Source organism: Paraburkholderia sp. GAS33 (assembly GCF_050436645.1).
Taxonomy (GTDB): Bacteria; Pseudomonadota; Gammaproteobacteria; order Burkholderiales; family Burkholderiaceae; genus Paraburkholderia; species Paraburkholderia phenazinium_B.
The window spans coordinates 115,344-346,029 of the sequence record NZ_JBNDMP010000002.1 but is presented as its reverse complement, the minus strand read 5'-3'; the positions used below and the strand labels follow the sequence as shown (position 1 = coordinate 346,029).

Genomic DNA, 230,686 nt, shown 5'->3' with positions numbered 1-230,686 from the left:
CCTGCCGCCTGGTTACTACCGTCAGTTGCCCAAGCTCGCCGTGGGCCCGTTCGCAGGCTATCCACGCGTGTTTGGTCTCGCATGGGCGTTCGTTGCCCATACCGACAGTCACTTCGACCCGCAGATCCTGCGGCGTTTTATCAGCGCGTATCAACGGGTTCAACCGCTGACGATCGGCGAATTGTGGGCCGTGGCGATCACGCTGCGCATCGTGCTGATCGAGAACCTGCGACGCCTGACTGACCAGATCACCGCAGGCCGTAGCGCCCGCGCCGACGCCGACGCGCTCACCGAGCGTCTGCTCGAATCGGGCGGCGCCCGTTCGGCGCTCGAAGCGGACATCGCCTCTCGTTCCGCAGGCCTGTTGTCGGAGCTGTTCGCCGCGCAACTCGCCAAACGGCTGCGTGACCAGGATCCGCGCACCATGCCGGCATTGGGCTGGCTGGAAGAGCGGCTCACGCTTCAGGGCGCCTCCATCGAGGAGGTCGTGCAGCACGCACAGCAGCGCCAGGGCGCATCGAACGTCACCGTGCGCAATGTGATCACGAGCATGCGGCTGATTTCCGACATCGACTGGGCGGAACTGTTCGAGGAAGTGAGTCTCGTCGACGCCCATTTGCGCGCCGGCAGCCACTTTGCCTCGATGGATTTTCCGACGCGCAATCTGTATCGCAGCGCAATCGAGCAACTGGCGCGCGGCTCGTCGTTTACCGAACTCGAGGTCGCGGGGCTGGCGCTGGAATCGGCGCAGACGGCGGCACTGGAAGCAGGGGACACCGCGCAGGCGGAACGCGCAGGCGACCCCGGCTATCACCTGATCGCCGAAGGCCGGCAAGCGCTGGAGCAGGCGATCGGCTTTCGTCCGCCGCCGCGTCTGCGCATCACCCGGTTCAACGTCCGGCTCGGCATGGGCGGCTATGTCGGCACCATCCTGACTGTCGCCACGACGTTGCTGGCGCTGGTGTTGTGGGCGATGTGGATACTCGCGCCGAGCGGTCTCGAACCTTGGGTGTTCGTACTCTTCGCCGCGTGCGGATTTCTGCCCGTCACCGAGATCGCGACTGCGCTTGTCAATCGCGCAGTGACATGGAGTTTCGGCGCAATCGTATTGCCGGGTCTCGAGCTGACGGATGGCGTGCCGTCGTCGTTGCGCACGCTGGTTGCCGTCCCGACGCTCCTGACGAGCGAGGCCGATCTGCGCGAACAGATCGAACGTCTCGAGGTGCATCATCTCGCGGGCGCCGGTGGTGACCTGTCCTTCGCGTTGCTCGCGGACGGGCTCGATGCGGACCAGGAAGTGCTGGAGGGCGATGCGCATTTGCTCGCCGTGGCCGCCGACGCCATCGAAGCGCTGAACTCCCGTTACGAGCCAGGCCCCGGTGGCAGCCGTTTCCTGCTGCTGCATCGCCGTCGCCTGTTCAATCCGAGCGAAAACAAGTGGATGGGTTGGGAACGCAAGCGCGGCAAGCTGCACGAACTCAATCGACTGCTGCGCGGCGCGGCGGATACGAGCTTCATGCCGATCGCCGGCCGTGCGCCGCAGGTGCCGCCCGATGTGCGCTACGTCATTACGCTCGACGCCGATACGCGTTTGCCACGCGACGCCGCGCTGCGGCTGATCGGCAAGATGGCGCACCCGCTGAACCGCCCCACCTTCAGCGAGGCCGAGCAACGCGTCGTCAACGGCTACGCGATTTTGCAGCCGCGTGTCACGCCGTCGCTGCCGGTCGGCCAGGAAGGGTCGCTGCATCAGCGCGTCTTCTCCGGACCCGGCGGGATGGACCCGTATGCGGCGGCCGTGTCCGATGTCTATCAGGACCTGTTTGGCGAAGGCTCGTACACCGGCAAGGGTATCTATGACGTCGATGCCTTCGAAGCCGCTTTGCATGGACGAGTGCCGGAAAACACGCTGCTCAGTCACGATCTGTTCGAAGGGGTTTTCGCGCGCGCCGGACTCGCCTCGGATGTCGAAGTGGTCGAGGAAGTGCCGTCGCGTTACGACGTGATCGGCAAGCGCCAGCATCGCTGGACGCGTGGCGACTGGCAATTGCTGCCGTGGATCGTCGGCCATCGCGGCCCGGACCGGCACGCGATGCCGTCGATCGGGCGCTTCAAGATGCTCGACAATTTGCGCCGTTCGTTACTCGGCCCCTTGATGGTCGCCGCGTTCGCCCTATGCTGGCTGATGCCGGCCCATGCCGCAATCGCAGGCGCGCTGCTGATGTTAGGCGCATTCGCGATACCCGCTTTCCTGCCGACTTTGTTCGCGGTAGTGCCGCGCCGGACCGGGATCCGTTTGCGCAATCATCTGGAGGTGCTGGCCGCTGATGTGCGGCTCGCTGCCTTGCAAACATTTCTCTCCGTTGCGTTTCTCGCGGACCACGCCTGGCGCATGGGCGATGCGATCGTCCGGACGCTGCTGCGGCTGTTCGTGACGCATCGCCGGCTGCTCGAATGGACGACCGCTGCGCAATCGAAGGGCAGTCCGCGTCTCGATCTGCGTGGCTTTTACCGGCAGATGACAGGCGGTGTCGCGCTCGGCCTCGTGTTGCCGGCGGGTGCGATTGTGTATGCGCCGTCGCACTGGCCACTCGCGCTGCCGTTTGCGCTGTTGTGGCTCGCCGCGCCGGCGCTAGCGCTATGGTCGAGCCGATCGCCAACAGTCGCACGGCGCTTCGCGATGGCGGAACTGGACGCGCGCAGCCTTCGTCTCATCGCGCGCCGCACGTGGCGCTTCTTCGAGACCTTCGTGACACCGGCAGAAAACATGCTGCCGCCCGACAACTTCCAGGAAGATCCGGTGCCGGTCGTCGCACACCGCACTTCGCCGACTAACCTGGGGCTCTATCTGCTGTCGGCGATTGCCGCGCGCGATTTCGGCTGGGCGGCGACGACGCAAACCGTCGAGCGCATCGAAGCAACGTTCGCCTCGATGCACAAGCTCGCCCGTTTCAAGGGGCATTTCTATAACTGGTACGGGACGCTCGATCTGCAGGTTCTGGCGCCAGCGTATGTATCGTCGGTCGATAGCGGCAATCTGGCCGGTCATCTGATCGTTCTCGCCAATGCATGCGAAGAGTGGCAGCACGATCTGCTCGCACCGGCTGCGCGGTCCGGCATGGTGGACAACCTGCAGCTTGCACGCGCAGCCATCGACGCTTTGCCTGCCGCTGGCGGTGAACGCGGCAAGCAGCTGATAACAATCTTCGAAGAGATCCGCACGCAGTTGCACGGCGCGCAAACGCTCGACGCACTGTCGCCGTTGCTCATGCGCTTGACGGAAAAGGCCGGCAAGGCCACGCGCGAACTGGTACCGGCGGGCGGCGACGACAGCTGCGCCGACCTGATGTTCTGGGTCGACGCTCTGAGCAAAAGTCTCGTCGAGCACGCTCGCGACCGGCAACAACTTGCCGAGGCGCCCGGTCTTCTGAAGGCCCGTTTGAAGGAACTCGCCGATACGTCGCGAGCGCTGGCGCTCGACATGGACTTCGCGTTCCTGCTCGATCCGGAACGCAAGCTGCTATCGATCGGCTATTCGCAGTCCGATAACAGCCTCGACCAGAACTGCTACGACCTGCTCGCGTCCGAAGCGCGGCTCGCAAGCCTGTTTGCCATCGCCAAAGGCGACGTGACGACGCGCCACTGGTTTCGCCTCGGCCGCGCTGCGACGCCTGTCGGCAATGGCTCGGCGCTGATCTCGTGGTCAGGCTCGATGTTCGAATACCTGATGCCCTCGCTGGTGATGCGTGCGCCGGTCGGCAGTCTGCTCGAGCAGACGAACCGCCTGGTGGTGGAACGGCAAGCGTCGTATGGACGTTCGCTGGGTATTCCATGGGGCATTTCGGAATCGGCGTACAACGCGCGCGACATCGAATTCACCTATCAGTACTCGAATTTCGGTGTGCCTGGCCTCGGTCTGAAGCGCGGGCTTTCGGAGAATCGCGTGATCGCGCCCTATGCAACGGGACTGGCCGCAATGGTCGACCCGCAGGCCGCGCTAGAGAACTATGCACAACTCGCCGGGCTGGGCGCGCTGGGTCGCTATGGCTACTACGAAGCGCTCGACTTCACGCGCTCGCGGTTGCCGGACAACGCGGACGTGGCAATCGTGCGCAACTTCATGGCGCATCATCAGGGCATGACCATCGTGTCGATTGCGAACACGTTGCTCGACGCGCAGATGCGTGCGCGTTTCCATCGCGAGCCCATGATTCAGGCGAGCGAACTGTTGTTGCAGGAACGCATGCCACGCAACGTTGCGGTTGGGCATCCCCGTGCGGAAGAAGTGAATACGTCGGCAGCGGTCGCCGGCGCCGCCCCGTCGACGGTACGGCGCCTCGCAGCGTCAGCTGTGGCCGGTGCTGCACCGGTGACGCATCTGCTGTCGAATGGGCACTACGCGGTCATGCTGACGGCAACCGGCGCCGGTTACAGCCGTTGGCGTGATCTCGCCATCACGCGTTGGCGCGAAGACGCGACGCGCGACGACTGGGGTTCGTTCATCTTCCTGCGCGATACGCACAGCGGCCACGTGTGGTCGGCCGGTGCGCAGCCGGTGGGCAGCGAAGCCGAGTACGAAGAGGTTGTGTTCGGCGAGGACCATGCGGAGTTCATTCGTCGTGACGGTTCGTTGACCACGACGATGGACGTGCTGGTTTCCGGCGAGGCGGATGGCGAAGTACGCCGCGTCTCGTTGGCAAACAGCGGACGTCGCGCGCGCGAGATCGAGCTGACGTCGTACGCCGAAATCGTGCTCGCGACGCCTGCCTCCGACAACGCCCACCCGGCCTTCTCGCGGATGTTCGTGCAGACCGAGCACCTCGCCGAATTCGGCGCGCTGCTGGCTACGCGCCGTCCACGGTCGCACGATGAAAAGCAGGTGTGGGCAGCGCATTTCGCGGTGGTCGACGGTGAGATTGTCGCCGATCCGCAATACGAATCGGACCGCGCACGTTTTCTCGGACGCGGCAATAACGCAGGCACTGCAGCGGCGATCTTCGACGATCAGCCGTTGACCAACACTGCCGGCACCGTACTCGATCCGGTCTTTGCACTCAGGTATCGCGTGCTGGTGCCGCCGGGCAAGGTTGCACGCGTGACGTTCTGGACGGTGGTAGCCGAGTCGCGGGCGCTGTTGCTGGATCTGGTCGACAAACACCATGACCGTAACGCGTTCGATCGCGCCAAAACGCTTGCGTGGACGCAGGCTCAGGTGCAGTTGCGCCACCTGGCAGTCGAAGCCGAAGAGGCCGCGAATTTTCAGCGCCTGGCCGCGCCCGTGATTTACGCCGATACCCGCTTCAGGGCGCCGTCGGACACGATCATTCGCGGGGCCGACGTGCAGTCGGGACTCTGGCCGCACGCGATTTCCGGCGATCTGCCGATCGTGCTGCTGCGCATCGACGACGTCGAAGACATTGCGCAGGTCCGGCAGTTATTGAGGGCGCACGAGTATTGGCGGATGAAGCGGCTCGCCGTCGATCTCGTCATCATCAACGAACGGGCGTCGTCGTATATCCAGGAGTTGCAGGGCGCGATCGAAACGGCCGTGCGTAGCAGCCAATTGCGGCCGCGCTACGGCGAAGAACTCGCGCAAGGGGCCGTCTTTACGCTACGCGCCGATTTGATGGGCGTGGAGGCGCGTGCGTTGCTGCAATCGGTTGCGAGAGTCGCATTGATCGCCCGGCGCGGTTTGATCGCCGAGCAACTCGCGCGCTTGCCGCAGTCGCGTGGCCAGGCGTCGGCGTTGCGCCAGCAGAGGCCGTCGATGTCGTCGCCATGGCCTGCAGCGCCTCATCCGCCGCGCATAGTTTCTTCGGCTGCGTCGAGGCTCGAGTTTTTCAACGGCCTGGGTGGTTTCGATAAAGACGGCCGGGAATACGTCACCGTTCTCGTGGCAGGCGCGACGACGCCTGCGCCGTGGATCAACGTGATTGCGAACCCCGGCTTTGGCTTTCAGGTCGCGGCAGAAGGCAGCGGCTACACGTGGGCTGAAAACAGCCGAGAGAATCAGCTTACGCCATGGTCGAACGATCCGGTCGAGGATCCGGCGGGTGAGGCGATCTATGTGCGCGACGAAGCCACTGGCGAGGTGTGGGGCGCAACCGCACAGCCGATCCGCGACGGCGGGACCTATGTCGCGCGTCATGGGCATGGCTATAGCCGCTTCGAACACGAGGCGAATGGCATCGCGCTCGACTTGCTGCAATACGTGCCGCTCGCCGATCCGCTGAAGATTTCCCGGCTGACGGTGCGCAATCTGTCCGCGAGGCCGCGACGTCTGTCCGTGACGGCGTGGAACGAATGGGTGCTCGGCACCTCGCGCGGCGCATCCGGTCCCTTCATCGTGACGGAGATCGACTCTGCGACCGGCGCGATGCTGGCGCGTAATCCTTGGAGCATGGGGTTCGCGGGACGCGTCGCGTTCGCCGATCTCGGCGGCCGGCAGACCGCATGGACGGCGGATCGTACCGAATTTCTCGGCCGTAATGGCCGCAGCGCAGCACCCGCCGCGCTGAGCGGCAATGCACGGCTCTCCGGCGCGACGGGGGCAGGCCTCGATCCCTGCGCGGCGTTGCAGGACGTGATTGAGTTGAGCGTCGGCGAGATCGTCGAAGTGGTGTCGTTCGTCGGACAATGCGCTTCCGTCGAAGAAGCGCGCGCGTTGATCGAACGCTATCGCAAGGCCGATCTTGACGCCGTTCTCGCCGAGGTGACGAACCACTGGCACAAGGTGCTCGGCACCGTCCAGGTGAAGACCCCGGACCGCGCGATGGACCTGATGTTGAACGGCTGGCTGCTGTATCAAACGCTCGCGTGCCGTATCTGGGCGCGCTCGGCGTTCTATCAGGCGAGCGGCGCTTATGGGTTCCGCGACCAGTTACAGGACGGCATGGCGTTGACGCATGTGCAGCCGGACGAGACGCGCCGGCATTTGCTGCGTGCTGCGGCGCGACAGTTTGTCGACGGCGATTTTCAGCATTGGTGGTTGCCGCAAACGGGGCAGGGCGTGCGCACGAGGATTTCCGATGACCGCGTGTGGCTCGCGTTCGCGACGGCAAACTATGTCGGCTGCGCTGGCGACGTCGCGATTCTCAATGAGACTGTACCGTTCCTCGACGGACCGCTGCTGCGACCCGGCGAGCACGATGCGTTCTTTCAACCGATGATCGCAGATGAATCCGCATCGTTATTCGAGCACTGCGCGCGCGGTCTCGATCAGTGCATCGAACTGACCGGCGAGCATGGCTTGCCGCTGATCGGCACGGGCGACTGGAACGACGGCATGAACCGCGTCGGCGCCGGTGGCAAGGGAGAAAGCGTTTGGCTCGGCTGGCTGCTCTTGCGGACCGTTGAACTGTTTGCACCGCTGGCTGAATCGCGCGATCCGGTTTCGGTGGCGCGTGCTGCACGCTGGCGCGCTCATGCGGCCTCGTTGCGAGAATCGCTGGAACGTGACGCATGGGATGGCCAATGGTATCGCCGCGCGACGTTCGACGACGGCACATGGCTTGGCTCGAGCGAAAGTGACGAATGCCAGATCGATTCGATCGCGCAGTCATGGGCGGTATTGTCCGGCGCGGCAGACCCAGCGCGCGCAACGCTTGCGATGGCCTCGCTGGAGAAGCACCTGATCCGTCGCGACGACGCGCTTGCGTTGCTGTTCACGCCTCCGTTCGATAAAACGTCGCACGATCCGGGCTATATCAAGGGCTACCCGCCGGGGCTGCGCGAAAACGGCGGCCAGTATAGTCACGCGGCGATGTGGGTGATTCTCGCATCGACGAAACTGCGTGATGGCAACAAGGCGGCCGCGTTGTTCTCACTGCTCAATCCGGTCAATCATGCGCGCACACCGATGGAAGTCGAGCGTTACAAGGTCGAGCCTTATGTCGTTGCCGCCGATGTCTATTCCGTGGCGCCGCATGCCGGGCGTGGCGGCTGGACGTGGTACACGGGATCGGCGGGGTGGATGTACCGGGCGGGTATCGAGGGCATTCTTGGGATTCGCCGCGAGGGGAATTTTCTGGTGATCGATCCTTGCATTCCGGATACGTGGCCGGGGTTTGAGGCAACCGTGTCGATGCATTCGACGCGCTACGAGATCCGCGTCGAGTCCGCTGACGAGCGTGATGTGATGCGTGCGGTGCTCGATGGCGCGGGTGTCGAATGTGGTGATGGACGGGTGCGCGTGCCGCTTGATGCCGGGTCGCATACGCTCGTGATCGCCCTTTGCGTCGGGGTTAGCGAAGACGTGCAGTCGGGTGCTCAGATCGCCTGACGATTCACGCATCGAGCAATTATCTTGCAGAGGACCGGAGCAAACGATGTTGGCATGGCACTACACCACGGAACGAAAATTTCAGCACATCATCGCAAGCGGAATGCTCATCCCAGGCGGCATCGGGGGCGAGTCCACCGGAACGCCCGTGCTGTGGTTTTCGCGAAATCAGCATTGGGAGCAAACCGCTGCAGACGAGTGCCACGAGGCCGGGCAACCGTTGCGCTGCTTGACGATGCGTGAAACTCACGTGGCGAACGGCGGACTCGTGCGGTTTGGAGGCGATGCTAAACGTCTGTACGTCGGCGAAGTGCTGCGGCGAAAAGCGCAGATGACACATCAGGTCTGGGCGGCCTTGCCTTGGTCACAAAGGGATTCTTTAGGATTCCATCAAAATTCCCGCGGGCGGGTCTGCCGGCGGGGGCCATCAACTTCGTCGTTGCATCCAGGCGAGCTTTACGGCGGGTGTGTTCTGGAGAGCGGCAGGCAAAGAGTCATGAGGCAATGAGTTGCTTCCGATTCCGTGTACCGGTACGCTGCCGTACTGACTTTTTCTTGCTGCGGGAACAGCATCACTCACTCCGTCGTGGAGCCACTGTTGCCTGCGCGTGGCGCGCGCTGCAGACTCATTCGATAGAGGAGAGTGGCGTGACATTTACAACGGTGCCTGTGCCGATCATTGAGGCGAAAAGCCAGTCGGATGCAACGGCCAAGACCGGTCTGAGCAGCAGCGAAGCGCGCCGCAGGCTTGCCGAGTCGGGCGCGAACACGCTCCCTGACGCGGCGGCGAGCACCTGGCGCATGATGCTTGGGAAGTTCTGGGCGCCGGTGCCGTGGATGCTGGAAGCCGCCGTCGTGCTGGAATGCGCGATGGGAAAATTCGTCGAGGCAGGCGTCATTGCAGGCCTCCTCGTGTTCAACGCCGTGCTTGGACTTGTGCAGGAAAGCCGCGCCCAGGCAACGCTTACCGCATTGAAGTCGCGCCTCGCCTTGAACGCCTCAGTGCTGCGGGACGGAAAATGGTCAACTGTCCGGGCAGCCGATCTGGTCAAGGGTGATGTCGTCAAGCTCTCGCTAGGCGGTGTGGTGGCGGCGGACATGCTGCTCGTCTCGGGCGACGCACTGCTCGACCATTCCATGCTCACTGGCGAGTCCGTGCCGATCGAAGCCGCCGCTGGCGCGCAGACATTTGCCGGTGCGCTCGTGAGGCGTGGCGAAGCAGTCGCGGTGGTGACCGCGACGGGCACGCATACGCGCTTTGGCCGCACGGCGGAACTGATCCGGACCGCGCATGTGGCGAGTTCGCAGCAAAAAGCGGTGTTGCTCGTCGTGCGCAATCTGGCGATATTCAGTGTCGTCGTCATTGCAATGCTGCTTGTCTGTGCACTATATCTGCACATGCCATTTGCCGATATCGTGCCGCTCGTGCTGACGGCCGTGCTTGCATCGATTCCGGTAGCATTGCCGGCCACCTTCACCTTGTCGGCCGCGCTCGGCGCCCGCGCGCTTGCTGGTTGCGGCGTGCTGTCTACCCGGCTGACGGCGGTGGACGAGGCCGGAACCATGGATGTGCTGTGTGCCGACAAGACGGGCACGCTGACACGCAATGCGCTGACGGTCACGGCCGTGCGGCCGATGCCTGGCTTCGACGAGCAGCATGTGTTGACGCTCGCGGCATTGGCGAGCGCGGAGGGGGGACAAGACCCTGTCGATACCGCCATTCGCGCGGCCGCGGCTAGCCGCGTTACAACCGACGCACCGACACTGGTCAAGTTCACCGCGTTCGATCCGGCGAGGAAGATGTCGGAGGCGAGCGCAACCGATTCGACCGGAGGCGCGCAGCGGATTGTGAAGGGCGCTTTCGCTGCAGTCGTGGGGATTGCCGAACCGTCTCCGACAGCGGTGGCGCTGGCCAATGAACTCGAGGGGAAGGGGTTTCGGGTGCTGGCAGTGGCGGCTGGTGCACCGCCGATACTGAAGCTGATCGGGATTGTTGCGCTAAGTGATCCGCCGCGCACCGATTCCGCGGCGCTCGTTACGGAACTGCGCGCTCTGGGGGTGCGTGCCGTGATGGTGACGGGGGACGCGCCGGCGACGGCGACCATCGTCGCGCATACGGTCGGGCTCGACGGTGCGGTCTGTCCGCCGGGACCAATTCCAGATGGCGTCAAGCCAGAGGCATTCAGTGTATTCGCCGGCGTGCTGCCGGAAGACAAATACAGGCTCGTCAAGGCGTTCCAGCAGAGTGGTCACATTGTCGGCATGTGCGGCGACGGTGCCAACGACGCTCCCGCGCTTCGCCAGGCACAAATCGGCATTGCGGTATCGACCGCGACCGACGTCGCGAAATCCGCCGCCGGGATGGTGCTGACCGAACCGGGACTCGGCGGCATCGTGGCGGCGGTGAAGGAAGGCCGCGTGACGTTCCAGCGCATCCTGACCTACACGCTGAATTCGATCATCAAGAAGATCGTGACCGCATTTCTGCTGGTGTTCGGTCTGGTCATGACGGGACATGCGATCCTGACTCCACTGCTGATGGTGATCCTGATGATCGCGGGCGATTTTCTTGCCATGTCGCTAACGACCGATGACGTGTTGCCTTCGCCAGCGCCCAATGCATGGCGGATCGGCAACCTGACGATTGCGGGCGTGGGGGTCGGCATCGCTTTGCTGGCTTTCTGCACCGGTGTGCTGGCTGTCGGCCGATTCGCCTTGGGTCTGCAAATTGGCGCGCTGCAAACGCTGACCTTTGTGGTCCTTGTGTTCGGCAGCCAGGCGACGCTCTATGCCATTCGTCAACGCGGGCATTTGTGGGGTTCACGTCCCAGCGTATGGTTGCTAGCGTCGTCGGCTGTGGATATCGTGATCGCCCTGGTCCTTGCGGTTCAGGGGATCGCTATGACCGCACTCCCTGTTGCACTGATAGTGGAGGTACTTGGTGCCGCGGTGATTTTTGCACTCGTATTGGACGCGGTGAAGATTCCGGTCTTTGCTCATCTACGGATTACGTAGGGCGCAATGCCGTCGCTTTCGAAACCATAGGACTTGCCGCGAAACTAGAGCGGCAGGAACAGATTGATACCGGGTGAGACTGCTGGTGCATAGACTACTGGCGGCGCGTCGTAACCGTAGCCGTACCCCTGATCGCCATGACCATAACCACCGCCGCCGTGGCCGCGATCGCCATGTCGAACTGCCTGGCGGGGCGCATGCCCCTGACTATGCTGCTGCCCTCCGCCGCCACGGTGAGCGTCTTCTGCCCGTAGCGGTGCGGTGGTGAAGATACAGGCGACCGCTAATGCGACGCCAACCGTCCTCAGGCATCCCGCTCTCGTGATGCCGCTGCCCGGCGCACGCGTCATTGAGGTTTTCATGGTGTTCTACCCCTTCTTCGACATGTGGCTATCGTTACGGAAAATCAGATCGGCATTGTGCTTCTGGGTATTCGACATGCTGTTGTAAAGCGCTTCGAAGGCCGCTGTGAGCTTCTTGATGCCGTCCGCATGGGCATCGACAACCTCGCCATACGAGTGCAGATCGTCGATTGCGCTCATGCTGTTCGCGTTAGCGGTTCGGGACTGCCTGAGCGAATCCATCGTGCTGGCGTTGTCGCGCATGACCTGCGCGACCGGTTGCCAGAGTGATTCCTGCGCAGCCGTGATCTGAAGCCGAGAGTGAAGACTGTTGATGCGCGTGTCGACCGGGGTGTGCGCTGCAACGGTCATGACATGCGCACCTGACTGCGTCTGCGTGGGCGTGGCGGCGCTTGCCGGATTGGCGAGCACCGCAATGCCGAGAAGCAGCGTGGTGGCGAGCGCAGGCGAAACGCGTAGTTGAAACGGGTGGGCGGTGCACTTCATGGTTGGTCTCCTGGGACTTGATCAGGAATCGAATCGCCAGCGAAGTACCACACCGTGGGCGGGTTCGATTGAATAGATCACTTGTGCCTCGATTCCCGGTTGACGTCTGTCCGATGGCGGACGTTCGCGTCCGCTCAATCAGGCCTGGCGGATCGGCACGCTGTGGCCCGGCAGGACAGCCCGAGCATGCACACGCCGGAGCGTGTCAGACGGCGGCTGACGACGCATGTTCGACCGGCGTGACGCCTTCATGCCAGTCGAGACGTGACGGATGGTAGGTGGCTAGCACGGCTTTGGCCCGCGCCATCTCTTCAGTGGTGCCATGCGTCGTGACCAGAAAGCCATTCGCCTTGACTGCTGCCTCATAGTGGATGACGCTGTCCTTCGGTACGCCGGCGGTGAATAGTGCCGCGCCAAGCGCACTGAGACTGCCGATAACCACAGCCCCCTCGATGGCGGAGACCACGACTACCGCAAGATGGCCCAGCACCACGACCGGCCCAAGCACCGGAACCGTCAGGAAGACGCCTCCGAGCAGCAGCCCCCAGAGGCCACCCCAAAAGGCGCCGTACTTGCCCCAGAGCTTCATGCGATCGCCGATGTTGTAGAAGCCGACAATCTTCTCTTCGGTGTGGTAACCCTTGCCGACTACGCTGAAATTCTTCATGTCGAAGCCGTCATCGATAAGCCTGCGTACTGCGGCGTCGGCTCCGTGGTGATCATCGAAGACGGCAACTACGACGTCACGGGAAGTCATGTTTGTGTGTCCTTCATTGAATGGAAAAGCGGTGGATCGGCCTGGAGGAAGAGCGCACAGGGTGCACCCGGTCCGCCGCGAATGTCTGTACGCTGGCGAACGGGCAGCGTTCCGGTGGCCCCCGGCGTACCGTCGCCGTTCCATCGTTAACCCGGTACGGCACCGTACCGACTCCAGTCCCGATGACGTGCATCGTGTTCCTGATGCCTTGGATTCTCAATTTCAAGGTGCTTACGATGCCGCCGTGTGAGGCATGATCCCATTCGATCGCCGTCATCGACTGCCATCGTCCACAAGACGAGGTTAGCCACCATGAATCCGATCACCTTGTTTCTGGCAGTTGCATTTATCGTGGCAGGCGCCGCTGCTGGTCAATGGGTGAGTCTCTACCTGGCGCCTCCTTTGATCATCGTTGGTATCCTCGTTGGACTGTCCCTGAAGGTGGCCAATGTGTGGGAGAAGTTCGTGATCCTGCGACTCGGCAAACTTCAGAGCGTCAAGGGCGCTGGGCTTTTCATGATTATTCCGATGCTGGATCACGTCGTGGCAATCATCGACGAACGCATTCAGACCACCGCTTTCAACGCGGAACAGGCGCTGACCAAAGATACGGTGCCGGTCAATGTCGATGCGATCATTTTCTGGCACGTGCAGGATGCGAAGAAAGCAGCGCTCGCTATCACCGATTATCGCCAGGCAATCGACCGTGTATCTCAGACCACGTTGCGCGAATTGATCGGATCTTCGATGCTGGCCACGCTGCTGTCGGACCGGACGCTCGCAGACACGCATCTGCGAGATGTGATCGGCAGCAAGACGGCAGAATGGGGCATTGCGGTTGGTTCCGTGGAAATCCGCGACGTCGCCATTCCAGTCGCGCTGCAGGATGCCATGTCACGTCAGGCGCAGGCCGAGCGCGAGAAGCAGGCGCGCGTCATTCTGGGCTCCGCAGAAGCGGCGATCGCCGCGAATTTCGTCGAAGCGGCGCGGGTCTACGAAAATCAGCCGGGTGCGCTTCAGCTGCGCGCAATGAACATCATTTATGAAACCACCAAGGAACGTGGGGCGACTATCCTCATGCCAACCTCGATGGTAGACAGTCTGAATCCCGCACTGGCGCTCGCGATTGCCGGGCAGGATATCACTACAGGTGCCGCGGTGAGTCCGCTCAAGACCGCGGCATAGATGGGTTAGAGCACCATTCGGCCGCCATCCTCACAACTGGATAACTGACATGAACCCGTTCACGCTCTTTCTTCTCACCGCGTGTGCCTTCGCGTTTCTTGACCTCAGGCAGTCGCTTCGAATTGAATTGGTCGTTCCGCAGAAAATCCGGGACAGGTATTACCCATGTAAAGGTATCGACGAGTAGTACACGGTGCCTGGTGTCGCCGAGCGGAGCAAAGTGGCATTGATGCGCTTGAAGAATTCTCGATGCGCCTTCGTCAGTACGCCTGACATGGGGCATCGCCTGTGTCCGTGAGATCCGACGGAAGTGGTAGTTGCAGGCGCATACCTGACTCAGTTCCTGAAAGGTACGACACCGTACCGATTTCCACCTGGGAGGCGCGCACTGTGACCACAGTTGCTTGCGCGTCCCCAGTCAAAATTCACCGCTTCTTCTTGCACGCTGCATGGTGCGGGACGTCACTGAACTGCAATGTCGGCGCCGTCAAGGTGCATCGACTCATCAGAATGACCCAGCAAGTCCGACCTGGAAGTCGCGGCTCAAGCACGCCTGAGCGCATCCAGTGGACTCCAGCGCATTCCCATTGAAAGAGGGCAATACCATGACCTACCAGAGCGTCAACCCGAATAACGGCAAGACATTGAAGAGCTTCGATGAACTGAACGACCAGCAGCTTGAAACAGCACTGTCTACCGCCGAGTCATGCTTCCAGGCGTGGAAGAAAACCAGTTACACGGAGCGCGCCACGATTGTTTCCGAGGCAGCCGCGCTGCTGCGTGCAAACGTTGACGAATTCGCCAGACTGGCGACGCTCGAAATGGGCAAGCGGATTGATGAGGCACGCGGAGAAGTCAATTTCAGCGCCGACATTCTCGACTACTACGCCAGGCATGCCGAAACGTTCCTGTCGCCGACGAAGCTCAATCCGAAGGTCGGCGAAGCCCATATGGAAACGAGCCCATTCGGCGTGCTGTTCTGCGTGGAGCCGTGGAACTTTCCGTACTATCAACTTGCACGCGTCGCAGGGCCGCAACTGATGGCGGGTAACGTGCTGGTTGTCAAGCACGCAGGCTGCGTGCCGCAATGTGCGATTGCTTTCGAGAAGCTGCTGATTGACGCGGGCGCGCCGGTGGGCGCGTACACGAACCTCCTGATCTCGCATACGCAGGCCGAACGGATCATCGACGATCCGCGCGTCCAGGGTGTGGCGTTGACGGGTAGCGTCGCGGCCGGCAGAAGCATTGCGGCGCGAGCTGGTCAGAATCTTAAGAAGACATCGATGGAACTGGGCGGCAGCGATGCGTTCATCGTGCTCGATGACGCCGATCTCGAGAAGACCATTCCGTGGGCAGTTTGGGGCCGCATGTACAACGCCGGCCAGACCTGTTGCGCCGCGAAGCGCTTCATCGTTCTCGATTCGATTGCCGACGAGTTTCTGGAGAAATTCAAGGCCGCGCTCAATGAGCTGAAGCCCGGTGATCCGATGGACCAAAAGACCACGCATGGGCCGTTGTCGACAGAGGCGGCCCTGACGCAATTGCTCAAGCAGGTTGACGATGCGGTTGCGAAGGGTGCCACGCTGTTGATGGGCGGCAAGCGTATCGACCGGCCCGGTTCGTTCATGCAGACGACGATCCTGACGGACATCCAGCCCGACAACCCAGCCTTTCGCGATGAGTTTTTTGGCCCGGTCGTCTCATTCTTCCGCGTCAAGGACGAAGCCGCCGCGATAGCACTGGCCAACGACTCGGACTTTGGCCTGGGTGGTTCCGTCTTCACGGAGGATGTCGCACGCGGTAAGCGCGTGGCGAGCGGGGTCGATACCGGGATGATGTTCATCAACAACATCGACTGGTCCGATGCCGAACTGCCGTTTGGCGGGATCAAGTATTCCGGTTATGGGCGCGAACTCGGCAACATGGGGATCCAGGAGTTCGTCAATACCAAGCTGGTTCGCACAGCCCACCTCAACGCACCGGCCTGAGTGCCGCTGGGAACGTCTGCCATGTATATCAACGTTGCCGTGCTGACGGAGACCCGGGCACACGAGCGCCGGGTGGCGCTCGTGCCTTCCGTGGCCCAGAAGCTGATCAAGCTGGGGGCCCGGCTGCACATGCAGCCGGGGGCAGGCGTAGCCATTCATCTGGACGATGCCGCGTTCGGGAACGTTGCCTTCATAGCGGACCGCACTGCGCTGGTTAAAGACGCCGATGTCGTGCTCGCCGTTCAGCCTCCCGCGCTGGAGGTGGTCAATGCAATGAAGGAAGGTGCGATCCTCGTTTCGTTCATCTACGCGCACAACGAACCCGCGCTGCTGAAGCGCCTGCTCGAAAAGAAGATCACCTGCTTCGCGATGGAGCGGGTGCCACGCATTACGCGCGCCCAGTCCATGGACGCGCTATCGAGCCAGTCCGCGCTGGCTGGCTACTACGCGGTGCAACTCGGCTCGACGCATCTTGCTCGCGTGGTGCCCAAAATCACCAGCGCGGCAGGTTCGATCGGACCGGCGCATGTCCTGGTGATGGGCCTCGGTGTGGCAGGGCTGGAGGCCATCGCAACGGCGCACCGGCTCGGAGCTGTCGTCGAAGGTTATGACGTGCGGCCCGAGACTCAGGAGCAGGCGCTCTCGCTGGGCGCCACTTTCGTCAACACCGGTATCGATGCGCGCGGCAAAGGCGGCTATGCCCGCGAGCTGAGCGCCGAGGAAAAGATCAAGGTCGCGGACGTGCTGACGAAGCACATCCAGAGCGCCGATCTGATCATCACAACCGCCGCGATTCCCGGTAAGGCCTCGCCCAAGCTCATCAGCCACGCACAGTTGGCCGGCATGAAAGCCGGCTCGGTGATCGTCGATCTGTCGGCGGAAGGCGGCGGCAACTGCGAAGACACGCGGCCTGGCGAGACTACACGGATCGGCAACGTGACGATCGTCGCGCCGCTGAACGTGCCTTCGATGCTCGGCGAGGACGCGAGCGAGCTGTATGCGAAGAATCAGTACAACCTGCTCGCTTTAATCATGAAAGACAACGTCATCGAGATCGACTGGAGCGACGAAGTTCTCGCCAAAACGGTGCTCACCCACGCGGGCGAGAACAAGGCAGAGGCGAGCGACGCGGCGGCAAAACCTGTTGTTCCTGCGAAAAAGCCGCCAGCGAAAGCCGCACCTGTTACGCCCGCGTGAGCAGTGTTATCAGGCACCGGCATCGACACTAGCACGAACACGCCCGAACCAAGGACATAGAGATGGACTTCCAGATCAGCATTTCCGGCTTCGTCGCAATTTACATCTTCATGCTGGCCGCGTTCGCCGGCTGGGTGATCATCGGACACGTGCCGGCCATCCTGCATACGCCGTTGATGTCGGGCTCGAATTTCGTACACGGCATCGTGGTGGTGGGCGGCATCTATGCGCTCCTGAACGCGAGTACGGTACAGGAGCAGGCGATCGGCTTCGTCGCCGTGCTGTTCGGCGCGGGCAATGCCGCAGGCGGTTATGCCGTCACCGACCGCATGCTCGCCATGTTCAGGACGAGCGGCCACCCCGCGGGGCACGGCGCACATGGTAAGTCCGGCTCGGTGAAGTCCATCCACGCAAAGAAGCATTGAGGGCGCCCCCATGTTGACCCTGATCCCCCAACTCGGCATCGGCGCGGTCGATCTCGCTGCTGCTTTTCTCTTTCTCTATGGCCTGCATCGCATGTCTTCGCCGGTGACGGCGCCTTCGGGCATTTTCGTCGCAGGGATCGGCATGGCAGTGGCCGTGCTCGCGAGCTTTCTGTACGCCTTTGACGTCGGTGCGGCAGCCCGGCCCAACCTGCCGGTCAACCTGGGGCTCGCCGTCGTCGCGCTGGTGCTCGGTGGCGGGGTGGCCTGGTGGGGCGGCCGCAAGGTGGCGATGACCGCCATGCCGCAGATGGTGGCGATATACAACGGCATGGGCGGCGGCGCGGCCGGCGCGATTGCCGCGGTGGAACTGTTCGGTAACAAGGCCCAAGGCGCACCCGCACTGATCATGACGTTGTTGGGCGCGCTGATCGGCGCGGTGTCTTTCTCCGGGTCGCTGATTGCGTGGGCCAAGCTCGACGGCGTCATCAACAAGCCGGTACGCGTGAAGGGTCAGCAGGTTTTCAACGGGCTGGTGCTGCTGCTGACAGTCGTCGTCGGCACCTATATCGTCTTCGCTAGCGCGGGCAATGCGGCGTTGATCCTGGCCATGCCCACATGGATTTACCTTTTTTTCGCTTGCGCGCTGGCACTCGGCATCCTGATGACGCTGCCTATCGGTGGCGCCGACATGCCGGTGGTCATTTCAATCTTTAACGCCTTTACCGGCCTGGCAGTAGGCATTGAAGGCTACGTGCTGCAGAACCCTGCATTGATGATCGCAGGCATGGTGGTGGGTGCGGCCGGTATGTTGTTGACGCTGCTAATGGCCAAGGCGATGAACCGCTCTGTGAGCAATGTGATTTTCACCAATTTCGGTGACGTGGTCGCGCACAAGCAGGGCAAGATCAAGGGCGAACTCAAGCCCACACAGCCGGGCGACGCCGGTATCGCGATGCGCTATGCCGCGTCGGTGATTATCGTGCCGGGCTACGGCCTCGCGGTCTCGCAAGGTCAAGGCAAGCTATACGAATTCGTCAAGCTGCTGCAGATGGGCGGCGTGTCGGTGAAGTTTGCGGTTCACCCGGTAGCGGGCCGCATGCCAGGCCAGATGGACGTGCTGCTGGCCGAGGCTGGCGTCCCTTACGACATGATCTTCCAGCTCGAGGACATCAATGATCAGTTCGCCACTACCGATGTGGCGCTGGTAATCGGCGCCAACGACGTGGTGAACCCGGCCGCGCGCACCGACAAATCCTCTGCCATTTACGGCATGCCGATTCTCAACGCCGACCACGCCAAGCAGGTGTTCGTGATCAAGCGCGGGGAAGGCAAGGGCTACGCCGGCATCGTCAATGAACTCTTCTACGCAGACAACTGCAACATGGTCTATGGCGATGCCCAGACCGTGCTCATCAAGATGAGCGAAGCGGTCAGGGGGCTCGGATTGCCCGCTGTGGCTTAGCACGCTGAACCCATCGCAACCGAGGAACAAGCCATGACATCGAAAATGCAAGCTGCCGTTGTCGAACAGTTCGGCAAACCGCTGGTGATTAAGGAACTGGATATTCCGGAACCCGGTCCCGGCCAGATTCTGGTCAAGACCGAAGCCTGTGGCGTATGCCACACTGATTTGCATGCCGCGAATGGGGACTGGCCGTTAAAGCCAGCGTTGCCGTTCACGCCGGGCCATGAGGGTATCGGTATTGTCACCGCTCTTGGCGCGGGTGTGACGGCGGTGAAGGAGGGCGACCGTGTCGGCGTGCCCTGGCTGTATTCCGCCTGTGGGCACTGCGAGTTTTGCCTCGCGGCACGCGAGCCCGTGTGCGCCGAAGCACAGTTCGGCGGCTACACGAAAAACGGTGGATTTGCCGAATACATCGTGGCGGACCCGAACTACGTCGCCCACATCCCGGCAGGTCTGGCAGCGCGCGAAGCCGCACCGCTGATCTGCGCAGGCATCACTTCGTACAAGGGCATCAAGGAGACCCAGGCGCGGCCCGGTGAATGGGTCGTGGTCTCCGGCGTTGGCGGACTGGGCCATCTAGGTATTCAGTACGCCAAAGCAATGGGCTTGCACGTGTGCGCGGTCGATATCGACGACGGCAAGCTAGCCCATGCGAAACGCCTCGGCGCCGATGCCGTGGTCAACGCGAAGGATGGCGACCCGATTGCCGCCGTAAGAAAGGCCACTGGCGGCGGCGCGCATGGCGTGCTGATTACGGCGCCGTCTCTTGGGGCGTTCAAACAGGGCGTCGGCATGACGCGCAAATGCGGTACGTGCGTGCTGGTAGGACTGCCGCCGGGCGAATTTCCCACGCCGCTGTTCGATGTCGTCGCCAACTGCATCACGATTCGCGGCTCCTTCGTCGGCAATCGCCGCGATATGGCGGAAGCGCTGGCTTTTGCTGCCGACGGCAAGGTCAAGGCCGACATCGAACTGCAGCCGCTGTCGGCGATCAACAACGTGTTTCATCGCCTGGCACACGGCGATGTGCCGTCGCGCGTGGTGCTCGAGTTCGCGAGCCGTTGACCGTAGAGGCGCCGAGCGCGCAAGGGAGAGCTAACATGGCTGCGGTACCCGATCCTCAGTCCAGCCCCGGACCTGCCAGTCTGGAATCCGGGTCCGTCGACGCTCTGCTGTTGCGCGCGGGGCATGATCCCCATGCGTTGGTCCAGATTCTTCGCGAGGCGCAAGCACGGCACACGTGGCTGTCACGCGATCTGCTTGGCTATATCGCCGGCGCGCTTGGCCTGACACTCGCACATGTGGAAGGCGTCGCAACGTTCTATCGCTTTTTCCATACGAGCCCTGCCGGCGAATACCGCGTGCTGTTCAGCGACAATATCACCGACCGCATGCAGGGTAACGCAGCCTTGCTGGATGACCTCTGCCGGCGCCTTGGCGTCGGGCGCGGACAGATGCGCGAGGATGGCAGGGTCAGCGTCGATTTCTGTTCCTGCACGGGTCTCTGCGATCAGGGGCCGTCCCTGCTGATCAATCATCATCAGGTGGTCACGCGGCTCGACGCCGGGCGTATCGCGCAGCTTGCAGAGCTGATTGAATCGCGCGTGCCGGCAGCTCAATGGCCGGCGCACTGGTCCCGGGTAGACGATCACGTTCGTCGTGCCGATGTCCTGCTTGGCATGACGCTGATACCGGGTTCCGCGATTGCGGCCGCGCTGGCACGCGGCGTTCCCGCGCTGTTCGACGAGATGAACCGCTCGAATCTGCGCGGGCGTGGCGGCGCCGGCTTTGTCACCGCCATGAAATGGCAGCTCTGCCGCGACGCCAAAGGCTCTGAACATTACATCGTATGCAACGCGGACGAAGGCGAACCGGGCACGTTCAAGGACCGCGTATTGCTGACCCGTCACCCCGACCTGGTGTTCGAAGGGATGACGATCGGTGCGCTGGCGATCGGCGCGCGGCGCGGGATGCTGTATTTGCGCGGCGAATACCGCTACCTGCTCGAGTCGCTACTGGACGTGCTGCAGCGCCGCCGCGTTGCGCACTTGCTGGGGGATTCAATTCTGGGCCATGCAGGTTTCGATTTCGACATCGATATCCACGTTGGCGCCGGTGCCTATGTGTGCGGCGAGGAGTCGTCGCTGATCGAATCGCTGGAGGGCAAGCGCGGCACGCCGCGCATCCGCCCGCCGTTTCCGGCGGAACACGGCTATCTGGACCAGCCGACCGTGGTGGATAACGTCGAGACCCTGTGCGCTGCCACGCACGTCGCGTTGCAGGGCGGCGCGTGGTGGGCGGCCATTGGCACGCCGAAATCCACCGGCACCAGCCTGCATTCAGTCTCGGGCGACTGCGAGCGGCCGGGCATCTATGAATATCCGCTGGGCACCAGCGTGGACCGTATCCTCGAAGATTGCGGCGCGCGCGATACCCAGGCGGTACAGGTCGGCGGGCCGTCTGGGAAGTGCCTTTCGGCCATCGAGTTTGGCCACCGGATTGCGTTCGAAGACGTGCCCTCGGCGGGGGCCTTCATGGTATTCGACCGCTCGCGCGACATGTTCGAGGTGGCGCGCAACTATGCCGGCTTCTTCGCCGAAGAAAGCTGCGGGTTCTGCACGCCATGCCGGGTCGGCACCGCGCTGGTGGTGAAGAGCATGGACAAGCTCGCCGCAGGCCGGGGCTCGCGTCATGACGTGGACCTGCTGTCGGACATCGACAGCTTGATGCACGGCACCACTCATTGCGGGCTCGGCGGCTCAGCCTGTAATGCGTTGCACGACACGATTGTGAAGTTCCGGCCCGCCTATGAGCGGCGTCTGAAGTCGCTGGAATTCGAGCCAGCATTCGATCTCGTCGCCGAGATCGAGGCGGCACGCCGTGTAACCGGGCGGGACGACGACACGGCCACGCAACGGGAGAGCGGAGCATGAGCACACCTGTCAACGCGGGCAGTACCAACGGTACCAGCCACGCTTTCTCGCTCGACGGAGAGGACGTCCCGTTCGAGCCTGGCGACACCATCCTGCAGGCCGCACGGCGAGCCGGTCGTTATATTCCCCACCTGTGCTGGCATCCGGACTTTCATCCGCAGGGTTCGTGCCGGGTGTGCACCGTGAAAGTCAAGGGCCGCCCTGGCTCGGCCTGCACGATGCACGCCGCTGATGGGCAAAAAGTCGAAAGCAACACCGACGAACTGAACGCTGAGCGAAAGATGCTGTTGCAGATGCTATTCGTCGAGGGCAATCACTTTTGCCCGTCGTGCGAAAAAAGCGGCAACTGCCTGCTGCAAGCGACGGCCTACGAGATGAACATGGAGGGCGTGCTGTTCGACGAGTTCTATCCGCGCCGGCCGATCGACGCGAGCCACGCCGACGTCATGATCGACTTCAACCGCTGCATTCTGTGCGAGTTATGCGTACGGGCGAGTCACGATATCGACGGCAAGGATGTTTTCGCTATCGCGGGGCACGGGATCGGCACACACCTGGTGGTCAACAGCGTCAGCGGCAAGCTCGTCGACACCGATATGGAATTGACCGACCGGGCCGCGAGCATTTGCCCGGTTGGCGCGATTCTGCCGAAGCGGCGCGGCTTCGTGATCCCGATTGGCGAGCGCCGCTACGACCCGCAGACGGCCGCCGATCCCGACACGCAGGAGGCGTCATGAGCACAGCCACGAGCGCGCAGACGAGCACCGCGACGGACGTCGATGCCGCCCATCGGCCTCGCAAGCTGAAGGTGGCGACGGTCTCGCTTGCAGGTTGCTTCGGCTGCCATACATCGTTCCTCGATATCGACGAGCGCCTGCTGGAACTGGTGCAACACATCGAGTTCGACCGCTCGCCGCTCACCGACATCAAGGAAGTCGGGCAGTGCGACATCGGTTTGATCGAAGGCGGTGTCTGCAATTCCGAAAACGTGGAGGTGCTGCTTGCGTTTCGCGCGCACTGCAAGACACTGGTGGCCATGGGCGCCTGTGCGATCAACGGCGGCCTGCCGGCCGAGCGCAACCGCTTCGCGCTGGCGGACGTGCTCAACGAAGTCTATCGCGATCGCGCGGGCCTTCGCGATGGCAGCGCGATTCCCAGTGATCCGGAATTGCCGGTCTTGCTCCAGCAGGTGCGTCCGATTCATGCGGTGGTGCATGTCGACTATTTTTTGCCAGGTTGCCCGCCGTCGGCGGATGCGTTCTGGAGCTTCCTGAACGACCTGATGGCCGGGCGCACGCCGCATCTCGGACACGCCCTGATGCACTACGACTGACAAAGGGAGAGCACCGCACCATGAGCTTCGACCTCGAAACGGCCGCCAATCCGAAAGGATTGCGGCGTGTGGCCATCGACCCGGTATCGCGCGTAGAAGGTCACGGCAAGGTGACGATCCTGCTGGACGAACAGGATCGCGTGCAGCAGGTGCGCCTGCATATCGTCGAGTTCCGCGGCTTCGAGAAGTTCATCGAAGGGCGGCCGTACTGGGAGGTCCCGGTGATGGTGCAGCGTCTGTGCGGCATCTGCCCGGTGTCGCACCAGTTGGCGGCGTCCAAGGCGATGGATCAGGTGGTGGGGGCACGGCCCGTCACGCGCAGCGCGGAGAAAATCCGCCGGCTGATGCACTACGGTCAGGTCATGCAGTCGCATGCGCTGCACTTCTTCTATCTTGCCTCGCCCGATCTTCTGTTCGGCTTCGATTCGGAGGTTGACTTGCGCAATATCGTCGGGGTGGCGCAGGCGCACCCCGACATCGCCAAAAAGGGCATCCTATTGCGCAAGTTCGGCCAGGAGCTGATCCGCGCCACCTCGGGTAAGCGTATCCACGGCACGGGTTCCGTGCCGGGTGGCATGAACCGGCATGTCAGCCAGGCGGATCGCGACATGCTGTACCGGGATGTCGATCAGATGATCGCCTGGGCGGCCGATGCCGTGGATATCACCAAACGGCTTCACGCGCAAAATCCGGCCCTCTACGACAGCTTCGGCAGCTTCCGTTCGAACATGCTGTCGCTGGTGCGCGCGGACGGCGCCATGGATCTCTACGACGGCGTACTGCGCGCCCGCGACGCCGACGGTGCGATCATCTTCGACGGTGCGAGCGACCAGGACTATATGAGCCTGATCGAGGAAGAAACGCGCCCTTGGACCTACATGAAGTTTCCGCATCTGCGCAGCCTCGGACGTGAGACCGGCTGGTATCGCGTCGGACCGCTGGCCCGCGTGCAGAACTGCGACTTCATCCCCAGTCCGCTGGCTGAAGCGCAGCGCAAGGAGTTCATCGACTGGGGCAACGGCTCGCTGGTCCATGCGACGCTTGCCTACCACTGGGCGCGCATGATCGAGGTCTTGCACACGGCCGAGGTCATCAAGAGTCTGCTAGACGACCCCGATATCCTTCAGGGTGACTTGATGGCGAGCGGCGAGCGCCGCGCAGGCGGGGTGGGCATCATCGAAGCCCCGCGCGGCACGCTGATTCACGACTATCGCGTGAATGCCGACGATCTCGTCACGCAATGCAACCTGATCGTCTCCACGACGCACAACAACCAGGCCATGAACGAGGCCGTGCGCTCGGTGGCACGCGAATACCTGGATGGCAAGACGTTGACCGAGGGGCTGCTCAACCGCGTCGAGGTTGCGATCCGCGCCTTCGATCCGTGTCTGTCCTGCGCCACGCATGCGTTGGGACGGATGCCGCTTGACGTCTTGCTGCTGGGACCTGGCGGCGAACCGCTCGACCACTTGACGAAGTCGCACGATGGCGAGTTGATGCGCCATTCGCCAGCAAGCACGGGAGCAATGGCATGAGCGCACCGCTGCTGGTGTTCGGGTGGGGAAATCTGAGCCGTGGAGACGATGCGCTCGGTCCGTTGTTCGTACAGCAACTGCGGCTGCTGGCAGGAGCCGATGCCGGCAACCGGGTGGATTTCCTGGAGGACTACCAACTACAGGTCGAGCACGCACTCGACCTGGCTTCTCGCGAGCGCGTGCTGTTCGTGGATGCCAGCGTCAATTGCGCGATGCCTTTCGAGGTCACCACGCCGCGTCCATCGCGCGATACCAGCTTTACGACACACGCAATCTCGCCGGAAGCAGTGATGCACGTGTATCGGGACCTGTACCACGCCGAACCGCCGCCGTGCACGCTGCTGGCGATACGCGGCACGCATTTCGAATTAGGGGCGCCCCCCGGTTCCCTCGCACTCGATCATCTGGCACGGGCGTTGGCATGGGGGCAGGCCTGGCTGGAAGGGCTTGCGGCGCCGCCTATCACTTTGTCCGAGGCTGCTCATGCATGAACTCAGCCTCGCGGGCGGCATCGTGAGCATGATTGAAGCAGCCGCCGCGCGCGAACACTTCCGGCGGGTTGCGCAACTGCGTCTGGAGATTGGCGCACTCGCCGGCGTCGAGCCCCAGGCCTTGCGTTTCGCGCTGACCGCCATGATGCCCGGCACTTGCCTCGCGGGCGGGGAGATCACGATCGACGAGATTCCCGGTATCGCCTCGTGCCTGCACTGCGGCGCCAGCGTAGAGATCGCAAGCCACACCGAAGCGTGCTCGCAGTGCGGCCAGTTCATGCTGAAGGCCACGGCGGGAACAGACCTGCGTGTAGTCGACATCCTTGTGTTCGACGATTGAAATTTTTCAGGAGAGATCCATGTGTGTCGTCTGTGGTTGTGAAAGCGGGGCTGGCCCCGAACATACTCATACCGATGATGAGGCGGCCGACGCTTCGCACGTCGCGCTGACCTCGGCCAATGGAGACCTGCATTACGGCACCGGAATTGCGCGCTTGTCGGTGCCCGGCATGAGCCAGGCGCGGGCGATTCGCATTGAAGCCGACGTGCTGGATGAAAACAGACGTCACGCTAACCGCAATCGGGCGCATTTCGCCTCGCACCGTGTGACGGCGCTGAATCTGGTATCCAGCCCGGGTTCAGGCAAGACAACATTGCTTTGCGCCAGCATCGAAGCCCTAAGGGTACGTCGGCCAGGCCTTGCCGTCGCCGTGATCGAGGGCGACCAGCAGACCAGCGTCGATGCCGAGCGGATTCGCGCCACCGGTGCGCCTGCCATTCAGGTCAACACGGGCCGCGGATGTCATCTGGACGCGCAAATGGTCGGCGAAGCGTTCGCGCACCTCGATCTTCACGCGGCAGCGCATCACGGTCGTGACGCCGGGGCGATGCTGTTCATCGAAAACGTCGGCAATCTGGTCTGCCCCGCGCTATGGGATCTGGGCGAGGCTGCCAAGGTCGTGGTTCTGTCGGTGACCGAAGGCGACGACAAGCCGCTCAAGTATCCGGACATGTTCGCCGCCGCGACGCTGATGGTCATCAACAAGATCGATCTGTTGCCCTACGTTAGCTTCGATGTGACCCGATGCATCGAGTATGCGCGGCAGGTCAATCCGACCATTGACGTGATCCGCGTCTCGGCTACGCGCGGCGACGGCATGGACGACTGGCTGAACTGGTTGCTGCCGCCACGCGCCGATGAGCATCTCCGACCCCGGAAGCAGTCCTTCCAGCGGCGCACTGGGCTGCAACAGGTCATGTGATGGAAATGCCTCTCTGCCTGCACACCGTTCGCGATGACGACCCGCCGGTAAGCCAGCGGGGCGGCGAGGCGATTCGTGTGCGCGGCCTCGTGCAGGGCGTTGGCTTCCGGCCTGCTGTCTGGCGGCTCGCGCACGATTGCGGCGTGAGCGGCACGGTCTGCAACGACAGCGAAGGCGTGCTGATTCATGCGTGGGCGGATATGCCGGTGCTTGACCGCTTCGTCGCGGGCTTGCATGGCCGCTGTCCGCCGCTTGGGCGGATCGACTCGGTGGAGCGGCGTGCGGTTTCCGATACGTCGCCATCGCCCGGCATATTCAGGATCGTTGCGAGCGGTGGTGGTCTTGCCCATACGGGCGTGGCTCCCGACGCGGTGACTTGCCGGGCCTGTCTTGACGAGACGCTTGATCCATCGGGTCGCCGCTATCGCTATCCGTTCACAAACTGCACGCATTGCGGACCGCGCCTGTCGATTGTCGGCGCGATCCCCTACGATCGTTGCGCTACGACGATGGCTGCATTCCCGCTGTGCGCTGCCTGTCGCCGGGAATATGACGATCCCGCAGACCGGCGCTTTCATGCGCAAGCGGTGGCCTGTCCGGTGTGCGGGCCACGGGTATGGATCGAGCGGGCCGATGGCTCGGGGGAACGAGGCGATCCGCTTGAGACCGCGTGTCGTTATCTCCGGATCGGCGGCATCGTGGCGATCAAGGGGCTGGGTGGTTTTCAGCTTGCGTGCATGGCGACTGCGCAGGCGACGGTGACGAAATTGCGCGTGCTGAAGCGCCGTGCGCGCAAACCGTTCGCGTTGCTGGCGCGAAACATGACGATGATCGAACGGTATTGCGTCGTGAGCGATGCGGACGCGGCGCTGCTGCAGAGCGCCGCGGGACCGATTGTCATCATGCCAGCTATCGGGCAGCTAACGGGCGGCGAGCTTTCCGGCGTGGCGCCGGGCACCGCGACGTTAGGCTTCATGCTGCCGCCGACACCGTTGCATCATCTGATCATGCGTGCGCTCGACGTCCCACTTGTGCTCACTAGCGGCAACGTCGCGGACGAACCGCAATGCACCGCGAACGACGATGCTCGCGTCCGGCTCGCGGGTATCGCCGATGCATTTCTGATGCACGATCGCGACGTTGCCTCACGCATTGACGATTCAGTGGCGAGAGTGCTGCACGGCGTGCCGCGCCTGCTGCGCCGCTCGCGCGGCTATGCACCTGCGCCGCTGCGACTACCGCATGATTTCGCCGCCGCGCCATCGGTGCTTGCGATGGGCGCGCAACAGAAAAACGCATTCTGCCTTCTGCGCGAAGGCGAAGCGATTCTCTCGCATCACATCGGCGAGCTTGAAAACGGCGAGACCTATCGCGATTACAAGGCGTCGCTCGATCGATATGAAAAGCTGTTCGGACACGACGCACGCGTTGTCGCGGTCGATCTGCACCCCGAGTATCTGTCGCGCAAACTCGGAATAGACATCGCGCGGCAACGGAGTCTGCCGCTTGCCGGGATCCAACACCATCACGCGCATCTCGCTGCATGTCTCGCGGAAAACGATATCGGCCTCGCTTCGAATGTTCTCGGCGTCGTCCTCGACGGCCTTGGTATGGGCGCTGGGCATGGCCTCTGGGGCGGCGAATTCCTGCTGGGCGGATATGTCGACCGCGCGCGCGTGGCCAGCTTGACGCCGGTGGCGTTGCCGGGCGGCGCGCGCGCAGTCCTCGAGCCGTGGCGCAATACGTATGCCCATTTGCGCGCCAGCCTGGGGTGGGCATGGGTCTCGCAGCGATACGCCAAACTCGAACTCGTCCGCTTTCTCGCCGGCAGGCCGCTAGCGCTGCTAGAACAGATGATCGAACGCGGAGTGAACAGTCCGGTCGCGAGTTCGGCTGGACGTCTGTTCGACGCGGTTGCCGCGGCAAGTGGCGTATGCCGCGAGCGGGTGCAGTACGAAGGGCAGGCCGCAATCGAATTCGAGGCGCTGATCGACCGGCGGACGCTGCATGATGAAGATGATGCACTGGCTTATCGGTTCCGCATTGGGGAAACGTCGGACGCGGGAGCCCCGCTTCTGATCGACGCGAAGCCGATGTGGATTGCGCTGCTCGACGACCTGATGCGCGCGACGCCGGCGCCGGTGATCGCGGCGCGCTTTCATAAAGGGTTCGCAATCGCGATCGTGCAGATGGTCGAGCGTGTGCTTGGGTCGAGCCGGCGTGAATCGGCGCCTCCGGTGCGCACGGTCGCGCTGTCCGGGGGTGTCATGCAAAACGCAGTGCTTTTCGAACAGCTTTCGCAGCGGCTTGCCGCATGCGGCTTGTTGGTGCTGACTCATCGCCAAGTTCCCGCGAATGACGGCGGCATCGCGTTGGGGCAGGCCGCGATTGCCGCGGCGCGTGCGCTTGCAAGCACAGAGCAAAGGAGTACTTCATGTGCCTAGGCATTCCCGGACAGATCATCGGCATCCACGATGCGGTCAATAACCTGGCGCTGGTCGAGGTAAGCGGGGTACGGCGGCTCATCAACATCGCGTTCATCGTCGACGAAGCGCTGCCTCCGGCTGCGTGTGTCGGTGACTGGGTCCTTGTCCATGTCGGTTTCGCCATGAGCCGTCTCGACGAGGCGGAGGCGATGCACACACTCGCGTTGCTGCGCGAACTCGGTGAAATGGACGAGGCAGGAGAGTTGGGCGATCTGCGGAACGCGACAGACACTTTCAGCGCGACAGGAAGCACACCATGAAATACGTCGACGAATTCCGCGATCCGGACAGAGCCCGTGCGCTGACGCTCGAGATTCATCGGCTAGTCGAGCGGATCGACCGCACACGCGGTGGTCTGGAGCGGCCGTTGCAGATCATGGAGGTGTGCGGTGGTCACACGCATTCAATTTTCCGCTACGGGATTCACCAGATGCTGCCGCCGGAGGTCGAGTTCGTGCATGGTCCCGGCTGCCCCGTCTGCGTGCTGCCGATGGGACGCGTCGACGACTGTGTGGCGCTCGCCGAGCGGCCCGAAGTGATTTTCACGACCTTCGGCGACGCCATGCGCGTACCAGGCTCCCGCACGAGTTTGCTTAAGGCCAAGGCCGACGGCGCCGACGTGCGGATGGTCTATTCTCCACTCGACGCGCTCGCGATTGCACGTGCGACCCCGCATCGCGAAGTGATCTTCTTTGGGCTCGGCTTTGAAACTACGATGCCGAGCACGGCAATGACGGTGCTTCAAGCGCATGCGGGGCATATCGAAAATTTTTCGCTGTTTTGCAACCACATCACCATCATTCCGACGCTCAAGGCCATTCTCGACTCAGCGGACCTGCGCCTCGACGGATTTCTGGGCCCGGGACATGTCAGCATGGTGATTGGAACCCGTGTGTATCGTTTCATTGCGGAGCAGTACCGGCGACCGATTACCGTCGCCGGATTCGAGCCGCTCGATGTGCTGCATTCGGTCTTCATGGTGTTGCGCCAGATTGCAGAGGGCCGCTGCGAAGTGGAAAACCAGTATGCCCGTATCGTGCCCGAGGATGGCAATGCGCAGGCGCTGTCGGCGATCCAGCAAGTATTCGAGCCACGCGAGTTCTTCGAATGGCGCGGGCTTGGATCGATTGAACACTCGGGTGTGCGGATTCGCGATACGTTTGCCGCGTTCGATGCCGAGCGCAAGTTTCCTGTAGCCAACCTGCAGTTTTCCGATCCGCAGGCGTGCCAGTGCGGCGAGGTCCTGAAAGGTGTCATCAAACCGCATCAGTGCAAGGTGTTTGGCACTGCGTGTACACCAGACAGGCCACTTGGCGCCCTGATGGTTTCGAGCGAAGGCGCGTGCGCGGCGCACTATCGCTACGCACGCATCGATACCTCGGCGCTGACCGGACGCGCCGCTGTTCGTCCTGGATCCGCTCCGGCGGCGCTGCGAGCGCAAGCATGAATGACAGGATTAACAAACTGCGGGACGTGACGATCAATCTCGGGCACGGCGGTGGTGGCCGGGCGATGCGCGATCTGATCGAAGACGTGTTCGTCGCTGCATTCGACAATCCCGCTCTCGCGGCGCTGGAGGACCAGGCGGTGTTTCCGCTTGCCGAACTTGCGCGACACGGCGACCGCCTTGCATTCACTACCGATAGCTATGTCGTTGATCCGCTGTTTTTTCCGGGAGGCGACATCGGTACGTTGGCGGTATCGGGTACCGTCAACGATCTTGCAATGGCGGGCGCCAAGCCGCTCTTCCTGTCATGTGGGATGGTGATAGAGGAGGGGCTGGCTGTCGACACCCTGCGTCGCATAACAGCCAGTATGCAGCGGGTGGCGATCGAGGCGGGCGTATTGATCGTGACGGGTGATACCAAGGTTGTCGAGCGCGGCAGCGCGGACAAACTGTTCATCAATACGGCTGGGATCGGCATCGTACCCGAGGGCGTGAATATCTCCGCCCGCCGCGCCCAGGTGGGAGACGCGGTGATCGTCAACGGCTTTCTTGGGGATCACGGCGTGTCGATTCTGATCGCACGGCAGCAACTCGCCTTGCAGGCCGATATTGCCAGCGACTGCGGGCCGCTGGGCTCGCTGGTGGCGACGATGCTCGACGCGTGCAACGATATTCATTGCATGCGGGACGCGACGCGTGGCGGTATGGCTACTGTGCTGAACGAATTCGCGATTTCGTCGGACGTTGCAATACATATCCAGGAGACCGCGATACCAGTACGGGACGAGGTCAAGGGCGCATGCGAGATTCTCGGACTCGATCCGCTCTATCTGGCCAACGAGGGCAAACTGATTGTGCTCGTACCCGCGCGCTGCGCGCAGCGGCTACTTGCAGCAATGCACGGCCATCCTGCTGGAACACACGCGGCTATCATCGGCGAGGTGGTGGCGCAGCCCGCAGGAATTGTGATCCTGAAAACGGAGTTCGGCGGGCGGCGGATTGTCGACATGCTGGTCGGCGAACAGCTGCCACGCATCTGCTAGCGCGGTCACCCTTGCGATGTCCGGGGGCAGCAGCCACTCAACCTGAAAGAGAACCACTAGGAGAAGAGATGATCACGTTTTATGAGTTCGACAACCAACAGTCCCAATCCGACGCCCTTGCGAAGGCGGTCGGCGACGCTTTACAGGGAGCCCTCACCGCTCAGGCAGCCTCGGCCGCTAAAGGCCCGAGCCATGTAACGCTTGCAGTGTCTGGTGGCAGCAGTCCGCGTCCGTTCCTGCAGACCTTGTCCACACAGCCGTTCGACTGGGCACGCATTGCCGTGACGCTGGTCGACGACCGCTGGGTTCCCGAAACGGATAGCGATAGCAATGCGCGTTTTGCGCACGAGACGCTGTTGCAAAATGCCGCGCAAGCCGCCGCGTTCTGGCCGTTGGTCGACACCAACGAATCGCTCGACGCGCATGTCGCCGCGCTGAACACCGACCGCACTCATGTGGTGCCGGACGTCGCCGTCCTGGGCATGGGCGAAGACGGCCACACCGCATCGATTTTCGCGGATTCACCTGAATGGGACCGCGCGATCACCACGAAGGCACGTTTCATTGCCGTGCATCCGGGCAGCGCGCAGCATGCCCGTGTGAGCCTGTCGTTATCCGCGTTGAAACAGATTAGCCGTCTGTTTTTGCTGATTGCTGGCCCTCTTAAGCGCGATGTGCTGAACGCGGCGACCGCTACACTGCAAAAAAATGCCATCTCGCAGTTGGCCAATGCCACAGACGTGAAATTAGAGGTCTACTGGTCTGCAAGCTAGCATTTTCCGCATCGGCAGCATGATGCGTGGCTGTGGTCGATTTTGCAGCCGCTGCCGTTGTGGGGGCCGATTGCGTGAACTCCGGGGGGCAACCGATAGAAAACAATCGAGGCAAGCAACATCGTGGATAGAGGAGGTGCGGCTGGACTTGACTTACATCAAACCCGATCTCTTCGTGCTCCTTGCTTTGTGAAACAGCCTTGGCACGGCGCCCGCGTGCCCGATATTCTCCCAGCACTGTCTGTAACCAGCTACACTGGTGCTCCGGCAGTCTAAAGCGACGTGTCATGAATAATGCCAACAATATTCCTTCGACACCCAAGGCTGCTGCTGTTCCTCGAATCGTCGCCATCGGTGCATCAGCCGGCGCTCTGCACGCTTTAAGCCTGTTTTTTCGTGCGGCTTCCACGATTCCGCACGATATCGCCTTCGCGGTCGTGGTCCACCTGGCGCCCGGCGCAGAGAGCCACCTCCCGGAGCTGCTGGCCAAAGATACGTTTTTTGCCGTATCGGCCATCGAGGACGGCATAACGCTGCGTGCGGGACACGTCTATGTTATTCCACCTAGAGTGTCGGTCGTTATCGAGCATGGCGCTTTCAGGCTGTGGCCTGGGGTCGAACGCCCGATCATTCCGATGCCGATCGACGAGTTCTTCATTTCGCTGGCCGCCGACCAGCACGATCGTGCGATCGGGATCGTTCTCACCGGCGCTAACGCGGATGGTTCGGCGGGCCTGAGAGCCATCAAGGCGGCTGGTGGGATGGTGATGGCGCAAGCGCCCGATACGGCTGAACACGATTCGATGCCCACGCATGCGATCGCGACGGGGCTGGTTGACTACGTCTTGCCGGTCGAAAAAATGCCAGCTGTGCTGTTCGATTACATTGCGCGTTCCACCGAAGGAGTATTGCCGGGGTCAGGTGAACCCGGGGCAATGGCCGATCTCGAGCCGGTTCTCAGGGCATTGGCAACGGCCGGCTCCGACTTCAGGGGTTACAAACGAGGTACCCTCGAGCGTCGCATTGCGCGGCGCATGACGGTCAACCAGGTAGACAGCCTCAACGCGTATTACGAAATCCTAAGGACCTCGGCAGAGGAGAGTCAGGCGCTGAGTCTGGACATGATGATCGGGGTAACGGAATTCTTTCGCGATCCTGAGGCCTGGAAGGCCTTGGCCGAACGCGTCCTCAGCAATCTGCTCAACGAGCCGCAGAGCGATCAGCCCTTGCGGGTTTGGGTGCCCGGGTGCGCAACGGGGGAGGAGGCCTATTCGATAGCTATGCTGCTTACGGAAGAGATCGAGAAGCGTAAGCTTACCCGGTCATTCATGATTCTTGCCTCCGATGTGAACCGTGCTGCCCTCGCGCGTGCCCGACAGGGTATCTATGCGCCGGGTGTCGCCTTACCCGTGGGTGAGGCGCGACTCGAGCGCTTTTTCCGTGCAAACGGCGATGGCTATCAGATCGATCAGGCCTTGCGCGAAAAGATCCTGTTTACACCACAGAACCTCATTGCCGATCCGCCGTTTTCCCGCGTCGACCTGATCAGCTGCCGAAACCTGCTTATCTACCTGGAGCCTGAAGCGCAGCAGCGTGTGTTCGAGGTGTTTCACTTTGCGCTTAACCCGAAGCGCTATCTGTTTCTGGGGCGATCCGAGAGCACCGATCCAGATTCCAGCCAGTTTCAGGAAGTTTCGAGGGCCTGGCGAATCTACCAACGCAGTCCTGTCGTCGTACCGGCCGTGTCGGGCTATCGGTTTTCCACAGCCACGGTGCGCCGTGAGGCATTCCCACCGTCGAGTCGCGTGGGCGTGCGTAGCAAGGGATATGCAGAACTGGTCAATGCCACTCTGCTCGAGGAGCACAATGCGGCATCGGTGCTGATCAATACCGCTCACCAGGTTCTCTATGTAAGCGGGTCGGCCGATGAGTACCTGAGGCAGCCAGCCGGCGAACCGACGGGCAACATTCTCGACATGGCACGCGAGGGGCTGCGCCTCAAGCTGCGGATCGTATTGCGCCGCGCGACCCAGGATCCTGGAGCCTCGCCAGTCAGTGAAGTCGTCTCCGATGGTGGCGCCCCGGCGATAAAAATAACAGTGACGCGCCCATTCGACACGGCTCATGCAGGCAAGGCATGGCTTGTCCTCTTCGCCCGCTTGCCGATGGTTGACCGCCCGGCGTTGCTGGTGCCGACCGGTGTGGACTCCGATCTCTGGCACCTCGAGAGCGAACTTCACACAACGCAGGCCGAGCTTGGCAGCACGATCGAGGAACTGGAAGAAAGCAATGGCGAATTGAGGGTGTCGAACGAGGAAATCCTCTCAATGAACGAGGAGCTGCGTTCCGCCAACGAAGAACTGGAGACTTCGAAAGAGGAACTGCAGGCACTTAACGAGCAGCTGAATGTAGTCAATTCCCAAATGGGACAGAAGGTTCATCAGCTGGAGGTGCTTAGCGAGGACGTGACGAATCTTCTGGCCAGCACGGAAATCGCGACGCTGCTCCTCGACCAGCACGGCGTGATAAGGCGTTTTACTCCAAGTGCTGCCCGCATCCTGGGTCTGGGATTGGCTGATATCGGCCGCCCGATAGTAAATGTGCTCGGGAATCCTTTGGGCGACGCCCTGCTGGAGGATATTCGCCGGGTACGGTCGACCGAGGCCGGCCAGGATGGCACAGAAATCGAAACGGCGACCGGACAGTGGTACGTTCGACGTATCACGCCGTATATCGCCACGCCTGGTGTGCCGGTAGCGGGCGTGGTGGTGACCTGGACCGATATTACCCACGTCAAGGCATCAGACGAACGGTCCCGCCGTCTTGCCGCAGTGGTTCAGGATTCGAACGACGCCATGACCGTGTTCGATCTGAACGGCCATGTGATTGCGTGGAACAGGGCCGCGACCGTGTTGTATGGCTATACCGAGGCCGAAGCGTTGGGTATGACGGTCTCCGACATGTTACCGTCGGGCACGAGGCAAGATCATCTGGATTTCATCCGCTACGCTGCGCACAATGAGGCGCTGCATTCCTATGAGGCCCAGCGGGTCACAAAGGACGGACGCGTGATCGATATCTGGATCACGCTGTCGATTCTCTCTGACGGCCAAGGCACTGCCATGTCTGTCGCGACGACGGAACGCGAGCTCACCGACCGCAGTATGAGCAACGCCCAGCTTCGCGAACGCGCTGAGCGCCTGGCACAGGCCGACCGACGCAAGAACGAATTCCTGGCGATGCTTGGGCACGAGCTGCGCAATCCACTTGCGGCCCTGTGTTCGGCGGGAGACCTGCTCGCCTCGGAAACGGTCGATTCAGCGCAGAAAGATTGGGCCGTCGGAGTCATACAGCGACAAGGTCGGTCCATGACGCAACTGGTCAACGAGATGCTCGATCTCACACGTATGACGAGTGGCAGTATCGAGCTTCATCGTCAAGCTGTCACGCTGAAAGCGATCGTCCAGAGCGCGATCGAGGTCTGCCGGCCGATTGTTGACGAACGGCATCACACGCTGTCGGTGTCGCTACCGGACGAGCCGGTATTGCTGTATGTCGATCCTACCCGTCTGTCGCAGGTTGTCGAAAACATCGTGATCAACGCGGCTAAATACACGGCCCCCGGCGGCACGGTCAGCCTGACCGCAATAAGAACGGGCAATCGGCTTTCGCTTCGTGTCAAGGACAACGGAAGGGGGATTCCGTCTTCGATGCTCAGCACGCTGTTCGACATGTTCGTAAAGGGTCCCGTGCTCCACGGTCAGCTTCATAACGGGCTGGGAGTAGGGCTATCGGTAGTCCGGCGGCTGGTTGAGTTGCATGGCGGATCGGTCGAGGCCATCAGCGATGGCAAGACAGGCAGCGAGTTCATCGTCGACCTTCCAGTGGGCATGATTCCGCCCGGAGTGGGACAGATCGGCACGCCGCAGACACAGATCAAGGCGTCTCCGGGCAAGATCCTCATCATCGACGACAACGCCGATGCGAGCGAGGCCCTGGCCATGCTTCTGGCGAGTGAAGGGCATGTGGTGGAGACACGACTGGATGGGCCTCAGGGTTTGGAAGCCGCCAGCACTTTCAGGCCGGACGTTGTGCTCCTTGACATCGGATTGCCCGGAATGGACGGCTACGAGGTGGCAAAGAAGCTACGTGGGTCGGCCGCCACACTAGGCGCTATGCTGATTGCTGTCACCGGCTACGGCCAATCAGGCGATCAGCTCAGATCCGCCGAGGTAGGATTTGATCACCACATGGTCAAGCCAGTGGATGTTGCGGCGTTGACGCGTCTGCTCGCTGGGGAGGCGAAATCCCGCTAACTGCGTCGTACTTCCAGGCGTGCCAACCAGATGCCAGGCAGCATCGGCAGCCAGAAAGTCAGGGCTCGCAACAGAAGCGTGGCGGCGAGCGCCGCCTCCACCGACACACCAAGCAAACTCAACGTTCCCACGGAGGCGGCTTCGAAAGTCCCCAGACCAACCGGAATGGGACCAATGGTGGCTACCATAGACGCGACAATGAAGCTCACGAACACGACCCATAGCGGTGGCACCTCGCCGATCGCCTTGAACGCGAGCCAGAGCGTCAAGGCATCGAATACGAAGATCGCAAGTTGTAGTGCCACTGTTTGCAACAGGAGGCCGGGGCTGCGGAGCAGGCGAGTAGGTGCGTCGGTCAACTCCTGAAGCAACGCGGTGACGCCCAGGCACTTGCTGAGCCATGCGACCGGCGCGCGTCGGCCCCATTGTTTGAGTCCCAGCACCGCAGCCGGCACCGCCACGGTAACCACTACAAAGATCGCCACACCAACGATCAGCGCCACCTTCATGCGATGCTGAAGCCACAGCGCGCCGGTGCTCGCGAGCACCACGAACAGGTAGGCGATGTCGTACGACACCATGCCCACAAGCATGGCAGCCATTGCTATCCCGGCCGGCACGCGTCGGCCGGTCAGGCCGCGCACTACGAGCATCGTGCCGCTGATGCCGCCGCTTGGCAGCACCTGATCGGTAAAGACCTTGGCGATCCCGAGGGGAATCAGCGCGCGCAGAGACAGCGGATGTCCCGCCTGGCGCAACGCCACGCGCCATACGAGCGCCGCGCTGACATAGGTGGCTGATTGAACCGCAAGCGCGACCAACATCCAGCCAGGACGAGCCGAGCGCATCAGTTCGGCCATCTTCTGCAGCGAGCCAAGGTGCAGCACCACCAGAATGACGGCGAGAAAGCCCATCAGCCCGACGATCCAGAACATGAGCAGGCGCAGCCGCGACGTTTTGCCGAGCAACCCCGGCGCGATGTGTACGAGGCCGGTCTCGGCAACAGGTACCGGCTTTGGTTGCGCAAGAGGAACGCCGGCGGAGTGGGGTGACGAGATGCTCATGATACGAGATGCAATTGAAGGCACGGCAAGTTTTTGAGAGCCTTATCGGGGCAGTTCATGCGTCGCCGCGGCTACTTCGGTCTGACCAGGTTTGGCCGCGTTCGCGACTGTGGCTTGCGCTTGCCGGCTCGGCACCAGCAGCACCGGAAGGCTTGCGCTACGCACGACGCGTTCCGCCACGCTGCCTAGAAACAGACGCTTGAACCCCCGGCGCCCGTGCGTGCCGAGCACCAGCAGGTCCGCATTGAATTCGTTGGCCGAGATGCGGATCCGCTCCGAAATGTCCTCGCCGACTGGCGCGACGTCGACAATACGCGGCACGCCGGCCACGTTCTCGTGCTTCATCCGCGCCAGTGCATCGGCCAGCAACCGCTTGCCTTCCTCAACGGAGGCATCGCGCAGGATCTCAGGATCGTAGCCGGACGCGTCATACGCCATCAACGGGTTGTCAACGACATAGAGCGGCTGCAACTGCGCGTCGTTATCGCGTGCGAGCTGCAGCGCGGTGTCGAACGCATGTTCAGACGTTTCGCTGCCGTCGATCGCTACTAGAATGCGTTTATACATGGCGGCCTCGAAGAATTCGTTCAGACGGTGGGCACCGTCGCGGGATTGGATTGCAGGCGCTCAGAGCGCCGTAGCCTGAACCTTGCCGTCGACAATGTCCTTGCCAAACTGCATGGCAAGGTCGATCGCATCGTCGAAACTGGCGGGGCTTACAGCGTTGAAGACTGTCGCGTAGCGGCGTGCGTCTGCTTCGTTCGATGGGATGGTGTCGATCCGCACCACGGAAGAAAAGCGCCTTGCACCCTTGGCATACGGATCGCCGAAAGGCGGGAACTGCTGGCTGGCATAGGCACGTAACTCGTGTCCGTTGTATGTCGCGGTGGGGATGATCATGATGACGGGCTCCTTGATGAGCGGTTGGTTGCGTTGAGCTCGGTCCGGATATCGACGGCGTAGCCACCGATCGGAAACAGCACATTGAATGACACCACCTTGCGCTCAATAGCGGCGTAATGCAATGAACAGATTACTTGAAATGCCGTAGTGCGGTACGCCACCGTACCGACTTCCTTCGGCCCTTCGCGCACCGTGTTGGTGGAAGCTTCCCCCGTCTGCTCAATATCATCATTTCACTCGCTCCGCAGTTAGCTCGCGAAGCCGTCGCACTCACTTCACAGCAGGAGTATCGCAACATGACCTTTCTTAAGTCGCCACCATCGACGCCCGATGCCGTCGCCGACGAATACGCTGCGACGATCTCCGGTTCTTCCCTACCGAAGTACCGGATCCCGGAGGGATCGTCCGACCGCCGCGCAGTATTCGATCTGGTACGCGACGAATTGTTCATGGACGGCAACTCGCGGCAGAACGTGGCGACGTTTTGCACCACTTACGCAGACGACGAAGTTCGCCGTCTGATGGATCTGTCGATCGACAAGAACATGATCGACAAGGACGAATATCCACAAACCGCAGAAATCGAAATGCGCTGTGTGCACATGCTCGCGGATCTATGGCACGCCCCGAAGTCGTGGAAGACCACCGGTTGCTCGACGACAGGATCGAGCGAGGCCTGCATGCTCGGTGGTCTCGCGCTGAAGTGGCAGTGGAAAAAGCGCAGGCAAGCGCAAGGCAAGCCGACGGACAAGCCAAACTTCGTCTGCGGTCCTGTGCAGGTGTGCTGGGCCAAGTTCGCCCGCTACTTCGACGTCGAGATGCGCCAGGTGCCACTCAACGGCGACGCGACTGGACTGCGGCCGGAAGATCTGGCCCAGTATTGCGACGAGAACACCATTGGCGTCGTTGCTACACTTGGCATTACGTTCACCTGCGTCTATGAACCAGTGAAGGCGCTGGCAGACGCATTGGACGTCTTGCAAGCCAATGTCGGACTCGACATTCCGATTCACGTCGATGCTGCCAGCGGCGGATTCGTCGCACCGTTCCTCCAGCCGGACCTGGAATGGGACTTCGGCGTGCCGCGTGTCAAATCGATCAATGCGTCGGGCCATAAGTACGGGCTCGCGCCGCTCGGGGTCGGCTGGGTAGTGTGGCGGAGCACGCAGGACTTGCCTGACGAACTGATTTTCCGGGTCGACTATCTGGGCGGCGACATGCCGACGTTTGCGCTGAATTTCTCGCGACCGGCCGGCCAGATCATCGCACAGTACTACATGCTGCTGCGGTTGGGCCGTGAAGGCTATCGGCACATCCAGCAGGAGTGTGCCGACACCGCTCAGGCGCTCGCTGACGGTCTGGCGAAGATCGATGCACTGGAGATGATTTACGATGGGCGTGGCGCCTTGCCGGCTGTCTGTTACAAGCTGAAGCATCCACAAACAGCGGGCTTCACGCTCTTCGATCTTTCCGATCAGGTCCGCATGCGCGGCTGGCAGATTGCTTCGTATGAACTGCCGGCGGGGCGCGAGGACACGATTGTGCAACGCGTGTTGATCCGACGGGGCGTGACCCGTGACATGGCGGCGATGCTGCTCGAGGACATCAGGCACGCCGTCGCTCATCTGACGAAGAACCCGGTGCCGCATTCGACTGCCGGTCCTACCTTCCATCACGATTGATCACGCCTCGTCACAGGAGCGCACGAAATGAATGACACTGTTAGCAAGGCGGTCGCTTTACCGGCCGCCAACACAGCGGATGCCGCGAAGCGCGGCCAGTATCTGAGCGTCACCTCGATCGGTCTGATGACGGCCGCCGCGGTGGTGACAAGCCTGCGTGGACTTCCTTTGCTTGCCAAGGAAGAGATGACGATGTTCGTCTACCTCGCGTTTACCGTCGTTTTCTATCTGATCCCCGCATCGCTGATTTCTGCTGAGCTGGGCGGTGCCTTTGCTGACCGCCGTGGTGGCATCTACACGTGGGTCGCGGAAGCGTTCGGTACGCGTTGGGGCTTTCTCGCGATCTGGTTGCAGTGGATTCAGAACGTCGTCTGGTTTCCCGTTGCGCTCACCTTTGGGGCGGCCGCGCTCGCCTACACGATCGGCCGTCCCGAACTGGCGAAGAACGGCACCTACGTTGGCATTTTCTGCATCGCCGCGTACTGGCTCGCGACGTGGGTCGTGCTGCAAGGCGTCGAAGTGTTCGCGAAGATTGCCAACTGGACCTTCGTGATCGGCACCATCGTGCCAGGCATCGTGCTGCTCGCGCTGCTTGGCTACTGGATTGGCAGCGGGCATCCGCTCGGCTGGCAGCACCTGAGCGACGCCGCTTTGTCGCAGGACGGCCATGCCCGCTTCTGGCCCGCGATTCACGGCTTCGGCACGATCTCGTTTCTTGCAGGGATCGTGTTGCTGTTTGCCGGCGTCGAGGTGCAAGCGGTTCATGTGATGGACATGCGCAGCCCAAGTCGCGGGTATCCGGCGGCCATTGGACTGGGCGCGCTGATTTCGGTGCTGATCTTCGCACTCGGCGCGTTGCCGATTGCCGCGATCTTGCCCTACGACAAGATCTCGCTGCAATCCGGCGTGTTCGATGCGTTCGGTGCCGTGCTTGTTGAAATCTGGCACATGGGCTGGGCGGTGTCCGCCTTGTCGCTGCTGGTCGGCGTCGGCGCAATCAGTGGCGTGCTGGCATGGCTCGGCAGTCCTTCGCGCGGCTTGCTCGAGACCGCTCATGAGGGTGAGTTGCCACCGATCCTTCAGGCAAAGAATCGCAAGGGCATGCCCACGCATATCCTGCTGGTTCAAGGTCTGATCGTGACCGTCATTTCGTGCTTCTACTTTGTGATCCGCGACGTATCGGTGGCGTTCTTCCTGATTTCCGCCATGACGATCGCGCTTTATCTGATCGCCTACATGCTGATGTATGCAGCGGCGATCCGGCTGCGCTACTCTGCGCGGGCTTTGCCGCGTCCCTTTACGGTGCCGGGCGGTTTAGCCGGCATGTGGCTGACTGCCGGAATCGGCTTTGCCGGGGTGCTGTTTAGCTTCATCGTTTCGTTTTTCCCGCCGGACCAACTACCGGTCGGTTCGCCCTGGCTTTATACGGGACTGGTCGTCTTCGGCATCGTCGTGTTCGCGGGCATTCCGTTGATCATCCACCACGTTCGCCGCAGCGACTGGGCGACTGGGCAGGATGCTCCGCCCGTTCGTCCCGCGATGATACCGGTGAAGTAGGTGCGCGCGGATCATTCGACGTGCTCCACAACTCACTGTGCGTTTCCGCCATTCGGTCGTTTTTGCTGACTGAACGCTACCGTACAGACTTACCGCAGCGTGGAGGGGACGCTTCACTTTCAACCCATGCCCACCGGTGACTGTCAGGTCGCTCTCGTGAGGCAGGTCACGGCGAATTGCCATCTATGGTTCCATCGCTCTCGCCAGGCGCGCGATTGGAGGTAGACATGTCGGCTTATTCAGGCTCTTTTCGTTGGTATGTCGGCACAGCCGATGCACCCCGCGAAGCTGTAATTGACGCAGTGATGGATCATGTGCGGCCACCATCCACCATGAGACTTTCCGGCATGCCTCAAAGCCCGAGATGCAGGTCAACGCGCTGCGCCACAAGGACGAAATCCTTGCAATGGTGGGCACATGAACTCCGTGGCCCGTTGACGCCACTGCAGTTCGCTACGAATCTTATTCGCAGAGCGTCGGCTGACCAGGCTGACGTGTTGCGGTCGGTCGATATGATCGATCGGCAAGTCACTCAGATTTCGCGGCTTGCCGATGATTTGATCGACGCGATGCGAGTCGAGCTTGGGGCGCTCCGTGTGTCCAAGGTCCCCGTCGCCATCGTCGCGGTGCTTGCGGCACCGCTGGCCGCAGCTGCGCTGGCAGCGGCGCTGCGCAAGCAGATCTTTACGGTCCAGATTTCCGACAGATCGCTGTGCGTCTACTGCGATCCCGTTCGCCTCGCACAGGCCGTGAATAATCTCCTGCACAACGCGCTGAAATACACACCCGAAAGCGGTTGTATCACAGTGAAAGTGCTCGCGGACCGCAACATTCTTGTCTTGTCCGTCAAGGACGACGGTATGGGTATATGAACTGTTCGCGCAAGCCAGCAGAACGATCGGGGCAAGTGCCGGTGGGCTAGGGGTGGGTCTTGCAGTCGTGAATGCGGTTGCTGAGTCGCATGGCGGGACTGTATCGGTGTCGAGCGCCGGCCCTGGTCGTGGCAGCGAATTTACGCTTCGAATGCCCATCGTGGGTTTGCTGGCGAGAGAAGACGCACGAGCTGATCTGACCGATGATCCTGCGCGTGCACCGCTTCAGGCGTGTGATGTTTCACTGCGAACGATTGGGGCATGAACCGAGTAACAGGAAAGATATGACATCAGTAATTTGGGGAATCGTAGGGGGAATGGTGTTGATGTTCGCCACCTCGCTTTACCGCTACATGCACCAGGCTGTTCGTTCGCCGTCTCCTGCGCTGCCCGCCAGACCGCGCGAGGACGAACGGCGGGGCTGATCGTGAAAGTCTATAGAGCAGGGCGTTTCGCGGAGCCGGATACGGAATGGGCGTGTTACCGGGCCGGTATCGCTCCACGCTCGAACTCGTTGAAGAGCTTGAGCAACCGGGCTACGCGTTTGGCACCGTCTGGCAGGAGGGCCTGCTGTGCCTCTAAAGCTGTGACGCGTTGCCGCCAGTACGGTAGCGAAAGCGGATTGCCGCGCTCGAGTAACGGTAGAACGTATTCGAGGTGGGCCAGATCTTTGGCGAAGTCATGTAGCGACATTCATTTTCCTTTGGGAGGCTGGTCAATGCCTCAGCCACAAGTTAAGCCGACTCGGGTTCGGCGTCTGCACGTTACCGTACAAGGCACAAATGAGTGTCCACGCACCGCAGATAGCCGGCAGTTTGTACGCTGACGTACCGCTTCCGGAGCCGATCAGGCGTAGTGTCGGAGTCGTTATCTGCAGAAGTGGAGGCCATCATGCTACGAAGGAAATTTCTATTCACGACACCCGGCTCGATCCTCGCAATCGGGCTTGCGGTGTCAGGTTGCACGACGACAAGTCCGTCCGACGCGAGCGGTGCACAGATGGACAAGCGACACAGCATCGACGCCGGTGTGGACTCGACCTTGGGGCGTCTCTATAACGCTGCAAACGGATCGCGCGAACTGGTTGCAAAGGCCCGTGGGGTACTGGTGTTCCCGTCCGTTATTGATGCCGGCTTCGTCGTAGGCGGCCAGTATGGCGAGGGCTCGCTGCGGGTCGGCGGGCGTACCGTCGGATACTACAGCACTGCAACGGGTTCGATCGGCTGGCAAGCCGGTGCGCAGTCAAAGGCGATTGTCTTTCTGTTCATGACGGAAGAATCGCTGGCGAAATTCCGTAACAGCGAAGGCTGGTCGGCGGGCGGCGATGCGTCGGTGGCGTTGCTGAAGATCGGTGCGAACGGCAACGTCGATACGGGTACGGCAACCGGTCAGGTGGATGCGTTCGTGTTGACCAACAGTGGGCTGATGGCGGGCGCGACGCTAGACGGCACGAAGGTCAGCCGGCTCAAAACCCTGTAACGCGAGCGGATCGGGGCTTGCATACGGCGCGTGGCGGGTGCGAGCGAGGAGGGAATTGTGCATGTGCTCACAAGTGCAGGCCCACTGGTCTCATTGATCGCCGGCATCCTGATTCTTGTGGTGCCACGTCTGTTGAACTACATCGTGGCGATCTATCTGATAGTGATTGGACTGCTCGGACTTTTCGGTAGCCACATTCATTGAACACACGTTTTCCATCTGGGAGACGACGCGGCGAATCGGCTGCCACGAAGCAGAAATGGAGTATCCAAGATGCTGCGCAACATAGAGTTCTTGCAGGGAGTCACGGTCAAGGCGCGCGACGGCGACGTCGGAACGGTGACGCAAGTCTATTTCGATGACGAAGCGTGGGGCGTTCGCTATCTGGTGGTCGAAACAGGCGACTGGCTCAGGGACCGGCAGGTGCTGATTTCACCGTATGCCGTGTCTCACTCGGATCCTGGATCAAGCGCCGTGCACGTGAAACTCACGCGGCAACAGGTGCGGGACGGTCCGAATATCGACGCGCACAAGCCCGTTTCGCGCCAGCATGAAATCCAGTACCTGCGGTACTACGGCTATCCGACGTATTGGGGAGGTGCGAACGTGTGGGGCATGGGTGCCTATCCTGCCTTCGACGGGCCATCTGCCATGGCCGCTCTGCCGTTGGGGGCTTTCCCGGTTGTCGACCCGGACCCCGAGGCCGATGAGCCGCCGGCGGACACGCATCTGCGTAGCACAGAAGCGGTGAAGGGCTACCACATCGAGACGATCGACGGCACCATCGGTCATGTTTCCGGCTTCATCTTCGACGATGAAGCCTGGGTCATACGCTATCTGACCGTCGATACGCGCAACTGGTGGCCCGGCGGAAAGGAGGTCCTGCTGGCGACCGAATGGATCGAGTTAATCGACTGGTTCGGCTCAACCGTTTCCACGACGCTGACGCGCGATGCGATCAAGCACAGCCCGGCGTACGACGATGCGATTCCAGTAGATCGGGAATACGAAACGGCACTGTGCGATTTTTACGGTCGCGAGGGTTATTGGTTGAAGGAGAAGGCGGCTTTGCCGAGTGAGCGAATGGCCGCATCATAAGCCCCGATGCCGGGGGGAATCCGGCCTTTGCAGGTCACGCGCCTTCAAGAGGGGCCGTGGCCTGTCTGTCTAACCCGCTCTAGATCGCACGTAGATCGGGCAACAGGCGATCGAATTCGCGCTTCACGACGCCGTAGCATTCGCAGACGCGCTTTTCCAGTCCAGGCCGATCCAGCACCTCGATATGACCATAGCTATAGCGGATCAACCCTGCGTCCTGCAGCTTGGTGGCGGCCTCAGTCACACCGGGGCGGCGCACACCGAGCATATTGGCGATCAGTTCCTGGGTCATCTTCAATTCGTTGGACGGCAGCCGGTCAATGCTCAGCAGTAGCCAGCGGCACAACTGCTGGTCGATCGAGTGGTGCCGATTGCAGACGGCGGTTTGCGCCATCTGGGTGATCAGCGCCTGAGTGTACCGAAGCAGCAACCGCTGCACGGGACCGGCGCGATGGAACTCCTCCTTCAGGATGCGTGCGTCCAGCCGGTAGGCGTGCCCTGCGCTTTGCACGACGGCGCGGCTGGGCGTGGTCTCTCCCCCCATAAAGAGCGCGATGCCGACGAGCCCTTCGTTGCCGACAATCGCTATCTCGGCGGACGCGCCATCTTCCATGACGTACAGCAGCGAGATAATGGCGGTGGTGGGGAAATAGACGTGATCGAGGCGGTCGCCGGATTCGTAGACGACTTCTCCCAGCGGCATATCGAGCGGCATGAGATGCGGCCCGATGCGCTGCCACTCTGCGTCGGGCAAGACCGATAGCAGGTGATTCTCTTTGGGATCATGCGATTTGGGCATCGCTATTCCTCGACATTCTGTTGAAAAACGACGCCGTTTTCGAACGATTATGCTGAAAAATCGACTGTTGAGGCCAGACTTCAACTGAGGTTCGACGTGAAGCCGGCTGAACGGTGCTTCTGTGCCCCTGCGGCATGACTTTTTAGATAATGCGATCTAGGTGACCCTTACATGATTATACGGCAGCGCCACCAGATGCTGACTTAGGCAGCAAAACTCCGCTCAGGCAGACCTCCAAGCGTTCAGTGAGTCGCACGCTCTACGCGTGCCGGCACGCAGCCTTAAGTCGCATGCATATGGGCAGCGGTTCGCTCGAGGTTAGTCCTGAAGAAGAGTAATGCGGGGTTGCTTGCGATCGGCAGACACAGCGCGAAGCGGCTCGCCGGTCGGGACGACAGATGACCGTCGTAGCCGATCCGGATGTCAGGAGCATTGTCCTCGACGGACATGACAAGTTGAGGACCTTGGAGAATTACAAGCGTTTCTTGAAACGCGCCCTCGCATTGCCGTAAGAGGCCTGTGTTTTCCCGATGACCTGTTCGACGCGACCCTTCAAGGTAATTGTCCGGTTGCCGATGGCTTTGCCAAGACCGCTGCGCAGTTTGCCGCAACATTCTCTGACCCACCCCTGTATCTGATCCTTGTTCACTGTCGCTCTCCCTGAGCGTCATATCTGTCGGAACAGGATGAACTGAATACACAGGGCAGTCGGTACGGCACCGAACCGCAGCGCAGCTGCCTCGCACTTCATGACATATTCGCAAATGCTTAAACGCTGGTTAGCGCTTACGCAAACACCGCGATCGCCATTGCTACAACGGTTATCGCCATCGTCGCGGTTGCAAGCCAACCCAGGACTCGCAGCGCCATGGGCAGGGTGAAACTACTCATGACGCCAGTACGCATGGACAGATGCATCATCGCCATCATCACTGGGACGGCAACCACACCGTTTAGCACGGCACTCCAGTACAGCGCCTTGACGGGATCGATATGGGTGAAGTTCAGCGCGACGCCGATTAGCGTTGCCGCCGCGATCACGCCGTAAAAAGCTTTTGCCCGGAGCGGAAGGCGCGCGAGGCCGACACGCCACGATAGTAGTTCACCCACCGCATAAGCGGCCGAGCCCGCAAGCACGGGAACGGTCAGCAGACCGGTGCCGATAATCCCGGCAGCAAAAATCACAAACGTGAAGGGGCCGGCCACAGCCCGAAGCGCTTCGGCCGCCTGGCCGGATGTCTGGATGTCGGTCATGCCGTGGGCGTGCAGTGTTGCCGCCGTTGTCACGACGATAAAGAACGCAATGACGTTTGATAACGCCATGCCCAGGGAGGTGTCGATGCGAATCCGCGTGAACTCCGACTTCGCTTCCCACGGCGCGTGGGTAAGTGGATGTGCGCCGGGCCGCTCGCGCTGGTCCTCGACTTCCTGTTCAGCCTGCCAGAAGAAAAGGTAGGGGCTGATGGTGGTGCCCATCACCGCGACGATCGCGACGAGATAGTCGGGGCTCGCCGATAGCGGTGGCCAGATGGTCGCCCAGCCCACTTCACGCCACGGCACCTCCACGACGAACGCGCAGATCACATAGCTGAACAGCGACAGGCACAGCCACTTCAGAACAGAGACGTAGCGCGCATAGCGTGTGAACACCTCGAGTGTGATCGAAAGCAAGCCGAAGAGGCAGACATAGAGCAACGCAGGGCCCGAAATCAGAAGCTTGAGCGCGGCACCCATCGCACCGAGATCCGCGCCCAGATTGATGACGTTCGCGGTCATCAGCATAGCGACGACACTGGTGGAAAGCCAGCGTGGATAGTGGCGGCGCAGGTTGCCGGCGATGCCATATCCGGTTACACGTCCAATGCGGGCACTGATCTCCTGAATGGCCGCCATTAGCGGATAGCTGAAGAGCAACGTCCAAGCGAGTCCGTAGCCGAACTGGGCGCCGACCTGCGAATATGTGGCGATGCCGCTCGGGTCGTCGTCGGAGGCGCCCGTAATGAGGCCGGGGCCCATTACCTCAAGCAGTTTCGGCCGTGACGGTTGTTTGATCGGATCGCGTATTAGTGTATCCATTGAAGAGCGCTCCTGGGTGTCAATGCTGCGGAAAACACGTGCATAGCGCAACGTCGAGCTAAACCGAGCTGACGCCGAACACTCCGGTCGCCAGATCGCGCTCGAAATCGGCGTGCCATGCGGTGCCTTGACCAGCTGCATAAACAGCAGACTTCTCATTGCTACGTCGGGTAACCATGACTTGTCGACGAATCAGGCCCGTAATATCTCCCGCCGGGTACTGATCTTCGTCCCGGATGTCGAAATCGATGATATCGAAGCCATGACTGGAGAAAATTGACTCCGCGTCAGCCTTCTCGTCTTCACTGAACTCATGAAACTGATGCGTGATCATGTGCACCGTCCTGTTGTAAAAAAAGTTGTAGCATGAGCGCCAAGGAAAGGAATCTGGACTTTCGGCGCTGCCGCGATAAGAACCCGTCCTCAACGTTACCGTGCCGAGCATTTCGGTACTGTGGTGGCCGTCCTCAGGATATCGTTGCGTGGCTTTGTGTTTGGTACGGCAACGTAAGCGGACCGCAGTCTCCCTTGGGCCGTCTCTCACTACGATCCCAGATTTCTGCAGGCAATTCGGTACGGTAACGTTCAAGGTTACTTCCGTCACACCGGCTCGCCGGACGCCCAGTACGGCGGCGAACAGATCTGGTGCATTGTCAGCCGGTTTGACGGTAGCCGGTCAAAGCGAAGCCGTAGCAGCCGGCACGGCTGTGCTGACAAGCGCGCCGGGCGAAATCCGTCAGCCCATGGCAGCGCACGCCTATACGGGATTTGCGAGATCGCGAATGTCCGGTTCATGCTAGCAACCGGACCGACGAGCCAAGGATTCGTTTGTCCGCGGTGGGTCGGCGATCGTCCGCTATGCCGGTGAAGAAAATCCGCAGGCCATCCGTGTGTCTATGGGGTCTGTCTGGCCAGGGTCAACAGGTCGCCAACTGACCATTGATCGTAGATGTGGGCGCCATATTTGCGCGCGAGTATCTGGCCGCCACTGTCAATCAGGAAGTCGGCTGGCAAACCAAGTTTGCCGCCCTCCGAATGGAGGGACGTTACGGGCTGTTTTCCGCGGAGAATCCTGGCAAGGCTGCGCAGCGCTCCCCGCAGGATTGGAAACCATGCTCGCATATTCATTAATGCGCGAGGCGATGATTTCGCACCGAACTCGGCATAGAGCTTTTTCCCGGGATCGGCGACAACAGCGAATGGCAGATCCATGGTGAAGGAGCGTAGTTCATCGGCGCTCGAGTGGAACACTGCGATCTCCAGAATGCCAGCAGACACGGTTTCATCGTGCCGTTGCGCAATGGAGTGCAAGTGGAGATCGCAAACGGGACAGCCAGCAAAGCGCCGGAACTGCAGATGAACGAGTCGTCGCGTACAACCGCGGCCGCACGGCAGGACTGGCGGACGGCATCGTCGTGACGCCGTCACACAATCCACGGGAAAGCGGCGGGTTCAAATACAACCCACCGAGCGGCGGCCCGGCCGACGAGATCGTGACCGGCTGGATCGAAGTGGCAGCGAACGGATTGCTCGAAAGCAAACTTGATGGCGTGCTGCGTATGTGTCTATCGAAGGCGCTGCGCGCCACCACGACACCGGCATGCCTTCCTCAACGCTTACGTTGGCGATCTCGTCAGTGTCATCGATATGGATGTGGTGCGTGGCGCACCGATCGTCCTGGGCGTCGACCCGTTCGGTGGCGCGGGTGTGCACTACTGGGGGCCGATTGCGGAACTCTACGGCCTGAATCTGAGCGTGGTCAACGGCGACGTCGATCCAACATTCCGCTTCATGAGCGTCGACTGGGATGGACGGACTCGCATGGATCCATCGTCGCCGTATGCGATGCAAACGCTGATCGACCAGAAGGATCGCTTCGATGTGGCCTTCGCATGCGACACCGATCACGATCGCCATGGCATCGTCACGCGGCACACCGGTCTGCTGACGCCGAATCACTATCTCACGGTCCTCGTCGATTATCTGTATTCTCATCGGCCCCAGTGGCGTGCTCATGTGGCGGTGGCCAAAACCGTTGTTAGCAGCCAGATGATCGATCGTGTGAGCGAGAGGCTCGGTCGTACGCTTTACGAAGTGCCTGTCGGATCCAAATGGTTTGTCGACGGCTTGCTCGACGGATCGCTCGGCTTCGGCGGGGAAGAGAGCGCGGGTGCCAGTTGTCTGCGACTCGATGGCACGGCGTGGACGAACGACAAGGACGGAATCGTACCGGCGTTGCTGTCAGCCGAGATCACGACGCGAATTGGCCGCGATCCCGCTGAAATCTACCGGAATCTGACCCAGAAGATGGGGGAGCCGGTTGAACGTCGCGTGCAAGCCGTCGCAACGGCGCCGCAGCGCGCGATGCTGCGCCGACTCTCGCCGGCGCAGTTTCCCCATACCGAACTGGCCGGCGAACAGATCGAGCAGGTGCTCGACCGTGCACCAGGCAACAACGCGCCCATCGGCGGCATCAAGGTGATCGCTAAGAGCGGTTGGTTTGCGGCACGTCCGTCAGGGACCGAAGATATCTACAGGATCTATGCGGAGAGCTTCCTGGGTGAAGATCACCTGACGCGCATCGTTGAGGAAGCCCCGGTGATGGTGGATGACATGCTTGCGGAACATGCTTTGCCTATGATCGCGCTCAGCCGTGGAGACTTGGAGACTGGCCGCCGGTATCCTGGCTGCGTCTGATCTCGCAACGCGCAAACGCGGTGAGCGCGGCACGCCTAGTAATGGTCGTGAGCCTCGTGATAGTCGCCACCGCCGTGGTCGCCGTGGTGGTCGTCGCCACCGACCGGGACGAGGATGCACGCACTCAGGCCGCTAATTAGCGACAGCGCGATAAGCATCCATACACGTGTCTGGTTCTTCATTTCCATTCCCCATTGAAATTAGAGCGGCAGGAACGAACTGATTCCAGGGGCCTCCTGCTGTGCATAAACAACCGGCGGTGCTCCGTAGCCATTGTCTTGATCGCCGTAAGCGTGGCCATTGCGATGATGATCGTCATGCCGGTACGCCTCGCGTGGGGCGGCATGGCTCTAGCCATGCTGCTGGCCGCCGTGGTGAGGCTCTACCGCTTGCAGAGGCGCTGTTGTAACGAGGCAGGCGATCGCTAACGTGAGGCCAGTTGCGCTCAAAAGCCGTGCTCTCATCGCGCCCTTGTCAGGCGTGCGGGTGATTGAGGTTTTCACGGTGTATTGCCTGCAAAGTACCAACGCTGCGAGCGCACTGCGAGCGAATTCGGTTGAATAAGAGAACAATGCCACCGCATCCGATCGGGGTCTGTCCGATGGCGGACGTTTGCGTGCAAGGTTGGCATCGATTTGCCGAGCGGTCGGTACGACGACGGACAGCGAGACTTCTCTTCCCGCGCATTGAGGCCGGTTCCGCACTTGTACGGCACCGTACCGACCTTCGCCGAGGTTGAGCGCACCATGATCGCGCGCGCCTAACGCCTCTCATCCAAAGGCGCTCGAAACACCCTCGCGCAGTATGATTTTCTTTGATCACTCGCCCGGGCCGCCCCCTCCAGCACGGAGTGGCCATCATGCCCACAATCCGGCAACACTTTTTCTTTCCGCCACGCTCGTGGCGTAGACAGTCGCTGCTATGCAATGGCGCGGCAAGACAGATCACTTTGCGTGATTTCGTTCCAGCGACGCAAGCGCCTTCCTCTGCGCGTGCCGAGTTGAATCTCGTGCGCGAATTGAATTGCGCCGGGATCGTTCCGAACTCATGCCTAAACCCGTGCGGGAGCAAAAAATGTTAGTCACCGAAGTCGCTGCCCCGATTCTTCAGGAACCGAAGGTATTCCTCCCGTCCGCGGCGATCTCGGCGCAGGCAGCGATCTCAGGCATGGACGCGTACCGGGCTCTCGTCGCGGAAGCAGAACGCGATTACGAAGGTTTCTGGGCGCGTCTTGCCAAAGAGACGCTGAGCTGGAATAAGCCGTTCACCAAGGTGCTCGACGAATCGAAGGCGCCGTTCTACACCTGGTTCGAGGACGGCGAACTGAACGCGTCGTACAACTGCCTGGATCGTCATATCGAGGCTGGCAATGGTGAGCGCGTCGCGGTGATTTTCGAAGCCGACGACGGTACCGTGACTCATGTTACCTATCAGGATCTGCTGCATCGTGTCTGCCGCCTGGCCAACGCGCTCAAGAAGCGCGGCGTGAAGAAGGGCGACCGCGTGGTGATCTATATGCCGATGTCGGTCGAAGGCGTCGTCGCCATGCAGGCTTGCGCGCGCATTGGCGCCACGCATTCGGTCGTGTTCGGCGGCTTCTCGTCGAAGTCGCTGAACGAGCGCCTCGTCGACGTGGGCGCGGTGGCGCTCGTCACGTCGGACGAACAGATGCGCGGCGGCAAGGCATTGCCGCTGAAGAACATCGCCGACGAAGCGCTGGCGATGGGCGGCTGCGAGGCCGTCGGGAGCGTGATCGTCTACCGGCGGACCGGCGGCAAGATCGCGTGGCACGAAGGCCGCGATCTCTGGATGCATGAAATCACCCAGGGCGAGTCGGATAAATGCGCGCCCGAGTGGGTGGGCGCCGAACATCCGCTGTTCATCCTCTATACCTCGGGTTCGACCGGCAAGCCGAAGGGCGTGCAGCACAGCACCGGCGGCTATCTGCTATGGGCCGCGCAGACGCTGAAGTGGACCTTCGACTGGAAGCCCACCGATGTGTTCTGGTGTACCGCCGACATCGGCTGGATCACGGGGCACAGCTATATCGCGTACGGTCCGATGATACTAGGCGCCACCCAGGTCATGTTCGAAGGCGTGCCGACTTATCCGAACGCGGGCCGTTTCTGGGAGATGATCGCGCGCCACAAGGTGACGCTGTTCTACACCGCGCCGACTGCCATCCGCTCGCTGATCAAGCTGGCGGAGGCCGACGCCAAAGTGCATCCGGACGCCTACGACCTGTCGACGCTGCGCATTCTCGGCACGGTCGGCGAACCGATCAATCCGGCCGCATGGATGTGGTACTACGAGCACGTTGGCGGTGGCCACTGCCCCGTGGTCGACACCTGGTGGCAGACCGAAACCGGGGGGCACATGATTGCGCCGATGCCAGGCGCAACGCCACTCGTGCCGGGTTCCTGCACCTTGCCGCTGCCGGGGATCATGGCGGCGGTGGTGGACGAGACGGGCCAGGATGAGCCGGACGGCAAAGGCGGCCTCCTTGTGATCAGGCGCCCCTGGCCGTCGATGCTACGGACGGTGTGGGGCGATCCAGCCCGCTTCGAGAAGGGGTATTTCCCCGAAGAACTCGGCGGCAAACTGTATCTCGCCGGCGACGGTGCGGTGCGCGACAAGGAAACCGGCTACTTCACCATCACAGGACGGATAGACGACGTGCTCAACGTGTCCGGGCACCGGCTCGGCACGATGGAGATCGAGTCAGCGCTGGTGGCCAATCCGCTTGTCGCGGAGGCTGCGGTAGTTGGATGCGCGGACGAAACGACGGGCGAGATCGTCTTTGCCTTCGTAGTCCTGAAGGGCGCACGCCCCGAAGGTGAAGAAGCGGAGAAGATTGCTAACGAACTGCGGGCATGGGTCGGCAAGGAAATCGGGCCGATCGCGAAACCGAAAGTGATCCGCTTCGGCGAGAATCTTCCGAAAACACGTTCTGGAAAAATCATGCGCCGTTTGCTGCGCTCGCTGGCAGCAGGTGAGGAGATCACGCAGGACGTGTCGACGCTCGAGAATCCGGCCATTCTCGACCAACTCGGGTAATCGACACCGGCATCGCGTGCTGGATATGTAGAAGCATTTTCGTCAACCGGCTGTGAACCGTGAACGCGGTGTTGACGGAACCTCAGGAGCAGACAATGAGCAATGCCGCCGTTTTACCGAAGTTATCGAATCCTGCCCCGCTGGGTCTCGCGGGCTTCGCGTTGACGACATGGTTGCTGAGTATGATTAACGCGGGCTGGATTACCGGCGACGGGATGGGAATCGTACTGGCTTGCGCGCTTGCATATGGCGGCACTGCGCAGGCAATCGCCGGGATTATGGAGCTGCCGCGCGGCAATACATTCGGCGCTACCGCGTTTCTGAGCTACGGCGCGTTCTGGTGGTCGTTTGCACTATTCGTTCTGTTTCTGCATGACAAGGTGTCCGCCGCGTTCGTTGGTTGGTATCTGTTTCTATGGGGCGCGTTCACTTTCTATATGTGGTTGGCCACCTTTCGTTCGCCGCGCGCACTTCAGGCTATTTTTCTGGCACTCTGGATCACTTTCTTTCTGCTAGCTGCGGGGGAGTGGACTGGCTCAAGCGCCCTGCACGTGGCTGGCGGATATATGGGGCTCGTTACCGCCGTTCTGGCGTTTTATCTGTCGGCAGCCGATCTGATGAACGAGGTCTATGACCGCATCGTCTTGCCCACTGGTGAGCCGCGGATTTTCAAGCGACACGCCGTCCTTCTGTAACGCCCCGGTGGCACGCCAGTGTCTGGACGGCAAGGAGTTGACCGCATTACGACTCACGCCGTCTCGCCAGCGTCGGTGATGCAAGGTATACCGCGCCGAGGCCTTTACCGCACCGAACGTCCACCATGCGCGCTGCTGCCGATCCGTGGAATGCGTTTCGATCTGGGGAGCCGCTAGGACGCGAGCCGCTCGACCATCTGGCGCAGGCACTGGTGTGGGCGCCGGTGACGGCCGCGCCTGCCGCGTCAAGGGCGGCGCTGTTCTCGCGCCGCACGAGGACGGGTGCAGCGATAAATCTACCCTTAGCTCTGCCATTTCTCTAAGAAATGAGATCTTGGCTTCCATCGAATGCCCCCCGAACTGGCATGTTGTGTCTGAGCAGCGCACGCCCTGCAGCGCGATGCTGAGGTTGTTAGCTATTTGGAAACCGGGATGATCGAGTTGCAGCAACGGTCATTTTCACTGTAGGGCGCCGCGCGCGAGCCCGAACGGGTCATGTGCTCGTCGGAGCGACGTTCGGCGGGACGCCCCATTGCTGGGTCTCAATTACACCCTTTGAACTTCGTTGGCGATGAGGGTAGGGAGGGCGACAGAAAATTCTTGCGCATCGGTGCAGTGCCTGCGTATAATTTCGTTCTCCGCTGCTGAGCGCCTCAAGACAGGTTCACTGAGGTCGTTTCGAGGCGAGATGTTGCTGAAAAGCATCGGATCGTGGGTGATGTGCCCCAAGTCGTACCCGATGGGGTTTGTGATTCACGAGAGCCCTTGGTGGCAAAGGTCCGCAGGGAGTTTTTCGATCCCGCTTACCTCCACCATCAGAGCAGATTGAAGTCTTTTCCGGTGTCCGGATGCGGTAGCAAAAAAGACTTCACAAGCAGTAACAATGTAGTTAGAATATTGGTCTTCGCTGCTTACGGACTGAATTTAACGTCAATTAGCAGCAAGATAAAGACAGATCTGAAAAGATTATGTCCCCTTCGTCTAGAGGCCTAGGACATCACCCTTTCACGGTGAGTACAGGGGTTCGAATCCCCTAGGGGACGCCAAACATCAGCGTCGCTTTAATGTTCGAATGAAGCAGGTTCGAAGACAAATAAAGTGGTGCAGCTTGCAGAGAAATAACCGACGCTCGCAAGCTTGGGTGTAAAGACTGGAGTGGTAGTTCAGTCGGTTAGAATACCGGCCTGTCACGCCGGGGGTCGCGGGTTCGAGTCCCGTCCACTCCGCCAGACAAAGCCCGTTCATGTGAACTGAACGGGCTTTTTCATTAAAGGTGTAAGCGTACGTTGTCCCCTTCGTCTAGAGGCCTAGGACATCACCCTTTCACGGTGAGTACAGGGGTTCGAATCCCCTAGGGGACGCCAAAGACGGCGTACAAAATCTGGAGCGGTAGTTCAGTTGGTTAGAATACCGGCCTGTCACGCCGGGGGTCGCGGGTTCGAGTCCCGTCCGCTCCGCCAGATTGCCCAAAACGTTCCGTTCGGAACTGTTCAAACAGATAGCGCAGGGCCTTGTGAATAGGTTCTGCGCTCATCGTCCGAAGTAACTTTCCAGTTCGTCGTGTGGTTTGTCCGGCTGAGTCTCAACGTTGTTGATAGGCTTGATGGCCGGCACAATTCGCTTGTGCGAATTACCAGGTAATCCTAACGGAAAGCAAACTACACTTCGCTTTCCTTCAGCACATCGGTCGCCGCTTCACAGGCGCCACGCAACTGCTCGCGCATCAGGTCCTGAACGATCGGATCGCCCGAGACGATCGCGTTCTTGATCTTTACTGCCAGCTCGCACGACACGCGCATGCGGCCACCACGCGACATCGCGATGCGCCGCAAGCGCCGCACGGGGCCAATGAGGCTCGCGTGGGTCGCCTGCAGCGTACGGTTGTCGGCGAGCGTCATGACGATCGCGTAGAAGCGGTCGAGGCCATCGACATAGCTTGCGGGATCGTTTGCCGCGAGACTTGCCTGCATGGCGTCCGTTACATCCTCGAGTTGCGCGCGGCCGAGCGCCGTGATCCGCTCAGCGGCAAGCTGCACCGCCAGGCATTCGAGCGCCATACGCACCCGGTAAATCTCTGCCACGTCACGCAGCGACACCGACCGAACAAACGCACCAACCCGCGCCACCACCGTAACCAGCCCTTCACGCTCGAGCTGCGCAAACGCTTCGCGCATAGGCGTACGGCTCACGTTCAGCTGCTTCGCGACCTGCACCTCGGAAAGCCTGCTGCCAGGCGCGAGCACGCCTTCAACGATCGCCTCGCGCAACGCCGGCACGACGACGCCGTCGCTCAATGAATCGCTTGGCGCATCCACGGTGCGCATGCGCGAGTGATATTTACGGCCGATCGCATCGAGCGCTTGCTCCGGTGTCGCTACCGCTGATTCCCGCAATTTACTTTTCGTCGACGAAGTCATTGACATCCCGATATAGGCTGAATACGCTGTATACAGATTATACAGCAAGCTAGTCGCGAGGAGACTATTTTGGACAACGCATCTCTGCCGCAGCCGGTCCTGATCGATCGGACGGATTCGGTTCTTACGTTTACGCTCAACAATCCGGAAGCGGGCAACGAAGTCACGGCGCCGATGTTCGACGCGATGATTGCCGTCTTGCGGGCAGAAGCCGTCATGCCGGCCGCCCGGGTGTTGCGCATTCGCGCGCGTGGCGAGGTCTTTTGCACCGGTCGCGAGCGGGCCGGACGCGATGCGGTGTCGATTCATCAGGAAGTCTCGCGACTGATCGAGTTGAAGCGTCTGCTGCGGGCGTCGTCGCTGATCACCATTGCCGAAGTGCAGGGCAATGCCTTCGGTTTTGGCCTGGGCCTCGCCATCCTGTGCGATTTCACGCTGGTATCGAGCAGCGCGAGTCTCGCGTTTCCTGAGATGAGGAAAGGTCTGCCGCCCGCCGCGATCATGGCTTATCTCGGCAGCTACTCGCTACCCAAGCACGTGTTCCCGATGGTCCTGTTCGGCGATGAAATCACACCCGAAGCTGCGCTTGCCGCAGGCCTCGTCACCCGCGTGGTCTCCGGAGAATTGCTGCAGGCCGAAGCCGAAGCGCTCACCGAGCGTGTCCTCGCACTCGACGATACGGGCGCCCGCCAGTGCAAGGCGTTCTTCCAGTCCGCACAGGAAAGTCCGATCGAACACAACTTCCGCTGCGCCACCGAAACGTTGACGGTCGCAGCGCTGCGTCTGCAGGGCAAGTAGGCCGTTGCGCCAACCCATTCGACAGGCCAGGCAGGTCTGCAGGAGACGGAAATGAGTGTGAACGCAGGGGCGCGGCTCGACCGCTTGCCGATGTCGGGTTTTCATCGCCGCATCATGTGGCTGATCGGCATCGGCATGTTTTTCGACGGCTTCGATATCTATGTGGCGTCGACGGTGCTGGGCGCCACGCTGAAAAGCGGCTTTTCGACGCTCGGACAGAACGCGCTGTTCGTGTCGCTGACCTTCCTTGGCATGATGCTCGGCTCATTGGCAACGGGCTTTCTAGGCGATCGGTACGGCCGGCGCTTCACCTACCAGACCAACCTGATGGTGTTCGGCGTGGCATCGCTTGGCGCCGCGCTCGCGCCGAACATGACCGTGCTGATCGCCTGCCGGTTCGTGATGGGACTCGGTCTTGGCGCGGAAAACGTGGTCGGCTATTCGACGCTCACGGAGTTCGCTCCGCCCGCCTCGCGGGGCAAGCTGCAGGGCTTGATGGCCGTCTTCGTGGTATCCGGACTGCCAGTCGCAGGGTTGATCGGACTCCTGCTGATTCCCGTGCTCGGCTGGCGCGGCATGTTCGTGCTCGGCGGGATCGGTGCGATCGGCGTATGGTATGCGCGCAAGTCGTTACCGGAGTCGCCGCGTTGGCTCGAGTCCGCTGGACATGATAAGGAAGCCGAAGCGATTCTGTCGACAATCGAAGCTGAGGTGAAGGCAGAGCACGGCAACGCGCCACTACCTGTGCCGGTGCAGAAGCCGCTCATCGCACCGTCGCGCGAACTCGGCTCGCTGTTCAGCGGCGTCATGCTCCCGCGGATGATTGTCGGCTGTGTGACGCTGATCGTCATCAACACGCTGCTGTACGGCTTCGTGACGTGGCTGCCGACCTTCTTCGTGCATCAGGGTTTCAGCATCGCAAAGTCGTTCGGGTTCGCGCTCGTGATGTCACTGGGTGCGCCGCTCGGCTCGGGTTTTGGGGCGTTGACCGCCGACCGCCTCGGTCGCAAGAAAACCATTATCGGCGCATCGCTATTCGCCATCGTGTTCGGCTCGATCTATCCGTTCGTGAGCAATGAAGTTCTACTGCCTATCGTCGGATTGCTGCTCGTGATTCCCATCTATGTGCTGGTCGCGCTGCTGTTTGCCATCTACGTTCCGGAGCTCTTTCCGACCGAAGTCCGGCTGCGCGCGTCCGGTATTTGCAACACCCTTGGCCGCGGGGCGACGATCATCACGCCATTCATCGTGGTCGCCCTGTTCGCGCACTACGGTGTGATCGGCGTATTGGCCTTGATGATCGGCTTGCTGGCGATTCAGATCGTGGTGGTGGGAGCGCTTGGCGTCGAGTCGACGGGCCAGCGCCTCGAAGATATTCAGCCGAGCGGCGCGACTGCGCGCCACGAGGTCGGTGCGGATGCGCGGGTGTCCCCGCTTAAGTAAATACGGAGAATCTGGAATGGATGCAGTGAACAAGCAATACCTGAACGCACAGCTGTTCATCGACGGCAAGTTCGTCGATGCGGCTTCGGGCAAGACCATGGATATCATCAACCCGGCCAACGGCGCGGTGATCGGGCAGCTCGCAGCGGCATCGGCAGAAGACGTGGATCGCGCGGTGCAAGGCGCACACACGGCCTTCGAAAGTGGCGTATGGCGCGATCTTTCGATCCAGCAACGTGCCCGCGTGCTCAACCGCTTTGCAGATCTGTTCGAAGCGGATCTGGGGAATTTCTACAAGCTCGAAACGCTCAACAACGGGCGTCCGCTCGTCGAAACGCGTGCGCAGATTTCGCGCTTGCCGCAGTTCTACCGCTATTTCGCGGCACTTGCGTTGACGCGTCGCAGCGACGTGATCCCTATCGAAGGCCCGTATCTCTGCTATACCCAGCGCGTGCCGCTCGGCGTGTGTGCGTTGATGACGTCGTTCAACCATCCGTTGATGATTCTGTCGAAGAGTCTCGCCCCAGCGCTTGCGACCGGCAATAGCGTGGTCATCAAGGCCTCGGAACAGACCCCGCTCACGACCGTGCGGCTCGTCGAACTGTTGCAGCAGGCCGGCGTTCCGGACGGCGTGGTGAATGTGGTGAACGGCGAGGGCAAGGAAGCGGGCGCGGCGCTGGCGCGTCATCCGCTGATTGCCAAGGTGGTGTTCACCGGCGGTACGGAAGTGGGGCGTTCTATCGGTGAAGCGGCTGCGCAGACTTTCGCTTTGACGACGCTCGAACTGGGCGGCAAGGGCGCGGTCATGCTGTTCGACGACATGGACCTCGATCGCGCGGTGAATGGCGCGGCGTTCGCGGCGTTTATCGGTGCGGGACAGACCTGCGTATGCGGCGCGCGCATTCTGGTTCAGGAAACGATCTATGCAGCGTTCCTCGAGAAATTCAAGGCGAAGGTCGCATCGATCCGCGTCGGCGACCCCGCCGACATCAACACACAACTCGGTCCGGTGATCTCGGCGCGTTCGCGCACGCGCATCCTTGCGATGCTGGAGCGAGGAATCGCGGAAGGCGCGAAAGTGCTGAGCGGCGGCGGCATTCCGGCGCACCTGCGCGACGAGGGCTTTTATCTCGAACCCACCGCGTTCTATGACGTCGACCCGAAGTCCGAACTCGGTCAAGGCGAAGTGTTCGGGCCGGTCACGGTGATCATGCCGTTCAAGGACGAGGCGGACGCACTGCGCATCGCCAACGACACGCAATTCGGACTCGCTGCTTCGGTTTGGACACAGGATGTGGCACGTGCTCACCGTGTGGCGAGCAAGCTCATCTTCGGCATGGTCTGGATCAACGATCACCATCGTCTGGACCCAGCTTCGCCGTGGGGCGGCTTCAAGAACAGTGGGGTAGGGCGCGAGACCGGCATCGAATCGTTCGACCAGTTCAGCGAACCGCGGGCCGTGACGGTCAACACAAGCGGTACGACAGTCGACTGGTATGCGGACGATGGCCAGCTGAAGCGGCTCAATTGATGAATATGCAAAGTACTGCTTAAGTTTCAGGCTAGATAATCGACAGCTGATCCCTCGATCAAATGCCGCGCGACGCCCTTGAGCACCGCGCGGCATTTTGCATGTATACCAGGTCGCCTGGCGGCGGCCCCAGCTTGTTTACGATCCTTCCGCCTCTCTTTCACCGCGATCGATCGTGCACAAAAGTGGGCACACATACTTAAGAAATGATTAAGCACATCCATTGTGTGCACATAATTGGCGCGACGTTTTTTACCCATCTGCGAGACCAGGAGAACAGATTACCGTTTCGTCGAGATGCGCCAGTGTCTTGACGTTTACTGCCTGGCGTACGCGGTTGCATTGACCGGGTTAGCAACCGAGTATGGTCGGGTGCGGGCAAACGGAGTGTGAAATATGTCGGAAGCGCAAACAGTGCTCAAGGACAATGTAGCGGAACCCGTTTCCGTCGATCTGGCCGAACCGGCCCCCATCGATCGTGAAACATTCCATTACTGGCTGTCCGGAGAGCAAAACGCATTTGAAGGAATCGATTTTGCGCTCAGGATCACCAGCTTTCTCGACTGTCACGACGCACTGATGGTTGGCTGCGGTCAGCAACTCGGTTATGTAGACGACTCGCCGCAACGGCGCCCTGATCTGCACGCCTTCGGCCGCGAACTATATGGTTCGCCGGAATTCGGCGGCCGCCGCTATGTCCGCTCCATCCGCTTGCTCGAAGCGGGCTCGCTCGACACCTTGACCGTTATGGATACGTGTGACCATCTCAGCCAACTGGAGTGCGGTTGTCTGTTCGCCGAGGCAAATCGGGTGCTGAAACCGAACGGATATTTCATCGTGCGCGTGCCCGTTGGTTACGGGCGGGCAACCGTCTCGCGCAAACGCATGGCAGAAGCGCGCCGGGCCGACGAGCCGGGCGTAAGAGAGTCCGGCCGGGTCGCGAAGCTCTCTCGCCAGACGGGCGGAGTGCGTTTCAGATTCAAGGCGTTTCGCCGCTCGCTTGCCGAAAGCTTCGATATAGAACAAGCGGTGAATCAACCCTGGCCGGGTTTGCCCCGCTGGTTCAATTCCCGCCGCATCATGCTGTGCCGGAAGCGCGAAGCGCAATAAGGCGCGCGGGCACGCTAACTGCTGGTCTACGGCCATCCCACGGCTATCGCTATCAGTGGATGAATTTCATGCGCCGAGGGACTACAGTAGCAATGTTGCGCGCTCGTCAGAACACAATCTGTCGCGATGTCGACGACGGGTTCGGAGTTTATCGCCATGGCCAAGCATACCGGACCACCAGAATCGGGGGCGGATAGCCCTGCGGAGCGTCCCGTGGATAGCCGCGCGGACGGTCCCCCTGGAGATTCTGGGCAAGACTTCAGTCAACGCTTCGATCCTGACCTCGATCCCATGTACGCCATGCCGCCTGCGCGGTTTGGGCGCCTCGCGCTCTGGGCTGCGTCGGCGAGTGCGCTGACGGTGGGCGTTGCGGCCACGGTCGCGTATGGCGTCTGGTTCGATCAGGATCAGCGCGCCTATACGCGAGCGATGGCTACGGCGCAACAGGCGCTCTCGACGCGTGTCGCGGCCACGGTCCCAGCCGCGCTCACAGCCGCACCTCCGGAACAGATGCTATCGGCCGCCGCTGCTTTCGTGCCGGACCCGCCGCTTTCGGCGACCCCGACGCTTTCGGCGACCCCGACGACCGCCATGACCACCACAACAGCCGCACCAGTGCAGACGCCAACAACGTGGTCAGGTCGGGTAGGCGCAGCTGCACCGCCCGCGAACTCTCAGACCACGCTAGCCGACGCGGATGAAACAGAGCCACCCCCTTCGGCTTTACCCGCCCAGCCCGATTCAAGCGACACACCTTCCTCCGATGCCCTCGCGCCGCATGCAAGCAGCGCACGGCCAGCGATGACGAGCGGTGGCGTGAAGCAGATCCGGCATCGTCCGCTGGTGCGCGCCAAGCCGAATACCGGCTTGCTAGCACGCATGGAATCGTATTTTCATCGTGGAAACTATCGGCAGCATGGCAACGGAAGCCAGCAGGACCAGGACCTCTACGCCCACTCGTGAGCCGCGCTTTGCAGCGCCTGCCGCACGCAAACCGGCCTTTACGGTTCGCTTCGGCTGGGGGCCGGCTGCGCTGGCGGGGATTGCCTTGCTGTGCCTGCTGGCCGGGCTTCTCGTGCTTGCGGTGCAGATCAAGGCCATCTTCTCCGATCAGTTGAAGCAGGAATATACGGGGCTGGTTCTCGACGCTCTCGGTCGCGCCGAAAGCGCGCGCGATCTCGCCACTGCTCGCCAGCCGCTAACCGGAGATAGTGGAGACAGCAACGCAGAGCCGCAGGACTATCGAAATGCGCGTATCGGTCTTGCAGCCCGTCTCGCGTCCGTCGCTGCAATCGTGAACGTGGATCCGGCGGGCGCGCCGCACATCTCTCAGCGGGCACTCTCGCCCGACGCCAACTTCGACGATACGGATGCCTTGTTGCGCTCGCAGTCGGCCTACTGGCGCACGCGACGCGATATCGTCAGCGCGGATCTGCACACGCGGATCTCGCACGTCGCGAGAACACTGATGGTGTTGTCGGCGCTGATCTTCAGCGCGCTGGTCACGGCGCTCGGCATGTACGCGAAGCGCACGCGGCAACTGGCACGCGAGTCGCACCGTTTCGAGTTCGCCGCATTGCACGATCCGCTGACCGGGCTGCCAAACCGGCGTCATCTGTTTGACACGCTTGCGCGAACCCCGCCGGTAGCGAGGAGTGATCCACTTGGGCACACGCTCGCCGTTCTGTATATCGATCTGGACGGCTTCAAACAGGTCAACGATTCGCGCGGTCACCGCACCGGCGATGAATTCCTGATCGCCGTAGCACGGCGCTTTCGCAAGTCGGTTCGTCCGGTCGATGTGGTGGCGAGAATCGGCGGTGACGAGTTCGCCGTGCTGGTGCGCGGCTTTTCCATGGACGCTGAACTCGGCTCGATTGCGGAGCGCCTGATCGCCTGTGTGGTCGATACGGGCGAGCAGATGCGGATCGGCTTTGTCAGCGCCAGCATCGGCATCGCAAGCTTTCCGCAACCTGTCGAAGACTACCGTCATCTGCTCGCCGCTGCGGACGAGACGATGTATCAGGTCAAACGCAACGGCAAGAACGGCTACGCTTTCGCGCTGCCCGTCGAGCGTTCCGAGGCACTTTGATCCACGCGGCATCGGCTGCGCGAATCTGTCCGAAGGTATCGAGAGGGTGACGCTGCCGATCGGCGAGAGGACCGTGGTGCGGCCACCGTGCGGAATCACAAATTTCGCGTGAAATTGACAGACACCGGCGCTTTCACCGCCTAGACTGATTACGGTCATTCCGCTTGCGATGCGGGTACGTTCCATGTCGACCTTGTGACAAGCCCCACTCTGACAGTGCAACCTCAGCGCAACCCGGATGGACCGCAGCCAGACTGTCGTTGCTGATCCCATCGCTTCCCAGGAGATTTGCCATGCCCCAGGTATCGACGACCGAGGCGGACGCCGCGTCCCTCGACACTTCGCGTTCCGGTTATGAACTGCTCGCCGACCCGCTGTTGAACAAGGGCACCGCGTTCAGCGAGGCGGAGCGGGACAGCTTCGATCTGCACGGACTCTTGCCGCCCACTATCGGCACCCTCGAAGAGCAGGTGTCGCGACGTCTGCAGGTGTTGCGTGCATTTGGGACGGACCTTGAGCGCTACGCGTTCCTGCGCGATCTGCAGGATACCAACGAAACGCTGTTTTTCGCGTTGCTGGTGCAGAACCTCGAAGAGATGTTGCCCGTCGTTTACACGCCGACGGTCGGCGCCGGTTGCCAGCAATTCAGCCGTCTGTTCCGCAAGCCTCGTGGCCTGTTTTTGAGCATGCCGCACAAGAACCGCATCGAGGAGATCCTTGCCCACCCGCGCTTCGACAAGGTCGAGGCCATCGTCGTAACGGATGGCGAGCGCATTCTCGGTCTCGGCGATCAGGGCGCGGGCGGCATGGGCATCCCGATCGGCAAACTGGCGCTCTATACCGGCTGCGGCGGTCTTCATCCTGCGACGACGCTGCCCATCATGCTCGATGTCGGCACGGACAATCCCGACTGCCTGAATGATCCGCTGTACATCGGCTGGCGTCACGAGCGCGTCCGCGGTGAGGAGTACGATGATTTTATCGAGGCCTTCGTGAGCGCCGTCGCAAAGCGCTGGCCGCATGTGCTGCTGCAATGGGAAGACTTCGCGAAGAACAACGCGACGCGCATGCTCGAACGCTACCGCGATCGTCTGTGTACGTTCAATGACGACGTGCAGGGCACGGCGGCAGTGGCGACCGGCACACTGCTCGCGGCGGTCAATGTCACCGGCGTGCCGTTGACGGAGCAACGCATTGCCGTGATGGGCGCGGGCTCGGCCGGTTGCGGCATTGCGAGTCTGATCCGCAAGGCGATGACCGATGCCGGCCTGTCGGATAGCGAGGCCGGCAAACGCTTTTTCATGGTCGATCGCGATGGCCTGCTGGTTGAAGGCATGGACGGCATCGCGTCGTTCCAGCAACCGTTTCTGCAGGACAAGGCGGCGATTGCCGACTGGAAGCTCGATCATCCGGACCGCGTCGCCTTGCTCGACGTGGTGCGCAACGCGAAGCCGACGGTGCTGATCGGCGTGTCGGGGCAGGCTGGGGCGTTCTCCGAACCGGTGGTCCGGGCGATGGCCGAAATCAACAAGCGTCCCGTGATCTTTCCGCTCTCGAACCCCACCTCGCGCGCGGAAGCGACACCGGAAGATCTGCAGACCTGGACCGATGGCCGGGCCGTCATCGGCACGGGCAGTCCGTTCCCGCCGATCGAGCGCAATGGTGCCAAGTTCAAGGTGGATCAGACCAACAACTCCTATATCTTCCCGGGCGTCGGTCTGGGCGCTATCGCGGTCAAGGCTTCGCGTGTGAGCGACCAGATGTTCATGGCGGCGGCGAAAGCGCTCGCTGCGGCTTCGCCGGCCCGTAACGATCCCAACAAAAACCTGCTGCCGCCGGTGACCTCTTTGCGTGAAGTGTCGATCACGGTTGCGCTTGCAGTGGCGCTACAGGCGCACAAGGAAGGGCTGACCCAGGGCGTCGAAACGGATCAGATAGACGGTCTGATCCGTAACAAGGTATGGACACCTCACTACGTGCCTTATAACCGTATCGACGGCAGTACGCCGTAAGCCGGCTGCGTGGGTGTCCACAAGGCGGCTCTGAAGCTTCCGCGAGGTAGACACCTGGCCGCTCGGTGCAGCAAGGTGTGCCGAAGAGCGTGCCCCTCCACGGGGCCGCCGGTGAGTGTTTGCGTGTGTGCTTTGGCGTAACCGCGAGGCACGCGGCGCGCGAGTCGCACAACGGACCATAACCCTGATCGAATAACCAGGCCGTACAACAGGCCACACAACAACAGGAGCCACGCTGTGGTCGACACGATTCTCAATGGCTTGCTGCCGGTTGCATTTGTCATCATGCTCGGCTGGCTTTCGGCCCGGATCCGTCTGCTGAAGCATGACGATGCCGGCGTGCTGGCGACACTCGTGATCCGCTTCGCGCTACCGTTCGCGCTGTTTGAAGGCGCCGTGAAGACATCGCCCGAAAAGCTGCACAACGTGGGTTTTGCGCTGTGTCTGACGCTAGGTTTGATGGGCACCTACCTGATCGCTCTTGCGGTGGGGCGCTTCGTGTTCAAACACGACCTGCGTACGGCAACGATGCAGGCGCTGGTGTGCGCCTTCCCCGATATGGCGTATTTCGGGGCGCCGATTCTGGCCGCGGTGTTCGGGCCCGAAGGATTTCTGGCGGTGCTGGTCGGCAATCTCATCACCAGTATCTTCATGCTGCCGCTGACCATCGTCCTTACGAACCTCGGTGGCACCGGCGAGAAGGAGGGGCAGCGGCCGGATATCCTGCGCATTTTTGGCCAGAGCATTGCGCGTGCGGTGATCAATCCGATCGTCTGGCTGCCGATCTCCGGCATGGTGCTCAGCTTCGCCCATGTCACGTTGCCCGGTCCCGTGCTCACGTCGATCGATCTGATTGCCAAGGCCGCGGGCGGCACCTCGCTCTTTGCGCTCGGACTGATGCTGTATGGCGAGCGCTTCAAGATTAACGCCAACGTCCTCGCCAATCTCGGCATCAAGAACTTCCTGCAGCCGTTGATCATGGCGCTCGGCGCGGTGCTGTTCGGCGTGGTCGGGGCGCCCGCGCACCAGGCCGTGATCACCGGCGCCGTGCCGACTGCTACCGCGGCCGCCATGTTCGCGCTCAAGAGCAATACGTATACGGCCGACGCCACTTCGACGATCCTGATCAGTACGATCCTGGGTGTCCTTATCGAAGGACTGCTGATCGCCTACTTCTTCTGAGCGACACCGCCGCGCCGGCACACCGGCGCGGCCAGCAGCAAACGGCCTAAGCGCGCCGCTTCTTGCTCAGCGTGATGGTTTCGAACAGCGTGTAGTTGGCCGTAGGCGTCTGATCCGCACCCGGCGCGTGATAGTAATTCATCGTGATGGTCGTCGTGCCGCCGTGCTCGCCCGGATCGTGATCGAACACGGCAATGCCATAACCCGTTCCCGTATCGCGTTGCGCTGACCAGATCGCATCTTCCAGCGCATCGGCGGGGTTGCGCACGAACGTGTTCGCAGTCGTGCCTGGGATGGGACGGTTTGGCTTGGTGAAGACCTTCGCTTGTGGCAAACCGTTGGTGTTGTCTTCGCCATAGACATCGAGCGGTGCGCTCGTGCCGCCGCCGCCGAGGATCAGGTGGATCGTGCCATGGCTGGTGTCGAAAGTAGTGCTGGCCGGATCTGCCTGCGGCACGGGACGCGGTTGCAGCGTATCCACCACGGCGCCCGTGGTCGCATCCACGCCGGCGTTATGGTTGCAGCCGCGCACAGGATAGCTGCGTTCGTAGTCGTGGTCATGCCCGCATACCACAAGGTCGACACCGTAACGGTCGAATAGCGGCAGCCACGCCTCGCGAATGCCCTTGTCGGACCCATTGCCGGTCTTCGACGAAGTCAGCGCGTCCTGATGCATCTGCACGACGATCCAGTCGATCTCGTGATCTTCCGATGCATGACGCAGCGTCTCTTCGAGCCAACGGGTCTGGATACCCTTGCTGTACCCACGCACGTAGAGCGACGTGCCCGCTTCGATCGGCGCATGACCTGTGCTGGCCACCGGCACCAGCGGATCAGGACCCGCCACGAAGGCCGCCGCGTCCTGATAGACCACGTCGTCAGCATCGAGCGAGATAAACAGCACCGAACTCACGCGAAAGCTGTACCAGTGACCGGCAAACTGCGTGCCGTTCTCCGGCAACGTGTAACGCGTCAGATACGAGGCGAGACCTTGCGGACCGTTATTGAATTCGAGTTCGTGATTGCCCGGACACGGCATCCACGGACGATTGGCCGCCGAGCTCTGGCAGTTGTTGCCGAAGTCGCGCCACACGTCGGGTTGATGCGTCGGGTTCAGGTTCGCGTAGCAGAGATCGCCGTTGAGCAGATGGAACAGCGGCTGGAAGCGTTCGACGGCCTGCACGGCAAAACGGCTTTGCGGATACGAGAGTACCCATTGGGTGTTGGGTGTGGCGAGATCCCCGTAGGTGGTCCAGCGAAACGGCGTGCGTCCGCGCGGCGCCGTCTGGAAGCTCGCGGTGAACGGTTGTGCGGCGTTGCTGTCGTTGTCGGCCGTGACCGTGTACTGATAAGTGTTCGCTGGCTTGAGGCCGCGCAGGCGGGCGTGATATGTGAACACCGTAGCGCCGTTTATGCCATCCGTATAAATGCGTTGCACGCCGTGCACGGTTTGCTGTGCCTCGCCTGCGGCGCCGAACTGCACCCGGGGGTTGGACGCCGTGGCAAGCGAGGCCCACGAGACCACCACCTCACTCGTTGGATCGCTGCCCCAGGTCAGATGAATCTGCTCGGGTGTGCCGTCCGGATTCGTCGTGGCAGCCTTGCCTGTAGCGGCGAAGCTGCCGGTGGCGCCCGCCAGTCCGGAAGCGCCTGCGAGCTTGAGGAAGCCACGGCGCGAGACGGCCGCGAGGACATCGGCGGGGCGGGATGTGCTGGAAGCGGTGTCGGAAGCGAGATGGGCAGCGGGGGAGTTCTTGTTCGACATGTCGGTGCTCGGCCTGTGGGTTGGGAGGACAGCGCGCGGACGGCATCTCTGGTCGGACTGCATATGCAGCAGTCCAGCGCGGCTTGCCGTGACTCGAAGCGCGCAACCGCAACCACATTATTCGCAGAACTGTCTTTCCGTGTTGTGACAGCGCTGCCGGCACCACGCGTGCGACATCTGCGGATCGACCACTGATGTGCACATTGACGCCGGACATGCGGCCCGGCGCCAACCCTTCAGGCGAAGCTTTTAGTTCGCGTTAGCCTGCTTGCTGCCAAACGTCACGGTGATCGACGGCGCATACTGCGGCACCGTAATCATGGCGTCGTCGCTATCGCCATCGTCGCTGTTACCTGCTGCGAAATGAAATTGCGGGCGCGGAATCTGCGTGGTCGCCGCCTTGATCGTCGTCGTGACGGGGTCGTAGCCGGACTTCTCGCATTTGATCTGCAGATCCGAGTCCGAGCGGCGCACGTCGACGCTATCCGGAGCGGTGACTGACCAGTCGCCCTTGCTGTTAGTCAATACGCATTTCGCATCGGCGACCGGCCCGTTGTTATCGACTACGGCGATCGACAGCGTCTCGCGGTCCTTCTTCTCGCCGCCATTGTTCGAATTCGACGCGCCGGTCACGTTGACCGTGTTAGCGGACTGCAGGTTGTTGCTGGCACCGCCGACGTTGCCCGCGAAGGCGCCCAGGGAGATGAGAGAAACCGTTGCAGCAACAACGGCTTTAAGGCTCTTGTAAATTTTGGTTCTCCTTTGCTTTAACTGAAAGCGCGCAGTCAATCGCTTTGCGATGGCCGCCTGAGCGACGGCACCGCAGGACTCTATCACGCCTATTTAAAGCTTGAAATCGGCTAGCCGATCAGGAGAAACCGCTTAGACGCCGGTGCGCACGCCGACGCGATATTGCGTGACATGGCGGTATTCCATGCCGGGCCGTAGCACCACCTGTGCGTTGTCGGCCATATTGATCTGATTGGGAAAGCCGCCCGCTTCGAGGCAAAGTCCGGCGTACTTCGAATAGGTGTGGCCGCCGCGGCCTTGCTCGCCTTCGAGGTGATTGCCGGTGTAAAACTGCAGGCCCCATTGATCGGTCAGGACGCTGAGCTCGCGTCCGCTCGCGGGCTCGTAGACACGTGCCACCTCGCGAACGGGCCGCGTGCTGTCTTTGACTTCAGGCAGTACGTAACAATGGTCAAAGCCAGCTGCGAGTGCGAGCTGGGTATTCGGCCAATCCAGGCGCGCACCGATCGGCGCGCTCTGGCGGAAATCGAACGCATTGCCGGCAACCTCTGCGCGGCGCGTGGGAATCATCTGCGCGTCGACCTCGAAAAAAGCTTCGGCGTCGATCGAGACCACATGACCGCGGACGTCGGCAGCGGCTTGGCCGGTCAGATTGAAATAGCCGTGGCTCGTCAGGTTGAGCGGCGTGGGTGCGTCGGTGATGGCCTCGTAAGCGATCGTCAACGTGCCCTCATCATCGAGCGTGTAGCGGACCTGAACGCTCACGTGGCCCGGAAAGCCCGCATCGCCCTCAGGCGATTCAAGTCGCATGACGAGCGAGCCGTTGTCCTCGGCCGCCTCCCAGCACAGGCGATTGAAGCCGGTACTGCCGCCATGCAGCAGATTGTTGCCCTCGTTGCGGTCGAGCGTGTACTCGATGCCGTCCAGCGCGAAGCGTGCTGCCTCGATGCGGTTGGCCCAGCGCCCGATCAGGCCGCCCATATAGGTGGTGGAGGCCAGGTACTCGGCGGGCGTATCGTGGCCGAGCAGGATATCGCCAAGCCGGCCGGCGCGGTCCGGCGCATGCCACGACACGAGGGTCGCGCCCAGGTCGCTGATACTGACCTTCATGCCATGCGCATTGCGCAGCGTGAAGAGCTGGACCGGGTCGCCGCCGGGCACATTGCCCCAGGGTTCGGTCGAGAAGCGTGCGTGACTGATCATATCGGCGAGAGAAAAAGATTGCGAAAGCGGGATTTCAAAAGCGCACGCAGAGCATACGCCGGGTGTGACTGTGCCTAGTCGGGTGCAGCCGCGGACCTGGTACGTTCCTGATATTCCCGCGGCGTGCAGCCGAGCTCACGGCGAAACACCGCATACATGTACTGCAAGGACGTAAAGCCGCAACGGATCGCAACCTCCGCGCTCGAGGCGTCGCGTCTCGCGAGCATCGCCTTGGCGGCATCGAGCTTGTGACGCAGGATCTCCTGATGCACTGTACATTGCAATTCGCGCCGAAAATATTCTTCGAGCGACGAGCGCGACACGCCGACGTAATCGGCCACCTGTTCGGTGCGGATACCCTGGCAACCGTACTGGCGGATAAAGTGCCGCGCGCGCATCACATAAGGGCTCGTAAGCGGCTGGTGACGGGTCGATTCGAGCACGTTGATACCGACCGGCGGCACGCGGATGCGCCGGCCCGGAAAGCGCGCGCCGTGCAGCATCTGATGCAGCAGGTGAGCGGCAGTGCGACCCATTTCCTCGGTGCCCTGAATCACGGACGACAGCGGAATGCGTGTGAGAGTGCGGCTCAGCGGATCGTTGTCGATGCCGATGATCGAGACCTGTTCGGGCACGGCTATCCCGGCGGTCAGGCAGGCTTGCAGCAGTTGCCGTGCGCGGGCGTCGCTGACCGCGATGATGCCGACCGGTTTGGGCAGTTTTTCGAGCCAGCCCGTGAGCTGTTCGATGGCCTGGTTCCACGACGGTGCGCTGGTGGACAGGCCACGGTAGATCTCGTCGTCGATCTCCTCGGCGCTGCGGCCTTCGGCGGCGCGCAGGCTGACGAAGGCCAGCTCGCGCTGCTGCGCCCAGCGGTTCTCCGGTGCCTGCGGCAGGCTATAGAGCGCGAAGTGCGGCAAGCCCGCACCGATCAGATGGGTATAGGCGAGCGAGACGAGCTGGGTGTTATCCGTCGCGATGTAGGGCAGTTCGGGCGGGTAGTGCGTCTCGTCCTCGTACGACGAACCGACTGCCACCACCGGCAGCGGGCAGCCGCGCAGCGCTTCGCAGACTGCGGGGTCGTCGAAGTCCGCGATGATGCCGTCGCCGTCGAAGCGCTCGATGCCTGTCAGCCGGCAGCGAAAGTCTTCTTCGAGAAACAGGTCCCACGCAACGCGGGTGGAGAGCAGGTAATTGCCAATGCCGCTAATGATCTGGCGGTCATACACCTTGTTCGCGTTGAACAGCAGCGCGATCCGATGGGGTCTTTGCGGCGTCTGGGGGCGGGTCATCGTCGATGGCGCGGCGGCGTGGCGAGCCGGCGGGCCATTGTCTCCATATGGGGCGCGGCTAGCCTGGCCGAGCCGGTTTTTAAGTGTCCGGTTATTTTAGGCCCGGATTGCATTGCGTGTGCACGCCAATAGCGCGGGCGGTGAGAAACATTAACCATGCTGCGCAATTTCGCAATTGCGGGCACGGGCCGCGCGCGGCAGCATGGCGACAGCTTGTCGAACCCGGCCAGGCGCTGCCGCACGGGTTGCACTGCAACAATTAATGGAGACACTCATGTCCTACTTCGAACACATTCCCGCCGTTCGCTACGAAGGTCCGCAATCGGACAATCCGCTCGCTTTCCATCACTACGACCGCACTAAACGTGTGCTCGGCAAGACGCTCGAAGAGCATCTGCGCATTGCCGTGTGCTACTGGCATACGTTCGTATGGCCGGGTGTCGATATCTTCGGGCAGGGCACCTTCGTGCGTCCGTGGCAGCAGCCCGGCGACGCCATGGAGCGCGCGCATCAGAAGGCCGACGCCGCGTTCGAATTCTTCTCGAAGCTCGGTACCCCTTACTATACATTCCACGATACCGACGTGGCTCCGGAAGGCGCGAGCATCAAGGAGTACAGCGAGAATTTCACGCGCATCAGCGACTATCTGGCGCGCAAGCAGCAGGATACCGGCGTAAAGCTTCTGTGGGGCACGGCCAACCTGTTCTCACATCCGCGCTATGCGGGCGGCGCGGCAACCAGCCCAAACCCCGATGTGTTTGCGTTTGCCGCCACTCAGGTACGCCATGCGCTCGACGCCACGCAACGGCTCGGCGGAGAGAACTATGTGCTGTGGGGCGGCCGCGAAGGCTACGACACGCTGCTCAATACCGACCTGGTGCGCGAGCGCGATCAGTTTGCGCGGTTTCTCAACATGGTGGTCGAGCATAAGCACAAGATCGGCTTCAAGGGTACGCTGCTCATCGAGCCGAAACCGCAGGAGCCGACCAAGCATCAATACGATTACGACGTCGCCGCCGTGCATGGGTTTCTCACGCAATACGGCCTGCAGAACGAGATCCGCGTCAATATCGAAGCCAATCATGCGACGCTGGCGGGGCACTCGTTCCATCACGAGATCGCCACGGCGTTTGCACTTGGCATTTTCGGCAGCGTGGATGCCAACCGCGGGGATCCGCAAAACGGCTGGGACACCGACCAGTTTCCGAATAGCGTCGAGGAACTGACGCTCGCGCTCTATGAAATCCTCCGGCACGGCGGTTTTTCGACCGGCGGGATGAACTTCGACTCCAAGGTGCGGCGTCAGAGCGTCGATGCGGAAGACCTGTTCTTCGGGCATATCGGCGCGATCGACAACCTCGCGCTCGCGGTCGAGCGGGCTGCCGTGCTGATCGAAAACGACCGGCTCGAAAAGTTCAAGCGCGAGCGTTACGCCGGCTGGGAGACGGAGTTCGGCCGCAAAATCCTTTCTGGCGGCTATTCGCTGTCGGAGCTTGCCGGCGACGCGGTCGGCCGCGGGGTGAACCCGCAGCATGCGAGCGGCCAGCAGGAGCGGCTGGAAAACATCGTCAACCAGGCTGTCTACGGTCTGCGCTGAGCGCGCGACGCGGCGTGGCGCTGCGTTAAAGCGCCGTGCCGTGCGCGATGACGTGGAACGCGCAAAGCCCATTCGATGGACACGAAAAAACGTTAGGACGACTGGCCAGTTTCGCAATCGCGCAGCCGTTGGTGATTGCGCATACTGGCGCAAAACGAGGATGGAGACATGTTCATCGGTATCGACCTCGGCACGTCAGGCGTCAAGGCCGTGCTACTCGACCGCGATGGCCGCGTACGCTGCACGGCGGCGCGCGCGCTGACCGTTAGCCGGCCGCAGCCGCGCTGGTCTGAACAGGATCCGCGCGACTGGTGGAATGCCACCAGGGCGGCGGTTGGCGATCTGCTCGAACAGGCGCGCGCAGCCGGGATTGGCGCAACGCAGATCGAGGCACTGGGTCTGACGGGCCAGATGCACGGCGCAACGCTGCTCGACGCGCAAGGCGACGTATTGCGACCGGCGATTCTATGGAACGACGGACGTTCGGATGCCGAATGCCGCGAACTCGAAACAGCCGTGCCGCAACTTCGAACGGTGGCAGGAAATCTTGCCATGCCAGGGTTCACGGCGCCCAAACTGCTCTGGGTCCGCAAACACGAACCGGAGATTTTTGCCCGCATCGCCAAGGTACTGCTGCCGAAAGACTATCTGCGCTATTGCCTGACCGGCGGCTTCGCCACCGATCCTTCCGATGCTGCAGGTACGCTCTGGCTCGATGTGGCGCAGCGCGACTATAGCGGCGCGTTGCTGTCCTCCTGCGGACTCACGCGTGAGCAGATGCCCGAAGTGTTCGAAGGCAACCGCGTGACGGGCACGCTCAAAGCCGAACTCGCACGCGAATGGGGAATCGGTGAAATTCCCGTGATCGCAGGCGGCGGCGACAACGCGGCCGGTGCCGTGGGCGTGGGTATCGTCAAGCCGAAGCAGGCGATGCTTTCGCTCGGCACATCCGGTGTGTATTTCGCGGTCTCCGACGGCTTCCTCGCCAACCCTGCGTCAGCAGTCCATAGCTTCTGTCATGCCTTGCCGCAGACCTGGCATCTGATGTCGGTGATGCTCAACGCTGCCGGATGCCTCGATTTCACTGCGCAACTGACGGGCTACGCCGATGTGGCCGCACTGCTCGCCGATGCCGAAGCTCAGGCACGCGACCGGCGGCCGTGGTTTCTGCCGTATCTGACCGGCGAGCGCACGCCGCACAACAACGTCAACGCGAAGGGTGTGTTCTATGGCCTCGCGCCGCAGACCAGCCGTGCGGATCTGGCGAACGCCACGCTCGAAGGCGTCGGCTTTGCCTTGCTCGACGGCATGGACGCACTGCACGCTGCCGGTCTCGTACCTGACGACATTTCGGTAATCGGTGGCGGCTCGCGCAGCGCTTACTGGACCCAGATGCTGGCGGATATCTCCGGGCGTCCGCTGACCTTGCGTGCGGGGGGTGAGGTTGGGCCGGCGCTGGGCGCGGCACGGCTTGCGCATCTGGCGCTCGAACCTGGTGCGCCGCTTGAGGCTATCTGCCCGACGCCGGAAATTCTCGCCGTACGTGAACCGGACATGGTGCGTCACGCGTGGTATCGCAATGAACGTCGTCCGACGTTTCATGCGCTGTACCGGGCACTTGAGCCCGTGTTTGCCGCAGACGCGTAGTGCCGAGCGCCTGAGGTTTCATGTCTGATGCCTGGTCGCGGCGAGACGTCGCGCGGTGAGGTGTCGCCCGGTGAAAACGTCGCCCGCGAGGGCGTCGAATAGAAGAGCTTAAAGCAATGCGCAGCCGCAATGGCCGCGCCGGTAAGGGGTACTAAGGGGTAGTCCATCGTTAGTCGTGTATCCGGCCGCGCGGTTCGCCGCGCAGGCCGTTAGCCCGGTGTTGCCGGTTATAAAAGAGAGGAGTGAGACATGAAATTTTCAACGCGTCGTTCCGTTTTGAGTTCACTGGTGTGCGGAGCCGTGCTCGCCAGTTTGTCGCTCGCTGCACCGCTGGCGCATGCAAGCAAGGATCATCCGGAAATCGGTTTCTGTATCGACGACCTGCGCGTCGAACGCTGGTCGCGCGACCGCGATTATTTCGTGGCCGCAGCCGAAAAACTCGGCGCCAAGGTCTCGGTGCAGTCAGCCGATGCGAGTGAAGAGCGGCAGATCTCGCAGATCGAAAACCTGATTTCGCGCGGCGTCGACGTGATCGTGATCGTGCCGTTCAATTCGAAGACGCTCGGCAATGTGGTGGCCGAAGCGAAGAAGGCAGGCATCAAGGTCGTGTCGTACGACCGGCTGATTCTCGATGCCGACATCGACGCCTACATCTCGTTCGACAACGAGAAGGTCGGCGAATTGCAGGCTCAGGGCGTCTACAACGCGCAACCGAAGGGCAATTACTTCATGCTCGGAGGTGCGCCCACGGACAACAACGCCAAGATGCTGCGTGAAGGTCAGATGAAGATCCTCAAGCCTGCTATCGACCGCGGCGATATCAAGGTCGTCGGTCAGCAATGGGTGCCGAAGTGGAGCGCGTCCACGGCCCTGCGCATCATGGAAGATGCGCTGACCGCGAACAACAACAAGATCGATGCCGTGGTGGCGTCGAACGACGGCACGGCGGGCGGTGCGATTCAGGCGCTGGCAGCGCAGCACATGGCTGGCAAGGTGCCGGTATCGGGCCAGGACGCGGACCTCGCAGCCGTCAGGCGTCTGATTGACGGCACGCAGACGATGACCGTCTACAAGCCGCTCAAGCTGATCGCCAGCCAGGCCGCGAACCTCGCCGTGCAACTCGCGAAGGGCGACAAGCCTGCCTACAACGCGCAGTACGACAACGGCAAGAAGAAGGTCGACGCCATCCTGCTGCAGCCGACGCTGTTGACCAAGAGCAATGTGGATGTCGTCATAAAGGATGGCTTCTACACTCAGGCGCAGCTCGCGAGCCAGTAAGCAGGTCGATGAGTGGCCCAATGAATGGGCCAATATGCATGCCAAAAAGCGGCCAATGAGCGGCCCATAAGCGGGACCGCGCGCGATGGCGCCTGTTGCGTGTTGAGCGCAACCGCGTCGTCGCGCGCTTTGCAGCGAGGCAAGAGCGAATGACGCAATCTTTGCTGGCGATGCACGGCATCGTCAAAGCGTTTTCCGGCGTGAAGGCTCTGGACGGTATCGATCTGGCCGTGTCGCCGGGCGAATGCGTCGGCCTGTGCGGCGAGAACGGCGCGGGCAAATCGACGCTGATGAAGGTGCTGTCCGGGGTCTATCCGTACGGCACCTGGGATGGCGAGATCCTCTGGGAAGGGCAGCCGCTGAAGGCCATGAACGTGCGCGACACGGAGCGCGCCGGGATCGTGATCATCCACCAGGAGTTGATGCTGGTGCCGGAGCTCTCGGTGGCGGAGAACATCTTTCTTGGCAATGAGATCACGTTGCCGGGCGGCCGCATGAACTACGCCGCGATGTTCCAGCGCGCCGACGAACTGCTGCGCGAGCTGCATATCGAAGGCATCAATGTGGCGCAGCCGGTGATGAACTACGGCGGCGGCCATCAACAGCTGATCGAGATCGCCAAGGCGCTCAACAAGCGCGCGAAGCTGCTGATTCTCGACGAACCGTCGTCGTCTCTCACCAGTTCGGAAACGCAGATTCTGCTGGACATCGTGCGCGATCTGAAGCGGCGTGGCGTGGCCTGCGTGTATATCTCGCACAAGCTCGACGAAGTGGAAGCCGTCTGCGACACCATTACCGTGATCCGCGATGGCCGGCATGTCGCCACCGAACCGATGCGCGCGCTGACCACCGACCGCATCATCGCGATGATGGTGGGCCGCGAGATTACCAATCTGTTTCCTCGCGAGCCGCGGCCGCTCGGCGACGTGATCTTCGAGGCACGCCACGTGACCTGTTTCGACGTGACCAATCCGCGCCGCAAACGGGTCGACGATGTGTCGTTCACCTTAAGACGCGGCGAGATACTCGGCGTGGCGGGCCTGGTGGGAGCGGGGCGCACGGAGCTGATGCAGGCGATCTTCGGCGCCTATCCCGGCGTGAGCGAGGCAACGGTGCTGCTCGACGGTAAGCCCCTGAAAATACGCGCACCGGCCGATGCGATTCGCGCCGGCATCGGCATGGTGCCCGAGGATCGCAAGCGCCACGGCATCGTGCCGCACCTGAGCGTGGGACACAACATCACGCTGTCGGTGTTGCAGCGCTTTGCCAGGGGCGCGCGAATCGATTCGGCGGCCGAGCTCGATACCATTCATACGGAGATGAAGCGGCTCTCGGTGCGCGCGGCGCATCCGATGCTGTCGATTGCGAGCCTCTCCGGCGGCAACCAGCAGAAGGCCGTGCTCACCCGCATGCTGCTAACCGATCCGAAGGTGCTGATCCTCGACGAGCCGACCCGCGGCGTCGACGTCGGTGCCAAATACGAAATCTACAAACTGATCGTGCAGCTCGCGCACCGCGGCATGTCGATCGTGATGGTGTCGTCGGAGATGCCCGAGGTGCTGGGCATCAGCGATCGCGTGCTGGTGATCGGCGAGGGCGAATTGCGCGGCGATTTCATCAACGACGGCCTCACGCAAGAAGACATTCTCACGGCGGCGATCCGTCCGGTGCAGCGAACCACGAACCCAACCGAAGCGAGCGCAGCATGACTCCCGACGTCACTTCCCAACCTCCCAAAGACGCTGCGGCGAACGCTTCGTTCGGCGGCGCGCAGCGCGTGCAGCAACTGTTCGCACGCTACAAGATTCTCGCGCTGCTGTTCGCCGTGGCAGCCATCTGGATCTTCTTCTCGTTCCTCACCAGCGGCGCGTTCATCACGCCGCGCAATCTGTCGAATCTGCTGCGGCAGATGTCGATCACCGGGATGCTGGCGTGCGGCATGGTGTTCGTCATCATTGCGGGCGAGATCGATTTGTCGGTGGGCTCGCTGCTCGGTCTGCTCGGCGGCGTCGCGGCGATTCTCGACGTCAACCGGCATTGGCCCATCGGCGTCACCGTGCCGGTGGTGATGGTGCTCGGTGTGCTGGTGGGTCTTTTCAACGGCTGGTGGTCGACGTACCGGCGCGTGCCGTCGTTTATCGTGGGCCTCGGCGGCATGCTGGCGTATCGCGGCATTCTGCTCGGCGTGACGGGCGGTTCCACCATCGCACCGGTGTCCGACAGCTTTGTGTTCGTCGGGCAGGGTTATTTGCCGCAGCTTGCGGGCGATACGCTTGCGGTCGTGCTGTTTGCATTGCTGGCGCTCCTGACCGTGCGGCAGCGGCGCAACCGTCAACGCTACCAGTTGCCAGTGGTACCCGTCTGGCAGGACGCGGCGAAGATCGTAGGCGCCGGGGTGATCCTGCTGGCGTTCGTGGCGACGCTCGACCGCTACGGCGGCATTCCCGTGCCGGTGCTGTTGCTGCTGGCGTTGCTCGGCATCTTTACGTGGATCGCCACGCAAACCGTGTTCGGCCGGCGCATTTATGCGGTCGGTTCGAACCTGGAAGCGACGCGGCTATCAGGCGTGAACACGAACCGGGTGAAGCTGGCGATTTTCGCGCTGATGGGGCTGATGTGCGCGTTCGGCGGCATCGTCAATACGGCGCGCCTGGCGGCGGGCTCGCCCTCGGCGGGATCGATGGGTGAGCTCGATGCGATTGCGGCGTGTTTTATCGGCGGTACGTCGATGCGTGGCGGCTCCGGGACGGTGTACGGGGCCTTGATCGGCGCGCTGGTGATGGCGAGTCTCGATAACGGCATGTCCATGCTCGACGTGGATGCCTATTGGCAGATGATCGTCAAAGGCAGCATCCTCGTGCTGGCGGTGTGGATCGATGTGGTGTCGGGATCGAACCGGCGGTGATACGCGCTTGAAGCATAGCGAGTGCGGGTAGCATGATGCGCTGCAACGGATTGTCGAACGGCACGCGCCGGGCGTCTGCATGGCGTGCCGCGCGAACGCCCGTGATACGCCTGTAAGCATAACGTCAACTTCCGCACCTGCCGCTCACGCAATCGCTGCGCCTCAAGCGGTCTCAATGGCCTTCCATGATGGCTTTTTGCGTCATTTCGCCGGTCTTCCCCGTTCTCGGGACAAACAGCCATTGCCAGCGCGCGCGGCGTGTTTTACCTTTGTGCGGATCATCATTTGCCCGCCGCGTCATGTTCGTCCCTACTGAAGCTCCGTTGCCGTTCCAGTTGCGCAAGGCCAGCATGGACGACTTCGCGTTCGCCGAAGCGCTGACGCGCAACAACATGGGTGGTTACTACAAACGGCACCACCTCGTCTGGCGCAGCGATCTGTTTCTTGGAAGCTGGCGCGAGTCGGAAAACTACATTCTCGAAATGGACGGTCACGCAGCCGGCGTGCTGCGCATCACGGAGGAGGGCGACTCGCTGCATATCCGTGACGTGCAGATCGCCGATGGCTACCGGCGCCGCGGCGCGGGCACCTATATGCTGGAGATCTCGCATCAGTGGGCGCGTGAGCGCGGTTTGCGCGAGCTGCAACTGCGGGTGTTCGTCGACAATCCCGCTGCGCGGCTTTATCTGCGCATGGGTTACAAGCTTGCCGGGCCGCGCCTGGCGCAACTGGGCGCGATTCGCCACCTGGCGCGGCGCGTGTAGCGGGCGGCGTTGCCGCGCGCGCCGGTTGGGGTACCGCTCAAAGTCCCGCTTGCCTGGTTTTGTAGCAAGTCGTTTATTCAGCGCCAGTCAACGGTCGAACTCCGGCGCATCCGCCACCTGCGCACCATCCGGCAAGTCATCCTCACTGGCTTCTGCACCGCGCTCGCTCTCGACGCGTTCCGCACCCCGCTCCATGAACGCGCGTGGACTCCTGCCGAACGCGCGCCGGAACATCGCCGAAAACGCGCTCTGGCTCTGATAACCCAGCTCCTGCGCGACGTGCGCAAGTGGCCTGCCTTGGCTCAACAACGGAATCGCGCGGGCGAGCAGCGCCTGCTGACGCCACTGCGAAAAGCTGACGCCCAGCTCCTGACGAAACAGCCGCGCAATCGTGCGGGTACTCGCGCCGACACTCGCGGCCCACTGTTCGAGCGAATCCGTATTGGCGGGGTTGGCAATCACCGCTTCGCACAGCGCGCGCAAGCGCTTTTCGTTGGGCATCGGCACAGACAGCGGCAGCGGCTCGGAGCGGGTCAGCTCGTCGAGCGCCAGCGCTCCGAGCACCTGTTCGCGGGTCGCCGAGAGGCCGGGTTCATCGAGCGCGGCGATGACCTCGCGCAGCAGATTCGATACTTCGACGACGCGGCATGCGTCGAGTCCCGGCGGCGCCGCGTGTTCGTCGATATACAGCGTCCGCAAGAACGCCTCCTCGACGATCACCACCTCGTGCGTCACGTGTGGCGGCATCCAGATCGCGCGCGACGGCGGCACCATCCACGTGGTGCCCTGCGTGCCGACGCGCAGCACGCCGCGCGATGCATACGCAACCTGGGCCCAGGCATGGGTGTGACGGGCGATGTGCACGCCGGCTGCCATGGGCCGTGAGCGCACGCGGATCGGATGGGTGCGGGTCGGCGCGAACTCCGGCGGAATATCGGAGAACTCGATCTGAGTCGAAAGCGGGAGAGCGTCTGATGCATTCATGACGGCGACACCGGGCGGAACCCGGAACGGTTTGTTGGCTCCCATTGTAGGGCGTTGCGCGGCAAGACTCTTAAGCGGTGATTTTTTCGCGGACCGCTGGCGATGATGGCGCAGGCATAATGCATCCGATCCGTTTCGCCGGGCGAGAAGAGGCATCAGTGGCCCCGGCTTAATTCAAGCGAGAGGATTCCCTACGATGCAGAAGGTTTTCGTGTACGGCACCTTGCGGGCCGGCGAGATCAACGACATCAGCCAGGCCGCTGCCCGGCACGACATTGCTGAACCCACGCTGCTCGGTACGGCCACGGTGCGCGGCCGTCTGTTCGACTTCGGCGCCTACCCCGGGCTCGTGCCCAGCGAGGCGGGTTCGCCCGTGCATGGCGATGTCTATGAAATCGATCCGGATCTGGTCGCCGTGCTCGATGAAATCGAGGAGATTTATCCGGGTGTCGAAGGCCTGTTTCTGGCCCGTGAGGTGACGGTCGACGTGGACGGCGTACCGCTTGCCTGCCGCTTCTACCCGGTCACGGAACGAGCGGTGGAGGGCTTGCCCGAGATTCGTTCGGGCGACTGGGTTGCGTATCGCCGCTCGCGTTAGAATGCTCGCACGAGTCGCACTCGCCGCCATAAAAAAACGGCCCGGCAAGCCTGAGCCTGCTGGGCCGTCCGGTCGGTCAGCCTTGCGAACCGCGCTGCTGCATTGGGCAGCAGCGCGGCATGGAAACGTACTTCAGATCTCTTCGTACAGCGGCAGCGTCAGGAAGTCGGTGAACTGCTCCGAGGTCGACATCTCCTCGAAGATTTCCGCCGCGCGGTCATACGGTTGCGTATCGCCACCCACCGCCTGCTTCACCTTCCCCAGTTCCTGCTTCGACAGTTCGCGCACCAGTTCTGCGGTGACCTTGCGGCCGTCGTCGAGCGCGCCCTTCGGCGAGCGAATCCATTGCCACACCTGCGAGCGCGAAATCTCCGCGGTTGCGGCGTCTTCCATCAGGTTGTGGATCGGCACGCAGCCATTGCCCGCGAGCCACGAACCAAGGTAGTGAATCCCCACGTTGATGTTGTTGCGCAGACCCGCTTCGGTGATCGGCGCTTCCGGTCGGAAGTCGGTCAGATCTTTCCCGCTCACTTCGACATCGGTGTGTTGCTTGCCGATCTGGTTCGGCTGGTCGCCCAATACCTTGACGAACTCTTCCATCGCGATCGGCACGAGACCCGGGTGCGCGACCCAGCCGCCGTCGTAACCGTCGCCGGCATCGCGCGCCTTGTCCGAGCGCACACCGCCCATGGCCTTGTCGTTTGCGGCCGGATCGTTCTTGATCGGAATCAGCGCGCTCATGCCGCCGATGGCCGGCGCATTGCGACGATGGCACGTCTTCAGCAACAACAGCGCGTAGGCACGCATGAACGGCGACGTCATGGTGATCTGCGAGCGGTCGGCGAGGCAGAAATCGCGGTCGCTCTTGAACTTCTTGATGGCTGAAAATATGTAGTCCCAACGGCCGGCGTTCAGCCCCGAGCTGTGTTCGCGCAGTTCGTACAGAATCTCGTCCATTTCGAACGCGGCGAGGATCGTTTCGATCAGCACCGTTGCGCGGATCGTGCCACGCGGCACGCCGACCGCTTCCTGTGCAGCAACGAAGATCTCGTTCCACAGACGCGCTTCGAGATGGCTCTCCATCTTCGGCAGATAGAAGTAAGGCCCTGAGCCGCGTGCGACCAGTTCCTTCGCGTTGTGGAACAGGAACAGTGCGAAATCGAAAATGCCGCCGGAGACGCGCTGACCGTCGACCTTCACATGCTTCTCGTCGAGGTGCCAGCCGCGCGGACGCACGATCAGCGTCGCAACCTTGTCGTTGAGCTTGTACGACTTGCCGTTCTGTTCGAGCGAGATGGTCCGGCGCACCGCGTCCTTCAGATTGATGTGGCCGATGATCTGGTTGTCCCAGCTCGGTGCGTTCGAATCTTCGAAGTCGGTCATGTACGAATCCGCGCCGGAATTCAGCGCGTTGATGATCATCTTGCGCTCGACCGGCCCGGTGATTTCCACGCGGCGGCATTGCAGGTCCTGCGGCAGCGGCGCGATCTTCCAGTCGCCTTCGCGGATGCTCTTCGTCTCAGCGAGGAAGTCGGGACGCTCGCCGGCATCGAGCCGTTTCGTGCGGTCGACGCGCGCTTTCAGCAGCGCCTGGCGACGCGGCTCGAACGTGCGATGCAGCGCGGCGACGAGTTCGAGCGCGTCGCGGGTGAGGATCGCTTCATAGCCGGGCTTGATCTCGCCGGTAATTTCCATGCCCTGCGGCAACTGCGATGAAAGCGGGTTCGCCATGTTTTCTCCTTGGTCGGTCAGATTGCAAAACTGCAAATTTTCAAATGCGGTTAAACAGCGATTGAGATGCGCGAGGTTGGGTGGAACTGCGTTGCAGGCATCCGGTACGGTTGCGGTTGCCGTCATGCGCCAGGGCTGTGGCGCGTGCGGCTGCGGCTCTCGTCGGGTGCTGTGAGGGTGTGCAAAAAAGCGAGCAGGTCGTTCATGCTCCCACCCGTGCCATGGGGCGTGACGCCTAGCTCTTCAGCGGGGACGCCTTGCCGGTTGAGCCAGAACGTGGTGTAGCCGAACCAGTTCGCGCCGGCCGCGTCCCAGCCGTTCGACGAGACGAACACGATCTCGCCCGGCTCGACGCCGAATGCCTGCGTGCCGAGTGTGTAGGCGGCGGGTGCTGGCTTGTAGGCGCGGACCGTGTCGACTGAAAGGACGTGATCGAACAGTCCGCTCATGCCGGCGCTCTTGACGGCGATGTCGAGCATCTGCGGATTGCCGTTGGACAGAATGGCCAGGCCGAGCGCGGCTGACTGAGATTGAGTGCCCGGAGTGCCTTGAACGTCTGCAACTGCTTGTGGCGCCTTTGCCGCTTCGGCATGCCGCTCGCGCGGCTCACGCAACCGGCGCAGCGCGGGCACTGCATCCGGGAACGCCGACAGGCACGCGTATTCATCCATCAGACGCTTTTCCGCCGAGCGATTGAGCGTGAGGCCGAGCTTGTGCGCGGCGAAGCGCAGCGCATCGCGCGTGATGTTCCAGAATGGTTGATAGCGTGCGCCGGTGGGATCGGCAAGCGTGCGCAACTGGCTGTATTCGATCTGCTTTTGCCGCCATAGCTGCGAGAGCGCATCGCCGTGGCCGGGGAACATTTGCTCCGCCGCAGCGACGACCGAATGCACGTCGAACAGCGTGCCGTAGGCGTCGAAAATGACTGCTTTAGGGGAGAGTGTCGTTGTGGCCGACATTGCCGTGCGCTCCAATTCGAGGTCAAACTGATTGTATTAGTGATACTCCACGCTTAAAAAGAGGCTAAACATCACTTGATCTTTTACTTTCACCCACCTAATCTGAATCCCGTTCCTACTTTCGGTGCGAACGCCGGGGCTCTTGCCCGCATCCGGCGTCCCGCTTCAGCGACTTCATGGACCGTTTCAAGCAGATCGAGACTTTTGTCACCGTCGCGGCCAAGGGTAGCCTGTCGGCGGCGGCGCAGGCCGAAGGCGTGGCGCCTGCCATCATCGGCCGCCGCATCGATGCGCTCGAAGAGCGGCTGGGCGTGAAACTGCTGGTGCGCACTACGCGCAAGATCACGCTGACCTTCGAGGGCTCGGCGTTCCTCGAAGACTGCCAGCGAGTCATCAACGATATGCAGAGCGCCGAGGCGAGCGTCTCGGCGGGCGGCGTGAAGGCGAGTGGCCACCTGCGCGTATCGGCGCCGGCCGGCTTCGGGCGGCGCCATGTCGCGCCGCTGGTGCCGGCATTTACCGTGGCACATCCCGACGTCTCGATCACACTCGATCTGTCCGACCGGCTGGTGGATCTGGTCAACGAGGGCTTCGATTGCGCAGTGCGGCTGGGGGAATTGCCGGATTCGTCGCTGGTGTCGCTGCGGCTCGGTGAAAACCGCCGCGTCTGCGTGGCGTCGCCGGACTATCTGACGCGCCGCGGCGCGCCGCAAAGCCTCGCCGACCTGGTCCATCACAACTGTCTTGCACTCGGCGCCAGCGCTAACCAGCAGCGCGGCTGGGTGTTCCAGCAGGGCGACAAGGTCGTCTCGATCAAGGTGTCCGGCACGATGGAATGCTCCGACGGCGCGGTGCTGCACGAGTGGTGTCTCGAGGGTAATGGGCTGGCGTGGCGTTCGTGGTGGGAAGTGGGCACCGATATCGCGGCCGGCCGGCTCGTCAGCGTACTCGATGAGTTCGCCGCACCGCCCATCGGTATTCATGCCGTTTTTCCGCAGCGCCGCCATCTGCCGTTGCGGGTGCGGCTGTTCCTGGACTTTCTTAAACATACCTACGGTCATCCCGGTTATTGGGGGTGAGGGCGCGGCCGCCATAGTCCGGATTGAGGCGCCGCGCGGGTTTCCGATATGCGGACAGACCCGCAAGCGGGCGTCGTGTCGACTCAGGCGCACTACAATCGATTGGGGCGGCGCGTTTTCCGTTTCGTAAGGTTCGGGTTCGGCCCGGCTTTCGCTGTCCTGAAGACCTGCTTTGCGCTGGCCGATGCGATGCAATACATTGCCGCCGCTTTGCAGGTCCAGCCGCAGTCGACGACGGAGGCACCATGTTCAGACACATCCTGGTTCCGACGGATGGTTCAGACTTGTCACGAAAAGCGATCGAAGGCGCAATCGATCTCGCTCAGGCGATCGGCGCGGATGTCACCGCGTATGCCTGCTTGCCGCAATATCCCTACTCGCCGTTCTCCGAAGTGGTAATCGAGCCGCCCGGCGATTTCCTGGAGCGCAGCGAGCGCGAAGCGCGCGTGCATCTGCGGGAGGTCGAATGGGCTGGGCGCAACGTTGGGGTGATCGTCAGAAGCCTCACCAGCGTGCATCCGGCGCCGTATCTCGGCATCATCGAGGCGGCCGAAAAGGGTGGTTGCGACGTGATCTTCATGGCCTCGCATGGACGCCGTGGACTCGGCAGCCTGTTGATCGGCAGCGAGACGCAGCGGGTGCTCACGCATACGAAGATTCCGGTGATCGTGTATCGGTGAACGAACGCGGCCTGGAAAAAACGCGCCGGCGGGATGAAGCCGGCGCGCTGCCTGCGGCACATCATAGTTAGCTGTGCCATCTACTTTTCTCTCAGATTCCGCGGTCCGCCCGGGCCCGTCTGGAGACCTTGTGGGTCTCGCTTGCAGGCCTTCTCCGGCTTGACTGTCTCCTCCCTGATTGCGGTCCTCTGGCGGGACCACTTTTCGGTCTGTCTGCCTGCCTGTCGATTCGCCTGGGCTTTTACTTTCAAGCCCCCGTTTCAAGTTGTTAGCCGGCACAGACCTGGTTTGAACCATGGTTTGTGCCGACCAACGCCTTACGCCACCTTCTTGTCGAAAAACTGTTCGTCTTCCGTCGAGCCATGCAGCGCAGTCGTCGAGGCCTCGCGTTCGACCGTTTGCGTCACGGCGTCGAAGTAGCCCGTGCCCACTTCGCGCTGGTGCTTGACCGCGGTGAAGCCCTTTTCGGCCGCTGCGAATTCCGCCTGCTGCATTTCGACGAACGCGGTCATCTGGTTGCGGGCATAACCGTGCGCGAGATTGAACATCGAGTAGTTGAGCGCGTGGAAGCCAGCCAGCGTGATGAACTGGAACTTGTAGCCCATCGCACCGAGTTCCTTCTGGAACCTGGCGATCGTCGCGTCATCGAGGTTCTTCTTCCAGTTGAACGACGGCGAGCAGTTGTACGCGAGCATCTTGCCCGGGAATTCCTTGTGGATGGCCTCGGCGAATTTCTTCGCGAATGCGAGGTCAGGCTTGCCGGTTTCGCACCAGATCATGTCGGCGTACGGCGCGTATGCGAGGCCGCGCGAGATGGCCTGTTCGATGCCCGGGCGCGTGCGGTAGAAGCCTTCGACGGTGCGCTCGCCGGTCAGGAACGGCTTGTCGTTGTCGTCGATGTCCGAGGTGACCAGGTCAGCGGCTTCCGCGTCGGTGCGGGCCAGCAGGACGGTCGGCGTGCCGGAGACGTCCGCGGCCAGACGCGCCGCGGTCAGCTTGGCGATGTTTTCGCGGGTCGGCACGAGCACCTTGCCGCCCATGTGGCCGCACTTCTTCACCGAGGCGAGCTGGTCTTCGAAGTGCACGCCAGCAGCGCCCGCTTCGATCATGGCCTTCATCAGTTCGAATGCGTTCAGCACGCCGCCGAAACCGGCTTCAGCGTCGGCCACGATCGGCGCGAAGAAGTCGACATAGCTTTCGTCGCCGGGGTTCTTGCCTTCGGACCACTGGATCTGGTCGGCGCGCGTCAGTGTGTTGTTGATGCGCTTGACCACGAGCGGCACCGAGTTGGCCGGATACAGCGACTGGTCCGGGTACATTTCGCCGGCGACGTTGGCATCGCCCGCCACCTGCCAGCCCGACAGATAGATCGCCTTGAGGCCGGCCTTCACCTGCTGCATGGCCTGGTTGCCGGTCAGGGCACCGAGCGAGTTCACGAACGGCTCGTTGTTGACGCTTTCCCACAGTTTTTCCGCGCCACGCCTGGCGAGCGTGTGCTCAACCGGCACCGAGCCACGCAGGCGCACCACGTCATCTGCGCTATAGGTGCGTTTGATGCCCTTCCAGCGCGGATCGGTTTCCCATTGCTGCTGGAGTTGCTGTGCTTGCTGTTGGCGTGACGTCATGGTTTGCTCCTTGGATTGCCTGGATAGTGGATCGGTGAACTCTTTCTTCTCGAAGCGCTGTGCCGTGAAGGCGTTTCGTTTCGTGAAGTCTTGTATAAGAGTCTAGGCAAATCGAAGTGCGCGCAATAGACGCATGTCACGTGTTATGTGAGATTTTTAATTGTTTAAAATCAATTGCTTATTAAACTTGTTTCGCATTGAGAAACGTGATTTTCCCTGCTGCAATAGCCTCGTTGTGCCACGCAGCACGATTTTTTACGAGGCAAAAAAATTTTCCACATCGTGAAATTTTGCGTACGACCAAAATCCGGACGAAAAAAAACCGGTGCACGAGCACCGGTTTCGTCTGGGTTGAGGGCGGCGCATGGCCGTCCATCGCCCATTTAACTACTTATTCAGCTGCCACGGCGCGCCGTACGCGGACCGTCGCTGCGGCGTGCGCCGTAGCCACCATCACGCGAACCGCCGAAGCCTTCGCGCGAACCGCCGCCGGCCGACTTGCCGGCCCAGCCGCCGCCATTGCCGCCACCGTTGCCGGTGCGGGCGCCGCCGCCATTACCGGCCGGCTTGCCAGCACCGCTGCCGCTGCCGAAGCGACGGCCACCGCCGTTGCCACCGCCCGGACGGCCACGGCCGCCAAAGCCAGGACGGCCATTGCCCGACGGAGCCGACTTGCGCGGCTCGAAGCCTTCGACGACGTTGACCGCCAGCGGCGTACGCACGAAACGCTCGATGCGCTTCAACGCGCCTTGTTCCGCGTGATGCACGAGGCTCACGGCGATACCCGAGCGGCCAGCACGGCCGGTACGGCCGATACGGTGCACGTAGTCTTCAGCAAACTTCGGCAGGTCGTAGTTGAACACGTGCGTGATGCCGGGGATGTCGATACCGCGAGCTGCGACGTCAGTTGCGACCAGCACGCGCACACGACGCTCGCGCAGGGCTTTGATCGTGCGGTTACGTGCGCCTTGCGGCAGATCGCCGTGCAGTGCAGCCGATTCGAAGCCAGCGTCGGCAAGACGGCCAGCCAGTTGGTCGGCGTCCATCTTGGTTGCCGTGAAAACGATAGCCTGGTCGAGGCCGGAGTCGCGCAGCAGATGGTCGAGCAGACGGTCCTTGTGATCGCGGTCGTCGACGTAGTGAACGGTTTGCGCGATGTTGGTGCGCTGCTCCATACGCTGGACGATCTCGATACGCTCCGGGTCCTTCAGCAGACGGCCGGTCAGCGAAGTGATCTTGCCGTCGAGCGTGGCCGAGAACAGCATGGTCTGGCGCGAAGCCGGCGTAGCGGCAACGATCGTTTCGATGTCTTCGATGAAGCCCATGTCGAGCATGCGGTCAGCTTCGTCGAGCACAAGGATCTGCAGTTGCGACAGATCGATACGGCCGCGTTCCAGGTGGTCGATCAGACGGCCCGGCGTAGCAACCAGAATTTCCGGGTTCTTCGCAAGCAGCATCAGCTGCTGGCCATAAGCGACGCCACCGAGAATGCTGACGGTGCGCAGGCGCTTCAGGTGCTTGCCATACGTGGCAGCGGCGGTGGTGACCTGCATTGCGAGTTCGCGGGTCGGCGTCAGAACGAGCATGGTCGGACGGGCAACCGGCTGCGGGCGGCGCGTGCGGGCGCCGTCAGCGGGACGCGGTTCACGCGGCTGGCTGGCTTGCGCCTTTTGCAGTTGCGAGAAACGCTCGATGGCGGGCAGCATGAACGCGGCGGTCTTGCCCGAGCCGGTCGGGCTCGAGACCATCAGATCGCGGCCGGCGATGCCAGCGGGGATCGCGCGTTGCTGAACCGGGGTCGGGGTTTGGTAGCCAGCGGCGGTCAATGCGGAGACGACGTCCGGGGACAGACCGAGCGACGCGAACGACGGGCCGGCCGGTGCCGCGGTTTCGGCTGCGACGGCTTCCGGCGCTGCAGCAACGGCTGCGGCTTGTACGGGTGCTGCGTCACTGGCGGCGAGACCGAGGGCTTGGTCGGCGATGGCGTTCAACGGGCTGCTGGGGGTATTGCTCGAAGTCATGAGAATCCTTGAAACGATCCTGGGTGATGCACGGAATAAATACGTCGGCGCCAATCGGCATACCCAAGTCGTCGGATTCAGCGAGCAAAGAAGCAGCGAGCAAATCGAAAAACGGGGGCAGCTCGCGACAATGAAGGCGAGCTTTTCGTTAGAAGCTGTATCGGTTGCGACATGCCAACACGGCGTGCCGCCAGCCTGGTACATGATCGCCCGTAGGGGGCTAGGCAGGAGGGGACAGGTTCTAAACTGGATTGGAGCAAAACGCTACGAGGCGCTGCGCCGCAAAGGCCGCTGGAGAAAGCCGGGCAAAGCAGTGAAGCGCAGGCAGGATTGTAACGGCTTTTGCTGCACTGCGCCACATGTTTAAGACATTTCCGTGAAGGAAAGCGGCGGTTCTACCTAAACTGGCGGCCGCTCTCAGGCCGAGGCGCCGCTTTTCAGCGATTCGACCAGTTCGACGTACTGCTGCTTGGCGGTGTCCTGTGCCGTGCCTTTCAGCGCGGCCCATGCGTCGTACTTGTATTTGCCGACGATATCGGTGAAGCCCGGCTTGTCGCCCTGCACATCGCCCTTGGTGGCCTGCTTGTAGAGCGCGTACAGGCGCAGCAGCGTCAGGTTGCCCGGACGTTCCGGCAGTTGTTGCACTTCTTCGTGGGCTTTCGCGAATTGCGCGTCGACGTCGCTCATGTGTTTCTCCGTGGCAAATTCAAGATGGGCCGACGATCATAACAAGCGACCTCGCCCGGTGCATCGAACGAAGCTCGAACGATTACTCCAAACGGCGTGGCGAGCGGGGCGCTTCGCGCAGCCTATGCGCCGTTCTGCGCTGCTGCGTGCACGCTGCCTGTCCGGCAACTGGGGGCGTCGCATTACAATAGCGGTCATGACCCGAACTGTGCTGCTTGCCCTCGATACGTCGACCGAATTCTGCTCGGTCGCGCTTCTGTCCGCCGCCGTCGACGCGGCGGGCGCCTCCGCCTCCGAACCGCGCACGTGGGTGCGTCATGAGGCGACCGGTGCGGTGTCCAGCACGCGCCTGTTGCCCGCAATCCGCGAACTGTTCGACGAAGCCGGCCTCAAGCTCGCTGATTGCGACGCGATTGCCTTCGGGGCGGGGCCTGGATCGTTCACGGGCCTGCGGACCGCGACCGGTGTTGCTCAGGGGCTCGCTTTCGGCCTGGATTGCCCGGTGGTGCCAATCGGTACGCTGCTCGCCTGCGCCGAGAGCGCGCGTTTGCGCGATCCGTCCGTCAAGCGGGTGCTGGCGGCGCTCGACGCCCGCATGGACGAGGTGTATTGGGCCGATTACGCATGGGATGACGCACAAGGCGAATGGCGCACCGTCCAGCCGGCGTCACTTGATGCGCCGGACCGCCTGAGCTTGCCCGATGAGCCGTTTACGCTGGCGGGTAACGCTGCTGCAGCGTTCGGCGCGCGCCTTGTGGCCACAACCGTTGCGCAGGTGATCGACGGTGAAGCGCTGCCCCATGCCTTGCCGCTCGCATTCGCGGCGCTGCGCGCGCTGCGCGCAGGCCGTACGGTTCCTGCAGAGCTCGCCGCGCCCGAGTATGTGCGAAACAAGGTTGCGCAGACTACGGCAGAACGGATGGCGGATAAGGCTGAGAAAGCGGCGAAGGCGGAACATGCGGCGCCTCAGGTAGCGAATCAATCAGCCAACCAGGCATCTCCACACCCAACATCGCAAGGCGAGGGCGGACGATGAGCGGCGTGTTGCTGGCGGACCGCTACATGTCGCCAATGACCGAAGGCGATCTCGACGAGGTCGCTATCATCGAAAAAGCGGCGTACGAATTTCCATGGAGCCGCGGCAATTTTGAAGATTCGCTGCGCAACGGCTATTTCGGCGTGTGCCTGCGTCATGTCACGGGTAGCCTGATCGGCTACTGCGTGCTGATGCCGGTGGTCGACGAGATGCATCTGCTGAATCTGTGCGTGGCGCCCGCCGCGCAAGGTGTGGGCGCGGGCCTGTCGCTGCTGCGCGAAGCGGTGCGTATCACGCGCAACGAAAAACTTGACGGGCTGCTGCTCGAAGTGCGGCCTTCGAACCACCGGGCTATCCGGCTCTATGAACGCTTCGGCTTCGCTTCGATCGGCCGTCGCAAGAACTATTATCCGGCGCGGCATCGCAGCCGGGAGGATGCCATCGTGATGCGTTTTTCTTTTGTCAGGGAGGGCGCAGATGGCGCTGCATGAATCCGCTTTGGAAGAGTTCGGCCTTGCACCGATGTGGGTGCGTCGCGGAATGGGGCAGGCGAGTGACGGCGAGGCTGCGTCGGCGGCCGCGGCACCTGAAACTGCAGTTGCAGCGCCTGCTGCAGACGTCGGTAATGTGCCGCAAAGCCTCAGACAGGAGACCGAGCCTGCCGAACGTGTCGAAGCTGATCAGCGTTCTTCGGTGCGCCAGGACGACCTGCCGCCGCGAGCGCCCGAACGCGGCACGCCCGCCGCGACACCGCGTGCACCCGCTGCGCGTCCCGAACAGACTGTACATACCGCCCGCTCCGACGCTGCCTCACCGTCCGCCCCGCCTGACGACGATTTCGCCTGGTTCGACGACCTGCCGACCCAGCCGCCGTCCGGGGCGCCCCTGGTACCCGCCGAGGCGCGCGCGAAGCCGTCGTCGGTCGACTCCCTCGACTGGGATGCGCTCGCCGAACGCGTGGCTGGCTGCCAGCAATGCCGCTTGTGCGAGAAGCGCACCAACACGGTATTTGGCGTCGGCGATCGCAACGCCGACTGGATGCTGATCGGCGAAGCGCCAGGCGAAAACGAGGATCGTCAGGGCGAGCCGTTCGTCGGCCAGGCCGGCAAGCTGCTCGACAACATGCTGCGTTCGCTGACGCTCGCGCGTGACACTAACGTCTACATCGCCAACGTGATCAAATGCCGGCCGCCCGGCAACCGCAATCCCGAGCCGGACGAGGTCATGCGTTGCGAGCCGTATCTGCAGCGTCAGGTCGCGCTCGTCAAGCCGAAGCTGATCGTTGCGCTCGGCCGTTTCGCAGCACAGAGTCTTCTGAGGACCGATGCGAGTATTTCGTCGCTGCGCGGCCGCGTGCATACCTATGAGGGCGTGCCGGTCATCGTGAGCTATCACCCGGCCTATCTGCTGCGCAGCCTGGCCGACAAGTCGAAGGCGTGGGCCGATCTGTGTCTCGCCCGCGACACGTGGCTCAAGGCGGCCGAAACGACTGCCAGAACAACGGCCGACTGATGAACGGGATCCGGCCGGCAGCGCTTCCGGCCGCTGCGCCTGCGGCGCAATGGGATGCGCTGTGCCAGCCGGTTGTGCGCGATCTCGCCTGGCTACTGTTCAGCGCGGATCTGTTGCGCGCGCAACCACCAGTGGGGATGCTCGCCAGCGCCTTCGAAACCTCCGGCGAGCTCGCTGCCACAATCGCCTGGTTGCACGCTCTCGATGCCGATCCGACCGGGTTGCAACGCGACATCGCAGCGGCCCGCCTCACCCGTCTTGGCCGTTACGCGGAGTGTCTGCTCGCATGGTTCCTGCAGCATGGCCCCACCGCGCGTCTCATCGCGGCGAACGTACCTCTGCGGCGCGCGGGTCTGACCTTGGGTGAATGTGACTTTCTGGTGCAGACGCAAGCGGGTCGGCGTCTGCACTGGGAACTGGCCGTCAAGTGCTATCTGCACGCAGGAGACTCGCGCGCGCAACTGGCGGACTATGTCGGCCCGAATCTGCAGGACCGCTTCGATCTGAAACTGAGCCACCTGCTCGATCATCAGTTGCCGCTCAGCGCGCGCGTCGAGTTCGCCTCACTGGGGCACGTGGGTCCGTGGGAACCGCAGATGTTTATCAAGGGCTGGCTGTTCTACCCGCTAGGGCAATGGCAATGGCAACGGCACGAGCGGGACGAGCCGGCCGGCGAGCCCGCGGAAATCGATCCGGCCCACGCACGTGGCTGGTGGACGACGCGCACGGACTGGCCGGCTTTCGCGGCCGGCCATGCGCAGGCGTGGCGGGTTTTGCCGCGGCTGGAGTGGCTCGCGCCGCGCAGGCATGAGCCGGGGGCGGCGGAAGCGGAAGGCATTGCATTTGTCGATGCACTCGCCCTGAACGAGCGCGTGGCGCATCAAAACGGGCCGACCATGGTCGCGGCCTTCTGGATCGACGACGCGGGCCGTTGGGTCGAGCGCTCCCGTGGTTTTATCGTGCCGGACGACTGGCCGCGGAAAGCGCAGGCATTCGCGCGGCAGTGAACCTCAGCGGGTGCCGCTCGCAGCGACACCGGCCGGCTCAACTCACCACCAGCGATAAAAATGATGCACCGGCCCGACGCCACGGCCGACGTCGAGTTGATCGCTAGCCTCAAGCGCGCCGGTCAGATACGCTTTCGCATCCGCTACAGCAGCCGCGAGGTCGTCGCGCTGCGGGATCAGCGCCGCAATCGCCGATGACAGCGTGCAGCCGGTCCCATGCGTGTTTGTCACCGGCACGCGCCGCGCGCCGAGGCGCAGCGTGCCCGACTCCTGCACGAGCCAGTCGGGGCTGTCGGCCGCCGCGAGATGGCCGCCTTTCATCAGCACTGCGCGGGCGCCGAGCGCCCGCAACGCTTCGCCTTGTTCGATCATGCCTGCTTCGTCGATGGCAGCGGTAAGGCCCAGTAAGGCAGCCGCTTCCGGCAGATTCGGCGTCAGCAGGTCGGCGAGCGGCAGCAACTCGTCGCGCACCACGGCAACCGCGTCGGGTAACAGCAGCGCGTGATTGCTCTTGGAGATCATCACGGTATCGAGCACGACGTGCTTCGGCCGATGCCGCCGTAGCGCCTCGGCGACAGCCCGCGCCACCTGGGCGTTCGCTAGCATGCCGATCTTCACCGCGTCGATGCGGATATCGTCGAAGACCGCGTCGAGTTGCGCCGTGACGAATGCCGGCTCGGGCGTATGAATCGCCGTCACGCCGCGTGTGTTTTGCGCGGTCAGCGCGGTAATCACGCTCGCGCCGTAGGCGCCGAGCGCCGAAAAGGCTTTGAGGTCGGCCTGAATGCCGGCGCCGCCGCCGGAGTCGGAGCCGGCGATCGTCAGGACGTTGGGAATCCGTTGAGTCATGAAAGTGCTGCTGCGTCAGTGTTTCACTTCGCCGATCAGCGCGACCGAGTCGAACGCGCGCTGGTTCGCCTGGTGGCGCCGCATCACGAACCACATCATCACGCACACGAAGGTGCCGAACAGCACGATAACCGCCGACACCGGCACGTCGAGCCACACCAGCACCGCGTACAGGCACAGCATCACGAGCACCGAGAGGTTTTCGTTGAAGTTTTGCACAGCGATAGAGTGACCCGCGGAAAGCAGCACGTGGCCGCGATGCTGCAACAGCGCATTCATCGGTACCACGAAAAATCCTGACAGGCCGCCAACGATCATCAGGAAAATATACGCAAGGATCAGATAGCCCGACACGTGCATATGGCCGAAGTAAAAGCCCCAATGAGCGGGAAACAGGTTGCGCGTATAGAAGGCCATCATCATCACCGCGATGCCCATCGCGATGCCGACCGGCAATACCGAAAGGGACTTCTTGAGCGGCACGCGCGAGGCCGCGAAGATCGCGCCCGCTGCCACGCCGACGGCCACGACCGCCTGCAGGATCGCGCCTTCGGACAACGACATGCCGAGCGACACTTCGGCCCACTTCAGCACGATGAACTGCAGCGTCGCGCCGGCACCCCAGAACAGCGTGGTGACCGCGAGCGAGATCTGTCCCAGCTTGTCGTGCCAGAGAATCAGGAAGCAGTCCGCAAAATCGGTGACGAGCTTGACTGGGCCTCGCTCCTGTTTCGGATAGCGGGCACCGGTGTCGGGAATGCGCAGATTGAAGAGTGCGGCGACCACGTAGATCGCCATGATCACCAGCATGGCCGCTTCGGCTGGCGTGTCGACGGTCGGAATGTGGTGCTTGAGAATGTGCGAGGCGATATGCGGGCTGATCAACGCACCGCCTAATACGGTGCCAAGAATGATCGAACCGACCGTAGTGCCTTCGATCCAGCCGTTGGCGGCGACGAGGCGGTCAGGCGGCAGCAGTTCGGTGAGGATGCCGTATTTGGCGGGCGAGTAGGCCGCTGCCCCAAAGCCGACGATCCCGTACGCAATCAATGGATGCGCGCCGATCAGCATCGTGAAGCAGCCGACCACCTTGATGGTATTGGTGACGAACATGACACGCCCTTTCGGACGCGAATCGGCGAAGGCGCCGACGAAGGCAGCGAGGACGACGTACGACAGCACAAAGAACAACTTGAGCAGCGGCGTCATCCAGTTTGGGGCGTGAAGATCTTTCAGCAGTGCAATTGCAGCGATCAGAAGCGCATTGTCGGCCAGCGACGAAAAAAACTGCGCGGCCATGATGGTGTAAAAACCTTTTTTCATCTGATGCGATGCTGTCCTCGCTGCGGTCTGTCCGCCCCGGCCGTGTGCAAGGCGTCCGGGCTTATGCCGTTCGAAATGGGTTGTGCGCACGGCTTTATATCACGAAAATAGCTGGATTCGGACTAGCAGAATCCTTGATCGCACCGCCCAGCGGGCTCCTGAGCGCTGAAAACGCACTGTAAGCTCCTGATTCGCAAGCGTCTTTACGAAAACATCCCATGCCGCGCCCCCTCTCAGCCACGATTCACACCGCAGCGCTCGCCAATAACCTCGCCGTCGTCCGTCGTTATGCCCCAAATTCAAAAATCTGGGCCGTCGTCAAAGCCAATGCGTACGGACATGGCCTCGCAAGAGCCTTTCCCGGTTTACGCGCAACGGACGGCTTTGGATTGCTCGACCTCGAAGAAGCCGTGAAGTTGCGTGAATTGGGCTGGGCCGGGCCAATTCTTTTGCTCGAAGGCTTTTTTCGCCCCACCGACATTGATGTGATCGATCGTTACAGCCTCAGCACGGCGCTGCATTCGGACGAACAGTTGCGCATGCTGGAAATGGCGCGCCTGTCTAAACCCGTCAATATCCAGCTGAAAATGAATAGCGGCATGAATCGCCTCGGCTATACGCCGGAGCGGTTCCGGGCGGCGTGGGAGAGGGCGCGTGCGTGTCAGGGAGTGGGTCAGATTACGCTGATGACGCATTTCTCGGACGCTGACAGCGACCGCGGCGTTGCCCATCAGATGGACACGTTCGAGCGCGGCGCGCAGGGCATCGCGGGGGCACGCAGCCTCGCCAATTCGGCGGCCACGCTATGGCACCCGTCGTCGCATTTCGACTGGGTGCGCCCGGGCATCATTCTGTACGGTGCTTCACCGTCGGGCTTCACCGCTGCGATCGAGGGTACGGGGCTGCAACCCGCCATGACGCTCGCCTCGGAGCTGATCGCGGTGCAGAACGTCGCCGAGGGCCAGACCGTCGGTTATGGCTCGATTTTCAAGGCGCGCAGCCCGATGCGCATCGGCGTGGTGGCATGCGGTTATGCGGACGGCTATCCGCGAGTTGCGCCGGATGGCACGCCGGTGATCGTCGATGGGATACGGACACGGGTCGTCGGCCGGGTGTCGATGGATATGCTGACCGTCGACCTGACGCCGTGCCCGACGGCCGGTGTCGGTTCGCGCGTCGAGTTGTGGGGCAACGCACTGCCGATCGACGACGTCGCCAAGGCGTGCGGCACCATTGGCTACGAGCTGATGTGTGCGGTGGCGCCGCGCGTGCCGGTGCGAGCGGAATAGGCGGGCGCGTGGCTAAACCGAAGACGATGTACACCTGCACCGAATGTGGCGGGCAGGCGCCCAAGTGGCAGGGTCAGTGCCCGGCATGTCATGCATGGAATACGCTGGTGGAGACGGTGGCCGAGTCGCCGTCCGCGCACCGTTTCCAGTCGCTCGCCAAAAGTGCCCCAGTGCAGCGCCTCGCGGATATCGAGGCGTCGGACGTGCCGCGCTTTTCGACCGGCGTCAGCGAATTCGATCGCGTGCTGGGCGGCGGCCTGGTGCCGGGCGGGGTGGTGCTGATCGGTGGCGATCCGGGAATCGGCAAATCGACCTTGTTGCTGCAGTCGCTCGGGGAAATCGCCCACGAGCGGCGCGCGCTTTATATCAGCGGCGAAGAATCGGCTGCGCAGATTGCGTTGCGGGCGCAACGGCTTTCGCTGCTCGATCCCGGCTCCAAGGCCAGTGAACTCAGACTGCTCGCCGAGATCCAGCTCGAAAAAATCCAGGCGACCATCGAAAGCGAACGGCCCGACGTCGCCGTGATCGATTCGATCCAGACGGTCTACTCCGAGGCGCTCACGTCGGCACCAGGCTCGGTCGCGCAGGTGCGCGAATGCGCGGCGCAATTGACGCGGATTGCCAAACAATCCGGCACCGCGATCATCATGGTCGGCCACGTGACCAAGGAAGGCAATCTGGCGGGCCCGCGGGTGCTCGAGCATATCGTCGACACCGTGCTGTATTTCGAAGGCGACACGCATTCGTCGTTCCGCCTCGTGCGCGCGTTCAAGAACCGCTTCGGCGCAGTCAACGAACTCGGTGTGTTCGCCATGACCGAGCGCGGACTGCGCGGCGTGGCAAATCCGTCGGCGCTGTTTCTGTCGCAGCACGAGCAGGTTGTGCCGGGCTCGTGCGTGCTGGTCACGCAGGAAGGCTCGCGGCCGCTGCTCGTCGAAGTGCAGGCGCTGGTGGATGCGGCCAATGTGCCGAATCCACGCCGCCTCGCGGTGGGGCTGGAACAGAACCGTCTGGCGATGCTGCTGGCGGTGCTGCATCGGCACGCCGGGATTGCCTGCTTCGATCAGGACGTCTTTCTGAACGCCGTGGGCGGCGTCAAGATCACCGAGCCGGCAGCCGATCTCGCGGTGCTGCTGGCAATCCACTCGTCGATGCGTAACAAACCGCTACCCAAGGGTTTGATCGTGTTCGGCGAAGTGGGGCTCGCCGGAGAGATCCGGCCCTCGCCGCGCGGCCAGGACCGCCTCAAGGAAGCGGCCAAGCTGGGCTTCTCGATCGCGTTGATTCCTAAGGCGAATGCGCCGAAACAGCCGATCGACGGCTTACAGGTTATTGCGGTAGACCGGCTCGAACAGGCTATCGACCGTATCAGAACGCTAGAGTAGGCGTCGTTTGCGGAGCATTTTTGCAGCAGGCGCCGCGTAATGCTCCGTAAATAACCGCGTATTGGATGTAACCCACGCAACACTCGTATTCCCTAAGCTGGTCAGGTCTGCCATCCCTCTTGAGCGGAAAAGGATCGCGCCTTGAAACAGTCTCACGAAACAGTGCCCGAGCGTCCCATGCAAGTCCGCGGTTGCCGCGTGTCTGCGCCCATCCGCCAGCCTTGGGGTGGCGCGTGCCGGATCGTCGAGTGGATCGACACCACGGGCCAGATTTCGCGCCGCGTCGTGGCTGAAAACGTCACTGCGGATGAAGTGCGTGCCACCATCGACCGTCACGTCGAGGGACGGAAATACATGTTGTACGACGACGAACGGGCGCCACGTCAGACTTTGCCGCGGCGTTAGATGCGGCGGGGCGGGGGCTGCAGGCTGGAGCTAGGTGCTGCCTGGGCTGGACCTGTGCCTGCGCCTGAGGCCTGCGATCTGATTCGCCCTTTAGCCTGGCCGCCCGTCTCCGTCATCGGCCGCTTCACTGGCTTCTTCGTCCGCGCTCGGTTCCGCTTCGGGATTGAATAGCGGATGTTGGGCTGCCTCCGCTGGCGTCAGCACCGGTGACACACAGCAATCGAGCGGCTCCAGCAAGCGCACCCAATCTTCCAGCGGGCGGCCAGCGATCAGGGTGGTCATGTCCTGTATCAACGCGAGCGCATCGGGTCCGCCGATGGCCTGCCCCACGCTCCAATGCCGATACGCCCATTCCGGACGATCAAGCGCGTGGCACAGCGTTTCCCAGAACTTGAGTTCGAGCGCTCCAACCGCGAGCCAGCGGCCGTCCTGCGTCCGATACAGGTTGTAGCAGGCCACACCACCGTTGAGCAGACCACCGCCGGCTGGCGGCGCGGCGCCGTCGTTGGCGAGCGAGACACGGGCGAGGAAGTTGTTCGCGTGGGTGGCGTGTGTCATCGATACGTCGACGAAGCGGCCGTTGCCGCCGCGCGCCACCTGCCACAGCGCCGCGAGAATCTGCTCGACCGCGCTTGCGGCGCCGCCCAGCAGATCGGCAATCTGGAAGTTCGGCAGGATCGGTGCGCCGTCGCGGGCCGCCAGTTGCTCGAGGACGCCTGCGTAGCTGACGTAATTCAGATCGTGGCCGGCCTGACGGGCGAATGGGCCTGTCGAACCGTAGCCGGTGATAGCGCAGTAGACGAGCTTCGGATTGAGCACGCTCAGGTTGTCATAGCCGATGTCCAGCCGGTCCATCACGCCCGGCCGGAAGCTCTCGATCAGCACGTCGGCTTCCCGGGCCAGCGCGCGCAGTACGGTGCGTCCCGCTTCCGACTTGAGGTCGAGACGCGTCTCGCGCTTGCCGCGGTTGACCATGCGATAGAAGGCACCGGGACGGCCGGCGACCCGGTCGCTCGAGGCCTGCAGCATCGTGCGCGTCGGGTCTCCGGCGCCCGGGGCTTCGATCTTCAGCACATCCGCGCCCATTTCCGCCAGACGCAGAGCCGCGACCGGGCCGGGCAGCAGGCGCGTCAGGTCGAGGACGCGCAGGCCATGCAATGCAGCGGGAGACGTCAATGCCAACCTCCTCTCTCTGGAAAACGCCAGACCACCCAAAGTTTTCCGCCCCGCAGTAAGTCCCCTTGGGGAGCGCGCCCCCGGGGACTAGCGCGAAGCGACAGGGCGGGGCGCTAATTCTGAAGCCGACGCGCCCAGCGCAGCGTCCTCATCCGATCTGTTCAAGTTCCTCGTGAGTATCGAGCCATTCGGCTTCGAGCGCTTCGAGGCTCGCATTCACATCCGCCTGACGGCGGATCGCCTCCGTCAGCCTGGTCTTCTGTTCAGGATCGTAACTCGCCGGATCCGCGACGAACGCATCCAGCGTCGCCTTTTCGGCGTTCAGCGCGTCCATTTCCTTTTCGATCTTGCCAATGCGATTCTGCAGCGGCTTTTTCAGTTGCGAGAGCTTCTGACGCGTTTCGGCATCGTGACGGCGCTGCTCCTTGCGGTTTGCAGCGTTGTCTTCGCCATTGCCGCTATTGCTGCCACTGCCGCTATTCGCTGCGCCTGCCGCGTTGCCGGCACTCCCGGCCTTCAGCGCGGCGCGCTGTTCGGCAGCATGCTGCAGCAGCCAGTCGCGGTAATCGTCGAGGTCGCCGTCGAACGGTTGCAGTCGGTGTTTCGCCACCAGCATGAATTGATCGGTGGTAGCGCGCAACAGGTGGCGATCGTGCGAGACGAGGATTAGCGTGCCTTCGAACTGGGCAAGCGCCATGGTCAACGCGTGACGCGTTTCCAGATCCAGGTGATTGGTCGGTTCGTCGAGCAGCAGCAGATTCGGCTTTTGCCAGATAACCAGCGCCAGCGCGAGACGCGCTTTCTCGCCGCCCGAAAACGGTGCGATCGCGGCAGTTGCCATTTCCCCGGAGAAGTTGAAGCCGCCGAGGTAGTCGCGCAACTCCTGCTCTCGCGTGTCGGGCGCAAGCCGGGCTAGATGCTGCAGCGCCGAGTCCTGCGGGCGCAGCGTTTCGAGTTGATGCTGCGCGAAGTAGCCGATGCGCAGCCCCTTGCCTTCGCGAACGTCGCCGCCGAGCGCTTCGAGCGTGCCCGCGAGCGTCTTGATGAGCGTTGATTTACCCTGGCCGTTCGCGCCGAGCAGGCCGATGCGCTGGCCGTTCTGGATCGACAGCGTGACGTGCTCGACAATCGGAATCTCGCCGCTTTCGTTGCGATAGCCGCAGCGCACGCTCTCCATCACCATCATCGGGTTGGGGGCGGAGTCAGGTGTACGGAACTCGAACGTGAACGGCGATGAAGCATGGGCCGGCGCGATCAGTTCCATCTTTTCAAGCGCCTTCACCCGGCTCTGCGCCTGGCGTGCCTTGGTAGCCTGCGCCTTGAAGCGGTTGATGTAGCTCTGCAGATGTTCGACTGTGCGCCGCTGCTTCTCATACGCGCTTTGCTGCAGGGCGATCTGCTGTGCGCGCAGGATTTCGAATTGCGAATAGTTGCCGCCGTAGCGCTTGATCTGCTGTTGCTCCAGATGCAGCGTGACATTGCACACCGAATCGAGAAATTCCCGGTCGTGCGAAATCACGATCAGCGTGCCCGGATAGCGATGCAGCCAGTCTTCGAGCCAGACGATGGCGTCGAGGTCCAGGTGGTTGGTCGGCTCGTCGAGCAGCAGCAGGTCGGAGCGGCACATCAGCGCCTGAGCCAGGTTCAGGCGCATGCGCCAGCCGCCGGAGAAGCTTGTCACCGGCAAGCGCGTCTGCTCGAGCGTGAAGCCCAGGCCGAGCAGTAGCGCTTCGGCGCGCGCCGGGGCGGTATAGCCGTCGGCGTCGGCAAAGGCCGCGTGTGCTTCGCCTTCCGCGGCGCCGTCGTGTGCGGCCGAGGCGGCAGCAATCGCTGCCTCGATGGCGCGCAGCGCGGCGTCGCCGTCCAGCGTGTAGGCGAGCGCGGTCTTGTCGACGGCGGGGGTTTCCTGCGCCACATGGGCGATCTGCCAGGCGGGCGGCATGGAAAAGTCGCCGCCGTCCGCGTGCAGTTCGCCGAGCAGCACGGCAAACAGGGTCGACTTGCCCGCGCCGTTCGCCCCGACCAGCCCGGCTTTCTCGCCGGGGTTCAGGGTGAAGGTGGTTTGTTCGAAGAGCGGCTTGGTGCCGCGCGCGAGACTGAACTGGTTAAAGCGGATCACTAAGAGGGGCCGGCTTGGAAAAAACGCTATTTTAGACCGCCGGAGGCTAGCCAGGCATCGGCCATTCGGCTAACTGTGCCAGTAGGGCTTTTAGCTTAGACTGACGCCTTTCACCACTATGTTGCATGGGACTGGAGTCAGCGCTTTGCATGGGACCGGAGTAGCGCGCTAAACAGCGAACTCGGGGGGCATCTGAAGCGCTAGAATCCGGTCGACAACGGAGGGGACCATGACGTCAATTTATTCGTTCTCGGCGCGCACGCTCGGCGGCGAGGAGGTGAGTCTTGACCGCTATCGCGGCAAGGTGCTGCTGATCGTCAATACGGCGAGCGAGTGCGGCTTCACTCCGCAATATGCGGGGCTTCAGAAACTGTACGAAACCTACGTGGGGCGCGACTTCGAGATTCTCGGCTTCCCGTGCAACCAGTTCGGCAAACAGGAGCCGGGTGACGCAACGCAGATCGGCAGCTTCTGCGAGAAGAACTACGGCGTGAGCTTCCCGATGTTCGACAAGATCGACGTGAACGGTGCCAACGCCCACCCGCTGTACCGCTATCTGACCGGTGAGGCGCCCGGTCTGCTGGGGCTGGAGGGTATCAAGTGGAATTTCACCAAGTTTCTGGTGAGCCGTGATGGCACGGTCGTCAAACGCTATGCACCTGTGACCAAACCCGAATCGATTACCGGCGAGATCGAAAAGCTGCTTTAGGGGCGGGCGGCGCCGCCTGCGCAACACAGGCGATTCCGGCTCCTAAAGAATCGGCGAGAACAACCTTGCAACGTGCATCGTCACGCGTCTGAATGCAGGCGCCTGGCGGTACTCGTTGCGGTCGATCTCGTAGGATTCGGCGAAATCGCGCGTGAGCATCGCTTCGACTTCGGTGGCGAAGCCGCGGTCCACGGTCAGCACCATGATCTCGAAGTTCAACCGGAACGAGCGGTTGTCGAGATTCGCGCTGCCGATTGCCGCGGCGACCGTATCGATCAGCACCACCTTCTGATGCAGGAAGCCAGGCCGGTAGCGGAAGATGCGGATGCCGGCGTTGACCGAGTCGTAGGCATAGAGCTTTGACGCTTCGAACACGACGTAGTGGTCGCGCCGGCTCGGAATCAGGATGCGCACGTCCACGCCGCGCAGCACTGCGAGCCGCAGTGCTGAAAACACCGCTTCGTCTGGCACGAGATAAGGCGTGGTGATCCAGATCCGCTCGCGCGCCGCGTTGATTGCTTCGACGAAGAACAGCGAACAGGTTTCCTGCTTGTCGGCGGGGCCGGTAGGCATGACGATGCAATGCATGCCCTCATCGGTCGCTTCGTAAGACGGCATATCGAGCGGCGGGAGCGTCTGGGTGGCCCAGTACCAGTCTTCCGTGAACACGAACTGGATGCTGGCGACCACCGGCCCGCGCACCTCGATATGCGTATCGCGCCACGGCGAAAGCGGTGGCTTGGCGCCGAGATATTCCACGCCGACGTTATGTCCGCCGACAAACGCCCGCTCGCCGTCCACCGAGACGATCTTGCGGTGATTGCGGAAGTTGAGCTGGAAGCGGTTGACGAAGCGCCGGTTGGTGGCGAACGGATGCACTTCGACGCCACCGGCCCGTAGCCTGGCCACATAGCTGTGCGGCAGATCGAAGCTGCCGATGCTGTCGTAGAGAAAATAGATGCGCACACCTTGTGCTGCTTTGGCGAGCAGTGCGTCCTTCAGCATCTCGCCGAGCGAATCGTCGCGCACGATGAAGAACTGCACGACGATGTAGCTGCGTGCCTGGTCGATGGCTTCGAGGATCGCAGCAAAGGTTGCCTCGCCGTTCACCAGCGTGCGCACGGAGTTGCCCGGCAGGAATGGCATGCCGCCCAGACGCGTCAGCGAGCTTACGAGCCGGGGGCCGAGCTCGTCGGTCGGCCGCCCGGCTGACGAGGCCTGCTCGTCCCACGCGTGGGGATGGGCCTGGGTGCGCAGTGACTCGTTTTCGATACGGCGCGCGTCGGCGTAACCGCGGAACTTGCTGCGTCCGAGGAACAGGTAAGGCACTACCGTCAGGTACGGCATGGCTACCAGCGATACCGCCCATGCCACCGCGCCCTGGGAGGTACGCGTGTTGAGAATGGCATGGCACGCCGCGATCACGCCCAGCAGATGGGCGAGAAGGACGAGCGGTGCGATATGAAGGAGGTCGAATTGCATAGGCGCGCGGAGAATTTTTATGCGCTTCCCGATGGTTCGGCATGAGGGCAGGGAAGTCGATCGCGCTCATCTTACCGAACCCGTTCGCCTTGCGGTCGGGTTAGGTGGATTCTTTGCTGTTCCCGGCAAATTACCCCGGCAGATCAGCCGCCTGAATGAGAAACACGTTGTCGTCTCCGGCGCTGGTCGACAGCCAGACGAGGTCGAGGCCGCCAAACGCCGCTTCCACATTCGCGCGCTCGTTGCCGATCTCGATCACCAGCACGCCATCCTCGGTTAGCCAGTTGCGTGCCTCGCCAATAATCCGGCGCACGATGTCCATGCCGTCCGCGCCGCCCGCCAGCGCCATCTCCGGTTCATGCCGGTACTCGGCCGGCAGCGTCGCCATGGACTCCGCGTTGACGTACGGCGGATTGGCGATGATCACATCGTAGCGGCGCTCAGGCAACGGTTCGAACAGGTCGCCTTCAAACAGGGCAATGCGATCGTCGAGCTTGTACTCGTCGACATTGCGCGTCGCCACTTCCAGCGCCGGCTTCGACAGATCGACGGCGTCGATATCGGCGTTCGGGAATGCATGCGCGGCGAGAATCGCGAGGCACCCGGAACCGGTGCACAACTCAAGCACCGCGCCGACCTGCTCGGGATCTTCGACATACGGCTGCAAGCCGTCCTGCAGCAGTTCTCCGATGAACGAGCGCGGCACGATCACGCGTTCGTCCACGTGGAAACGGAAACCATGCATCCACGCTTCCTGCGTGATGTACGCGGCCGGCACGCGTTCGGCGGCACGGCGCTCGATCACGCTCAACACGGCGTCGATTTCCGCCGCGTTCAGTTTTGCGTCGAGAAACGGCTCGAGCAGATCCAGCGGCAGATGCAGCGAGTGCAGCACGAGGTAGGCGGCTTCGTCGTAAGCGTTGGCCGACACGTGGCCGAACGACAGTTCGGCCTGGTTAAAGCGCGTCACTGCGAAACGCAGCAGATCGCGGACGGTGGAAAACGGGAGCGTCATCGCGGGGGTGTCCTTGGCGGGCCTGGGTTAAGCGGCTTAAGCGATCAGTTGTTCGAGTACGCGCCGGTACACGTTCTTGAGCGGCTCGATATGGGAGACGTCGATATGCTCGTCGATCTTGTGGATGGTGGCGTTCAGCGGGCCGAACTCGACCACCTGTTCGCAGATGCGGGCGATGAAACGGCCGTCGGAGGTGCCACCCGTGGTCGACAGTTCGGTGCTTACGCCGGTTTCGTCCTTGATTGCCTTGGCGAGTGCGTTCGACAGGTCGCCGCGCGGTGTCAGGAACGGCAGACCGCTCACCGACCATTGCAGATCGTATTCGAGACCGTGTTTGTCGAGGATGGCGTGCACGCGGCTTTGCAGCCCTTCAACCGTGCTCGCTGTCGAAAAACGGAAGTTGAACATTACCTCCGCGTGGCCCGGAATCACGTTGCTTGCGCCCGTGCCGCTGTGGATGTTCGACACCTGCCATGTGGTGGGCGGGAAGTATTCGTTGCCATCGTCCCAGCGCTCGGCCACGAGTTCCGCCAGCGCGGGCGCCAGCAGATGCACCGGGTTCTTCGCCAGATGCGGATAGGCGATATGCCCTTGCACACCTTTGACCGTGAGCTTGCCGGACATCGAGCCGCGCCGGCCGTTCTTCACCATGTCGCCGAACTGCGCGCTCGAAGTCGGCTCGCCCACGATGCAGTAGTCGAGTCGCTCGCCACGCTCCTTCAGCGCTTCGACGACCTTCACGGTGCCGTCGGTGGCGGGACCTTCCTCGTCGCTCGTAATCAGAAACGCGATCGAGCCGCGATGCGCCGGATGCGCCGCCACGAACTCTTCGCTTGCCACCACGAAGCCTGCAATCGAGGTCTTCATGTCAGCCGCACCGCGTCCGTAGAGCATGCCGTCGCGATGGGTCGGCTCGAAGGGCGGCGAACTCCATTGTTCGAGAGGGCCGGTCGGCACCACGTCGGTGTGGCCGGCGAACACGAGCAGCTTGCCGCGCGTGCCGTCGACGCCGCGTTTGACGGCCCAGAGGTTCGTCACGCCATGCGATTCGATGGTCTCGCACTCGAAGCCGAGCGCCGCGAGGCGCTCGATCAGGATGCGCTGGCAATGCTGGTCGTCGGGCGTAACGGAAGCGCGCGCGATCAGTTGTTCGGTAAGGGCAAGGGTGCCGGACATGGATTCAGTACTAGCCACTTTGAAATGAAAAAATGCCGGCTGCAGGTGAATCGCCGCAGCCGGCAACAGCTTCTTGTGCACGCGACGCCTCGGCCATTACTACCACCCGCCACAGGCATCGTGTTCAACGTGTTTCTTGACCGACCGATTCCGGCGCGTGCCCGGCGAAGCGGGTAACGCGATCAGGATCGGTGTTCAGCCGAACAACGTCTCGTACTCTTCCGCAGAAAAACCGAGCGTCTTGACCCGCCCGTTGACCACGACCACCGGCCGCTTGATCACCGAAGGCTTGTGGATCATCAACGCAATCGCGCCCGACTCCGTGTCCGCGGCGACCTTCATGTCGTCCGACAGACCACGCCATGTCGTACCGCGCCGGTTCAGCAAGGCGTCGAGCTTGACGTCTTTGAGCCAGTCCTGCACGAGCGGTGCGGTGACGCCGGCCTTCTTGAAATCGTGAAACTCGAACTCGACGCCGTGCTCTTCCAGCCACACGCGGGCTTTCTTCACGGTGTCGCAGTTCGGGATGCCGTAGACCACAGTCTTGTTGGCGCGTGCCATCAATCGCCTCGCAGCAACTCGTTGAGACCGACCTTGGCGCGCGTTTTCGCGTCGACCTTCTTGACGATCACCGCGCAGTACAGGCTATGCGAGCCGTCCTTCGACGGCAGGTTGCCGGCCACCACCACCGAACCTGCCGGGATGCGGCCATACGTGACTTCGCCGGTTTCGCGGTCGTAAATCTTGGTGCTCTGGCCGAGGTACACGCCCATCGAGATCACCGAGTTTTCTTCGACGATCACGCCTTCCACGACTTCCGAGCGTGCGCCGATAAAGCAGTTGTCTTCGATGATGACCGGGTTGGCCTGCAGCGGCTCCAGCACGCCGCCGATGCCCACGCCACCCGACAGGTGAACGTTCTTGCCGATCTGCGCACACGAGCCGACGGTGGCCCACGTATCGACCATCGTCCCTTCGTCGACGTATGCGCCGATGTTGGTGTACGACGGCATCAGCACGACGTTCTTGGCGATGAACGAGCCACGGCGCGCGATGGCGGGCGGCACCACGCGGAAGCCGCCGGCGGCGAAGTCTTCAGCGGTGTAGTTCGCAAACTTCGAGGGCACCTTGTCGTAGAACTGCGAATAGCCACCAGCCGGCATCGGCGCGTTGTCTTCCAGACGGAACGACAGCAGCACCGCTTTCTTCAGCCATTGATTGACGACCCATCCGCCGTTTTTCTTTTCGGCGACGCGCAGCAGACCCTTGTCGAGTTGCTCGATGGCGTGTGCGACGGCCTCACGCACGTCGGCGGGGGCGGCTTTCGGCGACAGGTCTGCGCGGTTTTCCCAGGCGGTATCGATGATCTGCTGAAGTTGTTGCGACATATTCGTGGCTTATCGAGGATTAAAGAGTTGAAATCTGAGGAAGAGGGGCTGCATGCCGGGCGCGTTTAGCGTGCGAGCGCATGGCAAAAATCGACCATCCGCTGCGCGCCTTCGGTGCATTCGTCGACATCGGCGACCAGCGCGAGGCGCACGAAATTGCGGCCGGGGTTCGTGTCGTGCGCAGTGCGCGCGAGGTACGAGCCCGGCAGAACCGTCACATTATAGTCGGCGTAGAGACGCTGGGCGAACTCGGTATCCGTCAGGCCAGTGCGCGCTACATTGCACCACAGGTAGAAGGCGGCATCGGGCAGGCGCACGTCGAGCACGTCGGCAATCATCGGCGTAACGGTGGCAAATTTCTGCACGTATTTCGCGCGGTTCTCGCGCACATGCGTCTCGTCGTTCCAGGCCGCGATACTCGCAGTCTGGTACACGGTCGACAAGGCGGCGCCGTGGTATGTCCGGTATAGCAGGAACTGCTTGAGGATCGCCGCGTCGCCGGCGACGAAGCCCGAGCGCATGCCCGGCACGTTCGAGCGCTTCGACAGGCTCGAGAGCATCACGATGCGCTCGAAGCCGCGGCCCAGCTTGTGCGCTGCTTCGAGCGCGCCAAGCGGCGGTTTGGCTTCGTCGAAATAGATTTCCGAGTAGCACTCGTCGGAGGCGATCACGAAGCCATAACGGTCGGACAGTGCAAACAGTTCGCGCCAGTCCTCGAGCGTCAGCACCGCGCCGGTCGGGTTGCCCGGCGAGCAGACATAGAGCAGTTGCGTGCGTGCCCAGATGTCGGCTGGCACGGCCGAATAATCACAGGCGAAATTGCGGGCCGGATCGCTGTTGACGAAATACGGCTGCGCGCCGGCCAGCAAAGCTGCGCCTTCGTAGATCTGGTAGAACGGGTTCGGGCAGAGTACGATCGCGGGCTCGCCCGCTGCGTTTCGCTTCGGGTCGATCACGGTCTGCGCGAGCGCAAACAACGCCTCGCGGGAGCCGGCAACCGGCAGCACTTCAGTGGCCGGATCGACGGGCGGCAGGTTGTAGCGCTTCGTGATCCAGTTCGCAATCGACTCGCGCAACGCCGGTGAACCGAGCGTGGCCGGATACACCGCCAGGCCGCCGAGCGAAGCGATCACCGCGTCGCGGATCAGCGCCGGGGTCGGATGTTTCGGTTCGCCAATGCCGAAGCTGATGTGCGAGAGATTGGCTGGCGGCGTGACGTCCTTGAAAAGCAGACGCAGCTTTTCGAACGGATAGGACTGGAGGGTGTCGAGTAGCGGGTTCACTTGGCGGATCGAGCCTGATCGAAAACGGGCGGAGACAGGTGAGGGCACGCGCGGCGGCGGCAATCATCGTCGCATCGATCGGGACGGTGAAATGACGGCACAGGCGGCGGATCGGTGATTATAACGTGGCGCGACGGGCCTGGCGCCTGGCGGGCCCCGCTGGATCACTCGGGCGCCGCGCGCGAAGACTGCAGGCGAAGCGGCCCACCTCAGACGGCCGCGCAAATAGATACTGGGAGACAGAATGCAGGTGGTAGTTCAGGCGGCAGTTCGGGTGACAGCTCAAGCGGCAGGTCAGCCAACGGACGAGGCGGCAGGTCAGGCGACCGCCCAGGTGGCAAGGCAGTTCCCGGTGGAGGACAGATCGGGTCTTGCAGGACGTCCGGCCGCCGCTGTTCAGTGCTCGAACGGCCCACGCAAGAACCGGAGCGCGAGCAGAAGCAGGAGCGCCGCGCGATGAGCAACTGGATTCGCACGAGTTGGCCGGCGCTCGCCATCATGCTGGGCGCGTCTGTATGGGGCATGATCTGGTACCCGCTGCGCATGCTGGCTTCGCTGGGAGTGACCGGCACGGCCGCCAGCGCGCTCACAAGCGGCGCCGGCTGCCTGTTCGTGCTGCTGGTGCGCCACCGCGCCATCCGCACAGTCCGCTGGCATTGGCTGCTGCCCGCACTAGCGCTGGCCGCCGGCGTCACGAACCTCGGCTTCGTCTGGGGTTCGATCCACGGCCAGGTCATGCGCGTGCTGCTGCTCTTCTACCTCACCCCAGCATGGACCGCGCTGTTCGCACATTTCATCCTGCATGAACGCCTGACGTGGAGCGGTGCCGCGCTCGCGGCGCTGTCGCTGGCGGGCGCGATGACCATGCTGTGGTCGCCCCAACTGGGTTTGCCGGTGCCGGCGAATCTGGCCGAATGGGGTGGCCTCGCCGGCGGTATGGGCTTTGCCATGAGCAATGTGTTGATTCTCAAGACGAGCCGTGTGCTGCCCGCGATGAAGGCGGAAATGCGCACCGCGACGATTTTCGGCGGCGCTGCCATCTTCAGCGCCTGCGCGTCTTTATTCGAGGCGATGCCCGCGCCGCCCACCGGCGCGCACCTGGGCGTGGCAGCCTTGCTGGTGCTGGGCCTCGGTTTCCTGTTGGCGTCCAATAACATGCTGGTGCAATACGGCATGGCGCGCATCCCGGCGAACCGCGCATCGATCATCATGCTGTTCGAAATCGTGGTGACGGCGCTGTCTGCGTGGCTCTTTGCCGGCGAGACCCCCGGGCCGCGCGAATGGGCCGGCGGCGCGTGCATCGTGCTGGCGTCGGCGTTGTCGAGCTGGGTGCATCGCACTAAGCTCGACCCTAAGCGCCAGGACCGCTCAAGCGCGATGGTATGATTGCCCCTGCTTGCCGTCGCGCGCCTTGCCGGGCGTGCGCGGCGCCCGTATCGCGGGGTTCGTGTGGGTCGTTTCGCAGTGGCTGGGAACGGCACGCGCGGCCCTTGCGATCCACCTTTATTTTCCCTTTTCAATCAGCGATATCGCCGTGCGTCTGACCTCGATCAAACTCGCTGGCTTCAAGTCATTCGTCGATCCCACGCATTTCCAGGTTCCGGGCCAGCTTGTCGGCGTGGTCGGTCCCAATGGTTGCGGCAAGTCCAACATCATCGACGCCGTGCGCTGGGTGCTCGGCGAATCGCGCGCTTCCGAGCTGCGCGGCGAGTCGATGCAGGACGTGATCTTCAACGGCTCTACTGCGCGCAAGCCGGGCAGCCGCGCCAGCGTCGAACTCGTGTTCGACAACGCCGACGGCCGTGCCGCCGGCCAGTGGGGGCAGTATGCCGAAATCGCCGTCAAGCGCGTGCTGACACGCGACGGCACTTCGAGCTACTACATCAACAACCTGCCGGCGCGCCGCCGCGACATCCAGGACATCTTCCTCGGCACCGGTCTCGGGCCGCGGGCGTACGCCATCATCGGGCAGGGCATGATTGCGCGCCTGATCGAGGCGAAGCCTGAAGAACTGCGGGTGTTCCTCGAAGAAGCCGCGGGCGTCTCGAAGTACAAGGAACGCCGCCGCGAGACTGAGAGCCGTCTGCACGACACGCGTGAGAATCTGACGCGGGTGGAGGACATCGTCCGTGAACTCGGCACGAACCTCGAAAAGCTCGAAGGCCAGGCGGTTGTCGCGACGAAGTTCAAGGAACTGCAGGCCGACGGCGAAATGAAGCAGCGCCTCTTGTGGCTGCTGCGCAAGAACGAAGCCGGCGGCGAACAGGAACGCCAGCAACGCGCCATCGAACAGGCGCAGATCGACCTCGAAGCCCAAACCGCGAAGCTGCGCGAAGTCGAAGCGCAGCTGGAAACGCTGCGTGTGGCGCACTATTCGGCGAGCGATGCGATGCAGGGTGCGCAAGGCGCACTCTACGAGGCGAACGCCGAAGTGAGCCGGCTCGAGGCCGAGATCAAGTTCATCGTCGAATCGCGCAACCGCGTCCAGGCGCAGATCGCCGCGCTGAACGCGCAGCGCGAGCAGTGGCAGTCGCAGGCCCAGAAGGCCCAGGACGACCTCGAAGACGCTGCGGAACAACTGGCGGTGGCGGAGGAAAAGGCCGCGCTTGCCGAAGACGAAGCTGCTGCGAAGCACGACGCGATGCCCGCTCTCGAAGCCCGTTGGCGCGATGCGCAGACGCAGCTGAACGAAGAGCGCGGCGGCATTGCACAGACCGAGCAGGCGCTCAAGCTGGAGGCCGCGCATCAGCGCAATGCCGACCAGCAACTGCAGCAGTTGCAGCAGCGTCATGAGCGGTTGAAGCTGGAAGCGGGCGGTCTCGACGCGCCGGACGAAACCCAGCTCGAAGAGCTGCGCATGCAGTTGGCCGAGCACGAAGAGATTCTTAACGACGCCCAGGCGCGCCTCGCCGATGCCCAGGAAACGCTGCCGCGCCTCGACGGCGAACGGCGCAGCGCCCAGGAGCGCGTGCAGTCGGAAACGGCGCAGATTCATCAGCTCGACGCGCGTCTCGCTGCGCTCAAGCAGTTGCAGGAAAACGTCCAGACCGAAGGCAAGATCCAGCCGTGGCTCGAGAAGCACGAGCTGAACGGTCTGCCGCGGCTGTGGAAGAAGCTGCACGTTGAAGCAGGCTGGGAAACGGCGCTGGAATCGGTGTTGCGCGAGCGTCTCGCCGCGCTGGAAGTGTCGAATCTCGACTGGGTCAAGGCCTTCGCGACCGATGCGCCGCCCGCCAAGCTCGCCTTTTACGCACCGCCGGCAGCTGGAGCGCCGGTCACGACGCCGCCTGCCTTGCGGCCGCTGCTGTCGCTGGTGCGCATTGACGACGCGGGTCTGCGTGCGGTGTTGAACGACTGGCTGGGTCTCGCTTTTGTCGCCGACGACCTTGCCCAAGCGCTCTCGCTGCGTTCGCAACTGCCGGAAGGCGGCTCGTTCGTCGTCAAGGCGGGCCATGTGGTGACGCGCGTCGGCGTGCAACTCTATGCTGCCGATTCCGAGCAGGCCGGCATGCTGGCCCGTCAGCAGGAAATCGAAAACCTGACGCGCCAGGTGCGCGCCCAGGGGCTGCTGGCAGATGAAGCCAAGACGGCGGCGATTCGTGCCGAAGCGGCTCATACACAGGCATCGCAGACCCTGACGGACGTGCGTCAGCAGGCCGAGCGCGCGACCCAGCGCGTGCACGCGCTGCAGATGGATGTGCTCAAGCTCACGCAGGCGCATGAGCGCTACATGCAGCGCAGCACGCAGATTCGCGAGGAACTCGAAGAGATCACCGCACAGATCGACGAGCAGCGCGCCTTGCGCGGCGAGTCGGAAGCGAACTTCGAGCGTCACGACGCCGAACTGGCTGAATTGCAGGCGCGTTTCGAAGATAACCAGTTGGCCTTCGAAGCCCTCGACGAAGAACTGACCGCCGCGCGCGCGCAGTCTCGCGATCTTGATCGGGCTGCCACCGATGCGCGCTTTGCCGCGCGCAATATGGCGAACCGCATCGACGAACTGAAGCGCAGCATTCAGGTGGCGCACGAGCAGAGCGAACGGGTTGCCGCATCGCTCGAAGACGCGCGGGCCGAACTCGAAACGATCAACGAGCAGACCGCGCATACCGGTCTGCAAGGCGCGCTGGAAATCCGCGCGATCAAGGAAGAGGCGCTGCATGCCGCGCGGCTTGAGTTGGACGACCTGACCGCCAAGCTGCGCGCCGCCGACGAGACGCGTCTCACTGCAGAACGGGCGCTGCAGCCGCTGCGCGACCGTATTACCGAACTGCAGCTGAAGGAACAGGCCGCGCGTCTGAACGCCGAGCAGTTCATCGAGCAGCTCGCCGCGGCAGGTGTCGACGAGGCCGAATTGCAGGCCAGGCTGACGCCGGACATGAAGCCGTCCTACCTGCAAGGCGAAGTCACGCGGCTGAACAACGCGATCGCTGCGCTGGGTCCGGTGAATATGGCCGCGCTCGACGAACTGAAGGCCGCTACCGAGCGCAAGAGCTTCCTCGATGCGCAGTCGGCTGACCTGAACAGCGCAATCGAAACGCTGGAAGACGCGATTCACAAGATCGATCAGGAAACCCGCACGCTGCTGCAGGGCACCTTCGATCAGGTCAACCAGCATTTCGGCGAACTGTTCCCGCGCCTGTTCGGCGGTGGCCAGGCCAAGCTGATCATGACCGGCGACGAAATCCTCGACGCCGGCGTGCAGGTCATGGCGCAACCGCCGGGCAAGAAGAACTCGACGATTCACTTGCTGTCGGGCGGCGAGAAAGCGCTGACCGCGACGGCACTCGTGTTCGCGATGTTCCAGTTGAATCCGGCGCCGTTCTGTCTGCTCGACGAAGTGGACGCGCCGCTCGACGACGCCAACACGGAGCGCTTTGCCAATCTCGTGCGCGCGATGTCGGACAAGACCCAGTTCCTGTTCATCTCGCACAACAAGATCGCGATGGAAATGGCCCAGCAACTGATCGGCGTGACGATGCAGGAGCAGGGTGTGTCGCGGATCGTCGCGGTCGACATGGAAACGGCCGCCGGTTTCGCCCAGAATATCGTTTGATACGGACGGCGCGAGCCTGCGCCCCCGCTGCGGCAAGCTTGCCGCGCGGCGCAGGCTCAGACGCCGCGCAAACAGAAGAATTGCTGATGGAGCATGCATGGACGAGTTGACACTCGGTTTGATCGGCGCGGGTGCCGTGGTGGTCGGGGGCGTGGTGGTCTACAACGCATGGCAAGGCGCGAAGGTGCGCCGCCGGATGCCGCGGCCGATGCCGGCCGATACTGCCGAGGCCTTTGCACGGGAAGACCAGGAAGAACAGAGCCCGTTCATCGAACCGGCCCGGCCGACCACTCGCCGCGAGCCCGTGTCGGATGACGCGACCGATACCGGGTCGCGCGTCGAACCTACCTTCGGCACGGCGCCGCCGCTCGACACCCCCGCGGATATCCAGGCCGAGACGACTACGCCGAATGGTTTCCCCGAGCCGCAAAGCGAGGGCGTGCCCGCTGGTGCCGACGAGCCTGCTGAGCCGATTATGCCGGCCGCGACGACGATCTCTTCTGCACCGCCTGCGATCGTGGATCGGCGCATTGATTGCATCGTGCCGATTCGCCTCGCCGGTCCGCTGGCAGGCGACAAGGTGATTCCGCTTGCGCAACGTCTGCGCCGTGCGGGCAGCAAGCCGGTGCATATCGAGGGCAAGCCGGAAGGCGGCGGCGCATGGGAACTGCTGCAGAACGGCGTACGCTACGAAGAACTGCGTGCAGCCGCGCAACTGGCTAACCGCAGTGGTCCGCTGAACGAACTGGAGTTTTCCGAGTTCGTCACGGGCGTGCAGCAGTTTGCCGATGCCATCGACGCGGCTCCCGAATTCCCCGACATGATGGAAACGGTGGCGATGGCACGCGAGCTGGACGGTTTCGCCGCCCAATGCGATGCGCAACTGTCGATCAACGTGCTGTCGGACGGGGCGCCGTGGTCGGCGAACTATGTGCAGGCCGTGGCTTCGCAGGACGGCCTGCTGCTTTCGCGCGACGGCACGCGTTTCGTCAAGCTCGACGCCCGGCAAAGCCCGGTGTTCATGCTGCAGTTCGGCGATACCAACTTCCTGCGCGACGACCTCACATACAAGGGCGGCCAGATGATCACGCTGGTGCTCGACGTGCCGGTGGCCGATGAAGACATCCTGCCGTTCCGGCTGATGTGCGACTACGCGAAGTCGCTGTCGGAGCGGATTGGCGGCCGGGTGGTGGACGATGGGCGCCGTCCGCTGCCGGAAACGTCGTTGCTGGCGATTGAGAAGCAGTTGATGACGCTGTACGCCAAGCTGGAGCAAGCTGGGATTCCGGCCGGTTCGCCGGCCACGCGGCGGTTGTTTAGCCAGTAAGCTGTTGGCGGTTGCGGCAGCGGGGCTCGCGCAATAATAGGCGCCTCGACTGTGCTGGCGCCTCTTCGACGCCACGATAAAAGCTGCGTATGCCGGTCTCGCCAGCGTCGCGCGCACCCTGCTTCAGTCGACCTCCTTCGGCCATGCGCCGCCGCTGATCCAAGCCTTGATCGCGGCGACCACCGCTTCATCCTGTCCATTGAAACCGTGATGGCCCATTGCCTCGCACGGGTTGCCGCGTGCGTTTCCGCCGCTGACAGCGATGAAATCATGACCATCGTCCGCGATACGCTTCGCTGCAATGAACGAACAGAGATAGCAGCCGTCGTCTTCGTGATGCACGAAGAGTTGGCGAGCGTGGATCTCGCCGTAGTTGAAGCCGGCCAGCGGCAGCGCCTGACCACGCGCTGGACTGCTTAGCGTCGAGGTATGGACGATAGCGTCCCAGGTATCGGGCAGCGCCCGGCCGACAAACGCCGAAGAAATCGTCCCCCGACTTGTGCCGACGAGCACGAGTTTCGCCTGCGGAAAGCGCGTGCGCAGGTCGGCCGCGACACGCGCGAGGTCCTGTGCATGGCGCGGCGACGCGCGGAAGCTGTCGGAGTAGCCGCCAGGCTGATCGGACGGCGTATCGACCAGTGCAGTGGCAAAGCGGTCGTCGACCAGCAAGGTGCGCGCTCGCACGAGGAAGTTTTTCTTCAGACCCAGCCTGATAGTGCCGTCGCTCGCCTGTGCCAGTTGCAATGCCCCGTCGCCGCCCGCGAACATGACGAGAACCCAGTCGGGGTGACTGTCGTCCTTTTGCGTTAGCAGGTATGAGATCGTCGCGCTGTCCGCTAGAGGGACGGTGACGACCTGTTCGAGCGCGCACGCGGGCGCGGCGTGCCAGACGCACAGCGCAATGCAAAGCGACATGGCGAACGAGGCCAGCCGCCCGAGACCACGTCTGATCACAGTAAAACCCGTCATGGTTGTCCTTCGGTGGATATGCCGGAGCGGCATGTGGCTCATGCGCTTACAGTCGCATTCCGCTCCTCGAGTGTCAATGCAACACAGCGCACGTTAGCCGTCTGGCCAGGGCTAGCCCACGATCGGTGAGGCGGCGTACGAAACTGGCCATCCGGCCAATGTCCACGGCGGGCGGTTCCTGAGATAATCTGAGGTCTGAATTTCACCGGCGGATCTTCTCAAAGCATGGCCCGAACCACCGTCCCTGACCCAGCAACGAGCAGCCCGGCCAAGCGTGCTGCGTGGTTGCGCGCGGAACTCGAACGCGCGAACCACGCGTACTACGTACTCGACCAGCCGGATCTGCCGGATGCGGAATACGACAAGCTCTTCAAGGAGCTTCAACAGATCGAGACGGAGCATCCGGATCTGATCACGCCGGACTCGCCTACCCAGCGCGTCGGCGGCGAGGCCGCGAGCGGCTTCGAACCGGTCCTGCACGACCAGCCGATGCTCTCGCTGAACAATGGCTTTGCCGACGAAGACATCGCGGCGTTCGACAAACGCATTGCCGATGCGCTCGGCAAAACGCCGGTCAGTTACGCCTGCGAGCTCAAGTTCGACGGCCTGGCCATTTCGCTGCGCTATGTGGACGGGCACTTCGTGCAGGCCTCCACACGCGGTGACGGCACGACCGGCGAAGACGTGACCGGCAATGTCCGCACGATCCGGTCCATTCCGTTGGCCCTCAAAGGTAAGCGTGTGCCGAAGGTGCTCGACGTGCGCGGTGAAGTGCTGATGTTCAAGCGGGATTTCGAACGTCTCAACGAGCGGCAACGTGCGGCGGGTCTCAAGGAATTTGCCAACCCGCGTAACGCCGCGGCCGGTAGTTTGCGCCAGCTCGATTCGAAGATCACGGCGCAGCGCCCGCTGTCTTTCTTCGCCTATGGGATCGGTGTGCTCGACGGCGAGCCGATGCCGGCTACCCATAGTGCGCTGCTCGATTGGTATGGCGAAATGGGCTTGCCGGTCAACAGCGAGCGAGCGGTGGTGGAGGGCGTGGAGGGGCTGCTGGGGTTCTTCCATAAGGTGGGCGAGAAGCGCGACGGGCTACCGTACGATATCGACGGCGTGGTGTACAAGGTCAACGCCCGCGACGAGCAGGACGTACTCGGCTTCGTCTCGCGCGCTCCACGCTTTGCGCTCGCGCACAAGTTTCCGGCCCAGGAAGCGCTGACGAAGCTGCTGGCGATCGACGTGCAGGTTGGCCGTACGGGAGCGATCACGCCGGTGGCACGTCTCGAGCCGGTGTTCGTCGGCGGCGCGACGGTGACGAATGCCACGTTGCACAACGAAGACGAAGTGCGCCGCAAAGACATCCGTATCGGCGATACCGTGATCGTGCGGCGCGCCGGCGACGTGATCCCGGAAGTGGTGAGCGCGCTCATGGACCGGCGGCCGGCGGACGCCACTGAGTTTGTGATGCCCACGCAGTGCCCAATTTGCGGCTCGGCTATCGAACGTCTGCCTGACGAGGCAATCGCCCGCTGCACGGGCGGCCTGTTTTGTCCGGCGCAGCGCAAGCAGGCCCTGTGGCATTTCGCGCAACGCCGCGCGCTGGATATCGACGGGCTCGGCGAGAAGATCATCGACCAACTGGTCGAACTGAAGCTCGTGCGTACGCCGGCCGATCTGTTCAATCTCGGTTTTACGACGTTGGCCGAGCTCGATCGCTTCGCCGAAAAGTCCGCGCAGAATCTGCTCGACTCGCTCGAAAAGGCCAAGCACACCACTCTTGGACGCTTCCTTTACGCGCTCGGAATTCGTCAGGTGGGCGAATCGACGGCTAAGGATCTGGCAAAACACTTCGGTTCGCTCGATCCAATCATGAACGCCACGGTCGAGGAACTACTGGAAGTGAATGATGTAGGACCGGTGGTGGCCGAGTCGATTCATCAGTTTTTCGCCGAAGAGCACAACCGGACGGTGATCGAACAGTTGCGCGCGCCGGGCAAGGTGACGTGGCCGGAAGGGCCGCCGGCGCCCAAGGCGCCACAAGGCTTGCTGGCGGGCAAGACGATTGTGCTGACGGGCACTTTACCGACGCTGGCCCGTGAAGAAGCCAAGGAAATGCTTGAAGCAGCGGGCGCCAAGGTGGCCGGTTCGGTGTCGAAGAAAACCGATTACGTCGTCGCTGGCGCCGAGGCAGGCAGCAAACTTGTGAAAGCTGAGGAACTCGGCATCCCGGTACTCGACGAAGATGGTATGCGTAAGCTCCTGGAGGGGCAGATAACATGATCCGCGAAATTCTCAAGATGGGCGATCCGCGTCTTCTGCGCATCGCCGCCCCGGTCGACCACTTCGACACGCCCGACCTGCATGCCCTCATCAAGGACATGTTCGAGACCATGCACGACGCCAATGGCGCGGGGCTCGCTGCGCCGCAGATCGGGGTCGATCTGCAGGTCGTGATTTTCGGCTTTGGGCACAACGAACGCTATCCGGATGCGCCGCCGGTGCCGGAAACGGTATTAATCAATCCGACCATTACCCCGGTGTCGCAGGATATGGAAGAGGGTTGGGAAGGCTGTCTTTCGGTACCGGGTCTGCGCGGCGCCGTCAGCCGTTTTTCGATGATCCGCTATCACGGCTTCGACCAGTTCGGCAATCCGATCGACCGTGTCGCCGAAGGCTTCCATGCCCGCGTCGTCCAGCACGAGTGCGATCACCTGATCGGCAAGCTCTACCCGATGCGGATCAACGATTTCGCGAAGTTCGGCTTCACGGAAGTGCTGTTTCCGGATCTGGATCCGAATAGCGACGACTGAGCGCGAAGGGTGGCCGTGAGGCCTCCGAGCGTTCGATCGCCTTGATAGAAAAAGAAAGCCCACGCATTTGCGTGGGCTTTTTCACATCGGCCGGATGGGTGCTTACAGCGCACCTCGGCACAGCGCTTGACGCGTGCGGCGGCCGGCCCGTCACACGGCTACACGATCAGACTCAGAACGACTCGTCGTGCGCCAGGTAGCGCCATTGCCCCGGCGGCAGCGCACCGAGCGGCACGCTGCCCATACGCACGCGTTTGAGGCCGACTACTTCCAGACCGACCAGCTCGCACATGCGCCGGATCTGACGTTTCTTGCCTTCACGCAGCACGAAGCGCAACTGTTCGCCGTTCTGCCAGCTAACCTTGGCCGGCTTGAGCGGCACGTCGTCGAGTTCCAGACCGTGACGCAGCAACTCAAGGCTTTCGAGGGGGAAGTGCTTGTCGATCTCGGTCGTCATGTCGCCGTAGGTCACGCGCACCAGATACTCCTTCTCGACCTCCGAATGCCCGCCGATCAGCCGTTTCGCGATCCGGCCGTCCTGGGTCAGTACCAGCAGGCCGGTGGAGTCGATGTCGAGCCGGCCCGCCGGAGCAAGCTGACGCAGATGCGATACCGAGAAACGGATATCCGAGTTGTCGGCTTCCCAGCGGTTTTCCGGTGTAACGAGCGTGACGGCTGGCTGGTAGCCGTCTTCCGCCTGACCCGAGACATAGCCAACCGGCTTATGGATGAGGATCGTGACGAGGCGTGCCTGAATCGCCTGCGCGGCCGGGTCGATCTCGATGCGCTGGTCCGGGCGGACCTTGGAGCCGAGCGTGTCGATTTTTTCACCATCGACGCGCACCCAGCCGTTTTCAATCCACTCGTCCGCTTCGCGGCGAGAACACAGCCCAAGCTCCGACATCAGCTTCGACAGCCGTAACGTGCCGGGGGCATCGTCGCGATCGCGGCGATGCGCGGCGGTCGGGGGCGGAGCGGATCCTTCACTGCGCTCGGGGCGCGCTGGTTTGCCGGCGCGCGGCGGACGCTCCGAATGTTCTGCGCGTGGCGGCCGATCGCCGAACCCGCGTGCGGCAGGTGCCCGTGCTCCACGATCCTCGCGCGGCGCGCGTTCGGCGCGATCTCCGTACGCACGCTTGACGGGCGTGGCGAACGAACGCTCGCCACGCGCGGAAAGATTGCGCTCACCGGAAGCCGGGCGACCTTCGCGGCCACCTGGTGTGCTTCGGCGTGCGCTTTCGTCGCGCGGTGCCCGCTCGAACGTGCGGCGCTCGTCGGAACCGCTGCGGCCTGCGCCAAAGCGCGGGCGCTCGGACGTGCCACGTTCACGCGACTCTCCACGTTCGTTGTGTCCCGGGCGTTCTCCACGGGGACCGGTGTTGAAGCTGCCGCCGGCGCGCGGGCCGGTTGGGCGGCGGGCATCGTCTGCGCTGCGAGGGCCACGCGGTGCGCCAAATGCCGGGCGGCCGGTGCCTCCGTCGCGGGCGAAGCGTGCTGGCCGCTCGCCTTCAGCGCGGCGCGGCGCGCGGTCGCCCTCAGAACGGCGCGGAGCGCCGCTGGGGCCTTCGCGACGAGGCGCTCGCTCGCTTCGCTCACCCGCTGCGAAACTGCGCGGTGGGCGTTCGGTGCGCTCACCGTCAAACTTGCGTGGCGGGCGTTCGGTACGCTCACCGTCAAACTTGCGCGGCGGACGTTCGGTTCGCTCGCCGTCGAACTTGCGTGGCGGGCGTTCGGTCCGTTCACCGTCGAACTTGCGCGGCGGACGTTCAGTTCGCTCGCCGTCGAACTTGCGCGGCGCACGCTCAGTCCGCTCGCCCTCAAACTTCCGCGGCGCCCGCTCTGCGCGCTCACCCTCAAACCTCCGCGGCGCACCCGCATCACCATCACGCCGCGGCGGCCGATCCGACGACGTACGCCGTGCAGCGCCACTAGCCCCCGCATCGCGATCGCGCGAAAAAGAACCCTCCGCACGCGGCGGCCGCTCGCCACCTTGCGTGCGCCCAGCGCCGCCCGCAACACCCGCAGACTTGCCCGCCGGTCGCTTACCGGCCCCCACCGGTTTGGCTTCCCGCCCACCGGCGGCCGGCGTGGCGGGCCGAGGCCCGGCAGGGCGCGTCGGCTTACGCGCGGTCGTACTACCCGAGCGAACAGGGGCGCGTTCGGACGAAGCCGACCGCGGATGCTTGGCTGTCAATTTGACTCGCATGAAATCTCACACTGCGATCGCGCGCAGCAGTTCGGTCTCGACCTGAATTTGCAGGCGGTTGTCCGAGAGGCCGCGTCCATCCAGCAGGAACACGTCCTCTACGCGTTCGCCGAGCGTATTGATCCGCGCCGATTGGACGCCTACCTGGTGCTCGGCCAGCACGCGCGCGATCGAATAAAGAAGGCCTGGCCGGTCGTTCGCCGACACGGACAGGATGTAGTACTGGCCGCGTTCGTCGGCCCGAAGGTCGACGCGCGGCGTCACAGGGAAGGTCCGCGACAGGCGCGACAGGCGCCCCTTCGACGGATCCGGCAGCAGGGTGCCGTCCGCCGTGAGGCGCGCGGTCAGTTCCTGTTCCACCAGATTGGCGATGTCACGATAATGCACGTCTTCTTCGGTGTGCTGGACAATAAAATTATCCAGCGCGTAGCCGTGCCGGGTCGTGCTGACGCGAGCGTCGAGCACCGACAGGCCGTTCTTGTCGAAGTACGCGCAAATACCGGCAAAGAGGTCAGGGCGGTCCTTCACATAAACCAGCACCTGCAGGGCTTCGCCGACTGGCGACGGACGCGCGCGGACGATCGGCGTAGGCGTCTCGACATGACGGTACAGCACACGCGTTTGCCACGCGATATCCGCCGCGTCGTGACGCAGAAAATAACCGACGTCGAGCTTGTCCCACAGCGCCTGGTGCGCATTCTCCGGTACCGTTTCGAGTCGCAGCAGCGCAAGCGCTTCCTCCTGACGCGATTTCAGTTCGGAGTGCGCATCAGGGCGTGCGCCGCCGAGCACCGCAAGCGTGGCCCGGTACAGGTCTTCGAGCAGCTTGCCTTTCCAGCCATTCCAGACCTTCGGACTGGTGCCGCGAATATCGGCGACGGTCAGCAGGTACAGCGCCGTCAGACGCCGTTCGGTGCCCACCTGCTCCGCAAAGCGCTTGATGACTTCAGGGTCGCTCGTGTCCTGCTTCTGCGCGACCTGGCTCATTGTCAGGTGGTGCTGGACCAGCCACACCACCAGATCGCCATCGCCGTTTTCGATGCCGTGTTCGCGGCAAAAGCGCCGCGCGTCGGCCATGCCGAGCGTGGAGTGGTCGCCGCCGCGGCCCTTGGCGATGTCGTGGAACAGCGCCGCTACGTACAGCACCCACGGACGCTCGAAGTTGGCGATCAGCTGGCTGCAGAACGGGTACTCGTGCGCATGTTCCGCAATCGCGAAGCGACGCAGGTTGCGCAGCACCATCAGGATATGCTGGTCGACCGTGTAGACGTGATACAGGTCATGCTGCATTTGCCCGACGATACGGCGGAAATTCAGCAGATAGCGCCCGAGGACGCTCGTCTGGTTCATCAACCGCAGCGCGTGCGTGATGCCGGCGGGCTGCTTCAGAATTTCCATGAACAGATGCCGGTTTTCCGGATCGCGGCGCCAGTGCTGATCCATCGCGTCGCGCGCGTTGTAGATCGCGCGCAGCGTGCGCGCCGACAGACCCTTCACCCCGGGCGTTTGCTCGTAGAGCAGAAATGCTTCGAGGATCGCGTTTGGCTCGCGTTCGAACACGTCGTCGCGGGCGATTTCGAGCATGCCCTGTTTCTCGACGAAACGCTCCGAAAGAACTCGTGTGATACCACTCGTGCTCGGGAACAGTTGCGCTTCGATATTCTGGATCAGGATCGTCGACAACTGGGTGACTGCCTTGGCAGCCCAGTAGTAGCGGCGCATCAACTGCTCGCTGGCGCGCTTGGTGGCGGTCGGTTTGTAGCCGAAGCTTTCGGCCACTGCCGTCTGCAGGTCGAACACCAGAATGTCCTGGCGCCGTCCCGCAATCACGTGCAGGCGGGCGCGTAGCGCCTTCAGAAAACCCTCGTTGCGCTCGAGTTCGCGAGCTTCGCGCTCGGTAATCAGGCCGCGCGTTTCCAGTTCCTGCCAGCTGCTGCCGAAGCCAGCCGCCTGGGTCACCCACAGGATCAGTTGCAGATCGCGCAGGCCGCCGGGGCTTTCCTTGATGTTCGGCTCGAGCGCGTAGGGCGTGTCCTGGAATTTGGCATGCCGCTGGCGCATCTCCAGCACTTTCGCCTGGAAGAACGCGCGTGGATCGAGCGCCTCCCGATAACGTTGCGCAAATTCATCGAATAGCGCGCTGCTGCCGGTAATACGGCGCGCTTCCAGCAACGAGGTGCGCACGGTGACGTCATTGGCCGCCTCTTCGAGGCACTGCGAGACGGAGCGCACGCTGCTGCCGAGTTCCAGTCCGAGATCCCACGCGAGGCTGATAAAGCGCTCGATGCGTGCTTCGAGATGCGCGATCGGCTGATCGGGCAGCAAGACAAGAATGTCGATGTCCGAATGCGGCGCCAGTTCGCCGCGTCCGTACCCGCCTACCGCCAGCAGGGCGAGGGACGGCGGCAGGTCGCAGGCGTTCCATGCGGCGCGCAGCGACTCGTCCGTGGTGCGCGCGAGGGCGGCCATCAACGATTCGACGTTGGTTGCCAGCCTGAAGCGATCCAGCAGCCTGGCTTTGGCCACCTTGTAGTCGGCTTTGAGCGATGTGGCATCGGAAGGGGCGACGGCTGGAACACTGCTCATGGGCGCGCGTGAGTGGGAACGAGGGGCGGTCAGGCCGTGGTGGCGGAGGCGACAACCGGCGGACGCGCCGGGGTGCCGGCCGAGACGGTCAGCACGTCGTAACCGCTTTCGGTCACGAGCACCGTATGTTCCCACTGCGCGGACAGGCTGCGATCTTTGGTCTTCACGGTCCACTGATCCGGCATGGTGCGGATGTCGCGGCGGCCCGCGTTGATCATCGGCTCGATCGTGAAGATCATGCCCGCCTGCAGCTCGAAGCCTGTGCCCGGACGGCCGTAGTGCAGGATCTGCGGATCTTCGTGAAACACCGTGCTGATCCCGTGGCCGCAATATTCGCGCACTACGCTGTAGCCTTGACCTTCAGCGTGCCGCTGGATCGCATAGCCAATGTCGCCGAGATGGGCGCCAGGCCGGACCTGGTCGATGCCGAGCCACATGCACTCGAAGGTGGTCTGCACGAGGCGTTTGGCCAGAATCGAACCTTCGCCGACGATAAACATGCGGCTCGTGTCGCCGAAGTAGCCTTCCTTGATGACGGTGATGTCGATATTCAGCGCGTCGCCGTTCTTCAGCGTCTTGTCGCCCGGGATGCCGTGGCAGATCACGTCGTTGACGGAAATGCAGGTGGCCTTCGGATAGGGCGGGTAGCCGGGCGGCTGATAATTCAGCGGCGCCGGAACCGTGCCCTGTTCCTTCAGCATGTATTCGTGGCACAGACGGTCGAGTTCGCCGGTGGTGATGCCGGCGGTGACGAACGGGGCGATGTAGTCGAGCACTTCGCTTGCGAGGCGGCAGGCGACGCGCATCTGCGCGATATCGTGGTCGTTTTTGAGCGTAATAGCCATGAGTCGGGCCTGAAATGCGGTTATTTAAAGATTATCGCACCATATTCCGGCTCCCGCTGGCTTTTGAGAGGGCTGGCGGCCCCGTCGCCGGGTGCAACCCGCCCGCCGTTTCGGGGCTACCGGTCGGGTTGAGTCTGCCGATAGTCACGTGCTATAATCTCTGGCTAAGTCGCTCCACATTATTCTATTTTGTGGAAAAGACCCGCCTGTAGCGATAGTTGCCTGCGCTACAGGGGATTTCAAGGCAGCAGACTCGCAAGCCGGCAGCACCCAGGGTGTCCGCCGCGTCAGGTCCTCGCATATGGCGAAGACGGCGCGGTAGATGCAGCAGCCGGCTTAAGACCCAACCCTAGCGGAGATTTTCATGGCAGTTACCATGCGTCAAATGCTGGAAGCAGGTGTCCACTTCGGCCACCAAACGCGCTTCTGGAACCCGAAGATGGCCCCCTTCATTTTCGGCCATCGCAACAAGATTCACATCATCAACCTCGAAAAGACGCTGCCGATGTACAACGACGCACTGAAGTATGTGCGTCAGCTGGCAGCTAACCGCGGCACGATCCTGTTTGTCGGCACGAAGCGTCAATCGCGCGACACGATCGCCGAAGAGGCACAACGCGCGGGCATGCCGTTCGTCAACGCACGCTGGCTCGGCGGCATGCTGACCAACTTCAAGACGCTGAAGGTCTCGATCAAGCGCCTGAAGGACATGGAAGCAGCGCTGGAAGCCGGTGAAACGGAACGCATGAGCAAGAAGGAAGCGCTGCTGTTCGAACGCGAAATCGCCAAGCTGCAAAAGTCGATTGGCGGCGTGAAGGATATGGGCGGCATTCCGGACGCCATTTTCGTGGTTGACGTCGGCTACCACAAGATTGCTGTGACCGAAGCCAACAAGCTTGGCGTGCCGGTTATCGCCGTGGTCGACACGAACCACTCGCCGGAAGGCATCGACTACGTGATCCCGGGTAACGACGACGCCAGCAAGGCAGTCGCTCTGTACACGGCTGGCGTGGCTGACGCGATCCTCGAAGGTCGTGCAAACGCGGTCAACGAAGTGGTGCAGGCTGCTCGCGGCGGTGACGGCGACGAGTTCGTCGAGGTCAACTCGGAAGCGTAAGGCTGCCCTGTGTCCGGCAAAAAAGGGGGCTTTCTACAGGCCCCCTTTTTTTAAGTCATGACACCTGGCTACAGTACAGTGCGAGAAAAATTCGCGTTGTGCGGAAACGAATTCTTGCCGCCGGCATCGAAGTGCGGGCGGCGTGTGAAAGACAGACTCTAGGAGCAAATGATGGCGGCAATTACCGCAAGCATGGTTGCAGAACTGCGCGCGAAGACCGACGCGCCCATGATGGAATGCAAGAAGGCGCTGACGGAAGCCGACGGCGACATGGAGCGCGCTGAAGAACTGCTGCGCGTGAAGCTCGGCAACAAGGCCAGCAAGGCCGCTTCGCGCGTCACCGCTGAAGGCGTGATCGCGTCGTTCATCGGCGGCAACGTCGGTGCGATCGTCGAGCTGAACTGCGAAACCGACTTCGTTTCGAAGAACGACGACTTCCTGGCGTTCTCGAAGCAGATCGCCGAACTGGTCGCTGCCAAGAACCCGGCCGACGTCGCTGCACTGGCAGCCCTGCCGCTGGAAGGCTCGACGGTCGACGCAGTGCGCCTCGCGCTGGTCGGCAAGATCGGCGAAAACCTGTCCATCCGCCGTTTCGTGCGTTTCGAAACCGCCAACAAGCTGGCTGCGTACCTGCACGGCACGCGTATCGGCGTGCTGGTCGAGTACACCGGCGCGGACGAGCAGGTCGGTAAAGACGTCGCCATGCACATCGCGGCCATGAAGCCGGTCTCGCTGTCGGCAGACGAAGTCCCGGCAGATCTGATCGCCAAGGAACGTAGCATTGCTGAACAGAAGGCTGCAGAATCGGGCAAGCCGGCTGAAATCGTCGCCAAGATGGTCGACGGCAGCGTGCAGAAGTACCTGAAGGAAGTGTCGCTGCTGAACCAGACGTTCGTTAAGAACGACAAACAGACGATCGAACAGATGCTGAAGGCCGCCGGCGCAAGCGTGCAGAAGTTCGCGCTGTTCGTGGTCGGCGAAGGCATCGAGAAGAAGCAGGACGACTTCGCAGCAGAAGTGGCCGCTCAAGTGGCTGCTGCAAAGCAACAATAAGCATCACCTAAGTTTCACGCTGTACCGTTGGATCCGCGGTGGGGCAAGACCTTGCCGCGGTCGGCAGCGCCGCAAGGCGGTGCGCGGGTTGACCCTCGCCGTGCCGCCGCCGCTGGCGAACCCCAGGGTTCGTCAATTTGGCGGCGCTTGCCCGAATCAGCATTTCACCCCTACAGTTAGTTCCTTGTTGTTGCCCTGTTCTGCGCGATCTGGATACCCCTATGCCCACTGCCTATAAACGCGTCCTGCTCAAACTCTCCGGTGAAGCTCTGATGGGCGATGATGCCTTTGGCATCAATCGCGCAACGATCGAAAGAATGGTGGCGGACGTGGCCGAGGTCGTGCGGCTCGGTACGCAGTTGGCCGTGGTGATCGGCGGCGGCAATATTTTCCGTGGCGTGGCAGGCGGCGCGGCCGGTATGGACCGTGCGACGGCTGACTACATGGGGATGCTGGCCACCATGATGAACGCGCTGGCGCTGCAGGACGCGATGCGCCACGCCGGTATCGAGGCGCGCGTGCAATCCGCGCTGCGCATGGATCAGGTGGTCGAGCCGTACATTCGCCCCCGGGCGATCCGCCAGCTGGAAGAAGGCAAGGTCGTGATCTTCGCGGCCGGTACCGGCAACCCGTTCTTCACGACAGATACCGCAGCGGCGCTGCGCGGTTCGGAAGTGGGCGCGGAAGTCGTGCTGAAGGCCACCAAGGTGGACGGCGTCTATTCGGCCGATCCGAAGAAAGACCCGACGGCAACGCGCTACACGACGATCAGCTTCGACGAGGCGATCGGCCGCAATCTGCAGGTCATGGACGCCACGGCGTTTGCGCTGTGCCGCGACCAGAAACTGCCGATCCGCGTGTTCTCGATTGTCAAGCCGGGTGCGCTAAAGCGCATTGTGCAAGGCGAGGACGAGGGTACGCTCGTCCACGTGTAAACTCTCGTTCACATAACGTGGGCTTTAACGCGGGCCCGGGCCGCCGCTACTCGCGCGCTGGCCGGCTCGCACCGTTTTGAAGGTTCGGAGGTTTAAAAATGTCTGTGGCTGATATCAGGAAGGGCGTCGAGCAGAAAATGCAGCGCTCGATCGACGCGTTCAAGAACGATCTGTCGAAGATCCGCACGGGCCGTGCACACACGGGCCTGCTCGATCACATCCAGGTCGATTATTATGGCTCGCCGGTGCCGATCTCGCAGGTCGCGAACATGACGCTGATCGACGCGCGTACGATCGGCGTGCAGCCGTGGGAAAAGAAGATGGTGCCGGTCGTCGAAAAGGCGATTCGCGACTCCGATCTGGGCCTGAACCCGGCTACGCAAGGCGACGTGATCCGCGTGCCGATGCCCGCGCTGACCGAAGAACGCCGTCGCGAGCTGACCAAGGTGGCGCGTAGCGAAGCCGAAACGGCCAAGATCGCGGTGCGCAACCTGCGCCGTGATGCCAACGAGCAACTGAAGAAGCTCGTGAAAGACAAGGAAATCTCCGAAGACGACGAGCGTCGTGCCGGTGACGACGTCCAGAAGCTCACGGACAAGTTCGTCACTGAAATCGACAAGCTCGTGACGACCAAAGAAGCCGAGATCATGACGGTTTGAGGCCGTCGGGCTTCAGCATCTTCAGGTCTTTACTTCTTTTTTTGCAGTCACTGTCCCGACGGCCATGACCTATACCAGCTCAACCGTTCGCGTGCCTGATGTCGCGGCGGTGCCGCGACATATCGCGATCATCATGGACGGCAATGGCCGTTGGGCAACGCAACGCCGTCTGCCGCGCGTGGCCGGCCATACGCGCGGCGTCGACGCGGTGCGCGCCGCCGTCGAGGCGTGTGCACGCTCTGGCGTCGAATACCTGACGCTGTTCGCCTTCAGCTCCGAAAACTGGCGCCGTCCAAACGACGAAGTGTCGTTCCTGATGCGCCTGTTCGTGACCGCGCTCGAGCGTGAAGTCGGCAAGCTGCACGCCAACGGCATTCGCCTGCGCGTGGTCGGCGATCTGTCGATGTTCGACAAGCGCATCCAGGATCTGATCCGCCGCGCCGAGACCAAAACCGCCCGCAACACGCGTCTTACTCTCACCATCGCCGCCAACTACGGCGGCCGCTGGGACATCATGCAGGCCACCCGCAAGCTTGCCGAGCAATCGGCGCTGGCGGGCGTGGCCGTCGAAGTGACCGAGGAAACGTTCGCCGAGCATCTCGCCATGGCGTACGCACCGGAACCCGACCTCTTCATCCGCACCGGCGGGGAACAGCGCATCAGCAACTTCCTGCTGTGGCAGCTCGCCTATACCGAGTTCTATTTCACCGACACCTTCTGGCCGGATTTCGACGCCGAGGCGCTGCGCCACGCGATCGATTCTTATGCGGAGCGCGAACGCCGCTTCGGCCGGACGAGCGCCCAGCTCGAGCCGCAATCGCAAAACGTCGATTCGCTTCCATGCTAAAAACCCGTGTTATCACGGCGATCGTTCTGCTGGCTGTGTTTTTGCCGGTCACGCTGTTCGCGCCGGTGGGCGCGTTTGGCGCGCTGATCGCGTTCGTGCTTGTGTTTGCCGCCTGGGAATGGGCGCGTCTTCTGAAAGTCGAGGGCACGGGTCCCGTCATTTATGCGCTGGTCGCGGCGGCCGCGCTCGTCGCGAGCACGCGCCTGGGCACCGGCGTGACTCTGCCTCGACCGCTGTTTCAGGCTGCCGCGGTGTTCTGGGTGCTGGCCGGTCCGTACGTGCTGCTGCGCAAGCCGACCTTGGCGCAGGGCGCCTGGCGTCTGTTCCTCTTTATCGCGGGGATCGTCGTGTTCGTGGCCTGCTGGCATGCGCTGGTCGCGGCCAGGATGGCGGGCGTGCCGTTTGTTCTGTCCCTGTTGCTGGTGGTCTGGCTGGCCGATATCGGTGCATACTTTGCGGGTAAGGCGTTCGGGCGGCACAAGCTGGCGCCGGCGATCAGCCCTGGTAAGACCTGGGAAGGGGCGATCGGCGGCTGGCTGGCGGTCCTGGTCGTCGCGACGGTAGCCATCCTGGTGCACGCATTCGAGCCGACACTGTATTCTGCGCTGCTGGAGCGCCTTGGCGCGATCCGTACGCTGGTTGCGCTGACGATTCTGGTGGCCTTCAGCGTCGTGGGCGACCTGTTCGAGTCGATGTTAAAACGTCAGGCCGGCGTGAAGGATTCCAGCGGCCTGCTACCGGGCCATGGTGGCGTCCTTGACCGCATCGACGCATTGTTGCCGGTGCTGCCGCTCGCCATGCTGCTGCTCGGCTAGAGAAAGAGATATGCAAAAAAGACTGACACTGCTCGGTTCCACGGGCTCAATCGGAGACAGCACGCTCGACGTCGTCGCGCGTCATCCGGAGCGCTTCTCGGTATATGCGCTCACTGCGCATCGCAACGGCGACAAGCTCGTCGAACAATGCCTGCGTTTCAGGCCCGAAGTGGCCGTGGTCGGCGACGCCGACACGGCGGCGCAAGTCGCCGCGAAGCTGCGCGAAGCCGGCTGCAAGACCGAGGTAACGTACGGCCCGCAGGCGCTCGTCGAGGTTTCGAAGAGCGACGGTTGCGACACGGTTGTCGCGGCCATCGTCGGCGCGGCGGGACTTGCGCCGAGCCTGGCGGCTGCGCGCGCCGGCAAGCGCATCCTGCTCGCCAACAAGGAAGCGCTGGTGATGTCCGGCGCGATCTTCATGGACGCGGTGCGCGACCACGGCGCTGTCCTGCTGCCGGTCGACAGCGAACACAACGCGATTTTCCAGTGCCTGCCGCGCGAAGCCGCGCTGCATGGCGGGGTGTCGAAGATCATCCTGACCGCGTCGGGCGGCCCGTTTCGCACGCGCGAGCCGACCAGTCTGGTCAACGTGACGCCCGATGAAGCCTGCAAGCACCCGAACTGGGTAATGGGCCGCAAGATCTCGGTCGACTCAGCAACGATGATGAACAAGGGCCTCGAAGTAATCGAAGCGCACTGGCTGTTCGCGCTGCCGGGCGAGCGCATCGAGGTGCTGATTCATCCGCAGAGCGTGATCCACTCAATGGTCTCGTACGCCGACGGTTCGGTGCTCGCGCAACTTGGCAATCCCGACATGCGTACGCCGATCGCACACGCGCTTGCGTTCCCCGAGCGGGTCGATTCGGGCGTGGCGCAGCTCGACCTCGTGCAGGTCGCCTCGCTATCGTTCGAAAAGCCGGATTACGCCCGTTTCCCGTGTCTGGCGTTGGCCATGAAGGCCCTCGCCGAAGGTGGTCTCGCCAGTGCGGCTTTGAACGCCGCCAACGAGGTTGCCGTGGATGCATTCCTGTCGCGCAAGATCGGCTTTATGGCGATCGCGCAAGTGGTCGACGCGGTGCTGAACGCGCTGCCCAATCGCAGCGCCCACGCGCTCGACGACGTGATCGAAGCCGACGCAGCCGCGCGCCGGGCGGCGGCAGATTTTATCCAGCGTTTGCCGCAAGACGCCCTTCGCGCGGAACGTGCCGTCCAGTGAGGCGAATATGAACGTGCTGATCGAGGTGCTCGCCTTCGCGGTCGCGATAGGCGTGCTGGTGGTGGTACATGAGTACGGCCATTACAGCGTGGCGCGCCTGTGCGGCGTGAAAGTACTGCGCTTTTCGATCGGCTTCGGCAAGCCGCTGGTTCAGTGGGTGAGCCCAAAGACGGGCACCGAATGGACGATCGCCGCGTTGCCATTGGGCGGCTACGTGAAGATGCTCGACGAGCGAGAAGTGGGCGCGCCGATTGATGCCGCCGACCTGCCGCACGCGTTCAACCGTCAGCATGTCGCGAAGCGGTTTGCGATTGTCGCGGCTGGCCCGATCGCCAATTTCATTCTTGCCATTGTGCTGTTCGCCGCCGTGTTTGGCACGGGCGTGAGCGAACCGGCTGCCATCGTTGCTGCGCCGACTCCGAACACACCTGCTGCGCTCGCCGGTTTCGACGGTGGCGAGACAGTCATCGCAGTGCGCAACGCAGATGGCGACGCCGGCTCCAGCGAACCGGTTCGTTCGTGGTCGGACCTGCGCTGGAAGATGCTGGGTGCGGCGTTCGATCATCGCCGCATCATTCTGAGCGCCAAAGACAGCCATGGGACTTTCGATTTCCCGCTGGACCTGCGCGATGTGTCCGAGAAGGATGTCGACGACGATTTCATGTCGCATCTGGGCTTCGAGCCGGGTGGCGGCAAGCTGATCGTGGCGGGCGTGCAGGCCGGCAGCGCGGCGCAGCGCGCGGGCCTGGCCGCCGGTGACCGTCTGCTGTCGATCGACGGCACGCCTACCGATAACGCCACGTCGTTCATCGCCTACATCAAGACGCACGCGGGCAAGAGCGTCACGTTGCGGGTCGCGCGGGGTGGCGATGCACAGCAGGGCGGCAAGACCGAGGACATCCATGTGGTCCCGCTCGCGCAGCACGACGACGCGAGCGGCGCGGAGGTCGGCCGGATCGGCGCGGAACTCGCGACCCAGGTGCCGTCCATCACGGTGCGTTACGGTCCGATCGAAAGTCTGCAGCTGGGCGCGCGCCGCACCTGGGATCTGGCGGCTTACTCGGTGCGCATGTTCGGCCGGATGATTACCGGCGAAGCATCGTTGAAAAACCTGTCGGGTCCGGTCACGATCGCCGACTACGCAGGTAAAAGCGCAAGGTTGGGTCCCTCAGCATTCCTGTCATTCCTGGCGCTGGTTAGCATCAGTCTCGGCGTACTTAACCTGCTCCCGATTCCGGTATTGGACGGGGGGCATCTGTTATATTATTTGGTTGAAGCTGCAACTGGCAAGGCGGTCTCCGACCGCTGGCAGCTCGTTCTGCAGAGAGCTGGACTGGCCTGCATCGTCGCCTTGTCGGCGATCGCGCTTTTCAACGATCTGGCCCGGCTGATCCATTTTTGACGTGTCCGGCGGCGCCCGCGAGGAGCGGCCGCCCAGCATGATTGAGCTTTACATTGGGGAAGTACGTTGTCGAAACCTCGTCGCCTTGTACCTAAATCGGTCGCCGCTGCTGCTTTAGCCGCGCATGGGTTAGCTGCCCATGCTACGTCGCCGTTTGTGGTGCAAGACATCCGCATCGATGGGCTGCAGCGCATCGAGCCCGGCACGGTGTTCGCCTACCTGCCGATCCAGCGAGGGGATATTTTTTCTGACGACAAGGCCTCCGAAGCGATTCGCGCGCTGTATGCGACCGGCTTCTTCAATGACGTGAAGATCCTCACCGAGGGCGCGGTCGTGATCGTGCAGGTGACGGAGCGCCCGGCGATCGGCACAATCGACTTCTCCGGGCTGCGCGAATTCGACAAGGACAATCTGAGCAAGGCGCTTCGCTCGGTCGGGCTGTCGCAAGGCCGTTTTTACGACATGGCGCTCGCCCAAAAGGCCGAGCAGGAACTGAAGCGTCAATACCTTACGCACGGCTACTACGCGGCTGAAGTCAGGACGACGGTCACGCCGATCGACCAGGACCGCGTGGCACTGCTGTTCTCGGTGGACGAAGGTCCGAGCGCAAAGATTCGCCAGATCAACTTCATCGGCAACAAGGCGTTCACCGACAGCACGTTGTCCGATGAGATGCAGCAGGCCACGCCGAACTGGTTCTCGTGGTACACGAAGAACGACCTGTACTCGAAAGACACGCTGACCAGCGATCTCGAGAAGGTTCGCTCGTACTACCTGAATCGCGGCTACCTCGAGTTCTCGTTCGACTCGACGCAGGTCTCGCTGTCGCCGGACAGGAAAGACATGTATCTCACGCTCACCCTGCATGAGGGCGAGCCGTACACAATTTCCGGCATCCACCTGGCCGGTGATCTGCTGGACCGTGAAGCTGAACTCGAGTCGCTAGTCAAGATCAGGTCCGGCGAGGTTTTTTCGGCTGAGAAGCTGCAGGCCACCACCAAAGCGCTCATCGACAAGCTCGGCGAATATGGCTATGCCTTCGCCACGGTGAACGCCCAGCCGCTGATCGACCAGCAACGTCACACGGTCGATCTGACGCTGCAAGTCGACCCGAGCCGGCGCGTCTATGTGCGCCGCGTCAACATCGTCGGCAACGTTCGCACGCGCGACGAAGCGGTGCGTCGTGAAATGCGCCAGTTCGAGAGTTCGTGGTTCGATGCGAATCGCCTCGCGCTGTCGAAGGATCGATTGAACCGCCTCGGCTACTTCTCGGACGTGGACGTGACCACGGTGCCCGTCGAAGGCACGACGGACCAGGTGGACGTGAACGTCAAGGTCACAGAAAAGCCGACCGGCTCGATCACGCTCGGCGTCGGTTACGGCTCGGGCGAAGGCCCGATCCTCTCGGCGGGCGTTTCGCAGGACAACGTGTTTGGCTCCGGCACGAGCCTCGCGGTGAACATCAACACGGCGAAGACCTACCGCACGCTGACTGTCACTCAGGTCGATCCATATTTCACGGTGGACGGCATCAGGCGCATTAGCGACGTCTACTATCGCACGCAGCAGCCGTTGTACTACTGCGCGGATTCGAGCTTCAAGATCGTCACCTTGGGCGGTGACGTCAGGTTCGGCATCCCGTTCTCGGAAGTCGATACGGTCTATTTCGGCGCCGGTGTTGAGCAAAATACGCTCGATGTAGACGCTGCCACGCCGCAAACCTATATCGACTACGTGAACGAATTCGGCCGGGTGTCGAACAACGTGCCGATAACAGCGGGCTGGACACGCGATGCGCGCGACAGCGCACTGGTGCCGAGTCGTGGCTACTTTACTCAGGCGAATGCCGAACTCGGCACGCCGGCGGGCGGCACGCAGTATTACAAGGCCGACATCAGCGCGCAGTACTATTATTCGTTTGCGCGTGGTTTCGTCCTGGGTTTCAATCTCCAGGGCGGTTACGGCAGTGGCGTCGGCGGCAAGCCTTTTCCGATCTTCAAGAATTACTACGCGGGCGGTATCGGGACGGTGCGCGGCTATGAGCCGAGCTCTCTGGGACCGCGCGACGCAACGACAGGCGACCCGATCGGCGGCTCGAAGCTGCTGGTGGGTAACGTCGAATTGACGTTCCCCTTGCCGGGCACAGGCTATGATCGCACCCTGCGAGTGTTTACGTTTCTCGACGCAGGCAACGTCTGGGGCGATGAAGGCAACAGCGTGGGGGCGAACGGCTTGCGTTACGGTTACGGCGTCGGTCTTGCGTGGATCTCGCCGATCGGACCGCTCAAACTGAGTCTGGGTTTCCCGCTCACCAGACACAACGGCGACCAGTACCAGAAATTCCAGTTCCAGCTCGGAACGGCATTCTGATTGGATGGTCCGGGATAACCCGGACCTCTTTTACAGTATCGAGAGGATGACTTTGCGAACCGGTATGTTTTCGAAACGTGTGACGTGCGCCTTTGCGACGTGCGCGCTTGCGCTGTCAATGACTTTGAGCGCGGGTGTAGCGCACGGACAGGAAGCCAGGATTGCCGCCGTCAACTCGGATCGCATCCTGCGCGAGTCGGCTGCCGCGAAGGCGGCGCAGACCAAACTCGAGGCCGAATTCGCAAAACGCGACAAGGATCTGCAGGATATGGCGCAGAAGCTGAAGTCGATGTCGGATGCGCTGGACAAGAACGGCGCGTCGATGGCGCCGGCCGATCGCGCGGAAAAGCAGCGCGACCTGTCGCAACTGGACACCGATTTTCAGCGCAAGCAGCGTGAGTTCCGCGAAGACCTGAACCAGCGCCGCAATGAGGAACTGGCAGCCGTGCTCGACCGCGCCAACAAGGTGATCAAGCAGATCGCCGAGCAGCAGCACTACGACCTGATCGTGCAGGAAGCGGTGTATGTGAGCCCGCGCATCGACATTACCGACCAGGTCCTCAAGGCCCTGGCGGCGTCTGCGAATGGCGCGTCGGCCCCGGCCGGCAACTGAAGCGGTAACCGAACTGGCAACTGAAAAGCAGGAGCAGTACACGCATGGCATTTACGCTCGAGGACATCGTCCAGCAGTTCGGCGGTGAAGTAGTCGGAGATCGCTCGCACCGCGTGGGCAGCCTGGCCCCGTTGGACCAGGCAGGCCCGAATCAGCTGGCGTTCCTCGCCAATCCGAAATATCTGTCGCAGGTCGAGACTACCCGCGCGGGTGCGGTGCTGATCAACGCTGAAGATCTCGCCAAACTAGGCGGCGCGCCCGAAGCGGGCGCCGACGGCGCCCGCTTGCACGGCGCCCGCAATTTCATCGTCACGCCCAACCCCTACGCTTACTTCGCGCGAGTCGCGCAGACGTTCATCGACATGGCCGCACCGAAGCCCGTGCCGGGCGTGCATGCCAGCGCGACGATCGATCCGTCGGCGCGGATCGCTGCAAGCGCGGTGATCGGCCCGCACGTCACGGTGGAAGCCGGCGCGGTGATCGGTGAGCACGTGCGGCTGGACGCGAACGTGGCGATCGGCCGCGACACGCAGATCGGTGCCGGCTCGCACCTGTATCCGAATGTCAGCGTGTACTACGGCTGCAAGATCGGCGAGCGTGTCATCATTCACGCCGGTGCCGTGATCGGCTCCGACGGCTTCGGCTTTGCGCCGGACTTCGTCGGCGAAGGCGAATCCCGGACGGGCAGCTGGGTCAAGATTCCGCAGGTCGGCGCTGTATCGATTGGCCCCGATGTCGAAATCGGCGCCAATACGACGATCGACCGCGGCGCCATGGCCGATACCGTGATCGAAGAATCCGTGAAGATCGACAACCTGGTGCAGATCGGTCATAACTGCAGGATTGGCGCGTACACGGTCATTGCCGGCTGCGCGGGCATTGCCGGCAGCACCACGATTGGCCGTCATTGCATGATCGGTGGCGCGGTGGGTATCGCCGGACACGTTACACTGGCCGATCATGTGATCGTCACCGCCAAGTCGGGCGTGTCGAAATCGTTGCTGAAACCGGGCATGTACACGAGTGCATTCCCGGCCGTGAACCACGCCGACTGGAACAAGAGCGCAGCATTGTTGCGCAACCTCGATAAACTGCGTGACCGTATCAAGGCGCTGGAAGCGGCTGCGGCCGCCGACGCGCCAGGCAACAAGGCGTGAGCGCGGGCCGGGTCGGCCATCAGCAACGGCCCGGTTTCAAGCACGTCAAGCTGGTCAAGCAGGAAGCGTCGCGAAGGGTGACCGGGCAGGATGGGCTGCCGGGTCATAGAAAGCGGCGGCAGCACGCGTTACCAACCCACCTGAACCGTATCCGCAGTCATCATCGCGCAGTCAATGCGTGAGCAGAAACACCATGAGCACCGAAAAAATCAATCTCGACATTCATAAGATTCTCACGCTGCTGCCGCATCGTTATCCGATCCTGCTCGTTGACCGGGTGCTCGAACTCGAACCGCACAAGAGCATCAAAGCGCTGAAGAACGTGTCGATCAATGAACCGTACTTCATGGGTCACTTCCCGAGCCGTCCGGTCATGCCGGGTGTACTAATCCTCGAGGCGCTTGCGCAGACCGCGGCGCTTTTGACGTTCTCGGAAGAGCCGCACGATCCGGCCAACACGCTGTATCTGTTCGTCGGCATCGACAATGCGCGTTTCAAGCGCGTGGTGGAGCCCGGCGATCAGCTGATCCTGAACGCAACGTTTGAGCGGCATATGCGCGGCATCTGGAAGTTCAAGGCGCGCGCCGAGGTGGATGGCGCGGTTGCCGCGGAAGCCGACCTGATGTGCGCAGTACGTCATACGGATACGAACGGCCAGTAAGGCATGGCCGGTAACGCTGAACCGCTGACGCACGTGCATGCAACAGGCATCCGTGGGGGCGGCCAGCAATGGATAGCCGGTAGGGCGACTGACGCCCGCCTGGCCTCCGGATAACGCAACGGAATCAGAAGCGAGGGCGCATGAGCAGGATTCATCCCACTGCAATCATCGAGCCGGGCGCACAGCTCGACGAAACGGTTGAAATCGGGCCGTATGCCATTGTTGGCCCGAACGTCACGATTGGCGCGGGCACGACGATCGGCTCGCACAGTGTGATCGAAGGTCACACGACGATTGGCGAAGATAACCGCATTGGCCACTATGCATCGGTCGGTGGCCGGCCGCAGGACATGAAGTACAAGGACGAGCCGACCCGGCTCGTGATCGGCAATCGCAACACGATTCGCGAGTTCACGACGATCCACACGGGCACGATTCAGGACGCGGGCGTCACCACGCTCGGCGACGACAACTGGATCATGGCGTACGTGCATCTCGGGCACGACTGTCACGTGGGCAACAATGTCATCCTCGCGAGCAATGCGCAGATGGCCGGTCACGTGACGATCGGCGACCACGCGATCGTCGGCGGCATGTCGGGTGTGCACCAGTACGTGCGCATCGGCGCGCATTCGATGCTGGGCGGCGCGTCGGCGCTCGTGCAGGACATCCCGCCGTTCGTTATCGCGGCCGGCAACAAGGCCGAGCCGCATGGCATCAACGTCGAAGGTCTGCGCCGGCGCGGTTTTTCCGCGGATGCGATTTCGGCGCTGCGTGCCGCGTACCGCCTGCTGTACAAGAACAGCCTGTCGCTGGAAGAAGCGAAGGTGCAACTGCGCGATCTGGCCTCGGCCGGCGGCGATGGCGATGCGCCGGTGCAGGCGTTTCTCGACTTCGTGGTCGCGTCGCAACGCGGCATCATCCGCTAACCGATGGTCCTGCAACCGAGTCCGCTACGGCTTGCGATGGTCGCCGGAGAACCGTCCGGCGACCTGCTTGCTGCCTCCCTGCTGGAAGGTCTCGGCAGCCACTTGCCGGCCGATACGCAGTATTACGGCATTGGCGGCCCGCGTATGATCGCCGCGGGTTTCGACGCCCATTGGCCGATTGAAAAGCTGTCGGTGCGCGGCTATGTCGAAGTGCTGCGTCACATTCCCGAGATTCTAGGCATCCGCAACGAGCTGAAACGTCAGTTGCTGGCTGAGCCGCCAACTGTGTTTGTCGGCGTCGACGCGCCTGATTTCAACTTTGCCCTCGAGCACGCGCTGCGCGACGCCGGCATTCCGACCGTTCACTTCGTATGCCCGTCCATCTGGGCATGGCGCGGCGGCCGGATCAAGAAGATCGCCAAAGCCGTCGACCATATGCTGTGCGTGTTTCCGTTTGAAACCGCGCTGCTTGAAAAAGCCGGCGTGGCGGCCTCGTATGTCGGCCATCCGCTCGCGGACGAGATTCCGCTTGTACCCGACACGCTGGGCGCACGCCGCAAGCTGGGTCTGCCGGAAAGCGGCCCGGTGATCGCCGTGCTGCCAGGCAGCCGCCGCTCGGAAATCAATCTGATCGGCCCGACGTTTTTCGCTGCGATGGAGTTGATGCAGCACCGCGAGCCGGGCGTGCGCTTCGTGATGCCGGTGGCGACGCCGGCGTTGCGCGAATTGCTGCAGCCGCTCGTGGACGCCAGTCCGGGCCTCGCGCTGACGCTGGTGGAAGGGCAGGCGCAGGTGGCGATGACGGCGGCTGACGCGATCCTTGTCAAGAGCGGCACGGTGACGCTGGAAGCCGCGTTGCTGAAGAAACCGATGGTGATTTCCTACAAGGTGCCGTGGCTGACCGGTCAGATCATGCGGCGGCAAGGCTATTTGCCGTACGTCGGACTGCCGAATATTCTGGCTGGACGCTTCGTGGTGCCGGAAATCCTGCAGCACTTCGCGACGCCTGAGGCGCTCGCCGATGCCACCCTGAAACAGTTGCGCGACGAGGCCAACCGGCGCACGCTGACGGAAATTTTCACGGAAATGCATCACGTGCTGAAGCAGAACACTGCCCTGCGCGCCGCGGAAGTGGTGGCGAATGTGGTCGAAACGCGCAAGGGGCGTCGATGACATGCGAGCGCGCGCCCCGGCGCAAGTCCGCTGCGGTGGCAGCGCAGCCGGGTTTTGACTTCAACGCGGCGGACGAGATTGTCTGCGGCGTCGATGAAGCGGGGCGTGGGCCGTTGGCTGGGCCGGTGGTGGCCGCCGCGGTGATTTTCGATCCGTCGAAGCCGATGATCCGCGGGCTCGACGATTCGAAGGCGCTCACTGCCAAAAAGCGCGATGAACTGTATGACAAGATCGTCGACCGGGCGCTGGCTTTTTGTGTCGCTTCGGCGTCGGTCGAAGAGATCGATACGCTCAATATCCTGCATGCGACGATGCTGGCGATGAAGCGCGCCGTCGAGGGCCTCGCGGTTGCGCCGACGCTCGTGAAGATCGACGGCAACCGCTGTCCGGTGCTCAGTATTCGGAGCGAGGCGATTATTGGCGGCGACGCGCTGGTGAAGTCCATTTCCGCAGCGTCGATTCTCGCCAAAGTCACGCGCGACCGCATGCTGCTGGAGTTGCATCAGACGTTTCCCGTGTATGGCTTCGACGCGCATTCCGGTTACGGTACGCCACAGCATCTGGCGGCCTTGCGTGAGCACGGGCCATGCGAACATCACCGCCGCTCGTTCGCGCCGGTGCGCGAGGCGCATCTGCGCCTGGGCAACGTGTCGGTGAGCGTGCCGGGCGCTGAGTTGATTCTTCCCTGCCTGTGAAAGCCATCACCTCGCGGGACAATCCGCTCTACAAGCGCCTCAAGGCACTGGCCGGTTCGACGCACCAGCAGCGACGCAGCGGCCACGCGCTGCTCGAAGGGTTCCATCTCGCGAGCGCGTATCTGGACGTTGCTGGCCAACCTGAAACCTGTGTCGTCACCGAAGGCGCCTTGCTTCACGACGAGGCGCAGACCATCGTTTCGCGGATCGACGAGCACCGTATCGTGACGCTGCCGGACGCGTTGTTCGGCCAGCTATCGAATGTGGTCAACGGGGTGGGGATTCTGCTGCTGGTCGAGAAACTTGCGCCGCCGTTACCGGAACGGGTCGCGCAGACCTGTGTCGTGCTCGATGGTGTGCAGGACGCGGGCAATGTCGGTTCGATTCTGCGCAGCGCCGCCGCCGCAGGGATTCAGCAGGTGTTTTGCGCGCCGGGGACGGCCTACGCGTGGTCTTCGAAAGTGCTGCGCTCGGGGATGGGCGCGCACTTTCTGCTGGAGATTCACGAAGACGTCGAACCGCAGACGCTGATCGAACGCCTTGACGTACCGGTGGTGATTACAGACTCGCACGGCGCCGAAGCGATCTACGATTGCGACCTGTCCGGCCAGCTAGCCTGGGTGATGGGCAACGAAGGCGCGGGCGTGTCGCAGACGTGGCGCGACGCGGTCACGTTGCGCGTGACGATTCCGCAGCCAGGCGGAATGGAATCGTTGAATGTGGCGGCTGCCGCCGCCGTGTGCCTGTTCGAGCAGTGCCGCCAGCAGCGCTCGGCGCGCTGACTGACCTCATGCCTCGCTTGGGGCACGCTCACGGCGCGAGCCTGAAGCCGCAGCCCTGCCTGCGCCGTCCTCAATACCCCGGCCGGTCGAGCTTGATCTCCTGCAGGATCGTCGTCGCGATTTCTTCAATCGACTTGTGCGTCGACGACAGCCACTTGATCCCCTCACGCCGCATCATCGCTTCCGCTTCGTTGATCTCGTAACGGCAGTTTTCCGGCGCCGCGTACTTGCTGCCCGGACGGCGCTCGTTGCGGATCTCCGAGAGCCGCTGCGGATCGATCGACAGCCCGAACATCTTGTTGCGATGTTCGAGCAACGGCGTCGGCAGCTTGCCGCGTTCGAAGTCTTCCGGAATCAGCGGATAGTTGGCCGCCTTCACACCGTACTGCATCGCCAGATACAGGCTCGTCGGCGTCTTGCCGCTGCGCGACACGCCAACCAGGATCACATCGGCATCGGCCAGATTGCGGTTTGACTGACCGTCGTCATGGGCAAGCGAGAAATTGATCGCCTCGATGCGGTTCTTATACTCCTCGGTGTCCGCGTTCTGGTGGCCGCGGCCCATTGCGTGACTCGACTTCAGTTCCAGTTCCAGTTCGAGCGGTTCGACGAAGGTCTGGAACATGTCCAGCACCAGCGCGTTCGAGCCTTTGACAATTTTGTTCGACGAGCTGTCGACAAGCGTCGTGAAGACGATTGGCCGGCGGCCGTCCTGCTTGACCGCTTCGTTGATTTTTTCCAGCGTGGCGTAGGCTTTCTCGGTGGAATCGACAAAGGGAACCCGAACCAGGCGGAATTTCTGGTCGAACTGGGACAGGATCGAATGCGCGAAGGTTTCGGCAGTGATCCCGGTACCGTCGGAGACGATGAATACGGTAGGCGGCATCAGTGGGGCAGTAGGCAGGGAACGTGAGCGGGAAATTACGCTCGAATCTAACATCGCTGCGTCGGCGCCCAGTGTACGGTGGCTAACCGGAAACTACAGGGGCATCGGTGCGGCGCGCAGTTCAAGGCGCAATTCTCGTCCGACTGTCACATTTTGAGAGTCGGCACGGTAGAATAGCGGCAACCTGTTGGATAAGCAATTGCAGGCGAACCGCGGCTAACTCGCATTTATCGCCCGGTCAACGCCCCGCTTTTTGCTGATAACTTGCGGCGAATTTGAATAATTTCGTCAAACCGTTGGCTTCGTCGTGCTTTTGGTGCGCTTCGTGGTCCGGCTGCAAGGTTCTGCAAATCGTGTGCGCTATTAAGCGATTGTTTATCTAACAGGTTGTGCAAGACGCGAGATTGCCGGCTTATCAGGTACTCAGCGGTTCTTATGACCGCTTCGCGTCCAAGCCCACTTGCACAGTCGTGTATTTCTTCCACACTTAGGGGCTTGTATGACTAACGCAGTTAACGTCGCAAAGGATCAGGCGTATGTAGTTCCGTTCGAGCAGTTGCGGATGACCGATGTGGAGATTGTGGGCGGCAAGAACGCGTCCCTGGGCGAGATGATCAGTCAACTCGCCCAGGCAGGCGTTCGGGTGCCGACCGGCTTCGCCACCACGGCACTGGCATTCCGCGATTTCCTCCATCACAGCAACCTCACCGAGCGCATCGCCAAACGTCTGGAGACGCTGGACGTCGACGACGTGAAGGCGCTCGCCGAAGCGGGCAAGGAGATCCGTCAGTGGATCGTCGATGCACCGCTGCAGCCGAAGCTCGAGGCGGATATCCGCGCGGGTTTCGACACGCTCCAGAACAGCTCGCCTGACGAGCTTTCGTTCGCCGTCCGTTCGTCCGCTACGGCAGAAGATTTGCCGGACGCGTCGTTCGCGGGCCAGCAGGAAAGCTATCTCAACGTGGTCGGCGTCGAAGACGTGCTCGATCGCATGAAGCACGTGTTCGCGTCGCTGTATAACGACCGTGCCATCTCCTATCGCGTTCATAAGGGCTTCACTCACGCTGAAGTCGCGTTGTCGGCGGGCGTGCAGCGCATGGTGCGCTCGGACGTCGGCGCGGCCGGTGTGATGTTCACGCTCGATACGGAGTCCGGTTTCAAGGACGCCGTGTTCATCACCTCGAGCTACGGTCTCGGCGAAACCGTCGTGCAGGGCGCGGTGAATCCGGACGAGTTCTACGTCTTCAAGACCACGCTCGCACAGGGCAAATACCCCATCATCCGCCGCTCGATAGGCTCGAAGCTGATCAAGATGGAGTTCACCAAGCCGGGCGAACCAGGCCGCGTGAAGACCGTCGACGTCGCGCATGAGCAGCGAAACCGCTTTTCGATCACCGACGAAGACGTGATCGAACTGGCGAAGTACGCCGTGATCATCGAGAAGCACTACGAGCGTCCGATGGACATCGAGTGGGGCAAGGACGGCCGCGACGGCAAGATCTTCATCCTGCAGGCACGTCCGGAAACGGTGAAGAGCCAGGCAAGCGGCAAGGCCGAGCAACGCTTCAAGCTGAAGGGCCAGTCGCAGGTCATCGTCACGGGTCGCGCCATCGGTCAGAAGATCGGTGCGGGTCCGGTGCGCGTGATCCAGGATCCGTCGGAGATGGATCGTGTGCAGCCGGGCGACGTGCTGGTGGCTGACATGACCGACCCGAACTGGGAACCGGTGATGAAGCGCGCTTCGGCGATCGTCACGAATCGCGGCGGCCGTACCTGTCACGCGGCCATCATCGCGCGTGAACTGGGTGTGCCGGCGGTGGTGGGTTGTGGCGATGCAACCGATCTGCTGAAGGAAGGCGCGCTGGTCACCGTATCGTGCGCGGAGGGCGACGAAGGCAAGATTTACGACGGTCTGCTCGAAACGGAAGTCACCGAAGTCCAGCGCGGCGAACTGCCGCCGATTCCGGTGAAGATCATGATGAACGTCGGCAATCCGCAACTTGCCTTCGACTTCTCGCAACTGCCGAACGCGGGTGTGGGTCTGGCGCGGCTCGAGTTCATCATCAACAACAACATCGGTGTGCACCCGAAGGCGATTCTCGAGTACCCGAACGTCGATCAGGACCTGAAGAAGGCCGTCGAAAGCGTTGCACGCGGTCACGCATCGCCGCGCGCGTTCTACGTCGATAAGCTGACCGAAGGTATCGCGACGATCGCCGCTGCGTTCTATCCGAAGCCTGTCATTGTGCGTCTGTCGGACTTCAAGTCGAACGAGTACAAGAAGCTGATCGGCGGTTCGCGCTACGAGCCGGACGAAGAAAACCCGATGCTGGGTTTCCGCGGCGCCTCGCGTTATATCGCGGACGATTTCGCCGAAGCGTTCCAGATGGAATGTATCGCGCTGAAGAAGGTGCGCGAAGAGATGGGCCTCGACAACGTCGAGATCATGGTGCCGTTCGTGCGCACGCTGAAGCAGGCGGAGCGCGTGGTCGGTCTGCTCGACAAGTTCGGCCTGAAGCGTGGCGAGAAGGGTCTGCGCCTGATCATGATGTGCGAAGTGCCGTCGAACGCGATCCTCGCCGAAGAATTCCTGCAGTTCTTCGACGGTTTCTCGATCGGCTCGAACGATCTGACGCAGCTGACGCTCGGTCTCGACCGCGACTCGGGCATGGAGCTGCTGGCAGTCGATTTCGACGAACGCGATCCGGCGGTCAAGTTCATGCTCAAGCGCGCGATTGAAACGTGTCTGCGGTTGAACAAGTATGTCGGTATCTGCGGCCAGGGCCCGTCTGATCATCCGGATTTCGCACAGTGGCTGACCGATGAAGGCATTGCGTCGATCTCGCTGAACCCGGATACCATCATCGAGACGTGGCAGGCGTTGGCTAGGTCGTCGGCGAAATGAAGCGGCAAAAATAAGCAACACGCATAGCCGTTTGGTGCGGTTCGTCAAAGCGGACCGCACTGCCCGGTAAAGTGCACCAGCTTCGTGCTATAAACACCTCGGTAGATCCGGGGTGTTTTTGTTTTGTCGGCCGGAGTGAGTGCCTTAGCACTTGCTCCGGCCTCATGCAGCGCAGTGGAGGTCGACGTGGCGCCAGGTGGACTGTTCTGGTGGGTCGGGGCGGGCGTGCTTATCGTGCTGGAACTGATGAGCGGCACCTTCTATCTGTTGATGATCGCGCTGGGTTTCCTGGCCGGCGGTCTCGCGCGCGTGTCGGGCGCCAATCCCGATGTGCAATTTGCGGTCGCGGCGCTCGTCGCATTGGCTGCGGTGCTGCTGTTGCGGCGCTCGCGTTTTGGCCGGCGGGCGACCCGCAAAGCCGCTGCAAGCAATCCCGACGTGAATCTTGATATCGGTCAGACGCTCGCCGTGACCGGATGGCGTGACCGGCGCGCGCGCGTGAACTATCGCGGTGCCGCGTGGGACGTCGAACTCGCACCCGGTGAGCCGGAGGACGCGCGCGTCTATGAGATCAGCGCACTCGACGGCAGCCGTCTGATCGTCGTGGCGGGCAAGCATTCGCACCCGGCACCATAACAACTCAAACCGGAGTCAAACCACAGATGGGAACAAGTATGGATTCGACTATCGTCGCGGTAGTGCTGCTCGTTATCGTGTTCATGATCGCGGCCAAGACCATCAAGATCGTGCCTCAGCAGCACGCGTGGGTGCTCGAGCGGCTCGGCCGCTATCACGCCACGCTCACGCCGGGTCTAAGCATCGTGGTGCCGTTCGTGGACCGCATCGCGTATAAGCACGTGCTCAAGGAAATCCCGCTCGAAGTGCCGAGCCAGGTTTGCATTACGCGCGACAACACCCAGTTACAGGTCGATGGCGTGCTGTACTTCCAAGTCACCGATCCGATGAAGGCATCGTATGGCTCGAGCAACTTCGTGTTTGCGATTACGCAGTTGTCGCAAACCACGCTGCGCTCGGTGATCGGCAAGCTCGAACTCGACAAGACGTTCGAGGAGCGCGACTTCATCAATCACAGCATTGTTTCTTCGCTCGATGAAGCGGCGTCGAACTGGGGCGTGAAGGTGCTGCGCTATGAAATCAAGGATCTGACGCCGCCGAAGGAAATTCTTCACGCCATGCAGGCGCAGATCACCGCCGAGCGCGAGAAGCGGGCGCTGATTGCGGCTTCTGAAGGGCGCAAGCAGGAGCAGATCAATATCGCCTCGGGTGGGCGTGAAGCTTCGATCCAGAAGTCCGAGGGCGAGCGCCAGGCGGCAATCAATCAGGCACAGGGTCAGGCTGCGGCGATTCTGGCGGTGGCCGAAGCCAATTCGCAGGCGATCCAGAAGATCGCTGCGGCGATCCAGACCACCGGCGGCATGGAAGCGGTGAACCTGAAGGTGGCCGAACAGTACGTGAACGCGTTCGCCAACGTGGCGAAGCAGGGCACGACGCTGATCGTGCCCGGTGACCTGTCGAATATGAGTTCGATGATCGCCTCGGCGCTGACCATCGTGAACAAGGGGAAGGGTGCGACTGAGGTGCGGTAGTAGCGCGCCGGGCCGTTTCCGCCACTTGGGGAACTGGGTGCCCGTTCGAAACAAAATGGCTCGCGTGGTATGCGGGCCATTTTCTATGGGTGAGATGTCCCGTTGCCAGCCACGGTATTGCGGCCCACGCGCGACCTCAGGTGGGATTACGCATCAAGCGGGCCTTTTCCCGTTCCCAATCCCGTTTCTTCTCGGTTTCGCGCTTGTCGTGCTGCTTTTTACCCTTCGCGAGACCGATTTCGCATTTGACCCGGCCGCCCTTGTAATGAAAGTTTAGCGGCACGAGCGTATAACCACGTTGCTCGACCTTGCCGATCAGCTTGCTGATCTCCTCGCTATGCAGGAGCAGCTTGCGGGTGCGCACCGGGTCGGGCGTGATGTGGGTCGACGCTTCGGGCAGCGGGCTGATGTGCGTGCCGATCAGGAACAGTTCGTGATTCTTGATCACGACGTAGCCTTCCTTGATCTGGCCGCGACCGGCGCGCAAGGCCTTGACCTCCCATCCTTCGAGCACGAGTCCTGCTTCGTAGCGCTCTTCGACCGAATAGTCGTAGAAGGCTTTTCTGTTGTCTATGATGCTCATTAATGGAAAGTGCCCAACTCGTTTAAAATCACGATTTTAGCAAAGCGGGGCAAGGAAAGCCCGCGGCGCTTGTCCACCCTTGCCACGTGCTGTCCAATTTATGGCAGATGTCCAGAAAACCGTGTTGATACGCCATTCGGCGGAACAGATGTTCGACCTCGTCACCGATGTCAACGATTACCCGAACTTCCTGCCCTGGTGCGGCGGGGTCGAGATCCGTCGTCAGGACGAGAACGGCATGGAGGCGAAGATCGACATCAACTTCAAGGGCATCCGGCAGCACTTCGCCACCCGCAACAGCATGAAGCGGCCCGAGCGCATCGACATGGAGTTCGCTGACGGCCCGTTTCGCAAGTTCACTGGCTACTGGCTTTTTACGGCGCTGCGTGAGGATGCCTGCAAGATCGAATTCGCGCTGCACTACGAATTCACCAACATCTTCCTCGAAAAGATCATTGGCCCGGTGTTCAGCCATATCGCCAACACCTTCGTCGAATCGTTCGTGAAGCGTGCCAATCAGCGCTACGGTAAGGCATGAGCGGGCGGCTGTCGATAGAAGTCTGCTACGCGTTGCCCGACGGGCAGACGCTGATTCCCGTCGAATTGCCCGAAGGGGCGACCGTGCAGCAGGCGCTCGATGCGAGCGGCATCCTGCAGCGTTTTCCGCAGATCGATCTGGCGCAGCAGAAGGTGGGTGTGTTCGGCAAGCTCAAATCGCTCGATACGGTGCTCGTCGATCATGACCGCGTGGAAATTTACCGGCCGCTGATCGTCGATCCGAAGGCGGCGCGCCAGCGGCGTGTCGAAAAGACCCGCAAGGAAGGTTCGATCGAAGGGCGCAAGTGGCAGAACAGGGATTCGCGATAGGGCGGCTGGGCGCGAACTACTGCAATCGCATCAGGGCTGCAGCAACCTGCGCCAGCCACCGTCATCGCGCAGAGCGCCTGGCACGGGTTAGCCAGCCCAATCAATGCGCGGACACCTGCGCCTTCTCTTCAAGCGGCGTCGCGCCCGGATCGTCGTCCGCATGTTGCCGCACCGACCAGCTCACGCCCGCCACCAGCAAGGCGATCGCGGCCATTTCCAGCGGGCGCGGCAGCCGGTGGTCGTAAATGAACGCGTAAAGCAGCGCAAACAGCGTTTCAAAGACAATCATCTGACCTGACAGCGTCAACGGCAAGCGCTTCGCTGCGGCATTCCACAGGCCGTTGCCGAGCCACGAGGCGCCGATCGCCACACCGAGATTGAGCATCCAGAAGGTATGCCAGCGTTCGCTGCTGAGCGTGGTTTGCAGACTGCCGGACGGCAGCAGTGCGATCAGGAGCCACAGCGCCGCGCCGAGCGCCCCGGTCACGACGCCCCACAGCACCGACCACTCGTTGCCGCTGTAGTGAGCCTGGCGCCGCAGATAGCGGGAGTTCTCGACCGCGAACCAGGTCCAGCAGGCGAGGGCGCCTGCCGCGCAGGCCAACCCTGCCAGTTTGCTCAGGACGCTGCCCGCCGTGCCGGGCGCGCCATCGGCCATGGAAAACACATCCACATTGATACAGACGATGCCCGCCACGACCATCGCCAGCGGCCACACGAGGCGGGCGAGCGGCACAGCGCCGTGATCGCGCCGGCCCAGCAGCGTGACCGTCACGGGCAGAACGCCGATGATCAGCGACGCCGGCGCCATCCCGACCAGATGCACCGCGCTTGCCAGCAGGATGTAGTAGAGCAGGTTGCCGGCGAGCGCCAGCTTGACGAGCGCCGCGAGGTCCTCGCGGGTCAGGCGGGCGGCGAGCGAGCGCGCCATCGGCAGGGCGGCCGCCAGCGAGACGATGCCGTACATCGTGTAGCGGCCCGCGCTCAGCAGCAGCGGGGAAAACTCGGGCAACATCCGCGGCACCAGAAACACCACGCCCCACAACGCCCCGGCCATTACGCCGTACGCTACGCCACGCTGCATCGACTACTCCGACATAAAGCTGAACAGTCGCGCAGGATAGCGTGACTCTCCGAGGGTGTCTTGTTCGATCCTGCACTCGTCCTGCGAAACGAAACTGGTTCGAACCCGACCCGAACGGCGAAGCGAAATTCCCTCGCCAAAAGACCCTGGAAAATCACCGGAAATTCGCTAACCTGCTGTTCGTGCAGTGAAAACCGGGGAGGTATCGCGTATAATTCGCTTTTGCGCCTATAGGATTTGCCATGCGTCTGATCCAAACAGCACTCACGTTCGATGACGTGCTCCTCGTCCCGGCTTTCTCCGATGTTCTGCCGCGCGACACCAGCCTCAAAACCCGGCTGACCCGCAACATTTCCCTGAATATGCCGCTTGTGTCCGCCGCCATGGACACCGTCACCGAAGCCCGCCTCGCCATTGCGATGGCGCAAATGGGTGGCGTGGGCATTATCCACAAGAATCTGACGCCGGCCGAGCAGGCTAGCGAAGTGGCCAAGGTGAAGCGTTTCGAATCGGGTGTGGTGCGCGATCCGATCACCGTACCGCCGCAAATGAAGGTGCGCGACGTGATTGCGCTGTCGCGCCAGCATGGCATTTCTGGTTTCCCGGTTGTCGAAGGGGCGCAGCTGATCGGCATCGTCACCAACCGCGACCTGCGCTTCGAAGAGCGTCTGGACGAACCGGTGCGCAACATCATGACGCCGCGCGATCGTCTCGTCACCGTCAAGGAAGGCACGCCGCTCGCTGAAGCGAAGGCGCTGATGCACAGCCATCGTCTGGAACGCGTGCTGGTCATCAACGACTCTTTCGAACTGCGCGGCCTGATGACGGTGAAAGACATCACCAAGCAGACCGAACACCCGGACGCCTGTAAGGACGAACACGGCAAGCTGCGCGCGGGCGCGGCGGTCGGTGTAGGCGAGGACAACGAAGAGCGCGTGGAACTGCTGGTGCAGGCGGGTGTGGACGTGATCGTCGTGGATACCGCGCACGGCCACAGCAAGGGCGTGCTCGAGCGTGTGCGCTGGGTCAAGAAGAACTTCCCGCATGTGGAAGTGATCGGCGGCAACATCGCTACGGCTGCCGCTGCCAAGGCGCTGGTCGAATACGGCGCGGACGGCGTGAAGGTCGGTATCGGCCCGGGCTCGATCTGCACCACGCGTATCGTCGCGGGTGTGGGCGTGCCGCAGGTCACGGCCATCGCCAATGTGTCGGAAGCGCTCAAGGGCACGGGCGTGCCGGTCATCGGCGACGGTGGCGTGCGTTTCTCCGGCGACGTCAGCAAGGCATTGGCTGCCGGCGCGAGCGCGGTGATGATGGGCAGCATGTTCGCCGGCACCGAAGAATCGCCGGGCGACGTGTTCCTGTATCAGGGCCGTCAGTACAAGTCGTATCGTGGCATGGGTTCGGTCGGCGCGATGAAGGACGGCGCAGCAGACCGTTACTTCCAGGACAACTCCGCGAACATCGACAAGCTGGTGCCGGAAGGCATCGAAGGCCGCGTCGCCTACAAGGGCTCGGTCACGGCGATCCTGTTTCAGCTGATCGGCGGCGTGCGCGCCAGCATGGGTTACTGCGGCTGCCGCACCATCGCCGAGATGAACGACAAGGCTGAATTCGTGCAGATCACCGGTGCCGGCCTGCGCGAGTCGCACGTTCACGACGTGCAGATCACTAAGGAAGCGCCTAACTACCACGTGGACTAATCGCCCATGAAGCCATTGCTGCGTGCTGTACTGATCATCGATGCCCTGCTCCTGCTGGCGTTCGGCGTGCTGTTCCTGCTGACGCCGTGGACTTCGCTGTACAACGCGCTGCAACTGGTGCAGACGCAGCCTACGCTCGTTGGACAAGGCCTCGGCATTGCGCTGATCGGTCTCGCGTGGCTGGCTTTCCATGCCTCGATCGACGGCGCGCTGACCTCGACGGTCGCCAAGGTCGTTGGGCATGTGAACTGGCTGACGGGCCTGCTGATGGTGGTCTGGCTGATCGGCATGCACAGGCCTGAACTGACCGGCTTCGGTCAGCTGGTCGCGGTGCTGACGGGGGTCGTGCTGGTGGTGCTGGGGCTGGGCGGTGTGCGGCTCTCTCGCACGGTACGACGCCGCGAACGGCTGCGTCTCGCTGAGATCGCTGCTGCCGAGCGTGCTGAAAGGCAAGCTGCGAAAGATGCAGCGAGGGGACGCGATGTGGTGGGCTATCGGGCTGAGCCTGTGGTCGAACCCGTCGCACCGCCTGTCGTGAGGCCGGCCAGCCCGATCAGTCCCGCCACCGGACATCCGGTCGAGCCAGACTTCGCTGCGGCGAACCGTCCAGGAACGCTCTCGGCGAGCGACGCCGAAGCGCGCAGCTCTGCTGCGGATGCGCCCGGCGCGCCACGGCCTCCGTTTCATGGCTGAGGCCCGGGGCGCCACGCCACCTGCCGCAGCTTCCGGATTCCGTCTTGAATTCAACGCCGCGCCTTGTGCGCGGCTTTCCTTATCCGTCCACTTTTATTCCGTCCGCTGCCATGCATGACAAGATCCTGATTCTCGACTTCGGTTCGCAAGTCACCCAACTGATTGCACGTCGCGTCCGCGAGGCGAACGTGTACTCGGAAATCCATCCGTACGACGTCGATGCGGCCTTCATTCGCGACTTCGCGCCGAAGGGCGTGATTCTGTCGGGCGGCCCGAGCTCGGTCACAGAGACCGATACGCCGCGCGTGCCGCAAGCGGTGTTCGAACTCAGCGTGCCGGTACTCGGCATCTGCTACGGCATGCAGGCGATGGCCGAGCAGCTCGGCGGCAAGGTCGACAATGGCCACGTGCGCGAATTCGGTTACGCCGAAGTGCGGGCGCGCAACCATACGAGCCTGCTCGAGGGCATCAGCGACTTCACCACGCCGGAAGGTCACGGCATGCTGAAAGTGTGGATGAGTCACGGCGACAAGGTGCTGGAAATGCCGCCGGGATTTCAGCTGATGGCGTCCACGGAATCATGTCCGATCGCCGCAATGGCCGACGAAGCGCGCCATTTCTACGGCTTGCAATGGCACCCGGAAGTCACGCACACGGTGCAGGGCCGCGCGATGCTCGAACGCTTCGTGCTGAAGATTTGCGCCGCACAGCCTGATTGGGAAATGGGTCATTACGTCGACGAAGCGGTTGCGAAGATTCGCGAGCAGGTCGGCAACGAGCATGTGATCCTGGGGCTGTCGGGTGGCGTGGATTCGTCGGTGGCGGCTGCGTTGCTGCATCGTGCGATTGGCGATCAACTGACCTGTGTGTTCGTCGATCACGGCCTGCTGCGTTTGAACGAAGCTGAGCAAGTAATGGCGACGTTCGCGGATCACCTCGGCGTGAAGGTCATTCACGTCGACGCGAGCGAAGTGTTCCTGTCGAAGCTCGCTGGTGTGACGGATCCGGAAGCCAAGCGCAAGATCATCGGCGCGGAATTCGTCGAAGTGTTCCAGACGGAAGCAGGGAAGTTGACGGATGCGAAGTGGCTCGCGCAGGGGACGATCTATCCGGATGTGATCGAGTCGGCTGGCAAGGGAAAGAAGGCCACGCAGACCATCAAGAGCCACCATAACGTGGGTGGCTTGCCGGAGACGCTGAATCTGAAGCTGCTTGAGCCGCTGCGTGAACTGTTCAAGGACGAAGTGCGCGAGCTCGGCGTGAAGCTCGGTTTGCCGCCGGCGATGGTGTATCGCCATCCGTTCCCGGGTCCAGGGCTGGGCGTGCGGATTCTGGGAGAGGTCAAGCGCGAGTTTGCGGATCTGCTGCGCCGTGCAGACGCGATTTTCATCGAGACGCTGCGTACCACCATCGACAAGGAAACCGGCAAGTCTTGGTATGACCTGACGAGCCAGGCGTTCGCGGTGTTTCTGCCGGTCAAAAGCGTGGGGGTGATGGGCGATGGGCGCACATATGAGTATGTTGTAGCGCTGCGCGCTGTGCAGACGCTGGACTTCATGACCGCGCATTGGGCGCATCTGCCGCATGAACTGCTCGGGCATGTGTCGAACCGGATTATTAATGAAGTAAGAGGGATTAACCGGGTTGTGTACGACATCTCGGGGAAGCCGCCGGCGACGATTGAGTGGGAGTGAGGAATTCTCCCTTTTTAAATCAAAAGTTTTGGCAAGTGACAAACGACTCGCGCCATTCAAAAATGGCGAGGGTCGTTATTAATCCAAGGGGTGCGAGGTCTCGCTCCGGTCTTAGGGGCGCCGCAAACCGGCACCATAAATATTATAAAGCGCGAGCCATATGGAAAGCGTGCAATGCAGCGGGCGGTAGACAAATGCGCCTCGATCTGATCGGGCATGCGATAACCAATTTCTAACGGGAAGTGCACGCATCGCCCGTCAAATGGGGTTCGCCATAGCGAATTGCTTCACCTGCTCGGCCGAGTCAGTTGCGCAACCGGAAAAGTTTCCAATAAATGGCTCAAAAAATTCAATGAAACCGTCAGCGCCTTGACTTCCTCCCCAGAAATCGGCGTTCTTGATGTCATAGAGACCGCGGTCGCCATAGTGTTTAATCATATCTGCGAGAACGGCTTAATTGGATGATATGTCTTTGTCGCTATGAGGCGGCTCTCGCACCTCGATGAATCGGTATAAGGTTTTGCCATTCTCAAGGTTGATGGAAAGTTTAGGCTCGCTGTCCAGAATTTCTAATGCGTTGAACGCATATTTGCGCCATGACCTGTCTTCAGGCGTTGGTTGATGCTGTGCCGTATTGGGTCGCGTGAGGGCATGGTGATTTTCTATGTTAGCTGCGTCATCGCTGTGGGGCGCGGCTGCCGGTTGACTGTACGAGGCTCATCGTCATAAAGAAATTTACCAGCGGAGCGGTCTGCGATCCATACCCGCACGGCGTCGAGTCGTTCGATCAAGTCAGATAAGATTGTTGGTCGATATGTAATCTTCGTGATACATTAAGGGAATTAGAGACTCAGGAAGGTTGCAACATGCCAACCCCTCACGCTCCTTCTGCCGGCGTCCGGCGGGCGCTGCGCAAATTGGGCGTCGATATTCACGACGCGCGTCGTCGTCGCCGGTTGACCATGGCTGTGATTGCCGAGCGGGCCTTCACGTCGCGAGCGACCTTGCAGCGCGTCGAGGCGGGCGATCCCAGCGTGAGCATGGGCATCTATGCGGCAGTTCTGCAGGCGCTTGGGCTTCTGGATGGCCTACTGGCGGTTGCTGACCCCGCTCGGGATACAGTGGGGCAGTCGCTGGCAACCGCGGCGTTGCCTCAGCGCGTCCGGCTGCCCCGTATCAGGGGGGAGAGTGAGCATGGCTGATGTCGAGGTGTATATCGATCTCGACGGCACGCCGCGACCAGTGGGGTTGCTCAGACGCCATGCGTCGCGTCGGGAAGAAACGGTCACGTTCGAATATGACGAAACCTGGCTGGCCGACGACGAGCGCTTTTCGATTGAACCGGCGCTGGCGTTGACGCGCGGCGTCTTCCCGCGGCCGCCTGATCAACCCATCTTTGGTTCGATTGGCGATTCGGCGCCGGATACCTGGGGGCGACGCCTCATGCAGCGTGCGGAGCGTCGACAAGCCGAACGGGAAGGGCGGCGTGTCCGGACGCTGGGTGAACTGGATTATCTGCTGGGCGTAGCGGATGAAACGCGCCTGGGCGCGCTGCGATTCCGCTGGAGCGGAGAAGATGAATTCCAGGCGCCCGTACCCGCCGGTGTCCCTGCGCTGATCGAATTGGGGCGGCTGCTTCAAATCACCGAGCGCATCCTGCGAGACGAGGAAACCGATGAGGATCTGCAACTGATCTTCGCGCCGGGGTCGTCACTCGGTGGCGCGCGTCCCAAGGCATCGGTCATCGACCAGCACGGCCATTTATCGATTGCCAAATTCCCAAAAGAGACCGACGAATACAGCATCGAGGCTTGGGAGGAAGTCGCCTTGCGCTTGGCTGAGGGCGCCGGCATTTCCACCCCGCATCACGAACTGCTTCAGGTAGCGGGTAAGCCCGTGCTGTTGTCGCGTCGCTTCGACCGCGCTGGGAGCATTCGCATTCCCTTTCTCTCGGCAATGTCGATGACAGGATCGCGAGACGGCCAACGTGGCAGCTATCCCGAACTGGTTGATGCACTGACACAACACGGTGCGAAGGCGCGGACCGATGCTGCCCAGTTATATCGCCGCGTGACCTTCAACGTACTGGTTTCCAATGTCGACGACCATTTGCGCAACCACGGTTTCCTCTGGGCCGGCCGCGATGGCTGGGTATTGTCACCGGCCTATGACCTCAATCCCACGCCAACCGACATCAAGGCGCGCATCCTGACGACTAACATCGATCTCGACGAGGGAACGTGCTCGGTCGGCCTCCTTGAAAATGCGGCGGAGTTTTTCGGTTTGTCGTTGAAACAGGCACGGGCCACGATCCGCGAGGTGGCCGATGTGACCCGGACATGGCAGGCGGTTGCTCAGGAGGTCGGTTGCAGGCGCGCAGAGATCGCACGCATGGCAAGCGCGTTCGAGCACGACGATCTTGGTGCAGCATTACAGTTGTGACGGTATCGACCCACATGACCAGGCGGAAGCACAGTCCTAGCAAGGTTTCAACCATCTGGTTGACCATCGAGTGGCAGTGAGGGGGCTTAAGCTCCATTTGACGGTATTTTCTGACGGTATGCGCGCGCAGCATGCGTAGTGGCTCGTCAGATACCGTCTGCGCCGTCGACCAGACTCATTCGCCGTTCAGGTGAGCGGACCATTTCCGCCTATGCATCGCAAGCTGTGTCGCTGTGCACACCACAGAACAATTCCATGTTGCCACCAACACTGTATGGATGTACAGTATCAAGGGCAACGCGCCCGATCCACGAAAACGGCCTTGGTAGTGCGGGACGCTGAGCCGCAATTTGGCGCGCGTACCCGGCGATCCACCGTAAGCCAGCCACTCAAAACGCCGCAATCGGCACGCTCTTCAAAGGCGCGGGAAAGCGTGGCGCACCATTGAACGGAGATTCATCGACATGCCTGCTTTATCGTCTCGGGCGCATCATGCCGGTCAACTCTGGTTGCCGGGGCTAGAGGCACCACCTGTCGCGACAGACGGCCTGTTCTTCGCAGTCCTACCCGACGCCAATACCGCGGCCGGCATCGCGAAACTCGGGCAGCAAATGTGCGGAGAGATGCGTCCGAAGAGCAAGCCGCACGCGGCCAACCGCCTGCACGTCACGCTGCAGCACCTTGGGAATTTCGCAGGCGGCTTGCCGCAAGAACTGGTCGACGTAGCCATCAAAGCCGCCGCGTCAATCAGAATGGAACCGTTCAGCGTCGAATTCGACCATGCTTTGACTTTCGCAAAGAAACCTCGGCCCGGAACGCTGGTGCTTGGAGGTACTGAGGGGCTGGTTGGCCTCTACACGCTCCACGACGCACTCGTAGGTGCATTGCAAAGCGCAGGATTCGACCTCACGTCGGAATTCACACCACACGTGACGCTTGCCTACGGCATGCCCTGGATCGATAAACGTCCCATCGAAGCCGCCAGTTGGAACGTCCGCGAGTTCGTGTTGATGCACAGCCTGCTCGGACGTACCCGCCATATCGCGCTGGAGCGTTGGCCGCTGGCAGCATAGCTTTTGACTTGACCTAACCCGCGGACATCGCCCCACCATCACCCCAACCCCAGCGATCGATCCAGGAAAGGTATCAATCGATTCACTGTTTGGAATTTACGTGAATCGATCTTCTTTCTAAAGTCTCCATCATTCTTGATGGAGATATCACGCTGATGAGCCACTACACACCAGAGGAACTGCGCGATGCATTGAGCGCAGGCCTGCTGTCCTTCCCGGTTACCCATTTCGACCAGGATCACGCTTTCGACGAGGCTGCTTACCGCAGCAACCTCGAGTGGCTGTCCAGCTACCCCGTCGCGGGGCTGTTCGCCGCCGGTGGCACCGGCGAGTTCTTCTCGCTGACACCCACCGAAACCAGCCGCGTGATCAAGGTCGCTGTCGAGCAGGTGGCGGGCAAGGTCCCCGTCGTCGCCCCGGCCGGCGGCGGTACGGCGCAAGCGATCGAGTTGGCCCAGGCGGCCGAGGCCAACGGCGCCGACGGCATCCTGCTGTTCCCGCCTTACCTCACCGAATGCGATTCCGCCGGCGTAGCGCAGCACGCTATTCGCGTCTGCCGTGCAACCTCGCTTGGGGTTACCGTCTACAGCCGCGGAAACGCCATGCTGGACGACGTCGCCGTGGCGCGCATCGCGGATCAATGCCCGAACCTGATTGGCTACAAGGATGGCGTCGGCGACATCGACCGGATGACGCGCGTCTATAACCGTCTCGGCGATCGCCTCACCTACGTAGGCGGCTTACCGACAGCCGAGACCTACGCGCTCCCTTACCTCGAAATGGGCGTGACAACCTATTCATCGGCGATTTTCAATTTTCTGCCGGAGTGGGCATTGAAGTTCTACGCAGCGGTGCGTGCCCGCGATCACGCCTTCGTCCAGCGCGAACTGCGCGATTTCGTGCTGCCCTATACGCTGATCCGCAACCGCCGCGCCGGCTACGCGGTCTCCATCGTCAAGGCCGGCATGAAAGCTGTCGGCCGTCCGGCCGGCCCGGTACGTACGCCGCTGTCCGATCTGACGGACGAGGAGTTGGGCCAGCTCAAACAGCTCATCGGAGATCGCCGCTGACGAGCGGAGTGGCCTGACGGGAGGCATGCCTATCGGCGCAAAACCCCCGGCCAGGTTTCGCTCTCCCGGCTCTGCCACGCGCCATCCATAACGCGACAAAGGACGGCACGCAAAACGGACGCCGGCAGGGCGCCACTCATGCAAAGCGCAAAATATATTTTGACACTAAAATTCTTGGATGCTACATTTAACCTAGAAATACTGAACAATAAATATTCATGCCTCGGCGGGCAAGCGGCTTAGGCGCACGGTGATCCGCGCGTCCAAACCCACCCAGCCACGGGCAACCAGTATTTCCAAAATAAGAGAGGAGACAATGCGAACAGTCGAGGCTTTCGTTTCAGACACGATGGACGGAGCGCGAATCACGCCGACCCATGTCAAGGTCGTTGCACTCGTTGCTGCCGGCTATTGCATTGATGTAATCGACTACGCGATTTACGGTTCATTCATTCCGGACATGCTGAGGCAGCATTTCGCGACGCAGGCGCAGCTCGGATGGGTGGGAAGTGCGCAACTATTCGGTCTCGCGATTGGCACATTTTTGCAGGGCCAATTTACTGACCGCTTCGGACGCAAAGCGGTGTACCAGTTCAATCTGCTGCTGTTTGGCCTTGCCACGATCGCTAGCGCGCTGGCGCCGACCGTCATGTGGCTGCTGGTCACGCGCTTCATCGCAGGTCTCGGCCTTGGAGCCGAGCAACCGCTGGCATTTACCTACGCAGGCGAATACGCGCCAAAAGACATTCGCGGCCGGATCCTCGCCCTGGTGCACTTCATTGGTGGCGCGCTGGTCTGGCCATTGGCGTTTCTGGTCACGCTTTACTTCCGCGAATCCATCGGATGGCGTGGCATCTGGGGGGCGATAGGCGTCGCGGCGCTCGTTCTGTTCGTGCTTCGGTTCGCACTACCCGAGTCTCCCCGCTGGCTTGCTGCCAAAGGGCGCGGCAAGGAAGCGTTGGCGATCATCAAGAAGATGGGTCTTGGTTCACCTTCCGAGGAGCTTTCGGACGTCGCGATCACGACCACGACCGATCCGTTCGCGGTGGTGTGGAAGGACTATCGGGTCCGGCTGCTTGCGGCGATGGTCTGTTTCAGTGCGTTCTTCTGCGTCACGATTGGTCTCGGAACCTGGCTGCCGAATATCATGAGCAGCAAAGGCTTCACGATTACCAGATCGCTTTCGTACACGTTCGGCATGACGATGGCGGCGCCTTGCGCAAGTCTCTTCATGATGTACGCCCTCGACAGGTTTGGAAGACGACGCACCGCGTTTATCGCGTTCCTGTGCTCCGGCGCGTTTGCCATCGTCTTCGCGAACGCTTCAACTGATATGCAACTGATTGCGGCTGGCTTCCTGATGATCTTCTTCTACCAGGTGGGCGGCAACACGATGCAGATTTTCACGTCCGAGGTCTTCCCAACCCAGGCTCGCGCATCCGGCTTTGGAATGGCGGCGGGTATCGGGCGGTTGGCCACCGCTGGCTTTGTTCCCGCGCTCCCGATGATCCAGCATACTTACGGTCTTCCTGTCGTATTCGGCACGATCGCGGCCTTGATGGCGATCGCCGCGTCGGGACTCCATCTGATTGGACCGGAGACTCGCCGCCGCTCGCTGGAATCGATCGCGTAACGAGGCCGCGCCGCGCTGAAGTAACTGGACAGGTTGTTGGAATTAAACCCGATGAGGTTCACGATGTACCCGATATCGCATTCTCCGAACGTGACGTTTTTAGGCTATACCGATCAGGGTAAGCGTCCGGACGGCGTCCAGATCATGGTGGACCGCGGCCATGCCTATATCGGTCACATGTTCAGCGATGGCATCTCGGTCATAGATGTTCGCAACCCGAAAGATCCAAAGCCCGTCAACTTCATTGCCTGTGCTCCGAACACCCGTGCGCATCATCTGCAGCTGCACGACAATCTTCTGCTGGCCGTCAACAGTGCGAACGTGTGGGCGCTGCAGCGCTATCAGAGCCAACAGGATTATTTTACGAACGCCATCGACGACAGCTTCAACCGCCGCGAGAAGCCGTTCGTGGCGGGCTTGCGTATCTACGAGATTGGCGCTGACCCGTCGAATCCGCGGGAAATCGGCTTTTGCCCTGTCGAGGGAATTGGATTGCATCGACTGTGGTGGACGGGTGGCCGATATGCCTACGCTTCGGCCCATCTGCACGGCTTCACCGATTTCGTTCTGGCGATCTTCGATGTAAGCGACCCTACGAAGCCGACCCTCGCAGGACATTGGGCGTTGCCCGGCATGAACCGGGAAGCGGAGGAAACGCCGACCTGGCCGAAGGGCAAGCGCTGGGCGCTGCATCATGCCATTCCCGCTGACGGCAAGTTATTCGGCGCCTGGCGGGATGGTGGGCTGACCATCCACGACCTTACCGATCCGGTTGCGCCGAAGCTGATCAGCCACACGGTCATCTCGCCGCCTTTCGCTGGAGGCACGCATACGCCGCTGCCTTTGCCCGGGCGCCAGTTGGCCATCGTCGCGGACGAAGCGATCAGTTCCAATTGCGCTGCAGGGCTCGCGCACACCTGGGTGTTCGACGTTCGTGACGCGAGCAACCCGATTTCGATCGCGACGCTGCCGCAGCCTGAAGAGCTCAACTATTGCGCTGTTGGAGGCAAGTTTGGACCTCATAACCTCCATGAGAACAGGCCCGGTGCGTTTCAGAGCGAAAATCTCATCTTTGCCACCTGGCACAATGCGGGCGTTCGTGTGTTCGACATCTCCAATGCTTTCAGGCCGCGCGAAGTCGGCCATCTCGTCCCGGGTGCACCGCAGGCACTGGTCGACATCCGGCCAGGTGCCGTTCCTGTCACGCAGTCCGCAGACGTGTTCGTTGACCGTAATGGCCTGATGTACGTGACGGACACGAACGCTGGCCTGACCATCGCGCAGTACGAGGATCTTTGATGTTGCCTTCGCAAAATACCAAGGCTGCCCCGAGCTCGACCCGCACAAGTGCGGTCTATAGGGTGCTGCGTCAAGACATCCTGTGCGGGAAACTGACGCCGGCGGCCAAACTTTTAATCGACGAGATCAGCCAACGTTATGGCGTGACCAGCACGCCAATACGTGAGGCACTCAATCAGCTGGTCACGGAAGGCTTTGTTCAGAAAGTCGACCAGAAGGGCTTCTTTGTCGCGCAGGTTTCCCGGCGCGAATTGAGCGAGTTGACCAACACGCGTTGCTGGGTCGAGTCCATCGCACTGCGAGAGGCACTGGCTCACAGGACGCCTAAATGGGAAGAGGACCTGATACTCGCGGGCCATCGGCTGTCCCGTACCAACCGGTCGGCGGATCCTGAGGTGTTTCAGGAGAACGCGCCGTGGGAAGACACGCACAAGCAGTTTCACATGGCGCTGATCGCCACGTGTCCATCGCGATGGCTGCTCGATTTTTGTTCTTTGATGACCGATCACGCGGCGCGTTATCGCTACCTGTCAATGAGCCTGGCGTATCCAGAGCGCGATGTCACCAAGGAACACAAGGCCTTGATAGACGCCGCCATCGATGGGCCGCCCGCGCGGGCGATCGAGATGCTGATGGAGCATTACCGCACCACGGCAGACATCATCATCAGGTCGAACCTGGACCTGCCGGATTAGATTGGGGAGCGGCGGGGCATGGTGCCCGAGCCGATCAACAGGACATAACACAACTTCCAAACGGGAATTCAGTATGGCGAACAGATTTGCGGTTGTCACAGGGGCCGGCAGCGGTGTGGGACGAGCGGTAGCCACGGCGCTGCTGCAGAACGGATATTCGGTGGCGCTGGCGGGGCGCCGTCAGGACGCGCTGGAAGAGACCGCGCGTCTGGCGGGCGGCAGTAGCCTGGTTGTGCCTACGGATGTTTCGAAGCCCGACGAGGTGCAAGCACTTTTCGCCAGGGTCGCAGCGGAGTTCGGCAGACTGGACGTCCTCTTCAACAATGCCGGTACGGGTTCGCCTGCAACCAATTTCGGTGACGTGACCTTCGAGCAGTGGTCGGCGGTCATCGATGTGAACATCCACGGGATGTTTCTGTGCGCCAACGCGGCATTTCGCATGATGCGGGACCAGTCTCCTCGAGGCGGCCGCATCATCAATAACGGCTCGTTGTCGGCTCACGTGCCGCGGCCTGGTTCCGCGCCTTATACGACATCGAAACACGCCGTCACGGGACTGACCAAGTGCATCGGTCTGGACGGTCGTGCGTTCGACATCGTGAGTTCCCAGGTCGACATCGGCAACGCAGCGACCCCGATGACCGCCCGCATGGCCAAGGGCGTGCTTCAGCCGAACGGAACCACGGCTGTCGAACCGACGATGGACGCTGCCAATGTAGGCAATACGGTTTTGTTGATCGCGAATATGAGTCTCGACGCCAATGTCCAGTTCGTGAGCGTGATGGCATCGCAAATGCCGTCGTTCCTCGGACGAGGCTAATGCTGCTCCGACTCAGGCCTCATCCAGGCTTGAGTCGAGTCTGAATATCCGTTGGCTGGCCGGCCAGCCAACGAAGACGAGAGTGTTGAAATCGGGCTGACAGGTAATACACGTCACGCCGTTGCTTTGCCAGATTGCCGGGATAAGAAGTAGATATATAAATAAGTATAACTAATTAGATAGAAGAAATCAGGAGTGAGACTTTCAGAGTAATTAGGTCATCTTATTACTATCGAAAAACGGAGACGGAAATGAGAAAGATTGTCTGGATGGCGGCAGGTGCGTCGATATTGGCTAATGTTGCACACGCTCAGAGCTCAGTAACGTTGTATGGCATTGTGGATAACGGCATTGGATATCAGAGCAGTGCAACTACGCTCGGTTCCACGAGTGGCGGCCGCTCTCTCGTCAAGATGACGACGGGCGTCTTTGCGGCAGATCGGCTTGGCTTTAAAGGCGTCGAGGATCTCGGCGGAGGAACGCAGGCCATCTTTACGTTGGAACAGGGTTTCAGTGCCGCGACCGGTGCGGAGTCGACCTCGGGGTTAGGGTTCAGCCGGCTCGCCTATGTTGGGTTGACGAATCAGACATACGGCACGTTCACGGCGGGACGCGAATACTCGGCCTATTACACCCTACTGCAGCCATTTAGTCCGGAGCCGCGGCTGACCGGTTACTACGCCGCACACCCGGGCGATATTGATGGGACGGACACCGACTTTCACGAGAACAACGCACTCGTCTACACGTCGCCGAATTTCTACGGTTTGACCGTTAGCGGCGAATACGCCCTCGGTGGTGTCGCGGGAAGTTTCAACGCCGGCTCGTCGTGGAGCGCTGGTGTGCAGTACATCAACGGTCCGATCGGCGCCGCAGCCGCGATCTGGCGTGTCAACAACTCGACGTCGGGCGGCGGGGCATTTGGTGCGTCGTCGGTCACCTCGAATAACGGCGCCCAGATCGGCATATCGGCCATCAACGTCGGATACCAGACGGCGCAAGCGCAGCAGCGCTTCGCGGTGGCGGGCGCCTACACGTTCAGTCCGGCATGGGATTTGTCCCTGATGTATTCGAATACCCAGTACATCCCGGGCATACGCTCTTCATTTACCGACACGGCCATTTTCAACACGGTCGGTGCAGTGTTGCATTACAAAGTGACCCCTGCGTTCGATCTCGCAGCGGGTTACGCCTATACGCGCGCGACCAGTGCAAACCGGATTTCGTCAGCCGCGCAATATAACCAGATCAATTTCGGTCAGGTCTACAGCCTTTCGAAAGCCACGGCCCTCTATGCCATGGAAGGCTTTCAGCGGGCAAATGGTCAAACACTCGGCATAAACGGCGGCGGAGACATCGTCAATGCCGTGGCATCGGCTGGCGACGGCGGTAACGCACAGCCTGCGTCGTCACGCAGCCAGGTTGTCGGTGGCATCGGTCTGATGCACAGATTCTAAGGAGACCTTCTCGTTGCATTGACAGTCGGTTCGACGACGCGTGTCGATCGGGCGGCAGCATGCAACGGTGCGGTCGCGGACGCAACAGATTTTTTCCAGGAGATGGGCATGAAGCTCGTGAGTTTTCGCCATGCAGGCAAGGAGTCGTTTGGCGTTGTAGTGAATGAAGGTGTCGTCGATCTGGCGCCTTACGCTTCGGAAGTCGGTTCAACGCTGAAACAGGCGCTCGCGCTTGATAGCCTCACCGCCATCCAGACAATCACCCGGTATGCGAAAGCGACTCACGCATGGGCTGATGTGGAATTCCTCCCGGTGGTGCCCGATCCGGGAAAGATCCTCTGTATCGGCATCAACTACCTGGAACACCTGAAGGAAACGGGGCGCGAAACGCCGGAAAAGCCGACGATTTTCACCCGTTTCGCCGATTCGCAAACGGCGCACAACGCGGCCATCGTGCGTCCGCGCGCATCTGAAAAGCTCGATTTCGAAGGCGAACTTGCCGTCGTGATCGGCCGTAACGCGCGCCACGTGAAAGCCGCGGATGCCCTGGATTACGTGGCAGGCTATTCCTGCTACAACGACGGCAGCGTGCGCGATTGGCAACGACACACGAGCCAGTTGATACCTGGGAAGAATTTCCCGCGCACAGGCAGCTTCGGACCGTGGCTCGTCACGACTGATGAAGTGGGCGACCCCTCGCTGCTTTCCTTGACGACGCGTCTGAATGGCGAGGTTGTGCAGCACGCCACCACAGACGATCTGATCTTCGGCATTCCCGCCTTGATCGAGTACATCAGCACGTTCACCGAGTTAAGGCCGGGTGACGTGATCATCACCGGGACCACGGGTGGCGTGGGAGCGTATCGTCAGCCGCCACTCTGGATGAAGCCGGGCGATGCGGTGGAGGTCGAGATATCGAAGATCGGTATCCTGAAGAATTCGATCGTCGACGAATAAGCATGACTCGATGCAGGTGGTGACCGGGTGTCGTGCGCGTGCACCGCCGGCGACGTGAAGGAGAATGTTCGTGTTCGATCTGAATCAATTGCGCTGTTTCGTGACGGTTGCGGAAGAACTGCACTTCGGTCGGGCGGCTGCCCGGCTGCACATGACGCAACCGCCCTTGAGCAGACAGATCCAGCTGTTCGAGCACAGCATAGGGACGTCACTCTTTAACCGGACAAACCGCATGGTGCGGCTGACGCCTGCGGGACGCAGTCTGTTGCCGGAGGCGCACGCCATTTTGCGTCTTGCCGAGAGGGCGCGCCTGTCGGCACTGAGGACTGGGCAGGGTGAGGCAGGGCGGATCGTGATTGGCTTCACCGCAGCGGCCGGCTACGAATATCTGCCGGAGATGCTGGGCCAGTTGCGGCGAACGCTGCCAGGCGTCGACCTGGAGTTGCGCGAAATGGTTAGCCGCTCGCAGGTGGAGGCTCTGGAAAACGGCCAGCTGGACGTCGGCCTGCTGCGTCGGCTGCCGCCTGATTGCGACGATCTGGATAGCGTATGTGTGGCGCGCGAATCGCTGGTCGCCGCGCTTCCGCTCGAGGACCCGCTAGCGCGGCGCAAGACGCTGCATCTGCGGGACTTCAATGGCCGGGCGATGGTGATGTATTCGCCCGACGAAGCGCAGTACTTTCATGAACTGGTTCGGCATGTATTCGCCCGCGTCGGCGCGACGCCGAAATACGGTCAGCAGGTGAGCCAGGTCCACTCGATGCTGGCCGTGGTTCGCTCGGGCCTGGGTGCGGCGCTCGTGCCGGAGACCGCCAGCCGGCTGTGCTACGAAGGCATTGTATTTCGCGAGATCGACGGTATTGATCCCGTGAAACTCGTGGAACTGCACCTCGCGTGGAAGATCGGCAACGACAATCCGGCGCTGGCGAAGGCGTTGCCGCTACTCCAGAACATTGGCAACCGGCGCCAGCCGCTGGCTCTGACGCAATGAGGAGGGCGAGGCTCCGGAAAGAAAGAGCCGGTTTTCCTGTTCGAAGCTTCTATCGGTGAACGGAGACAACATGCGTAATCAGACAATGTCTTTCCTGTTTCTGCTGGCGCTCGCGCATGGCGCGCAGGCCCAGGTCGCAGACAGGAAGGTGCTCACGCTAGCCGGCGCGCAAGGCATAGTCGAAGCCGCGTTGGCAGCGGCGAAAGGTAACCAGTTGCGCCAGTCGATTGCGGTAGTGGACGACGGCGGTAACCTGCTGGCTTTCGTACGCATGGACGACGCGCAACTGGCAGGTGTGCAGATGGCGCTCGGCAAGGCCCGCACTGCGCTGATGTTTCAGGGCCCCAGCAAGGGCTTTGCGGATCGGATAGCCGCTGGACAACTCAATGTGCTGGCACTGCCGGACATGCTGCCCGCCGATGGTGGTCAGCCACTCGTTTATGACGGGAAGATCGTGGGGGCCGTGGGCGTCAGCGGTGCGTCGCCGGCGCAGGACGGCCAGACAGCTTTGAAAGCGGCCGCTTCGCTGCAATAGCGAATCAGGCGGTCGACCGCAACGATGTTGCATGGAACAGGAGTAATCGCTAAAGCGATAGATAGCTCCTGCCGACAACGGAGACACATATGCTGAAAAAATGGAGCCGGCTCGATCTACGCCCGGCCGCGCCACCTTGCGGGTGCAGCCTCTCGCATCCGCATACCCACACACAGCATCACGCACTGCCCGCGCACGGCGCCGGACGCCGCGGTTTTCTCGGCGCCGCCGCTGCGCTTGGGATGGGGCTCGCGATCAGCGGCGATGTGTGGGCGCAGCAGACCAGGCCAGCGGCGCGGATCGTCGACGTGCATCATCACTACACATCGCCCGCACTGCTTGCGATGATGCTGGGGCGCCGCACCAATCAGGTCTTCAATCAGTCGTGGACGGTTCAGAAGTCGCTTGACGCGATGGACGCGGGCGGCATTGCGACCGCTGTGGTATCGACCAGCGATCCGGGTATCTTCTTCGGCGACTATGATCAGGCGAAGGCCCTCGCTCGCGATTGCAACGAGTTTCAGGCCCGCATGGTCGCCGATTACAAGGGGCGTTTCGGCATGTTCACGACGTTGCCGCTGCCCGACATCGACAGCACGCTTGCCGAGATCGCGTATGGCCTCGACACGCTGAAGGCGCAAGGCGTCGGCATGATGACGAGCTACGGTACGAAGTATCTCGGCGACCCGGCATTTGCGCCGGTGATGGAAGAGCTCGAGCGCCGCAAGGCCACGGTCTTCGTTCATCCGCTGCAGCCGGCATGCTGCACGAATGTCGTGCCTAAAGTGCCTGACATCGTGGTCGAATACGGTACCGAGACCTCGCGCACCATCGCCAGTCTGCTGATGAATCACACGACGATTCGCTATCCTAACATCCGCTTTATCTTTTCTCATGGCGGTGGCGATGTGCCGTTTCTAACTTTCCGTTTCGCTCGCATGGTGTCGGGAGATCCAGATCTGATGAAGGCCGAACCGGGCGGTGGCATAGCGCTGATCCAGAAGCTGTACTTCGACACCGCACAGGCCTGGAACCAGTATTCGCTGCCGTCGCTGACGGCGCTGATGCCGCCCGAAAGGATCCTGTTCGGCTCGGATTTCCCCGCCGCATCGCCGCTGGACACCGCCAATGGGCTGCGAGCTTCCGGGATGAGTGCGGCAGCGCTCGCGAAGATCGAATGGCAGAACGCGCACGCGATTTTGCCGAATCTCGTCGTATAAGCGGACCGAAAAGAGCGGCGGCGCGTCGGCGGCCATAGCGCGCCGCGTTTCCGCTGCTTTCCCGCCAACCCGCGCCAACCCCCGCCCAGCAAGGGCCGTGGCCTCCCCGAGGCCCGCATCTACCGCCTGTCTCCCCCACCTGGTTCGCCGGCACTCCCCCATTCAGGGGGTACATCCCGTGTCTCGGCACTTGCATGATTCTCCCAACGCATTTGCACAGCAGGCCAAAAAAACAAATAGATCAATAGTCGCCTGCAATCCATTTGGGGACTCAAGGAGAGACACATGCAGGACGAAATCAAGACGCCAGACTCCACGGCCTACGCGTATCCGTTGCTGATCAAACAGCTTTTACTCACACCATTTGTTCAGTCGCAGGACGAGGAGATCGTCTACCGGGATCAGTTCCGGATGACCTATTCAACGTTGCGCGAGCGGATCGCCCGGCTGGCCAACGGACTGAGCGAGCTTGGCGTGCAGCACGGCAGCACCGTCGGCGTAATGGATTGGGATAGTCACCGCTACCTCGAATGCTATTTCGCTGTCCCGATGATGGGCGCGGTTTTGCAGACCGTGAACGTGCGTCTGTCCCCAGCGGAAATTGCCTACACGATCAATCACGCTGGTGCTGACGTCCTGCTGGTTCACACGGATTTTCTGCCTGTCGTCGAATCGATCAAGGACCAGCTGGAAACAGTGCGCACCTTCATCTGGATCGATGAGCCGGGCAGCGAAGCGTCTGCCCACAGCATTTCCTTTTCAGCTGAATACGAGGCGATGCTGGCGGCGCATAGCACGAGCTATACGTTCCCGGACTTCGACGAAAACACGCGCGCAACGACGTTTTACACCACAGGTACGACCGGTCTTCCCAAGGGCGTCTACTTTACGCATCGGCAACTGGTTCTGCACACCCTCACGCTGATGGCGGCACTGGCGAGCCCTGTCTCGGGGCAGCGTTTCCATCGTGGCGACGTGTACATGCCGCTTACCCCGATGTTTCACGTCCACGCATGGGGCATGCCGTACATCGCCACAGTGCTGGGGGTAAAGCAGGTTTATCCCGGCCGCTATTTGCCGGACCGGCTCGCGCGACTCGTGCGTGAAGAGAACGTCACGTTCTCGCATTGCGTCGGCACGATCTTGCACATGCTGCTCTCGTGCGAGGAGGGCAAGGCGACGGACATGAGCCGGTGGAAGATCATCATCGGAGGTGGCGCTTTGCCGCAAGGCCTTGCCAAGGCGGCGCTGGATCGCGGAATTGACGTGTTCGTTGGATACGGGATGTCTGAAACGTGCCCGGTGCTCAGTCTGGCGCAACTTCCTCCCGGCGCCGAAAACCTCGACGAGGACGAGCAACTGCGCCTGCGCTGCAAGACCGGCCGGCCAGTGCCGCTCGTCGACCTGCGCGTCGTCGACGAGAACATGGACGAACTCGCGCACGACGGTGTAGCCACTGGCGAGATCGTAGCGCGGGCACCGTGGCTCACGCAGGGCTATCTGAACAATCCGGAGGCTTCGGCGCAGCTTTGGGCCGGCGGCTATCTGCATACCCAGGATATTGCCAATGTCGATTCGACCGGCAACGTACAGATCACCGACCGTCTCAAGGACGTAATCAAGTCGGGCGGCGAGTGGGTGTCGTCGTTGGAGATAGAAAACCTGATCTCGCGATATGACGGTGTGTCGGAAGTGGCGGTGATCGGCATCAAGGACGACAAGTGGGGCGAGCGGCCAGTGGCTCTGGTCGTGCTCAAGGAAGGCGCAGCCGTCACGGAAGACGACATCAAGCAGCACGTCCTGTCGTTTAGCACATCCGGAAAGATATCGAAATATGCGGTGCCTCAGGTCGTGAAGTTCGTCGATGCGCTGGCAAAGACGAGCGTCGGCAAGACCAACAAGAAGTGGCTGCGCGAGCAGTTCGCCTGATCGGCAAGCAAATTTCAAGGAGTGCAAAAGATGAGTCTGGAAAATTACAGCGTTGCCAATATCAACGAGGTCGTGGGCGTCGAGTTAGGCGTGTCGAACTGGGTGGTCGTCGATCAGGCGCGCATCAACGCGTTCGCCGAGTGTACGGGCGACAGGCAGTGGATCCACGTAGACGAGGAACGGGCGAAGCGTGAGAGTCCGTTCGGCGGCACGATCGCACACGGCTATCTGACCTTGTCGTTGCTTGGGGGCTTCGCGATCGAAATCGGTGTCGTTCCAAAGGACGCTTCCGCGGGCCTTAACTACGGTCTCGACAAGGTGCGTTTCATGACCCCTGTGAAGGCCGGTGCGCGTGTGCGCAGTCGCGTGACGCTCGTGTCGGCGGAGAGCAAGGGCGGCGGCCGCATCCTCATCAAGACAATGAACGAACTGCAGATCGACGGCGAAGACAAGCCGGCCCTGATTGCAGAAACCCTCGCGATGCTGATCGCGTGACCCACGACGTTCGGCGAGGCGCAAGCGCTTCCTGAAGGAGCAGCAAAATGGCGAAAACCACTGAAAGCCCGCAGAAAAACGCGAAGCAAAGCCCGCAAAACGAGACGGCCGATGAACTCGCGGCGTCAGCTGCGGAGGGCATGCTGGGTCCCAATCCCTTTGTCGGTTTGCGGGCGTGCGATATCGTCGCCACCGCGCAGAAAATCGGCACTCAGGCGTTGCGGCAACCCGCATTGGTCATGGAGCAGGAGGCGGCTTTCGCCCGCGAGGTTTTGAAGCTTTTCTCGGGTGGCGGCGACGCTATGCCGCCGAAGGGCGACAAACGCTTTACCGACGCCGCGTGGCAGAACAACTTTATGTATCGTGCGACGTTGCAAGGCTACCTCGCGTGGCGCGACACGCTTGCGGGTTTCGTCGAGCGCTCGGCGCTGGATCCTGCCAACAAGGAGCGTGCGAAGTTTGTGATGTCGCTCTTCACGGACGCGGCATCGCCGACGAATACGTTGCTGGGCAATCCCGCGGCGCTCAAAAAGGTTGTCGATACGGGTGGCGCTAGCCTGATGGATGGCTGCAACAACCTCATGATGGACCTGCTCAAGAATCACGGCATGCCCGCGCAGGTCAACAAGACGGCTTTCGGCGTGGGCAAGAACCTCGCTACGTCCACGGGCGCGGTGGTTTTTCGTAACGAGGTGCTGGAGTTGATCCAGTACGCGCCAACGACACAGCAGGTCTATGGCCGGCCGCAACTGATCGTCCCGCCTCAGATCAACAAGTTCTATATCTTCGATCTCTCCGAGGGCAAGAGCATTGTCGACTATCTGGTCAAAAACGAGCTACAGGTGTTCGTCGTCAGCTGGCGCAATCCGACCGCGGCTCAAAGCCACTGGGATCTGGACACGTATGTCACTGCACTCGTGGAAGCCATTACGGCGGTGCGTGAGATCACCGGCTGCGACGATGTCAACCTGCATGGCGCCTGCTCGGGTGCGATGGCCATTTCGGCCTTGCTTGGAAATCTCGCGAGCCGGGGCGACAAGACGGTCAACGCCGCCACGCTGATGGTGGCCGTGCTCGATAACAGCGCCGATTCGCAGCTTGGCCTGTTCGCCACTCCTGAGGCCATTGCGGCGGCCAAGCAGCACAGCACCTCGCGTGGGGTGCTGGCAGGCGAGGAAATGGGACGTGTGTTCGCCTGGATGCGGCCCAACGATCTGGTGTGGAACTACTGGGTCAACAACTACCTGCTGGGCAACGCACCGCCAGCTTTCGACATCCTTTACTGGAACAACGATGCGACCCGGCTGCCGGCGAAGATGCATGGGCAATTGCTCGACATTTTCACGCAGAACTCTTTCGGCAAGCCGGGCGCGCTGACGGTGCTGGGCACGCCGATCGACCTGTCCCAGGTCACCTGCGACAAGTACGTGGTGGCAGGCATGACGGATCACATTACGCCGTGGAAGGGCGTGTACAACACCGCGAGGACGTTTGGTGGCAACACCCGCTTCATCCTGAGTTCGAGCGGCCATATCCAGAGCCTGATCAACCCGCCCGGCAATCCGAAGTCGAAGTACTACCTCAACCCCGAGTTACCCGCGAACGCCGATGCCTGGCTCGCCGGCGCAAAGACAGAAGCGGATACCTGGTGGGGCAACTGGAGAGACTGGCTGGTCGCCCGGTCCGGTGAAAGGCGGGCAGCGCCAGCAGCCCTTGGCAGCGAACGGCATCCGGCGGGTGTGAAAGCCCCTGGAACCTATGTTTTGGAACCCTAAACGGCGTCATCGCGGGATAGTGAAATCCATTTTTTTGTAACTACCTTAACGGAGTCATCATGACAGCAACCCATCCTAACAATCTTTTTGGCGAATATACGAAGCTCATCACGCAGTTCAAGCTGCCGGGCGTCGACGTTGCCGCCATCCTCGAATCGCGCCGTAAGGACATCGAAGCGCTTGCCGAGGCGAATATGACGGCGCTCGCCGGTGTTCAGCAGCTCGGTCAAAAGCAGGTCGATATCGCGCGTTCGACGATGAACGAACTGCAATCGCTCGTGACCCGCCTGAGGACGCCAGGCAGCGAATCCGCAACGGCCACGGGAGAAGGCGTTCAAAAAGCGCTGCAAAAGGCCTTCGTGGACATGCAGGAACTCGCGGATGCGGCATACCGCGCGCAAACCGATAGTATCGCTGTCGTCACGAAGCGCTTTGCGGAGCATGTCGAGGAACTGAAAGCACTCGTGCAGCCCACGAAGTGATCGAACGGGCTTATGCGAGCCGCCGCCGTAACATAGCCAGGCGTAACCAGGCGAACCGTCTAACCATGGAACCCACCGGATGACCAACCTACAAACAAGCCCGGAGTTTGTCGACGCCATGCAGATCCAGACGATCGACCTGGACGGCCAGTTGCTGCGTGTTGCAGTCCGGCGGGGCAGCGATGCCTCGCCGCCGCTGCTCCTGTTCAACGGCATTGGCGCGAATCTCGAACTCGTTGAGCCGTTCGTTGCGGCGCTGGATGACGTGACCGTCATCGTTTTCGATGTCCCAGGTGTTGGCGGCTCGCCCGCTCCGTTGCTGCCGTACCGGTTCTCGACGCTCGCCGTGCTGGCCGACAAGCTGCTGACGCGGCTCGGGTACATCGATCCTGTCGACGTGCTCGGCGTATCGTGGGGTGGGGCGTTGGCCCAGCAGTTTGCACACCTCTACCCCAAACGCTGCCGCAGGTTGATTCTCGCCGCCACGTCCCCCGGCGTGATCATGGTCCCGGCGCGGCTGTCGGTACTGTCAAAACTGGTCGGGCCACGGCGCTATACCGACCCGTCTTACCTGAAGCAGATCGGCGCGGAGATATACGGTGGCGCATACCGGCACGACGCTGCGCTGCTCGAGGAACACAGCCGTCATATCCAGGCGCCGCGCGGCCGCGGCTACCTCTACCAGTTGCTGGCTGCATCGGGTTGGACCAGCCTGCCCTGGCTGGGCGGGCTTCGGCAAACGACGCTCGTCATGCATGGAAACGACGATCCGATCGTGCCGCTCGCCAACGCCAAGATCCTCGCAGCAAGGATTCGAAACGCGACGCTGCAAGTGATCGATGACGGTCATCTGTTCCTGATCACGCGGGCCAGGGAAGTTGCGCCGGCGGTAAAACGATTCCTGCGCCAGGAGGCCAGTTGAACCGTGTGACTGGGAGCGACGGGAATGCCGGGCGCGCAACGGCCCAAGCCACTGCGGACGAGAAGCTCGTTCGGCTGACGCGTATGCGCACGACGGCAACCTGTCTGCTCGCGGCGATGATCGCGCTATTGATCGCCTGCGTGGCCTGGCAGACGGCGCATCCGTGGCTCGCGTGGCCGCGTGCTTTTGCCGAGGCGGGTACGGTCGGTGCGATCGCGGACTGGTATGCGGTCGTCGCGTTGTTCCGGCATCCATGCGGCATCCCGATCCCGCACACCGCCATCATCCCGAAGAACCAGCAGCGCATCGCCGAGAGTCTGGGCAGCTTCATCGAGGAAAACTTTTTGACGCCCGAAGTCATCGTCGGGCGGCTCAGTGGTTTCAACGCGGCGCAGGCGCTGGCCGGGTGGCTGGCAGTACGCGAAAACAGCGCGACGATCGCGGATGTAGTGGCAGGCTCGCTTCCGCGATTGCTCGATGATATGGACGAAGCCGACATCGAACACTTCTTCGATCGAATCGTGATCCCGCAATTGCGTACGCTCGACGTATCGCGGCTGGCGGCGGAGGTCCTGGATATCCTCACCGAAGGCAACCGCCATCAGCCGTTGCTGGACCGCGGATTGAGCGTCTTGGAAAGCTGGTTGAGTAACAACGTGGGCCTGATCAAGGCGAAGTTCAGCGAGGCCTCGAAATTCACCTTGCCGACGCTGGATGCATACATCGTCAACAAGTTCGTCGAGGGCATCATCGCGCTCATGCATGAGGTCGTGGCGAATCCGGAGCACGAGCTTCGGCGCCGGTTCGATGTGGCGGTGCAAGATATGGCCGGCGAGATGAGGAGCTCAGCAGCCTATCGCCGCTTTGGCCGGCTATTGCTGCGCGATTGCATTCGGCATCTTGAAGACGGCGGGTATTACGGTGTCCTGCTCGATCACGTCCGTGCATATGTGCTTGCCGATCTTGGCAGCAAGCATTCTGTCGTACGCGATATGCTTTCCAGCACCTTCGTGTCCATGGGAAAAGGCGTGTTGAGCGAGCCCTCCATTCAGCAAAAGTTGAACGCATGGTGGCTTGATATTGCCAACCTGCTCGTGCTACGCCACCGCCATCAGTTATCGGCGCTTATCACAGACGTCGTGAAAGGCTGGGACGCGAAGGAGGTGAGTGGGAAGCTCGAGGCCGAAATAGGCCGGGACCTGCAGTTCATTCGAATCAACGGCACCTTCGTGGGCGGCACAGTGGGCGTCCTGATCCACGCATGTGTGTTTCTTTTCTCGCGGTAAGCCCGGCGGTGTCCAATTCGAGCGAGCGTACCCTAGCCCTGTTTGACCAGGCCGAGCGCCTGCGCGCGCGCGACGGCCTGAGCGCGTTTGTCGACGGCCAGTTTGGTAAAGATGCTTTTGACGTGCGACTTGACCGTTTCAGGTGTGATCCCGAGCGTGCGCGCAATTTCCTTGTTCGACTGTCCCTGTGCGATCAACTCGACGATGCCGCGCTCTCGCGAACTGAGGCGCTCGGGCTCGCTGTCCCGCCTGGGCTGGCTATTCGGTTCGTGCTGGGCTCGCCACCTGTCGAGCAGTCGGTCTAGCCATGTCACGACTTCCGGTGCCCTGGCCGCGGTACGTACGCTGTCGCGCGCGAGCTTCAACAGTGGGCCGATCTCCGGCCCTTGATCGATGATGGACTGGCAAAGCCCAGCAGGCGCTGCGACTGTCGCAACGTCATGAAATATCTCTAACGCCCGCTCGCGCTCGCCTGCGTTCAGCCACGCGAGCGCGAGGAGAGTCCGCAGCCGCAGCGCAAGGTAAGTGCCGTGGAGCTGCTCGAGACGCTCCAGCGCAACGTTCAATATCCCGATCGCCTCCGCGTTTTGCTGGCGCCGAATCGCGAGGCACGCAGCGCCGAGGTCACGGTAGTTCAGGATCTCCAGCGACACCGGAGCGGACGATGCGGCGTCAGGGCCAGCCAACTGATGCAACTGCGTTACGCACGCGCCCGCTTCGGCGAGCCTGCCTTCTGCCAGATTGAGCCGGGTTCTTTCCGAGAGCGCAGCAGCCACCAGCCGGTCCCAGTGACGTGCCTGCCCCAGCGCCTGGCCGGCGTCGAGCAGCGACTGCGCGTGCGCAAAATTGGAACGCGCCACGGCGATCCGGATGAGGATGCGGTAGCTGATCAGCACGCTGTCGAGAAACACGGCAAGGTCGATAACCGGCATGTGTTCGACGAGCAGCGCTTCGGCTTCATCGAGCCGCCCCTGCTCATACAGCAATTGCGCGATCATGGGGGCGCATAGCGCTACGGCTATCGACTGCGGACCCGAATGATGCTCGGCGAGCTCCATGGCTTCGTTGAAACGGCGCGCCGCGAGTGGCAGGCGCAGTTGCTGCATCTCCACATGGCCGAGCAGGCAGAGCCGATAGACGGTGGAAAATACACTGCGCTGGTCTTCTTCGACCGAATCGGGAATCCATGGAGTGGCGTGAAGGGCCTCGAAATCGCCCGCTTTCCAGTGCGCGAAGCGCGCTACGTTCGAGACCGCATTGGTGGTCCACGAATCGCGCGAGGGCCGCTCCAGATATTGTTGCGCCAGCGTGAGCGCTGTTCGCGGGTCGTCCTGCAATGCTGCCAGCGCCGAGCGAAGGGCGACGCACTCCCAGCGGACGTAGTCTTCGTCGGCGCCTCTGCCGGCGGCATCGAGTTCAATCGAATCCAGCATCGTCACCGCATCGTCGAAGCGCAGGGCGAGTACTGTTCCCCAGGCGATGGCCAGCGTGACCGTGGTCTGTGCGCGCATCAGGTCGGCTGGGAACTGACGCTGCCAGCCGACCAGCGTGAGGAGATCGCCTCCTTTGAGGAGGGACTTGGCACAGTGTTCCATAAGGCGAATCGCATCGTCGGTTGCGCCGGCCGCGATGGCATGCCTGACTGCGTCGGTCCACTGATGCTGCCCTGCGTACCATTGACATGCGCGGCGATGCAGCTCGGCGATTTCCCCCTGGTACAGAGCCTCCAGCCGGCGTTGAAGATATTCGGCCATGAGCGGGTGATAGCGGAACCAGTGTCCTTCCAGGTCCAGCGGTTCCAGCAACAACTGGCGCGCAACAATGGCATCCAGCATGGCCTGGCCCGGTTTGACGCCGGTGATTGCCTCACACAGTGGCGCGCTCAAACGATCGAGTATCGCCGTACGCAGCATGAACTCGAACATCCCAGAAGGTAAGGATTGCAGAATATCTTCGAGGTAGTCTGCCAGCGGCCTCGATGCACCGGTAGGAGCACTTGCCTGCCAACCCCGGGGGCGATCGTCCCGGGCCAGCACCGAAGCGGAGATGCGCAGCGCCGCTGCCCAGCCTTCGGTGGTCGCGAATAGCGACTTCACGTCCGCGACGATGAGCTTGCCGGGGCATTCGCGTTCAACGAAGCGGCGCGTTTCGTCGAAGTTGAATCGCAAGGTCGATGCGTCGATTTCCAGCAGGTCGTTTCGTGCCCGCAGCCTGGCGGTGGGAAATGGCGGATCGGTTCGTGTGCAAAGCACCACGTGGACTTGCGAAGGCATATTGGCGATGAAGAGCGCCATCGCTTCGTGAATCGGCGCCTCGCTGATCAGATGGTAGTCGTCGATGAAAAGGTAGACCTCGTCGTCGACGTCAATGAGCTCGTTGATCAACGTCGATGCAAGCGAATTCGCCGGCACAAACGAGGCGTCGGCGGTCAGGCCGATCACGGAGGTGCCGACGTTGCCACAGGCTTGCCGCAAAGCGTGCGCGAGGTGATTGAAGTAGCGGGCGGGCTCGTCATCGTCGGCATCGAGCGCTAGCCAGGCGACCCGCGCGCTGCTCGTTGCGAGGGCGTTGAGCCAGGTGAGCGCGAGCGAGGTCTTGCCGAATCCAGCGGGGGCCTTGATCACCGTCAGGCGCTTCGTTTCGGTCTGCGCAGCAAAAGAGGCGAGGCGTGGACGATCGATCAGGCCGGCGGGCAGGCGAGGAGGAAAAACCTTCGTTGCAAGGACGAGAGGTGGCCTGTGCGTGGGCAGCGTTTTTATCGCTTTTGTCGCTTCTGTCACGTGCATCAACTGCTCCGGGCATTCGGGTTGACCCTGGCGGCTATCCCCCATCCACGTGGTTGTGCTCCCCTTTATGGGGGATTTTGCACGGCGCTGCGCTCAGACACTATGGATTCCAGCGAGCAGACGCGCAGTTCCACAACTGGACGACGGTGCGGCAGGCCGGCCGGTCACGAGTGATAGCCCCTCGGAGGGCTTCGCGTGAACCGGTGTTTTGCTCACGAAATGATACGCCCAACCGCCCTAAGGGAGGAGACATGTATATCGCATCCCGTCGCATTGCGGCGCACAAAACCGGGTCGGCGGCGCGTATCCCAGACGAACAGAACGGAACCTTGCACGGCCACTTCGTATGGCCGGTGTGAACGAGTCCTTTATCCAATCGGAGCAGGCAATGAAAGTACTGGTTCCCGTCAAACGCGTCGTCGACGCGAACGTGAGAGTCCGCGTAAAGGCTGACGGCAGCGCTGTCGATATCGCGAACGTGAAGCTGTCGATGAATCCCTTCGACGAAATCAGCGTGGAGGAGGCGGTGCGGTTGAAAGAAGCCGGCGCGGCATCGGAAGTGATTGTTGTGTCGTGCGGCGTGCAGGGCTGCCAGGAAACGCTGCGTACGGCGATGGCAACAGGCGCTGACCGCGGCATCCTCGTTCAGACCGACGCGGAGTTGCAACCGCTCGCCGTGGCGAAGCTGCTCAAGGCACTGGTGGACAAGGAACAGCCGCAACTCGTGATGCTCGGCAAGCAGGCAATCGACGACGACGCGAACCAGGTCGGCCAGATGCTCGCGGCGCTGCTCGGCTGGCCGCAGGCAACCTTCGCCTCGAAGGTGTGTGTCGAGGCAGGCAAGGCGAGCGTGACGCGCGAGATCGACGGCGGACTCGAGACGCTCGAGGTCGATCTGCCGGCTGTCGTGACCACCGATCTCCGGCTCAACACACCGCGCTACGCGACGCTGCCCAACATCATGAAGGCGAAGAAGAAGCCGCTCGAGGTCGTGACGCCCGCAGCACTCGGCGTCGACATCGCGCCGCGGCTGACGACGCTGAAGCTCGCAGAGCCGGTGAAACGCGAGGCGGGCATGCGGGTCGCCGATGCCGCGGAACTCGTGGCCAAGCTGAAGAACGTTGCGCACGTCATCTGAAACGGAAGAGGGAATCATGTCCATACTCGTTCTTGCAGAACACGACAATCAGACGCTGAAGGCGGCGACCTTGAACACTGTCACCGCTGCTGCGCGTCTTGGCGAGGAGATCGATTTGCTCGTCGCCGGATCGCAATGCACGAGCGTAGCCGAACAGGCTGCACGCATCGCCGGCGTGAAGCGCGTGCGGGTCGCCGACGCGCCGCACTACGCGCATCCGCCGGCCGAGAATCTGGCCACGCTGATCGCGACGATAGCGCCTGATTACAGCCACGTGCTGGCGCCCGCCACGACCACCGCGAAGAACGCGATGCCGCGCGTGGCCGCACTGCTAGACGTTGCACAAATCTCCGACATCATTGCGGTCGAATCCGCCGACGTATTCGTGCGTCCCATCTACGCCGGCAACGTCCTGGCTACCGTGCGAAGCGCGGACCGCATCAAGGTCATCACCGTACGCACGACCGCCTTTGCGGCGGCGCCTGCCGAAGGCGGTACGGCGGTGATCGAATCGCTCGCACCGGCTGGCGAGGTTGCCGGTTCGCGTTTCGTGAGCCAGCAACTGACCCGCTCCGAGCGTCCTGAACTGACTGCGGCGCAGAGGGTGATTTCGGGCGGCCGGGGTATGGGCTCCGGCGAAAACTTCGCACTGCTGGAGGACATCGCCAACAAGCTGGGCGCGGCGGTCGGCGCGTCGCGCGCCGCGGTGGATGCCGGTTTTGTGCCGAACGACTATCAGGTGGGCCAGACCGGCAAGGTCATCGCGCCGCAACTCTATATCGCGGTCGGCATCTCGGGGGCGATCCAGCATCTGGCCGGCATGAAGGACTCGAAGGTGATCGTCGCGATCAACAAGGACGAAGAGGCGCCGATTTTTCAGGTCGCCGACTACTGGATCGTCGGCGATCTTTTCAAGGTATTGCCGGAGTTGTCCGGTGAGCTGGACAAGCTGCAACAAAACTGACTCTGGAGACGATGATGAGCATCTATCTTGCACCGCTGCGCGACATGCGCTTCGTTATGACGGAACTGGCCGGTCTCGGCGAATTGTCTTCGCTGCCGGGCTTCGAGGACGTGAGTCCCGAACTGGCCGAGGCTGTGCTCGACGAGGCGGCGAAGCTCGCGACCGAAGTGCTGGCGCCCCTTAACAGGTCCGGCGACGAGCAGGGCGCACAACTGTCGAAGGAAGGTGTCGTTGCTGCGGACGGCTTCGCAAAGGCTTACCGGCAGTTTGCCGAAGGTGGCTGGAGCGGGCTCTCCGGCGACCCGGAGTTCGGCGGTCAGGGGCTGCCTGAGTTACTGCATGCGGCGACTGTCGAGATGTGGAATTCGTCGAATATGGCGTTTGCGCTGTGTCCTTTGTTGACTGCGGGCGCTACCGAGGCGCTAAGGCAGCACGGCTCGGAAGAGCTTAAGGGACACTATTTGCCGAAGCTCATCAGCGGTGAGTGGACGGGCACCATGAATCTGACCGAGCCGCAGGCGGGCTCGGATCTCGCTGCGGTACGCACGAAGGCCGTGCCAGATGGCGATCACTATCGTCTCTACGGTCAGAAGATTTTTATCACGTGGGGCGATCACGACATGACGGATAACGTCATTCATCTCGTCCTCGCACGCACGCCGGATGCGCCTGAGGGTGTGCGCGGCATATCGCTGTTTGTCGTACCCAAGTTCCTGCTGAATGCCGATGGCTCGAGCGGCCAGCGCAACGACGCGCACTGCGTCTCTCTCGAACACAAGCTCGGCATTCACGCGAGTCCGACCTGCGTAATGAGCTTCGGCGACCAGGGAGGGGCGATCGGCTATCTGGTAGGACAGGAGAACAAAGGTCTCGCGCATATGTTCACGATGATGAACGAAGCGCGCCAGAAGGTGGGCATCCAGGGACTCGCGATCGCGGAGCGCGCTTATCAGCAGGCCCGCGAATACGCGAAGGAACGTGTGCAGGGACGGCTCGCGAGCAGCAAATCGGGTGGTGCGGTCGCCATCGTTCATCACCCTGACGTGCAGCGCATGTTGCTGACGATGAAGTCGCAGATCGAAGCGATGCGCGCTTTCGCGTATGTGATGGCCGCGGATATGGACCGTGCGCATCGGGACCCCGACGCCGGTGAGCGTGCCGGTCGCCAGGCGCGTGTCGATCTTCTGATTCCGGTGCTCAAGGCGTGGTGTACGGAGTTGGGCGTCGAGATTGCGTCGATGGGTGTGCAGGTGCATGGCGGGATGGGTTACATCGAAGAGACGGGCGCATGCCAGTTCCTGCGTGACGCACGAATCGCGCCGATCTACGAAGGCACGACAGGCATTCAGGCCGCCGACCTGGCAGGCCGCAAACTTGCCTCGGATGGCGGCGCGGCGATGGCTGCCCTGATTGCCGAGATGCGTCAGGCCGCGGCGGAACTCGCGCACAGCAAGGATACGCAAGTGGCATCCATCGGCGCGGTGCTTGCGACCGGTGTAGACGCGCTCGAGAGTGCCACCGCCTGGATGTTGCAAGCATTGGCGAGTGAACCCGATGCAGCGCTGGCCAGTTCCGTCGACTATCTCATGCTCACCGGCTACGTGTGTGGCGGATGGCAGATGGGGCGCGCAGCACTTGTTGCTTCACGGAAAGGCACTGCAAACGAAGACCCGGACTTCCATCGTGCCAAGCTCGCCACCGCGCGCTACTACGCCGACAAGGTCTTGCCCAAAGCGAATGCGCTTCTGGAGGCGATTCGCAGCGGTTCGTCGAGCGGGACCAGTCTCCCGATCGAGCAGTTCTGAGCGACGGCTGGACGGCGGCGAAAATCATTGTTGTAAAACTATTGATATGTAATCCGAAATAAAATGGAGGAGATATGCTTAAAAAAATCGCATGTGCTGCGTTAATCTCGAGCGCGATATGTTCCGGCGCGATGGCGCAAAGCGCCGGAAGCCTCATCACTAGCGTAGGCGGGGCGTGGCTCGACTTTGGTCCGTCTTCCGCCACACCGTTGCAGAGCAGTTCGGCTTTCGGCAACTTCACATCGTCGGGGACGGGGGGGCAGATACATAACACATTCACGCTAGAACTCTCGACCACTTATTTCATCACCGACAACATTGCGTTCGACCTTGCGACGGGTATTCCGCCCAAGCTCCAGCTCTATGCGCAAGGCAACGCCACGCCGTTCGGCGCCGGCGGCCCATCCCTCAATCTGGGGAATCTGGCGCCGCTCGCCACCACCCGGTCGTGGGCGCCTATCCTGTTCCTCAAGTACTACTTCTTCGACGCGCAGACGAAGCTGCGTCCGTTCGTCGGCGTCGGCGGAAACTATACCTGGTACTCGCACACCAATCTCAATTCGACATTCAGCGGCGCGTTGCAGCAGATTGCCGGGCCGGGCGGACAGGTCAAGGCTTCGCTCAGTCCGTCGTGGAACCCTGCGTTCGATGTGGGCGCGTCTTACAACATCAGCAAGAACTGGTACGCGACTGCGTCGGTGACGTATCTGTTTCTGAAGACGAATGCGACGGTCAGTGCCGTGGCCGCCAATGGTCAGACGGTGTTGTCCAACAAGACGCGCATCACGGCGGATCCGGTGATCGTTTTTCTGGGGCTGGGATACCGGTTCTAAGGACTCGATGTGCTAGATGGGGGCCGCGCTGCGTGGCCTTCGAGACACATCAAGATGTACCCCCCCAGCTTTCCAGGCCTTCCTCCCGGCTTCCCTTTGCCTTTAGGCATTCCCATCACACCGTCCGAAAGCTCTCTGCAAGATTTTTCTTGCAGATGAGAATAACTCGCATTATCATTCGCGTTCTAGATTTCTGTTTCCGCTTAACAACCACCCGCTACAGGCGTTTGCGTCCCGCGCAGTCATGCTGCATGGGCGTCGGCCTGCGCCTGCGCTCGACCAAAAGAACATGCAGAACCTGTCCACTGCCAGCCATATGACGTTTGTCCGCGGCTCGACCCGTACAACGTCGCTTCTCAGCGCCGCACTCCTGGCAAGCGTCGGCCTTTCGCTTTCCACGCTGTCGACGCCCGGTTGGGCGCAAACCGTCGCCGCGTCGGACGCAGTCACGACGCTGCCCGCCGTCACCGTGACCGCCGCGGTCGACCCGGCCACGCAATCCGACAGCGTCAGCGCCGGCGCGCTGGGCACGCGCAAACAGGTGGACACGCCGTTCTCTACCCACGTCGTGACGAGCGAAGAGGCTGAGGACCTGATGGCAACGACAGCGAACGACCTGTTCGCGTACGATCCGGCCACATCGGTCAGCAGCAGCAACCGGATCAGCGAAAACTCGATGTTCACCGTGCGCGGTTTGCCGATCGACACGCTCAACGGCATCAAGGTGGACGGCCAGAGCTTTCCTTCCTGGGACACGGATCTTTCGCTCGAACCGTTCGAGCAGGTGCAACTGCTCAAAGGTCTGTCAGGGTTCATGTATGGCTTCGGCTCGCCGGGCGGGATCGTCAACTACGTATTGAAGCGGCCGACCGACGAGCCTTATCGCAGCATTTCAGTCGGCTATGAGTCGGCCGGCGTGTTCAGCGAGAAGGTCGATCTGGGCGGCCGCTTTGGCAACGACGACCGCTTCGGTTACCGCCTGAACCTGGTGAACGAGGACGGCAACACCGCCGAGGCGAATGGTCATGTGCGTCGTCAGGTGGCGTCGCTCGCGTTCGACTTCCGTATCACCCCGGATCTGACGTGGAGCGCCGACGCGTTCTACCAGAAGCGCAAAACCAACGGCACGCTGTTCGGCCTGATGTTCGGCTCGGAGCTCGGCATTCCCGACGCCAGCACGATCACGCACGACCTCACGCAGCCGCAGAACTACTACGAGACGGAGATGGCTTCGTTTGGCACGGGCCTCGACTATCGTCTCTCCGGGAACTGGCATGCGAGCCTGAAGTACCGCTTCGCCAAGGAGAACCGTACCAACTCCGATAGCCTGCTGTACGTGACCGATGCCGCCGGCGACTATTCGAACACGCTGTATGCCGCGATGACGCGCTACTTCTACCAGAACGTCGATGCGATGGTGCAGGGCCAGTTCGACACCGGCAGCATCAAACACGATGTCGTCATCGGTGCGGGCTTCCAGTCGCAGACGAGCGAGTACAGCAACAGCACAGGCTGGAATGAAGGTTACAGCCTCGGCACGGGCAATCTGTATAGCAGCAGCTTGCTGACGAATGCCGAGGTCGGGATCGGCGAGGATCTTTACCGGCAGTCGCGCACGACTCAGGCCGCGCTGTATGCAAGCGACACCGTGCAGTTCACCTCGCGCTTTTCCGCGCTGCTCGGTTTGCGCTACACGCAGTTCCGCGAGAACGTCTACGATCCGAGCAGTGCGGTGTCATCGCAATACAGCGCCAATCCGGTCACGCCGACTGTCGCGCTGATGTTCAAAACTGATCCGTACTCCACAATTTATGCGAGCTATGTCGAGTCGCTGGAGCAGGGCGGGTCGTCGTCGAACACCAACGTCAATTATCCCGCCACGTATGGGCCGTTGCGCAGCAAGCAGTATGAAGTCGGCTTCAAGACAGATCACAAGAAATGGGGCGCCGATGTAGCACTGTTCCGTGTCGATCAAGGTTACGACTACACCAACAGCGAGAACGTCTACGTGCAGGACGGCACGAAACGCTACACCGGTGTCGATGCGAGCGGCTGGCTGGCACTCACGAACGAGTGGCGCGTGCTCGGCGGCGTGATGTGGCTCGACGCAAAGGCGGTGGATATCGACGACCCGAGTATCGAAGGCAAGCGCGTCTACGGCGCGCCGCGCTTCACGGCGACAGGCCGGATCGAATACAACCCGTCGTATCTGCGCCCGCTCACGCTTGCGTTCGGCGGCAAGTACGTCGGCAGCATGGCCGTCGACGCAGCCAATACGCAGTTCGTGCCGTCGTACGTCACGTACGACGTGAGCGGCAAGTACGAAACGCGGATCGCCGGCAAGGACGTGACGTTCCGCGCGGGGATCAACAACCTGCTCAACCGCCGCTACTGGACCACGGCGTGGGGCTATTACGTTGCGCCGTCGCCGACGCGTACCGCGGTGGCCAGCGCCACGATGCAGTTCTAGATGCGGTGGCCGGCGCCTTGCAGTGCGTGGGCATGGTGATGCCCGCGCCATGGCGGCAAGGCGCCCGCATGCATCCGACGTTACGTCTATGAGACCGATACTTGTTCGCCTGCACCGCTGGTTCGGCATCGGCACCGCGCTGTTCCTGTTCGTCTCCGGTCTTACAGGAGCCGTCATCGCATGGAACCAGGAACTCGATGCGGCGTTGAACCCCGGGTTCTTCTACGCGCGCTCCCCGGCGCCTGCGTTGTCGTCGCTTGAACTTGCGAATCGTGTCGAAGCCGCTGACCCTCGCGTGCATGTGACCTATCTGCCGCTGGGCGTGGTGCCCGGCCGAACGCTGCTGATGCGTGTCGAGGGCCGGCCCGATCCCGCAACGGGTCAGCCCTATACGCTGGGCTTCAATCAGATCGCGGTGGATCCGGCCACAGGGATCATTCAGGGCCGCCGCGACTGGGGCGCGTTGTCGCTCAGGCGGCTCAACCTGATGCCGTTCCTTTATCAGTTCCACTACACACTTTATTTACCCATCACCGGTAGCGGGATTGCCATTGGCGTATGGCTGCTGGGGGTCGTCGCCATTGTCTGGCTGTTCGATAGCGTGATTGCGTTGGTGCTCGCGTTTCCGAGCCTCAGGACGTGGCGCAAGTCGTTTGCATTTCGCGTGCGCCGCGGCGGCTATGCGCTGGTGTTCGACCTGCATCGCTCAGGTGGGGTATGGGTGTGGGGTCTGCTGGGCGTGATTGCGGTGACGTCGATTTCGATGAATCTCGAACGGCCCGTCATGCGTCCGGTGGTGTCGATTTTTTCCAGACTAACACCCGGACCGGAAACCAATCCCGAACTGCTAGCGCCGCATCCGGCCAGCGCGAAGCCCCTGAGTCGCGAGCGTATTGTCGAACTGGCGAGCGCTACCGGACACCGGATGAAGCTGAATGCCGAACCCGGTGCGACGTTTGAGATTGCTTCGCTCAACCTGTACGGGGTGGGCTATTTTAAACCCGGCGGTGATTATGCGGACGGCAGTCCCGGCAATGCCTGGCTCTACTGGGACGCGAGGACTGGACATGAAGTCGGGGGGGCGGTGCCGGGTCGTGGAACCGCTGGCGATACCTTTATGCAGGCGCAGTTCTCACTGCATTCGGGGCGCATCTTTGGACTACCGGGACGCATTCTGGTCAGCTTCATGGGTGTGATGGTGGCGTTGCTGAGTGCGACCGGCCTTGTTATCTGGTTCAAGAAGCTCATGGCTCGCCGCAGTGCTGCGCAGCGGGTGAAGACGGTCAGGCCGGCGGTGCTGCGATAGCGCGTTTGGAAGGATCGCTTTAGTCGTGTGCAGTGTGCGCGGTTGCGCCGTGCTTTGCTGCTTCAAGCCCGGTACTTCACGGTCGCGCGCACGAATTCAATGAAGCGCGTCATTACCGGATCATCCCGTTCCGCCGGCCACGCGAGGCCAACCTGCCATTGTGCTGCCGTGCCGCGTAGTGGCAGCACACGCGCATCGCGCAGCAGGTATTGCGTGCGTGAGGGTAGAAACGCCGCGCCGACTCCCGCCGCGACCGCAGCAAGAACGGTCTGGATATCGTCAGCCTGCTGGGTCACTCGCGGCACGAAGCCATGCTCGCTGCACCAGCGGTCAATCTGCGCCGCGAGTCCCGGGCCGCGGCCGCGCGCAAGGCCGATAAACCCCTGCTCATTCAATTCCTCGAGATTGGCCGGGATGCGTTTCCAGCGCGCGTGTTGCGGCACCGCTAGCGCGAGCGCTTCGTCCAGCACCGGAAAGGCGTCGAGGCCACTGTCTGCCGGCAAACGCAGGAAGCCGACGTCCAGCTTGCCGGCAAGCAGCCGTCTGCCTTGCTCCGCGGACGACAGATCGTTCAACGTGACGTTGACCTTCGGATACTGCCGGCGGAACTCGGCAATCAGTTGCGGTGCGAGCGTCAAGGTCGAGAGTCCGAGGCCGACTCGCAAATAACCGCGCGTGCCGCTGCTCGATTCGCGCGCCCGGGTGAGAACCTCATCGGCATCGCGCACGAGCGACTGAGCGTCGGGTAGAAATCCGGCGCCGAAAGTGGTGAGTTCGGCGCCGTGCCGGCCGCGCTCGAAAAGCCGTGCGCCAAGGCTGTCTTCCAGCGCGACGATCTGTTTGCTGAGCGCCGGTTGGCTCACGCACAGGACCTCCGCGGCGTGGCCGAAGTGGCGCAGTTCGGCCACGGTGAGAAAGGCGCGCAGCAGTTTCAGTTCCATTCTGTAAAGTAATCGAACATATCAGAATATTCATTTTACTTATCGAATGCCCGGCGGTCCAATGGAACCGTTCTGTCTTTTCAGGTGGTGGCGATGTCATCCTCGTCTAGTCCCATGCTGCGCGTTGCATCGATTCCATTGCGATCCCGTCGCGGAGAGCCTGCGCAGAACGTCGCGCGGATCGATGCGTGGCTGGCGCTTGCGGCTCGTGACAAGGTCGACCTCGCCGTGTTTCCGGAGGCCTGTCTTGTGGGCTATGGCAGCCTCGCGAAGTTGCATCGCGATGAACTCGAAGCACTCGCTGAACCGCTCGACGGGCCAATGATGGGCGCAGTGGCAGATGCCGTCGAGCGCACAGGGGTGGCTGCTGGCGTGGGCTTCATCGAGCGTTCACAGGATGGCCGTCTGTTCAATAGTTACGCGGTGTGCCTGCCCGGTGGCGTCCGTCATTGCCACCGTAAGCTGCATGCATACGAACATCGACGCATTGTGAGCGGAGATCGTTTCACCGTCTTCGATACGGCGTGGGGTGTTCGCGTCGGAGTCCTGATTGGTGGCGATGCTTATCTGATCGAGAACGTGCGCATGACCGCACTGATGGGCGCTACGCTGCTCGTTGCGCCACACCGGAGTTACTCAGCGCAGCGCGGAGCGGGATGCGTCCTGCAGCCGGTGTCGGCGGAACAATGGCGGCATCGTGGGGTGCAGGCGGGTGCAGCGAGGGCCACGGGCGGCGCGATTGGTGATCGGACCGCAAGCGCTACGATTACTGATGACGTTGCAGGTGAGGCAGGTGTGCGGGCACGGCGCGACGCGGAGGATTGGTTACGTGCGTGGCTGCCCGCGCGGGCAGCGGATAACGGCATCTTCGCCGTCTTCTGCGATGGACTTGAGCTTGGGAACAACGAGTTCGCGCCCGGAGCTGGGATGATCGTCGATCCCTGCGGCCGCATTCTGACCGAGAGCGCCTGCGTAAGCGACGCCTGCATTAACGACACCTCTGCGGAGGGCGTCATCGTCGCTGCTAACGTTGATCCAGGCCTGATTGCCACGAGCGCAGGGCAGCAATGGTTACGGGCGCGTCGGCCAGATCTTTATGCGCCTTTGGGGCGAACGGATCGTGAGACAACCGTTTTCGAATCGCGCGGAATGACCTCACGTGGCTCAATTGCGGTGAGCTTTGCACAGGTCAGCCGTCGGTAAGACACTGGCCATGCCCAAATGAATCCTATGTGATACCCGAGTCACCGCAAGGAGTCCGTATCACCGCAACCGGATAGCTGCCAGCCGCGGACGGTTTGCATCCGCTCGACAGCAAGCGCTGAATGCACCACTATGTCAGCCTCGTTCCTCCAGCACCAACATACCCATGGCACTGAAAGCAGTCTTTTTCGATGTCGGCGAGACCCGCGATTGGGGCGAATGGGCCGACTACCTTGGCGTCACCCGTCTGACATTGTTCGCGGCCTTGGGCGCCGTGATCAATCGCGGACAGCATCACCGCGAGGTCTTTCAACTGATTCGTCCGGGCTGCGATTTCGCCACGCTGAAAGCGCAGCGTCAGGCAGAGGGACGAGCCTACGCACTTCAGGCGGTTGATCTGTATCCAGACGCCGTGCCTTGTCTAAGCGACCTGAAGGCTCGGGGGATGCGAGTGGGCATTGCGGGGAATCAGCCGGCTGCCATCGAAGACGCGCTAGCTTCGCTTGGTGTGCCTGCCGATATCGTGGCATCGTCGCAGACGTGGGGCGTCGAGAAGCCGTCACAAGCGTTTTTCGACAAAATCATCGAGGCGGCCGAAGGCATGGCACCGCACGAAATCGCCTACGTCGGCGACCGGTTGGACAACGACGTCTTCCCCGCGGCACGCGCCGGGATGGTAGGTATCTTCCTGCGGCGCGGACCGTGGGCGGTGATTCAATCGTCCGCGCAGGCTGACTTCAACATCGGGCATACCATTTCCAGCTTGAGCGAATTGCCGGGCCTGCTCGCGCGGCTGCAGGAACATGTGCCCTGAGGCATCCTCAAAAACTGCGGCCGGGTCCCGCACTTGTCTATAATCTTCGTCGACTTCGACTCGGGACATCCAACCAGTGAAAACGACCATTGCCGTCGCTCTCCTTGCACTCGCCTTGACGGGCTGCGGGTCCGCCGCCGACAAAGAAGCGGCGCGCGACAACGACTTCGCCCATTCGGAACGCCGGCTCGATGCGGCACAGACCAACGCCACCATAAACTGTCGCGATCAGGCGCAATGCGATCAGGCCTGGCAACTGACGAAGAACTACGTAACGCAGCATTCGGAAGAGCCGGTGATCCGTGCGGATGCCACCTCGATCGAGTCCGACGTGCCGGGCAGTTCGGGCCACGCGGTCTATTCGGCCGCCCGCGTGGCGAAGGGGAGCGGCGCGACGATTACCTTGTATGCGCAATGCCGCGGCATGTACGGCCCAGAGCATGCGATGGGCTCGGACTACGACGAATGCGTCAAGAAGATCACGACGACCCAGAACGGTTTCGCGTTGTACCTCGAGCAACATACGTCGGCTAACTGACAGCTGAACGAAGGTTACGGGTTGTCGGCATTCCAGAATGGCTGCCGGCAACCCGCTTCACCGCCTAACCTTCGCGGCGGCGAAACTCGCCGAGCCATTCCGACAACGCGGTGACCGCGTCGAGCGATACGGCGTTGTAGAGCGACGCGCGCAGGCCGCCGATCGAGCGGTGACCTTCGAGACCGTGAAAACCTTCCCGTCGCGCCGCTTCGAGGAAGTGGGCCTCCAGCTCCGGCGTGGGCAGGCGGAACGCCACATTCATCGTCGAACGGCAGGACCGTTCTCCATGCACGCGATAGAACCCAGGCTCCGCGTCGAGCGCACCGTACAGCGCGTCCGCTTTGGCGCGGTTGATCGCGGCCATCGCCTCCACGCCACCGACTTCGTCGCGCAGCCAGCGCGTCACCAGCATCAGCACGTAGATCGCGAAGACGGGAGGCGTGTTGTAGACCGAACGCGCTGCGATATGCGTGCGGTAGTCGAGCAGGGTAGGCAAGCCAGTAATCGCGCGCTGGGCGAATTCGTCGCGCAGGATCACCACCGTGACGCCAGCCGGCCCGAGGTTCTTCTGCGCGTGCGCATAGATCATCGCGTAGCGCTCGATGTCTATCGGCGCGGCCAGCAGGTTGGATGACATGTCGCACACCAGCGGCACTTCAGGCAAGCCTGGCGCGCCGGTGAATTCGAGGCCTTCGACGGTCTCGTTGGACACGTAATGGAGGTAGGCCGCGTCTTGCGAGAGCTGCAGTTCTTCGGCCGCAGGCAGGCGCCGATAACCGTCGGCGCGGCCATCCCACAATACGCGCGTATCGCCCTCGAGCCGTGCTTCGACCGGCGCCTTCGCGCTCCAGTAACCGGATACGATGTACTCGGCGTGGCGGCCGCTTGCGCGCAGGAAATTCATCGGCAACATCGAGAATTGCAGGCTGCTGCCGCCTTGCATGAACAGCACGTGATAGTGCGCCGGGATGCCGAGCAGCGCGCGCAGATTGCGCTCGGCTTCGTCGAGCACGCCGCGAAACCATTCCGAGCGGTGACTCATGCCGAGTACCGAGAGACCGGTCTCCGGCAGCGCGTCGATGGCATCGCGCGTCTCGCGCAGGACTGAGGCCGGCAGGGCGCCTGGCCCCCCGGAAAAATTCATTGCGTTATTCATTCAGGCCGCCGTGCGACGCTTCATCAACCGCTCGAATGCGTCGACGATATGTTGGACAAAGGGATTCTTGTGGGCCAACGCGCCGGTGCTGCGCTCATAGTGGGCGAGCATTGTAGCGTTGGCCTCGAAGACGAACACCTGGCCGCCGGGCAGCAAGGTGAAGTCGATGCCGCCGTAGTCGAGATCGAGCCGGCGGCCGATCTCCGCAATCGCTTGTAGCGCGCGTTGGCCCAATGCGGCGGTGGGATCCTGCAGGAAGCGTCGTTCTTCGTCGAGCTTCCACGCGTGGCCTTCCATGTCTGCGGAGAAGTAGTGGACCATCCAGTTCGGTGAGATCGCCAGATGATACGGAAACGGTTCGCGGTCGACGAAGATCATCCGGTATTTGCGATAGTAGCCGTCGGCCGAGCGGGTGTCGCGAAACGCGGTCAGATATTGCGGGCCCTGGCTCTCGTGAAGCCGCGCCTGCAGCGCCGCGAGATCGTTGCAGCGGACCAGACCTTCGCCGCCATGCGTGGCGGTGGGCCGGACCAACACCGGCAGTGCGATGCCGTGATCTGCGAGCAGGCCGGCGAGTGTGACGTCCGAAGATGGCGCGGTGCCGATACGCGCGCACGCTGCCGTCTGCACATCGGGCAGACCGCCCAGCAAGGTCGGGGTTCGGTTGCGAGCGGTTCGCTCGACCGCCGCGGGCGGATTGAGCAGAGGCTGGGCGACGCGAGACGTGAAGCGCTCGAGCCGCGCAGCGAGCGGTGCTGCGATATCCGCTTCGCCGATGGCATTGAACACGAGATCGAACGGCGGCAGCTGTTTGTCCTCCGAGTCGGCGGCGTAGTCGATGGCGTACTTGATCCGGCAGTTGACCGCGCCCGGCAGCAAGCCCTCGAACGGCACGTTGCCCGAGGCGCGCGCGGAGCAGAGCACCAGTACCCGGCGCACCTGACCGGGCGCTTCTTCCACGAAGACGCGCTGGATCCGATAGGCGCGTTCGCGATACGCGTCGGCCTCGGCCGTGTGTCCAGCCGAAGCGTGGATTGCGGCGAGATTCTGGCAGGCAACCGCGACGTTCGGGTCGAGCGTCAGGACAAGCTGGTACCAGGCTGCTGCGATTTCCAGATCGCCCTTCATGAAGTAACCGGTGGCGACGTCGCACAGATTCGCTGCGCTCGCCTCGGCAGAACCGCTCGCGTAGACATCCAGCGTGTGGGCGGCGATCAGATGGGCGACGGCGCCGAGCTCGTCGCCGGTTGCGCGCCTGGCGTCGGCGAGGGCGCGATGCGAAGCGGGATCGAGCGGGAAAGCAGGTGCCGGATCTGCGAGTAGTGCACCTGCACGGGGACCAGGGTGGCCGTCTGAATGTTCTGGATCTCGGGTCATATTCCTGCGAAATGAGCGTCGTGGCGATGCGCCACTGCGCGTCCGAAGGATAGTGGGCGCGCGAGTGATCCAGATTACAGCCGTTCGCGCGCTCGTTACAGAAATTTACGCAGACGATCAGAAGCGCATTCCGGTGGAGCAGGCACCCGCGAAACCGCCGCCGCTGCCTCCCCCAGCGCCGCAGAAGACGCCGCAGCCCGAGAGCGAAACGGCCAGCACGATGCCGGCTAACCCGGCGCGTAATAGGGTCGACCGGTTTCGACGGCGCTGCGAACGCTCGGTGTCCATGGGACGCCACCCGGCACGCATCGCGTCGGGAAGGGTATGTAATGAACGGATCGCATGGGATGAACTGAACAGGGTGAAGCGCATAAGAACTCTGAATGGAATGACAAGGATGGGCGTGGATACCGTCATTCGAAAGCAAGTCGTAATCTTCGAGATTGGGTAACCACGGTGCCACGACCCTAACGCAGCACCATGCGCGCTTCAAATACGCTGAATCCGAAAATCAGAGGGGATTGTCAGCTTCATGGTCGACCCTTACACCTGCCTCGCTGATAGAATGCGTGAGCCGCAACGTAGTGGACTGCAGATGAGATTGCTTGATGCATTAGTTGAACAGCGTATAGCCGCCGCGGCAGCACGCGGTGAGCTCGACGATTTGCCGGGAACGGGCGTCGCGCCTGGCCTTGGGGACGATGCTCAGGTTCCTCAGGAAGTGCACGCGGCGAATCGCATCCTGAAAAATGCGGGCTTCGTGCCGCCGGCCGTCGAACAGCTGCGGGCGCTGCGCGATCTGCAGGACGAACTGAATGCGGTCAGCGACCGCGCCACCCGTTGTCGTCTTCACGCGCGCATGCTGGCGCTGCACATGGCGCTCGAATCGCTGCGCGGTGGTCCGCTGGTTCTGCCGCGCGAATATTGCCGGCGGATTGCCGAACGCCTCTCCGAGCGAGCGGCGGGTGATGCGGCCGGTGCACTCTCCGGCGAGCCGGGGCCGCAGTGAGCGGGCCGCTCTCGAACACTGCAGCGCTTGCAGGTTCGGCGGCCTCATCCGATGCGCCCGAACCTGTTGCCAGCGCAACGTCTACACCTGCCGCGCCCGATGATTCAACCAGTGCCCACGGCGCATTCCTTGAGCCCGGCCAGGCGTCGACGGCTCACGAACTCCCGGTTGCTCCCGTCTCTTTCCCGCAACGCGATCTGCATTTCATGAAGTTGGCTCAAGCTGCCGCTGAAGAAGCGCGTGCGGCCGGAGAAGTGCCGGTCGGCGCGGTGCTGGTGCGTGGCGACGAGGTCATTGCGAAGGGTTTCAATCATCCGATCGGTGCGCACGATCCATCCGCTCACGCCGAGATGGTGGCGCTGCGCGCTGCCGCGCAGGCGCTCGAGAATTACCGTTTGCCTGGCTGCGAGCTCTACGTGACGCTCGAGCCTTGCCTGATGTGTGCCGGTGCGATCATGCACGCGCGGATCGCCCGCGTGGTGTTCGGCGCCCGCGATCCGAAGACGGGCGCTTGTGGCAGCGTGGTCGATGCGTTTGCCAATCCGCAGCTCAATCATCACACGACCGTGGTGGGTGGTGCGCTGGAAGACGAATGCGCCGCCGCGCTCAAGTCCTTCTTTGCCGACCGGCGTCGCGCTGTGCGGGAAGCCCGCGAGGCTCGCGCTGCTCTCGACGCCGCGAGAATCGAACCGCCGCCTGCCGAATCGCTCTAAAATCCATCATTCCCGTCATCGGCGTCGATCATGATCGCCCATCGCACTTTCGAACTGGTCGCGCCGTCAGGCTATCCACATGATCCTGACGCGATTCACCGCGCTCTGCACCGGTTGCATGCAGAGGGACATCGTGTGGAGGGCGTCAGTGCTACGGAGCGCCGGTATCAGCGTTTTGCCGGGACCGACGGCGAGCGCGCGGCCGAGTTGAACCGTTTGGCCGACCCGTCGCGCAAGCTGCCGGACATCGTGCTGGCAGTGCGCGGCGGCTACGGTGCGGTGCGTATCCTGCACGGCCTTGATTACGATGGCTTGCAGCGGCGGCTCACCGATCAGCCGGTGGCGTTGGTAGGACACAGCGATTTCACGGCCATACAGATGGCGCTGCTGGCGCGCGCCGGGCTGAAAACGTTCGGCGGTCCGATGCTGATGGGTGATTTCGGCGCGCCGGACCTGAGCGAATTCACCATGCAGCACTTCTGGGCGGCGCTGACCAGGCCGAACTTCACGATAACGAGTACCGTGCCTCAAGCGCAGACGGTCGACGTCAGCGGGATGCTGTGGGGCGGCAATCTGGCGGTGTTGGCCTCGCTGGTCGGCACGCCCTATATGCCGCCGGTGGACGGTGGCATCCTGTTCGTCGAGGACGTCAACGAACAGCCGTTCCGGCTCGAGCGCACGCTTTATCAACTGCATCTGGCCGGGATTCTCGAACGGCAACAGGCCCTTATGATTGGCGATTTCTCGGGCGGCAAGCCGTTCGAATACGACAACGGCTACGATCTGAATACGATGATCGAGCATGTGCGCTCGGTGATCGGCATTCCGGTGATCACCGGCCTGGAGTTCGGCCATATCCCTAACCTGGTGACGCTGCCGGTCGGCGCGGATGCGCACCTTGTCTCAGATCCGCACGGCTTTACGATGACGGTGTCGGAGTACCCTCATCTGAGCTGACGGATGATTCATCCAAGGGTGAAGCGGGCGCTGCCCGCTTTATTTTTGCGTCAGTAACGCAACTAACGGTCTGACTTTGCTTGTGACGGTGGTGGCGAAGCAGCGTTGATGGGACAGATTTTGTTGACAAAATTTTCGTCTAAAAATTTGCCCGATTTCCTCAGACAGAAGCGTGTAGCAAGCGTGGCGGGCATTCTGACCAGATCAAGAAATCCGCGAACCTGAGGTCGAACCACAATCGTTGAAAATTCAATATTGAAATTGTTGACAATCATTGTGTCCATCCTATGATGGGCAACATAACGGAACGGACATCATGTCGACCCCATCCTCTGCCACTGCGAATGGTTCAAAACCCGAAGCGCTCGCCGAGCGTATTCGCGCTGCGATCCTCGAGCATCGACTCGCCCCTGGAGCCAAGCTGACAGAAGCGCAGTTGTGCGAAGTATTTGGCGTCAAGCGCGGGCCGATCCGCCAGGCGCTCGCGTTGCTGGCGACCGATCACCTCGTCGATCTCGAGCCGAACCGCGGCGCTTTTGTCGCGAGTCCGTCGTTGCAGGAAGTGCACGAGGTGTTCGAGATGCGCCGCATTATCGAACTTGCCGTGGTGGAGAAGATCTGCGCCGGTCATGGCCCGCGCCGCCTGAAGAACATTGGCAGCATGATCGGCCGAGAGCGCAAAGCGTTCGAAACGCGTGACTTTTCGGCCTGGATCCGGCTCTCGGGTGAGTTTCACACGGAGCTGGCGTCGCTCACCGGCAACACGGTGCTGTGTAACTGCCTGAACGGACTGGTTGCACGCTCGACCTTGATTTCGGCTTTGTACGAGTCGCTCGGCCGCAGTCCGTGCTCGTTCGAAGACCACGAAGCGATTCTCGCCGCGCTCGACGCCGGCGATGCAAAGGAGGCAGCGGCCCTGATGTCGCGCCACTTGCAAAGCGTCGAACTGAAGATGCTCGACAGGCCGGCACGCGGCGCAGCGGATCTGCACGAAGTGTTTGGCGCAAGACCGGTAAAAACCGCGTCGTCCTGAGGCAGCCTGCCTGTGCGCGTCGATCGACGCGCATCACGGAGCAGGAATTGCGAGGGACACGCGTTGCACTGAATTTGAACTGACGAATCATCGCGAACCGGCGATGTGGACAAGTACGTCCATACGTTTTGCACGCGGCCGGCTGAACCGGGCCGCATGCACGCGAGAACGCTTCGGCGCGAGTGCGCGGTGAGTGGCGAAGCGATAAGTACTTAGTTATGCTTATTTGAACGATTAGGCATCGAGGTACAGGGACAACCGCGGGAATGTCGTACGGGCACGATCCATCCCGACAGGGAAGAGGTTGCGCGTGACAGATGCAGTGCCCGTCGACGGCAAATCGACGGCCCCCTACACCCAAGGAGAAGTCATGGCTCAGTTCAGTGCGGTACCGGGTAATCCTGCTATTCCTCCGAATTCGACCTTCGGCGACGAAGGCTCGTCGGGCGATCCCGGCGTGCCTGCAGGCTACAGCGAACGGCTGTATAACGAAGATCTGGCGCCGCTACGCCACCAAACCTGGAGCGCGTACAACATCTTCGCGTTCTGGATGTCGGATGTGCATAGCGTGGGCGGCTACGTGTTCGCCGGCAGTCTGTTCGCGCTCGGCCTCACGAGTTGGCAGGTGCTGATCGCGCTACTGGTCGGGATCACGATCGTCAACGTGTTGTGCAACCTGATCGCCAAGCCGAGCCAGCAGAACGGCGTGCCCTATCCGGTCGCCTGCCGTGCGACGTTCGGCGTGCTCGGAGCGAACATTCCTGCGGTGATTCGCGGTTTGATCGCGGTCGCCTGGTACGGCATTCAGACGTATCTTGCGTCGAGCGCGCTCGTGATCGTCGTGCTCAAATTTGTTCCGCAATGGTTGCCGTATGCGGACGTGCACCAGCATGGTTTCATGGGGTTGTCCGCGCTCGGCTGGGGCGGCTTCATGCTGCTGTGGGTGCTGCAGGCACTGGTGTTCTGGCACGGCATGGAAACGATCAAGAAGTTTATCGATTTCGCGGGTCCGGCCGTGTACGTCGTGATGTTCATCCTTGCGGGCTATATGGTGTGGCGCGCCGGCTGGCAGAACATCGGCATCAATCTGGGCGGTGTCAAATATCACGGACTTGAAGTCGTGCCGGTGATGATCACGGCAATCTCGCTGGTGGTATCGTACTTCTCGGGTCCCATGCTTAACTTTGGCGACTTCTCGCGCTACGGCAAGAGCTTTCGCAGCGTAAAAAAGGGCAATTTCTGGGGCCTGCCGGTCAACTTCCTTGCGTTCTCGCTGGTGACCGTGGTGACGACTGCCGCCACGCTGCCGGTATTCGGCCAGCTGATTACGGATCCGGTGGAAACGGTCGGCCGGATCGACTATCCGACCGCGGTGATTCTCGGCGCGTTGACCTTTACGATTGCGACGATCGGGATCAATATCGTGGCTAACTTCGTCTCGCCGGCCTTCGATTTCTCGAATGTCGCGCCGCGTCTGATCAGCTGGCGCATGGGTGGGATGCTGGCAGCGGTCGCGTCGATTTTCATCACGCCGTGGAATCTGTTCAACAACCCGGCCGTGATTCACTACACACTCGACGTGCTGGGCAGTTTCATCGGGCCTTTGTATGGTGTCCTGATCGTTGATTTCTACCTGGTGAAGCGCCAGAAAATTGTCCTGGACGATCTTTACACCGTGTCCGAAACAGGTAGCTACTGGTATCGCAATGGCGTGAACTACAAGGCCGTCGCTGCATTGTTGCCCGCAGCAGTGATCGCGGTGATCTGCGTGATGGTGCCGTCGTTGAACGGTATGGCGAATTTCTCGTGGTTTATCGGCGCTGCGCTTGGCGCCGTGTTCTACCGTGCATTGACTATCCGGTAAGCGTGCTGCAACAGGAGTTCGAAATGCGTATCAAACTGATCAATCCGAACACGACCCAGCGTATGACCGACGCGATGGGGCGCTGTGCAAGGGAGGTCGTGGCGCCTGGCACCGAGGTGATCGCGGTCAGCCCGACCATGGGGCCACCGTCGATCGAAGGCTACTACGACGAAGCGATCGCCACGCCAGGCCTGCTAGCCGAGGTCGCGGCGGGCGAGCGCGAAGGCTGCGACGGCTACGTGATTGCGTGCTTTGGCGATCCCGGTCTGTATGCGGCTCGCGAGCTGGCGCGCGGGCCCGTGATCGGCATTGCCGAAGCGGCAATGCACGTGGCGAGCGTGCTGGCACCGTCGTTTTCGGTCGTGACGACGCTCGCGCGTACCTGCGGCATGGCCTGGCATCTGGCCGATCGCTACGGCATGACGCGCTTCTGCAACAACGTGCGGGCGACCGACGTGGCCGTGCTCGAACTCGATCAGCCTGGCTCGGAAGCGCGCCGCATCATCCTCGACGAATGCCGCCGGGCGCTCGATGAGGACGGCTCGTCGGCGATCGTGCTCGGCTGTGCCGGGATGGCCGAGTTGTGCGCGGAGATTCAGGGCGAACTGGGCGTGCCGGTGGTCGAAGGTGTGACTGCGGCGGTGAAATGGGTGGAGGCGCTGGTCACGCTGCGGCTGGGCACGGCCAAGCGCGGCGATTACGCCCGGCCGCTGCTGAAACGCTATGACGGTGCCTTCGAAGCGTTTAGTCCGACAGAGGTGCATCCCATCCGGCCCCCGTCACGTTTCGGGCGCTGATGCGCCCGAGGCCAGTCAGCTCCCCGTCCGCCCACATACATTCCTTCTGACACGCACTATCTGGCCGGGTGTATGGGCGCACCCGGACGTTTTCGTTACACTGGTTCCACCAGACGCTGGGCGGATCAGGCGGGCATTTTCGGCGGTTTCCGCCGGCGTCGCGGCGAGATTCAGGTGAGTTTCAAGTTCCACCACTCCCTTTTTGTCAGCACGCATTCGTCAAACCATGCCATTCGACTCGAACTATCCACGTGACCTGATCGGCTACGGCCGCCACCCGGTGCAGGCAAACTGGCCCGGACGGGCACGCGTCGCGGTGCAATTCGTGCTCAATTATGAAGAGGGCGGCGAAAACTGCGTGTTGCACGGCGACCCCGGCTCGGAGCAGTTCCTCTCGGAGATCGTCGGTGCGGCAGCCTATCCGGCGCGTCATATGAGCATGGAGTCGATCTACGAATATGGCTCGCGCGCCGGTGTCTGGCGCATCCTGCGCGAATTCGAAAAGCGCGGCCTGCCGCTGACGGTCTTCGGAGTCGGCATGGCTATCGAGCGTCATCCGGATCTCGCCCGTGCGTTTGTCGAACTGGGGCACGAGATTGCTTGCCATGGCTACCGCTGGATTCACTACCAGGACGTGTCGCCGGAGAAAGAGGCGGAACATATGCGCCTCGGCATGGAAGCGATCGAACGCGTGACGGGTGAGCGTCCGCTTGGCTGGTACACCGGCCGCGACAGTCCCAATACGCATCGCCTCGTCGCCGAATACGGCGGCTTCCTGTACGACTCGGATTACTACGGCGATGACCTGCCGTTCTGGATGGACGTCGAAGTCAGCGGCGGCGCGAAATCGCCGCAACTGATCGTGCCGTACACGCTAGACACCAACGACATGCGCTTTGCGAGCCCGCAAGGCTTCAATACCGCCGATCACTTCTTCACTTATCTGCGCGACGCTTTCGACGTGCTGTACGAAGAGGGCGACGAAGCGCCGAAGATGCTTTCAATCGGCATGCATTGCCGTCTGCTGGGCCGCCCGGGCCGCTTCCGCGCGCTGCAACGCTTCCTCGATCATATCGAACGGCACGACCGCGTCTGGGTGACGCGGCGTGTGGATATTGCGCGGCACTGGCGCGAGCACCATCCTTACCAACAACACCACCGCGGGGATGCGGCATGAAGGCGATGCAATACTCTCTGAATCAACTCAACAGCATTTCCACCGACGCGTTCGTCGCGGCGCTGTCGGGCATTTTCGAGCACTCGCCCTGGGTGGCGGAACTCGCAGCGGAGCAACGGCCTTTCGCCAGCATCGACGCGCTGCATCGCACGATGTCAAACGCGGTCGAGACGGCAGGCGAAACGAAGCAGCTCGCGCTGATCAACGCCCACCCGGAGCTCGCGGGCAAAGCTGCCGTGCGTGGTGAACTGACGGCCGAATCGACCCGCGAACAGAGCGGAGCGGGCCTGTCGCAATGCACGCAGGAAGAATTCGACAGACTGGTGACGCTGAACGCCGCGTATCGCGAGAAGTTTGGCTTCCCATTCATTCTCGCGGTGCGCGGGTACGACCGCCACGGCATCATCGCCAACTTCGAAGCGCGCGTGAACAATAGCCGCGCCGACGAATTGCGTGCGAGCCTCGACCAGATCTACCGTATCGCACGCTTCAGGCTCGACGACCTGATCGACGCGTAACCGCGCGTCAGTATCAGCACGCAGGCGCATGCTCTCTTAAGCGCCGCTGCAACCCGCGAGCCGAAGCGTTTTTTTAGCATTATTAAAGAGGAAGACAAAGATGGCACTCCCGATTCTCGATCCCAACGCACCGGACTTCACCCGCCGCTATGTGAACCTGGCGGACCCGCGTCTCGGCGCGCAGGCGCTCGAGGCTAGCGACGATTTCTTCGCGCCGAAGGAACGGATGCTGAATCCGGAACCCGCTGTCTTTATTCCGGGCAAGTACGACGATCACGGCAAGTGGATGGACGGCTGGGAAACGCGCCGCAAGCGCATCTCCGGCTACGACTGGTGCGTCGTGAAGCTCGCGCGTCCGGGCGTAATCAAAGGTCTCGACCTCGATACGAGCCATTTCACGGGTAACTTCCCGCCGGCGGCTTCGGTGGAAGCGGCGCGCGTGGTGGATGGCCAGCCGAACCAGTCGACCCAGTGGACCGAAATCGTCCCGTCGACCACACTGCAAGGCAATAGCCACCACTATCACGAAGTCAGCGACGCCAATGCGTACACGCATCTGCGCGTCAACATCTACCCGGACGGCGGGATCGCACGTCTGCGCGTCTACGGCCAGCCGCAAGTGGACTGGGCCGGCGCGAGCCGCACTGAGCAGTTCGATCTGGCTGCGATGGAAAACGGTGCGTACCTGGTCGCAGCAAACAACCAGCACTTCGGTGCAGCGTCGACTATCCTGATGCCGGGCCGTGGCGTGAACATGGGCGACGGCTGGGAAACGCGCCGCCGCCGCGAACCGGGCAACGACTGGGCGATTGTTGCCCTCGCACAACCGGGTGTGATCAGGAAAATCGAAGTGGATACTGCGCACTTCAAGGGTAACTATCCGGACCGCTGCTCGATCCAGGCGGCGTATGTGACGGGCGGCACCGACAGTTCGTTGGTCACGCAGGCCATGTTCTGGCCGGTGTTGTTGGGCGAGCAGAAGCTGAAGATGGACAACCAGCACTATTTCGAAAGCGAAGTAGCGGCGCTCGGCCCGGTGACACACGTGCGCTTTAACATCATTCCGGACGGCGGAGTTTCGCGTCTGCGTCTGTGGGGTACGCTCGCATAATGAAAACGCTCGCTATCGAACCGCTGACGAAGGAAGCGTTCGCCCCGTTCGGCGACGTGATCGAACTCGCAGGCGCGAAGCAGATTCCGATCAACCTCGGCACGACGATCCGTTATCACGATCTCGCGAAAGTGGATGTGACGGACGAGGGCGGCCGCACATTGGTGAACCTGTTTCGCGGTCAGCCGCGCGTGCTGCCGTTCGAAGTGAAGATGCTCGAGCGCCATCCGCTCGGCAGCCAGGCGTTTGTGCCGCTGAACGACAAGCCGTACCTGGTTGTGGTTGCGCCGGCTGGCGAACTCGATGCCGCGCAGATTCGTGCGTTCGTGACGAGCGGCTGGCAGGGCGTGAACTACGCGAAAGGCGTGTGGCATCACCCGCTGATCGCACTTGGTGAGGTGAGCGATTTCGTCGTCGTAGATCGCGGCGGCGATGGGCTCAATCTCAACGAGCAGGATCTCACTGAGTCGCTATGGTTGACCGAGGATGCGTTGAGCGTGGCAACGGTTTGATGGGGTAGCAGATCACGCATACGGCGCGATTGCGTCAATCGCAGGAAACACAAAACGCCCGGGGCATGAGCCTCGGGCGTTTTTGCATCGTACGTCAGCCTCTCGAGCGTCCGCGTTTAGCAAGCAACGGCGACTGACCGATAATTTCGCGTGACCTCTCCGGAGGCTCTGCTGCCGAAAAGCCGGCTGCTTCGATCACGGGCTTGAGGCTTTTGGACAGAATGCCTTTCTTCGGAGTGCGCAGCGACTCCATGCCTTCATTCCACGCGTGCAGCATCTGTTTTGCTACCCCACGCCATTGAGGCTCGTTTTTTGCCGCCTCGGTCAGTTCATAGCCGACTGATACCGCAGAGTCGCATAGTGCTTCAACCATCGCCGTATATTTGGGTGGTGCGATGCCGACGCGGGAATTAAAAAAACGCTCGAGCGCCTTGCCTGCCGCCCATGTCTTACGGCCGTCGATTGGCAGTCCAGGAGGGTTCACCGCGAAACGCGGATAGGCTTGCGTCGTCACAATGTCGTAGACCGGCGTGAAAGCGACGTCGTCGACGGACGTATAGAAAAGAGCGATGTTCTTCGTGTGACAATCCGCGTTACGTACCACGTAGTTGCTAAGCAGATGCCAGCTTAGTTGTTCTAGCTGTTGCCGCATGCTGGTCCGATCTAGCAAATAAGCTTTCGCGACATTAAGCACTTTCTCTGTGGTCGAGTTGTATTTCTCATGCGGCGGCAGACCGAGCAATCCACACATGTCCTCGACGCCATGCACGGGAAACCCTTCCGCGTTCACGTCAAAGCGTTCGACGACGAGTGCCCGGCCATCGTCCGACATCTGCGTGTGCGCTACAGGCGCTACACCGAGACGTTCTAGCACACGCATCGAGTAGAACTCGTTGAACCCCAGGAACGGCGTATTTTCGTCCGAACCTTTGACAATATATCGGCTCGTTCGAATGGTGGGTTTGCCAAGTGGGGTGTCGAAAGTGGGGGTGTCAGTCGAGCTCTTTTGCGGAGCGATGAACTTTGGCACAGCGCCCGAGATGGCTGCGCGCGCGTAATCGCGAACCAGCGCGGCGAAATGCTCCGTCGTGTTGTCGCCATGAAGGATATCTTTGACATCCAATGCCTGCAACTCGGTGCCGGGTTCGATGCCCTCGGGCGTCACGGTGACACGTCCGATCCCCATTGCACCCACCACCGCAAGTAACGACAGATCGGTGCCGTCGAGCAAGGGTCCAAATTGTTCCCGAATCAGATTAAGCAAATAGCCTTCGGGCAGATTCTGACGAAAGAACGGGTGCAGGTCGCGTGGCCAGCGCCACGCCTCCTGTCGTACGGGCATCGTCAGACTGACGAAATCGCTGGGGGCTGTGTCCCGTTCGTACTGAAGGACGTAGTCGTCGCGCTCGCGAAAAAGCGTTGCGACTTTCCGGCCTTGGACCTGAACATCAAGCTTCATGGGTTAGATCCCGATGCCGCACGCTGCTCGGCAAGGATGTCTTCAAGTGTCCGGCCATGGCCGTGTGCAACAACCTTGAGATCGTAACCTGCTGCCTCGAGTAAGCGCACGAGTACGGATACGCTCATGTCATTTTTTGCGAGCGTTTCCATTCGTGCGACGGTGGTGCGCGCAACGCCGGCGCGCTGTGCCAGTTCTTCCTGCGATAGGCTGGCTTCGCGACGCACTTCCTTTAACATGTCCGAGACATCGGCGAGCGTGGTCATTTGTAGCCCCAAGGCATCAAAATGCCGAGAATGAGCAATTATTGTAGCCCAAAAGGCACAAATCGCAACTTCTATTTTGTATCTCTTGGGCTACAAAATAGGCCAAAACCCTTGTTTTTGTAGCCCAAGGGATATAATTTCATGCCTGACTCCAGCAGGCAGCGCCATAAGAAAAAGCGGGCTTTCCGCTCCCGCGAAAAGCCCGCTGCCTAAGCTAACTGTTACCCCACCAGGCGAAACGGCCGGCCGCCGCAGCGGCCAGCCTCAACTAACCCACTACTTCTCCGCCCCAGCCTGGAACCACGCCGCAATCTTCTGACGCTCGTCGTCAGTCATATGCGTCACGTTCCCGAGCGGCATCGCCTTCAGCGTCACGGCTTGCTGATACAGGCGCTGCGCATTCTGCGAGATCTCCTCGGGCGTATCGAACATCACCCCCGCAGGCGCGGCTCCCATCAAGGTCGGATGGGCGGAGTGGCACGCGGCACAACGTTGCTGCAGGATCGGCGCAATGTCCGCGACCTTCAGCGTCGGCGCATTAGCTGCTTCCGCCTGCGGCACCACCGGCCTCGGCATCGTCCAGAAAAGGGCGCCGAACATGAACGCAATCCCGACCAGCGGCAGATACCACAGCACCTGACCACGGTGGCGCATCACGAAGAACTGACGGATCAGCGCACCGGCCATCATGATCATCGCGAGGATGAGCCAGTTGTACTGGTTTGTGTACGTCATCGCGTAGTGGTTCGACAGCATCGCGAACACCACGGGCAAAGTGAAGTACGTGTTGTGCACCGAGCGTTGCTTGCCGCGCTTGCCGTAGATGGGGTTCGGCGTGTCACCCTTGAGCATCGCGTCGACCATCTTGCGTTGGCCCGGAATGATCACGAAGAACACGTTGGCCGACATGATGGTCGCGAGCATCGCGCCGACGATCAGGTACGCCGCACGACCAGCGAAGATATGGCACGCGAGCCATGCTGCGATCAGCACATAGATGCCGACGCAGATACCGAGCACCTTGTCCTTGTTGCCCAGCATCCGGCACAGCGAGTCGTAGACAATCCAGCCTGCGGCCAGAAAACCGAGCGCGGAGAACACGGCCACCACCGGGCCCATATCCATCACGCTCGTGTCGATCAGGTAGGTGCTCGGTGAGAACAGATACAGCACGGTGAAGAGACTCGCGCCCGACAACCAGGTGGTGTACGACGGCCACTTCGACCAATGCAGGTCGTCCGGCATTTCCGGCGGCGCGACGGTGTACTTCTGCATGTTGTAGAAGCCGCCGCCGTGCACGTGCCACAGCTCGCCGAACACGCCACGCCGGCGCTGGTTCGGATCCGTCGGTGGTTTCAGGCTGTTGTCGAGTGCGACGAAATAAAACGACTCGCCGATCCAGGCGATCGCGGCGATGACGTGAAACCAGCGCAATGCCAGGTTCAGCCAGTCAGTGATAAAGCCTTCCATGAACTCCTCCACTTCTGATTCGTTGTCTGCGCGGCGGGCGGTGGCTCGATGCCGGGTCAATGAAGATGACGGCCCGGTGATTCATCTGCCATGCGCGACTCGCACAAACTGCTGTTAGGGGACGCGGTGCGCTCAGTTCGCACAGCGCCGTATTGCGGGTTATCGGTTCAACGCCATCGGTCTCAGCGACGGGTTGCGGGCAGGGGGATCGCATTGGCTGCGCTTCGCAGGTGTCTCCAGTCATCTGCGAAAGGCAGCGGTGGCGATGTCGGTTAGGCGTGAGCCTGGCCCGGTCTCCATCCTGTGCCCGTGGCGTCGCACGTGCCCCTTAGCTGCCTCGATACGTGCTGTACGACCACGGCGACACCAGTAGCGGCACGTGATAGTGCGCACTGGCATCGGCCACGCCAAAGCGCAGCACGACACGATCGACGAAGCGAGGCTCCGGCACCTTCGTGCCGATCGAAGCGAAATAATCGCCCGCGCCGAACACGAGTTCGTATTCGCCTGCGACCAGAGCATCGCCTTCGAGCAGCGGCTGATCGCAGCGGCCGTCGTTATTGGTGAGCGTGGTTTTCAGCGCACGGCGAGTGTCGCCGGTGAGCGCGAAGAGTTCGACCTTGATGCCCGCGCCGGGACGGCCGTTTGCGGTGTCGAGCACGTGGGTAGTGAGCTTTCCCATTCGCAATTTTCCTTATGTGAATGCGAGGTTTCGGCGGCGGCCCGATCCAGAATACGTTGCGGCGGATCGAGGCTCCACGTCAGTGGCTACATACCCGTCGGCGAATGAAAGCGAGCGCCGTGGCAGCCATTGTAAAAAGGATGTTCGCGTCCGCGCGCGAGCGATAGGAAAGATAATACCTGGCGCATGACAGCCTGCTGTAAGACTCGTGGTGATGACCCGTAAGACCCGTGCAAACCGTTGCCCAGCGGTCACGAGACCTGGATGACCGTTTGTCCCGATCCTACCGGCGCCAAAAAAGCCCACTATATCGGCTGCGTGAGGTTGGGTATCGCAACGGCGTGAGTTGTCAGCGTTATTTTGGCCGTCGAAGGTTACGTCTGTGCGCAGCAGCAATGCCGCGCACCCCGAAGACGGCGTAGCACGCTGGGTAACCGGGCCAACGGCGTTCGAATGAACGCGGCGGCACGGTAGCGTGTGCGCCGCATCGCATTCGAACGACTTTGCACACGGTATGGCGTACCGGCACGGCCGGTATCAGCCTCGCCGTCACGGCCGGCCTGAGCGAAGGCGCACCGCGGCGGCAGCAACAGAGCGGAGAAAACGAATGACGATGACGCAACAGGCAGGCGCGCAAGCGGGCGCAAACAGGCACGGCAAGACAATGCTGGTAAAGCACGCAGACGTGCTGGTCACGATGGATGGCGCAAGGCGCGAGTTGCGCGACGGCGGCCTGTATATCGAGGACAACCGGATCGTCGCAGTCGGACCGACCGCAGAGTTGCCGCAAACGGCCGATGAAGTACTGGATATGCGCGGGCACCTGGTGATACCGGGCCTGATCAACACGCATCACCACATGTATCAGAGCCTGACGCGGGCAATTCCGGCAGCGCAGGACGCCGAATTGTTCGGTTGGCTGACGAACCTGTACAAGGTGTGGGCGAACCTCACGCCGGAGATGATCGAAGTCTCGACGCTGACCGCGATGGCGGAGCTAGTGCTGTCCGGCTGCACGACTTCGAGCGATCACTTGTACATCTACCCGAACGGGAGCCGGCTCGACGACAGCATTGCGGCAGCGCGCCGGATCGGCATGCGCTTTCACGCGGCGCGCGGCAGCATGAGCGTGGGACAGAAGGACGGCGGTTTGCCGCCCGACTCGGTTGTAGAGCGCGAACCGGACATATTGAAGGACACGCAGCGTCTGATCGAGACGTATCACGACGATGGGCGTTACGCGATGCTGCGCGTGGTGGTCGCGCCCTGTTCGCCGTTTTCGGTGAGCCGCGATCTGATGCGCGAATCGGCGGTGCTGGCGCGTCAATACGGTGTGTCGCTGCACACGCATCTGGCGGAAAACGTCAACGATATTGCTTACAGCCGCGAGAAATTCGGCATGACGCCGGCGGAGTATGCGGAGGATCTGGGCTGGGTGGGCCATGACGTATGGCATGCCCACTGTGTGCAACTGGACGATGCTGGCATCGCTCTGTTTGCGCGCACTGGGACGGGCGTCGCGCATTGTCCGTGTTCGAACATGCGGCTCGCCTCAGGCATCGCTCCGGTCAAGCGGATGCGGTTGGCCGGCGTGCCGGTGGGTCTCGGTGTGGACGGTTCGGCATCGAACGACGGCGCGCAGATGGTCGCCGAAGTGCGTCAGGCGTTGTTGCTGCAGCGTGTCGGTTTCGGTCCAGATGCGATGACCGCGCGTGAAGCTTTGGAGATCGCGACGCTGGGCGGCGCGAAGGTGCTCAACCGTGACGATATCGGTGCATTGGCGCCGGGCATGGCAGCAGATTTTGTGGCGTTCGACCTGCGTCAGCCTTTGTTTGCCGGCGCCTTGCACGACCCGGTGGCGGCACTGGTGTTCTGTGCGCCGTCGCAGGTGTCGCATAGCGTGATTGGCGGGAAGGTCGTAGTGAAAGACGGACAGTTGACGACTGTCGAGCTGGGTCCGGTCATCGAGCAGCACAACCGGTTGGCAAAGACGTTGTATCAGGCTGCGGCCTGACAGGTTTTGTTTCGGTCAACGCAGGTCTGACGCAGAACGAAGGCAAATGCAAACGCGCACAACCGGCCCGCGTCCTGCGACGCGGGCCGGCAAGCATCAGGGTTTATCGATCAAGGTCTTGGTCGCCTCGGCAACAAGGCTTCGCAACCAACGCACTTCATCGGAGTAATGCACGCGTTCGTGCCACAACTGGTAGTACTGCATCGGCGGGAAATCGAGTGGCGCGGGCACCACAGTAAGGGGCAGAAATTTAGCGTAGTAATCGGCGAAGAGCCGCGTTGTCGTGAAGATCAGATCCGACTTGATCAGCACATACGGCGCGAGGTTGAAGTACGGCAGAGTCACGACGACATGACGCTTTAAGCGCTCGCGCGCGAGGTGCACGTCGATCGCGCCGCGTTGGCCCACCGAATAGGGAGTAGGCGCAAGATGCGGAGCATTCAGATACTGGTCGAGCGTCAACCCGCCGCGCTTGGCGAACGGATGCGCGTTGCTCATCAGGCAGACGATCTGGTCGACAAACAGGTTCGACAGATGCAGCTGCTCGGGCGGCTCCGGCCAGTTGCCGACGACGATATCGAGCTTGCCGTCCTCGAGCGCCAGTTCATAGTCGAACGCCGGCCCGAGCGAGTGAAACTCAAGCGTCGCGTTGGGCGCCGCCTGGCGGAAGCGCTCCACCACGGTTGGCACGAACAGCACGTTCAGATAATCGGGGCAGCCAATCCGGTAGCAGCGGATCGAAGTGGCCGGATCGAAATTGTGTTGCTGGAACTTGATGCGCTCGATTTCGCGCAGGGCGTTTTGCACCGGTTCGAGCAGACGCAGCCCGTACTCGGTCGGGACCATGCCGGACTTGCCGCGCACCAGCAGCGGGTCGCCGGTGATGTCGCGCAGACGCCGCAGCGCCGCGCTGATGGCGGGCTGGGACTGGTTGAGTTTGACGGCGGCGCGCGTCACGCTGCGCTCCATCAGGAGGGTGTGCAAGACGCGTAATAAATATGTGTCGATCGCCTCGCGTTGCTGGCTCATGACTTCTCCGAAATATATGTTGTGGCTGATCGAACGGGCCTTTGGGTATATGACTTTTAATATGAACAGAAAGATGCGTCAAGAGAGGGATACCCGCACAGCACGTGCTGGCGCGGGTTTGCGGGGAATTTTGGCGGCTCGACTGACAGGGTCGAATTAGGTATCGTCATTTCGATATAGCGAAGGCACGGCGCATTCGGCCGGGGCGCGCCGCCTCGTTGCAACAGACAGTCATTGGCGTATTACGGAAACTCATGGGCGACTCTTCTTCTTATAACGGCGACGCCGCGCACCCCGCAGGTGGGCCGGCCGTCGTGCCGCGCCTCGTGCTGGCAGGCATCAGCAAGCAATATCCGGCCGTGCGCGCCAACGACGACGTGACGCTGATCGTCGCGCCCGGTGAAATCCACGCTGTGCTCGGTGAGAACGGTGCGGGCAAGAGCACGCTGATGAAGATCATCTACGGCGCGGTGCGGCCTGATGCCGGTGAAATTCGCTGGGAAGGACAGACGGTCGAAATCGCGAGCCCGGCCGCAGCGCGCAAGCTCGGCATCGGCATGGTGTTCCAGCACTTCTCGTTGTTCGAGACGTTGACGGTAGGCGAGAACATCGCGCTCGCGCTCGATGAACCGTTCGACCTGAAGACGCTCGCCAAACGCATCCGCGAAGTGTCGGCGGATTACGGCCTCGATATCGATCCGCAGCGTCACGTGCACAGCCTGACAGTGGGCGAACGGCAGCGCGTTGAGATCGTGCGTTGTCTGCTGCAGAACCCGCGTCTGCTGATCATGGACGAGCCGACTTCGGTGCTCACGCCGCAAGCGGTCCGCAAGCTGTTCGAGACATTGAGACGTCTCGCCGCCGAAGGCTGCAGCATCCTCTACATCAGCCATAAGCTCGACGAGATCCAGGAGCTATGCGACACGGCAACGGTGATGCGCGGTGGCCGCGTGACCGGTCATGTGAAGCCGCGCGAAGAGACGCACGCGTCGCTGGCGCAACTGATGGTGGGGCATTCGTTGCCCGACTACACGCGTCGCGCTCACACACCGGGCGATGTGCTACTCGACGTGAAGCATCTTTCGGCGGCGAGCGACGATCCGTTCGGTACCTCGCTCGACGACGTCTCGTTCAGCGTGCATGCCGGCGAAATCTTCGGCATTGCGGGTGTGTCGGGCAACGGCCAGGCCGAATTGCTGGCGGCGCTCTCTGGCGAGCAACGCGGCGCGCGCGCCGACGCGATCACGATTTGCGGCAAGGCCGCGGGCAGACTCGGCGCAGGCGGGCGCCGCTCGCTCGGCTTCGGCTTCGTCCCGGAGGAGCGCCTGGGGCGCGGCGCTGTGCCGGCCATGACGCTTGCCGAAAATGCGCTGCTGACGGGGCATCGCCAGAAGATGGTGCAGTCCGGCTGGATCAAGGCGGGTGCGATGCGCAGCTTCGCGAAGAAATGCATCGATGCCTTCGATGTGCGTTGTGGCGGTACCGAAGCAATCGCGCAGAGCCTGTCGGGCGGCAATCTGCAGAAGTACATCGTGGGACGCGAGATTTTGCAGGCGCCTAAGGTGCTCGTGGTCGCGCAGCCTACCTGGGGTGTCGACGTCGGCGCCGCCGCGTTCATTCGACAGCAGTTGCTCGATCTGTCGGCACGCGGCGTCGCGATTCTGGTGATCTCGGAAGAACTGGAAGAGCTGTTCGATATATGCGACCGCATCGCGGTGCTCGCGCGCGGCCGGCTGTCGCCCGTGCGCGTCACCGGCGAGACCAACGCCGAGGAGATCGGCAGATGGATGGCAGGCCTGTTCGGCGCGCGGGAAGAGGGCGCGGCGCCTTCGCCCGGACAACCGGCGCACGCCTGAGTGTGGCGTAGATCACGGCGCAACTGCGGGCCTTACGGCAGGCGTAGTCCACGTAGATTGACATCCGAAACAACACCTATAGCAGCCCCACGCCTCAACTTACGATCCCACGCAGACTTATGATTTTTCCGTATCGACTCGAAGCCCGCACTGCGCCCTCACGCTCGATGCAGCTCGCTGTGCCGCTGATCGCCGCAGTGCTCACGCTTGCGCTCGGCTTCCTGATTTTCGGCCTGGTCGGCCGCGATCCGCTGGAGGCGATGCACGCGTTCTTTATCGAACCGCTGTCCGATGTGAACGGCTGGTCCGAACTGCTGCTCAAGGCGTCGCCCTTGTGCCTGATCGGACTGGGTCTCGCGATCGGCTATCGCGCCAACGTCTGGAACATTGGCGCCGAAGGGCAGATGCTGCTCGGCGGTATTGCCGCGAGCGGCGTGGCGATCTATTTCGATCAGGCGAGCGGCTGGTGGATTCTGCCGACCATGATGCTGGCGGGTATCGCCGGCGGCATGGTGTGGGCGGCGATTCCCGCGTTCCTGAAGAGCCGCTACAACACCAACGAGATTCTCACGAGCCTGATGCTCACCTACGTCGCGGCCCAGTTGCTGATCTATCTGGTGAGCGGTCCGTGGCGCGATCCGCAGGGCATGAATTTTCCGCTCTCCGAAATGTTCAGCGGTGACGCGCTGTATCCGACGTTCTCCGGCGACTGGCACTGGAAATTCCTGCGCGGCACGCGTCTGAATGCGTCGATCTTCGTCACGTTCGTCGCAATTCCACTCGTATGGCTGTTCATGCGCAAGAGCTTTGCCGGCTTCCGGATGAACGTGGGCGGCCTCGCTCCGCTAGCCGCGCGCTACGCCGGCTTCTCCGACAAGAAAACCATCTGGACCTCGCTTCTGATCAGCGGCGGTCTCGCCGGGCTGGCGGGCATGGGCGAAATCTCCGGGCCGATTGGCCAGTTGCAGGCCACCTGGTCGCCGGGCTATGGCTTCACCGCGATCATCGTCGTGTTCGTGGGGCGCTTGCATCCTGTCGGGATCGTGCTGGCGAGCCTGCTGATGGCACTGCTGTATCTCGGCGGTGAGGCGGTGCAGACCTCGATGCAGTTGCCGCAGGCGCTTTCCGGCGTGTTCCAGGGGCTGCTGCTGTTCTGCCTGCTGGGTGCCGACCTGTTTGTGAATTACCGCGTGCGCCGTCGCAATACGACCGCTCACGCGAACTGAAGCCCACTGATTTTCCCCGACCCGGTCTTATGGATATTCAACAAGCTAGCGCGCTCACCTCGAGCGCCGTCACCGCCGCGATTCCGCTGATGTTTGCGGGCGCCGGCGAACTCGTCACCGAGAAATCGGGGGTCCTGAATCTGGGCGTGGAAGGCATGATGCTGATGGGCGCCGTCAGCGGTTACGCAGTCACTGCCGTCACCGGTAGTCCGTGGCTCGGCGTGCTGGCGGCGATTGCGGCCGGGCTCGCCATGTCGCTGCTGTTCGGCTTTCTCACGCTGACGATGCTGGCCAACCAGGTCGCCACCGGTCTTTCGCTGACGATCTTCGGCATCGGCTTGTCCGCTTATGTCGGCAAGCCGTACACGTCGGCGGCGGTGCGCGCGTCGATCGATACGTGGACGATTCCTCTGCTCTCGAAGATTCCTGTGCTTGGGCCCGCATTCTTCAGTCTGACGCCGCTCGATTACCTCGCCTTCATCATGTTCGCCGTGGTGGGCTGGTTTCTCTACCGCACGCGTGCCGGCCTCGTGCTGCGCTCGGTGGGTGAGTCGCCCCAAGTGGCGCACTCGGTCGGCTTCCCCGTCATTGGTGTGCGTTACGGCGCGGTCGCATTCGGCGGCGGCATGGCGGGTCTGGCCGGCGGCTACTACTCGATTGTCAATCTGCACCTCTGGCAGGAGCAGCTCACTTCCGGCCGCGGCTGGATCGCGCTTGCGCTGGTGGTGTTCTCGACGTGGCGCCCGGGGCGTCTCCTGATCGGCGCGTTGCTGTTCGGCGCAGTGACCGGCCTGCAGTTTTATGCGCAGGCGATTGGCGTGCCGGTTCCAACCCAGTTCCTCGCGATGCTGCCCTATGTCGCCACGATCGTGGTGCTGGTGCTGATCTCGCGCAATCCGAACACGATCCGCCTGAACGCACCGGCCTCGCTCGGCAAGCCGTTCTTCGCGGCGGGCTAAGCATCAGCGGGCCACGCGCGCTCGAGTTTCAAATCAGGTTTCAGATTCACTCCATATGCAGTATGTACAAACCCGCTTCACGGCTTGAACGAATCAATCACACGACAGGAGAAAACATGAAGAGAAGAAATCTGCTGACCGCCGCGGCGCTGGGTACGCTTTCGCTCAGTCTCGGCGTCACGCTGACGCAACCGGCACAGGCGGCCGATGTGCCCGGCGTCGCATTCGTCTACCTCGGCAACCCAGGGGATGCCGGCTGGACCTATGCGCACGATCAGGGCTCGAAGGAAGTCGAGGCCAAGTTCGGCAGCAAGATCAAGGTCACCCGCGTCGAGAACGTGCCGGAATCGGCCGACTCGGAGCGCGTGTTCCGCGATCTGGCGAACAAGGGCAATAAGATCATCATCGGTTCGAGCTTCGGCTATCAGGATTTCGAACTGAAGGTTGCGAAGGATTTCCCGGACACCGTGTTCCTGCACGCCACCGGCTACAAGAAGGCGCCTAACTTCGGCACCTATGACGTGCGCATGTATCAGGGCGCGTACCTCGCCGGCGTCGCCGCAGGCTACGTGACGAAGACCAATACGCTCGGCTTCGTGGCATCGGTGCCGATTCCCGAAGTGATCCGCAACATCAACGCGTACACGCTCGGCGCGCGTTCGGTCAATCCGAAGGTCCACACCAAGGTCATCTGGATCAACAGCTGGTTCGATCCGGGCAAGGAAAAGCAGGCCGCGGAAACGCTGATCGGCCAGGGCGCCGACGTGCTGCTGCAGAACACCGATTCGAGCGCCACGCTGGCCACGGCTTCGGAAAAGCACGTGCATGCATTCGGCTGGGATTCGGACATGAAGAAGTTCGGTCCTGACGCGCACCTGGGTTCGGTGGTCGGCAACTGGGGCGTGTACTACACGGCGGTGGTCCAGCAGGTGCTGGATGGCAAGTGGAAGAACGATCCGGTGTGGTGGGGCATTCCGCAGAAGGCTGTTAGCCTGGATGACCTGAACACGTCGGCGATTCCGGCCAATGCGCTGAAGGATGTCGCAACGAAGCGCGACCAGATCGCAAGCGGCAAGTGGGATGTGTTCGCAGGTCCGATCAAGGACCAGTCGGGCAACGTGAAGGTGCCGGCCGGCAAGACGCTGGCCGATCCGGAACTGCAGCGTCTGAACTGGTATGTGGAAGGCGTGGACGGCGACTTGCCGAAGTAATCGCTACGCGCGTTGGCAGAGTGCGACGCGGGTGACTGCCGGCGCCGCGTGCCGGTCAACGCAGACAGTCGACCAGGCGGCGGTTTAGCAACCGCTGCTTTCAAGGGCTGCGTCCTCACGGACGCAGCTTTTTTTACCTATTCGATCCGCAGACCGACCTTGATGGTCACCTGCCAGTGCACGACCTTGTCGTCTTCGATGTGACCCCGCGTCTCTGTCACTTCGAACCAATGCAGATTGCGCAGGGTTTTGGACGCTTTTGCAATGGCGGTGCGAATCGCATCGTCGCTCGATTTCTCAGACGATCCGGTCAGTTCGATCTGCTTGTATACGTGGTCTTTCATCATCTCCTCCTTCATCTTCAGGTTAGTGAAAAAAGTATAGGCAATCGCGCCCCATTCGCATTGCTGGGTTGTTCCGCACATGGCATGCCCGGGATGGACTGGTCTCCGAAGGCGGTAAAAGCGGCTATGCGCGGCCTAACATCTTGATAACCTGCTAAAATATTGGGTTGTTCGCCGCATATTCATTCAAAGGACGCGCCGTGCTGTCTACCGCCAATATCACCATGCAATTCGGGCCCAAGCCCCTCTTCGAGAACATCTCCGTCAAATTCGGGGGAGGGAACCGCTATGGCCTGATTGGTGCAAACGGCTGCGGCAAGTCGACCTTCATGAAGATTCTTGGCGGCGATCTGGAACCGAGTTCGGGCAACGTGATGCTCGAACCGAATGTGCGTCTGGGCAAATTGCGCCAGGACCAGTTCGCATACGAAGACGTGCGCGTGCTCGATGTAGTGATGATGGGCCACGCGGAAATGTGGGCCGCCATGACCGAGCGCGACGCGATCTACGCGAATCCGGACGCTACCGACGACGACTACATGCACGCCGCCGAACTCGAAGCGAAGTTCGCCGAGTACGACGGCTACACGGCCGAAGCGCGTGCGGGCGAACTGCTGCTCGGTATCGGCATTGCGATCGAAGACCACAACGGCCCGATGAGCAACGTGGCGCCGGGCTGGAAGCTGCGCGTGCTGCTCGCCCAGGCGCTGTTCTCGAAGCCAGACGTGCTGCTGCTGGATGAGCCGACCAACAACCTGGACATCAACTCGATCCGTTGGCTGGAAGACGTGCTCAACCAGTACAACTCGACGATGATCATCATCTCGCACGATCGACACTTCCTGAACCAGGTCTGCACTCACATGGCAGACATGGACTACGGCACGCTGAAGGTTTATCCGGGCAATTACGACGACTACATGCTGGCCAGCACGCAGGCCCGCGAGCGTCAGCAGAATGCCAATGCGAAGGCGAAGGAACGTGTCGCCGATCTGCAGGACTTCGTGCGCCGCTTCTCGGCCAACAAGTCGAAGGCCCGCCAGGCGACCAGCCGTCTGAAGATGATCGACAAGATCAAGATCGAGGAATTCAAGCCCTCGTCGCGGCAGAACCCGTTTATCCGCTTCGAATACGAGAAGAAGCTGCACAACATCGCCGTGGTGGCCGACAGCATCACGAAGAAGTACGAGCGCACGATTTTCAGCAACTTCAGCATCAGCGTGCAGCCGGGCGAGCGCATTGCCATCATCGGCCAGAACGGCGCCGGCAAGACCACGCTGCTGCGTTCACTTCAGGGTGGCATCAAGACTGAGCACGGTACGGTGAAGTGGGCCGAAAACGCGAATGTCGGTTATATGCCGCAGGACACGTACGAAGAGTTTCCGGACGACATCACGCTGATGGACTGGATCGACGGCTACCGCCAGGAAGGCGACGACGAGCAGATGGTGCGCGGCACGCTGGGCCGGCTGCTGTTCAATGCGGACGACATCCGCAAGTCGGTGAAGGTGCTTTCGGGTGGCGAGAAGGGCCGCATGATCTGGGGCAAGCTGATGCTGGGCCGCCACAACGTGCTGCTGATGGACGAGCCGACCAACCACATGGACATGGAGTCGATCGAATCGTTGCAGATCGCGCTCGACAAATACGATGGCACGCTGATTTTCGTGTCGCACGACCGTGAGTTTGTGAGCGGGCTGGCGAACCGGATTATCGAAGTGCGCACGGATGGCACGCTGTATGACTTCGGTGGCAATTACGAGGATTTCCTGGCTAGCCAGGGTGTGCAGTAAGCAAGAGGCGCTTGCCGCTTCACGATGTAACTTGCGTTGTAGCCATCCTGATCTGACGATGGTTACAACGCGATTCCCGCAGTAACGCGATTCGATCGCGCCTCGATCTCCCCCGGTTTTCCATTCTTCTATCTCCCCACGAATGCCCGGCAGCTTGCCGGCAATCGCGTCGTTGCTCGCTGTTTCCCCGCTCGGTCCCGCGTGCCGTCCCCGCCTCCACAAAAAATGACATCCGCTCTGCGTTTTCCTTGGCGGAGATCAAATTTCGCCTGAGCTTTCACTCGTAGAATCCGGCGGCGTACGCATTTAACTGCGTGGGTTGCGTGTTGCGAAGATGCAGCGGATTTCAGGGGTGGTTCAATGAAAAGCAGGCAAATATGATGAACAAGGGAGTCCTTAACAACAGGGTATGGATACCCCTGGGGGGCGCGTTGGCTGCATGCCTTTCCGGTTGCAGCAAGCTCGATGTGCTCGATCCGAAAGGCAGCATTGGCGCGGCGGAAAAATCGCTGATCGGCACAGCGACCTACACGATGCTGATTGTCGTGGTGCCGGTCATTCTGATGACGCTCTGGTTCGCCTGGCGCTACCGGGCCAGCAACCGCGGCGCGACCTACGCGCCGAAATGGGCGCATTCCACGGCGATCGAAGTGGTGATCTGGACGGTACCGTCCATCATCATCCTGTGTCTCGGGGTGCTGACGTGGAAGACCACGCACGAGCTCGATCCCTACAAGCCCATCGAATCGGCGGTGAAACCGATCAACGTCGAGGTCGTGGCGCTCGACTGGAAATGGCTTTTCATCTATCCGGATCTCGGCATCGCATCGGTCAATCAACTGGCTTTCCCGGTGGGTACGCCCGTTAATTTCATGATCACGTCGGACTCGGTCATGAACTCGTTCTTCATTCCGCGTCTGGGCAGCCAGATCTACGCCATGGCGGGCATGCAGACCCAGTTGCATCTCGTCGCCGATGAAGCGGGCGACTATGCCGGCGTGTCGGCCAACTTCAGCGGCAGGGGCTTCTCCGACATGAAGTTCCGGGCGCTCGCCACCAATCCCGAGCAGTTCAACGCGTGGGTGGAGAAGGTCAAGGCGTCGTCGGGCCGGCTCGACATGAACGAATACAACACCGTGGCACAGCCCAGCGAGAAGGCGCCCGTGCGCTACTTCTCATCGGTCGATCCGAAGCTGTTCCACAACATCATTGCGAAGTACAACAACGGCAACGTTCTCGATCTGCAGAACAGCAATTGCAGTACGAAGGGGTAACACATGTTCGGAAAACTGACACTATCGGCGATTCCGTTCGATCAGCCCATCATCATGGGCGCGGGCGCCCTGATGGCGGTCCTCGTCCTTGCCACGCTCGGCGCGTTGACGTGGTTCGGCAAATGGAAATGGCTGTGGAGCGAATGGCTCACCAGCGTCGATCACAAGCGGATCGGCGTCATGTATATCGTGGTTGCGGTATTGATGCTGCTGCGCGACTTTGCGGACGCGGTCATGATGCGCCTGCAACTGGCGCTCGCCTATCACTCGCCGGGCTATCTGCCGCCGCATCACTACGACCAGATCTTCACGGCGCACGGCGTCATCATGATCTTCTTCATGGCGATGGCGTTGATGGTGGGTCTGTTCAACCTGATCGTGCCGCTGCAGATCGGAGCGCGTGACGTCGCGTTCCCGTTCCTGAACTCGCTCAGCTTCTGGATGACCGCGATCAGCGCGATTCTGATCAACCTGTCGCTGGTGATCGGTGAGTTTGCGCAGGTTGGCTGGCTCGCGTATCCGCCGCTTTCCGAACTGCAGTTCAGTCCGGGTGTGGGGGTGGACTACTACATCTGGAGTCTGCAACTGTCGGGCGTGGGCACGTTGATCACGGGTATCAACTTCTTTGTCACCATCATCCGGATGCGCGCACCGGGCATGTCGCTGATGAAGATGCCGGTGTTCACGTGGACCGCGTTGTGCTCGAACGTGCTGATCATGGCGACGTTCCCAATCCTGACCATTGCGCTCGCGCTGCTCGGTCTGGACCGTTACCTCGGCATGCACTTCTTCACGAATGATGGCGGCGGCAACGCGATGATGTATCTGAACCTGATCTGGGCCTGGGGTCACCCCGAGGTCTACATTCTGGTTCTGCCGGCCTTCGGCATCTATTCGGAAGTCATCGCGACCTTTGCGAAGAAGCCGCTGTTCGGCTACCGGACGATGGTTTACGCCTCGTGCGTGATCACGGTACTGGCGTTCCTCGTCTGGCTGCATCACTTCTTTACGATGGGCTCGGGTGCGGATGTCAATGCGTTCTTCGGCATTATGACCATGGTCATTGCCATCCCGACCGGCGTGAAGGTGTTCAACTGGCTGTTCACGATCTACCGTGGACGCCTCGAATTCACCGCCCCGGTGCTGTGGACGATCGGCTTCATGATTACGTTCACGATCGGCGGCATGACGGGCGTGATGATGGCCATCCCCGGGGCGGACTTTGTCCTGCACAACAGCCTGTTCCTGATCGCCCACTTCCATAACGCCATCATCGGCGGTGTGGTGTTCGGTTATCTGGCCGGTGTTCACTACTGGTTCCCGAAGGTGTTCGGCATCAAGCTGAACGAAAAACTCGGCAAGGCCGCGTTCTGGCTGTGGTTTGTCGGTTTCTACGTATCGTTCATGCCGCTCTATGTGCTCGGCTTCATGGGCATGACGCGACGTCTGAACCACTACGACAACCCGGCATGGCATCCGTGGCTGATCGCCGCGGCTTGCGGTGTGGTGTTTATTGCGCTGGGTGTGGTTTGCCAGGTTCTGCAGGTGATCGTCAGCGTGCGCAACCGCAAGCTGCCCGAATACCGCGATGCGACGGGCGATCCGTGGGATGGCCGAACGCTCGAATGGGCCACGGCGTCGCCGCCGCCCGTCTATAACTTTGCAACGATCCCGGTGGTGCATGAACTCGATGCCTTCACGCATATGAAGGAAACCGGGCAGGGCCTCGGCAAGGTGGCGGTATACCGCGACATTCATATGCCGTCGAATACGAGCGCAGGCCTCTTTATTGGCATCTTCAGCCTGTTGCTGGGCTTCGCCGGAGTCTGGCATATCACGTGGCTCGCGGTGGCAGCGCTGGTCGCCATCATGGCGACGGTGATCGGGCGCAGCTTCGGCGATAACGACGGCTACATGATCCCCGCCGAAACGGTCCGGAGGATCGAAGAGCAGGGCGGCAGGGCAGGCGAAACGAAGCATGACGAGCGGCTTGCCGCCGCGGAGGTCAACTGATGTCACATACAACTCATCTTGCCGCACCTGGCGAGCTGGAAAGCGAGCACGCGCCGTCCCATTCGGTATTCGGGTTCTGGCTCTATCTGATGACCGATTGCGTGCTGTTCGCCTCGCTGTTCGCGGTGTTTGCCGTGATGGCGCAGCAGTTCGCAGGCGGTCCCACCGGAAAGGATCTGTTCGATATCCCAGGCGTCGCGCTGGAGACGGCGGTGCTTTTGCTGAGCAGTATCACCTACGGCTTCGCCATGCTCGGTGCGCATAAGCGCAAATCGGGCGTCGTGCTCGGGTGGCTCGCGATCACCTTTGTGCTGGGTCTGGCGTTTCTCTGGTTCGAAGTGCAGGAGTTCTCGCACCTGATCGCTGAAGGCGCCGGGCCGAGCCGCAGCGCGTTCCTCTCGTCCTTTTTCACGCTGGTCGGCACGCACGGCTTGCACGTCACGGTGGGCCTCATCTGGATGGTCGTGCTGGCCGTGCAGATCGTCCTCAAGCCTGAGATGTCAGAGCGCGAGGTTACGCGTCTCGCGTGCCTGAGTCTCTTTTGGCACTTTCTCGACATCGTGTGGATCTGTGTGTTTTCGTTTGTTTATCTTGGGAGCGTGCTCTAAATGGCTCATACCCAATCGCTTCATGAAGAAGAATCGCACGGCAGCGTATCCGGCTACGTCGCAGGTTTCGTGCTGGCGGTGCTGCTGACGGCCGCGTCGTTTGGCTTAGTCGTGCGCGGCGTTCTTCCGCCGCAGACAGCAATGATCGCGCTGGCCGTATTGGCTTTGGTGCAGATCGTGGTTCATCTGGTGTTTTTCCTGCACCTGAATACGTCGTCCGGGCAACGTTGGAATGTGATGGCGTTTTGCTACACCGCGGTGGCCGCGATCATTCTGATCGGCGGCACGATGTGGGTGATGCATAACGTCAGCATGAACATGATGTCGCGGTAATTGCGCGCAGCGTTCCCCTGGAGACCTCATGCACCCATCTCATTCGTTTGCGCCGCTGATGATCCGCGGCCGCACGCTGTTACCGATCGTGCAGGGCGGCATGGGCGTCGGCGTGTCCGCGCACCGGCTAGCCGGCAGCGTGGCGCGCGAGGGCGCGCTCGGTACAATCGCCAGCATCGATCTGCGTCACCATCACGCGGATCTGGTCGAGGAGTGCCGCGTCAATCCCAGCCGCGCCACGCTCGAGGCCGCCAACCTCACGGCGCTGGCGCGCGAGATCGGCGCAGCCCGTGCCTTGAGCGAAGGGCGCGGCATGATTGCCGTCAACGTGATGAAGGCGGTCAATGCGCACGCGGACTATGTGCGGGTTGCCTGCGAAAGCGGCGCGGATGCGATCGTCATGGGTGCCGGTCTGCCGCTCGACTTGCCCGATATGACGCGAGATCACAATATCGCCTTGATCCCGATTCTGTCCGACGCCCGTGGCATTGCGCTCGTGCTCAGGAAGTGGATGAAGAAGGGGCGCTTGCCCGATGCGATCGTGATCGAGCATCCCGCGCACGCCGGTGGCCATCTTGGGGTAACGAACCTGGCGGACATGCAGGACGGGCGCTTCGATTTCGCGAGAGTGTTCGAGGAACTGGAACCGGTGTTTGCATCGCTCGGCCTGAACCGGCGGGATGTGCCGTTGATCGTCGCAGGCGGCATCAATAGCCACGAGGCCTTGCGCGCCTGCCTCACGGCGGGCGCCAACGGTGTGCAGCTTGGCACTCCGTTCGCCGTCACGGAAGAGGGTGACGCGCATCCCAACTTCAAACGTGTGCTTGCTGAAGCAGCCCCTGAAGACATCGTCGAATTCGTCAGCGTCACGGGGCTGCCGGCGCGCGCCGTGAAAACGCCGTGGCTGATGCGTTACCTGCGCAACGAGACACGCATTCGCGACAAGATCGGCACGCTCAAGAACGCGTGTCCGACGGCGCTCGAGTGTCTGAGCGTGTGCGGTCTGCGCGACGGCATCGAAAAGTTCGGACACTTCTGTATCGATACGCGACTCGCCGCAGCGTTGCGCGGTGATGTGGCCAATGGCCTGTTCTTCCGCGGCCGCGAGACATTGCCGTTTGGCACGGCCATTAGCAGCGTACGCGACCTGATCGAGTTGCTGCTGACCGGTTCGGCGCGACCCGCTGTCGCAGGGCGATGGGCGTATTCGCTCGGTTGACGCTGGTCAACGCGACTGACGCTTCAAGCTTCGACAATCCCCGCAATCATCAACCAAACGGGGAACAGAATGAAGCACAGCATCAGCAATCGAATCAAAGCCGCGGTCATCGTATCGTGTCTGCTGGGCATGGGACTCGCGGCGTCTCAGGCCCGCGCTGAGAGCGGCGACGAGATGAACGGCATTCACGCGGGCGACGTGCTCGTGCGCTTGCGGGCCATCAGCATCATTCCGAACGTATCAACGAACAACACCTTGTCGGCGCTGAACGTAAACGTCAACAATGCGATCGTGCCGGAACTGGATCTGACCTACATGATCCGCGACTATCTGGGCGTCGAACTGATTCTGGGGACGTCGCGGCATCAACTGACGTCGAGCCTCGGCAATCTGGGCGGGGTGAACGTGCTGCCGCCCACGCTGCTGTTGCAATATCACTTCAACCACCAGGGGCGCATCCGGCCGTACCTCGGCGCAGGCGTGAACTACACGTATTTCTACAACAACGGGCTGAACGTGAACGGCCAGCCGATTTCGATCACCAACCACAGCTTCGGGCCGGCTGTGCAGGCCGGCGTCGACGTGCAGATCACGAAGTCGTTGTTCGTCAATGCGGACATCAAGAAAATCTGGATGAGAACCGATGCCTCGCTCGGCGGGGCATCGCTGGGCCGGCTGGACATCGATCCAGTCGTGGTGGGACTCGGTGTCGGGATGCGCTTCTGATGAGGACGCCGGGGTTTCCCGGCGTTTTTTCATGCCGCGCCCGTTTCTTGCAGAACTGTCATCAACCGGGCCGTCTCGCTGTCACAGCTTGTCGTATTTGAAACGCATCGCGGTGCCTTCCTGTTCGATGCGCACCCACACCGCGCGTTTTTCCTCGTCGCTCAGGAAAACCCAGTTGGAAACCTCGGTAGCTGTGCGCCCGCAGCCCTTGCAGACTTCGTCGAAGAGCGTAGAGCAGACGCCGATGCACGGGCTGTCTGGAAGAGCGTGGAGATTCGAAGCCATTCAAAACCTTGGGACGGGAAGCAGGGAGGTACTGCTATGTTAACCGATGCTGCGGATTCCCTCTGAACGTGCCTCCACACCGTCGCCCTTGGCATTGTCGTATCCCTGCGCCACACTTCCTTACAAATAGACTTCACTTCCTGTCGAAACCCGTGCATGGCAAACCACCCGCGGACGGTCTTTTTTTCCCGGTGGACAGGCGGCCATAACCCGCTAAAATTGCGCGCAATTTTGTATCGAACGAACAGGCTGGCGCGTCCGCGCGAACCGGCTGCGCTGTACCCTTTGCGCGACAGCTTCGCGGTTTTTTTGAAGCGCGCAATAATTAGTGGTAGTTTTCGGGTTTTTCAGGAGAGCCGCGGGCGGTGCGCTGCGGCACGTGGAGTGGACGGTCGGCCGAGGCCGACGGATCGGAGAACGGGATGAAAAAACTGGTAGTGCGTCAACTCGCAGCGCTGATGCTGTGTGCTACGCCGTGGCTTACGGCCGGCGCAAAAGATACGCAATTGAACGTGTATAACTGGTCCGATTACATCGCCAAGGACACGATCCCGAACTTCACCAAGCAGACCGGAGTTCAGGTCAAATACGACAACTACGACAGCGACGACACGCTGCAGGCCAAATTGCTGACCGGCAATTCCGGCTATGACATCGTGGTGCCGACCAGCAACTACGCCGGCAAGCAGATTGCCGCGGGCATTTTCGCTCCGTTGGACAAATCGAAGCTGCCTAACCAGAAATACCTCGATCCTTCGCTGATGGCGCTCGTCGCCGGCGCCGATCCGGGCAACAAATACGCCGACCCGTGGGCCTACGGTACGACGGGTCTCGGTTACAACGTCACCAAAGTCCAGCAGATCCTCGGCAAGAACGTCCCGCTCGACAACTGGGACATTCTGTTCAAACCCGAAAACATTTCGAAGCTGAAGGCGTGCGGCGTCTCGGTGCTCGACGCGCCTGACCAGATGTTCGCGGCGGCGCTGCATTACATCGGCAAGGATCCGATGAGCACGAACCCGGCGGACTATCGTGCCGCGCTCGACATGATGAAGAAGATCCGCCCGTACATCACGCAGTTCAACTCGTCGGGCTACATCAACGACCTGGTCGGCGGCGACGTCTGCTTCGCCTACGGCTGGTCGGGCGACGTGGTGATTGCGAAGCACCGCGCGGTCGAGGCGAAGAAGCCGTACAAGATCGAGTATTACATTCCGAAGGGTGGCGCACCGGTCTGGTTCGACGTGATGGCGATTCCGAAGGACGCGAAGAACAAGGAAGCGGCGCTCGAATGGATCAATTACATCGAGACGCCGCAAGTCCACGCCGCGATCACCAACGAGGTCTACTACCCGAGCGCGAACCTCGAATCGCGCAAATATGTGGACAAGGACGTGGCGAACGATCCGGCCGTCTATCCGCCGCCTGAAGTCATCAAGACGCTGTTCCTGCTGAAGCCGCTGCCGCCGGAAATCCAGCGGCTGCAGACGCGGCTCTGGACTGAATTCAAGTCCGGCCGTTAAAGTCTGCGGATTGAATGGTCGATAGCAAGGCATGTCCACCAAGCCCCCGGCGTTCACCGGGGGCTTTGTTCGTCAAATGCAGGAGCGAAGTACCACATTATGAGCAGTGACCAGTCGGGTGTGCTGGCGGCGGCCGGCACGCTGCCTCCGGGCAGCTATGCCGCTGCGGGCGATGCAGCGGAAAACTTCGTGCAGATCGTCGATGTCGTCAAGAAGTTTGGCGAGACGGTTGCGGTCAAGCAGGTCAACCTGTCGGTGAAGAAGGGCGAGCTGTTCGCATTGCTGGGCAGTTCCGGTTGCGGCAAGTCCACGCTCCTGCGCATGCTGGCGGGACTCGAGACCGTGACTTCGGGCAAGATCCTGATCGACGGCGAAGACCTCGCGCAGATGCCGCCGTATCGTCGGCCGGTCAACATGATGTTCCAGTCGTATGCGCTGTTTCCGCATATGACCGTCGAGGCGAACGTGGCCTTCGGCCTGAAGCAGGAGAGCGTGCCGAAGGCCGAACTGCAGGAGCGCGTACAGGCAGTGCTCGATCTCGTGCAGATGGGGCGCTTTGCCAAGCGCAAACCGCATCAGCTTTCGGGCGGACAGCAGCAGCGGGCGGCGCTGGCGCGCAGCCTCGTCAAGCGGCCCAAGCTGTTGCTGCTCGACGAGCCAATGTCCGCGCTCGACAAGCAGATTCGCCAGCGCACGCAGATCGAGCTGGTCAACATCCTCGACAAGGTCGGCGTCACCTGCATCATGGTCACCCACGATCAGGAAGAGGCGATGACGATGGCCGCCCGGCTCGCGGTGATGAGCGAAGGCGAGATCGTCCAGCTCGGCACGCCGCACGAAGTGTATGAGTATCCGAACAGCCGTTTTTCGGCCGAGTTTATCGGCTCGACCAATCTGTTCGACGGCACGGTAGTCGAGGACGAACCGGATCACGTGTTCGTCGAAACCGCCGATCTGCCGGTTCGCCTCTACGTGAATCACGGCATCACCGGGCCGCTTGGCATGCCGCTGACGATTTCCGTGCGGCCCGAGCGTATCGCGCTCACGCGCAAGCCACCTGAGGGCGCGTACAACTGGGGCAAGGGCGTTGTCACGAATATCGCGTACATGGGCGGCTATTCGCTGTACCACGTGAAGCTCGAGAGCGGCAAGATGGTGGTGGCGAACGTCACGAGCCTCGCGCTTTCCGAAATCGAGTCACCGACGTGGGGCGACGAAGTGTACGTGCGCTGGAGCGCTTCCGCGGGAGTGGTGCTGACGTCATGAAAAGCGCGCTGAGTTCATTTGCGTCGTGGCCGGTGCGGCGCTTTGGCCTGACCGGCCGCACCGCCGTCGTGGCCGGACCGTTCATCTGGCTGCTGATGTTTTTCCTTGTCCCGTTCCTGCTGGTGGTGAAGATCAGCTTCGCCGACCTGCAGCTGGGCATTCCGCCGTACACCGAGCTGACGAGTTTCCAGGACGGCGTGCTGCATATTGCGCTGGACCTGTCGCACTACGCGTTCCTGCTAACGGACAGCCTGTACTTTGCGACGTATGTGAATTCCGTGGTGGTGGCGGCAGTGTCGACGCTGCTGTGCCTGTTGCTGGGCTACCCGATGGCGTATTACATCGCTCGCTCGAACCCGGCCACGCGCAATATTCTGATGATGGCGGTGATGCTGCCGTTCTGGACGTCGTTTCTGATTCGCGTGTACGCATGGATCGGCATCCTGAAGAATAATGGCTTGCTGAATAACTTTCTGATGTCGATTGGCCTGATTCATACGCCGATCGAGTTGTATCACACGAATACCGCGGTTTATATCGGCATGGTGTATTCGTACTTGCCGTTTCTGGTGATGCCGCTGTACGCGCACCTTGTGAAAATGGACATGACGCTGCTGGAAGCGGCTTATGACCTTGGCGCAAAACCCTGGAAGGCGTTCTGGCAGATAACGTTGCCATTGTCCAAAAACGGGATTATTGCGGGCTGTCTGCTGGTGTTCATTCCGGCGGTGGGTGAGTATGTGATTCCGGAATTGCTGGGTGGGGCGAATACGCTGATGATTGGCCGGGTGATGTGGAATGAGTTCTTCGACAATGCCGACTGGCCGATGGCATCCGCGGTGACCTGCGCGATGGTATTGCTGCTACTGGTGCCGATGGCGCTGTTTCAGTATGCGCAGGCGAAGGCGCTGGAGGAAAGGCGCTGATGAAGCCGAACAGGTTCTTGCAGATTTTCGCGCTCGGGATTGGGTTTTTGTTTCTATACATCCCGATTGTGAGCCTGGTGGTGTATTCGTTCAACGAATCGCAACTGGTGACCGTGTGGACGCATTTTTCGACGCGCTGGTACGCCGCGCTGCTGGGCGATGATGAACTGATCTCGGCGGCGTGGCTCTCGTTGCAGATTGGATTGTTGACGGCGTTTGCATCGGTGTTTATCGGCACATGGGCGGGGTTTGTGCTGGCGCGGATGGGGCGCTTTCGCGGCTTCACTTTGTACACCGGCATGATCAATGCACCGCTGGTGATTCCCGAAGTGATTCAGGGGATTTCGCTGCTGCTGCTGTTCATCGAAATGGCTAAATGGCTGGGATGGCCTGCCGGGCGTGGGTTGCTCACGATCTGGATCGGGCATGTGATGTTGTGTATTTCTTATGTCGCGATCATCGTGCAGTCGCGGGTGAGGGAGTTGCATCCTTCGCTGGAAGAGGCAGCGCTTGATCTCGGAGCTACGCCGTTGCGGGTGTTTTTCTTTATTACATTGCCGCTGATTTCGCAGGCGCTTGTGGCTGGGTGGTTGCTGTCGTTTACTTTGTCTATCGACGATCTGGTTTTGTCGGCGTTTTTGTCGGGGCCCGGGTCGACGACTTTGCCGCTGGTGGTTTTTTCTCGCGTTCGGTTGGGGCTTAATCCTGAGATGAACGCGCTTGCTACGCTGTTTATTGCTTTTGTGACTGTTGGGGTCGTGGTTGCAAATTATTTTATGCAGCGGAGCGAGAGGAAGAGGGTGGCTTTGGCGGTTTGATTTTTTGGGTTTGTCTTGCGCGGCGTCTTTTCGTTTGGCTTAACGCTCACGCTCAATACGCTGCACACATGCAGCCAGGCGGCCCAAAAAGTACAGCGAAGGGCCGACTGGCGTCACATACTCCTTCACGTAGTGACCATAGCCAGATCGTCAGCGGTTGCGTTGGCAGAAGACGGTGCGTTGTGGCGATCCAGGAAGTCAATGACGAGGCTTTCGTCGGCGGTTATCGACAGTCGGCACTCAACCGGTAGCGAGCTTCCGGCCATCCGCGTCAGAAGCTCGCGCGAAACAGCAGGAAGGACGCGCTGGTTGAGGAACGCGTCGACATTGCGTGCGCCGGATTCGCGTGCGAGGCAAAGCTGCGCGAGCGCCCCGGTCAACGTGTCGTCGCACGTAAGCTCGATGTCGTAAAGACGGTGCAGACGTTCGGCGACCTTCTCAACCTTCAGCCGCACAATCGATGCGAGCGCTGTAGCATCGAGCGGCCGGTAGACCAGCGTCTGGAAGCGGGCAAGCAGCGCGGGCTGGAAGTGCGCGACGAGTTGTGGGTGGATCGCGTCGTGCAGTTCTGCCTGCGAAATGCCGGGGTTCTCCGCCGTGGCCTCGTCGATCTGCGTGCTTCCGAGATTGGACGTCATCAGGATCACGCAGTTGCGGAAGTCGATCTCGCGGCCTTCGCCGTCGCGCATCGTGCCACGATCGAACACCTGATAGAACATGTCGAGCACGTCGCGATGGGCTTTCTCCACTTCGTCGAGCAGCACGACGCTGTATGGACGCTGTCGCACTGCTTCGGTGAGGATCCCGCCACGCCCGTAACCGACATAACCGGGAGGTGAGCCCTTTAGTTGCGAAACCGTATGGGCTTCCTGATATTCGGACATGTTGATTGTCGTCAGTGCGGCTTCGCCCCCGAACAGCAGATCGGCGAGTGCGAGCGCCGTTTCTGTTTTACCTACCCCAGACGGTCCTGCGAGCAGGAATACGCCAAGCGGCGAATGCTCGTTTTTCAGACCCGCTTTCGCTGTGCGCAGGCTTTCGGCGAGTGCCGACAGTGCGTCATCCTGAGCAACCACGCGGGTGGCCAGGCTTTCTTCAAGCGTGAGCAGTCCGGTCAGTTCGTCTTCGAGCAGGTTGCCGACCGGCACTCCGGTCCACTCGGCGACCACGCGGGCGATCGCCCGGGCGTCTACGTCCGCGAAGATCAGCGGCGCTTTGCCCTGCGCACGCGCGAGTGCCTCGCGCGTCTGGGCCAGCGATCCGGTGTCGCCGGCTGCTGCGGCATCACGCTGCTCGAGGAGCGCCTGCACAAGCCCAAGTTCGTGCCCGTAACGTTGCTGCAGAGTTTCCAACTGTGCCCTCGCATCGGTGAGCGCGGCATCCAGCGCAGCGCGACGTTCTTCCGCGCTTTCGATACCTGCGCGCGCATCGTCTTCGAGCGTGGTGCGCTCCAGCTCCAGCGCGGCAAGCGCGGCGCGGGCCCGTTGCAGTTCCGCCGGCGGCGATTCGAGACCCATGCGCACACGGGCTGCGGCCGTATCGATCAGGTCGACCGCCTTGTCTGGCAACTGCCGTGAGGGAATGTAGCGGCGCGAGAGCCTGACCGCAGCCACCAGTGCGTCGTCGCGAATGTGGACGTTGTGATACTTCGCGTAGCGTTCCTTGAGGCCCCGCAGCATCAGGCAGGCAGCTGCGTCATCGGGCTCGTCGACCTTGATCATCTGGAAGCGGCGCTCGAGCGCGGCATCGCGCTCGAAGTATTCCTTGTATTCCGACCAGGTGGTCGCGGCGATCGTGCGCAGTTCGCCGCGCGCGAGTGCGGGCTTGAGCAGGTTGGCGGCGTCGGCGCCGCCTGCTGCGTTGCCCGCACCGATCAGGGTGTGCGCCTCGTCGATGAAAAGCAGGATCGGCACGTTCGAGGCCTGCACTTCATCGATCACATTTTTGAGGCGCTGCTCGAATTCGCCCTTCACGCCCGCACCGGCCTGCAGCAGACCGAGATCTAGCGTGAGAATACGCACGTCACGGATCACGTTCGGCACGGCGCCATCGGCTACGCGCAGCGCGAGGCCTTCGACGAGCGCGGTCTTGCCGACACCCGGCTCGCCGACGAGGATCGGGTTGTTCTTGCGCCGCCGGGCGAGCACATCGACCATCTGCTGGATCTCCCGGTCGCGTCCGAATACCGGATCGATCTTGCCGTCGCGCGCCTTCGCCGTGATGTCGATTGCAAAGCGGACGAGTGCGTCGCCTTCCACATTGCGCGTTGCTGTCTGCGCTGTTTTCCCATCCGACGGGTGATTAACGGAATCGGCTCCTGCCGGAACGGCGGACGGGCCGGAAACGACTTCCGGCATCTCAGGCTGGTTCTCGCAGGTTCGCGGCCCGAGGCGTGGCAGCAGGCGTTCGATCTGTGCGCTGCTCACTGAGAGCAGTTGCCAGGCATTGGCCGCACGAAGGACATGCGGGGCCTCGACGATGGCCTGCAGCACATGGCCGGAACGGATGCCCGGGTCACTGCCTTCAGCGTGTGTAGAGGCACGGAACCAGGCGTCCTGGATGACAACGGCCAATTGCGGAGAGAGGCTGGGGCGGCCGCGCAGGTTACGCGGTGTGTGGTCGATGGCCCTGAGCAGTGCATCCCACAGGGCGTCAACGTTCAGTTCGTAATGGTTCATGATGGCCGGGATATCGCCGTCCCCGGCCTCGATCAGCTTGAGCAGCCAGTGCTCGACTGAAATCTCGTCTGCGAGCCGTGCCTGGCACAGGCTTGCCGCGGCCTCGAGCGCTCTCGCGCAGTGTGGATTGAGCCGTTGCAGAAGCTGGCTGGCGTCGCGGAAGGAAGCGTTTCGGTCGTTGTGCACGGTCATGTTTGGGCTATTCGCACATCTGAAGAGGGGCGGGCCAGCCTGGAGCGGCGCGCCCCGCGCAATAAAAAGGCCAGTCCGAAAGGGCCAGTCCGCGCAGGCAGACTGGCAACG

The 230,686-nt window shown here is 61.9% G+C and carries 197 protein-coding genes, 4 tRNA genes and 1 pseudogene (1 of these 202 running past the window's edge); 146 read left to right on the top strand and 56 right to left on the bottom strand.

Annotated features, from left to right (window positions below):
• The 3 genes from P3T24_RS07930 to P3T24_RS07920 all read left to right on the top strand — a co-directional run.
• Positions 1 to 8,281, top strand: the 3' portion of a protein-coding gene (locus tag P3T24_RS07930) for a GH36-type glycosyl hydrolase domain-containing protein (protein WP_429433573.1). It extends 326 nt beyond the left edge of the window; only the last 8,281 of its 8,607 coding nucleotides appear in the window; its start codon lies beyond the left edge, outside the window; the stop codon is at positions 8,279 to 8,281.
• 46 nt (positions 8,282 to 8,327) lie between these two features.
• Complete coding sequence (locus P3T24_RS07925; protein ID WP_429433571.1) at positions 8,328 to 8,789, top strand: hypothetical protein; 462 nt, start codon at positions 8,328 to 8,330, stop codon at positions 8,787 to 8,789.
• 140 nt (positions 8,790 to 8,929) lie between these two features.
• The gene (locus P3T24_RS07920) at positions 8,930 to 11,296 is read left to right on the top strand and encodes an HAD-IC family P-type ATPase (RefSeq protein WP_429433569.1); all 2,367 of its coding nucleotides are present in this window, start codon (positions 8,930 to 8,932) and stop codon (positions 11,294 to 11,296) included.
• A 44-nt stretch (positions 11,297 to 11,340) separates the two neighbouring features.
• Here the strand turns inward: P3T24_RS07920 and P3T24_RS07915 are convergent, their stop codons facing one another.
• The 3 genes from P3T24_RS07915 to P3T24_RS07905 form a co-directional block, all read right to left on the bottom strand.
• The gene (locus P3T24_RS07915) at positions 11,341 to 11,658 is read right to left on the bottom strand and encodes a hypothetical protein (protein WP_278501952.1); all 318 of its coding nucleotides are present in this window, start codon (positions 11,656 to 11,658) and stop codon (positions 11,341 to 11,343) included.
• 6 nt (positions 11,659 to 11,664) lie between these two features.
• A complete protein-coding gene (locus tag P3T24_RS07910) occupies positions 11,665 to 12,144 on the bottom strand; it encodes a Spy/CpxP family protein refolding chaperone (protein ID WP_429433567.1) in 480 nt (159 codons plus the stop codon).
• Between the two features lie 205 nt (positions 12,145 to 12,349).
• Positions 12,350 to 12,901 (bottom strand): DUF1269 domain-containing protein, encoded by a 552-nt coding sequence (locus P3T24_RS07905; RefSeq protein WP_429433565.1) that lies wholly within the window; start codon positions 12,899 to 12,901, stop codon positions 12,350 to 12,352.
• Positions 12,902 to 13,213: 312 nt separating this feature from the next.
• Here P3T24_RS07905 and P3T24_RS07900 point away from each other — a divergent pair, with 312 nt between their 5' ends.
• The 20 genes and pseudogenes from P3T24_RS07900 to P3T24_RS07805 all read left to right on the top strand — a co-directional run bounded on the left by P3T24_RS07900 (position 13,214) and on the right by P3T24_RS07805 (position 36,780).
• Positions 13,214 to 14,086, top strand: a complete 873-nt coding sequence (locus P3T24_RS07900) for a slipin family protein (RefSeq protein WP_278501944.1) — start codon at positions 13,214 to 13,216, stop codon at positions 14,084 to 14,086.
• A gap of 204 nt (positions 14,087 to 14,290) precedes the next feature.
• A pseudogene (locus tag P3T24_RS07895) lies at positions 14,291 to 14,359 on the top strand (hypothetical protein); the annotation flags it as partial.
• A gap of 332 nt (positions 14,360 to 14,691) precedes the next feature.
• Positions 14,692 to 16,074: an NAD-dependent succinate-semialdehyde dehydrogenase gene (locus tag P3T24_RS07890; protein ID WP_429433563.1), complete on the top strand. Its 1,383-nt coding sequence runs from the start codon at positions 14,692 to 14,694 to the stop codon at positions 16,072 to 16,074.
• A 21-nt stretch (positions 16,075 to 16,095) separates the two neighbouring features.
• On the top strand, positions 16,096 to 17,271 hold the full coding sequence (locus P3T24_RS07885; RefSeq protein WP_429433561.1) for an NAD(P) transhydrogenase subunit alpha: 1,176 nt from the start codon (positions 16,096 to 16,098) through the stop codon (positions 17,269 to 17,271).
• Positions 17,272 to 17,333: 62 nt separating this feature from the next.
• Positions 17,334 to 17,696 (top strand): NAD(P) transhydrogenase subunit alpha, encoded by a 363-nt coding sequence (locus tag P3T24_RS07880; RefSeq protein ID WP_278499029.1) that lies wholly within the window; start codon positions 17,334 to 17,336, stop codon positions 17,694 to 17,696.
• A 10-nt stretch (positions 17,697 to 17,706) separates the two neighbouring features.
• Complete coding sequence (locus P3T24_RS07875; RefSeq protein ID WP_429433559.1) at positions 17,707 to 19,158, top strand: NAD(P)(+) transhydrogenase (Re/Si-specific) subunit beta; 1,452 nt, start codon at positions 17,707 to 17,709, stop codon at positions 19,156 to 19,158.
• Positions 19,159 to 19,191: 33 nt separating this feature from the next.
• Positions 19,192 to 20,226, top strand: a complete 1,035-nt coding sequence (locus P3T24_RS07870; protein WP_278499026.1) for a zinc-dependent alcohol dehydrogenase — start codon at positions 19,192 to 19,194, stop codon at positions 20,224 to 20,226.
• 35 nt (positions 20,227 to 20,261) lie between these two features.
• On the top strand, positions 20,262 to 22,094 hold the full coding sequence (locus P3T24_RS07865; protein WP_429433556.1) for an NAD(P)H-dependent oxidoreductase subunit E: 1,833 nt from the start codon (positions 20,262 to 20,264) through the stop codon (positions 22,092 to 22,094).
• Positions 22,091 to 22,831, top strand: coding sequence for a 2Fe-2S iron-sulfur cluster-binding protein (locus P3T24_RS07860; protein ID WP_122154808.1), 741 nt, complete (start codon positions 22,091 to 22,093; stop codon positions 22,829 to 22,831). The genes P3T24_RS07865 and P3T24_RS07860 overlap by 4 nt, the downstream gene beginning before the upstream one ends.
• Entirely contained in the window at positions 22,828 to 23,427 is a 600-nt protein-coding gene (locus P3T24_RS07855) for an NADP oxidoreductase (RefSeq protein WP_183143161.1), read from the top strand. Before P3T24_RS07860 ends, P3T24_RS07855 begins: the two co-directional genes overlap by 4 nt.
• Positions 23,428 to 23,447: 20 nt before the next feature.
• Positions 23,448 to 24,962 (top strand): Ni/Fe hydrogenase subunit alpha, encoded by a 1,515-nt coding sequence (locus P3T24_RS07850; RefSeq protein ID WP_429433553.1) that lies wholly within the window; start codon positions 23,448 to 23,450, stop codon positions 24,960 to 24,962.
• Positions 24,959 to 25,453 carry a hydrogenase maturation protease gene (locus tag P3T24_RS07845; protein ID WP_429433551.1) on the top strand — a complete coding sequence of 165 codons (495 nt, stop codon included), beginning with the start codon at positions 24,959 to 24,961 and terminating at the stop codon, positions 25,451 to 25,453. Before P3T24_RS07850 ends, P3T24_RS07845 begins: the two co-directional genes overlap by 4 nt.
• Positions 25,446 to 25,793, top strand: a complete 348-nt coding sequence (locus P3T24_RS07840) for a hydrogenase maturation nickel metallochaperone HypA (RefSeq protein WP_122154805.1) — start codon at positions 25,446 to 25,448, stop codon at positions 25,791 to 25,793. Before P3T24_RS07845 ends, P3T24_RS07840 begins: the two co-directional genes overlap by 8 nt.
• A 19-nt stretch (positions 25,794 to 25,812) precedes the next feature.
• Positions 25,813 to 26,715, top strand: a complete 903-nt coding sequence (hypB, locus tag P3T24_RS07835; protein WP_429433549.1) for a hydrogenase nickel incorporation protein HypB — start codon at positions 25,813 to 25,815, stop codon at positions 26,713 to 26,715.
• Positions 26,715 to 29,159 (top strand): carbamoyltransferase HypF, encoded by a 2,445-nt coding sequence (gene hypF, locus P3T24_RS07830; protein WP_429433547.1) that lies wholly within the window; start codon positions 26,715 to 26,717, stop codon positions 29,157 to 29,159. The genes hypB and hypF overlap by 1 nt, the downstream gene beginning before the upstream one ends.
• Positions 29,150 to 29,461: a HypC/HybG/HupF family hydrogenase formation chaperone gene (locus P3T24_RS07825; protein ID WP_278499015.1), complete on the top strand. Its 312-nt coding sequence runs from the start codon at positions 29,150 to 29,152 to the stop codon at positions 29,459 to 29,461. Before hypF ends, P3T24_RS07825 begins: the two co-directional genes overlap by 10 nt.
• Positions 29,458 to 30,648, top strand: a complete 1,191-nt coding sequence (hypD, locus tag P3T24_RS07820) for a hydrogenase formation protein HypD (RefSeq protein ID WP_278499013.1) — start codon at positions 29,458 to 29,460, stop codon at positions 30,646 to 30,648. Before P3T24_RS07825 ends, hypD begins: the two co-directional genes overlap by 4 nt.
• Positions 30,645 to 31,691 (top strand): hydrogenase expression/formation protein HypE, encoded by a 1,047-nt coding sequence (gene hypE, locus P3T24_RS07815; protein ID WP_429433544.1) that lies wholly within the window; start codon positions 30,645 to 30,647, stop codon positions 31,689 to 31,691. Before hypD ends, hypE begins: the two co-directional genes overlap by 4 nt.
• A 68-nt stretch (positions 31,692 to 31,759) precedes the next feature.
• Positions 31,760 to 32,464 (top strand): 6-phosphogluconolactonase, encoded by a 705-nt coding sequence (gene pgl / locus P3T24_RS07810; protein ID WP_278499011.1) that lies wholly within the window; start codon positions 31,760 to 31,762, stop codon positions 32,462 to 32,464.
• Between the two features lie 287 nt (positions 32,465 to 32,751).
• The gene (locus tag P3T24_RS07805) at positions 32,752 to 36,780 is read left to right on the top strand and encodes a CheR family methyltransferase (protein ID WP_429433541.1); all 4,029 of its coding nucleotides are present in this window, start codon (positions 32,752 to 32,754) and stop codon (positions 36,778 to 36,780) included.
• On the opposite strand, the gene P3T24_RS07800 is transcribed toward P3T24_RS07805, so the two are convergent.
• The 3 genes from P3T24_RS07800 to P3T24_RS07790 are packed head-to-tail and all read right to left on the bottom strand — an operon-like array spanning position 36,777 to position 38,744.
• Positions 36,777 to 37,844 (bottom strand): lysylphosphatidylglycerol synthase transmembrane domain-containing protein, encoded by a 1,068-nt coding sequence (locus P3T24_RS07800; protein ID WP_429433539.1) that lies wholly within the window; start codon positions 37,842 to 37,844, stop codon positions 36,777 to 36,779. The two genes, P3T24_RS07805 and P3T24_RS07800, sit on opposite strands and share 4 nt — an antisense overlap.
• Positions 37,845 to 37,886: 42 nt before the next feature.
• Positions 37,887 to 38,411: a universal stress protein gene (locus tag P3T24_RS07795; protein ID WP_429433537.1), complete on the bottom strand. Its 525-nt coding sequence runs from the start codon at positions 38,409 to 38,411 to the stop codon at positions 37,887 to 37,889.
• 60 nt (positions 38,412 to 38,471) lie between these two features.
• Positions 38,472 to 38,744, bottom strand: coding sequence for a hypothetical protein (locus P3T24_RS07790; RefSeq protein WP_429281115.1), 273 nt, complete (start codon positions 38,742 to 38,744; stop codon positions 38,472 to 38,474).
• Positions 38,745 to 39,043: 299 nt separating this feature from the next.
• Between P3T24_RS07790 and P3T24_RS07785 the strand changes: the two genes are divergently transcribed.
• From P3T24_RS07785 to P3T24_RS07770, 4 genes are all read left to right on the top strand, one after another.
• Positions 39,044 to 40,429, top strand: coding sequence for a glutamate decarboxylase (locus P3T24_RS07785; RefSeq protein WP_278499002.1), 1,386 nt, complete (start codon positions 39,044 to 39,046; stop codon positions 40,427 to 40,429).
• 27 nt (positions 40,430 to 40,456) lie between these two features.
• Positions 40,457 to 41,986: an amino acid permease gene (locus tag P3T24_RS07780; RefSeq protein WP_429433535.1), complete on the top strand. Its 1,530-nt coding sequence runs from the start codon at positions 40,457 to 40,459 to the stop codon at positions 41,984 to 41,986.
• Between the two features lie 227 nt (positions 41,987 to 42,213).
• Positions 42,214 to 42,858 (top strand): sensor histidine kinase, encoded by a 645-nt coding sequence (locus tag P3T24_RS07775; protein WP_429433533.1) that lies wholly within the window; start codon positions 42,214 to 42,216, stop codon positions 42,856 to 42,858.
• A complete protein-coding gene (locus P3T24_RS07770; RefSeq protein ID WP_423803331.1) occupies positions 42,821 to 43,123 on the top strand; it encodes an ATP-binding protein in 303 nt (100 codons plus the stop codon). Before P3T24_RS07775 ends, P3T24_RS07770 begins: the two co-directional genes overlap by 38 nt.
• Before the next feature lie 215 nt (positions 43,124 to 43,338).
• Here P3T24_RS07770 and P3T24_RS07765 read toward each other — a convergent pair whose 3' ends face one another.
• The gene (locus P3T24_RS07765) at positions 43,339 to 43,551 is read right to left on the bottom strand and encodes a hypothetical protein (RefSeq protein WP_278498998.1); all 213 of its coding nucleotides are present in this window, start codon (positions 43,549 to 43,551) and stop codon (positions 43,339 to 43,341) included.
• Positions 43,552 to 43,749: 198 nt separating this feature from the next.
• Here P3T24_RS07765 and P3T24_RS07760 point away from each other — a divergent pair, with 198 nt between their 5' ends.
• From P3T24_RS07760 to P3T24_RS07750, 3 genes are all read left to right on the top strand, one after another.
• Positions 43,750 to 44,337 carry a BPSL1445 family SYLF domain-containing lipoprotein gene (locus P3T24_RS07760; RefSeq protein WP_278498997.1) on the top strand — a complete coding sequence of 196 codons (588 nt, stop codon included), beginning with the start codon at positions 43,750 to 43,752 and terminating at the stop codon, positions 44,335 to 44,337.
• Positions 44,338 to 44,394: 57 nt separating this feature from the next.
• Complete coding sequence (locus P3T24_RS07755) at positions 44,395 to 44,541, top strand: DUF3096 domain-containing protein (protein WP_278498996.1); 147 nt, start codon at positions 44,395 to 44,397, stop codon at positions 44,539 to 44,541.
• Positions 44,542 to 44,610: 69 nt separating this feature from the next.
• Positions 44,611 to 45,435 (top strand): PRC-barrel domain-containing protein, encoded by an 825-nt coding sequence (locus tag P3T24_RS07750; RefSeq protein WP_278498995.1) that lies wholly within the window; start codon positions 44,611 to 44,613, stop codon positions 45,433 to 45,435.
• 79 nt (positions 45,436 to 45,514) lie between these two features.
• Here the strand turns inward: P3T24_RS07750 and P3T24_RS07745 are convergent, their stop codons facing one another.
• The 6 genes from P3T24_RS07745 to P3T24_RS07720 form a co-directional block, all read right to left on the bottom strand.
• Complete coding sequence (locus P3T24_RS07745) at positions 45,515 to 46,234, bottom strand: Crp/Fnr family transcriptional regulator (RefSeq protein WP_278498993.1); 720 nt, start codon at positions 46,232 to 46,234, stop codon at positions 45,515 to 45,517.
• 281 nt (positions 46,235 to 46,515) lie between these two features.
• Complete coding sequence (locus P3T24_RS07740) at positions 46,516 to 46,683, bottom strand: hypothetical protein (protein ID WP_429433528.1); 168 nt, start codon at positions 46,681 to 46,683, stop codon at positions 46,516 to 46,518.
• 23 nt (positions 46,684 to 46,706) lie between these two features.
• Positions 46,707 to 46,883: a CsbD family protein gene (locus tag P3T24_RS07735; protein ID WP_278498992.1), complete on the bottom strand. Its 177-nt coding sequence runs from the start codon at positions 46,881 to 46,883 to the stop codon at positions 46,707 to 46,709.
• 137 nt (positions 46,884 to 47,020) lie between these two features.
• Positions 47,021 to 48,310, bottom strand: a complete 1,290-nt coding sequence (locus P3T24_RS07730) for an NRAMP family divalent metal transporter (protein ID WP_278499033.1) — start codon at positions 48,308 to 48,310, stop codon at positions 47,021 to 47,023.
• Positions 48,311 to 48,368: 58 nt separating this feature from the next.
• Complete coding sequence (locus tag P3T24_RS07725) at positions 48,369 to 48,644, bottom strand: hypothetical protein (protein WP_278498991.1); 276 nt, start codon at positions 48,642 to 48,644, stop codon at positions 48,369 to 48,371.
• 560 nt (positions 48,645 to 49,204) lie between these two features.
• On the bottom strand, positions 49,205 to 49,738 hold the full coding sequence (locus tag P3T24_RS07720; RefSeq protein ID WP_429433526.1) for an AhpC/TSA family protein: 534 nt from the start codon (positions 49,736 to 49,738) through the stop codon (positions 49,205 to 49,207).
• A gap of 117 nt (positions 49,739 to 49,855) precedes the next feature.
• Between P3T24_RS07720 and P3T24_RS07715 the strand changes: the two genes are divergently transcribed.
• Positions 49,856 to 51,007, top strand: a complete 1,152-nt coding sequence (locus P3T24_RS07715) for a hypothetical protein (RefSeq protein ID WP_423803330.1) — start codon at positions 49,856 to 49,858, stop codon at positions 51,005 to 51,007.
• A 35-nt stretch (positions 51,008 to 51,042) separates the two neighbouring features.
• On the opposite strand, the gene P3T24_RS07710 is transcribed toward P3T24_RS07715, so the two are convergent.
• Positions 51,043 to 51,189 (bottom strand): hypothetical protein, encoded by a 147-nt coding sequence (locus P3T24_RS07710; RefSeq protein ID WP_278498987.1) that lies wholly within the window; start codon positions 51,187 to 51,189, stop codon positions 51,043 to 51,045.
• Positions 51,190 to 52,081: 892 nt separating this feature from the next.
• Between P3T24_RS07710 and acs the strand changes: the two genes are divergently transcribed.
• The 6 genes from acs (at position 52,082) to P3T24_RS07680 (ending at position 56,219) form a co-directional block, all read left to right on the top strand.
• Positions 52,082 to 54,064, top strand: coding sequence for an acetate--CoA ligase (gene acs / locus P3T24_RS07705; RefSeq protein ID WP_429433523.1), 1,983 nt, complete (start codon positions 52,082 to 52,084; stop codon positions 54,062 to 54,064).
• Positions 54,065 to 54,159: 95 nt separating this feature from the next.
• Positions 54,160 to 54,759 (top strand): acetate uptake transporter, encoded by a 600-nt coding sequence (locus P3T24_RS07700; protein ID WP_278498986.1) that lies wholly within the window; start codon positions 54,160 to 54,162, stop codon positions 54,757 to 54,759.
• A 970-nt stretch (positions 54,760 to 55,729) separates the two neighbouring features.
• Positions 55,730 to 55,805, top strand: a tRNA-Glu gene (locus P3T24_RS07695).
• A gap of 106 nt (positions 55,806 to 55,911) precedes the next feature.
• Positions 55,912 to 55,988 (top strand) — tRNA-Asp (locus tag P3T24_RS07690).
• Between the two features lie 59 nt (positions 55,989 to 56,047).
• Positions 56,048 to 56,123 (top strand) — tRNA-Glu (locus tag P3T24_RS07685).
• 19 nt (positions 56,124 to 56,142) lie between these two features.
• A tRNA-Asp gene (locus P3T24_RS07680) sits at positions 56,143 to 56,219 on the top strand.
• Between the two features lie 198 nt (positions 56,220 to 56,417).
• Here the strand turns inward: P3T24_RS07680 and P3T24_RS07675 are convergent.
• Positions 56,418 to 57,176, bottom strand: coding sequence for a GntR family transcriptional regulator (locus P3T24_RS07675; RefSeq protein ID WP_083611391.1), 759 nt, complete (start codon positions 57,174 to 57,176; stop codon positions 56,418 to 56,420).
• A 69-nt stretch (positions 57,177 to 57,245) separates the two neighbouring features.
• On the opposite strand from P3T24_RS07675, the gene P3T24_RS07670 reads away from it, so the two are divergent.
• The 8 genes from P3T24_RS07670 (at position 57,246) to P3T24_RS07635 (ending at position 67,344) form a co-directional block, all read left to right on the top strand.
• Entirely contained in the window at positions 57,246 to 57,974 is a 729-nt protein-coding gene (locus tag P3T24_RS07670) for an enoyl-CoA hydratase/isomerase family protein (protein ID WP_429433521.1), read from the top strand.
• A 51-nt stretch (positions 57,975 to 58,025) separates the two neighbouring features.
• Positions 58,026 to 59,417, top strand: a complete 1,392-nt coding sequence (locus tag P3T24_RS07665; RefSeq protein ID WP_429433519.1) for an MFS transporter — start codon at positions 58,026 to 58,028, stop codon at positions 59,415 to 59,417.
• 16 nt (positions 59,418 to 59,433) lie between these two features.
• Positions 59,434 to 60,948 (top strand): aldehyde dehydrogenase, encoded by a 1,515-nt coding sequence (locus tag P3T24_RS07660; protein WP_429433517.1) that lies wholly within the window; start codon positions 59,434 to 59,436, stop codon positions 60,946 to 60,948.
• A 396-nt stretch (positions 60,949 to 61,344) separates the two neighbouring features.
• The gene (locus P3T24_RS07655) at positions 61,345 to 62,058 is read left to right on the top strand and encodes a hypothetical protein (protein ID WP_429433515.1); all 714 of its coding nucleotides are present in this window, start codon (positions 61,345 to 61,347) and stop codon (positions 62,056 to 62,058) included.
• 156 nt (positions 62,059 to 62,214) lie between these two features.
• Positions 62,215 to 63,021, top strand: a complete 807-nt coding sequence (locus tag P3T24_RS07650; RefSeq protein ID WP_429433513.1) for a hypothetical protein — start codon at positions 62,215 to 62,217, stop codon at positions 63,019 to 63,021.
• A complete protein-coding gene (locus P3T24_RS07645; RefSeq protein ID WP_429433511.1) occupies positions 62,975 to 64,150 on the top strand; it encodes a diguanylate cyclase domain-containing protein in 1,176 nt (391 codons plus the stop codon). Before P3T24_RS07650 ends, P3T24_RS07645 begins: the two co-directional genes overlap by 47 nt.
• Positions 64,151 to 64,443: 293 nt before the next feature.
• A complete protein-coding gene (locus tag P3T24_RS07640) occupies positions 64,444 to 66,162 on the top strand; it encodes an NAD-dependent malic enzyme (RefSeq protein WP_429404645.1) in 1,719 nt (572 codons plus the stop codon).
• Between the two features lie 237 nt (positions 66,163 to 66,399).
• The gene (locus P3T24_RS07635; RefSeq protein ID WP_429433509.1) at positions 66,400 to 67,344 is read left to right on the top strand and encodes an AEC family transporter; all 945 of its coding nucleotides are present in this window, start codon (positions 66,400 to 66,402) and stop codon (positions 67,342 to 67,344) included.
• A gap of 46 nt (positions 67,345 to 67,390) precedes the next feature.
• On the opposite strand, the gene P3T24_RS07630 is transcribed toward P3T24_RS07635, so the two are convergent.
• The 4 genes from P3T24_RS07630 to P3T24_RS07615 all read right to left on the bottom strand — a co-directional run bounded on the left by P3T24_RS07630 (position 67,391) and on the right by P3T24_RS07615 (position 72,354).
• A complete protein-coding gene (locus tag P3T24_RS07630) occupies positions 67,391 to 69,109 on the bottom strand; it encodes a fibronectin type III domain-containing protein (RefSeq protein WP_429433507.1) in 1,719 nt (572 codons plus the stop codon).
• A 249-nt stretch (positions 69,110 to 69,358) separates the two neighbouring features.
• On the bottom strand, positions 69,359 to 69,898 hold the full coding sequence (locus P3T24_RS07625; RefSeq protein WP_429287131.1) for a hypothetical protein: 540 nt from the start codon (positions 69,896 to 69,898) through the stop codon (positions 69,359 to 69,361).
• A gap of 93 nt (positions 69,899 to 69,991) precedes the next feature.
• Complete coding sequence (locus tag P3T24_RS07620; protein ID WP_074264240.1) at positions 69,992 to 71,062, bottom strand: aldose epimerase family protein; 1,071 nt, start codon at positions 71,060 to 71,062, stop codon at positions 69,992 to 69,994.
• 74 nt (positions 71,063 to 71,136) lie between these two features.
• Entirely contained in the window at positions 71,137 to 72,354 is a 1,218-nt protein-coding gene (locus P3T24_RS07615) for a XylR family transcriptional regulator (protein WP_429433505.1), read from the bottom strand.
• Between the two features lie 274 nt (positions 72,355 to 72,628).
• On the opposite strand from P3T24_RS07615, the gene xylA reads away from it, so the two are divergent.
• The 6 genes from xylA to P3T24_RS07585 all read left to right on the top strand — a co-directional run bounded on the left by xylA (position 72,629) and on the right by P3T24_RS07585 (position 80,545).
• Entirely contained in the window at positions 72,629 to 73,951 is a 1,323-nt protein-coding gene (gene xylA, locus P3T24_RS07610) for a xylose isomerase (RefSeq protein ID WP_429404650.1), read from the top strand.
• Positions 73,952 to 74,119: 168 nt separating this feature from the next.
• The gene (gene xylB / locus P3T24_RS07605; protein WP_429433503.1) at positions 74,120 to 75,598 is read left to right on the top strand and encodes a xylulokinase; all 1,479 of its coding nucleotides are present in this window, start codon (positions 74,120 to 74,122) and stop codon (positions 75,596 to 75,598) included.
• Positions 75,599 to 75,847: 249 nt separating this feature from the next.
• Positions 75,848 to 76,876, top strand: coding sequence for a D-xylose ABC transporter substrate-binding protein (xylF, locus tag P3T24_RS07600; protein WP_429433501.1), 1,029 nt, complete (start codon positions 75,848 to 75,850; stop codon positions 76,874 to 76,876).
• 149 nt (positions 76,877 to 77,025) lie between these two features.
• A complete protein-coding gene (gene xylG / locus P3T24_RS07595) occupies positions 77,026 to 78,585 on the top strand; it encodes a D-xylose ABC transporter ATP-binding protein (RefSeq protein ID WP_429404655.1) in 1,560 nt (519 codons plus the stop codon).
• Complete coding sequence (locus P3T24_RS07590; RefSeq protein ID WP_429433499.1) at positions 78,582 to 79,781, top strand: sugar ABC transporter permease; 1,200 nt, start codon at positions 78,582 to 78,584, stop codon at positions 79,779 to 79,781. The genes xylG and P3T24_RS07590 overlap by 4 nt, the downstream gene beginning before the upstream one ends.
• 299 nt (positions 79,782 to 80,080) lie before the next feature.
• Positions 80,081 to 80,545, top strand: coding sequence for a GNAT family N-acetyltransferase (locus P3T24_RS07585; RefSeq protein WP_429433497.1), 465 nt, complete (start codon positions 80,081 to 80,083; stop codon positions 80,543 to 80,545).
• Positions 80,546 to 80,632: 87 nt separating this feature from the next.
• Here the strand turns inward: P3T24_RS07585 and P3T24_RS07580 are convergent, their stop codons facing one another.
• Positions 80,633 to 81,529, bottom strand: a complete 897-nt coding sequence (locus P3T24_RS07580) for an AraC family transcriptional regulator (protein ID WP_429433495.1) — start codon at positions 81,527 to 81,529, stop codon at positions 80,633 to 80,635.
• A gap of 196 nt (positions 81,530 to 81,725) precedes the next feature.
• On the opposite strand from P3T24_RS07580, the gene P3T24_RS07575 reads away from it, so the two are divergent.
• Positions 81,726 to 82,127, top strand: coding sequence for a gamma-glutamylcyclotransferase family protein (locus P3T24_RS07575; RefSeq protein ID WP_074264248.1), 402 nt, complete (start codon positions 81,726 to 81,728; stop codon positions 82,125 to 82,127).
• A gap of 132 nt (positions 82,128 to 82,259) precedes the next feature.
• Here the strand turns inward: P3T24_RS07575 and aceB are convergent, their stop codons facing one another.
• Both aceB and P3T24_RS07565 read right to left on the bottom strand, forming a co-directional pair.
• Positions 82,260 to 83,858 carry a malate synthase A gene (gene aceB / locus P3T24_RS07570; RefSeq protein WP_429433493.1) on the bottom strand — a complete coding sequence of 533 codons (1,599 nt, stop codon included), beginning with the start codon at positions 83,856 to 83,858 and terminating at the stop codon, positions 82,260 to 82,262.
• Between the two features lie 122 nt (positions 83,859 to 83,980).
• Positions 83,981 to 84,817, bottom strand: a complete 837-nt coding sequence (locus tag P3T24_RS07565; RefSeq protein ID WP_429433491.1) for a (S)-2-haloacid dehalogenase — start codon at positions 84,815 to 84,817, stop codon at positions 83,981 to 83,983.
• 176 nt (positions 84,818 to 84,993) lie between these two features.
• Between P3T24_RS07565 and P3T24_RS07560 the strand changes: the two genes are divergently transcribed.
• A complete protein-coding gene (locus P3T24_RS07560) occupies positions 84,994 to 85,896 on the top strand; it encodes a LysR family transcriptional regulator (protein WP_429433489.1) in 903 nt (300 codons plus the stop codon).
• 245 nt (positions 85,897 to 86,141) lie between these two features.
• Positions 86,142 to 86,576, top strand: a complete 435-nt coding sequence (locus tag P3T24_RS07555) for a universal stress protein (RefSeq protein ID WP_074264252.1) — start codon at positions 86,142 to 86,144, stop codon at positions 86,574 to 86,576.
• A 317-nt stretch (positions 86,577 to 86,893) separates the two neighbouring features.
• Here P3T24_RS07555 and aceA read toward each other — a convergent pair whose 3' ends face one another.
• Both aceA and P3T24_RS07545 read right to left on the bottom strand, forming a co-directional pair.
• Positions 86,894 to 88,201, bottom strand: coding sequence for an isocitrate lyase (gene aceA, locus P3T24_RS07550; protein WP_429433487.1), 1,308 nt, complete (start codon positions 88,199 to 88,201; stop codon positions 86,894 to 86,896).
• A 395-nt stretch (positions 88,202 to 88,596) separates the two neighbouring features.
• A complete protein-coding gene (locus P3T24_RS07545; protein WP_429433485.1) occupies positions 88,597 to 90,222 on the bottom strand; it encodes a DEAD/DEAH box helicase in 1,626 nt (541 codons plus the stop codon).
• Between P3T24_RS07545 and P3T24_RS07540 the strand changes: the two genes are divergently transcribed.
• A complete protein-coding gene (locus tag P3T24_RS07540) occupies positions 90,221 to 90,589 on the top strand; it encodes a hypothetical protein (RefSeq protein ID WP_143787492.1) in 369 nt (122 codons plus the stop codon). The two genes, P3T24_RS07545 and P3T24_RS07540, sit on opposite strands and share 2 nt — an antisense overlap.
• Positions 90,590 to 90,639: 50 nt before the next feature.
• On the opposite strand, the gene P3T24_RS07535 is transcribed toward P3T24_RS07540, so the two are convergent.
• Positions 90,640 to 90,909: an acyl-CoA-binding protein gene (locus P3T24_RS07535; protein ID WP_074264255.1), complete on the bottom strand. Its 270-nt coding sequence runs from the start codon at positions 90,907 to 90,909 to the stop codon at positions 90,640 to 90,642.
• A 196-nt stretch (positions 90,910 to 91,105) separates the two neighbouring features.
• Between P3T24_RS07535 and tsaB the strand changes: the two genes are divergently transcribed.
• Genes tsaB through P3T24_RS07515 form a run of 4 tightly spaced genes read left to right on the top strand, consistent with a single transcriptional unit; the run spans position 91,106 to position 94,464 of the window.
• Complete coding sequence (gene tsaB / locus P3T24_RS07530) at positions 91,106 to 91,945, top strand: tRNA (adenosine(37)-N6)-threonylcarbamoyltransferase complex dimerization subunit type 1 TsaB (protein ID WP_429433483.1); 840 nt, start codon at positions 91,106 to 91,108, stop codon at positions 91,943 to 91,945.
• Complete coding sequence (gene rimI, locus P3T24_RS07525; protein ID WP_074264256.1) at positions 91,942 to 92,436, top strand: ribosomal protein S18-alanine N-acetyltransferase; 495 nt, start codon at positions 91,942 to 91,944, stop codon at positions 92,434 to 92,436. Before tsaB ends, rimI begins: the two co-directional genes overlap by 4 nt.
• Positions 92,423 to 93,457: a uracil-DNA glycosylase gene (locus tag P3T24_RS07520; RefSeq protein WP_429433481.1), complete on the top strand. Its 1,035-nt coding sequence runs from the start codon at positions 92,423 to 92,425 to the stop codon at positions 93,455 to 93,457. Before rimI ends, P3T24_RS07520 begins: the two co-directional genes overlap by 14 nt.
• Positions 93,454 to 94,464 (top strand): DUF1853 family protein, encoded by a 1,011-nt coding sequence (locus P3T24_RS07515; protein ID WP_429434280.1) that lies wholly within the window; start codon positions 93,454 to 93,456, stop codon positions 94,462 to 94,464. The genes P3T24_RS07520 and P3T24_RS07515 overlap by 4 nt, the downstream gene beginning before the upstream one ends.
• 42 nt (positions 94,465 to 94,506) lie before the next feature.
• Here P3T24_RS07515 and thiD read toward each other — a convergent pair whose 3' ends face one another.
• Together thiD and lplT are read right to left on the bottom strand one after the other, a co-directional pair.
• Positions 94,507 to 95,313, bottom strand: a complete 807-nt coding sequence (gene thiD / locus P3T24_RS07510; RefSeq protein ID WP_429433479.1) for a bifunctional hydroxymethylpyrimidine kinase/phosphomethylpyrimidine kinase — start codon at positions 95,311 to 95,313, stop codon at positions 94,507 to 94,509.
• Between the two features lie 15 nt (positions 95,314 to 95,328).
• Positions 95,329 to 96,636, bottom strand: a complete 1,308-nt coding sequence (gene lplT, locus P3T24_RS07505) for a lysophospholipid transporter LplT (protein WP_074264260.1) — start codon at positions 96,634 to 96,636, stop codon at positions 95,329 to 95,331.
• A gap of 218 nt (positions 96,637 to 96,854) precedes the next feature.
• On the opposite strand from lplT, the gene alr reads away from it, so the two are divergent.
• The 3 genes from alr to P3T24_RS07490 all read left to right on the top strand — a co-directional run bounded on the left by alr (position 96,855) and on the right by P3T24_RS07490 (position 99,715).
• A complete protein-coding gene (gene alr / locus P3T24_RS07500; RefSeq protein WP_074264261.1) occupies positions 96,855 to 97,925 on the top strand; it encodes an alanine racemase in 1,071 nt (356 codons plus the stop codon).
• Between the two features lie 8 nt (positions 97,926 to 97,933).
• On the top strand, positions 97,934 to 99,310 hold the full coding sequence (gene radA / locus P3T24_RS07495; protein WP_429433477.1) for a DNA repair protein RadA: 1,377 nt from the start codon (positions 97,934 to 97,936) through the stop codon (positions 99,308 to 99,310).
• Positions 99,311 to 99,451: 141 nt separating this feature from the next.
• Positions 99,452 to 99,715, top strand: a complete 264-nt coding sequence (locus P3T24_RS07490) for a DUF2866 domain-containing protein (protein ID WP_074264262.1) — start codon at positions 99,452 to 99,454, stop codon at positions 99,713 to 99,715.
• 90 nt (positions 99,716 to 99,805) lie between these two features.
• On the opposite strand, the gene P3T24_RS07485 is transcribed toward P3T24_RS07490, so the two are convergent.
• The gene (locus tag P3T24_RS07485; RefSeq protein ID WP_429434278.1) at positions 99,806 to 100,873 is read right to left on the bottom strand and encodes a CaiB/BaiF CoA transferase family protein; all 1,068 of its coding nucleotides are present in this window, start codon (positions 100,871 to 100,873) and stop codon (positions 99,806 to 99,808) included.
• A 166-nt stretch (positions 100,874 to 101,039) separates the two neighbouring features.
• Positions 101,040 to 103,010, bottom strand: a complete 1,971-nt coding sequence (locus P3T24_RS07480) for an ATP-binding cassette domain-containing protein (protein WP_429433475.1) — start codon at positions 103,008 to 103,010, stop codon at positions 101,040 to 101,042.
• 229 nt (positions 103,011 to 103,239) lie between these two features.
• Between P3T24_RS07480 and P3T24_RS07475 the strand changes: the two genes are divergently transcribed.
• The gene (locus P3T24_RS07475; RefSeq protein WP_074264264.1) at positions 103,240 to 103,719 is read left to right on the top strand and encodes a glutathione peroxidase; all 480 of its coding nucleotides are present in this window, start codon (positions 103,240 to 103,242) and stop codon (positions 103,717 to 103,719) included.
• A 42-nt stretch (positions 103,720 to 103,761) separates the two neighbouring features.
• Here P3T24_RS07475 and cls read toward each other — a convergent pair whose 3' ends face one another.
• The 6 genes from cls to dapC all read right to left on the bottom strand — a co-directional run bounded on the left by cls (position 103,762) and on the right by dapC (position 110,063).
• On the bottom strand, positions 103,762 to 105,201 hold the full coding sequence (gene cls, locus P3T24_RS07470; protein WP_074264265.1) for a cardiolipin synthase: 1,440 nt from the start codon (positions 105,199 to 105,201) through the stop codon (positions 103,762 to 103,764).
• A gap of 130 nt (positions 105,202 to 105,331) precedes the next feature.
• The gene (prmB, locus tag P3T24_RS07465) at positions 105,332 to 106,216 is read right to left on the bottom strand and encodes a 50S ribosomal protein L3 N(5)-glutamine methyltransferase (RefSeq protein ID WP_429433473.1); all 885 of its coding nucleotides are present in this window, start codon (positions 106,214 to 106,216) and stop codon (positions 105,332 to 105,334) included.
• A 36-nt stretch (positions 106,217 to 106,252) separates the two neighbouring features.
• Positions 106,253 to 107,392: a succinyl-diaminopimelate desuccinylase gene (dapE, locus tag P3T24_RS07460; RefSeq protein ID WP_429404675.1), complete on the bottom strand. Its 1,140-nt coding sequence runs from the start codon at positions 107,390 to 107,392 to the stop codon at positions 106,253 to 106,255.
• Between the two features lie 195 nt (positions 107,393 to 107,587).
• Positions 107,588 to 107,953: an ArsC family reductase gene (locus tag P3T24_RS07455; protein ID WP_429404677.1), complete on the bottom strand. Its 366-nt coding sequence runs from the start codon at positions 107,951 to 107,953 to the stop codon at positions 107,588 to 107,590.
• Positions 107,953 to 108,780 carry a 2,3,4,5-tetrahydropyridine-2,6-dicarboxylate N-succinyltransferase gene (dapD, locus tag P3T24_RS07450; protein ID WP_429433471.1) on the bottom strand — a complete coding sequence of 276 codons (828 nt, stop codon included), beginning with the start codon at positions 108,778 to 108,780 and terminating at the stop codon, positions 107,953 to 107,955. Before dapD ends, P3T24_RS07455 begins: the two co-directional genes overlap by 1 nt.
• Before the next feature lie 65 nt (positions 108,781 to 108,845).
• Positions 108,846 to 110,063, bottom strand: a complete 1,218-nt coding sequence (dapC, locus tag P3T24_RS07445; RefSeq protein ID WP_429433469.1) for a succinyldiaminopimelate transaminase — start codon at positions 110,061 to 110,063, stop codon at positions 108,846 to 108,848.
• A 456-nt stretch (positions 110,064 to 110,519) separates the two neighbouring features.
• On the opposite strand from dapC, the gene P3T24_RS07440 reads away from it, so the two are divergent.
• From P3T24_RS07440 to P3T24_RS07430, 3 genes are all read left to right on the top strand, one after another.
• A complete protein-coding gene (locus tag P3T24_RS07440) occupies positions 110,520 to 111,449 on the top strand; it encodes a DMT family transporter (protein ID WP_429433467.1) in 930 nt (309 codons plus the stop codon).
• Between the two features lie 148 nt (positions 111,450 to 111,597).
• Positions 111,598 to 115,116 (top strand): chromosome segregation protein SMC, encoded by a 3,519-nt coding sequence (gene smc / locus P3T24_RS07435; RefSeq protein ID WP_429434276.1) that lies wholly within the window; start codon positions 111,598 to 111,600, stop codon positions 115,114 to 115,116.
• A 97-nt stretch (positions 115,117 to 115,213) separates the two neighbouring features.
• Positions 115,214 to 116,443 (top strand): cell division protein ZipA C-terminal FtsZ-binding domain-containing protein, encoded by a 1,230-nt coding sequence (locus tag P3T24_RS07430; protein ID WP_429404683.1) that lies wholly within the window; start codon positions 115,214 to 115,216, stop codon positions 116,441 to 116,443.
• 123 nt (positions 116,444 to 116,566) lie between these two features.
• Here the strand turns inward: P3T24_RS07430 and P3T24_RS07425 are convergent, their stop codons facing one another.
• The gene (locus P3T24_RS07425) at positions 116,567 to 117,412 is read right to left on the bottom strand and encodes a hypothetical protein (protein ID WP_429433465.1); all 846 of its coding nucleotides are present in this window, start codon (positions 117,410 to 117,412) and stop codon (positions 116,567 to 116,569) included.
• Positions 117,413 to 117,637: 225 nt separating this feature from the next.
• On the opposite strand from P3T24_RS07425, the gene ligA reads away from it, so the two are divergent.
• Both ligA and def read left to right on the top strand, forming a co-directional pair.
• Complete coding sequence (gene ligA, locus P3T24_RS07420; protein ID WP_429433463.1) at positions 117,638 to 119,689, top strand: NAD-dependent DNA ligase LigA; 2,052 nt, start codon at positions 117,638 to 117,640, stop codon at positions 119,687 to 119,689.
• Positions 119,686 to 120,219: a peptide deformylase gene (def, locus tag P3T24_RS07415; RefSeq protein WP_074264274.1), complete on the top strand. Its 534-nt coding sequence runs from the start codon at positions 119,686 to 119,688 to the stop codon at positions 120,217 to 120,219. Before ligA ends, def begins: the two co-directional genes overlap by 4 nt.
• Positions 120,220 to 120,391: 172 nt before the next feature.
• On the opposite strand, the gene P3T24_RS07410 is transcribed toward def, so the two are convergent.
• The 3 genes from P3T24_RS07410 to map are packed head-to-tail and all read right to left on the bottom strand — an operon-like array spanning position 120,392 to position 125,856.
• A complete protein-coding gene (locus P3T24_RS07410; protein WP_429433461.1) occupies positions 120,392 to 122,425 on the bottom strand; it encodes a pseudouridine synthase in 2,034 nt (677 codons plus the stop codon).
• Between the two features lie 6 nt (positions 122,426 to 122,431).
• Entirely contained in the window at positions 122,432 to 125,011 is a 2,580-nt protein-coding gene (locus P3T24_RS07405) for a [protein-PII] uridylyltransferase (RefSeq protein WP_429433459.1), read from the bottom strand.
• 29 nt (positions 125,012 to 125,040) lie between these two features.
• Positions 125,041 to 125,856, bottom strand: coding sequence for a type I methionyl aminopeptidase (gene map / locus P3T24_RS07400; protein WP_429433457.1), 816 nt, complete (start codon positions 125,854 to 125,856; stop codon positions 125,041 to 125,043).
• Between the two features lie 364 nt (positions 125,857 to 126,220).
• On the opposite strand from map, the gene rpsB reads away from it, so the two are divergent.
• The 16 genes from rpsB to P3T24_RS07320 all read left to right on the top strand — a co-directional run bounded on the left by rpsB (position 126,221) and on the right by P3T24_RS07320 (position 142,280).
• The gene (gene rpsB / locus P3T24_RS07395) at positions 126,221 to 126,973 is read left to right on the top strand and encodes a 30S ribosomal protein S2 (protein WP_074264278.1); all 753 of its coding nucleotides are present in this window, start codon (positions 126,221 to 126,223) and stop codon (positions 126,971 to 126,973) included.
• 171 nt (positions 126,974 to 127,144) lie between these two features.
• On the top strand, positions 127,145 to 128,026 hold the full coding sequence (tsf, locus tag P3T24_RS07390; protein WP_074264279.1) for a translation elongation factor Ts: 882 nt from the start codon (positions 127,145 to 127,147) through the stop codon (positions 128,024 to 128,026).
• A gap of 221 nt (positions 128,027 to 128,247) precedes the next feature.
• Positions 128,248 to 128,961 (top strand): UMP kinase, encoded by a 714-nt coding sequence (gene pyrH / locus P3T24_RS07385; RefSeq protein ID WP_074264280.1) that lies wholly within the window; start codon positions 128,248 to 128,250, stop codon positions 128,959 to 128,961.
• Positions 128,962 to 129,059: 98 nt separating this feature from the next.
• On the top strand, positions 129,060 to 129,620 hold the full coding sequence (gene frr / locus P3T24_RS07380; protein ID WP_074264281.1) for a ribosome recycling factor: 561 nt from the start codon (positions 129,060 to 129,062) through the stop codon (positions 129,618 to 129,620).
• Between the two features lie 64 nt (positions 129,621 to 129,684).
• Positions 129,685 to 130,467: an isoprenyl transferase gene (locus P3T24_RS07375; protein ID WP_074264282.1), complete on the top strand. Its 783-nt coding sequence runs from the start codon at positions 129,685 to 129,687 to the stop codon at positions 130,465 to 130,467.
• A complete protein-coding gene (locus tag P3T24_RS07370) occupies positions 130,461 to 131,282 on the top strand; it encodes a phosphatidate cytidylyltransferase (protein WP_429433455.1) in 822 nt (273 codons plus the stop codon). The genes P3T24_RS07375 and P3T24_RS07370 overlap by 7 nt, the downstream gene beginning before the upstream one ends.
• Before the next feature lie 10 nt (positions 131,283 to 131,292).
• Positions 131,293 to 132,498 (top strand): 1-deoxy-D-xylulose-5-phosphate reductoisomerase, encoded by a 1,206-nt coding sequence (locus P3T24_RS07365; RefSeq protein ID WP_429433453.1) that lies wholly within the window; start codon positions 131,293 to 131,295, stop codon positions 132,496 to 132,498.
• 7 nt (positions 132,499 to 132,505) lie between these two features.
• The gene (gene rseP / locus P3T24_RS07360) at positions 132,506 to 133,900 is read left to right on the top strand and encodes an RIP metalloprotease RseP (RefSeq protein WP_429404697.1); all 1,395 of its coding nucleotides are present in this window, start codon (positions 132,506 to 132,508) and stop codon (positions 133,898 to 133,900) included.
• 66 nt (positions 133,901 to 133,966) lie between these two features.
• A complete protein-coding gene (gene bamA / locus P3T24_RS07355) occupies positions 133,967 to 136,270 on the top strand; it encodes an outer membrane protein assembly factor BamA (protein WP_074264286.1) in 2,304 nt (767 codons plus the stop codon).
• A gap of 46 nt (positions 136,271 to 136,316) precedes the next feature.
• Complete coding sequence (locus tag P3T24_RS07350; protein ID WP_174567509.1) at positions 136,317 to 136,883, top strand: OmpH family outer membrane protein; 567 nt, start codon at positions 136,317 to 136,319, stop codon at positions 136,881 to 136,883.
• Positions 136,884 to 136,927: 44 nt separating this feature from the next.
• Positions 136,928 to 138,040, top strand: a complete 1,113-nt coding sequence (gene lpxD / locus P3T24_RS07345) for a UDP-3-O-(3-hydroxymyristoyl)glucosamine N-acyltransferase (protein ID WP_074264288.1) — start codon at positions 136,928 to 136,930, stop codon at positions 138,038 to 138,040.
• 193 nt (positions 138,041 to 138,233) lie between these two features.
• Complete coding sequence (gene fabZ, locus P3T24_RS07340; protein WP_074264289.1) at positions 138,234 to 138,701, top strand: 3-hydroxyacyl-ACP dehydratase FabZ; 468 nt, start codon at positions 138,234 to 138,236, stop codon at positions 138,699 to 138,701.
• 140 nt (positions 138,702 to 138,841) lie between these two features.
• Positions 138,842 to 139,630, top strand: a complete 789-nt coding sequence (gene lpxA, locus P3T24_RS07335; protein WP_074264290.1) for an acyl-ACP--UDP-N-acetylglucosamine O-acyltransferase — start codon at positions 138,842 to 138,844, stop codon at positions 139,628 to 139,630.
• A gap of 3 nt (positions 139,631 to 139,633) precedes the next feature.
• Positions 139,634 to 140,803, top strand: a complete 1,170-nt coding sequence (gene lpxB, locus P3T24_RS07330) for a lipid-A-disaccharide synthase (protein ID WP_074264291.1) — start codon at positions 139,634 to 139,636, stop codon at positions 140,801 to 140,803.
• Entirely contained in the window at positions 140,800 to 141,498 is a 699-nt protein-coding gene (gene rnhB / locus P3T24_RS07325) for a ribonuclease HII (protein WP_074264292.1), read from the top strand. The genes lpxB and rnhB overlap by 4 nt, the downstream gene beginning before the upstream one ends.
• Positions 141,495 to 142,280 carry a TrmH family RNA methyltransferase gene (locus P3T24_RS07320; RefSeq protein ID WP_429287112.1) on the top strand — a complete coding sequence of 262 codons (786 nt, stop codon included), beginning with the start codon at positions 141,495 to 141,497 and terminating at the stop codon, positions 142,278 to 142,280. The genes rnhB and P3T24_RS07320 overlap by 4 nt, the downstream gene beginning before the upstream one ends.
• A 70-nt stretch (positions 142,281 to 142,350) precedes the next feature.
• Here P3T24_RS07320 and ppsR read toward each other — a convergent pair whose 3' ends face one another.
• Positions 142,351 to 143,166: a posphoenolpyruvate synthetase regulatory kinase/phosphorylase PpsR gene (gene ppsR, locus P3T24_RS07315; RefSeq protein WP_074264294.1), complete on the bottom strand. Its 816-nt coding sequence runs from the start codon at positions 143,164 to 143,166 to the stop codon at positions 142,351 to 142,353.
• A 499-nt stretch (positions 143,167 to 143,665) separates the two neighbouring features.
• Between ppsR and ppsA the strand changes: the two genes are divergently transcribed.
• The 3 genes from ppsA (at position 143,666) to P3T24_RS07300 (ending at position 147,678) form a co-directional block, all read left to right on the top strand.
• Entirely contained in the window at positions 143,666 to 146,071 is a 2,406-nt protein-coding gene (gene ppsA, locus P3T24_RS07310) for a phosphoenolpyruvate synthase (protein ID WP_074264295.1), read from the top strand.
• 186 nt (positions 146,072 to 146,257) lie between these two features.
• Positions 146,258 to 146,707: an NfeD family protein gene (locus tag P3T24_RS07305; RefSeq protein ID WP_074266029.1), complete on the top strand. Its 450-nt coding sequence runs from the start codon at positions 146,258 to 146,260 to the stop codon at positions 146,705 to 146,707.
• A 38-nt stretch (positions 146,708 to 146,745) separates the two neighbouring features.
• Positions 146,746 to 147,678 carry an SPFH domain-containing protein gene (locus P3T24_RS07300; RefSeq protein ID WP_074264296.1) on the top strand — a complete coding sequence of 311 codons (933 nt, stop codon included), beginning with the start codon at positions 146,746 to 146,748 and terminating at the stop codon, positions 147,676 to 147,678.
• Positions 147,679 to 147,814: 136 nt separating this feature from the next.
• On the opposite strand, the gene smpB is transcribed toward P3T24_RS07300, so the two are convergent.
• On the bottom strand, positions 147,815 to 148,261 hold the full coding sequence (smpB, locus tag P3T24_RS07295; RefSeq protein ID WP_074264297.1) for an SsrA-binding protein SmpB: 447 nt from the start codon (positions 148,259 to 148,261) through the stop codon (positions 147,815 to 147,817).
• Positions 148,262 to 148,361: 100 nt separating this feature from the next.
• Between smpB and P3T24_RS07290 the strand changes: the two genes are divergently transcribed.
• Both P3T24_RS07290 and P3T24_RS07285 read left to right on the top strand, forming a co-directional pair.
• Positions 148,362 to 148,799: a type II toxin-antitoxin system RatA family toxin gene (locus P3T24_RS07290; protein WP_074264298.1), complete on the top strand. Its 438-nt coding sequence runs from the start codon at positions 148,362 to 148,364 to the stop codon at positions 148,797 to 148,799.
• The gene (locus P3T24_RS07285; RefSeq protein WP_429404711.1) at positions 148,796 to 149,128 is read left to right on the top strand and encodes an RnfH family protein; all 333 of its coding nucleotides are present in this window, start codon (positions 148,796 to 148,798) and stop codon (positions 149,126 to 149,128) included. Before P3T24_RS07290 ends, P3T24_RS07285 begins: the two co-directional genes overlap by 4 nt.
• A gap of 100 nt (positions 149,129 to 149,228) precedes the next feature.
• Here P3T24_RS07285 and P3T24_RS07280 read toward each other — a convergent pair whose 3' ends face one another.
• Positions 149,229 to 150,212, bottom strand: coding sequence for a DMT family transporter (locus P3T24_RS07280; RefSeq protein WP_429433448.1), 984 nt, complete (start codon positions 150,210 to 150,212; stop codon positions 149,229 to 149,231).
• A 242-nt stretch (positions 150,213 to 150,454) separates the two neighbouring features.
• Here P3T24_RS07280 and guaB point away from each other — a divergent pair, with 242 nt between their 5' ends.
• The 3 genes from guaB to guaA all read left to right on the top strand — a co-directional run bounded on the left by guaB (position 150,455) and on the right by guaA (position 154,302).
• Positions 150,455 to 151,915, top strand: a complete 1,461-nt coding sequence (gene guaB / locus P3T24_RS07275; protein WP_074264301.1) for an IMP dehydrogenase — start codon at positions 150,455 to 150,457, stop codon at positions 151,913 to 151,915.
• 6 nt (positions 151,916 to 151,921) lie between these two features.
• Positions 151,922 to 152,608, top strand: coding sequence for a hypothetical protein (locus P3T24_RS07270; protein WP_074264302.1), 687 nt, complete (start codon positions 151,922 to 151,924; stop codon positions 152,606 to 152,608).
• 110 nt (positions 152,609 to 152,718) lie between these two features.
• Positions 152,719 to 154,302, top strand: a complete 1,584-nt coding sequence (guaA, locus tag P3T24_RS07265) for a glutamine-hydrolyzing GMP synthase (protein ID WP_429434274.1) — start codon at positions 152,719 to 152,721, stop codon at positions 154,300 to 154,302.
• 258 nt (positions 154,303 to 154,560) lie between these two features.
• Here the strand turns inward: guaA and P3T24_RS07260 are convergent, their stop codons facing one another.
• On the bottom strand, positions 154,561 to 154,740 hold the full coding sequence (locus P3T24_RS07260; protein ID WP_429433446.1) for a hypothetical protein: 180 nt from the start codon (positions 154,738 to 154,740) through the stop codon (positions 154,561 to 154,563).
• Positions 154,741 to 155,168: 428 nt separating this feature from the next.
• Between P3T24_RS07260 and P3T24_RS07255 the strand changes: the two genes are divergently transcribed.
• From P3T24_RS07255 to P3T24_RS07165, 19 genes are all read left to right on the top strand, one after another.
• A complete protein-coding gene (locus P3T24_RS07255; RefSeq protein WP_429433444.1) occupies positions 155,169 to 155,504 on the top strand; it encodes a helix-turn-helix domain-containing protein in 336 nt (111 codons plus the stop codon).
• Positions 155,497 to 156,744, top strand: coding sequence for a type II toxin-antitoxin system HipA family toxin (locus P3T24_RS07250; RefSeq protein ID WP_429433442.1), 1,248 nt, complete (start codon positions 155,497 to 155,499; stop codon positions 156,742 to 156,744). Before P3T24_RS07255 ends, P3T24_RS07250 begins: the two co-directional genes overlap by 8 nt.
• 464 nt (positions 156,745 to 157,208) lie before the next feature.
• A complete protein-coding gene (locus tag P3T24_RS07245) occupies positions 157,209 to 157,817 on the top strand; it encodes a 2'-5' RNA ligase family protein (protein WP_429433440.1) in 609 nt (202 codons plus the stop codon).
• A gap of 155 nt (positions 157,818 to 157,972) precedes the next feature.
• A complete protein-coding gene (kdgD, locus tag P3T24_RS07240; protein WP_429433438.1) occupies positions 157,973 to 158,887 on the top strand; it encodes a 5-dehydro-4-deoxyglucarate dehydratase in 915 nt (304 codons plus the stop codon).
• A 316-nt stretch (positions 158,888 to 159,203) separates the two neighbouring features.
• Positions 159,204 to 160,520 (top strand): MFS transporter, encoded by a 1,317-nt coding sequence (locus P3T24_RS07235; RefSeq protein ID WP_083611392.1) that lies wholly within the window; start codon positions 159,204 to 159,206, stop codon positions 160,518 to 160,520.
• Positions 160,521 to 160,583: 63 nt separating this feature from the next.
• Entirely contained in the window at positions 160,584 to 161,819 is a 1,236-nt protein-coding gene (locus P3T24_RS07230; protein ID WP_429433436.1) for an LVIVD repeat-containing protein, read from the top strand.
• Positions 161,819 to 162,514, top strand: coding sequence for a GntR family transcriptional regulator (locus tag P3T24_RS07225; RefSeq protein ID WP_074264307.1), 696 nt, complete (start codon positions 161,819 to 161,821; stop codon positions 162,512 to 162,514). The genes P3T24_RS07230 and P3T24_RS07225 overlap by 1 nt, the downstream gene beginning before the upstream one ends.
• Positions 162,515 to 162,587: 73 nt before the next feature.
• Positions 162,588 to 163,334: an SDR family oxidoreductase gene (locus P3T24_RS07220; protein ID WP_074264308.1), complete on the top strand. Its 747-nt coding sequence runs from the start codon at positions 162,588 to 162,590 to the stop codon at positions 163,332 to 163,334.
• A 251-nt stretch (positions 163,335 to 163,585) separates the two neighbouring features.
• On the top strand, positions 163,586 to 164,791 hold the full coding sequence (locus P3T24_RS07215) for a porin (RefSeq protein ID WP_074264309.1): 1,206 nt from the start codon (positions 163,586 to 163,588) through the stop codon (positions 164,789 to 164,791).
• A gap of 108 nt (positions 164,792 to 164,899) precedes the next feature.
• Positions 164,900 to 165,748 (top strand): fumarylacetoacetate hydrolase family protein, encoded by an 849-nt coding sequence (locus tag P3T24_RS07210; protein WP_429433434.1) that lies wholly within the window; start codon positions 164,900 to 164,902, stop codon positions 165,746 to 165,748.
• Positions 165,749 to 165,818: 70 nt separating this feature from the next.
• Complete coding sequence (locus P3T24_RS07205) at positions 165,819 to 166,739, top strand: LysR family transcriptional regulator (RefSeq protein WP_074266031.1); 921 nt, start codon at positions 165,819 to 165,821, stop codon at positions 166,737 to 166,739.
• Positions 166,740 to 166,809: 70 nt separating this feature from the next.
• Positions 166,810 to 167,274: a GlcG/HbpS family heme-binding protein gene (locus P3T24_RS07200; RefSeq protein WP_429433432.1), complete on the top strand. Its 465-nt coding sequence runs from the start codon at positions 166,810 to 166,812 to the stop codon at positions 167,272 to 167,274.
• An 89-nt stretch (positions 167,275 to 167,363) separates the two neighbouring features.
• Positions 167,364 to 168,494: an amidohydrolase family protein gene (locus tag P3T24_RS07195; protein ID WP_429433430.1), complete on the top strand. Its 1,131-nt coding sequence runs from the start codon at positions 167,364 to 167,366 to the stop codon at positions 168,492 to 168,494.
• A 285-nt stretch (positions 168,495 to 168,779) separates the two neighbouring features.
• Complete coding sequence (locus P3T24_RS07190; RefSeq protein WP_074264312.1) at positions 168,780 to 170,423, top strand: fatty acid--CoA ligase; 1,644 nt, start codon at positions 168,780 to 168,782, stop codon at positions 170,421 to 170,423.
• A 30-nt stretch (positions 170,424 to 170,453) separates the two neighbouring features.
• On the top strand, positions 170,454 to 170,918 hold the full coding sequence (locus tag P3T24_RS07185) for a MaoC family dehydratase (protein WP_429433428.1): 465 nt from the start codon (positions 170,454 to 170,456) through the stop codon (positions 170,916 to 170,918).
• A gap of 47 nt (positions 170,919 to 170,965) precedes the next feature.
• Positions 170,966 to 172,693 (top strand): alpha/beta fold hydrolase, encoded by a 1,728-nt coding sequence (locus P3T24_RS07180; RefSeq protein WP_429433426.1) that lies wholly within the window; start codon positions 170,966 to 170,968, stop codon positions 172,691 to 172,693.
• A 59-nt stretch (positions 172,694 to 172,752) separates the two neighbouring features.
• On the top strand, positions 172,753 to 173,175 hold the full coding sequence (locus P3T24_RS07175; protein ID WP_429287105.1) for a phasin family protein: 423 nt from the start codon (positions 172,753 to 172,755) through the stop codon (positions 173,173 to 173,175).
• A gap of 79 nt (positions 173,176 to 173,254) precedes the next feature.
• The gene (gene phaZ, locus P3T24_RS07170; protein WP_429433424.1) at positions 173,255 to 174,097 is read left to right on the top strand and encodes a poly(3-hydroxyalkanoate) depolymerase; all 843 of its coding nucleotides are present in this window, start codon (positions 173,255 to 173,257) and stop codon (positions 174,095 to 174,097) included.
• Between the two features lie 128 nt (positions 174,098 to 174,225).
• On the top strand, positions 174,226 to 175,383 hold the full coding sequence (locus tag P3T24_RS07165; protein WP_429433422.1) for a DUF445 domain-containing protein: 1,158 nt from the start codon (positions 174,226 to 174,228) through the stop codon (positions 175,381 to 175,383).
• A 32-nt stretch (positions 175,384 to 175,415) separates the two neighbouring features.
• Here the strand turns inward: P3T24_RS07165 and P3T24_RS07160 are convergent, their stop codons facing one another.
• Complete coding sequence (locus P3T24_RS07160; protein ID WP_429433420.1) at positions 175,416 to 178,169, bottom strand: LuxR C-terminal-related transcriptional regulator; 2,754 nt, start codon at positions 178,167 to 178,169, stop codon at positions 175,416 to 175,418.
• Positions 178,170 to 178,557: 388 nt separating this feature from the next.
• Between P3T24_RS07160 and P3T24_RS07155 the strand changes: the two genes are divergently transcribed.
• From P3T24_RS07155 to P3T24_RS07130, 6 genes are all read left to right on the top strand, one after another.
• On the top strand, positions 178,558 to 179,307 hold the full coding sequence (locus P3T24_RS07155) for an electron transfer flavoprotein subunit beta/FixA family protein (protein ID WP_429287102.1): 750 nt from the start codon (positions 178,558 to 178,560) through the stop codon (positions 179,305 to 179,307).
• A 16-nt stretch (positions 179,308 to 179,323) separates the two neighbouring features.
• Positions 179,324 to 180,271: an electron transfer flavoprotein subunit alpha/FixB family protein gene (locus P3T24_RS07150; protein ID WP_429433418.1), complete on the top strand. Its 948-nt coding sequence runs from the start codon at positions 179,324 to 179,326 to the stop codon at positions 180,269 to 180,271.
• A gap of 14 nt (positions 180,272 to 180,285) precedes the next feature.
• The gene (locus P3T24_RS07145) at positions 180,286 to 182,076 is read left to right on the top strand and encodes an acyl-CoA dehydrogenase C-terminal domain-containing protein (RefSeq protein ID WP_429433416.1); all 1,791 of its coding nucleotides are present in this window, start codon (positions 180,286 to 180,288) and stop codon (positions 182,074 to 182,076) included.
• 74 nt (positions 182,077 to 182,150) lie between these two features.
• Positions 182,151 to 182,909: an OmpW/AlkL family protein gene (locus P3T24_RS07140; RefSeq protein WP_429433414.1), complete on the top strand. Its 759-nt coding sequence runs from the start codon at positions 182,151 to 182,153 to the stop codon at positions 182,907 to 182,909.
• A gap of 289 nt (positions 182,910 to 183,198) precedes the next feature.
• The gene (locus P3T24_RS07135; RefSeq protein WP_429433412.1) at positions 183,199 to 185,379 is read left to right on the top strand and encodes a TonB-dependent siderophore receptor; all 2,181 of its coding nucleotides are present in this window, start codon (positions 183,199 to 183,201) and stop codon (positions 185,377 to 185,379) included.
• Positions 185,380 to 185,467: 88 nt separating this feature from the next.
• A complete protein-coding gene (locus P3T24_RS07130) occupies positions 185,468 to 186,685 on the top strand; it encodes a PepSY-associated TM helix domain-containing protein (RefSeq protein ID WP_429433410.1) in 1,218 nt (405 codons plus the stop codon).
• A gap of 62 nt (positions 186,686 to 186,747) precedes the next feature.
• Here the strand turns inward: P3T24_RS07130 and P3T24_RS07125 are convergent, their stop codons facing one another.
• The gene (locus P3T24_RS07125) at positions 186,748 to 187,626 is read right to left on the bottom strand and encodes a LysR family transcriptional regulator (protein WP_429287096.1); all 879 of its coding nucleotides are present in this window, start codon (positions 187,624 to 187,626) and stop codon (positions 186,748 to 186,750) included.
• 93 nt (positions 187,627 to 187,719) lie between these two features.
• Here P3T24_RS07125 and P3T24_RS07120 point away from each other — a divergent pair, with 93 nt between their 5' ends.
• From P3T24_RS07120 to P3T24_RS07110, 3 genes are all read left to right on the top strand, one after another.
• Positions 187,720 to 188,829 carry a nitrilase-related carbon-nitrogen hydrolase gene (locus P3T24_RS07120; protein ID WP_429433408.1) on the top strand — a complete coding sequence of 370 codons (1,110 nt, stop codon included), beginning with the start codon at positions 187,720 to 187,722 and terminating at the stop codon, positions 188,827 to 188,829.
• Positions 188,830 to 188,995: 166 nt separating this feature from the next.
• Positions 188,996 to 189,643: an HAD family hydrolase gene (locus P3T24_RS07115; RefSeq protein ID WP_429433406.1), complete on the top strand. Its 648-nt coding sequence runs from the start codon at positions 188,996 to 188,998 to the stop codon at positions 189,641 to 189,643.
• A gap of 76 nt (positions 189,644 to 189,719) precedes the next feature.
• Complete coding sequence (locus P3T24_RS07110; protein ID WP_429287093.1) at positions 189,720 to 190,181, top strand: hypothetical protein; 462 nt, start codon at positions 189,720 to 189,722, stop codon at positions 190,179 to 190,181.
• A gap of 64 nt (positions 190,182 to 190,245) precedes the next feature.
• On the opposite strand, the gene P3T24_RS07105 is transcribed toward P3T24_RS07110, so the two are convergent.
• The 3 genes from P3T24_RS07105 to P3T24_RS07095 all read right to left on the bottom strand — a co-directional run bounded on the left by P3T24_RS07105 (position 190,246) and on the right by P3T24_RS07095 (position 193,131).
• Positions 190,246 to 191,337: a phosphoserine transaminase gene (locus P3T24_RS07105; RefSeq protein WP_429433405.1), complete on the bottom strand. Its 1,092-nt coding sequence runs from the start codon at positions 191,335 to 191,337 to the stop codon at positions 190,246 to 190,248.
• The gene (locus tag P3T24_RS07100) at positions 191,338 to 192,714 is read right to left on the bottom strand and encodes a hypothetical protein (RefSeq protein ID WP_429433403.1); all 1,377 of its coding nucleotides are present in this window, start codon (positions 192,712 to 192,714) and stop codon (positions 191,338 to 191,340) included.
• A gap of 117 nt (positions 192,715 to 192,831) precedes the next feature.
• Positions 192,832 to 193,131: a hypothetical protein gene (locus tag P3T24_RS07095; protein ID WP_429433401.1), complete on the bottom strand. Its 300-nt coding sequence runs from the start codon at positions 193,129 to 193,131 to the stop codon at positions 192,832 to 192,834.
• Between the two features lie 178 nt (positions 193,132 to 193,309).
• Between P3T24_RS07095 and P3T24_RS07090 the strand changes: the two genes are divergently transcribed.
• From P3T24_RS07090 to P3T24_RS07045, 10 genes are all read left to right on the top strand, one after another.
• Positions 193,310 to 193,723, top strand: coding sequence for a DnaJ family domain-containing protein (locus tag P3T24_RS07090; protein WP_429433399.1), 414 nt, complete (start codon positions 193,310 to 193,312; stop codon positions 193,721 to 193,723).
• Entirely contained in the window at positions 193,720 to 194,436 is a 717-nt protein-coding gene (gene tadA, locus P3T24_RS07085; protein ID WP_429433397.1) for a tRNA adenosine(34) deaminase TadA, read from the top strand. The genes P3T24_RS07090 and tadA overlap by 4 nt, the downstream gene beginning before the upstream one ends.
• Before the next feature lie 30 nt (positions 194,437 to 194,466).
• Positions 194,467 to 195,393, top strand: coding sequence for a muramoyltetrapeptide carboxypeptidase (ldcA, locus tag P3T24_RS07080; RefSeq protein ID WP_429287088.1), 927 nt, complete (start codon positions 194,467 to 194,469; stop codon positions 195,391 to 195,393).
• A 316-nt stretch (positions 195,394 to 195,709) separates the two neighbouring features.
• The gene (locus tag P3T24_RS07075) at positions 195,710 to 196,426 is read left to right on the top strand and encodes a GntR family transcriptional regulator (protein ID WP_074264333.1); all 717 of its coding nucleotides are present in this window, start codon (positions 195,710 to 195,712) and stop codon (positions 196,424 to 196,426) included.
• Between the two features lie 370 nt (positions 196,427 to 196,796).
• Positions 196,797 to 198,290 carry an NCS1 family nucleobase:cation symporter-1 gene (locus tag P3T24_RS07070; RefSeq protein WP_074264334.1) on the top strand — a complete coding sequence of 498 codons (1,494 nt, stop codon included), beginning with the start codon at positions 196,797 to 196,799 and terminating at the stop codon, positions 198,288 to 198,290.
• A gap of 23 nt (positions 198,291 to 198,313) precedes the next feature.
• Entirely contained in the window at positions 198,314 to 199,087 is a 774-nt protein-coding gene (locus P3T24_RS07065) for an aspartate/glutamate racemase family protein (RefSeq protein ID WP_429433395.1), read from the top strand.
• 226 nt (positions 199,088 to 199,313) lie between these two features.
• Positions 199,314 to 200,264, top strand: a complete 951-nt coding sequence (gene puuE, locus P3T24_RS07060) for an allantoinase PuuE (protein WP_074264336.1) — start codon at positions 199,314 to 199,316, stop codon at positions 200,262 to 200,264.
• Positions 200,261 to 200,782 carry a 2-oxo-4-hydroxy-4-carboxy-5-ureidoimidazoline decarboxylase gene (gene uraD / locus P3T24_RS07055; RefSeq protein ID WP_429433392.1) on the top strand — a complete coding sequence of 174 codons (522 nt, stop codon included), beginning with the start codon at positions 200,261 to 200,263 and terminating at the stop codon, positions 200,780 to 200,782. Before puuE ends, uraD begins: the two co-directional genes overlap by 4 nt.
• Positions 200,783 to 200,882: 100 nt before the next feature.
• The gene (gene alc, locus P3T24_RS07050) at positions 200,883 to 201,893 is read left to right on the top strand and encodes an allantoicase (protein WP_429404770.1); all 1,011 of its coding nucleotides are present in this window, start codon (positions 200,883 to 200,885) and stop codon (positions 201,891 to 201,893) included.
• On the top strand, positions 201,893 to 202,405 hold the full coding sequence (locus tag P3T24_RS07045; protein WP_429433390.1) for an ureidoglycolate lyase: 513 nt from the start codon (positions 201,893 to 201,895) through the stop codon (positions 202,403 to 202,405). The genes alc and P3T24_RS07045 overlap by 1 nt, the downstream gene beginning before the upstream one ends.
• A gap of 94 nt (positions 202,406 to 202,499) precedes the next feature.
• Here the strand turns inward: P3T24_RS07045 and P3T24_RS07040 are convergent, their stop codons facing one another.
• From P3T24_RS07040 to uraH, 4 genes are all read right to left on the bottom strand, one after another.
• Positions 202,500 to 203,864, bottom strand: coding sequence for a type II toxin-antitoxin system HipA family toxin (locus P3T24_RS07040; protein WP_429433388.1), 1,365 nt, complete (start codon positions 203,862 to 203,864; stop codon positions 202,500 to 202,502).
• Positions 203,861 to 204,130 (bottom strand): helix-turn-helix transcriptional regulator, encoded by a 270-nt coding sequence (locus P3T24_RS07035; protein ID WP_074264341.1) that lies wholly within the window; start codon positions 204,128 to 204,130, stop codon positions 203,861 to 203,863. Before P3T24_RS07035 ends, P3T24_RS07040 begins: the two co-directional genes overlap by 4 nt.
• Positions 204,131 to 204,406: 276 nt before the next feature.
• Complete coding sequence (locus tag P3T24_RS07030; protein ID WP_074264342.1) at positions 204,407 to 205,600, bottom strand: urate hydroxylase PuuD; 1,194 nt, start codon at positions 205,598 to 205,600, stop codon at positions 204,407 to 204,409.
• A gap of 328 nt (positions 205,601 to 205,928) precedes the next feature.
• Positions 205,929 to 206,282: a hydroxyisourate hydrolase gene (uraH, locus tag P3T24_RS07025; protein ID WP_074264343.1), complete on the bottom strand. Its 354-nt coding sequence runs from the start codon at positions 206,280 to 206,282 to the stop codon at positions 205,929 to 205,931.
• A gap of 607 nt (positions 206,283 to 206,889) precedes the next feature.
• On the opposite strand from uraH, the gene P3T24_RS07020 reads away from it, so the two are divergent.
• A complete protein-coding gene (locus tag P3T24_RS07020; protein WP_429433386.1) occupies positions 206,890 to 208,296 on the top strand; it encodes an 8-oxoguanine deaminase in 1,407 nt (468 codons plus the stop codon).
• 96 nt (positions 208,297 to 208,392) lie between these two features.
• Here the strand turns inward: P3T24_RS07020 and P3T24_RS07015 are convergent, their stop codons facing one another.
• Positions 208,393 to 209,325: a LysR substrate-binding domain-containing protein gene (locus P3T24_RS07015; RefSeq protein ID WP_012433318.1), complete on the bottom strand. Its 933-nt coding sequence runs from the start codon at positions 209,323 to 209,325 to the stop codon at positions 208,393 to 208,395.
• Between the two features lie 254 nt (positions 209,326 to 209,579).
• Here P3T24_RS07015 and P3T24_RS07010 point away from each other — a divergent pair, with 254 nt between their 5' ends.
• The 4 genes from P3T24_RS07010 (at position 209,580) to P3T24_RS06995 (ending at position 214,577) form a co-directional block, all read left to right on the top strand.
• Complete coding sequence (locus P3T24_RS07010) at positions 209,580 to 211,181, top strand: ABC transporter ATP-binding protein (protein ID WP_074264345.1); 1,602 nt, start codon at positions 209,580 to 209,582, stop codon at positions 211,179 to 211,181.
• A 119-nt stretch (positions 211,182 to 211,300) separates the two neighbouring features.
• Complete coding sequence (locus P3T24_RS07005; RefSeq protein WP_429433384.1) at positions 211,301 to 212,407, top strand: ABC transporter permease; 1,107 nt, start codon at positions 211,301 to 211,303, stop codon at positions 212,405 to 212,407.
• 29 nt (positions 212,408 to 212,436) lie between these two features.
• Positions 212,437 to 213,366 carry an ABC transporter permease gene (locus P3T24_RS07000; protein WP_074264347.1) on the top strand — a complete coding sequence of 310 codons (930 nt, stop codon included), beginning with the start codon at positions 212,437 to 212,439 and terminating at the stop codon, positions 213,364 to 213,366.
• A 116-nt stretch (positions 213,367 to 213,482) separates the two neighbouring features.
• On the top strand, positions 213,483 to 214,577 hold the full coding sequence (locus P3T24_RS06995; protein WP_074264348.1) for a BMP family ABC transporter substrate-binding protein: 1,095 nt from the start codon (positions 213,483 to 213,485) through the stop codon (positions 214,575 to 214,577).
• Positions 214,578 to 214,714: 137 nt separating this feature from the next.
• Here the strand turns inward: P3T24_RS06995 and P3T24_RS06990 are convergent, their stop codons facing one another.
• Positions 214,715 to 214,921, bottom strand: a complete 207-nt coding sequence (locus tag P3T24_RS06990; RefSeq protein WP_074264349.1) for a dodecin — start codon at positions 214,919 to 214,921, stop codon at positions 214,715 to 214,717.
• A gap of 200 nt (positions 214,922 to 215,121) precedes the next feature.
• Between P3T24_RS06990 and P3T24_RS06985 the strand changes: the two genes are divergently transcribed.
• The 7 genes from P3T24_RS06985 to P3T24_RS06955 all read left to right on the top strand — a co-directional run bounded on the left by P3T24_RS06985 (position 215,122) and on the right by P3T24_RS06955 (position 222,887).
• Complete coding sequence (locus P3T24_RS06985; RefSeq protein ID WP_074266035.1) at positions 215,122 to 216,714, top strand: ABC-F family ATPase; 1,593 nt, start codon at positions 215,122 to 215,124, stop codon at positions 216,712 to 216,714.
• 380 nt (positions 216,715 to 217,094) lie between these two features.
• Entirely contained in the window at positions 217,095 to 217,988 is an 894-nt protein-coding gene (gene cyoA / locus P3T24_RS06980) for a ubiquinol oxidase subunit II (RefSeq protein WP_429434272.1), read from the top strand.
• 3 nt (positions 217,989 to 217,991) lie between these two features.
• Entirely contained in the window at positions 217,992 to 220,001 is a 2,010-nt protein-coding gene (gene cyoB / locus P3T24_RS06975) for a cytochrome o ubiquinol oxidase subunit I (protein WP_429433382.1), read from the top strand.
• Complete coding sequence (gene cyoC, locus P3T24_RS06970; RefSeq protein WP_429433381.1) at positions 220,001 to 220,609, top strand: cytochrome o ubiquinol oxidase subunit III; 609 nt, start codon at positions 220,001 to 220,003, stop codon at positions 220,607 to 220,609. The genes cyoB and cyoC overlap by 1 nt, the downstream gene beginning before the upstream one ends.
• On the top strand, positions 220,610 to 220,942 hold the full coding sequence (gene cyoD / locus P3T24_RS06965; RefSeq protein ID WP_429433379.1) for a cytochrome o ubiquinol oxidase subunit IV: 333 nt from the start codon (positions 220,610 to 220,612) through the stop codon (positions 220,940 to 220,942). It begins immediately after the preceding gene.
• Between the two features lie 28 nt (positions 220,943 to 220,970).
• Entirely contained in the window at positions 220,971 to 222,161 is a 1,191-nt protein-coding gene (locus P3T24_RS06960) for an NAD(P)H-dependent flavin oxidoreductase (protein ID WP_429433377.1), read from the top strand.
• Positions 222,162 to 222,230: 69 nt separating this feature from the next.
• A complete protein-coding gene (locus tag P3T24_RS06955) occupies positions 222,231 to 222,887 on the top strand; it encodes an OmpW/AlkL family protein (protein WP_429433376.1) in 657 nt (218 codons plus the stop codon).
• 81 nt (positions 222,888 to 222,968) lie between these two features.
• On the opposite strand, the gene P3T24_RS06950 is transcribed toward P3T24_RS06955, so the two are convergent.
• Positions 222,969 to 223,172: a DUF1289 domain-containing protein gene (locus P3T24_RS06950; RefSeq protein ID WP_074264355.1), complete on the bottom strand. Its 204-nt coding sequence runs from the start codon at positions 223,170 to 223,172 to the stop codon at positions 222,969 to 222,971.
• 422 nt (positions 223,173 to 223,594) lie between these two features.
• Between P3T24_RS06950 and P3T24_RS06945 the strand changes: the two genes are divergently transcribed.
• The 4 genes from P3T24_RS06945 (at position 223,595) to P3T24_RS06930 (ending at position 227,705) form a co-directional block, all read left to right on the top strand.
• On the top strand, positions 223,595 to 224,695 hold the full coding sequence (locus tag P3T24_RS06945) for a polyamine ABC transporter substrate-binding protein (protein ID WP_074264356.1): 1,101 nt from the start codon (positions 223,595 to 223,597) through the stop codon (positions 224,693 to 224,695).
• 99 nt (positions 224,696 to 224,794) lie between these two features.
• Entirely contained in the window at positions 224,795 to 225,961 is a 1,167-nt protein-coding gene (locus P3T24_RS06940; protein ID WP_074264357.1) for an ABC transporter ATP-binding protein, read from the top strand.
• Complete coding sequence (locus P3T24_RS06935) at positions 225,958 to 226,887, top strand: ABC transporter permease subunit (RefSeq protein WP_074264358.1); 930 nt, start codon at positions 225,958 to 225,960, stop codon at positions 226,885 to 226,887. The genes P3T24_RS06940 and P3T24_RS06935 overlap by 4 nt, the downstream gene beginning before the upstream one ends.
• Positions 226,887 to 227,705, top strand: coding sequence for an ABC transporter permease subunit (locus P3T24_RS06930; RefSeq protein WP_074264359.1), 819 nt, complete (start codon positions 226,887 to 226,889; stop codon positions 227,703 to 227,705). The genes P3T24_RS06935 and P3T24_RS06930 overlap by 1 nt, the downstream gene beginning before the upstream one ends.
• A gap of 125 nt (positions 227,706 to 227,830) precedes the next feature.
• On the opposite strand, the gene tssH is transcribed toward P3T24_RS06930, so the two are convergent.
• The gene (tssH, locus tag P3T24_RS06925; RefSeq protein WP_429433375.1) at positions 227,831 to 230,575 is read right to left on the bottom strand and encodes a type VI secretion system ATPase TssH; all 2,745 of its coding nucleotides are present in this window, start codon (positions 230,573 to 230,575) and stop codon (positions 227,831 to 227,833) included.
• Positions 230,576 to 230,686: the final 111 nt, after the last annotated feature.

What these genes read in the sequence shown, in the direction of transcription:
- P3T24_RS07805 (WP_429433541.1), top strand. Translation starts at nt 32,752, where the DNA reads ATGAATAATGCCAACAATATTCCTTCGACACCCAAGGCTGCTGCTGTT.
- pyrH (WP_074264280.1), top strand. Translation starts at nt 128,248, where the DNA reads ATGCCCACTGCCTATAAACGCGTCCTGCTCAAACTCTCCGGTGAAGCT.
- P3T24_RS06990 (WP_074264349.1), bottom strand. Translation starts at nt 214,921, where the DNA reads ATGAAAGACCACGTATACAAGCAGATCGAACTGACCGGATCGTCTGAG.
- P3T24_RS07225 (WP_074264307.1), top strand. Translation starts at nt 161,819, where the DNA reads ATGTTGCCTTCGCAAAATACCAAGGCTGCCCCGAGCTCGACCCGCACA.
- fabZ (WP_074264289.1), top strand. Translation starts at nt 138,234, where the DNA reads ATGAGCACCGAAAAAATCAATCTCGACATTCATAAGATTCTCACGCTG.
- P3T24_RS07520 (WP_429433481.1), top strand. Translation starts at nt 92,423, where the DNA reads ATGGCGCTGCATGAATCCGCTTTGGAAGAGTTCGGCCTTGCACCGATG.
- P3T24_RS07710 (WP_278498987.1), bottom strand. Translation starts at nt 51,189, where the DNA reads ATGAAGAACCAGACACGTGTATGGATGCTTATCGCGCTGTCGCTAATT.
- P3T24_RS07650 (WP_429433513.1), top strand. Translation starts at nt 62,215, where the DNA reads ATGGCCAAGCATACCGGACCACCAGAATCGGGGGCGGATAGCCCTGCG.
- P3T24_RS07575 (WP_074264248.1), top strand. Translation starts at nt 81,726, where the DNA reads ATGCAGAAGGTTTTCGTGTACGGCACCTTGCGGGCCGGCGAGATCAAC.
- P3T24_RS07045 (WP_429433390.1), top strand. Translation starts at nt 201,893, where the DNA reads ATGAAAACGCTCGCTATCGAACCGCTGACGAAGGAAGCGTTCGCCCCG.
- ppsA (WP_074264295.1), top strand. Translation starts at nt 143,666, where the DNA reads ATGACTAACGCAGTTAACGTCGCAAAGGATCAGGCGTATGTAGTTCCG.
- P3T24_RS07280 (WP_429433448.1), bottom strand. Translation starts at nt 150,212, where the DNA reads ATGCAGCGTGGCGTAGCGTACGGCGTAATGGCCGGGGCGTTGTGGGGC.
- P3T24_RS07365 (WP_429433453.1), top strand. Translation starts at nt 131,293, where the DNA reads ATGCAAAAAAGACTGACACTGCTCGGTTCCACGGGCTCAATCGGAGAC.
- guaB (WP_074264301.1), top strand. Translation starts at nt 150,455, where the DNA reads ATGCGTCTGATCCAAACAGCACTCACGTTCGATGACGTGCTCCTCGTC.
- P3T24_RS07765 (WP_278498998.1), bottom strand. Translation starts at nt 43,551, where the DNA reads ATGTCGCTACATGACTTCGCCAAAGATCTGGCCCACCTCGAATACGTT.
- P3T24_RS07660 (WP_429433517.1), top strand. Translation starts at nt 59,434, where the DNA reads ATGGATGCAGTGAACAAGCAATACCTGAACGCACAGCTGTTCATCGAC.
- prmB (WP_429433473.1), bottom strand. Translation starts at nt 106,216, where the DNA reads ATGACGCTCCCGTTTTCCACCGTCCGCGATCTGCTGCGTTTCGCAGTG.
- kdgD (WP_429433438.1), top strand. Translation starts at nt 157,973, where the DNA reads ATGAGCCACTACACACCAGAGGAACTGCGCGATGCATTGAGCGCAGGC.
- rpsB (WP_074264278.1), top strand. Translation starts at nt 126,221, where the DNA reads ATGGCAGTTACCATGCGTCAAATGCTGGAAGCAGGTGTCCACTTCGGC.
- P3T24_RS07105 (WP_429433405.1), bottom strand. Translation starts at nt 191,337, where the DNA reads ATGAATAACGCAATGAATTTTTCCGGGGGGCCAGGCGCCCTGCCGGCC.
- P3T24_RS07035 (WP_074264341.1), bottom strand. Translation starts at nt 204,130, where the DNA reads ATGACCACGCTCGCCGATGTCTCGGACATGTTAAAGGAAGTGCGTCGC.
- cyoD (WP_429433379.1), top strand. Translation starts at nt 220,610, where the DNA reads ATGGCTCATACCCAATCGCTTCATGAAGAAGAATCGCACGGCAGCGTA.
- smpB (WP_074264297.1), bottom strand. Translation starts at nt 148,261, where the DNA reads ATGAGCATCATAGACAACAGAAAAGCCTTCTACGACTATTCGGTCGAA.
- P3T24_RS07245 (WP_429433440.1), top strand. Translation starts at nt 157,209, where the DNA reads ATGCCTGCTTTATCGTCTCGGGCGCATCATGCCGGTCAACTCTGGTTG.
- P3T24_RS07290 (WP_074264298.1), top strand. Translation starts at nt 148,362, where the DNA reads ATGGCAGATGTCCAGAAAACCGTGTTGATACGCCATTCGGCGGAACAG.
- P3T24_RS07160 (WP_429433420.1), bottom strand. Translation starts at nt 178,169, where the DNA reads ATGCACGTGACAGAAGCGACAAAAGCGATAAAAACGCTGCCCACGCAC.
- P3T24_RS07800 (WP_429433539.1), bottom strand. Translation starts at nt 37,844, where the DNA reads ATGAGCATCTCGTCACCCCACTCCGCCGGCGTTCCTCTTGCGCAACCA.
- P3T24_RS06960 (WP_429433377.1), top strand. Translation starts at nt 220,971, where the DNA reads ATGCACCCATCTCATTCGTTTGCGCCGCTGATGATCCGCGGCCGCACG.
- P3T24_RS07905 (WP_429433565.1), bottom strand. Translation starts at nt 12,901, where the DNA reads ATGACTTCCCGTGACGTCGTAGTTGCCGTCTTCGATGATCACCACGGA.
- hypF (WP_429433547.1), top strand. Translation starts at nt 26,715, where the DNA reads ATGGAAATGCCTCTCTGCCTGCACACCGTTCGCGATGACGACCCGCCG.
- P3T24_RS07785 (WP_278499002.1), top strand. Translation starts at nt 39,044, where the DNA reads ATGACCTTTCTTAAGTCGCCACCATCGACGCCCGATGCCGTCGCCGAC.
- P3T24_RS07545 (WP_429433485.1), bottom strand. Translation starts at nt 90,222, where the DNA reads ATGACTTCGAGCAATACCCCCAGCAGCCCGTTGAACGCCATCGCCGAC.
- P3T24_RS07630 (WP_429433507.1), bottom strand. Translation starts at nt 69,109, where the DNA reads ATGTCGAACAAGAACTCCCCCGCTGCCCATCTCGCTTCCGACACCGCT.
- ppsR (WP_074264294.1), bottom strand. Translation starts at nt 143,166, where the DNA reads ATGCCGCCTACCGTATTCATCGTCTCCGACGGTACCGGGATCACTGCC.
- guaA (WP_429434274.1), top strand. Translation starts at nt 152,719, where the DNA reads ATGCATGACAAGATCCTGATTCTCGACTTCGGTTCGCAAGTCACCCAA.
- P3T24_RS07220 (WP_074264308.1), top strand. Translation starts at nt 162,588, where the DNA reads ATGGCGAACAGATTTGCGGTTGTCACAGGGGCCGGCAGCGGTGTGGGA.
- P3T24_RS07200 (WP_429433432.1), top strand. Translation starts at nt 166,810, where the DNA reads ATGCGTAATCAGACAATGTCTTTCCTGTTTCTGCTGGCGCTCGCGCAT.
- P3T24_RS07740 (WP_429433528.1), bottom strand. Translation starts at nt 46,683, where the DNA reads ATGTCCGTCGAGGACAATGCTCCTGACATCCGGATCGGCTACGACGGT.
- P3T24_RS07700 (WP_278498986.1), top strand. Translation starts at nt 54,160, where the DNA reads ATGAGCAATGCCGCCGTTTTACCGAAGTTATCGAATCCTGCCCCGCTG.
- P3T24_RS07255 (WP_429433444.1), top strand. Translation starts at nt 155,169, where the DNA reads ATGCCAACCCCTCACGCTCCTTCTGCCGGCGTCCGGCGGGCGCTGCGC.
- P3T24_RS07350 (WP_174567509.1), top strand. Translation starts at nt 136,317, where the DNA reads ATGACTTTGCGAACCGGTATGTTTTCGAAACGTGTGACGTGCGCCTTT.
- P3T24_RS07095 (WP_429433401.1), bottom strand. Translation starts at nt 193,131, where the DNA reads ATGACGGTATCCACGCCCATCCTTGTCATTCCATTCAGAGTTCTTATG.
- P3T24_RS07620 (WP_074264240.1), bottom strand. Translation starts at nt 71,062, where the DNA reads ATGATCAGTCACGCACGCTTCTCGACCGAACCCTGGGGCAATGTGCCC.
- P3T24_RS07640 (WP_429404645.1), top strand. Translation starts at nt 64,444, where the DNA reads ATGCCCCAGGTATCGACGACCGAGGCGGACGCCGCGTCCCTCGACACT.
- P3T24_RS07655 (WP_429433515.1), top strand. Translation starts at nt 61,345, where the DNA reads ATGTCGGAAGCGCAAACAGTGCTCAAGGACAATGTAGCGGAACCCGTT.
- P3T24_RS07140 (WP_429433414.1), top strand. Translation starts at nt 182,151, where the DNA reads ATGCTTAAAAAAATCGCATGTGCTGCGTTAATCTCGAGCGCGATATGT.
- map (WP_429433457.1), bottom strand. Translation starts at nt 125,856, where the DNA reads ATGGCTATTACGCTCAAAAACGACCACGATATCGCGCAGATGCGCGTC.
- ldcA (WP_429287088.1), top strand. Translation starts at nt 194,467, where the DNA reads ATGATCGCCCATCGCACTTTCGAACTGGTCGCGCCGTCAGGCTATCCA.
- P3T24_RS07795 (WP_429433537.1), bottom strand. Translation starts at nt 38,411, where the DNA reads ATGTATAAACGCATTCTAGTAGCGATCGACGGCAGCGAAACGTCTGAA.
- P3T24_RS07780 (WP_429433535.1), top strand. Translation starts at nt 40,457, where the DNA reads ATGAATGACACTGTTAGCAAGGCGGTCGCTTTACCGGCCGCCAACACA.
- P3T24_RS07455 (WP_429404677.1), bottom strand. Translation starts at nt 107,953, where the DNA reads ATGGCACGCGCCAACAAGACTGTGGTCTACGGCATCCCGAACTGCGAC.
- P3T24_RS07235 (WP_083611392.1), top strand. Translation starts at nt 159,204, where the DNA reads ATGCGAACAGTCGAGGCTTTCGTTTCAGACACGATGGACGGAGCGCGA.
- thiD (WP_429433479.1), bottom strand. Translation starts at nt 95,313, where the DNA reads ATGACTCAACGGATTCCCAACGTCCTGACGATCGCCGGCTCCGACTCC.
- P3T24_RS07440 (WP_429433467.1), top strand. Translation starts at nt 110,520, where the DNA reads ATGAGCAACTGGATTCGCACGAGTTGGCCGGCGCTCGCCATCATGCTG.
- acs (WP_429433523.1), top strand. Translation starts at nt 52,082, where the DNA reads ATGTTAGTCACCGAAGTCGCTGCCCCGATTCTTCAGGAACCGAAGGTA.
- P3T24_RS07185 (WP_429433428.1), top strand. Translation starts at nt 170,454, where the DNA reads ATGAGTCTGGAAAATTACAGCGTTGCCAATATCAACGAGGTCGTGGGC.
- P3T24_RS07535 (WP_074264255.1), bottom strand. Translation starts at nt 90,909, where the DNA reads ATGAGCGACGTCGACGCGCAATTCGCGAAAGCCCACGAAGAAGTGCAA.
- P3T24_RS07775 (WP_429433533.1), top strand. Translation starts at nt 42,214, where the DNA reads ATGTCGGCTTATTCAGGCTCTTTTCGTTGGTATGTCGGCACAGCCGAT.
- P3T24_RS07230 (WP_429433436.1), top strand. Translation starts at nt 160,584, where the DNA reads ATGTACCCGATATCGCATTCTCCGAACGTGACGTTTTTAGGCTATACC.
- P3T24_RS07430 (WP_429404683.1), top strand. Translation starts at nt 115,214, where the DNA reads ATGGACGAGTTGACACTCGGTTTGATCGGCGCGGGTGCCGTGGTGGTC.
- P3T24_RS07150 (WP_429433418.1), top strand. Translation starts at nt 179,324, where the DNA reads ATGTCCATACTCGTTCTTGCAGAACACGACAATCAGACGCTGAAGGCG.
- P3T24_RS07375 (WP_074264282.1), top strand. Translation starts at nt 129,685, where the DNA reads ATGACCTATACCAGCTCAACCGTTCGCGTGCCTGATGTCGCGGCGGTG.
- P3T24_RS07875 (WP_429433559.1), top strand. Translation starts at nt 17,707, where the DNA reads ATGTTGACCCTGATCCCCCAACTCGGCATCGGCGCGGTCGATCTCGCT.
- P3T24_RS07555 (WP_074264252.1), top strand. Translation starts at nt 86,142, where the DNA reads ATGTTCAGACACATCCTGGTTCCGACGGATGGTTCAGACTTGTCACGA.
- P3T24_RS07370 (WP_429433455.1), top strand. Translation starts at nt 130,461, where the DNA reads ATGCTAAAAACCCGTGTTATCACGGCGATCGTTCTGCTGGCTGTGTTT.
- P3T24_RS07155 (WP_429287102.1), top strand. Translation starts at nt 178,558, where the DNA reads ATGAAAGTACTGGTTCCCGTCAAACGCGTCGTCGACGCGAACGTGAGA.
- P3T24_RS07195 (WP_429433430.1), top strand. Translation starts at nt 167,364, where the DNA reads ATGCTGAAAAAATGGAGCCGGCTCGATCTACGCCCGGCCGCGCCACCT.
- alr (WP_074264261.1), top strand. Translation starts at nt 96,855, where the DNA reads ATGCCGCGCCCCCTCTCAGCCACGATTCACACCGCAGCGCTCGCCAAT.
- cyoB (WP_429433382.1), top strand. Translation starts at nt 217,992, where the DNA reads ATGTTCGGAAAACTGACACTATCGGCGATTCCGTTCGATCAGCCCATC.
- P3T24_RS07725 (WP_278498991.1), bottom strand. Translation starts at nt 48,644, where the DNA reads ATGATCACGCATCAGTTTCATGAGTTCAGTGAAGACGAGAAGGCTGAC.
- P3T24_RS07250 (WP_429433442.1), top strand. Translation starts at nt 155,497, where the DNA reads ATGGCTGATGTCGAGGTGTATATCGATCTCGACGGCACGCCGCGACCA.
- P3T24_RS07715 (WP_423803330.1), top strand. Translation starts at nt 49,856, where the DNA reads ATGGCGTGCTGCGTATGTGTCTATCGAAGGCGCTGCGCGCCACCACGA.
- P3T24_RS07005 (WP_429433384.1), top strand. Translation starts at nt 211,301, where the DNA reads ATGATTTTTCCGTATCGACTCGAAGCCCGCACTGCGCCCTCACGCTCG.
- P3T24_RS07760 (WP_278498997.1), top strand. Translation starts at nt 43,750, where the DNA reads ATGCTACGAAGGAAATTTCTATTCACGACACCCGGCTCGATCCTCGCA.
- P3T24_RS07425 (WP_429433465.1), bottom strand. Translation starts at nt 117,412, where the DNA reads ATGACGGGTTTTACTGTGATCAGACGTGGTCTCGGGCGGCTGGCCTCG.
- P3T24_RS07665 (WP_429433519.1), top strand. Translation starts at nt 58,026, where the DNA reads ATGAGTGTGAACGCAGGGGCGCGGCTCGACCGCTTGCCGATGTCGGGT.
- aceA (WP_429433487.1), bottom strand. Translation starts at nt 88,201, where the DNA reads ATGACGTCACGCCAACAGCAAGCACAGCAACTCCAGCAGCAATGGGAA.
- rnhB (WP_074264292.1), top strand. Translation starts at nt 140,800, where the DNA reads ATGACATGCGAGCGCGCGCCCCGGCGCAAGTCCGCTGCGGTGGCAGCG.
- P3T24_RS07745 (WP_278498993.1), bottom strand. Translation starts at nt 46,234, where the DNA reads ATGCCCAAATCGCATGATCCCAAAGAGAATCACCTGCTATCGGTCTTG.
- P3T24_RS07175 (WP_429287105.1), top strand. Translation starts at nt 172,753, where the DNA reads ATGACAGCAACCCATCCTAACAATCTTTTTGGCGAATATACGAAGCTC.
- P3T24_RS07590 (WP_429433499.1), top strand. Translation starts at nt 78,582, where the DNA reads ATGACTCCCGACGTCACTTCCCAACCTCCCAAAGACGCTGCGGCGAAC.
- P3T24_RS07405 (WP_429433459.1), bottom strand. Translation starts at nt 125,011, where the DNA reads ATGAGCAGTGTTCCAGCCGTCGCCCCTTCCGATGCCACATCGCTCAAA.
- P3T24_RS07585 (WP_429433497.1), top strand. Translation starts at nt 80,081, where the DNA reads ATGTTCGTCCCTACTGAAGCTCCGTTGCCGTTCCAGTTGCGCAAGGCC.
- P3T24_RS07475 (WP_074264264.1), top strand. Translation starts at nt 103,240, where the DNA reads ATGACGTCAATTTATTCGTTCTCGGCGCGCACGCTCGGCGGCGAGGAG.
- P3T24_RS07100 (WP_429433403.1), bottom strand. Translation starts at nt 192,714, where the DNA reads ATGACCCGAGATCCAGAACATTCAGACGGCCACCCTGGTCCCCGTGCA.
- P3T24_RS07900 (WP_278501944.1), top strand. Translation starts at nt 13,214, where the DNA reads ATGAATCCGATCACCTTGTTTCTGGCAGTTGCATTTATCGTGGCAGGC.
- P3T24_RS07580 (WP_429433495.1), bottom strand. Translation starts at nt 81,529, where the DNA reads ATGAATGCATCAGACGCTCTCCCGCTTTCGACTCAGATCGAGTTCTCC.
- tsf (WP_074264279.1), top strand. Translation starts at nt 127,145, where the DNA reads ATGGCGGCAATTACCGCAAGCATGGTTGCAGAACTGCGCGCGAAGACC.
- P3T24_RS07180 (WP_429433426.1), top strand. Translation starts at nt 170,966, where the DNA reads ATGGCGAAAACCACTGAAAGCCCGCAGAAAAACGCGAAGCAAAGCCCG.
- P3T24_RS07090 (WP_429433399.1), top strand. Translation starts at nt 193,310, where the DNA reads ATGAGATTGCTTGATGCATTAGTTGAACAGCGTATAGCCGCCGCGGCA.
- rseP (WP_429404697.1), top strand. Translation starts at nt 132,506, where the DNA reads ATGAACGTGCTGATCGAGGTGCTCGCCTTCGCGGTCGCGATAGGCGTG.
- P3T24_RS06950 (WP_074264355.1), bottom strand. Translation starts at nt 223,172, where the DNA reads ATGGCTTCGAATCTCCACGCTCTTCCAGACAGCCCGTGCATCGGCGTC.
- P3T24_RS06955 (WP_429433376.1), top strand. Translation starts at nt 222,231, where the DNA reads ATGAAGCACAGCATCAGCAATCGAATCAAAGCCGCGGTCATCGTATCG.
- P3T24_RS07015 (WP_012433318.1), bottom strand. Translation starts at nt 209,325, where the DNA reads ATGAGCCAGCAACGCGAGGCGATCGACACATATTTATTACGCGTCTTG.
- P3T24_RS07880 (WP_278499029.1), top strand. Translation starts at nt 17,334, where the DNA reads ATGGACTTCCAGATCAGCATTTCCGGCTTCGTCGCAATTTACATCTTC.
- P3T24_RS07565 (WP_429433491.1), bottom strand. Translation starts at nt 84,817, where the DNA reads ATGTCGGCCACAACGACACTCTCCCCTAAAGCAGTCATTTTCGACGCC.
- P3T24_RS06995 (WP_074264348.1), top strand. Translation starts at nt 213,483, where the DNA reads ATGAAGAGAAGAAATCTGCTGACCGCCGCGGCGCTGGGTACGCTTTCG.
- P3T24_RS07890 (WP_429433563.1), top strand. Translation starts at nt 14,692, where the DNA reads ATGACCTACCAGAGCGTCAACCCGAATAACGGCAAGACATTGAAGAGC.
- P3T24_RS07540 (WP_143787492.1), top strand. Translation starts at nt 90,221, where the DNA reads ATGAGAATCCTTGAAACGATCCTGGGTGATGCACGGAATAAATACGTC.
- cyoA (WP_429434272.1), top strand. Translation starts at nt 217,095, where the DNA reads ATGAACAAGGGAGTCCTTAACAACAGGGTATGGATACCCCTGGGGGGC.
- hypD (WP_278499013.1), top strand. Translation starts at nt 29,458, where the DNA reads ATGAAATACGTCGACGAATTCCGCGATCCGGACAGAGCCCGTGCGCTG.
- P3T24_RS06935 (WP_074264358.1), top strand. Translation starts at nt 225,958, where the DNA reads ATGAAAAGCGCGCTGAGTTCATTTGCGTCGTGGCCGGTGCGGCGCTTT.
- P3T24_RS07870 (WP_278499026.1), top strand. Translation starts at nt 19,192, where the DNA reads ATGACATCGAAAATGCAAGCTGCCGTTGTCGAACAGTTCGGCAAACCG.
- P3T24_RS07675 (WP_083611391.1), bottom strand. Translation starts at nt 57,176, where the DNA reads ATGACTTCGTCGACGAAAAGTAAATTGCGGGAATCAGCGGTAGCGACA.
- def (WP_074264274.1), top strand. Translation starts at nt 119,686, where the DNA reads ATGATCCGCGAAATTCTCAAGATGGGCGATCCGCGTCTTCTGCGCATC.
- xylG (WP_429404655.1), top strand. Translation starts at nt 77,026, where the DNA reads ATGACGCAATCTTTGCTGGCGATGCACGGCATCGTCAAAGCGTTTTCC.
- dapE (WP_429404675.1), bottom strand. Translation starts at nt 107,392, where the DNA reads ATGTCCGGCACCCTTGCCCTTACCGAACAACTGATCGCGCGCGCTTCC.
- pgl (WP_278499011.1), top strand. Translation starts at nt 31,760, where the DNA reads ATGATCACGTTTTATGAGTTCGACAACCAACAGTCCCAATCCGACGCC.
- P3T24_RS07120 (WP_429433408.1), top strand. Translation starts at nt 187,720, where the DNA reads ATGTCATCCTCGTCTAGTCCCATGCTGCGCGTTGCATCGATTCCATTG.
- P3T24_RS07210 (WP_429433434.1), top strand. Translation starts at nt 164,900, where the DNA reads ATGAAGCTCGTGAGTTTTCGCCATGCAGGCAAGGAGTCGTTTGGCGTT.
- P3T24_RS07730 (WP_278499033.1), bottom strand. Translation starts at nt 48,310, where the DNA reads ATGGATACACTAATACGCGATCCGATCAAACAACCGTCACGGCCGAAA.
- P3T24_RS07215 (WP_074264309.1), top strand. Translation starts at nt 163,586, where the DNA reads ATGAGAAAGATTGTCTGGATGGCGGCAGGTGCGTCGATATTGGCTAAT.
- lpxA (WP_074264290.1), top strand. Translation starts at nt 138,842, where the DNA reads ATGAGCAGGATTCATCCCACTGCAATCATCGAGCCGGGCGCACAGCTC.
- tssH (WP_429433375.1), bottom strand. Translation starts at nt 230,575, where the DNA reads ATGACCGTGCACAACGACCGAAACGCTTCCTTCCGCGACGCCAGCCAG.
- alc (WP_429404770.1), top strand. Translation starts at nt 200,883, where the DNA reads ATGGCACTCCCGATTCTCGATCCCAACGCACCGGACTTCACCCGCCGC.
- P3T24_RS07020 (WP_429433386.1), top strand. Translation starts at nt 206,890, where the DNA reads ATGACGATGACGCAACAGGCAGGCGCGCAAGCGGGCGCAAACAGGCAC.
- P3T24_RS07040 (WP_429433388.1), bottom strand. Translation starts at nt 203,864, where the DNA reads ATGAAGCTTGATGTTCAGGTCCAAGGCCGGAAAGTCGCAACGCTTTTT.
- P3T24_RS07300 (WP_074264296.1), top strand. Translation starts at nt 146,746, where the DNA reads ATGGATTCGACTATCGTCGCGGTAGTGCTGCTCGTTATCGTGTTCATG.
- P3T24_RS07860 (WP_122154808.1), top strand. Translation starts at nt 22,091, where the DNA reads ATGAGCACACCTGTCAACGCGGGCAGTACCAACGGTACCAGCCACGCT.
- dapD (WP_429433471.1), bottom strand. Translation starts at nt 108,780, where the DNA reads ATGTCGCAACAACTTCAGCAGATCATCGATACCGCCTGGGAAAACCGC.
- P3T24_RS07270 (WP_074264302.1), top strand. Translation starts at nt 151,922, where the DNA reads ATGAAGCCATTGCTGCGTGCTGTACTGATCATCGATGCCCTGCTCCTG.
- P3T24_RS07915 (WP_278501952.1), bottom strand. Translation starts at nt 11,658, where the DNA reads ATGAAAACCTCAATGACGCGTGCGCCGGGCAGCGGCATCACGAGAGCG.
- P3T24_RS06945 (WP_074264356.1), top strand. Translation starts at nt 223,595, where the DNA reads ATGAAAAAACTGGTAGTGCGTCAACTCGCAGCGCTGATGCTGTGTGCT.
- P3T24_RS07285 (WP_429404711.1), top strand. Translation starts at nt 148,796, where the DNA reads ATGAGCGGGCGGCTGTCGATAGAAGTCTGCTACGCGTTGCCCGACGGG.
- lplT (WP_074264260.1), bottom strand. Translation starts at nt 96,636, where the DNA reads ATGAAAAAAGGTTTTTACACCATCATGGCCGCGCAGTTTTTTTCGTCG.
- hypB (WP_429433549.1), top strand. Translation starts at nt 25,813, where the DNA reads ATGTGTGTCGTCTGTGGTTGTGAAAGCGGGGCTGGCCCCGAACATACT.
- P3T24_RS07885 (WP_429433561.1), top strand. Translation starts at nt 16,096, where the DNA reads ATGTATATCAACGTTGCCGTGCTGACGGAGACCCGGGCACACGAGCGC.
- P3T24_RS07750 (WP_278498995.1), top strand. Translation starts at nt 44,611, where the DNA reads ATGCTGCGCAACATAGAGTTCTTGCAGGGAGTCACGGTCAAGGCGCGC.
- P3T24_RS07615 (WP_429433505.1), bottom strand. Translation starts at nt 72,354, where the DNA reads ATGACCCGCCCCCAGACGCCGCAAAGACCCCATCGGATCGCGCTGCTG.
- uraD (WP_429433392.1), top strand. Translation starts at nt 200,261, where the DNA reads ATGAAGGCGATGCAATACTCTCTGAATCAACTCAACAGCATTTCCACC.
- P3T24_RS07560 (WP_429433489.1), top strand. Translation starts at nt 84,994, where the DNA reads ATGGACCGTTTCAAGCAGATCGAGACTTTTGTCACCGTCGCGGCCAAG.
- cls (WP_074264265.1), bottom strand. Translation starts at nt 105,201, where the DNA reads ATGCAATTCGACCTCCTTCATATCGCACCGCTCGTCCTTCTCGCCCAT.
- P3T24_RS07010 (WP_074264345.1), top strand. Translation starts at nt 209,580, where the DNA reads ATGGGCGACTCTTCTTCTTATAACGGCGACGCCGCGCACCCCGCAGGT.
- P3T24_RS07645 (WP_429433511.1), top strand. Translation starts at nt 62,975, where the DNA reads ATGGCAACGGAAGCCAGCAGGACCAGGACCTCTACGCCCACTCGTGAG.
- P3T24_RS07845 (WP_429433551.1), top strand. Translation starts at nt 24,959, where the DNA reads ATGAGCGCACCGCTGCTGGTGTTCGGGTGGGGAAATCTGAGCCGTGGA.
- frr (WP_074264281.1), top strand. Translation starts at nt 129,060, where the DNA reads ATGTCTGTGGCTGATATCAGGAAGGGCGTCGAGCAGAAAATGCAGCGC.
- lpxB (WP_074264291.1), top strand. Translation starts at nt 139,634, where the DNA reads ATGGTCCTGCAACCGAGTCCGCTACGGCTTGCGATGGTCGCCGGAGAA.
- P3T24_RS07260 (WP_429433446.1), bottom strand. Translation starts at nt 154,740, where the DNA reads ATGATTAAACACTATGGCGACCGCGGTCTCTATGACATCAAGAACGCC.
- P3T24_RS07865 (WP_429433556.1), top strand. Translation starts at nt 20,262, where the DNA reads ATGGCTGCGGTACCCGATCCTCAGTCCAGCCCCGGACCTGCCAGTCTG.
- P3T24_RS07115 (WP_429433406.1), top strand. Translation starts at nt 188,996, where the DNA reads ATGGCACTGAAAGCAGTCTTTTTCGATGTCGGCGAGACCCGCGATTGG.
- P3T24_RS06930 (WP_074264359.1), top strand. Translation starts at nt 226,887, where the DNA reads ATGAAGCCGAACAGGTTCTTGCAGATTTTCGCGCTCGGGATTGGGTTT.
- tsaB (WP_429433483.1), top strand. Translation starts at nt 91,106, where the DNA reads ATGACCCGAACTGTGCTGCTTGCCCTCGATACGTCGACCGAATTCTGC.
- P3T24_RS07910 (WP_429433567.1), bottom strand. Translation starts at nt 12,144, where the DNA reads ATGAAGTGCACCGCCCACCCGTTTCAACTACGCGTTTCGCCTGCGCTC.
- P3T24_RS07135 (WP_429433412.1), top strand. Translation starts at nt 183,199, where the DNA reads ATGCAGAACCTGTCCACTGCCAGCCATATGACGTTTGTCCGCGGCTCG.
- P3T24_RS07925 (WP_429433571.1), top strand. Translation starts at nt 8,328, where the DNA reads ATGTTGGCATGGCACTACACCACGGAACGAAAATTTCAGCACATCATC.
- P3T24_RS07410 (WP_429433461.1), bottom strand. Translation starts at nt 122,425, where the DNA reads ATGCGAGTCAAATTGACAGCCAAGCATCCGCGGTCGGCTTCGTCCGAA.
- P3T24_RS07030 (WP_074264342.1), bottom strand. Translation starts at nt 205,600, where the DNA reads ATGGAAGGCTTTATCACTGACTGGCTGAACCTGGCATTGCGCTGGTTT.
- P3T24_RS07000 (WP_074264347.1), top strand. Translation starts at nt 212,437, where the DNA reads ATGGATATTCAACAAGCTAGCGCGCTCACCTCGAGCGCCGTCACCGCC.
- phaZ (WP_429433424.1), top strand. Translation starts at nt 173,255, where the DNA reads ATGACCAACCTACAAACAAGCCCGGAGTTTGTCGACGCCATGCAGATC.
- P3T24_RS07070 (WP_074264334.1), top strand. Translation starts at nt 196,797, where the DNA reads ATGGCTCAGTTCAGTGCGGTACCGGGTAATCCTGCTATTCCTCCGAAT.
- uraH (WP_074264343.1), bottom strand. Translation starts at nt 206,282, where the DNA reads ATGGGAAAGCTCACTACCCACGTGCTCGACACCGCAAACGGCCGTCCC.
- puuE (WP_074264336.1), top strand. Translation starts at nt 199,314, where the DNA reads ATGCCATTCGACTCGAACTATCCACGTGACCTGATCGGCTACGGCCGC.
- xylF (WP_429433501.1), top strand. Translation starts at nt 75,848, where the DNA reads ATGAAATTTTCAACGCGTCGTTCCGTTTTGAGTTCACTGGTGTGCGGA.
- P3T24_RS07130 (WP_429433410.1), top strand. Translation starts at nt 185,468, where the DNA reads ATGAGACCGATACTTGTTCGCCTGCACCGCTGGTTCGGCATCGGCACC.
- P3T24_RS07145 (WP_429433416.1), top strand. Translation starts at nt 180,286, where the DNA reads ATGAGCATCTATCTTGCACCGCTGCGCGACATGCGCTTCGTTATGACG.
- P3T24_RS07855 (WP_183143161.1), top strand. Translation starts at nt 22,828, where the DNA reads ATGAGCACAGCCACGAGCGCGCAGACGAGCACCGCGACGGACGTCGAT.
- P3T24_RS07125 (WP_429287096.1), bottom strand. Translation starts at nt 187,626, where the DNA reads ATGGAACTGAAACTGCTGCGCGCCTTTCTCACCGTGGCCGAACTGCGC.
- P3T24_RS07790 (WP_429281115.1), bottom strand. Translation starts at nt 38,744, where the DNA reads ATGATCATCCCCACCGCGACATACAACGGACACGAGTTACGTGCCTAT.
- cyoC (WP_429433381.1), top strand. Translation starts at nt 220,001, where the DNA reads ATGTCACATACAACTCATCTTGCCGCACCTGGCGAGCTGGAAAGCGAG.
- rimI (WP_074264256.1), top strand. Translation starts at nt 91,942, where the DNA reads ATGAGCGGCGTGTTGCTGGCGGACCGCTACATGTCGCCAATGACCGAA.
- P3T24_RS07840 (WP_122154805.1), top strand. Translation starts at nt 25,446, where the DNA reads ATGCATGAACTCAGCCTCGCGGGCGGCATCGTGAGCATGATTGAAGCA.
- aceB (WP_429433493.1), bottom strand. Translation starts at nt 83,858, where the DNA reads ATGGCGAACCCGCTTTCATCGCAGTTGCCGCAGGGCATGGAAATTACC.
- hypE (WP_429433544.1), top strand. Translation starts at nt 30,645, where the DNA reads ATGAATGACAGGATTAACAAACTGCGGGACGTGACGATCAATCTCGGG.
- P3T24_RS07075 (WP_074264333.1), top strand. Translation starts at nt 195,710, where the DNA reads ATGTCGACCCCATCCTCTGCCACTGCGAATGGTTCAAAACCCGAAGCG.
- xylA (WP_429404650.1), top strand. Translation starts at nt 72,629, where the DNA reads ATGTCCTACTTCGAACACATTCCCGCCGTTCGCTACGAAGGTCCGCAA.
- P3T24_RS07065 (WP_429433395.1), top strand. Translation starts at nt 198,314, where the DNA reads ATGCGTATCAAACTGATCAATCCGAACACGACCCAGCGTATGACCGAC.
- P3T24_RS07850 (WP_429433553.1), top strand. Translation starts at nt 23,448, where the DNA reads ATGAGCTTCGACCTCGAAACGGCCGCCAATCCGAAAGGATTGCGGCGT.
- lpxD (WP_074264288.1), top strand. Translation starts at nt 136,928, where the DNA reads ATGGCATTTACGCTCGAGGACATCGTCCAGCAGTTCGGCGGTGAAGTA.
- P3T24_RS07190 (WP_074264312.1), top strand. Translation starts at nt 168,780, where the DNA reads ATGCAGGACGAAATCAAGACGCCAGACTCCACGGCCTACGCGTATCCG.
- P3T24_RS06940 (WP_074264357.1), top strand. Translation starts at nt 224,795, where the DNA reads ATGAGCAGTGACCAGTCGGGTGTGCTGGCGGCGGCCGGCACGCTGCCT.
- ligA (WP_429433463.1), top strand. Translation starts at nt 117,638, where the DNA reads ATGGCCCGAACCACCGTCCCTGACCCAGCAACGAGCAGCCCGGCCAAG.
- P3T24_RS07825 (WP_278499015.1), top strand. Translation starts at nt 29,150, where the DNA reads ATGTGCCTAGGCATTCCCGGACAGATCATCGGCATCCACGATGCGGTC.
- xylB (WP_429433503.1), top strand. Translation starts at nt 74,120, where the DNA reads ATGTTCATCGGTATCGACCTCGGCACGTCAGGCGTCAAGGCCGTGCTA.